We start from the raw sequence: 230,686 nt of genomic DNA, 5'->3' as shown, positions 1-230,686 counted from the left end.
ATTCAAGCGCTGGGCACCTTATCATTTCACTGTGCTTTTCGACCGAGTATTGCCAAAAAAGTTCATGCTGGATCACATTTTTTGCAGCGGATCGTAGTCAATAATTTGTAATACATAGCAGAAAACGTCGATGGAGTTCACGGGTAAACAACGCCTCTCTCCCTGCTTTAACTGAACACCGCAGGGAAAGAGTATAACAAACATTCTTTACTGCGGTGTAAATCGGCGTAAATGTTGCACCGTCGCCAGCCAGGCGGCGATCCAGCCAATCATGGCGGAGATCAAGACCAATAGCAGGCACTCATCCCAGCTTAGGCCATGCAGTGTAAAGCTGGTGCCGAACACCGTCGCTACCTGTGTAACCACTGATCCGAGCTTCCAAACCAGCGCTTCAGAGAGCAGCAGCGACAGAACCGCACCACCGAAGCCCAGCATCGCACCACCATTCAGGAACGGCCGTAGGATGAATCCATCAGTAGCACCAATCAGCTTCATGACATTGATAGTATCGCGACGGCTGAAAATGCTCAAACGCACACTGTTACCAATCACCAAGAACACGGCAACCACCATCAACACGCCAATTATGGCCGCCACCTGCCCAACCAAGCCCGTGAGAGCGGCCAGACGGGCAAACCAGCTGTCGTCCATGCGGACTTCAGCGACCCCCTCCACTTTACTGACGCGGTCTCGCAAGGTATCCAGTGTTCCAGAGCTTTGGAAATCCAACTTGGGTGTGATGATAGCAACAGCGGGCAGCGGGTTCTCTTCCAGCATATCCAGCGCACCACCAAAACCGGACCAGTTGCGAAACTCACCCATCGCTTCTTCCCGCGATAGATAATTGACCTTCTCGACGCCGGCTTCTGCTTTCAGTGTGGTGACCACATTTTCCGCCGCGTTATCATCCAGAGCTTTATCCAGATAAACTGTCAGTTGCGGGGTTGGATACCACTGGTCTGCCGCCTGACTGACGTTCTTCCACACGATATAGCAGACACTTGGCAGTGTCAGTGAGATAGCAATCACCATCACCGTTAAGAGAGTTGCCAGTGGTTGGCGCATCATATCGGCGATCGCATTGACCCACGAATAGCGCCACTGTTCACGCCAACCGCCTTTCAGCGCTCTGGTTTTAGCTTTCTGTGCACTATTCGCCATGGTGCGCTCCTGACATTCGCCCCTGACTTAGCGTCAGAATCGGGTAGCGCCGCCGGGCAATCAACGACGTATCGTGGGTTGCCATCAAGACGGTAACGCCCACACGGTTAAATTCTTCAAATAAGCGCAAAATACCTTCGGATAACGCGTCATCCAGATTACCGGTGGGCTCATCTGCCAGTAATACCGCGGGTTTATTCACCACTGCTCGGGCAATGCCGACGCGCTGCTGTTCGCCACCAGAAAGCTGAATCGGAAAGTTCTTCGCCTTATCCAGCAGCCCCACTTTATCTAGCGCCGCTGATACGCGCCGGCGAATATCTTCAGTGCTGGCACCGGCGATAATCAATGGCATGGCTACGTTGTCGTATACCGTCCTGTCCAGCAGCAGATGGTGATCTTGGAAGATCATGCCGATCTGGCGACGCAGGAATGGAACTTCGCGGTTTTTCAAGCGGCTGATATCGTGACCACCAAACCAAATATGGCCGGCACTGGGGCGCTCGATACCACAAATCAGTTTCAGCAGCGTACTTTTCCCTGCGCCAGAATGGCCGGTGAGAAACGCCATTTCCGCTGGTCGCAGATGAAAATCTACTCCTTGCAACGCCTGTCGTCCGCCTAGATAAGCTTTACTGACCTGTTCAAAGCGAATCATCCGTATTAATCCTCTCGGGCAAAAAGAGCCTCAATAAAATCGTCAGCCTTGAATGGCCGTAAATCTTCTATGCCTTCCCCAACACCGATATAACGGATTGGGATACCGAACTGATCTGCGATGGCGAAAATCACCCCGCCTTTGGCGGTACCATCCAGTTTAGTCAGAGTAATCCCGGTCAGACCCACGGCTTCATTAAAGAGTTTCGCCTGACTCACCGCATTTTGTCCGGTACTGGCATCTAACGTCAGCATAACCTCATGGGGGGCATCGCCGTCCAGTTTTTTCATCACCCGGACAATCTTCTTCAGCTCCTCCATCAGGTGGGCTTTATTTTGCAAACGCCCGGCAGTATCGGCCAGCAACACATCAATACCACGGGCTTTAGCCGCTTGAATGGCATCGAAAATCACCGAGGCGGAGTCCGCACCGGTATGTTGAGCCACCACGGCAATTTTGTTGCGTTCACCCCAAACTTGCAGCTGTTCTACCGCAGCTGCGCGGAAAGTATCACCCGCAGCCAGCATAACGGATTTACCCTCAGCCTGGAATTGACGCGCCAGTTTACCGATGGTAGTCGTTTTGCCCACGCCATTAACGCCAACCATTAAAATAACAAATGGGTTTTTACCACTAACATCCAGTGGTTTGTCTACTGTGGACAGAATTTCGGACATCTCCTCTTTGAGCTTGCCATATAACGCCTCCGCATCTTTTAGCTGCTTACGGCTAGCATGTTCAGTCAATGAGGTGATGATTTTGCGGGTGGTTTCAACACCAACATCGGCGATCAGGAGTTGTTCTTCTAACTCTTCAAACAGATCGTCGTCGATTTTTTTACCGCTGAACAGCCCCATAAAACCAGAACCGAGGTTCTGCTTGGTTTTGAGTAAGCTGCGTTTTAACCGCGCGAAGAAGCCCTCTTTGGTTGGCCGCTCTTGTTCTTGCGCCGCGACTGGAGCAGTGACCTCTTCAAGCACTTCTTCCGGTTCAATTTCGTCGTCAACGGCAGCATCTTCTACAACGACCACCGTTTGCTCGAGAAGCTCGACCAATGGCTCTTCCACAATGGCTTGTGGTGCCGATGCCTCAATAGCAATGCTCTCTTCCGTTATCGGCAGTTCTGGCGCACTGACAGTACCTTCATCCCATTCATCAGCACTGTTATCATCACTTTGAGATTGAGAGAAATGATGCTGTAAATACTCGGGTTCTGAAGATAAATTGAGCGGTTCGTCGACGATCTGAGCGGTAGGTTCAGCATCCACCTCTGGCAGAATTTCAGCCGCAGCTTCACTGATAGCAGCACTGTCCCACTCACCTGGTGTTACCGCAGAGTGTTCAGCCGGTTGTTCATGCCCATCGGCATCAGCAGACTGACTTTCAGATATCACTTCAGATGTAACTTCAGATGTAACTTCAGCCTGTTTTTCGCTGCTAACTTGCTCTTCAGCTTGCTCAGCAACACCTTCTTTCTCAGTAGCCAATGGCTCTGCTGTTTGTTCTTCACTCTGACGGCCAAGACCCAGCCAGGAAAAAAATCCACGTTTTTTTTCTTTTGCCATTTTGGACTCTAATTACTTTGGGTTTGCATAAATAAGATAATAGTTCGCAAGTCTATCACTTTCCCCTGAACAGCAACACGCGCACAATGCTGCTTTCTAGTGTGAATTCAATCAACAAAAGTTTAACGTTTCCCCCTCGAGGGAGCTATAGGTAGAATAGACGCTAACTCTTTTATTCAGTGCTGCAATACTGGCCTATTTTCAAGTAAAGCGATCTATGGCAAAGCGACCAATAGCAAAAGAAAAACAAGCACCACAACAGTCCGCAGGGCAGATCCGGATTATTGGTGGCAAATGGCGAGGGCGTAAATTGCCGGTGCCAAATAGCCCTGGACTGCGCCCGACAACGGATCGGGTCAGGGAGACACTGTTTAACTGGCTGGCTCCCATGATTCAGGGCGTTCGCTGCCTGGATTGCTTTGCGGGTAGCGGAGCCTTAGGGCTGGAAGCACTATCCCGCCAAGCTGGCGAAGCCGTATTGCTGGAAGCCGATCGGCATGTCGCTAAACAACTGAGCAATAATTTGACTCTCTTGAGCGCCGATAATGGGCAAGTTGTGAATACCAACGCTTTACAGTGGTTAGCTCAACCGGGGCAACCCTTTGACCTGGTATTCCTTGATCCTCCGTTCCGTAAAGGTTTGTTAGCTGAAACCATCAAGTTACTAGAGCAATTTAACTGGCTGACTGCCGATGCCTGGATTTATGTCGAAGCCGAAGCCGAGAGTGCCACCACCGACCTCCCTGCCAGTTGGCAGTTGCATCGCGAGAAGGTTGCCGGGCAGGTAGCCTATCGCCTCTATATCCGCCGTAAAATGGCGCACCAAGATGGTGAATCAGTTGAAGAACAGGAGCAACACCATGTGGATTAATCTCGGCCGATTATTGATGTTAGGAGTGTGGTTCTTCTTGCTGCTGAATCTGTTCCAACCGTTCCCTACACCTTTAAGATATTTTATTAATGTTGCCATGATATTTATGGTTTTGATGCATGGTCTGCAACTGATCTTGCTCAAATCCACCCAACCGAAAGATCAACCGATCAGTGGCTTACAACAATTTAAGATTTTTGTCTTCGGGGTGTTTGAATTACTGGCCTGGCAAAAGAAACAGCCACCACTGCCTAAAAAATAGAGCTTCTGCCGCGAAGCTATTACCTAAGCTGCCATTTCTAAACGGTTATGACGGCAACGGCTTATTTGGCCGCCGAATTGGGGGTAAAACCAATATAGCGGGTGCCTTGTAAACGCAATGTTCCCTGTGCGCCTTGCTCTATGCGGTTATACTCCTGCTGTGGCAATATCATTTTGATTTTACTGTTATTTTTCACTTCCATTCCACTAAAAAGTGGTTGGAAATAGACTTCATAGCGCTTTTCTTCGGCGACAATCTCTTCGCGCTGACGCGAGCGGCGATTAGGGGTCAAGACCTCCCGCTTTTCAGCAACTTCAACTTGCAAGCTGCGCACAGGCGCGCGGTCATTTTCTGCATCCTGCCGTTTTTTCTGCCAGTACTGACGAGTCGCCAGTACGACGATCAATACCACCACGGCAATCAATAATAACGGCGGTTTACTCATAAGGTTTGACCTTAAAATCACACCCAATAGCGGTAGTTGGGTTTATGACCCGATTTAGCTTTATGACCCAGTTTTAAGGCTTATTGCCTGGTAAATAAGGGAAACTCATCACGTTATTGCCCAATTCAGAGATGCGGGCGCTACCCTTTTCTGTCACGGCATCAATGCGAATGACTGAATGCAGGGGAACATAGCTGCGGTTAACACCTGAAAACTCGGTCTTCAGCTTTTCCGTTGAGGGGTCGACCAGCAATGTTGATTGGCTATCAAAGACAAAATCAGCAATTTCAATAAATCCAAAGAGGTTACTAGGCCCTACCTCGCGGACATAGAGCTGATAATTCTTACCGTTATTTATAAACTGAATACGATAAAGTAACTGTTCATTGGTCATGACGTTATCTGCCTCTATCCCTTGATTTAGCGAAAGGAAATCGGCGTTAACATAACATGTGGGCCAAACAAGACCAAGAGCTGCGCCGGTTGATTCTGCCGCTAAATCAGATTATGCGCACTGCCGCGCATTTAGTGTTATAAAACATTCAAATCACTCTCGTGTCGCTATCACTCTGCTCCTCCATCCTTTACACTTATTCAGTGTATATACCCAAAGTTATTGGTGTTGCGCTTTTTTATTACAACCCAGGTATCTCGCTGAAACCTGCATAGAAAAAAGGATAAATAATGAGCTGGCCATTCCTTGCCGTATTCTTTTCTGGTTGGTTGTTTGTCGATGCTACTTATCGTGGCCCACGCTGGCAGCGTTGGGTATTCAAACCCGTTACTCTGTTGCTGTTACTCTTACTTGCCTGGCAAGCGCCAATTCTTGGCCCTATGGGGTATCTGATTGTATTAGGCTTGCTGGCAACCCTGGCTGCTGATGCCTTATTGTTGCTACCCAGTGAGCGCTTACTTTATGCGCTAGGGGCATTTTTCCTCTCTCATTTGCTGTACACCGTCAGCTTTGCCAGCCAGATGACTTTCACGTTGTTTTGGCCGCTGCCTTTAGTTTTGATCATTGTCGGCGTGTTGCTGTTAGCCACTATCTGGACCAAGTTGGAAGAGATGCGCTGGCCCATTGTGGCATTCGTGGGCATGACTTTATTGATGGTATGGATGGCTGGTGAGCAATACTTTGCCCGCAGCACAGACCTGAGCTTCTCATTGCTGGCAGGGACGGTTTTATTGCTGATTTCACACAGTATTTGGCTGCTGAACCGCTATCGTTTCTCTTTCCGGGCTTCAGATGCCATCGTCGCGGGATGCTATTTTGTCGGGCACTTCCTGATTGTCAGATCGCTCTATTTGTAATTGAGTAAATAAGTAACTGAGTAAATAAGTAGTGCAGCAACACATTATTTAGCTGATTGATGTGACTCATGGCTCCAGGGAGGGAGCTAAAACCTTAAGCGCAGGATGCGTTCCCCTTAGTCGTGTCCTTTCTGATATCAAAAAACCTTTTTAGCAATTATTCTCATTTGCCCTCTTGACTCTAGAGTTAACTCCAAGGTGTAGAGTGCCGTTATCTACCAAATCCTGTTTAGGGGTCACTACTATGCATTCACATTCTGAACATAAGCACTCAACTGAGACACAGGGCAGCTGTGGCTGTGGTCATTCTCATGCCAAAAAGCAGGCCGGTTGCAGCAGTCAACACACAACCAATACCAGCAATGACACGGTAAAATCAGTGAGTGAGCACTCACATAAGGATGGAGATTGCTGTAGTCAGAGCCATGCAGATGAAGGTGATGACGAAAGCGACATACTTGCGGCAGCGATGCCTGCGGGGAGCCAGCGCTTTAGCTGGCAAATCAAAGGGATGGACTGCCCAAGCTGCGCTCGAAAAATTGAGAATGCCGTCAGTAGTCAGGTTGAAATTGAAAATGTAAAAGTGCTGTTTGCCACGGAAAAACTGGTGGTGGATGCCAGCACGGATATTCGTCTGCAAGTCCAGCAGGCGGTCAGGCAGGCTGGGTTCATCCTGGTAGATACCCAATTATCTGCCGAAAATCAGGTCGAAGCGCCCGAATCACGCTTTCGTGAATACCTGCCAATAGCACTATTAACCCTATTGATGTTGATCAGTTGGGGAATCTCTCTATTCAGCACCGAACTGGCTGAGTTCGCCTTCGCCGCGACCACCATTGTTGGGCTGATTCCCGTGACAACCAAAGCCTGGAAGCTCATCCGCTCAGGTACACCTTTTGCCATTGAAACCTTGATGAGTGTCGCGGCAATCGGGGCGATGTTTATCGGCGCAACTGCTGAAGCGGCGATGGTATTGTTGCTGTTTATGATCGGCGAATTGCTGGAGTCCTATGCCGCAAATCGCGCCCGCCGTGGGGTGAAAGCGCTGATGGCGCTGGTGCCAGAAGAGGCGCTGTTATTGAAAAATGGTGAGCGTATCTCAGTTCCGGTCGCCAGTTTACGTCCCGGCGATATCATCGAAATTGCACCGGGAGGCCGCCTGCCCGCGGATGCCGAATTAATGACCCCGTTCGCCAGCTTTGATGAGAGCGCCCTCACCGGAGAGTCAATCCCTGTTGAGCGGCAGCAAGGCGAAAAAGTCGCGGCGGGATGCTTATCCGTCGATCGCGCCACCGAGATGCGGGTGATTTCAGAGCCGGGTAATAACGCCATTGACAGAATACTGCAACTTATTGAATTAGCAGAAGAACGTCGTGCCCCCATTGAGCGCTTTATTGACCGTTTCAGCCGTATTTATACCCCTGCGATTATGCTGCTCTCGGTGCTGGTGATGCTGGTGCCGCCGTTGGCTTTCGCCGAACCTTGGGAAAGTTGGATTTATCGCGGCCTGACATTGCTGCTAATTGGTTGTCCGTGCGCACTGGTGATCTCGACTCCAGCGGCCATTACCTCCGCACTGGCGGCGGCGACGCGACGCGGTGCACTAATCAAAGGCGGCGCGGCACTGGAACAACTTGGGCGCATTCAAACCGTGGCTTTCGACAAAACCGGCACACTGACCGAGGGTAAACCGAAAGTGACCGATATTCTGCCGGTCGGTGGCGTAAGTGAAACCCGCCTGCTGGCTTTGGCAGCCGCAGTCGAAGCCGGATCGCACCATCCGCTGGCTGTCGCGATTATGCAGCGAGCACAACAAAACACCCCACTGCTGCCGCTGGCTGAGGGGCGTCGCGCGCTGGCAGGTATCGGCGTTGAGGGCAGAGTGAATGGGCTGGCGGTGCTTGTCAGTGCGCCCGGTAAGTTGCCCGCAGGGTTATTGACCGATGAGTGGCAAACGCAGCTCGATCAGTTGGAAAGCAGCGGCAAAACTGCCGTCGCCGTACTGGAGGATGAGAAGTTTATTGGCTTACTGGCGCTGCGCGACACACTGCGCACCGATGCTAAGCAAGCCATTGATTCACTGAAAAAATTGGGCATTCAGGGTGTAATGTTAACCGGCGATAACCCACGGGCGGCAGCGGCCATTGCCAGTGAGTTGGGAATTGATTACCGTGCCGGATTGTTGCCCGCAGATAAAGTGCAGGCGGTGATGGCGCTAAATGAAGCTCAGCCGACAGTGATGGTCGGAGACGGCATTAATGATGCGCCAGCAATGAAAGCGGCCAGTATTGGTATCGCCATGGGCAGTGGCACTGATGTGGCACTGGAGACAGCCGATGCTGCACTGACCCATAACCGGCTTACCGGGCTGGCAGAGATCATTCTGTTATCGCGGGCAGCGAATGCCAATATTCGCCAGAACATTACGATTTCGCTCGGGCTGAAAGGGATTTTCCTGGTGACCACGTTGCTGGGCTTAACCGGCTTGTGGCTGGCGGTATTAGCGGATTCAGGCGCCACCGCATTGGTGACGGCTAACGCATTGCGGTTATTGCGAAAAAGAGATGTTTAAGCGCTAAGACGAAAGGGGCAATTACTCCACCTTTGCCCCTTTCTTCACCAGATACCGATAGGGGGTCTGTTGGGTATCTTGGGCCAGCAACTGGTGATCCATAAAGCGGCAAAAGCCGGGGATATCACGGGTGGTGGCCGGATCGTCAGCAATGATCAGCAGTGTTTGGCCATTTTCCATATGGCGAACCGTTTTACGTACCATCATCACCGGCTCTGGGCAGCGCAGGCCCAATGCATCAAGTGTTTTATCTGGATTAGCAAAAATATCGGTCATGACGGCTCTCTTGTGGGTCAGTATGCAGTTGCGCAACAGTATCGGAATTTATAAGCTGGCTGACGAAGCCGCATTCGTTTACGAAGTGGCGCTCGTTTATGAAGTGGCGCTCGTTTACGAAGTGGCATAGTTTACCCCGCCGATTTTTAGGTGCAAGTAGTGCTAACGTTTGCGTTAAAATTAACCATTGCATTCGTTGCGCAAACGGGTATCATGCCGCCGCGCCGTAAAATTACGGTACATTTTGTTTGGGTTCCCTCACCCCAGTAACCAAAAAGGTCACATTTATGTTTTCGTTTACTCCCCAACAGCGGATGACCGCGTTGGTATGGCTATCGCTATTCCATATCGTCATCATTACCTCCAGTAACTACCTGGTGCAATTGCCGATCGCTATCTTCGGTTTTCACACCACCTGGGGGGCCTTTACCTTTCCATTTATCTTCTTAGCCACCGACCTGACTGTGCGGATTTTTGGTGCCCCTTTGGCGCGCCGGATTATTCTGTCGGTGATGGTGCCTGCGCTGCTGATTTCATACCTGATTTCAGCCCTGTTTTATCAGGGAAGTTGGCAAGGGTTCCCAGCGCTAACCAGTTTTAATCTATTCGTGGCGCGTATCGCAGCCGCCAGTTTTATGGCCTATGTGCTTGGGCAGATTCTGGATGTTCAGGTGTTTAACCGCCTGCGTCAGCGCAGTGCCTGGTGGGTTGCCCCGACGGCAGCAATGTTCTTCGGTAATATCAGCGATACTATGGCGTTCTTCTTTATTGCGTTCTACCGCAGCACTGATCCGTTTATGGCTGCAAACTGGGTGGAGATAGCCCTGGTGGATTACAGCTTTAAGTTGCTGATCTGCATGTTGTTCTTCCTGCCAGCTTATGGCGTAATGCTTAATGTATTGCTGAAATATTTTGCCCGTAAGACCAACCAGCAACCATTGGCGACTGCCAGTTCTGCGACACATTAATGGCTATTCAGGCAGCCACACCCCTGTGGTTGCCCCTCGCTGACCAACAAGCGCTTATGGATTTCTCCTAAAACCGCCACCTCTTGGTTGCCCGCAGAACAATAGGTTGCTTTTAGCGACTGAATAAGGTGCGATAGAGTGATTGATCATTAATAACTGATTAGTTATCGGTGACGGTGAGTCATCGTATTTGACACGCGCTCAGCATTAATAAGGAACTCCCATGCATAAAATTACCAAGTTTCTCGCCGTCGGCCTGCTGGTTGTAGGACTCAGCGCCTGTGATAGCGGCAACGATAAAAATGTGGGTCAGGCGGTCAGCCTGCTGGAAGGTAAAGTCACGTTGAGTTTGCCCGCAGATTTATCGGACCAAAGTGGGAAAATGGGCAATCAAGCCAATAATATGTCTGTTTTCGCCAATAAAACCGGCGATAAAGCGGTGATCGTGATTTTAGGCGATAACACGAATGAAGCGCTGGAGGTGCTGACTGGCCGTTTAGCCGATCAACAGCGTGCACGCGATGCTAATTTACAAGTGGTGACGAATAAAGCGATCAAAATCGATGGGCAACCTTTCCAGCAGCTGGACAGCATTATTACCAGCGGCGGCCAGAAAGCTTACTCATCGGTGTTGATGGGGAGAGTCGATAACCATTTGATGACATTACAAATTACCCTGCCAGCTGAAAATCAGCAGCAAGCACAAGCTGAAGCTGAGTCCATCATCAGCACCTTGAAGTTGAAATAACCCTCCTCAACAGAGCGCAGTCAATCGCGCTCTGTCCCCATAGCCCTAGACTAAAGATCGTGCCAGTAACGTAATTGGATGCTCACACTTCTTGCTCGTCGACATCTCAATCTGCCATTTGCAGGTTTCGCAGTCGGTGATCACCAGATCGACGCCACTCTCCTCAATTTGCTGGAATAGCGATGCGCCTATCCCTTGCGCTGTGGCGTAATTCTCTGATTTAAAACCATAAGTTCCAGCGATACCGCAACATTGAGAATCCAGCACCACCAGCTCAATATTGGGAATGCGCTGCAATAAAGCCAAGGTATAGGCGGTCCAGCCCATTTTCTCCATGTGACATGGCGTGTGGTAGGCGATGCGCAGTGGCTTGTTTTTTGAGGAAAAAAGAGGTTTCAGCGGTAATTCTCGCCCCTGATCCAATAAGCGGTAGAGGTAGCGAGTGGCCAACTCCACCCTGTCGCGCACGGGCGCAGTATCGACATCCAGCAAATGCGGATACTCATCACGTAACGTAAACGTACAGCTGGAGGAGGTGGCGACCACCGGAATATCCCGCCCAATTACCGCGTCAGTCAGTGATTCCAGATTGACCCGCGCCTGTTTTTTCGCCTGCTCAATAAAACCATTGGCGATCAGCGGTACACCGCAGCACTTCTCCCGCTTAAGCAGTTGCACGCCAATGTTCATCGCGTTGAATACGCTAACTAAATCTTTCCCCAGCTGCGGGTGGTTGTAGTTAACAAAACAGCCGTGGAAAAACGCGACCTGCTCCGCATATTGCTGCTGTTTCTCCGCCTGTTTGTGATACCAACGGCGAAAGGTGCCAAACGAATATTTTGGTAATTCACGGCGGTGGTCGATCTTCAGCGCTTTATCCAGCAAGCTCCGCACCGGTTTCAGACCCGTGACCGCATTAATAATGGGCGCGAATGGCGTCGAGAGTGTCCCCATGATATCGGTATGACTGAGGATCGCGTCGCGCAGTTTCGGTTTATGGCTACTGTAATTGGCTTTCGCGCGCTGGATGATGTCACCGATTTTGACATCCGACGGGCAGGCAACCTCGCAGCGTTTACAGTTGGTGCAATATTTCAATGCATCGTCATACAGCGCCGGATCCTTCAGGCGCAGGCGCTCACCATCCGGGCCAGCCTGCTTCGGCCCCGGATAGAGCGGGTTAACCTTCGCCACTGGGCAATAGGTGGTGCAAACCGTGCATTTAATGCAACTTTCAAAACTGTTATCTCGTGCCAAATGCTTATCCTGCGGTAGATCCTGAGAAAAAGTGCCGCTCTCTTTGTTCTGTGGCAACCCGGTCATAATGTCACCTCCATGGCGCAGACAATCTGCTCAGCGACGAACAGGGCGCTAGTCAGTGATACGCCCGCGCCACAGCCCTGTTGTAGCGGATCGTATCCCCCCAGTACCGCACCAATCACGTGCAGATTATCCAGTGCAACACCGCCACGCAGCGCCCGTAGCCGGTTGTCGGTGTTGACACCAAATTGCAGGTAAGGCTGCGGGGCAAACATATTGCTGCGGCTCCAGTCAGCCCGATTCGGCAGCGATAAGATATCCAGATCCAGTATCGGCTCATAAACATGCTCGAAGGTGGCGGCCAGCCCATTGCTGAAGAAGCTGCCGCTGGCGAGCACCATTTGGGCCGCGCGCAACGGAATATCGCCATGGTTACGGCTATACAGCCCGGTAATCCGGTTACCCACCAGTTCGGCGCGCAGTACCGCGTCACCTGGCATGATAATGCCGCCCAATTGCTGAAAGCGCTGTCGCAGCGCCTGATGTAAGCGGATGCCGAGTAATGAAGGTGGCAGTGTCGGTAGCAGCTGAATCGGTTTGCCGACTGCCGTGCGCAGGGCCTCCAGCGGAGCGGACTCATCCAGCCCGATACAGGCTGGCAGTAAAATCATTTCCGCATCCGATGATAGGCGCGATAGCTCATCTGCCAGTGGTTGCCGATTCTCCGGCAGATCCAGCAAGCGGGCGATATTCACCGCACGGAATTCACTGGGGTTATCGCGCAAGCGGTCGAGTGCCGGTAAATGCAGATAATCCGCCGTGGCTTCAACGCCCTGCTCCTGTAAAGCGCTGGCGACCATCTGTGGCTGAAAATCGAGGAAGCCTTCAATGCCAATAACCGCGACATTTCGCCATGGCAGTGGCCCTTCTAGTGGCGCAACCGGAATATCCGCCGGGCTGAGCCAGGTGGGCCGGCAGCCACCTAATGGCGTCAAGCGCAGGTGATTTTTTGCCGCACAGCCCACCAGTGTCAGGCCGCAACGCTGTAATAGAGCTTCGGCTTGTGGCGCTAATTCACTCAATTCACCCACTGATCCGGCCTGGCGCATTTTGCTGTAGGGGTGCTCAGGGGCCAATTCAGCCAAAGCATCAATTGCCGCTAACGGCTGGCTGACCGCCCGCCCGTCAGGTAGTTTTGCCAATAGATCCAAAGAGCCGGAGGAGAAGTGCAGTGCATTTTGGCCGGCGCTGACAATCGCACAGTATTTGCCTTGCTCGGCCAGCCGTATCCCACAAGCCAGGCCAGCCAGCCCACCGCCGATGATAATGACATCAAATTTCATCGTGTTTCTCCTGAGCAGGGGCCACGGACGGGGTGTCATCCAACCCACACAATCCCTGATAGACCCAATGGGTAAACTCACTCTCCCGCAGCGCGTCGCCCCAAGCTATTGGGCGCACACCTTTCCAGCGCTCATTGAGAAATTGCACCAGTTGTTCGCGGGATTGTTGCGGCGTCGTCACTTTAAAGCGGCTGAGTAAACCGGCAGCCCGGCAGGCGCAGAGTTCGCCCTGACAGGTGCCCATGCCGACGCGGGTGCGGCGGCGTAAATCCAGCAGGTTGTTCACGGATAGTGACTCAACGGCATAGCGCACTTCACCGGCCGTGACCGCTTCACATTCGCAGACCAAGCTGTTATCGAGCCGATTCCCCGCCAACAGCTGTGTCGCGCGGTCGCCGTGGCGATAAACCGCAGAACCGCGAATGCTGGCAGGCAGCGAAATTACTTTGCTGAGGGTCTGTTCCGCCGACTGTTGTGAGCCGGGTAGCGGCTCCTTGGCGGTGGTGCAGCTCGCGGTCACCCCCAATTTTTCGCACACTTTATCAGTGGCCCACTCCGCCATCAGGCGGTAGGTCATCAGTTTACCGCCAGTGATGGTGATGAAACCTTCCAACCCATCACGGCTGGCATGATCTAGTAGCACGATGCCACGACTAACATTGCGCCCTGACGGGTCATCATCACTGGCCACCAGCGGTCTGACGCCGGCGTAAGCCCGTAGAATGCGGGTTTGCGCCAGTTGCGGCGAGAGTTTGGCCCCTTCGCGGATTAAGGTGTCCACCTCTTGTGCGGTGACCACCATATTGTCTATTTGGTCATATTCGATGTGGGTGGAGGTGGTGCCGATCAATGAGATGGTGTCGCCGGGAACCAAAATGTCCGCATCCGCCGGTTTACGGCAGCGGTTGATCACCATGTTATTGATCCGATGGCCGAGGATCAGTAGCGCACCTTTAGCAGGGAACATGCGAATACGAAGATCCGCGTATTCGGCAATGTGCTGCCCCCAGATCCCTGCGGCATTGACCACAATCTGCGCATGGATCTCATATTGGCGATGATTTTTATGATCGAAAACGCGCACGCCGCTCACACGGTCACCCTGGCGTAAAAGACCGATAACCTCATGATAAGTGAGCACATTCGCACCGTGCTCACGAGCATCCAGCATATTGGCGGCGGTTAAGCGAAAGGGATCAACAGTGCCATCTGGGACGCGAACGGCGGCAATCAATGCGGGGTTAGCGGCAGGTTCCAGTCGCAGGGCCTGTTTGGGATCAATGGCTTGCGCTTCGATCCCCGCCTCCTGACAGCGGGAAATAAATTGCTGCTGATACTCCAGAGAGTCTTCTGGCAGGGTAATAAACAGGCCATCTGTTTGCTCAATACAGTGGCGAGCAATACGTTTTAGGATCCGGTTTTCTTCAATACATTCACGGGCGGACTCGCCATCAGTCACCGCATAACGTGCGCCACTGTGTAGTAAGCCGTGGTTACGACCCGTCGCGCCAGTGGCAATGTCATGCCGCTCCAACAACGTACAAGCCAAACCCCGGCGGGCGCAGTCACGCGCGATCCCTGCGCCGGTGGCGCCGCCACCGATGATGATGACATCCGTTTCTGTGTAAGGAGAACTGTTCGTCATGAAAGACCCCGCATTATCAGACAGCCGCCTGGCGGCTAATTATGCGTCTATTGAGCCACACTCTTTATGGATATTGTTTGATAAGGAACAAAAACGAACTAAAAACGAAACTATTATGGTGCTTTAAAACCATGATTGTGATCAAAGTCACAGGGAATTTCTCATTACTGGTTTCAAAATGTTAACCAATCGCTCAAAATTGCCCCTGCTTTCATATAAGTGTAACAAATGCGCCATCACTCACAGATAAACAGAGTGAATTTATCTAGCATGGCGTTCGTTATAGAACATAAACGAGAGCATGTACGCCGTTTAACCACCGGGTTGAAATACCGGGGTAAAAAACAACAAAAAAGCCATCGGAGGCACTCATGTTGAGTATTTTCAAGCCCGCGCCACATGTGGCACGGCTTCCCACAGACCAGGTCGATCCAACTTACCGCCGCTTACGCTGGCAAATATTCATGGGCATTTTCTTCGGTTATGCCGCCTACTATCTCGTGCGTAAAAACTTTACTTTGGCCATGCCGTATTTGATCGAACAGGGGTTCTCGCGCGGGGATCTAGGTTTCGCACTATCCGGTATTTCTATCGCCTATGGTTTCTCAAAATTCATCATGGGGTCGGTCTCTGACCGCTCGAATCCGCGGGTATTCCTCTCCGCCGGTTTGATTCTCTCCGCCGCCGTGATGCTGTTTATGGGCTTCGTGCCTTGGGCAACCTCCAGCATTGCCGTGATGTTTGTGCTGCTGTTCTTGTGCGGCTGGTTCCAGGGTATGGGTTGGCCGCCATGTGGCCGAACCATGGTGCACTGGTGGTCGAAGAAAGAGCGCGGCAGTATTGTGTCGGTCTGGAACTGCGCCCATAACGTGGGTGGTGGTTTGCCGCCATTGCTGTTCCTGCTAGGGATGGCGTGGTTTAACGACTGGAAAGCGGCACTCTATATGCCGGCGTTCGGTGCCATTTTGGTGGCATTGATTGTCTTTGGTCTGATGCGCGATACCCCTCAATCCGTGGGCTTGCCACCGATTGAAGAGTACAAAAACGACTATCCGGACGATTACAGTAAAGAAGCGGAAGAGGAGCTGACAGCTAAGCAGATCTTCATGCAGTACATCTTGCCCAACAAACTGTTGTGGTACATCGCGATTGCTAACGTTTTTGTCTATTTGCTGCGTTACGGCATCCTCGACTGGTCACCCACCTACCTGAAAGAAGTGAAGCACTTCGCGCTGGATAAATCGTCATGGGCATATTTCCTGTATGAATACGCTGGTATTCCAGGGACGCTGCTGTGCGGTTGGATGTCCGACAAAGTGTTTAAAGGCAATCGTGGTGCAACTGGCGTGTTCTTTATGACACTGGTGACTATCGCGACCATCATTTACTGGCTGAACCCGGTCGGTAATCCGGGCATCGATATGGCCTGTATGATCACCATCGGCTTCCTGATCTATGGCCCGGTGATGCTGATTGGTTTACATGCCCTTGAATTAGCACCGAAAAAAGCGGCAGGGACGGCGGCGGGCTTCACTGGCCTGTTCGGTTATCTGGGCGGTTCGGTCGCAGCAAGTGCCATCGTCGGCTACACCGTTGACTTCTTCGGTTGGGATGGCGGCTTTATGGTCATGATCGGCGGCAGCATTCTGGCCGTGGTGTTACTGATCGTCGTAATGTTTAGCGAGAAAAAGCATCACGAAGAGCTGGCGAGAAAGCAGGACCTATAAGTTCTGATAGTTCAGTGAGTTAAGATGATGACAGGCTGTGCCGTTATTTATGGATTAGATAGCGTCACGGCCTTTTTTTACCCCCTAGAACCTATACCCAATAGATTTCAAGATGGAGCACTATCAATGCAAACCCACATCAAAACCGTGTTGGCGAGTATTATTCTGGCATCTTCAATAGCAGGTCAGGTGCAAGCGGCGGAACCATTAGCCAAAGATAAATCAGCAGACAAAGTCGTTATCGCGCATCGGGGTGCCAGTGGCTATTTACCTGAGCACTCCCTGCCCGCTAAAGCCATGGCTTATGCGCAAGGCGCTGATTATCTTGAGCAAGATTTAGTGATGACCAAAGATAATGAGTTGGTGGTGCTGCATGACCATTATCTGGATCGGGTGACAGATGTCGCTGATCGTTTCCCTGATCGCGCACGCAAAGATGGCCGCTATTACGCCATTGATTTTACACTGCCGGAAATCAAGTCACTGAAATTTACCGAAGGTTTTGATATTGATAAGAATGGTAAAAAGGTGCAGAGCTATCCGGGCCGTTTCCCGATGGGCAAATCTGACTTCCGCGTGCACACCTTCCAGGAAGAGATTGAATTTGTTCAGGGGCTGAATCATTCGACCGGTAAGAACATCGGTATTTATCCTGAAATCAAAGCACCGTGGTTCCATAAGCAGGAGGGCAAAGATATCTCCACCAAGGTGCTGGAAGTGTTGAAGCAGTATGGTTACACCAGCAAAGCCGATAATGTTTATCTGCAATGCTTTGATGCGAATGAGTTAAAGCGCATTAGAAATGAGCTGGAACCGAAGATGGGCATGAACCTGAAGCTGATTCAGTTGGTGGCCTATACCGATTGGAATGAGACCTACGAGCAGAAACCAGATGGCAAGTGGGTAAATTACAGCTACGACTGGATGTTCAAACCAGGCGCAATGAAGCAAGTGGCGCAGTATGCTGACGGTATCGGCCCTGACTACCATATGCTGGTTGTTGAAAGCTCCACGCCGAATAACATCAAGTTGACGGATATGGTCAAGGAAGCCCATGCCAATAACATGATGGTTCATCCGTTCACTATCCGGGCGGATAAACTGCCTAAATACGCCACTGACGTCAATCAGCTGTTCGACATTATCTACAACCAGGCGCAGGTTGATGGGGTGTTTACCGACTTCCCAGATAAGGGCGTGCAGTTCCTGCAAAAGCAGGGGCAGCATCAGTAAGTTAAAATAAGAAGTTAGGTTATTGAGTGACGGAGAGAACAAGCAGATTGTAAAGACGCCGTCAATCCATCCCTGGAGGCTCGAGCCGCGCCATCCTTGGCGCGGACGCTTTACTCTTCTGCCCGTTCTCACCGTTTCAGATCAAGTCATCGGGATTTTTCAGCCGTTACTTATCGGTGCCTAAAAACATCTTGCGCAGATAGTGTGGCACCGCATCATCCGCATTCGAACCAATCACTTCCAGATTCGGCAGCATATCTTTCAGGCGCTGGTGGGCATCCTGCATGATGCAACCTTTGCCCGACATAGAGAGCATCTCCAAATCATTCATGCCATCGCCAAACGCGATGCACTCTTTAAGTGAATAGCCGATGATTTTGGCGACTTGCTCGAGGGCGTGGCCTTTAGATACACCGCCGCCCATCACTTCCAAACAGGTCGGGAAGGAGAAACTGACATTCACGCGATCACCCCAACGCGCATTGATAGCCTCTTCCAAAATCAATAACTTGTCATGATCTTCGCAAGTAAAGTAAACCTTGCACACCCCTTCGGTCGGCAGCAATGCCGGTTCAAACACCTGATAATTGAACACAGATTCGCGGAAAAACTCTTTCTGCGCTGGGCTTTCGCGGTTCATGTACCACTCATCGTTCAGATAGACGTTAGTCAGAATATCGGGGTTGTGATGTTCAATGTTGTACAGATCACGGGCAATATCCGCATCGAGGTTATGGGTAAAAATCAGCTCCCCCTCAGTGTTATGCACGCGGGCGCCGTTGGAGGTGATCATAAAGGCGCTGATCTCCAGACTGTCACGGATTTGCGCCACATCGATATGATGACGGCCAGTGGCAAACACAAAGTGCACATCACGCTGGGTTAGCAACTTTAGTGTCTCTTTGGCATAAGGCGTCAGAAGGTGATCTGGTGATAGCAGCGTGCCATCTAAATCGGAAGCAACGACATGATACATAACGGTATGTTCTAACCTCTGGTGGCGTCGGGGCCTTCATGGCCGACTGATGGTTGATGCTGCGCAAAAAAACGCAATATGGCGCTTAGCGCCTCGGCACGCAGTGTGTCCCACTCGAACAGGATCTCATGGCGTGCGCCTTGAATGACCTTAGGCTGCCCCCCTTCGCAAGGGTGCCCCGCCAGCGTCATTGCCTGAGAAAATGTGTTATGGGCCGGGTTATGTACCACCCGATCCTCACTGGCCTGTAACAACAGTACCGGCGTGGTAATTTTATCTGCTTGCGCGATAATTTGCTCACCCACCAGCAGACTTTCGCGGATCCAATGGTAGGTTGGCCCGCCGACCCGAATTTCAGGGGTGTCGGCGTATTGACGTAAATAGCGGCGATAGCGCTCGCGGCTGTGGGTCAGCATATTGACCAAATAGGGCAGTGGCCGCCACTGTCCAGTGCCAATCGCGTAATAATCCCGCAGCTTCTGATGCCGCTCGGCCCAATCAACAATCCGGTGCGCCAGCCAACCTGGCATCGGCAAGTGGATACCAAACATTGGTGCGCATAAAGCCACAGCATCAAAGGTTGTCGGCTCTTGGGCCAGAAAACGCGTCAAAATCGCCCCCCCATGGAGTGGGCGAGTGCAAAACGCTGCTGATAATGGCTATTGGTTATTTCGCGCTGCACTAGCTGCGCAAAATCCGCAATATAATCATCGAATTTGATCACATGACCGCGGTGATGATCAGCAAGCAACCGCCCTGAACGGCCCTGTCCGCGATGATCCAGCACGATGACATCGTAGCCCTGCTGGAACAGATCATAAGCGACTTCAGGATATTTGATGTAGCTTTCAATGCGGCCAGGCACCACTACCACCACGCGAGTATGTTGCGGCGCGCAAAAGCGGACATAGCGGATGGGGATGTTATCGACGCCGATAAACTCATCTTCATCTCGCTGTTGCCAGAAATCCAATAACGGCCCGTTCACAAAAGCAGCAAACTGCGCTTCGCGGTTGAGCCAATTGTGCATCTGATTATCTAACGGCATAGTATTTATCTGATGGCATAGTATTTATCTGACGGCATAGTGTGATTGATTGCATCCTTAAGCCGAGCGAAGCTACGATTATGTGAGCCATAGCACAACGATTAGCAATGGAGTATTGTGGCATAAAATGAGACGTTCAGGGAACTTTGCCGATGACCTTAGACTGGTGGTTAACCTATCTGCTGACAACACTTATCCTCAGTCTCTCCCCAGGATCGGGGGCCATTAACACCATGAGCACCACCATCAGTCATGGCACTCGCGGGGTTATCGCCTCGATTTGCGGCTTACAACTAGGGCTGGCCGTTCATATTGTATTGGTTGGCGTAGGACTTGGCGCACTCATTTCACAGTCGCTGCTAGCATTCGAAATATTAAAATGGCTCGGGGCGGCTTACTTAATCTGGCTAGGCATCCAGCAGTGGCGGGCGGCCGGTGCACTGGATTTACATGCGCTGGCCAACAGCATGCCACGGCGAAAACTGTTTAAGCGCGCGGTATTTGTTAACCTCACCAACCCGAAAAGCATTGTTTTTCTGGCCGCGTTGTTCCCGCAATTTGTGCTGCCACATCAACCGCAAGTAGCGCAATACCTGATTCTCGGCAGCACCAGCGTGATTGTCGATATCATTGTGATGATAGGTTACGCCACCCTCGCCACACGCATTGCAGGCTGGATTCGATCACCCCATCAAATGAAATTGCTGAACCGAATATTTGGTGGCTTATTTATGCTAATTGGCGCACTATTGGCGACCGCCAGAAAAGTGTAGTGCGGATATCAAAAAATGAGGCTCCAACCGGGATAAACCGTCGGTTGGAGTCTCACTCCACTCGCCAATGGGGTTAGCGGGACAAAATCAGGTGGATGCCGAATCCGGCGAACAAGACGCCCGCCAAACCATCAATCCATTTGGATAACCGCTGATAACCACGGCGCATCACTGGCAGGGCAAAGACGCAGGCCACCACACTGAACCACACGAAAGTTTCAGCCACGATCAGCACAAATAAGCCCCAACGCACACTGGCGCTCACATCATCGCCAACAAACAGTGAGAACACACTGCCGAAATAGACAACGGCTTTCGGGTTCGAGATATTGGTCAGGAAGCCCCGCAGGAAAGTGCGGCCACGGGCAGGTAACGCAACTTGCACCTCACCTTCTATCCCATGACGTTTGGCGCGGGCAGATTTCAATAATTGCCAGCCCATCCAGCACAGATACAGGCCGCCACCGACCATGATAACTTGGTGTAGCCACGCCATTTTCTGCAAAATCAGGTTCAACCCCATCAGTGCCACTCCCGCCCAGACAACAATGCCGAGGGAGATCCCGATCACCCCTTTCATCGCTTCACCACGTGAACGGCTGGCGGCGGTTTGTGAGACAAAAAAGAAGTCAGGCCCCGGGCTCATCAGCGCCACCAGGTGAACCAGTGCAACCGTCAGAAATAGCATTAGCATGAGAGTGTTCTCTTTACAGGGGAAACGGTATGTTAATCATCGTTGTTATCCACATGGTCGCGGATCATCGCCATAAAGGGCGCACCAAAGCGCTCGAGTTTGCGTTGCCCCACACCAGTGACACTCAACAGTTCGCTGGCAGTAATTGGCATCTGCTCCGCCATCTCCAGCAAGGTAGTATCGTTAAACACCACATAAGGCGGAATATTGCCTTCGTCGGCGATAGATTTGCGCAGTTTGCGCAGTTTGGCGAACAACTTGCGATCGTAATTGCCGCCATAGGATTTTTGATTGGCGCTGCTGCGCACTTTCAAACTTTGAATGCGCGGCACCGCCAGCTGTAACGGCAATTCAGCACGCAATACCGGGCGCGCGGCCTCGGTCAGTTGTAAGGCCGAGAACTGGGCAATATTCTGGCTCAATAGCCCCAAATGAACCAATTGGCGCAATACACTGACCCAGTGTTCGTGGCTCTGCTCGCGACCCAGACCATACACCGAGAGTTTATCATGACCAAACTCGCGGATGCGCTGGTTATTGGCCCCACGCAGCACTTCGACGATATAGCCCAGACCAAAGCGCTGCCCAACACGATAAACACAGGAGAGGGCTTTTTGTGCATCAGCCAAGCCATCGTAACGTTTTGGCGGATCGAGACAGATATCGCAGTTGCCGCACGACTGCTGCTTGCCCTCACCAAAATAGTTGAGCAACACTAAACGACGGCAGGTTTGCGCTTCAGCAAACGCCCCCATGGCATTTAATTTATGCCGCTCGATATCTTGCTGCGCACCCGCTGGTTTCTCCTCCAGACAGCGGCGCAACCACGCCATGTCAGCCGGGTCATACAGCAGCACCGCTTCGGCGGGCAAACCATCACGCCCGGCACGCCCCGTCTCCTGATAGTAAGATTCGATGGTGCGCGGAATGTCAAAATGGACCACAAAGCGGACGTTGGGCTTATTAATCCCCATGCCGAAGGCCACGGTGGCAACCACCACCTGCAAGTCATCGCGCTGGAAAGCTTCCTGCACATGCGCCCGCCGTTCGTTATCCAGCCCCGCGTGGTAGGCGGCGACACTCAAACCACGGCTTTGCAGGCGTGCTGTGGTGTCCTCCACTTTGGCGCGGCTGTTGCAGTAAATAATGCCACTTTTGCCGCGCTGGTCTTGGACAAAACGCCACAATTGATCAAGCGGTTTGAACTTCTCCACCAAGGTGTAGCGGATATTCGGGCGGTCAAAGCTGCTGACCTGAATCAGTGGCTGATGCAGATTGAGTAAACGCACGATATCGCCCCGCGTGGCTTCATCAGCCGTGGCGGTCAGGGCAATTACCGGTAAATGAGGAAATCGTTGCTTGAGTTGCCCAAGGGCGCGGTATTCCGGGCGGAAGTCGTGGCCCCATTGGGAGATGCAGTGTGCTTCATCCACGGCTAACAGCGCAGGACGCCATTGATGCAGTTGGTCGAGGAAGCTCTCCATCACCAGCCGCTCTGGCGCGATATACAGCAGCTTAATCTGCCCACTGCGGCAGCCATCCATCACCGCCAATTGCTGTTCCCGCGTCTGTGACGAGTTTAAGCACCCCGCCCCTACGCCATAGGCCAGCAGTTGATCGACCTGGTCTTTCATCAGGGAAATTAAGGGGGATACCACCAGCGTCAATCCGTCGGTCACCAGTGCCGGAATCTGATAACACAAGGATTTACCACCGCCCGTTGGCATCACGACCAGACAGTCTTGCCCCTCTAGGGTGGCGTTGATAATTTCCTGTTGCCCGGGCCGGAACTGCTGATAGCCGAAAGTATCTCGCAATACTTGCACTGCCAGTAGTTCCCTATTCATCACTGCTGCGGTCGACACACTGTTCCCCAACTATGAGATCTGCACAGGCCGATTAACCGGCCTGTGGCTGAAACTGTTCTAACGCCGGATGACGTTAAAGGACATCGTTCAACATGATACCCACACCCACCCGTGTTTGCCTAAAGTTATAGTCGATCATTGACTCACCATAACCGCTGAACACTTGCGTATAGAAGCGAACATGGCTGGTGATAGGGTAGCTCCAGCCCATCTCTGCGCCACCGAAACCGGTATTCCAGTTATAGTGACCATCAATACTGAACACGCTGTCACCCAGGGCATAACCCACTTTCAGGCGATAATAACCCATGTATTTATTGATATCTGGGTTGTCATCTTTGGCATCATTTTCCGGCAGACGATACCAAGGTTTCAGGTCAATTTCCAAATTACCACGCTGTGCCATCACACGGGTGTAAACCCGATCCCAGCTACGTGAGGTGGGATCGGCTTTCCCGTTGGATTGGTGGTTATAACCAAACTCCACTTCACGGAAGGTCCAGCCCGCCAGTTCGTAATCTGTCGCCCAGGCCAGGAACAACTGCGGTTCATAGTTCGTTTCACGGAATGGCGAGGACTCATCACTATTCGACGCCTGCCACCAAGAACGCTGCGTATAGGATGCACCCAGTAATGAGTTATCGCCGAGAATACCGCGCCAGATAGGGAAACCTAAACTCAGCTGAAACTTAACTTCATCTCTCTTGGCATTTTCAGCCCAATTATAAGAGCTGATCGCATCCTTATTGATATCGCTGGTATAGGTATATAGCAGATAGTTCGTTTCATACGGATACAGCAGAAACGGGTTATCGTGATCCTGCAACATTGCCGCGATAATACTACCGCGCACCGCAGGCGCATCATGAATACTCTCAACCTTTGCTGGCTCCGCCTGTACCAAGGTTGGCACCAGTAATAACCCTATCAATACCCGCCAAAATCTACCCATTATCATCCCCCATCATCTTACGAATTATTTCTATTTATAATGAAAACAGCTCATTCTACACACAAATGTTACTCGGCATTATCATTGTTTCAGATTATGATTTAACGACTGGAAAACAACAAAATAGAAGCATAAAATAAACAATTCATTAACTCACAGTCTTATTACCCGTTGGTAATATCGAGAGAATAGAACGCAATGTCAGTAACACCACTAACGTTAGAAGATGCTCGCCGCATGATCGGCGAAGTTTTCGTGTATCACATGCCCTTTAATCGTGAGCTAGGGCTGAAATTAACCCGCTTCGAGCAAGATTACGCAGAAATCACATTCGATAACAGTGACAAACTGGTCGGCAATGTCGCGCAACGAATTCTGCACGGTGGGGTTATCGCCGCGGTACTGGATGTGGCAGCAGGATTAGTCTGTGTTGGTAACAGCCTGGTTCGTCATGAACCGCTGATCCAAGAACAACTGCAAATGAAACTCGCCAAAATGGGCACTATCGACCTGCGTGTCGACTATTTACGCCCCGGCCGTGGTGAGCATTTTATCGCCAGCAGCAGTATCTTGCGCAGTGGCAATAAGGTGTCTGTCGCCCGCGTCGAGCTGCATAATGACCAACAAATGCATATCGCCAGTGCAACCGCGACCTATCTGGTTGGCTGATTTGATCTTCAGCGGTGATGATTCGTAGCCTGAAGTTAAGTACACTCACCGCATCTCCTCTTTTGTTCTGAGTCACACCATGGATAAACAACGAACCCGTCAGGGCATTTTTTTTGCTCTGGCCGCCTATTTTATTTGGGGTATCGCCCCTGCTTATTTCAAGCTCATCCAACAGGTGCCGGCTGATGAAATTCTGACCCATCGGATTATCTGGTCATTTTTCTTTATGTTGATTCTGCTCACCGTCAGCCGCAATTGGCCACAAGTTCGCAGCGCCTGCCGAAATGGTAAGCGCCTGTTATTGCTGGCCGTGACCGCAGTATTGATCGCCAGTAACTGGCTCATCTTTATCTGGGCGGTAAACAATAACCATATGCTGGAAGCCAGTTTGGGTTACTTTATCAATCCGCTGGTGAATGTGTTGTTTGGCATGATCTTTCTTGGCGAGCGCTTTCGTCGTATGCAGTGGGTGGCGGTATCATTGGCTTTTGCCGGCGTGTTGATTCAGTTGTGGCAGTTTGGTTCGCTGCCCATCATTGGGCTGAGTCTGGCGATTACCTTCGCTTTATATGGCCTGATACGCAAAAAGCTGGGGGTTGATGCCCAAACCGGTATGCTGGTTGAAACCCTGTGGCTATTGCCGATTGCGGCGGTCTATCTGTTCTTGATTGCCGATAGCCCCACCAGCCACATGAGCGCTAATGCCTGGTCGCTTAACCTGCTATTGGCTGCCGCCGGGGTGATTACCACTATCCCACTGCTGTTCTTCACGGCCGCCGCCTCGCGTTTAAAGCTGTCGACACTGGGCTTTTTCCAGTATCTCGGGCCGACCCTGATGTTTATTCTGGCGGTCACCTTCTATGGTGAGACGATTGGCCGCGATAAAATGGTGACCTTCATCTTTATCTGGGCCGCCCTGCTGCTGTTCACGCTGGATGCGCTCTATACCCAACATAAGAGACGTAACCTAAAAGAGGCCTGATATTGCTGCCACAAAGCAAAACGCCCGCTGAGTGAGTCCGTGGGCGTTTTTTTATCGTGGCAGCAGTAGCGCAGTGTTATAACCAATTCTTGCGTTTGAAATAGAGATAGGGCGCTAAACCGGCAATAATCATCAATCCAATGGCCGCCGGATAGCCGAACGACCAGCGCAACTCTGGCATAAACTCAAAGTTCATCCCATAGCTGGATGCCACCAGTGTGGGCGGCAGAAAGACCACCGAGACCACCGAGAATATCTTGATAATGCGGTTCTGCTCGATATTGATAAAACCCATCGCCGCCTGCATCAGGAAGTTCACTTTCTGGAACAAGGATTCGTTGTGTGGCAGCAGGGATTCGATATCGCGCAGCACTTCTCGAGCTTGTTCCAACTGACCGCTAGGCAGCCGCGCCTTACGCACCAAGAAATTCAGCGCTCGCTGGGTATCCATCAGACAGAGTCGCACTTTCCAGCCAATATCTTCCTGTTCTGCCAAGGTCGAGAGCGCAGCATCATACTCATCCCCCTGCTGGCCCTCCATAATGACGCGGCTTAGCGCTTCCAGATCGCTGTAAATGTTTTCAATTTCATCAGCTAACTGCTCAATTTTGGTTTCGAACAGATCCAACAACAGCTCATAAGCATTGCCGTCAACCAGTGTCTGGTTACGGGCGCGCATACGATACAAACGGAAAGCCGGTAATTCACGCTCACGCAGGGTATAAAGGCGGCCATCACGGATGGTAAATGCCACGGTTGAGTTACCGGCGTGATCTTCCGCATCTTCATAATAAAAGAAGGAGTGAATATGCAAACCATCTTCATCTTCGAAGAAACGGGCAGATGCTTCGATGTCGTCCAGCTCTGGTCGGGTCGCCAGGCTCTGCCCTAACTCAGACTGGACGCGTTCCCGCTCGCCCTCTTCCGGCTCGACTAAGTCGACCCAAAGTGAGGTGGTCAGGTCATCTGATTCATCCAGCTCCAAACGGGATAAGCGATTGTTGCTTAATTTAAATGCGCTCAGCATGTGCCAAAACTCCCTTGCGGTGATGGATAGGGATAACGCATTGAAGCACAGAAACAGCTAAGTATTGAGAAATACTCTATGTTTCAGACCATAAGGAGATCTGACTCACAGCGACGGTTTAGCGGGGCCGCTGACAACCACGAAGGCTATCAGCAAATAGGAGGATAGCCTTAGAAGTTGCACCATATGAACAGGTTATTGAGCCAGCATCTACTGGGTGTGTCCAAGGCGAATGTCCTCATAAAGAATAGTGCGCGCATGTTACGCCGAGAAGAAAAAGACTGTCAACAGAGCGTTCAGAATTCTGTACTCAGTTCATTATGATAATGTGGGATTTTATGCATATCGACACTCATTCCAACACAATAGGATAGCCTCCACCCAAGAGCTACTGGCACAGCGGTAACAAAAATTTCATGCAGAGTGATGCGTAAAGCAGACGTGTTAAGGCTTAATGCCCGTAATGAGACTGAAATAGCCAGACGCAGGGATTATCTCAATATCACGGAACCCTGCACGGTGCAGCAGCTGTTTTATCTCTGAAAAAGAGTACTGCTTACCTTGGCTCCAACTCAACATGGTGACATTAAATCCTGCGACCGCCAATGGCCCAGGAATATCGCCATTAAAAAGTATTTCATGAATAATAATCCGCCCCCCATGAGGTAGGGCGTCGTAGCTTTTTTGGGTCAGAAATACATTTTTCTGCTCCGGCCAATCATGAAGTACATTGGAATAGAAATGAAGGTCAGCATCGGGATAAGATCCAGACCACATATCGCCAATATGAATTGAGATGCTCTCCTCCAGACCATAGGATTTTATGAATCCTGCCGTAATACGCCCGACAGGGGCAAGGTCATAAATAGTGGCGCGCAGATGAGGCCAACGAGTCACCGCCCCCACTGAATGTATTCCCGAACCGCCGCCAATATCTAACATGCAGTGGTAATTAGCCAAATTCAGCTTATTCGGCCATACACTCGCCGCACCAATACTGATACCGTGCATAGCTTTCGTAAAAGCCTCCGCTTTTTCAGTGCTGTATATACTCTCTTCAAATAAGTTTTCCTTCCCCTCTTCTTGTATTTCAGACTTTCTCATCACGTTTTCTAAATTAGCCAGAGAGAAATTATCTCCAGTGCTATAAATCAGATCCCAATAGTATCCACAATAATTAGGACTTTCTTTAAGTAAAAACTCCTCGGTGACCTTTGTGAGCCTATAGCGCCCATCCTCAAACTCAACCAGTTCCAGCGCCAGTACAACCGCCATCACTACCTCAACAGATCTCAGTTCAATACCAATAAATGCGCAAATCTCGGATGGGCTTTTATTATCTTTCGCAATGTACTCAAAAATCCCGAAGTGATGGGCAAGAATTGCGGTCGGATATAAATATAAGCTGGTTGCTATATTGAATAGTTTTCTATCATCACATTGTGCTTGCTTAATCACTCTAATCATATAACCCCCACAGTAATAGTCGTCATATAAATTAACTTTCATGAAAAAATAGCGTGAATCAATATTCGAAAATAAATCTTAATGCTAAGTTTATTAATCCCAAACAAATTGCGGTTAAAACTATACGCATATCTCCTATGCAACCGCATTACTGTTTTTTAGTTAAATAATGATCAAAAAAAACCGAGGCCAGAATTGACCTCGGTTTTACGTATCCTGTAGCTTCATTTAGCCGATCATTTAGCCAAACTCACACACAGGCTTTCCCTTAAGTATTGGCAAGAATATCAACGTTTTATTTTTTTAAACTGTCTGGTCGTGTCCGTCAGTGCAATTTCTGTCGGTAACCGTTCCATCGAACTGGCACCGTAGAAACCGTCACATTGCGGGCAGTTATCCATAATATATTGGGCATCTTCAGGCGTAGAGATCGGCCCGCCGTGGCACAGCACAATCACATCTTCACGTACCGCTTTGGCGGCGGCCGCCCAGTCGTTAATCAAAGGCACACAGTCCGCCAGTTTCAGCGCCGTGTCTGCGCCAATATTGCCGCCGGTGGTCAGCCCCATGTGAGGAACAATAATATCGGCACCGGCTTGTGTCATGGCGACCGCGTCGGCAGCACTAAAGATATAAGGTGTTGTTAGCATATCTTTTTCGTGGGCCAGGCGGATCATCTCCACCTCCAAGCCATAGCCCATGCCGGTCTCTTCCAGATTGGCGCGGAAGTTACCATCAATTAAACCCACTGTTGGGAAGTTCTGTACACCAGAAAAGCCCAAGCTCTGCAAATGATCTAAAAAGTGGTCAAACTGGCAGAAGGGGTCGGTGCCATTAACACCGGCCAGTACTGGGGTGTTTTTCACTACGGGCAGCACTTCTTTCGCCATATCGACCACAATTTCGTTAGCATTACCGTATGCCAGCAACCCGGCCAGCGAACCACGACCTGCCATGCGATAGCGGCCTGAGTTGTAGATAACGATTAAATCAATCCCGCCAGCCTCTTCACATTTGGCTGACAACCCTGTCCCCGCACCGCCGCCAATAATGGGTTCACGGCGGGCAATCATTTCCCGGAATTTGGCCAAGATGGCCTGGCGTTGAAATTTTGGCATCTGCTTCTCCACTATAAATTGGCCCTAATGGGATCGGCTCTTCGCGATCTCGTGAAAGTTCTCTACCGCAGCTTGTGCAAACTGAGGGTCGTTAATGTTGAACGGATAATGGACCAGGCGGCGCTTATCGGTTTGAATCACGGTCTCTTCCAGCGTCTGGATAAAAGCGTTTAGTGCCTTTTCATCCCAGAATGGCTGGCCGGGGGCATCCAGCGCCGAAAATCCACCTTCCGGAATTAAAAAGCGCACTTCTCCCTGGCAACGATTTAGCTTCTCGCCAATCCAGCGTGCCAGTTGAATGTTCTCTTGCTCGGTGGTGCGCATCAGCGTGACTTGTGCGTTGTGCTTATAGAACAGCCGATCAGCATATTTAGCCGGAATAGTTGCCGGACTACCGAAGTTGACCATATCCAGCGCGCCACAGGAGCCGACGTAAGGAATATGGGAATGGGCAATAGCATCGAAGCGCTCTGGGCCACAGGCCAATACGCCATCAAATAGCAGATCACAAACTTCGGTGGTGGTCAGATCAAGCGCCCCTGCCAGCAAACCACTCTCAGCTAGTTTTTCCATCGCTTTGCCGCCGCTGCCAGTGGCGTGGAAGACCAGGCAGTCATACTCTGCGGATAATGCCGCGCTAACCGCTTGAATACAGGGGGTGGTTACACCGAACATGGTCAAACCCAGCGCTGGTTTGTCCTCTACCTGTAGCTCCTCTTTGGCGAAATAGACCGCACCCGCAATTTGGTGGGCCGCATTACTCAACACCCGCCGAGAGATACGATTTAGCCCAGCAATGTCGGTAACGGAATACATCATGGCAATATCGCTCGCGCCGATGTAACCAGACACATCACCAGAAGCCATAGTCGACACCATCAGTTTAGGAATACCGATAGGTAAACTCTGCATTGCTGGCGTGATTAGCGCCGTTCCACCGGAACCCCCCAAACCTAAGAGTGCGGCGACATCATCACGGCTCACCATAAATCGCTCAAATGCCACCGCCATTGCGCTAATCGCCCGCCCTCTGTCACCACAAAAAACCGCCTGACACCCTTCAGGATGGTAGCCCGCCACCAGATCCGCCGAGATATCCGCGCCGCTATCGCGCCTCCCTTCTCTGGTCGATAAATCAACCGTGACCGTCGTCAGTCCGGTTGCCTTAATCAATGCGCTGACATAGGCCAGCTCTTCACCTTTGGTATCTGTGGTCGTCGCGATAAAAATATGACGGGGCATCTGAACATCCTTCTATAAGGGCGGAATGTCACAAAATTTAAGCAGCTCACTTTTCTTATTGGGGGCTTATTTTTTTGCTTATAGCCGAACAATGAGGTGAGTTGGTTAAGATAGAATCATATTGAGACTAGAGTATCATTTTCGCAAAGTGCATGACTAAAATTTGAGACTGTAGTCTCAAAATTAATTTGCGCATGAAATGCTTTCATAGAGATTTGCGTGGATGGTTTGTTATAGTGGGCGCGAATACCCTCTGTAGACCCTGGAGTGACCGTGAATAATCAAGATAAGCAGGACAGCGCTCCTCCATCGTTAACCACCATCAAGGCGAGAACCCGACGGTTACTGATTGATACGGCCATGTCGATGTACGAGCAAGGGGCGTTTCCGTCGATAACTGAGGTGGCCAACGCCGCCCAGCTTTCTCGTGCAACGGCATACCGCTATTTCCCGACACAAAGTGCGTTAGTCTCCGCCATGGTTGATGAAAGTCTCGGCCCAATATTGGCATGGCAACCGACCCAGCCTGATGCAGGGCAGCGCATTGCCGAACTGCTCTCCTTTGCTTATCCACGGATGTTACAGCATGAGGGTGTGCTACGTGCCGCGCTGCATCTATCATTGCAGCAATGGGCTGATAACCGCAGCAATCCGAACAATAAAGAGAAGTTAGTCCGTGGCAACCGTAAGCGATTGTTAAAATTGGCGGTAGAGCCACTGGAGGGGAAACTGGCACCCGCAGCTCTGCAACGGGTGATCCATGCGTTTTCGCTAATTTATGGCTCAGAAGTGTTTATGGTGCTGAAGGATATTTGGCATCTGAATGATGCCGATATTCAGGATGTCACCCAATGGATGGGGAGAGCTATTTTATTGCAGGCCGAAACCGACGCCAAACAGGTAGCTCAGAATGAGAGCCGCTAACACCGCTGCGGCGTCAAGGACACAGGGCTTACCCAACGTCATTGGCGTTGCAGCAAGGCAGCAAATGAACTCATCCCGATGAGCTTACATCAGTAAGTGATTCGGGTAGGTGAATGCCGCTAACACCGCTGCGGCGTCAAGGACACAGGGTAATTTATACCGCTTCTAACCGTGCATAAGCCGCGACTAGCCACTTAATGCCTTCACCTGGGAATGCCACTTGCAACCTGCTATGTTCGCCGCTACCTTCCAAATTAACGATGGTGCCTTCGCCAAATTTAGGGTGGCGCACGCGCTGGCCCAATGAAAATCCGCTATCATTCTCATTCATTGGCGTCCCCATGCTGCGGTGATTTACTGGGCGGGATACTGTCGCCCGCAGCCGCACCTCCTCGACACACTCCGGCGGCAGTTCACCAATAAAGCGGGAGGGGCGATGATTCACCTCTTTACCATACAATCGGCGGTTTTCGGCATAACACAGTGTCAGTTTTTGCATCGCACGAGTGACGCCAACATAGGCTAGCCGGCGCTCCTCCTCCAGACGCCCGCCCTCATCGAGTGACATCTGGCTTGGGAACATCCCCTCTTCCATGCCCACGATGAATACCTGCGGGAACTCCAAACCTTTGGCTGAATGGAGCGTCATTAGCTGCACCGCATCCTGATAGGCATCCGCTTGCCCCTCTCCCGCTTCCAAAGCCGCATGAGAGAGAAATGCCTGAAGTGGCATCAAGTCCTGATCTTCATCCTGATAACTGTACTGGCGGGTCGCGTTGACCAGCTCTTCAAGGTTTTCTACCCGCGCCTGACCTTTCTCGCCCTTCTCCTGCTCATACATCGACCACAAACCAGAGTCACGGATCACCCGGTCAGTTTGGACATGTAGCGGCATATCTGCGGTTTCATGGGCTAATGAGTCCACCAACTCGACAAAACGTTGCAGTGCAGAGGCCGCACGGCCTGCCAGCACTTTTTCCTGCAACATGGAACGGGTTGATTGCCACAAGGTTAACTGGCGATCACGGGCAGTCTGGCGCACCACATCTAGCGTGCGATCGCCGATACCACGGGTTGGCGTATTGACCACTCGTTCAAAAGCGGCATCGTCATTGCGATTAGAGACCAGACGCAGGTAGGCCAGTGCATCTTTGATCTCCTGACGCTCGAAGAAGCGCTGACCGCCATAGATGCGGTACGGCATCGCAGTCTGCAATAGAGCCTCTTCCAATACGCGCGATTGGGCGTTGCTGCGATACAAGATGGCGCAATCATTCAGCGCGCCGCCATTGTCCTGCCAGGCGCGAATGCGGTTCACCACAAAGCGGGCTTCATCCAGCTCGTTAAAGGCGCAATAGATCGAGATGGGTTCACCTTCGGCCCCTTCGGTCCAGAGGTTTTTCCCCATGCGACCATCATTGTGGGCAATCAGGGCGTTCGCCGCCGTCAAAATATTGCTGGTTGAGCGGTAATTTTGCTCCAGCCGGATGGTTTCGGCACCGGGGAAATCTTTCAGGAAACGCTGGATATTTTCGACCTGTGCCCCGCGCCAGCCATAAATTGACTGGTCATCGTCGCCGACAATCATCACATTCGCGCGGTCACCCGCCAGCAGGCGAATCCAGGCATATTGGATGTTGTTGGTATCCTGAAACTCATCTACCAGAATGTTGGTAAAGCGCTCGCGATAGTGATTAAGAATATGGGGTTTGTTGAGCCACAGCTCATGGGCGCGCAGCAATAGCTCGGCAAAATCCACCAGCCCCGCGCGGTCACAAGCCTCCTGATACGCCTGATAAATACGCAACCAGGTGGCCTCAACCGGATTACCGTAGCTTTCAATGTGTTGCGGACGTAACCCTTCATCTTTTTTGCCGTTGATGTACCACATAGCCTGACGTGGCGGCCACTGTTTTTCATCTAAATTCAACGCCTTAACCAGACGTTTTAATAAGCGCAGTTGGTCGTCGCTGTCCAGAATTTGAAAGTCTTGCGGCAGATTGGCATCCATATGGTGGGCGCGCAGCAATCGATGCGCCAGCCCGTGGAAAGTGCCGATCCACATCCCGCCCTGACTAGTGCCAATCAGATGCTCGATACGGTGGCGCATTTCTGCCGCCGCTTTATTGGTGAAGGTGACCGAGATAATCGAATAGGGCGAGGCGTTTTCTACTGATAGCAACCAGGCAATACGATGCACCAGCACCCTGGTTTTGCCACTGCCCGCACCGGCCAGTACCAACAGGTTGCAGCGTGGCGCAGCCACGGCTTCGCGTTGTTTTTCATTCAGGCTGTCGAGCAGATCAGAAACGTCCATAGGCACCGTTTATCGGATAAGGGAAGATGGTCAAATCACCGGTCATTCGGGTATTTTACCACCATTCCACTGTGAATTTATACAGAGTTATTGCAGGGGATTATAGCAATGCTGTCAGCGATGCCAACTGAGAAATCTCAATATGGGGTAATAATCGGCTATCACGGGCGGTCATCAGGCCTTGTTGCCGGTCATTGATCCAACACGCCTGCATACCACAACGCAGCGAACCTGCTACATCCGTGGTGAGATCATCACCCACATGCAAGATATGTTTCAGCGGGATATCCAGATGATTGGCCGCTTTATGGTACATATCACGGAACGGCTTGGCACGGCCATGAGGGCCGGAGCGCAGTACAAACTGAAAATAGTGGTCGAGGCCGCAAGCTTTAGGGTCAGCATTGCCGTTGGTGATCGCCACCAGCGGATAGTGCTCAGCCAGCGCGCTCAGCGTGTCATGAGTCTCTGCCGGCACATAAATGCGACTACGCCACAGGGCGAAGTTCTCCATGGCGGCATCGGCCCCACATTGCGCCTCTGATTTGCTCAGGCCATGGCGAATTAGGCCCAGCTCAATGGCATGCCAGCGCCACTGGGTCACATCGTGGTAGATATCCGGGTCTTGCGCCAGTAACTCACTGCGAAAACGCTGGAAATCCGCGGCCTGCAACTGCGCCAAATTAGGATGGTACTGCTGCAAAAAAGCCACTGACTCTTGTTCAGTGCGGGTAATTACCGGGCGATTGTCATACAGCGTGTCATCCAAGTCGAAGGTAATGGCGGAAATACGCTCAAGTGGACGATAAAAATGCATCAGGATTTGCCTCGTTTGGCCCGTGGATGAGCAGCATCATACACTGTCGCCAGATGTTGAAAGTCGAGATGGGTATAAATTTGTGTGGTGGTCAGATTGGCGTGGCCCAGAAGCTCTTGTACTGCGCGCAGATCGCCGCTGGACTCCAGCATGTGTGTGGCGAAGGAGTGGCGCAATTTATGTGGGTGGATGTGGCTACTGACCCCCTGCTTCACGCCCCATTCAGCAAAGCGTTTTTGCACATTGCGCGCCGAAATTCGCTTGCCGGTATTGGCTAAGAAGATAGCGTCATCTTGCGGCTCAAACAGTTCGCGCAGCGCCAGCCAGTGATACAGCCATGTCACTGCCGTTTTGCCGATCGGCACTTTGCGCTCTTTGCTACCCTTACCCATCACCCAGACTTCACCGCTGGCTAAGTCGACGTGTTTGCAGTTCATGCCCACCAGCTCAGAGAGACGCAGACCGGCACCGTACATCACTTCCAGCATCGCGCGGTCGCGCACCGCCAGCGGGTCGTTGAGGTCGATATCCAGCAGTTTATCCACTTCATCGACATCAATATTTTTCGGCAGATGGCGGCCAGAGCGCGGCGTACTCACCCCCTTGGCGGGATTGGCCTGCATGACACCCTGGCTAACCAGCCAATTGAGGAAACTGCGCAACGCCGAAAGCCGCAATGCCAGGCTGGAGGCGTGCAAGCCCGCGCGTTTGCTGCGGGAAACCAGTGAGCGAACCTGCGCGGCATCCAGTGTTTGCCAGTGCGCCAGCCCCATCTGCTCGCCCATCTCCATCAGCGCCTGCAACTGGCGTCGATAGCTGGTGATGGTGAGCGGGCTGAGTTGGCGCTCAACTTTGAGGTAACGCAGAAAAGCCTCGACCTGTGGGGCAAGTGAGGCACTGAACTCGGTCATACCGGCTCGATCCAACGCGCCAGCAAGCTTGGCAATAGCGTGGATAACTGATTGAGCATCACAGTACCCATGCCTTGCTGGTAGTGCTGTGTGTCACGGCTGCTGAAGATAATTACGCCCAAATCACCCTCTTTGCCCAGCAGTGAGAGCGCTACCGAACCGATTTGTTTCGCCTGAGGCAGTAACAGCAGCAGTTCCGGCCCATTCAAGCTGCCGAGATAGTGGTTATCACTGCCTAGCCGCTGAATGCGTAGCGGCTCAAAGGCGTGGCGAGAGAGGCCTAAATGGGTGAAATCAGAGGGTGCGCCGATATGCCAGCGGTCACTGAACAACCTGACATTGGCACCACTGAGCCCGAAATCTCTGGCCCAGCGCTGTAAGCGATTGAGCATATCTTGCAAGCTGCTGGCCGCCGTCAGATGAGTTTGCAGTTGCAGCAAGCGGTTGAACAGCACTTCGTTCAGGCCAGCTTGCTCCATCAGCAAGGTGATCTCCTCTTCCAACTGGCCAATCTGGTTACGCTGTCGCCCCAGTTGCCACTCCACCAGCGAGACACTGCCTCGAACCGGATGGGGAATATGCATCTGTTCAACCAGACGGGCATTGCGGATAAAGAAGTCGGGATTTTGCAATAAGTACTGCATGACAGTATCGTCGTCTAGCGCGATACCCTCTAACGCCTGCTCCTCATAACTTTTCATGTCACACCCGTCATACTTCAGTACCTGTTACATTATAGATGAATGAATCCGTCGTACACATGGGTTGCTGGCCCCGTCATATACAGCGGATGGCCTGGCCCTTTCCAACTGATAAGCAAACTACCGCCCGGCAGCTCCACCGTGACCTCTTCATCCAACAGATCTTGCTGGATACCGACGGCCACCGCAGCACAAGCGCCGCTGCCGCAGGCTTGAGTTTCACCGGCTCCGCGCTCATACACCCGCAGACGGATATTGTCACGGCTAACCACCTGCATGAAACCGATATTCGCCCGTTCAGGGAAGCGCTCATGGCTTTCTAATACTGGCCCCAGTAACGCAACATTGGCAACTGCAACATCATCAACTTGCAGCACACAGTGAGGGTTGCCCATCGACACCACGCCACATAATACCGTCTGTTCTGCCGCGCGAAAAATATAGGTTTTCTCAGCTTTAGTCGCCCGGAAAGGGACGCTTTGCGGATCAAAATTGGGTTCGCCCATATTCACGCAAACCTCTTCATCTTCCGTGACACTCAAGATCATGCGGCCAGTCTGGGTGCTCACACTGATGTCGCGCTTGTTGGTCAAGCCCTTCAGCCGGACAAAACGGGCAAAACAGCGCGCACCATTGCCACACTGAGAGACTTCACTACCATCAGCATTAAAAATACGGTAGTGGAAATCCAGCTCAGGATCGTAAGGCGGTTCAACCACCAACATTTGATCAAAGCCCACGCCAGTGTGCCGGTCTGCTAATCGGCGGATTAATTCCGGCGAAAAGTAAACATTTTGGGTAACTGCATCGACAACCATAAAGTCGTTGCCAAGACCGTGCATTTTGGAGAACTGCATTTCATACTCCGCTGACTTTCATTTTTATTGCTGGATCAATTCGGTACTGGCTAAGCTTGATCCTGACACACTCTGGCGGCGATAGGGCTAATTACTGTGGCCCAGCGATCGTTTGGCTCTGCTTAGTGCCAGATAAGTCCTGCTGATTGCGTTCGGTCTTGCCACTATCGGGTTGCGTTGTTTCTGTTTTGGGTTTGTCTGACGGCGGAAAGTATAGCGGCCCTTTCAGGCCACAGCCGGAGAGTGCAAGCACCATCATCGCCACCAGTGGCCAACCTAGTTCTTTTTTCATTTCTAACGCCTGTAAATTGTTTTAGCGCATTAATGCCTGTGATTCATGCGCCCAAGGTCTCTATAATCGCAGGTGGATCATGAAAAGCAACAGGAATTGAATATGAACGATAGCGAGTTTCATCAGTTAGCCGATCAATTGATGCTTTGCATTGAAGAAACACTGGATAGTTTTAGCGGCGATAGTGATATCGATTATGAAACCAATGGCGGGGTGATGACCCTGACTTTCGAGAATGGCAGCAAGATTGTTATCAACCGCCAAGAGCCATTACATCAGGTCTGGCTGGCCACCAAAGCGGGGGGTTACCATTTTGATTACCGAGATGGGCACTGGTACTGCTCACGCAGCGGCGTAGAATTTTTCGCTAAATTATCTGAAGCCGCCACCACACAAGCGGGCGAAGATGTGAGTTTTGGTTAACTGCGGTTGGATCAATAAGGGACACAATTTTTTACGTGTCCCTTTTATTTGCTTATCAGATAGTGGTTTATCAGATAGTTGTTTATCAGCATGCTAATGCAGTTGGAATTGCTGCGGTGCTGGCAGGGTAGACTCTTTATCCGCAATATACAGATGCGATAACGTATTGCTGCGGAAAGGAATAACTTGCGTGCGGCCATCTAACTGCACAATTTGGTAGAACTGCGGCAAGTTGAAGTTGATAAAGCTGGAGCCGTAGGTAAAACGATCATGAGAAGAGGAGTAGAAACGGCTGACATCCCGCACCAGCTCCTCTTTGCTCCCTTCGCAATGGTGATAAACCTCAACGCGGTTTGACTCATCCAAAATGTAAATATTAAAGCCTTTCTCATCTGCGGTGCCTTCAAAGAAGAACTGAATAATCCCTTCACTGGCAAAACCGTCGACAACCGGCGGCAGATGAATTTGATCAGTTTCAACCTGAATCGATAACCCATGCAGTTTGTTATTGGAGATAGCCCCGTAGAATTCAACCGCGTTCTCCAGCTTCTGCACTGACACACTCAGGCGCTCGAAGAACAGCCCCCACGTCTGACCGGAAACCCGCACCGCTTTGAAGCGGCCCGGCTCTTGACGGGTGCTGGATAGGCGCAGCTCAATGCACTCCGAAACCAACTGCTGAATTCGGGTACGAATCAAGCCGCGTAAATGCTGGCTATAGCAGAACACATCCACCGACTCTGGCGGTGCCGCATCCTGATGCATTTTGCCTAAAATCGTTTTCAGTGCTTCCAATACCGCCTGTTCGCCGCTGAAATGCAGGGTACGCACTTCGTTCCACGAGTTGCGGTACAGCAAATCGATACTGCCCACCAAACACTGCTGCTGCTCGCCAAAACTGAATACATCCAGTTTACGGAAATCAAAATGCACCACCTGATTGCGGAACGCGGCGGTCGGGTCATGCTCCAAATTGACGATAATCGCTAAGTGGCGGATCTCGCACGGGCTGTAGAGTGCCTTCGGCGTTGGCGCAGGTAGGCGCAGCGGGAAGTGGTGAGAGATATCCGTCACCAACTCTTGCAGTTTGGTGGTATTGCACAGATTGGCACTTTTTATATGTAGCCGGGTCTTGCTGGTCAACAGGCCGTTGAAATAGGCCCACGACACCAATTTGTTTAGGTAGCGGTTATACTCTAGCGGTTGATGGCTGACGATAGTGTCCATCGAGGGCGCTTGATTATACAAGTACCAGCCAGGGCGGTTCGCGCGACCCGCAGGGACATGAATAAAGGTCAGGTGCTCTTCGGAAAGATCCGGCGAAATTTGCGGGTTAACCAACGTCACTTTACCCGGCAAAGCTTCAAATGCCGCGTACAGTTTACGGGTCAATACCCCGATATCCTGCGGGCTAGCGCTGACACTCAGGTTGTTGCGGCGCGTAAAGCGAATCAAATTGCGATAACTCTGCATCATCGCATCTAACAGCTCATTATGCGCTTCACGTACCCGTTCAATCTTCCAGTTGGCGCGATTATCCAGCACCGCCAGACTCTCATCGCTCCAGCCCCACTCACTAACCAGTTGGCTAAGGATTTCACGCCGCCAGCCAACACTCGCCGGGGTGCGCGAGAGTTTCTCACACACTTTCAGATAGAAGCAGCGGCGCACCAAATTTAGCCGAGTGGTGTCATTGATTTGGGTCAGATAGCGGGTGACGCGATCGAGCATCATGCAGTAAGCATCAAGGCCGAAGGCCACAATTTCACCGGCATGTAGGCGCTGTTTGATCTCCATCGCCAATAATTGGGAATTAGGGTATTCCCAAGAGTAAGCTTCCAGCAGCAGGGTTTTTAGCACCGCTTTATATGGCGAATCGATACTTTTATACAGCTGCCACAAACTAGCACCGAAATACTCTTCCGCCGACAGGGTGCTTAAACCGCCCAGATCCAGCCACTCATTCGGCGTTAATACGCCCTGCGCATAGAGCGACAGCACGTAATCATCGTAATTATTCTCTTCTTCAACCGGAACCATATTCCATAGAATACGTTTCCCAGCCAGACGAACCGCGCTGCGGTAAAATTCATCTAGCAATAAAATATGTTGGGTCGAGCCGCAATCTTCGCCACCCAAACTGCCACTGGCATTGTGACGGAAGCGGTTTTCATCAATCAGGAAGAAGCTGACTTCAACACCCATTGATGCGGCCCATTTCTCTAGCAGGCTGCATTTTTGCTGTAGGCGATGGCGCTCGTCTGTATCGAGCCAAGCCTGATGACACACCCAGATATCCAGATCTGAGGTATGGCATTGCCCGATGGAGGAGGTGCTGCCCATGGAATAGACGCCCGTAATCGGCAGTTCGCCGCCGACACTCTGCTCTAGAGGTGCGCCCGACTTAGCTTCAACCTCAGACAGATAATCCTGTTGTGTTTCATTAGGCGTGAAAATACAGACGCCATGGGGAACGTTACCATCAAGGTAACCCGGCATCAGTGGATGATGATGATGTAGTAGGGTCGGTAGCAGACTGTAAACCTTTTGGAAGGCTGGCCCCATGGCCGCCAAGGCGCGATCGACTCGTAATTGGTTGATCGCATCCAGTCGCTGTTTCAGTGTCTCGATGTAGAGGTACAAGACGTCTCGCCTGATTGTTCCGGTGCTTAGAAAGAAACCCGCGTTCCACATTCGTTTGTTGTTTATTTGAAGAATATTTAACGAATGATTGCTGGAAACGTGATCAATCTAACACCTTGCCGATTGACCGTAAAGAAAGTAAAGCTATCCCTACAATTATAACGTCACTTTCTGACTAAAATCATTCATCTTGCCATCGGGCAACAGACCAATAAATTTTAGCTAAAGCCGCTGACAACGCAGCAGTGGGCGGAAGGAGGGGATAAACCCCTTATCCAGCCACACATTTGTTACAATAGTTGCTTTCTTGTACTCTTACCCGCCTTGATCATGTGGCTACCGCACTGACACTACTCGTCGGTCAATGGTAGGATGGGCCGCAAAATATAAAACGGTAACAAGCAATGTTAGACAAAATTATTCGAATTGCCACGCGACAAAGCCCGCTCGCCTTATGGCAAGCACATTATGTTCAACATTTACTGCAAGCCAATCACCCCGGCCTGCATGTTGAGTTGGTCCCGATGGTCACTCGCGGGGATATCATTCTGGATACGCCACTAGCAAAAGTGGGCGGTAAAGGCTTGTTCGTCAAAGAGTTAGAGTTGGCGTTACTGGATGGTCGGGCTGATATCGCCGTGCACTCAATGAAAGATGTGCCGATCGCTTTCCCTGACGGCTTGGGTCTGGTCACCATTTGCGAACGTGATGACCCACGTGATGCGTTCGTCTCATCGAGCTATGCCCATCTGGATGACCTACCGGCGGGTAGCATCGTCGGCACCTCCAGCTTGCGCCGCCAGTGTCAGCTACGCGAACGCCGCCCCGACCTGATTATCCGCGATCTGCGGGGTAACGTCGGCACCCGCCTCGCCAAGTTGGATAACGGCGATTACCATGCGATTATTCTGGCCGTTGCCGGCCTTAACCGCCTTGGGCTGGAAACCCGTATCCGCTATGCCATGCCAGTTGAAGAGTCGTTACCGGCGGTGGGTCAGGGCGCGGTGGGTATTGAGTGCCGCCTAGACGATGATTTTACCCGCCAACTGCTCGCACCACTCAATCATCGCGACACAGAATTACGCGTCTGTGCAGAACGGGCGATGAATACCCGTCTTGAAGGGGGCTGTCAGGTGCCGATTGGCAGCTATGCTGAATTGGAAGGCGACGTGCTGTGGCTTCGTGCCTTAGTGGGTGCGCCGGATGGCAGTGAGATCATTCGTGGTGAGCGCCGTGGCCCGGCTAACAATGCCGAGCAGATGGGGATTGAGCTGGCCGATGAGCTACTTTCACGTGGCGCGCGGGAGATATTGACCGCTGTTTATCAGGATAACCTACCGCGATGACCATTTTGGTGACCCGTCCCTCCCCCTCTGGGGAGCAGTTAGTCAGCCGCCTGCGTGCGCTGGGCCGGGTTGCCTATCATGCTCCCTTGATTGATTTCTCGCCCGGTGATGACCTGCCAAAACTGCCCGCTTTGCTGCAAAATATGCAGGCGGGTGATCTGGTTTTTGCGCTATCACAGAACGCCGTGCGCTACGCTAACCCGCTGTTAAAAAGAAATAACCTGTTATGGCCTGCGCAGTTATCCTATTATGCTATTGGTCGTGGCACCGCGCTGGCACTGCATACCGCCAGCCGGTTGCACGTCACCTTTCCGCCAATGGGTGAGACCAGCGAGATGCTGTTATTATTGCCTGATCTGCAAAAACTGAGCGGTAAAAAGGCACTGTTATTGCGCGGTAATGGCGGGCGAGAGCTGCTGGGTGAGAGCCTTGCACAGCGAGGAGCGGAGGTGACTTTCTGCGAATGTTATCAACGTAGCCCGATCTTTTATGATGGCAGTGAGCAAAGTGCGCACTGGCAACGTGCTGGCGTCAATATTCTAGTGGTGACCAGCGGCGAAATGTTACAACAGATCTATACTTTAGTTCCTGATTACTATCGTTCTTCCTGGTTGCTACGCTGCCGCTTGGTGGTGGTGAGTGATCGTTTGGCTACCCTGGCCGCCCAAATGGGCTGGAGTGATATCCGGGTGGCAGAGAATGCTGATAATGACGCGCTGATCCGCGCGCTACAAGACCTAAAACATACCTGAAACCTGACTATGGGATGCCCAATATGACGGAACAAAATACCCCATCCGCACCAGTGGAAGAGACAACCACTGCGGTTGAGAGGCACCAACAGCCAGCACCTGAAAACCGCCGGGAAAAACGCACCGGGCCAATTCTGGGGGCTATTGCTATTGCATTGGCTATCGCGCTGGGTGCCGGGCTTTATTATTACGGACACCAGCAGGCCCAGTTACAGGATGCCGCGACTCTCTCGCTGCAAGAACAGCTGGCGGAACTAAAACAGAGCCAGTTGCAGGAAAAACAACAGTTTGAGTCATTGTTGCAGCAACAAGCTAAGGCGCTGGAAGCCGCTGATCGCCAACAGACCTCGCTGACTCGCCAACTCAATGAGTTGCAGGAAAAAGTCGCCACCATTTCAGGGAGTGACGCCAAAACCTGGCTACTGGCACAGGCTGATTTTCTGGTGAAAATGGCCGGCCGCAAACTGTGGAGCGATCAGGACGTCACCACCGCCGCCACATTATTGAAAAGCGCCGATGCCAGCCTCGCAGACATGAATGACCCTAGTCTGATAGATGTGCGCCGCGCCTTGACCGAGGATATCAGCACCCTTTCGGCGGTCAGCCAGGTGGACTTCGACGGCATCATCCTCAAATTAAATCAGCTGTCCAATCAGGTCGATAATCTGCGTCTGGCTGACAACAATATTGATGATTCGCCGATGGATGCCGATAGCGATGAGCTATCCAGTTCATTATCTGAATGGCGCCAGAATTTGACCAAAAGCTGGCACAGCTTTATGTCTGACTTTATGACTATTCGCCGCCGTGATAGCAGCGCCGAGCCACTGTTGGCGCCAAATCAGGACGTTTATCTGCGTGAGAATATCCGCTCGCGCCTGTTGGTGGCGGCCCAGGCAGTGCCTCGCCATCAGGATGAAGTGTACAAACAGTCGCTCGAGACTATCTCCACCTGGGTTCGCGCCTATTTTGATGTGAACGACCCTAGTACCAAGGCTTTCCTGGATGAATTAGATAGCCTGAGTCAACAGTCGATATCAATGGATGTGCCTGATCAATTGAAGAGCCAGCCAATGCTAGAGAAATTGATGCAAACTCGGGTTCGTAACTTACTGGCGCAAGCCCCAGCTGCCGCTCAGGGGGAATAAGTATGCTGCGAGTTTTACTGTTATTCCTCATTCTGACCGCCGGTATCGTCCTTGGCCCAATGTTGGCTGGCCATCAGGGCTATGTGTTGATCCAGACCGACAACTATAACGTTGAGACTAGCGTGACGGGTCTAGTCATCATGCTGGTGCTGGTTTTGGTCGCGTTCCTGATCGTGGAATGGATACTGCGCCGGATTTTCCGCACTGGCGCTCGCACCCGTGGCTGGTTTATGGGCCGTAAACGTACTCGCGCCCGTAAGCAAACCAAAGCTGCGCTGATCAAACTGGCTGAAGGTGATTTTAAGCAGGTGGAGAAGTTGCTCACCCGCAATGCCGATCACGCTGAGCAGCCGATGGTGAACTATTTGCTGGCGGCGGAAGCGGCCCAGCAGCGCGGCGATGAGTTCCGCACCAATCAATATCTGGAGCGGGCGGCAGAAGTGGCCGATACCGACCAACTGCCGGTGGATATCACCCGCGTGCGCATTCAGCTGGCACAGGGCCACGTTCATGCAGCGCGCCATGGTGTCGATCGTCTGCTGGATCAGGCACCGCGCCATCCGGAAGTCCTGCGCCTGGCGGAACAAGCTTACCTGCGCTCTGGCGCTTACAGCTCATTGCTGGAAATTTTACCGGCAATTGGCAAGGTTCAGCTTCATACGCCCGAGGAGATCGCCGCACTGGAGCAGCAAGCTTACATCGGCATGATGAATCAGTGCATGGCGGAAGAGGGTAGCGATGGCCTGAAACGTTGGTGGAAAGATCAGAGCCGCAAAGTTCGCAACGAGATCCCGCTGCAAGTGGCGTTAGCTGAGCATCTGATTGAGTGTGATGATCATGATGTTGCCCAGCAGATCATTCTGGATGGCTTGAAGCGCCAATATGATGAGCGCTTGGTGCTGTTGATCCCGCGTCTGAAGTCAGGTAATCCCGAGCCGCTGGAGAAATCATTGCGCCAGCAAATAAAACAACATGGCGCGACACCGTTGCTCAATAGCACTTTGGGCCAGCTTATGCTGAAACACGGTGAGTGGGAGAAAGCCAGAGAAGCTTTCGCCGCCGCGCTTGCTCAACGCCCAGACGGGTATGATTACGCATGGCTGGCGGATGCCTTAGATAAACTGCATCGCCCTGAGGATGCCGCACAAGCACGTCGTGAGGGGTTGCTATCGACCCTGCGGCAGAGTGGCGAACCACTTTAAACACTGTCAGTGCAGCGGAGAACGGGTAGATCATCAAGATGCCGTCGGCCCTTTGAAAAAAGCCATCTCTAGAGACTCGAGCCGCGCCATCCCTGGCGCGGACACTTGACTCTTCCACCCGTCCTCGCGCAGTCTGAAAGCTCTTACGGGAGCTTTGAGGTTAATGATAAAGCGGCTGATAGCTCAGTGAGTGAAGGGTTTACCGCACTTAGGGGCACTTCGGTGGCTCACGCCACTGCGACCCCAACGGCACGATTCCCCTTCATTTGACTTTGTCAGCAGTCTGAAAGCTCCTACGGGGGCTTTTTTGTTATCTATTTTGCCCAAAAAAAAACGCTTGCCGTTTTCGGCAAGCGTCTAAAATTTTCAGGTCTACAGACAACATGTTGGCGCCTCACTCAACGTTATGCCCGGTATGTGATGAAGATATTCAACATCGTTTACATGGACAATAGGCACCCTAAAATCGGCTCTGCATCATCTCTGGGTTTATGAAGTGGCTATAAAGCCAGGCTGTCATAATAAGTGAGATGAGCATCTACTGGATAGATATTGCAGTTAGCGTGCCAAAATGCGTAATCGGCAGCAATTTCACTCAATCGCCCGCAGATAACCTCCTAACAATATGATAAATAATAGATTTATTTTTATGTTCATTTGGCATGTCATGCCCTGCTCTGCCGAGGCTGATAGCGACACGCCCTAAGTGATCTGTCGCTACAAAACGACGCAATCGAGCATCATGATTTTTCTTTTTATTTATCAACATATTATATGTCTCCATTCAGAGACAATGCATTCGTCTTTTGTCGCGAAAAGCCAACACTTCTGATCTAAGAGGATAAATCACCGATCGAGGCCGGCTAACCGCCTAATTTGATCAAAGGGCAGCAACAAAGTTTCGGGCATAAAGAAAATGACAGTGAAGTGATAAAGCGCCATTGGCCGTGAACAAAACCGAGAGAGGATGAATGGCGATGAATAGAGATAACCAAGGGCGCGCTATTAGCGAGAGACAAAATAGAGACGAAAAAAAACCCCGCATTGCGGGGTTTCTTCTGAAATTGGTCGGCGAGAGAGGATTCGAACCTCCGACCCACTGGTCCCAAACCAGTTGCGCTACCAAGCTGCGCTACTCGCCGATTTCTTGCTTGTTACTCTACATGGTCTTGCGACCTATGTCCATGTAAATCTTAATAAAATCTACATGTTTGTGTGGTGCGAAGGGAGGGACTTGAACCCTCACGTCCGTAAGGACACTAACACCTGAAGCTAGCGCGTCTACCAATTCCGCCACCATCGCATGTTCCACAAAATTTGGGGTGGCTAATGGGGCTCGAACCCACGACAACTGGAATCACAATCCAGGGCTCTACCAACTGAGCTATAGCCACCATCACTTCTTACAGCTTACTTCGTACTCGTCGTACGCGGCAATCTTACCACCGCAGCTCTTGCACACAAAATTAATGGTGCGCCCGACAGGATTCGAACCTGAGACCTCTGCCTCCGGAGGGCAGCGCTCTATCCAGCTGAGCTACGGGCGCTTAGCGCCGTTGCGGGTGAGGATACTACGGTTTTAATAGTTGGCTGTCTAGTGCTTTTTTAGAAGAAATGGCCTGTTTGCTTACGCTTTGCTCAGTCTGCCACAAAAGTCAGCCATTGGTAGCCCTCACCTCACCTTGTTCGCTGGTTTTATAGGCGTTCCGTTTCGACCAGCATCGGTTTATGCATTCTCAGGCCGAAATAGCCTGCGGTCACTAATCCTAAGAAAATCGCCCCGGCTAATAGAGATAAACGTGTCTCTGGGTTAATCCCCATCCCCACCAGCACACAAATCAAAAAGGCGATTGTGAGGTAGTTGACGTAGGGGAACATGATCGATTTAAACGGATGCTGTTTCAATGCCTCTTTATGTAGCTGCCGGAAACGTAGTTGGCTCACCAGTACCACAAACCACGGCACCATGCCCGGTAAGACGCTGGCACTGTATACGTACACAAATACCTGCTGCGGATTTGGAATGATGTAATTGAGGCTAGATCCCACCAGCAGACACAAAATCGTGACGGCAATGCAGTTAACCGGAACACCATTGGCGGAGAGTTTCGTCAGGCAAGCGGGTAACTGCCGGTTTTTTGCCAGGGCATACAACATGCGGCCGCCACTGTACATGCCGCTGTTACAGCCGGACAGCGCGGCGGTCAGCACCACGAAGTTGATAATCCCGGCGGCGGCGGTGATCCCTATCTTGGCGAAGGTCAGCACAAAGGGGCTACCTTCGGTGCCGATGCCGTTCCACGGGAAGATGGTGACAATGACAAATATCGCGCCGACATAGAAAATTAGAATGCGCCACAAGATATTATTGATGGCACGCTTTAAGGTGACTTGCGGGTTTCTGGCTTCGCCGGCGGTAATGCCGACCAATTCAACGCCCTGATAGGATGCCACCACAATACAGAGCGCGAACATGAATCCTTTCCAGCCGCCCGCAAAGAAGCCACCGTGAGCGGTCAGGTTATCAAAACCAATCGGCTGGCCGTGATTGCCAAAACCAAAGAAGATGACCCCTAGCCCCACCAGAATCATCACAATGATGGTGGTGACTTTGATCATCGCAAACCAGAACTCTAACTCGCCATATAATCTGACGGCCGCCAGATTAGCCAGTGCCACGATGGCGACCCCGGCGATAGCAGGCAACCATTGGGGTATTTCTGGGAACCAAAACTGAACGTAGACGCCAATGGCGGTAATTTCGGATATCCCCACCGCTATCCACATAAACCAGTAGCCCCAGGCGGTCAGATAGCCAAAATAGGGGCTGAGATATTTATGTGCGTATACGGCAAAGGAGCCAGCCACCGGCTCCAGATAGAGCATTTCGCCCATTGCGCGCATGATGAAGAACACAAATAAGCCGGCAATCATGTAAGCCAGCAATACCGACGGCCCGGCCCATTTCAATGTGCTGGCTGAACCCATAAACAACCCGACACCAATAGTGCCACCTAGCGCTATCAACTCGATATGCCGAGCTTCCAGCCCACGGTGTAATCCTTTTTTCTCTTCGTTGTCTGCCATATTTCCCTCTGTAAACCAACTGGTGTGTGTCTGCTCCGGATCCCCGGTTGTTGTAGTTATAAAAAATAAAATACGCGACTGAATAAGGTATTCAGCCTAATTATTAATAACGACAGGTTAAAGACATAATGAAAAAACCAGTGACTGCAAAACTCTAACCGGGCCGTATCGTTTCGTATCTGCGGCAGATTAGCAAACAGGAAACTAAAACTTTATGGAATAAAAATAATTAAATTGGTTCCAGAATGGAATTACAGAGGAGTGGTATTAGCGGAGGAAATAAGTGGAATCGTTATCATAGCAGGGCCTTCGGTGGCCCTGCTTAGCTCAAAATATTACAAGCGGCCACTGTAATAGTAGCCCACAAACTTAAGCAGTTTGAATTGGCGACGAATGCGGCTGGGCTGTGCCAGTAGGCGATAAAGCCACTCCAGCCCCAGATTCTGCCAGATCTTCGGCGCACGTTTGACGTGACCCGTAAAGACATCGTAAGTCCCGCCAACGCCCATATAGAGCGCGTCAGGATAGAACTTACGGCAATCGCGCATAAACATCTCTTGCTTAGGTGACCCCATGGCAACCGTGACAATCGCCGCGCCACTGGCCGCAATACGGGCAAACAGTGCCTCACGCTGTTCTGGCGTGAAATAGCCATCCTGGCTCCCCACCAAATTCACACTCCACTGCGCACGCAACTTAGCTTCCGTTTCAGCCAGAATTTCCGGCTTGCCACCGACTAAAAAGACCGGCGTCCCTTGCTGGCCTGCACGTTGCATCAAGGCTTCCCACAGATCCGCCCCTGCAACCCGCGAGAGCTGCGCCTGTGGGTATTTACGGCGAATAGCCCGCACCATGCTGATACCATCGGCATACAGGTATTCAGCCTCATTAATCAGTTCACGCAGTGCAGCGTCATCTTCGGCTTTCAGCAGTTTCTCTGCGTTCATGGCCACTAGCGTGCCGGTTTTTACCGGGCCACTGCTTAGCAGATGATCCAGTGTCTGAGCCATGTCACGAAAGCCCCAGATCTCGAAACCACGGACATTATATTTTGGAATGTCAGTTTGTTGGGTTGGAATAGCAGTATTCGGTTCCATTACAATCCTTACAGTTGATTGCCCGCTTCAGGCATGGACAGGCGCTTGGATCTGTTAACACGACGCTGAACCCGCTGCGTTATCAAACCCGCCGTATCGAACAACCAGTACAACAATTTTGCCAGTACCAGACAGGCACCAAAAATCACGCAGAAAAACACCACGCGCGAGACAAAGGAGTCTAACCCTTCGCGGGCCAAGACGATGATGTTAAATATCGCACCAAAACAGAAGCTTTGCAGAATGGCCGCTTTGTAGCGGTTTTTTTCCGCTTTACCCTGTTCGTACAGCCAGTCGAACCACTTAATGATTAACCCGACCACAATGGCACCCAGCGGGATAAACAGTACCCCGCCCATCACCACCAAAGAGCCGATCAGGGTGGGGGAGATTGCCAGCCCTGAGTGGTTATCCAGCACATCCCAGGTAAAGTAGTTGGCGGTATTTAGCACCAGGTCTGGGCGCTCCGGCCACAGGAGGCTGGGGATAAACACATAGAAATCACGGATTATCGGCGCTAAGCCCTGGAAATCTATTTTGTCGTAGTTCTGTAGCAGCAACCCGAGGTTTTCCCACGGCGAGAAGGTATCCCGTGTCAGGTAGAGGAAAGTGTAAAATGCCTCGGCCCCATTAACATCCAGCCCATAGCGTTTCAACGCCAGCCAGAACATTCCCACAATGCCAAAGACCCCCGCTGCCGCCAGCATCCACAGGGTTATCCAGCCGCGGACAATGCCGATAAACAGGAATAGTGAGAATGCGATAATAATGTTAGCCCGCGTCCCGCCGACGATAACATAGGTCAGGATGCCAAAGGCCACGGTGCTCGCAAGGAAGAAGAACCAGGCACGCATGTCTTGTTTCAGGAAGTAGACCACCAGCATAGCTGGGATAAAGAAGTAGAAAAAGCGCTTCAACGCGACGCCCGAAACATCACTGGAGAAGATTTTACTGTAGGAGTCCAGCTTAAACAGCAGGAAACCATTCTGCATAAAGAAGATGCCCACGGTGCCGATGGCTACCAGCGCCAGCAGCATCCAGGTCAGATTGGTCTCCACCCGATTCATGGTAAAAATCGGGGTGCGCGGCTGAGTGCGCGGCTTGGTCAGCCGTGTTTTGTAGCTCACATAGTAAATGGCATAAAACGCCGTGGCGGAGAGCATGGCATATAGCAAGTACTCAACCGGCACGACTGCCACCCCAAACTGGAACACCAGCATACAGGTCAGCGGGAAGCCAAAATAGAAAGTGAGCAGGTAGAGCATGGAGAACAGCACGTTGAAGTTAAAGCGGACGCGCCGAAACTCCTGATACGTCAAGATCAGGATAAAAATGACCGCGATCAGGTAGACACCGAACAGACCGCCAAATTGCCCCAGTGTCATGGGTGTTCTCCTGCGGCCAGTGCCAGCGCTTGCTGCCAGCCCTCAATGTAGTTGGGGTTAAAGAACGCAATTGCGTGCTTATCCAGCCCGGCTAATTGGCGCTGTGCCTCGCGAATCAATGGTTCATCCAGTGAGTCGCCATAGAAAAGCACCGGAATATGCTGTTCGGCCAAATCTTGCCAGAAGGGGTTTTTACGGCTCAGGACAAAAGGCACGCCAAATTGCGTCAACAAACACAGGGTGCCAATGCCTTGCTGACGGTTGAAAATAAAGTAGCCCAAATCGCATTCGCGCAGGATATTCAGATAGTCATCAAAGGGGATCTGATCCGTCAGGATGCGCAGATTTTCTGCTGCGAACAGTGCCAGTCCCGCCTGCCTGACCTGCTCGATATACAGCTCATTATTCGCCGGATAACCCATTGGCAGAATCACTCTGGCATCCGGGCCAAACTGCTGATGAATCGCTTTCAGCGCTTCAATATGGCGGTTAGTGGTATCACCGGAGTTCCCCACTAAAATTGTCATTGGCCCCGCCAATGGCTTCTCCACGTTGATAGCGGTTAATGCCGGATCCATGCGCGTCGGGAAGTAGAGTAGTGACGCAGGCACCCGAGGATGGCGCTGCTGGAAATAGATTAAGTCGCCACGGGTCGCAAAGACATGACCCACTCGCCCTTGAGCAAGGCGGCGCAGCAGGTAAAACAGACGAAATTTCCAGCTTTTGGCGTCTTCATATAAATCAGCGCCCCAGACATGCCAATAGACCTGCCGTGGTTTGATTTTGCCACTCAATAGCGCCAGCCACAGGGTGGCATTAAACTGACCGTGCCAGAAGAAGCGCGTGCTGCGATCCGCCTGTGCGCGGGCGATGACCGCCTCAGCCAAAGCTTTTTTATTTCCGTGCGTTTCAATATCCAACTGCGTGAATAGTGAAAAAGCTGCCGTCTCTTTTGCCGCCACCATAAAGTGCCGCACCTGCTCTGTGGGCGCGCGAGTTGCTAGCACATCATTAAAGAAGCGCAGCACAGTCAGATTATGGTGCGGGATATCAGATCCCAGTACATGAATCAGGGTTGTCATTTTTTTCTGCTGTAAAGAGTGTTTACGGTGATGAATGTCTACGATACATAATGAATACGCAGCTACAGAGCGCGAAATAGACAATATAAGTCGCCATATAGGCTTGTGCCGCGCCCAATGAGCCATTCATTGGGATTAACCAATGGGCAAACCCGGTCAACAGTAAGAACTGGCTCACTTCCGTCAAAATGTAAAAGCGCAGCGAGGCTTTGGCAATAACCAGATAGCCAAACACGTACGACCCCACTTTCAACACATCCCCCACCAGTTGCCAGGCAAAGAGGTCGCGCATCGCCGTGAACTGATGTGAGAACAACAGCCAGATAGCAAAGTCACGTAACAGCCAGACCAGTAGACTGGCGGTCGCCACTGCCGGTAAGACAAATTTCAGTGAGCGCAGAATCTCGCGGGAAATATCCGCTTTCGCTTTGAGTCGCGACAGTGTTGGCAGCAAATAGACGGTAAATGACGCTGTAATAAATTGTAGATAAGCATCGGAAATACTGCTCACCCCTTGCCAGATCCCCACTGCATCCCAGCCATATTGGTCAGCCAGCAAGTTTCGCATCATCACGTAGGCTACCGGCAAGGTCACTGAGGTAATCAGCGCCATGATAGTAAATTTGCCTAAATGGCTCGCTAACGCTTTATCCCAACTCAGCTTAAGATAGCTCAGCGGAATGGTTTTACGGCGAATCAACATGGCTGCCGCAGGGATAACCACCAGCGCAGGGACTAATGCCAAGCCCACTAATGCGCCGGGATAGCCGCCAATGCGAAAGCAAATATAGTACGCCAACACCCCAATCAGGCTGCCGCCAATCACCGCTAACGCATTGCCCATCGCATCGCGATAGCCTTTGAGGATCGCCAAAAACAGGTTGGCGTAGGCAATCCCCATCTGGATAAGTGCTACCGCGCGCACCACATTTTGGTAATCGCTATGACCAAATAACGCAATACTGACAGGTTTCGCGGCCAGCAGGAAAATCAGTGCCAGCAGCGTCGAGAACCCCAGCACAATGGCGGATGAGGTGCCCAGAACCGCACGTAGGCGTTCAGGTTGCTGATGATATTCAGCAACATATTTGGTAATTCCGTTAAAGATACCCGCGCCGGAGAGCACGCCTAATACCGTAATTAGCTGGCGGAAATTCCCCGCCTGCCCAACACCACTGGGGCCAAAGGTCACCGCCAGCAGTTTAACCACTAATAGCCCTACGCCAATCTTAATCAGCGTAGAGCCAGCAGTCCAAATCGATGCTTTTGCCAGAGACATATCAGGCGAAGTAACTCAGAACAGTATTAATGACCGTTTTCTGATTGATATCCGTCAGGTTATAGAAGATTGGCAGGCGAACCAGGCGCTCACTCTCTTGGGTGGTAAAGCGATCTTCACCCGCCATACGGCCAAACTCCTCACCCGCCGGACAAGCATGCAGTGGGATGTAGTGGAAGACCGCCATAATTCCGGCTTCTTTTAGGAAGCTGATAAATTTAGAGCGATCGTCGATGTCGCGCAGTTTGATGTAAAACATGTGCGCATTTTGTTCCATATCGGCGGGGATCACCGGCAAATCAATGCGCCCCGCATCAGCCAGCGGCTTGAAAGCATGGTAATAGCTATGCCACAGCGCCAGACGGCGTTCGTTAATTTGTTGCGCCGCTTCCAATTGGCCCCACAGGTAAGCGGCCTGTAAATCAGACATCAAATAGCTGGAGCCAATATCACGCCAGGTATATTTATCTACCTGACCCCGGAAGAACTGGCTGCGGTTGGTGCCTTTTTCGCGGATAACTTCTGCACGATCAATCAGTGATGGGTCGTTGATCAGTGTCGCGCCGCCTTCACCGCCTGCGGTGTAGTTCTTGGTTTCATGGAAGCTGAAACAGCCAATATGTCCAATAGTGCCCAGCGCTTTGCCTTTGTAAGTCGACATCACACCTTGAGCGGCATCTTCGACCACAAACAGATTATGCTTTTTCGCCAGCGCCATAATGGTATCCATCTCACAGGCAACACCCGCGTAATGCACTGGTACGATCACTTTAGTTTTATCGGTAATCGCCGCTTCAATCTTGGTTTCATCGATATTCATGGTATCTGGACGGATATCAACAAACACCATTTTCGCCCCACGCAGCACAAAGGCATTGGCGGTCGAAACGAAAGTGAAGCTTGGCATGATGATCTCATCGCCGGGCTTGATATCCAGCAATAAGGCGGCCATCTCCAGCGAGGCGGTGCAAGAAGGTGTCAGTAAAACTTTCGGGCAAGCAAAATGCTGCTCCATCCACTGCTGACAGCGGTGGGTAAATCCACCATCACCACATAATTTGCCACTGGCCATCGCGGCCTGCATATAACCCAGTTCAGTACCCACTACCGGTGGAGCGTTAAATGGAATCATTTTATCCCCTGCATAACCAATACGCGGTGCTCTCAATCGAAGCACCACTGCGAATATAAAGACGCAAAGCAGCAATATTGCTCATCTGCGTGGCCACCCGTAACCGCGGTAACCCGTGACTATGGCACCACTGCTTTGCCGCCAACATTAATGATGTGCCGATACCTTTACCCTGCGAATCAGGGAATACCCCTAACAGGCCGATACGTGCGCTGCCATCTTGCAGATCCCGTAACGTCACAAACCCCGCCGGCTGCCCTAACGAATTCATCACCAATAAGCATTGATGGTCGAAGGTGCCCAATACCGCCTTTTCAGCCCACAATGCATAAAACCGCCCGCTGTCTTGTGGGTCATACCAAGGTGCGCGAAAGCGGCTTAATGCAAAAGTGCTGGCGGCGACACTGCGCAACAGCGGAATATCCGCAGCAGTGGCGACCCTAGGTTTACCCTCTGCCTCAGATGAAGCATTTTCCGTGCCAATCCCAGTGTTGATATCCACGGCCAGTGACAGATCGACCTCCCCCTCAACTAATTTGAAGCCGAGTTGACCAAGGGAATCAATGAGATCAAGGCGATGGGTGGGCACTTTAGCTTGGGTAAGGGTATAAGCCTCCAACTCAGCCGGATTAAGTTGCGGGGCTGAGTCGGAAAAAATCAGTTTTGCACTGTGGCGCTGGAAAAATTCACTCTCCCAGGCCAGTGGCTCAATACTGGCGTGGACGGGCATGTAACAGATCCAACAAATATTTGCCGTAACCCGTTTTGGCTAGCGCGGTTGCTGCGCGTCTTACGCCGTCATCATCCAGCCAACCATTGCGCCATGAGATCTCCTCCAGACAGGCGATTTTGAAACCTTGCCGTTTTTCAACGGTTTGCACAAAGGTGCTGGCTTCAATCAAACTGTCATGGGTGCCGGTGTCCAACCAGGCGAAACCACGGCCTAGCAGCTCCACCGTTAGCTCACCGCGCTCCAGATACATCTGGTTGATGCTGGTAATTTCCAGCTCACCACGGGAGGAGGGCTTCACCTGCTTGGCGAAATCAACCACCTGATTATCATAGAAATATAGCCCAGTTACCGCCCAATTAGATTTTGGTTGGCTCGGCTTCTCTTCGATAGATAGAGCGCGGAAGTTGTCATCAAACTCCACCACACCAAAACGTTCTGGGTCCATAACCTGATAGCCGAACACCGTCGCTCCGTGCTCACGGGCCGCCACGGCTTTCAGTTTCGGGCTAAAGCCTTGACCAAAATAGATATTATCGCCCAGCACCAAGCAGCAAGGCTCATTACCGATAAACTCTTCGCCGATAATAAATGCCTGTGCCAACCCATCTGGGCTTGGTTGTGCAGCATAACTCAGATTAATACCAAACTCGTCGCCATTACCCAGCAAGCGCTGGAACGACGGCAGATCTTCTGGCGTAGAGATGATCAGGACATCACGGATACCGGCCAGCATCAGCACTGACAACGGATAATAGATCATCGGCTTATCATAAACCGGAAGCAGTTGCTTAGAGACGCCACGGGTGATGGGGTGCAATCGGGTGCCTGAGCCACCAGCGAGAATTATGCCTTTCATACGATCTCCTGAAACATACCATCTGCTGAAACCATCAGGCAGACGTTATACATAGGCAAAACATCATGCAAATAATTGAATGACGTCATCCCAATGATAAATAGACTCGAATTTACCCTAAGTCACCCAGGCGCTCACCGGCGTAGGAGCCATCCTGAACACGACGCCACCAAGACTCATTGTTCAAATACCACAATACGGTTTTGCGGATACCACTTTCGAAGGTCTCCTGTGGCCGCCAGCCCAGCTCTCGCTCAATCTTACCTGCATCAATGGCATAGCGCATATCGTGGCCCGGCCTATCTTTGACGAAGGTTATCAAGTCACGGTAGTGAGCAATACCCGCAGGTTTTGCTGGCACCAGTTCGTCCAGCAGTGCGCAAATGGTCTCAACCACTTCAATATTTCTGCGTTCGTTATGACCGCCGATATTGTAAGTTTCACCCACCACACCTTCTGTCACGACCTGATACAGCGCCCGCGCGTGGTCTTCGACATACAGCCAGTCACGGACTTGCGCGCCATTGCCATACACCGGTAGCGGTTTGCCTGCCAGCGCATTCAAAATCACCAGCGGGATCAATTTCTCAGGGAAATGATATGGGCCGTAGTTATTTGAACAGTTGGTCACCAGCGTCGGTAAACCATAGGTTCGTAACCAGGCGCGGACTAAATGGTCGCTGGATGCCTTAGATGCCGAATAGGGACTGCTTGGCGCATAGGGGGTAGTTTCGGTAAACAGATCGTCGGTGCCATGCAGATCGCCATACACTTCATCCGTTGAGATGTGGTGGAAACGAAATGCCAGTTTGGCCTCAGCACTGAGTTGCTGCCAGTAGTGACGCGCCGCCTCTAACAGGGTGTAAGTGCCCACCACGTTAGTTTCGATAAAGGCCGCCGGCCCATCAATGGAGCGGTCAACATGGCTTTCAGCCGCCAGATGCATCACTACATCCGGCTGATACTGGGCAAAAACGCGGTCTAACTCAGCGCGATCACAAATATCGACCTGCTCAAAGGCATAGCGCTCACTTTTTGCGACCACCGCCAGTGACTCCAGATTACCGGCGTAGGTGAGTTTATCCACCACCACCACGCTATCTGAAGTGCCATCGATAATATGTCTTACCACCGCAGAGCCGATAAAACCGGCCCCGCCTGTGACTAGAATACGTCTCAACGCCATACTCCTTTGGTGTCCACAATCCACGTTTGCTTCACATCTTCAGGTTTGATCGCCTTGAACTGGCTGTGATCAACTAACATCACCAGCACATCAGCCTGCTGCAATGCCGTGGCGGTATCTTTCAGGGTCACGTGGCCAACCAGTGATTTGGGCAGTTGCTCAACATTGGGTTCAACCACCAATGTTTCGCCAGAGTGCCATTCAGCGATTAAATGGGCAATTTCAACCGCTGGGCTTTCGCGCAGATCGTCGATATTTGGCTTAAAGGCCAAACCAAAGCAGGCAATTTTCACTTCAGACGCACGTTTGTCCGTCGCGGCCAGACAATCTGCAACAGCGGCTTTCACGCGGTCAACCACCCACAGCGGTTTGCCATCATTCACCAGACGTGCGGTGTGAATCAGGCGCGCCAACTCTGGATTCTGAGAAACGATAAACCATGGGTCAACCGCGATACAGTGACCACCAACGCCCGGCCCGGGTTGCAGGATATTGACGCGCGGATGACGATTCGCCAGACGAATCAGCTCCCACACATTGATGCCCTGCGCGTCACAAATCAGTGACAGCTCATTAGCAAAAGCGATGTTAACGTCGCGGAAGCTGTTTTCAGTCAGCTTGCACATTTCAGCGGTGCGGGAGTTGGTCACCACACATTCGCCTTCCAAAAAGATTTTGTACAACTCACTGGCGCGAGCTGAACATTTTGGCGTCATACCGCCAATCACACGGTCGTTCTGAATCAGCTCAACCATCACCTGACCCGGCAACACGCGCTCCGGGCAGTAGGCAACATTAATGTCGGCCTCTTCACCGGCGTTTTGTGGGAAGCTCAAATCTGGGCGGGCTTCAGCCAGCCATTGGGCCATTTGTTCTGTAGCGCCCACTGGTGATGTGGATTCCAGAATGACCAGGTCACCCTTTTTCAGTACCGGTGCGATAGATTTAGCGGCAGATTCAACATAAACCATATCTGGGTCATGATCGCCTTTAAAAGGTGTCGGCACGGCAATAAGAAACGCATCTGCGGCCAGTGGCTTGGTCACCGCCTGAAGGTAGCCCCCTTCAACCGCAATTTTCACCACTTTGTCTAAATCGGGTTCGACAATATGGATCGCACCGCGATTGATGGTTTCAACAGCATGGGCGTTGACATCAACACCAATCACTCTCTTCTTGCGCGAGGCGAAAGCCGCAGCGGTTGGCAGACCAATATACCCAAGACCGATAACAGAAATAGTTTCAAAACTCATAGCGTCACCTGATGATTCTTTAAAGCTTCAAGGATGCGTTGACAGGCATGCCCGTCACCGTAAGGATTATGTGCCCGGGTCATCTGATGATAGGCAGACTCATCAGTCAGCAAGCGGGTCACTGCATCGACTATCTTATTAATATTAGTGCCCACCAACAGAACCGTACCGGAATCTACCGCTTCCGGACGTTCGGTGGTATCCCGCATAACCAATACCGGCTTACCTAATGAAGGTGCCTCTTCCTGAATACCGCCAGAATCTGTCAAGATCAGGTAGGCATGATTCATCAGGTAAACGAATGGCAGGTAATCTTGCGGGTCGATCAGAATGATATTATCAATCCCTTTCAGGATGCGGTTGACCGGCTCACTGACGTTAGGGTTGAGATGCACCGGATAAACCACCTGCACTTCCGGGTGTTTACGGGCAATTTCCGCTAGCGCGCTGCAAATCCGCTCAAAACCACCACCAAAACTCTCGCGGCGATGACCTGTGACCAGAATCATCTTTTTACTGGTATCGAGGAATGGGTAACGTTGCGCCAGGCTGGCCCGTAGTTCTGGATTATTCATCACCCGATCACGGACCCAGAACAGCGCGTCGATCACTGTATTGCCGGTCACGAAAATGCGGCTCTCTGGTACCATTTCACGTAACAGATTTTGCCGCGAATTCTCCGTCGGCGCAAAATGGTACATGGCAAGGTGGCCCGTCAGTTGACGGTTGGCCTCTTCCGGCCACGGAGAGTAGAGATTTCCAGTGCGCAAACCCGCTTCGACATGGCCGACAGGAATGCGATGATAAAACGCAGCGAGACTGGTCGACAGTGTCGTGGTGGTATCACCATGAACTAAGATCACATCTGGCTTAAACTCAGCCAGCACCGGCTTTAAGCCCTCCAAAATGCGGCAGGTTATTTCCGTCAATCCCTGTCCCGGCTTCATGATATTCAAATCATAGTCCGGCTGAATCTCGAATAAACGCAGCACCTGATCCAACATCTCACGATGCTGAGCCGTCACGCAAACTCGCGATTCAAAGGCTTCGTCCTGAGCCAAAGCATGCACCAGAGGAGCCATTTTAATGGCTTCAGGCCGGGTGCCAAAAACAGTCAACACTTTCACAGTGAATCTCTTTAAGGTCAGTTAGCCGCAGACAACGCCTGCAAGTTGGACGCACAATGCGCCCATTAACGATTTATACGCTTCTTACCTGACGTCGCAATATGACTTTTTTTGTCAGTCTGCGACGCCAATTTATTAGGGTCTAAACAACTTATTTAGCATCTAAGCCACTTATTTAGAATCTAAGCCACAGAGCCAATTACGGTTGTGTGCTGGTGCGACGAACCAATACCACACCGGCCCCGACCAATGCCCCAATCGCGCCCCACATAATCAGCAGGAACACACGGCGCGGACTATCACGAGTCACCGGATCTTCCGGGGTACGTAAGTAGCGGTAAGTTTGGAATGTTTTATCCAGTGTTGGCCCCACATTCAATGTGGCCAGCATGGCGCGGTTCTGATCGTAATCAATATCAAAACTAGGGCCGGTCGCCTCTAATGTCTCCAGGCGAGCTTCGAGCATGGGCTTGCCTAACATAAACATTTTGGAGTCTGGCAACTGCTCAGCGGGGGTATCCGTTTGATTACGGTTAATCCCTTGCTGGCTGGCGACTTTCAATGCTTGTTTCACCGCAGCAACTTCACGATCAAACACCGCTTGTGCCACCGCCTCCTGCCGTTTGACTTGTGCTTTCATTGATTGAGTACGAACAGCCCATGCCCCCTCAATCTCGTCATTCAAATGGCGGGCCGCACGTTGGCTGGCAAAATCAATGTAACTGCGAAGTAATTTATTGGAATCTGTCGCGGTTTCTGCCGTTAGCTTAATGCTGTCGTTAAGCATTTTTTTATCATCACGGGGAGTGAAAACAATATTATTCACCAGCTCATCCAGTAATGCCGCGTCTGCTTTGGCATCACCTTCTAACCGCTGCTTGTAGTAATCACTTTGCAGCCAGAAGTCACGACGGGTGTCGTAGGCCGCTAACTGGGTGATAAACTCGCTGTAGGCCTCATCAGAAATCCCCGGCTGCTCACTGGCAACACCGCTATTAATCCGGGTATCCAGGTTACGCAAAAATTGCTGCTGAGAATAAAAACCGCCCAGATTATTGACTGTTGGTCTGTCAGTAATGGCCGTAGCACTCCACTGCTGTTTCACCAGATAGGAGACACCCACCGCAAGTGCAGCGAAAAGAATGGCCATACCGATAATCCACACCTTGCCACGCCAAAGCGTACGGCACAGGCTACGGATATCTAATTCGTTATCCACAGTAGGCTCATTATGGGTAGATCCTGTTTTATCCGACGACATAGATTCTGATTTCATCACTGCCTAAAAGCCTCTGATTAAGATTCATGCTTATTTTGCGATGCACGACGCATCCGGCGCTTCATACGCTTGATAAAACGCGCCACTCGCCATGCCCGTTTGATGCAGTAGCCGTACAACAGAAATGCAAGCAAGAATAATGCCAACATAACCCATTCAGGGATAAATGTTAGCCGTTCGCCGATAACACCTATCGCCGCTAATAGCGCCGCAGCCAGAGTGATTAAGACAAAAGCCTGCCGCGAGGTAAAACCCGCACGCATAATTAAGTGATGGATATGCTGACGGTCTGGGGAGAATGGGCTCATCCCTTTACGTAAGCGCCGATACATGATGGCTATCATATCCATCAATGGGATGGCGATAATCCATAATGCAGTAACCGGATTAATCGGGTGTGAGTTCCCTTGTGTCGTTTGCAGCAGCATCCAAATCGCCGTGAAACCAATCAAGGTGCTACCAGCATCGCCCATAAAGACTTTATAGCGACGCCCTAACAGCCCGAGGTTAAGCAAAATATATGGCAAGATCGCGGCAATCATGGCGAAACACCATAACGCCAATGCCATCTGTCCGCTTTGATAGAGCAAAATACCCATCGCGCCGAAAGAGACACAGGAGAGGCCGCCGAGCAAGCCATCGATGCCATCCACCATATTGAAAGCATTGATTGCCGCCCATACTGCAAACAGCGTCACGACATAGCCGAAAGGCCCTAATACCATCTCCCATGGGCCAAAAGTGTGCCCCAGGCTGCGTAAATAAAGCCCGCCGATCGCCATCATGGCAATGCCAACCAGTGCCTGAACAAAGGCTCGGATTTTTACGCTGATATCAAACCGATCATCTAGCGCGCCGATGAATACCAATAAGCCGGCGCAGCCAAGATATAAACGGAAATGGGGGATCTGCTGATTGGTGATCAGAAAAGTAAAGCAAATACCCGCAAACACAGATATTCCACCCACTAATGGGATTAACCCTTGGTGGCGTTTACGATAATTAGGTTTATCGACTAATCCAATTCTCTTGGCAACCTTGCGAGCAACAAATAAAAATGCCAGAGAAAACAGGAAGATAACAAATATTTCAGTACTCATAGTGAGTAAGTTCACGTTTAACCGCTCTCTGCAAATAGATACAACAGCTTAGCATGTAGGTTGGCGCAAACCATGCCTTAGCCACGCTTTCAGTTATTTCTGAATATGATGACAGCCTTGCTTGTTATTCCCAACTCTATTTTTGGTATTTTCTCGCTGGTAGTGAGAATAAATACCAAAATAACCGTTAGTTCGATCTTGCGATCGACTCAATGAATAGCAAACCCGAGTATCCTATATTCCAAAAGCAAAAAACGCCACGACTGAGCGTGGCGTTTTGACTAATTCCGATAAACTTACGAACGTCTCATATTATCGAAAAACTGATCGTTAGTTTTTGCTGTTGCCAGCTTGCTGATGAGGAACTCCATCGCATCGATTTCACCCATTGGATGAAGGATTCGGCGCAAGATCCACATTTTTTGCAGCTCTTCAGTGGTTGTCAACAGCTCTTCTTTACGTGTACCAGAGCGGTTGAAATCAATGGCTGGGAAGACACGTTTTTCCGCAATTTTGCGGGACAGGTGCAATTCCATGTTGCCGGTACCTTTGAACTCTTCATAGATAACTTCATCCATTTTAGAGCCGGTATCAACCAACGCGGTAGCAATGATGGTCAGGCTTCCGCCCTCTTCAACATTACGTGCAGCACCAAAGAAACGTTTTGGACGATGTAAGGCATTCGCGTCCACACCCCCGGTCAGTACTTTGCCTGAAGCAGGTACGACGGTGTTATAGGCGCGAGCTAAACGGGTAATGGAGTCCAGCAGAATGATAACGTCTTTTTTGTGCTCAACCAGACGTTTTGCTTTTTCAATTACCATTTCAGCGACTTGAACGTGACGGGATGCCGGTTCATCAAAGGTAGAAGCAATGACTTCGCCTTTAACCAGACGTTGCATCTCGGTCACTTCTTCCGGACGCTCGTCAATCAGCAATACCATCAATACGCAATCAGGGTGGTTGTAAGCGATGCTGGTCGCAATATTCTGCAACAGCATGGTTTTACCCGCTTTAGGCGGTGCCACAATCAGACCACGTTGACCGCGACCGATTGGCGATGCCAAATCCAGTACACGGGCAGTTAAATCCTCCGTCGAACCATTACCACGTTCCATGCGCAGACGAGAGTTGGCATGTAATGGGGTTAAGTTTTCGAACAGAATTTTGTTACGGGCGTTTTCCGGTTTGTCATAGTTAACTTCGTTAACTTTCAACAATGCAAAATAACGCTCACCCTCTTTAGGCGGACGAATCTTACCGGCAACGGTATCACCAGTACGGAGGTTGAAACGGCGAATTTGGCTTGGGGATACATAGATGTCGTCGGGACCGGCGAGGTAGGAGCTGTCTGCAGAGCGGAGGAAACCAAATCCATCCTGCAATATCTCCAACACACCGTCACCGAAGATATCTTCTCCACTTTTCGCGTGCTGCTTAAGAATAGAGAAAATAATATCTTGTTTACGCATCCGGGCCAGGTTTTCCAGCCCCATATTTTCGCCAAGTGTTATCAGATCAGAAACCGGCGTGTTCTTTAATTCGGTAAGATTCATAATGGTGGGTTCTTAAACTCGGGGTATGTCTCGAACTATGGTCGTGAATGGTATGGCAGCGTCATCCGTGCCTGTTTAATGGGCATTCAATCACCGGCCTTAGGCAAACTACGTAAGTCATCACTTACGCGAGATTTGCGCGACACTACGGTAAAAAGATTGAAGGTGCCTTCGACTGATTTTGTAAAGCCGTTAGACTGTCAAAAAACTGATTGAGTTCATAATCATTCTCAACACACATTATTTCGACATAGAGTAAAACTTTAGATTTAAACTTTTTAGATGCTACAGACTATTTATTAGATACTAAAGAATAAGCTAGATGCTACAAACCTGGACTCTGTACACAGGAATGTTTTATGCGCAGTAGAGTAAACTTAACACGCTTCTTTGCAGGCGTCTAGCGGTCAATGTGAGAAATCACCGCCACCACTAAACTCGCCGGAGTCCTTGACGCCACAGTGAGGTTAGCAGCGCTCAATCACCCGAATCACTGACCTGAGTCAGCTCATCGGGCTTTGTTCGTTTGCAGCCTTGCTACAACGCCAATGACTTGGGTTGTACAGGCGGCTAATTACAGATTTGCATCCAAGAATGCTTTTAACTGGCCTTTAGACAATGCACCCACCTTGGTGGCAACCACTTCACCATCACGGAACAACAACAATGTTGGGATACCACGAATACCATATTTAGGTGCCGTGCCCTGATTGTCATCAATATTCAGTTTAGTGATGGTTAGTCTGCCTTCGTACTCTTCAGCAATTTCATCCAAAATCGGAGCAATCATCTTGCACGGACCACACCATTCAGCCCAGAAATCGACCAGAACCAGGCCGCTGGCTTTTAGCACGTCAGTGTCGAAGCTTTCGTCACTCAGGTGAATAATTTTATCGCTCATGTTCTACTCCAAAGGATTGTGTCTACCTCGTTGGTGTAGCATTAACCAACAATAGGATTGACTTTATTTCACCGGATACGCTTTCGTAAAGCAATAGTTAGCTGATATTCTACCACACTATGAGCAAAACACACTTGACCGAACAGAAGTTTTCCGACTTCGCCCTGCACCCGCTAGTTATTCAAGCCCTTGAAAACAAAGGGTTTGAGTATTGCACGCCGATCCAGGCGCTAGCATTGCCACTCACTCTCTCCGGGCGTGATGTAGCGGGTCAGGCGCAAACAGGAACCGGCAAGACGCTGGCTTTCTTAGCGTCTACTTTCCATTATTTGCTTTCTAACCCCGCACAAGAGGGTCGCCAGACTAATCAACCACGCGCTTTGATTATGGCACCAACGCGTGAATTGGCTGTGCAAATTCACTCCGATGCAGAATCACTTTCCCAGATAACCGGGCTGAAATTAGGGCTGGCTTATGGTGGTGATGGCTACGACAAACAGCTTAAAGTGCTGGAGAGTGGCGTTGATATTCTGATCGGGACAACTGGCCGTTTAATCGATTACGCTAAACAAAATTATATTAACCTCGGGGCGATTCAGGTTGTGGTCTTGGATGAAGCGGATCGTATGTACGATTTGGGCTTTATCAAAGATATCCGCTGGCTGTTCCGCCGTATGCCTTCCGTTGATAAGCGTTTAAACATGCTGTTCTCTGCCACCCTCTCGTACCGTGTACGTGAATTGGCCTTCGAACAGATGAACAATGCAGAATATGTTGAAGTGGAACCGTTACAAAAAACGGGCCACCGCATTCAGGAAGAGCTGTTCTACCCTTCAAATGAAGAAAAAATGCGTCTGCTTCAGACGTTGATTGAAGAAGAGTGGCCAGACCGCTGCATTATTTTTGCCAATACCAAACATCGTTGCGAAGAGATCTGGGGCCATCTGGCTGCTGACGGCCATCGTGTCGGTTTGCTGACCGGTGATGTCGCTCAGAAAAAACGCCTGCGGATTTTGGAAGATTTCACCAAAGGTGATTTGGATATTCTGGTTGCGACTGACGTTGCCGCTCGTGGTCTACACATTCCACTGGTGACCCATGTCTTCAACTATGACCTGCCCGACGATTGCGAAGACTATGTTCACCGCATTGGTCGTACTGGTCGTGCTGGCGAAAGTGGTCACTCCATCAGCCTGGCATGTGAAGAGTACGCGTTAAACTTACCGGCTATCGAGACTTACACCGGTCATAGCATTCCGGTCAGCAAATATAATAGTGATGCGCTATTAACAGATTTGCCGGCGCCAAAACGTCTGGCCCGTACCCGTACTGGGAATGGCCCACGCCGTAACTCTGCCCCACGTCGTAGTGGTGCACCACGGAATAATAACCGTAAGCGACCGAGCTGATAAAACGATGCTAAGTTCCACCTCGCTTTATGCTGCCATCGATCTTGGCTCCAACAGTTTTCATATGTTGGTGGTACGTGAGGTGGCAGGGAGTATCCAGACACTGGCCCGCATCAAACGGAAAGTCCGTCTGGCGGCGGGTCTGGATAGCCAGAATCACTTATCACAAGACGCGATGGAACGCGGCTGGCAATGCTTGAAGCTCTTCTCCGAGCGTTTACAGGACATTCCTCGGGATCAGATCCGCGTGGTCGCCACGGCTACCCTGCGTCTGGCCACTAACGCTGAAGAGTTCCTGCAAACGGCAATCGAGATCCTCGGCTGCCCTATTCAGGTCATCAGCGGCGAGGAAGAAGCTCGGCTGATTTATCACGGGGTAGCACATACTACCGGTGGGCCAGAGCAGCGTCTGGTGGTCGATATTGGCGGTGGCAGCACAGAGCTGGTGACTGGCAATGGCGCACAAGCGAATGTTTTAGTTAGTTTATCAATGGGTTGCGTCACCTGGCTAGAGCGCTATTTCGGTGACCGCAATCTGGCAAAAGAGAATTTTGAACGCGCTGAACTGGCCGCACATGAGATGATCAAACCGGTCGCGGCGCGCTTTCGTGAGCATGGCTGGCAAATTTGTGTCGGTGCTTCGGGCACGGTACAGGCCCTGCAAGAGATCATGGTCGCCCAAGGCATGGATGAGCTGATCACCTTACCCAAATTGCAGCAACTCAAGCAAAGAGCCATTCAGTGCGGCAAATTGGAAGAGTTGGAGATCCCCGGCCTAACACTGGAGCGGGCGCTGGTTTTCCCCAGTGGATTATCTATCTTGATCGCGATATTCCAAGAGTTGGCGATTGAAAGTATGACGCTGGCGGGCGGCGCACTGCGCGAAGGGCTGGTCTACGGTATGCTTCATTTACCGGTGGAACAGGATATTCGCAGCCGCACCATCCGAAATTTGCAGCGCCGCTATATACTCGACACCGAGCAAGCCAAGCGGGTGAGCAAACTGGCCGATAACTTTTTGCTACAGGTAGAAAAAGAGTGGCATCTCGACCGCCGATGTCGGGAGTTATTGCAAAATACCTGTTTGATTCATGAAATTGGCCTTAGCGTCGATTTTAAGCGCGCTCCCCAACATGCGGCTTACCTGATTCGCAATCTGGATCTCCCCGGTTTTACCCCTGCGCAAAAGTTACTGCTCTCTGCGCTGCTACAAAATCAGTGTGATACCCTCGATTTAACCCTGTTGAATCAGCAAAATGCCTTGCCGGTAGATATGGCACAGCACCTGTGTCGTTTGCTGCGTCTGGCGATTATTTTTGCCAGCCGTCGGCGAGACGATACACTGCCTGCAATCAGATTGTCGGCCAAGGGTGAAGCACTCTATGTGCTGCTACCTCAGGGCTGGCTGCAACAGCACCCCTATCGAGCGGAAGCGCTGGAACAAGAGAGTCATTGGCAAAGCTATGTCCAGTGGCCTCTCTTCCTCGAAGAGTTTAACTAATTTTTTTGCTGTTGGGCGGCTGCAGTCGCCCCTCTCACTCTCTCCTCTCCCTAGCTCTTCTAAGTGACCTCTCCACAAAACCATCAGTTTGTGATCGCCTTCAGTTTAAAAAAGAAACATTGTGTGTATTTTTATAAAACAGCGTTTCTTTATGGTAAGGGATCACAATGCGATTACAGTTTCAACGCCCACATACCGCCGGTATGCTGGTGATGATGTCTAGTCTGATGGTCTGCGCCCCTCTGGCAATGGCCGCTAAATCAAGTCACCACGATGCTCCTCAGCAGCTGCAAGTACCCACTCTCGCTTATGACGAGAGCAGTATTGTGCTGGTATGGAAAGCCCCGGAAGAGACCGGGAAAATTGTGGATTATCAGATTTACTCTGCGGGCAAATTGCTGGGAAAAGCCAGTGATAACAATGATAAATTCTCCCCCGCCAAGCCCTATATCGACCACTTCTATGCTAACGATAAAGAGGATTTTCAGCATAAAATTGTGCTACAGAACTTCATTGTTGATGGCTTAAAACCCAATACTCGCTATCAGTTTACGGTCAAAGCCCAATACGCCGATGGATCATTATCTGCCGCCAGCAACCCGATTAATGCAAAAACCAGTGTTAAGCCACAGATTGTGAATGTGCGCGACTTTGGTGCTATCGACGATGGCAAGACATTGAATACCAAGGCTATCCAGCAAGCCATTGATAGCTGCAAGCCGGGTTGTCGGGTCGAGATCCCCTCCGGCACTTACAAAAGCGGCGCACTGTGGCTGAAAAGTGATATGACCCTCAATCTGCAAGCTGGGGCAACACTGCTCGGTTCGGAAAATCCTGATGATTATCCCGCTGGCTACCGCCTCTACCCTTACTCCACGATTGAGCGCCCAGCATCACTGATCAATGCTATCGACCCCAATAACAGCAAGCCCGGCACTTTCCGCAATATCCGCATTACCGGTTCGGGGGTCATTGACGGCAATGGCTGGCAAAGAGCCAAAACCACTGAAATTACCGATGAGTTAGGCCGCCCACTACCGCAATATGTGGCAAGCAAAAACAGTAAAGTGCATGAAGATGGCATTCTGGCGAAGAATCAGGTTGAGAAGGCCGTTTCCGACGGTATGGATTTAAAAAATGCCTACGGTCAACGCCGCTCAAGCCTGATGACACTGCGCGGGGTAGAAAATGTCTATCTGGCGGGCTTCACCGTGCGTAACCCCGCTTTCCACGGCATTATGAATCTGGAAAACCACAATGTGGTGGCGAACGGCTTAATCCATCAAACCTATGATGCTAATAATGGGGATGGAATTGAGTTTGGTAATAGCCAGAATGTGATGGTGTTTAATAACTTTTTTGATACCGGTGATGATTGCATCAACTTTGCTGCCGGCACTGGGGAAAAAGCGCAACAACAAGAGCCAATGAAAGGTGCATGGCTATTCAACAACTACTTCCGGATGGGACACGGTGCCATTGTTACCGGCAGCCATACCGGTGCTTGGATTGAGGATATTCTGGCTGAGAATAATGTGATGTACCTGACTGACATCGGCCTGCGCGCTAAGAGCACTAGCACCATTGGTGGCGGTGCGCGTAATGTCACGTTCCGCAATAATGCGATGCGTGATTTGGCGAAACAAGTGATGGTGATGACATTGGATTATGCCGACAGCAATGCCAACATCGACTATCCACCGGCCAAGGTTCCGGCTCAATTCTATGATTTCACATTAAAAAATGTGACGGTGGATAACACCACCGGCAAGAGTGCGTCAATTGAGATCAAAGGGGATACAGCAAATCAAGCATGGCACCGTTTAGTGCACGTCAATAATGTACAGTTAAAACAGGTTGCCCCAACCGCCATTAGCGACTTACGTGACAGTGAATTTAACAAGGTTACCTTCACCGAGCTACGTGGTGAGACGCCATGGCATTTCAGCGAGGTGAAAAACGTCACTGTTGATGGCAAACAGGTGACTCCGTAATCAAGCAATAAATGGGCAGTACATCGCCCATTACTGTTTTTTGGCGTTAGCTAACTGAGCACGAATATTGGCCAGATGACTCTGGCCTTTTTGCATCCGCTCCTGTGGGCTAACCACCTGGCGCTCATTGTCCCACTTCAAATCATCCTGCGGTAACTCCATCAGGAAGCGGCTCGGTTCCGGGCGAATCAGCTCACCATACTGCCGCCGCTCTTTGCAGAGGGTAAAGAACAGCTCACGCTGAGCGCGGGTGATCCCCACATACGCTAACCGCCGCTCCTCATCAACATTATCTTCGTCGATGCTACTTTGGTGCGGCAACAACCCCTCCTCCATGCCCACTAAGAACACATAAGGGAATTCCAGCCCTTTGGAAGCATGCAGGGTCATTAATTGCACTTGATCCAGCTCGCCGTCACTCTCCCCCCGCTCCATCATGTCGCGTAGGGTAAAGCGCGTCACCACCTGTGTCAGCGACATCGGCTCATTCAGCTCAGACCCCTCCAACATTTCGGTCATCCAGCTGAAGAGTAGATTGACGTTCTTCATTCGCATTTCTGCGGCCTTCGGGCTAGGCGAGGTTTCGAACAGCCAGCTCTCGTAATCAATACCGTGGATCAGATCCCGCACTGCCGCCACCGGCTCGCGTTCAACTAGCCGGATAATAGCTTCCATCCAGTGGGTAAACCGCTGCAATGACTCCAGACCCCGACCTTTTAGATGCTCGCCCAACCCCAAATCGAAGCTGGCGCGAAATAGGCTTTTATCACGCACCTTTGCCCATTCACCCAGTTTTTGGATGGTCGCCGATCCTATCTCACGTTTTGGTGTATTGACGATGCGCATAAATGCGCTGTCATCATCCTGATTAGTCAATACTCGCAAGTACGCCAGCAAATCTTTGATCTCGGGTCGCGAGAAAAACGAATCACCACCGGAGATACGATAGGGGATGCGGTTTTGCATCAGCAGCTTTTCAAACAGCCGTGACTGATGGTTACCACGATACAAAATGGCATAGTCACTGTATTGCGTCTTTTTAACAAAATGATGGGCGATAAGCTCACCAACCACGCGCTCGGCCTCATGATCTTCATTATTGGCAGTGATGACTTTTAACTCGTCACCATACTCCAGCTCAGAAAAGAGCTTCTTTTCAAAAACGTGGGGGTTATTGGCGATCAGAATATTCGCCGCTTTTAGAATCCGGCCCGAGGAGCGGTAGTTCTGCTCCAGCTTAATCACCTGCAACTGCGGGAAATCTTCATTCAGCAGCACCAGATTTTGGGGTCGCGCCCCACGCCATGAGTAGATCGATTGGTCATCATCACCCACCACGGTAAAGCGCGCCCGACTGCCCACCAGCAATTTCACCATATGATATTGGCTAGTATTGGTATCTTGGTATTCATCTACTAATAGGTAACGCAGGCGATTTTGCCAACGCTCCCGCACTGCCAGATTATTTTGCAGCAGTAACGTCGGCAGGGAGATAAGATCATCAAAGTCCAGCACATTACAAGCTTTCAAATGGGCGTCATATAAGCCATAACAGTGAACAAACAACTTATCGCGCTCGGATCGCGCCTGTGCGGCAGCGGCGGCGGGATCAAGCAGATCATTCTTCCAGTTGGAGATCTGTGATATCAGTTGTTGCAGTAAGGTTTTATCGTCTTCCAGCCACTTGTGGGTCAGATCTTTCAATAATCCCAGTTGATCCTGCGCATCAAACAGCGAGAAGTTAGACTTCATCCCCAGCGCCGCATACTCTTTTTTGATGATTTCCAACCCCAATGTATGAAAGGTCGCAATCATCAAACCACGGGACTCTTTGCGCCCCAGTGTCTGAGAGACACGCTCTTTCATCTCACGTGCAGCTTTATTGGTAAAGGTCACCGCGGCAATATGCTTTGGCTGATAACCGCACTGGCGGATCAGATGGGCTATCTTGTTGGTGATCACCCGGGTTTTACCCGATCCCGCACCGGCCAACACCAGGCAGGGTCCGGTGACAAATTCGACGGCTTGTTGTTGGCTGGGATTTAATCGCATGGGCGCAGGATCGCTCTTGGGTTATCAGGGGAAGAGGATTGTAGCAGAAAGCAGCCGTCGACCAAGAATCGCCTGTGCTTTTGAATTGTAAAACACGCGCCACAGTGGCCCCATCACCAGAAAAATAGGCTACACTGGCGCGCTTCTAGACCCTAATGAAGATAACCTTCGTTCAAATAACATTGTGGTGATTGTGACATGGCAAACAAAGCTTCTGCGCTACACATTCTGGTAGATGATGAAAAGCAGGCAAACGATATTCTGGCACAGTTGAATAACGGTGCAGATTTCCAAGAGTTGGCGAAAAAATTCTCCAACTGCCCATCAAAACGTAATGGCGGCGATCTGGGCGAGTTCAATAAAGGGGATATGGTCCCGGCATTCGATAAAGCGGTCTTCAGCTGCGAACTGCTGCAACCTTATGGCCCGGTAAAAACTCAGTTCGGTTATCACATTATTAAAGTGCTATATCGGAACTAAGTTAGAAGTGCGCCTCCTTAATCGGCGGCGCAAATAACACCTTGTCAGAAAAGTCACTAGCACAATGACTCATAATTAATAACATAATAATATTCCCACCTATAGTTTTCGCCTGTCATTTCTATACAAGATCTTTACCTAACTATATAAAACGACCGATGAATTAATATCTAAAATATTCTACATTAATGGACTAAAATCAGCCAAAAACAAACATTACCAACAAAAACAACAAGAAAGATCTTATAAACACACTATTTTTTATTCATAAAACTCATTTAAATACAATAAGTTAAATTAAATTCACCTCCAAATTCTTAATGGTAGGAATTTTCCCACATCAATTGGTTCTCTTGTCTTATTTGCAATAACCATCACCTTCTATATTATTGTCGTCATCAAGTAAGGGATGCAGCGGAAATATAAAACCTCTGAGTCACTTTAAATGAAAAACCCTTGTGGAAAGCTGACGAATATAATCGAATAACATTCGCCATATAGTCATTCACCACTTCATCTTTATTAAGTTAAGTTCTCATTCGCAATTAGATACTCATGAGAATCTGACTTACCTTAAATTATCGTATTGGAGTTTCAAATGAATAAGATTACTTTGGCTATGGCATTATTCGCAGCATCTACAACTGCTTCAATGGCAGCAAGCAATAATACAATTACTTTCCAAGGCGAAGTCACTGCACAAACTTGTTCAGTTACTGTAAATGGTCTTGAAGCTAACCCAATGGTTTTATTGCCGACAGTATCAAGTGCTGACCTAGATACCACAGGTAAAACCGCAGGTAAAACAACCTTTACTCTGGGTGTGTCTGGTTGTGCACCAGATTCTTCTGATGTTGATATCAAAACTGTTTTCGTTGGTAATCAAGTGACCACTTCTGGTAACTTAAAAAATACCGGCACAGCGGCAAATGTTGAGCTTCAATTATTGAAAGACACAACAACAACAACAGGTATTGATTTGAATAGTGGTTTGCCGCAAGAAGGTATTGTATTGAAAGCAAACCAGACATCAGCAGAGCATGATTTTGCGGTTCAGTACCTTGCTACTGGGCAAGCAGCACCGGGTTCTGTGATTGCATCTGTACAATATGCGGTTTCTTACCTGTAATATCTGTACTATCGGGTGGGTGACCCACCCGATAAATGCCTACAGAGGATATACCCATCATGTTTAATACACCTAGCTATCGTTATCTGTTCGCCACTTTATTAATGTTTATGGGTATCTCTTTTGCCAACGCCAGTGTCGTCATGGGCGGCAGCCGTATTATATATTCGGCGGGTGAAAAGGAGCACAGCGTACAATTAACCAATAATGACAATTTTCCTAATGCTGTTCAGGTTTGGTTAGACAGTGGTGACGCTACATCAACTCCTGAAACGGGCAAAGCGCCGTTTCTCGTCACCCCTCCCTTCTTTCGAATTGAAGCCAATGTAGGCCAGACATTACGACTGAAATATACCGGCAGTGGTCTACCAACAAATAAAGAATCTGTATTTTATCTTAATTTTTTGCAGGTGCCGCCCGTCAATAAAGCAGAGAAAAACAATAAAATGTTAGTCCTGCTACGTAACCGTATTAAAGTATTTTATCGGCCGGAAGCTATTGTTGGTAAAGTTGATCAAGTTCCCAGTGCGCTGACATTCAGTGTCCGTCAACAAGGCAGTAATGTGGTTGTCACCGGAAAAAATCCAACCGGTTTCTTTGCCACTATTGCCAGCGGTGAAGTGGTTGGGAGCGGTAAAAACCTTAAAATGAAATCAGAGATGATCCCACCCATGTCTCAGGTTGAATGGGTTATTCCAAATTCATCAGCGCCAGCTAATCCAGTTATTAATTTTCGACTAGTGAATGATTTCGGTGGACAAGATGCCGGTACTTATCGGATTTAATTGTCACATTCCGGCAAAGGAATATTTATGGGTTTCGCACGCGTCATTCTAAAAAAGAAATTTTCCGGCCGTAAGAAAGCATTAACGTTATGTATCAGTTTAATCCTACATGTTGATACTGTTTTAGCGCAAGAGGCGTCACAAGAGCTTGAATTTGATGAATCTCTCTTTTTAGGTACAAATTTTGCCTCAGGGTTGAATCAACTGAATAAAGAGAATTCTGTTACAGCGGGAACTTACGATGCTGTAGATGTCTTGATCAATAATAAGCAGTACAAACGCACCACCATTAAATTTATTAAGAGTGCTGACTCTTCAGAGGTTTACCCCTGCCTAAGTGATGAGTTCTTGACGGCCGCAGGTATTGAATTAGTCGGTAAAGATAGTGCAACACCCAAAGAAGCTAATACTGTAGCCACAGATTCATTAGCGGCGGATACTACAGCAGATACCCCAGAAGACACCTCAGCAGGCCAATGTGTGCCACTCGCTGAGCGGGTCAAAGGAGCTTCTTTCCATTTTGATCAGGCCAAATTGCGCTTAGAACTCTCTATTCCACAAGCTTTATTGAAAAAGCAGCCGCGCGGTTATATTGAGCGGACAGAGTGGCAAGAGGGTGAAAAACTCGCCTTCGTTAACTACAGCACCAACTTTTATCGTAGCGAAACACAAGGTCAGCAGAATAATACCTCTGATTACGGGTTTATTGGCATCAAGGGTGGCTTGAACTTAGGATTGTGGCAACTGCGCCAGCAATCAAACGTGCGCTATTCCAGCAACACGAATAGCAGCGACACACAATGGAATAATATCCGCACTTATTTGCAGCGCCCTATTCCACAATTGGATAGTCAATTAACGCTGGGCGAAACCTTCACCGACAGTACATTATTCGGCACCATGTCATTTCGTGGCGCGAAAATGGCGACTGACCAACGTATGTGGCCAGAGTCGATGCGTGGCTTTGCGCCAGAAGTCCGTGGTGTTGCCAGTACCAATGCCCGCGTGGTTATTCGCCAGAATGGGCGGGAAATATATGAAACCAACGTTGCACCCGGCCCTTTTGTTATTAACGATTTATACAGCACCACCAGCCAGGGCGATCTTAATGTTGAGGTAATAGAGGCAAATGGTAGCCGCTCAACATTTACCGTGCCATTTAGCGCGGTGCCAGATTCAATGCGTCCTGGGGTGAGCCGTTATAATGCCGTTATCGGGGAGTCACGCGATTTCACTGATATCGATAATTATTTCACCGACTTTACCTATGAGCGCGGGCTGACCAATCAATTAACAGCGAATACCGGTGTGCGCTTAGCGCAAGATTATACGGCACTGCTCGTTGGCGGGGTTATTGGCACCTCGGTAGGCGCTTTTGGCCTGAATACCACCTATTCCCACGCCAAAGTTGAAGATGACCAAACACAGGATGGCTGGCGGATGCAGGCCACCTATAGCCAGACCTTTAGTGAAACCGGGACCTCATTCTCATTAGCGGGATATCGCTACTCCACCAAAGGATATCGCGATTTAAATGATGTTTTCGGCGTGCGTTCAGTGCAAAAAAATGGCGGGACTTGGGACTCATCCACCTATCAACAGCGCAGCCAATTTACCACTACGGTCAATCAGAGTTTAGGTAATTTTGGTCAGTTGTATGCCTCTGCCTCAACCAATGATTATTATAACGATACGCAGCGAGATACACAGTTACAGTTAGGCTATTCCAATAACTATCGTGATATTAGTTATAACGTGGCAATTAGCCGCCAGCGCAGTGTTTATACCTCGACACTGTATAACTGGGATACCGACGACACCAATCCAACCACCACGGCAACACGCTATGGCAATACCGAGAATATCGCGACCTTAACTGTCTCTATTCCGCTAAATATTGGCAGTAAAAATCAATATTTATCAATGTCTGCCAGCCGTAATCCAAAAAGCGGCAATAGTTATCAGACAGCACTTTCAGGTACGGCGGGTGAACGAAATGCCTTTAACTATTCCGTCAATGCCGGTTATGACGATAGCAATTTCGGCGGCAGCTCAAATACTTGGGGGGTGAATGTGCAGCAGCAGTTCCCTAATGCGACGGTTAATGGGAACTATTCTCGCGGTAATAACTACACCCAATATGGTGCAGGTGCTCGCGGTGCCGCAGTAATTCATAGCCAGGGTCTGACACTGGGGCCTTATTTGGGTGAGACATTTGGCTTAATTGAGGCAGAGGGTGCTCAAGGGGCCGCCGTGCGTAATGCGCAAGGGTCGAGAGTTGATAGTAACGGTTTTGCCCTGGTGCCTTCGTTAACACCTTATAATTACAATACGATCGGTTTAGATACCAAAGGCATTAACCGCAACACTGAACTGAAAGAGAATCAGGGCCGCGTTGTTCCTTATGCTGGGGCCGCAGTAAAAGTGAAATTTGAAACACTGACCGGTTATGCGGTGCTGATTCAGACTCAAACTGCCGGGGATGACGGGTTACCGCTAGGTGCCGATGTCTATAACAGCAAAGATGAACTGGTCGGTATGGTAGGTCAGGGCAATCAGATCTATGCACGGGTGCAAGACAAAAAGGGTTCACTCTTTGTTCGCTGGGGTGAAAACAGCAGCGACCAGTGCGAATTGCCTTATGCATTTGACTCTAAAGAGACTGAGCAAGATATTATTCATTTAACAGGCAGTTGCCGCCGTTAACGATGTGAGAAAAATAATGTTAAGACCAACAGCGCCATTAATATCTTACGAAGTTTCGCGGCCATCAACCGCTGCCTGTTATCGTCGCCCGCGCCTGCTGTCCGGGGTATTACTGCTAATAGGATTATGCAGTACCTCTGCGTGGTCAGCCTGTACCAAAATTACGGCACAAAACCAGCTAACTGCGGGTGATGGTACAGCCAGTTCCTGGGCTGGCTCAACGGATACCAACAATGGGTCGCTCGGCTTACCGGGTATTATTGACCTCAGCACCAATGCTAACTTTCAGCCGGATGGCACCTTATTGGCGGCAGCAACCTCTAACTTTACCACTTTTGCCCTGAATACTGGCTATGACCCCGAGCGGGTGCTCTTCCGCTGTGCGGCGGCAGATGTTGATCAACTGTTCGAGATGTATGCTACTAACGGGGATAATGATTTTGCTGGCAAGAATGAAGATGGCTTAATCGCAGGCAATGTTCCCTCCGGTTTTGCCACCTATGTCCGCAATGTTGTTATCAGGCTTACCAATCTCTCCACTGGCGAGTATTACTCTCGCCTATGGAAAGGTCGCCGCTTAACCGACCTTGATACTGACAGCACTGGCCGCATTTTAGTCAAAGCCAAAAATTTCAGTAATCTATATACCGAACTGTTTCGCGTTGATTATGTCCGCACCAGTACTAATAATGCAGCCTCTTATACCTATGCTTACACCCAACCGAATGCCTATATCGCCTTTAAAGGGCCGGGCATCACTGGCCCGGTTGAAGGAACCGACTCACTAACAAACTGGCCCGGTTGGTATGGCACCTGGCCGGCCTCCATTGGGTTGTTCAACTATGTCACTTTCCGCCGAACCACGATCTGCGCGGTCACCCATTTTACCCCGACCGTGGTATTACCCCGGATCTCGGTGGCAGAACTTAATACCGGGCATACCAGCGCCGCTGATTTTAATGTCGATTTTCAGTGTCAGACTGGCGTGACCTCAGGCGTGACGGCAGGTACAGTGGCAATGGGCTTTTTAGTGCCCGCCGCCAATGTCGCAAAAGCGCAAACATTGGGATTAATTAACGCCAGCGGGGGCGTCAGCCACTTAGTGTCGGATAATTATGGTGCAGCCGGTATGGCAAATGGGGTTGGTATCCGCATCTACCGTAACAATAACCCAATGAATCTACTATCAAAAGATGTCACCCAAACAGGTAATAGTGGTGGCTGGTATGGCATCTTCCAGGGCGCACAACAACAGACGGGTAGTGTGACTGGGGGGAATAGCTACACTGAGAACTTTCGGGCTGAATTAAGCAAAATCAGCGGGCAAACTGTGACGGCGGGAGCAGTAAATGCACATGCGCAAGTGGTTATTCGTGTCCAATAATGTGCTTTTCAAAAGCATAAATAGCGGGATCAGCAGCTTGCTACTGTTGCTGATATTGGTCAGCAGTGCACCCACGATGGCGAGTGTGATTGCAGAAAGAACACGGGTTATCTTCAGCGAAGGGAGCACGGAAGAGTCACTGCAACTGGTGAACAGCAACAGCTATCCGGTGGCAGTGCAGGTTTGGGTGGATGATGGCAATTTGATGGCGACACCGGAGAAAGCAATTTCGCCGGTATTAGTGTTGCCGCCGCTATTTCGGCTACAACCGCAGGCACAACGCAGTTTGCGATTAATTCTATCAGGTGCCAGTAAATTACCGATGGATAGAGAATCCGCATTTTGGCTCAACGTTTACGAAATTCCGCCTAAATCAACCACCAAAGTTGAGGATGAATCTTTCGTCACGCTAGCCCTGCGTATGCAGTACAAAGTATTTAATCGCCCTAAGGGCATACCCGCGCCGGGGGACACTCTAGCTAAAGCATTAACTTTTACTTTAGCGCGTAGTGGCGATACATCCCTGATTAAAGTGAATAACCCGACCCCCTATTTTGCGTCATTGGCCTCACTGAAATTAGGCTCGGCGGAAGCCTTACCAGATATGGTGGCCCCCTTCTCAACACTCGACTTTCCACTCAATCACTCGCCAACGGCTGGCAGCGCAACTCTCAATTTTGTCTTAATCGATGATTTGGGTAATAGTCAGGCCCTAAGCAGCAATCTAAAATAGAGAAAAAGAGTCGGGAGGGGGTTCAGAATATCGGACGATTATTACTTAATAATTGATCCTACCATTTTCGGCTCGCCATATATTGGTGAGCCAATCCTTAGAGATCATAACTTAAGTTAACCCCATTAATTTATGCTCTTTTTTTCGTCCATAAAGTCAATCACCTCATCCAATCGCCCTTTACAGATCTGTAGTTCTCGTTTTAATACCAAGGCGTAAATTCCGCCATCCCCCCAACTAACACCAGTAAATGCTGGTATTTCACAGGTTATTAATGCTGACTCTGGTGGAGATAATCGAATAACCTCGGCAACTTTTGGTGTCAGTGAATTACTCTTGCAAGAGGTTAATAATAGAGTCAGGCATGTGTTGAACAGCGCAAGGATCACCCATTGCTTCAGCCTGAAACTGCCTGACTTTCTCCTCATTTTCATTGCGAATCACCCTCTCACTCTCTAATTGACGGGTAATGGCTACGCGATTGGCACTATTATTTTCCTGATAAGCATCGATAATATGACCCAATGCAACGTTCATTGCCCGCTCTGCCGCTAACTCTTTTTCTCTTTTCTCTACCTGTTTGGAAAGGTTATGCCAATGAACAAACTGCATCAGAGAAAAGGCTACTAATACGGTTATAATCCCACCGACTATTTTATAAGGCATAGCACCCCTGTTATTTCATTAGTGATATATGGATAGTCAATATTTGCACTCTCTCTGGCCATTCACTCCAGAACTTTAATTCAACCTTGATATTTTACCCGATGGGTTAATTTAAATAATATAACCGCCATAAAAGACGGTTGGCATGATGGCTTAGCGAGTTAACCTACTCTTTAAACACACATTTCACTTTCTCAGATCTCACTTTTAATAATATTGAAAATACCATCAGGATTGACCTTAGCCTCGAATCTAATTGTCTCTTTAACACCGCCATTGGGCCTCGGCTAGCATGGCCTGATACATGACTGCTTCATACCTCCAGATATCTCTGCACCATCGAAATTAATGTTAATACATTTCCAGCGCAATATTTGATTGCGCCAGACACCCGTCAATAAAACTCTCAGCGATTTGCAATTGACGCCGAATTTCCCGCTCATTACATTTTTTCAATCGGGCAATTGAAGCTTTAGATTGCCCATAAACGTAATAGCGAATAATAAGCTCCAGCTCTTTTTCTCTGGCTGAGCGCTTTAAATACCCAACGGCAACATCAATTGCCAAACCATCATTATCACTACAGGATTCAAGCTGTTTTTCTGCTGAGACTACTTCCTTAAATCCGCTGGCAATATGTGGGTAATCCAGACGATTATTATCTCTGGCCCACACACCCCAACGAGTGAGAATAGCAGGTATATTACTCATAACAACTCTCCTTGTTATATATAAATAATTTTGATTCAGTTTTAATATAAGCAGTAACAATACAAACAAAAAAACCTCGCTAATTAGCGAGGTCATTTGTTATAGCTCAATTATTTTTGACTAAAGGAGTGAAAATAATAGATTCTTCGCGATGGACTTAACCACAACTAACACCTTATACGCGTTTTTTCGGGCCGTGATAGCATTAATTACCTTGTCGGTTAATAAAACAGAAAGTGCATAACCGCCATAGAACCAATTGATAATTACTTCATTTATAAGTGCTTATACATACAGTATATCTTAGTAATATAACCCGCTATAAAAGACGGATTATATTATTGTTTAGCAAGCTAATTTACTCTTTAAATCCGGGTCTGCCATTCTCGGCTCGCCATTTTTTGATAACGTTTAGAACACCCTCAGGGCTATCTTCACTATCGTTTGAAGGATAAAACAAAATATCTGTCCCATCAGGGTGTTCAGCTGCATCAACAATTTCAAAGACTAGCGAATCTAACTCTTTCTCTGACCTAAAACTCCCATCAAAAAGAGTCTTAATCAATTCAAAAAATTCGCTTTCTGTATATTCTGTGAATTTTTTTACGCTCATAATTACACCTCCTTTTTTGAGTGGGTTTCAATATGCCGTTTCGGTGTTAACACCCGAAGATTGTCTATACCATAAACCTTCCCCCCTGACTAATTGGTTTGATGTGATGAAGTTCATATTTTTTTCTTCCGCCTACATGCTCTTTTTTAGGGGAAAATGGAGAAAACTTATTACGCATAACTAACCTGTTGATATTGATAAACTGCCCCGCTAGCTCAGGATCATGCCCAACGGCGACCCAAAATGCCTTTCTGAATTTATCAAAACAACTAAGCCGTCTGCCACGTAGTTGATCCGCAATCTGTGCGGGCTTTTAAGGTAAACATATAACCACTACATACGGAAATAAAAAAAACCTCACTGCTTAGCAAGGTCATTTGTTATGGCTATAATTATTTTTGACTACAGGAATGAAAATAATAGATTCTTCGCGATGGACTTAACCACAACTAACACCTTACACGTATTTTCTCGGGCCGTGATAGCATTAATTACCTTGTCGGTTAATAAAATAGAAAGTGCATAACTGCCATAAAACAAATTAATAATTACTTCACTTATAAGTGCTTATACATATAGTCGATCTTAGTAATATAACCCGCCATAAAAGACGGGTTATATTATTGTTTAGCCCGCTAATTTACTCTTTAAATCCTGGTTTACCATTCTCGGTTCGCCATTTTTTAATGGCGTTTAGAATACCCTCAGGGCTATCTTCTCGCTCATCACTAGGATAATAAATCAAATCCGAACCATCTGGATGCTCTGTTAATCTTTCAAATTCCTCTACCGCAATTTCATGCGATTTTTCTGTTGGATATATAGTTTTATTTACATAACAGATGTCTTTTATAAAATCTAAAAACTCCTGCTCTGTGTAATCAGAGAATTTTTTATTTTCCATTTATACACCTCCCTTTTCTGAATGAATACCAATATGGCGTTTGGGTGTCACTGCATTAATGTTATCAATATCATAAACATCACCACCTTGAGAAATTGGTTTTTTATGGTGAAGCTCAATTTTCACACGTTTGCTCACTTTATCCGATTTATTAACAAATGGAGCATACCCATTTTTCATTAGATTTTGATTATTGAGCTTAAACTGCCCCGATAACTCAGGATCATGCCCAACGGCGACCCAAAATGCCTCTCTGAATTTATCAAAACGACTAAACCGTCTGCCACGTAATTGATCCGCTATCTGTGCGGGCTTTTAAGGTAAACATATAACCACTGCATACGGAAATAAAAAAACCTCACTGCTTAGCAAGGTCATTTGTTATGGCTATAATTGTTTTTGGCTACAGGAGTGAAAATAATAGGGTCTTTGTGATGAGCTTAACCACAACTAACACCTTACACGTATTTTCTCGGGCCGTGATAGCATTAATTACCTTGTCGGTTAATAAAACAAAAATGCATAACCGCTATAAAACCAATTGATAATTACTTCACTTATGAGTGCTTATACATACAGTCTATCTTAGTAATATAACCCGCCATAAAAGACGGGTTATATTATTGTTTAGCCCGCTAATTTACTCTTTAAATCCGGGTTTACTATTCTCGGCTCGCCATTTTTTGATAACGTTTAGAACACCCTCAGGGCTATCTTCACTATCGTTTGAAGGATAAAACAAGATATCTGTCCCATCAGGGTGTTCAGCTGCGTCAACAATTGCATTGACTACCACATCCCGCGCCTCCTCTGACCTAAAACCCCCATCAAAAAGAGTCTTAATCAATTCAAGAAATTCGTTTTCTGTATATTCTGTGAGTTTTCTTACGCTCATAATTACACCTTTTTCTTTGAGTGGATTTCAATATGCCGTTTCGGTGTTAACACCCGAAGATTGTCTATACCATAAACCGCACCATCCTGGCTGATTGGCTTAATGTGATGAAGCTCATATTTTGTTCTTCCACCTATATGCTCTTTTTTAGGGGAAAATGGAGAAAGCTTATTACGCATAACTAACCTGTTGATATTGATAAACTGCCCCGCTAGCTCAGGATCATGCCCAACGGCGACCCAAAATGCCTCTCTGAATTTATCAAAATTACTGAACCACCTGCCACGTAATTGATCCGCAATCTGTGCGGGCTTTTAAGGTAAACATATAACCACTACATACGGAAACAAAAAAACCTCACTGCTTAGCGAGGTCATTTGTTATAGCTAAATTATTTTTGACTACAGGAGTGAAAATAATAGACTCTTCGCGATGGACTTAACCACAACTAACACCTTACACGTATTTTCTCGGGCCGTGATAGCATTAATTACCTTGTCGGTTAATAAAATAGAAAGTGCATAACTGCCATAAAACAAATTAATAATTACTTCACTTATAAGTGCTTATACATATAGTCGATCTTAGTAATATAACCCGCCATAAAAGACGGGTTATATTATTGCTTAGCAAGCTAGTTTACTCTTTAAAACTAGGCTTGCCATTCTCGGCTCGCCATTTTTTTATAGTTTCAAGTATTCCTTCAGGGCTATCATCTGCACCATCTTCTGGATAAAAAATTAAATCAGAACCCGAAGGGTGTTCGCTAACTCGCATAAAACTCTCTAGAAGAGAATCCAATTCATCTTCGGTTCCTTCATCTCTAATAATCCTTGAGGTCAACTCAATGAATTCAGACTCTGTATATTCATCTATGTTATCCTTTAATTTCATCTTATTATCCTCTCTTTGAGTGAATATCTATATGTCTTTTGGGTGTTATTACATGTAAATTGTCAATATTGTAAACCTCCCCACCATCATTAACGTGTTTTACGTGGTGCATTTCAAATGAGTATCTTCCCCCAACTGTATCAATAAGCCGAGTTCTAGGGGATCTTCCATGTTTCATTCGAGTCACATTTCTAGGAATAAACTGCCCCGCTAGCTCAGGATCATGCCCAACGGCGACCCAAAATGCCTCTCTGAATTTATCAAAACGACTAAACCATCTGCCACGTAATTGATCCGCAATCTGTGCGGGCTTTTAAGGTAAACATATAACCACTACATACGGAAATAAAAAAAACCTCACTGCTTAGCAAGGTCATTTGTTATGGCTATAATTATTTTTGACTACAGGAATGAAAACAATAGGGTCTTCGTGATGGACTTAACCACGGTTAACACCTTACAAGATTTTTTCCGGGCCGTGATAGCATTAATTACCTTGTCAGTTAATAAAGCAGAAAATGCATAACTGCCATAAAACCAATTAATAATTACTTCACTTATAAGTGCTTATACATACAGTCTATCTTAGTAATATAACCCGCCACAAAAGACGGGTTATATTATTGCTTAGCCAGCTAGTTTACTCTTTAAATCCGGGCTTACCATTCTCGGCTCGCCATTTTTTGACTTTTTCAAGTATTTTCTCTGGCGTACATTCTGAATCAGAAGGTGGATAATATATCAGATCCGTTCCTTCTGGATGTTCAGTAATGCGTACAAAATACTCTAATAACTTATCCAAATAATCATCTGCATCAGAACTGTTTTCTCTAAAAATAATATTTAGGAGATCAATGAATTCAGTTTCTGTATATTCAGAAATGCTGTTTTTTAATTCCATTACTGCCCTCTCTTCTTTGAATGAATATCTATATGTTTCTTTGGCGTGACTACTCGCAAGTTATCAATATTATAAACCTCGCCACCATCTTTAATAAGATTAATATGGTGAATTTCAAACGATGTACACAAATTAGCAGAGTCACTTGTTCTAGTCTTCGGAGACTTACTCGCTCTCATTCGCTCACGATTACTTTCAATAAACTGCCCCGCTAGCTCAGGATCATGCCCAACGGCGACCCAAAATGCCTCTCTGAATTTATCAAAACTACTAAACCGTCTGCCACGTAATTGATCTGCGATCTGTGCGGGCTTTTAAGGTAAACATATAGCCACTGCATACGGAAATAAAAAAACCTCACTAATTAGCAAGTTCATTTGTTATGGCTATATTTATTTTTGACTACAGGAATGAAAATAATAGATTCTTCGCGATGGACTTAACCACAACTAACACCTTACAAGATTTTTTCCGGGCAGTGATAGCATTAATTCCATTGTCGGTTAATAAAACAAAAATGCATAACCGCTATAAAACCAATTAATAATTACTTCACTTATGAGTGCTTATACATATAGTCTATTTTAGTAATATAATCCGCCATAAAAGACGGGTTATATTATTGTTTAGCCCGCTAATTTACTCTTTAAATCCTGGTTTACCATTCTCGGCTCGCCATTTTTTCACCGTGTAAAGTACACCTTGAGGGCTGTCCTCCACCCCTTGCTCAGGATAATAAATAATATCCGTACCATTCGGATGTTCTGTAATTTTCACAATGTGATCTACCACTGCGTCATGTTCTTCTTCTGAAGAGAAATTTCCAATAAAGAGTGAGTTAATCAATTCTATAAATTCAGACTCAGTATACTCCGTTAGTTCATTTTTAAGATCCATATTATTTCCCTCTTTTTTTCGAGTGAATACTTACGTGTAATTTCGGTGTCATCACCCTTAAGTTGTCAACATTATAAACTTCACCCCCATTTTTTATAAATTTAATATGATGAATCTCATATTTTTTTCTACCACCCACTTTTTCTATTGCTGGCGGATATGGAGCACGATAATTTATCATTTCAACTTTGTTAACTATATTAAACTGCCCCACTAGCTCAGGATCATGCCCAACGGCGACCCAAAATGCCTCTCTGAATTTATCAAAACTACTAAACCGTCTGCCACGTAATTGATCTGCGATCTGTGCGGGGATTGGTGCGCCTAGCCCCTCTCCCGCCCCTGCCAGCCAAATACCCGTCACGGATTGCCCTCGTCCCGTCACGATACCCGGCTCATCGCGCGGGCTTTTAAGGTAAACATATACCGGCTCCAGCCCCGAATCTGCCGGGAACCAGATGACGTAATCGTGGAAATCATGCTCTTCCAGCGCGGGCAGGGGGAACACAGTATGGATGACTGCGTGCCGGATGACGGTTTCACCGGTATGTAGCGGGAGTGCGGGCGCACTCTCCGGTTGTGGTAGCAGCGGACTGAGATCCGTTCCCGGCGGTGTTACTGGTGTAAACATAAAAGTGCGGGACGGTAAATTATCAGTGGTAAAAAAATAGGTGCCCTTAGCTGCATCATATTGTGCACCCACAAGTTTTACCCTGGCGGAAACACCGCCCACACCGGTTTTTACCGCATGAACCTCCATCAGGCCATCAGCGTCAGTGATTACCATTCGAATCGGGAGTTCAATATCCGCTTGCTTTGCTGACCAAATCCCATGTGATAACCACATGCTATGAAGGGGAATGGCGCCCGCTAAAAGTGGCCGAGCCAAATCCGGCAGTTGAGCTGGGCCTTCGCCCTCTTTAAGGGCGTCGGAAGCAGCGGCAATAACAGCAGCAATCATCGGATCAGCTACCAAGTAGTTAGCCAGGCGAATAGTGCTTGCTAAAGGTGGGCGATCCCAGCCTGCTGGTTTATCTGAGCCTTCCCCCTCTTTAAGAGAGTCGGAAGCAGCGGCAATAACAGCAGCAATCATCGGATCAGCTACCAAGTAGTTAGCCAGGCGAATAATGCTTGCTAAAGGTGGGCGATCCCAGCCTGTTGGTTTATCTGAGCCTTCCCCCTCCTTTCGTGGATTGAAAGCGGCGGCAACAGTCACAGCCATTGGATCTGCTACCGATGAGGTTGTAATGGCTCCGAGTCTTACCAGTGCCATTCGCAGTGAAGTACCTAATCCCTGTATAACTTCTTGCCCTAGCTCAATAGACCCCATTCCGGCGACGGCAAAACCAGGTGGGTAAAAACTCCACATCGAATAAGCGGGCAAAGAGTACGTATCCTGGCGAATGGCTTCCTGTTGTCTGGCCTCTGCTTTCTCCCGCTCCCTCATTAGCCGTGCATTTTCAACGCGCTGCCGTTCTGCTGCTGCTTCTGCTGCCAGCCGTGCATTTTCAACGCGCTGCTGTTCTGCTCTTTCAATATCGGCATTAACTTGTTGTTGCAGCACTAATAACGCTGCCTGCCTGGCCCTTAACTCCGCAATACCCTGATTTAAGGTATTCACCTCGCCTTGTTGGGTGCTCGCCACCGCCCTCAACCTGCGTATCTCGGGAATGTGCCTGAATGTCCTTCTGTTTTCAGGACTTAGAAGGTGAGTAAGGCGTTGCTGCACCTGAGTGACCTCCTGGTTCAGCAACATCAGGTTTTTTTCCAGCAGCAGAATATGTGCCGCGACTTCTGTCACCTGCTTGTCCGTCAGCGATTTTTTCAGCCCCATCTCTTCTGCAACCGAGTTGAACGGCTGGCCCTGTGCCAGAGCACTTTCCGCCACCTCCCGCTCACTCCGCGCCATTTCATAAGCACGGCGCGCTTCCTCCCTAATCTCATGAGTACTGATGATTCGAATCATTGAGATATACAACGGATCAATATTTGTACCCTCGGGAAAGACGATGATGGCATCACGGGTATGGCGACCCGCAGAGGTAGCCACCTTCTTAACGGGCGCATTCTCAATAGGTATCGCGGCGGGTTTGCCAGCCACTGCCGGTGGTGTCTGATGAGCAGGCACCACATTATCAACCACATTGATGTGTATCGGCGTGACACCAGGAACCGGTGCGGTATAGAGATTCGGTGTCGCCGTTGGAACCGCTTTAACCACCGGAACACGTTGTATTACCGCGGGATTTTTGACTAATACTGCCTGTTGCACACCCGCTTCCGTCACATCACTGATGCGGACATTAACCGCAACATCCGCCACTGTCTGTAACGCCTCTTTCGGCATATCAGTGACTCTGTTGGCGGGCAGAACCGGGGTGGTAAAGTAATGGCCCATCGGGGGATCAGGGGCAATGGATGAGGGCATCATGCCCATGACTGCCACTCCGATGGGGCTGGTGCGCATCGCCCATGACCCTATGCGAGTGAGCTGAGTTTCGACAAATGCCGCCACCACCGAAAGCCGACTTAAGGTGATCCCCCAATTCCCATCAATTAATGTGATAACTGCGGGTACGCCCCCGACGGCCATATAAGCCTGCATATCTGGCCGTTGTGCCAGACCCGGTGTATTGCTGGTAGCCCCTGAATGATTATTACCGCCCTTATTTCCACCACGATTGCTGCGACCAAATTGGCTCGGGCTATAATGATGAATTTTGCCATAAGGCGTATTTGAGGTTCCCCAGCCACTGCCCCGATTTGAATTACTACTGCCCCGTCCGGCAGGACCCCCTTTAATACCACCGGTTGGGCCTCGGCTACCGTGGCCCGTTACATTACTGTGTCCTTCACCCATAATTAATTTCCTTATTTAGAGTTGAGTTGAATGCTATAACTCACGAGACTATTTATTTATCTGCTCATTGATTGATTGATTGATTAATTAACTTATTTCACCTCCATTAATATTTTTAATATCAATAGCCACCACGCCCGGAAACAAAAAAACCTCGCTAATTAGCGAGGTCATTTGTTATGGCTATAATTATTTTTGACTACAGGAATGAAAATAGTAGGTTCTTCGCGATGGACTTAACCACGATTAACACCTTACACGCCTTTTTTCGGGCCGTGATAGCATTAATTACCTTGTCGGTTAATAAAATAGAAAATGCAAAACCGCCATAGAACCAATTGATAATTACTTCACTTATAAGTGCTTATACATACAGTATATCTTAGTAATATAACCCGCCATAAAAGACGGATTATATTATTGTTTAGTAAGCTAACTTACTCTTTAAAACCAGGTTTGCCATTCTCAGCTCGCCATTTTTTTATAACGTTTAGAATACCCTCAGGACTAGCCTCTGCCTCAGTCTCGGGATAAAAAAGAACCCCATTACCTTGTGGATGTTCAGTAATCTTTACAAAATGACGAATAAGTTCGTCATGTTCATTTTCAGAAACCTCGACAGCAAGAATTTTATTTAAAAAATCTAAAAAATCAGATTCCGTATATTCAGTTATGCTATTTTTCAATTCCATTATTTACCTCCATTTTTTGAGTGAATACTAATGTGGTTTTTCGGTGTCACTATTCGTAGGTTGTCCACGTTGTAAACTGCTCCGCCATCTTTAATTGGAATAAAATGATGAAGTTCGAATTTCTCTCTCCCCACTACCTGCTCAATTGGTACTGGATACGGAGCATAACCATTCTTCATTCTATTCTGGTTCAGAGGTGAAAACTGCCCCGCTAGCTCAGGATCATGCCCAACGGCGACCCAAAATGCCTCTCTGAATTTATCAAAACTACTAAACCGTCTGCCACGTAATTGATCTGCGATCTGTGCGGGGATTGGTGCGCCTAGCCCCTCTCCCGCCCCTGCCAGCCAAATACCCGTCACGGATTGCCCTCGTCCCGTCACGATACCCGGCTCATCGCGCGGGCTTTTAAGGTAAACATATACCGGCTCCAGCCCCGAATCTGCCGGGAACCAGATGACGTAATCGTGGAAATCATGCTCTTCCAGCGCGGGCAGGGGGAACACAGTATGGATGACTGCGTGCCGGATGACGGTTTCACCGGTATGTAGCGGGAGTGCGGGCGCACTCTCCGGTTGTGGTAGCACCGGACTGAGATCCGTTCCCGGCGGTGTTACTGGTGTAAACATAAAAGTGCGGGACGGTAAATTATCAGTGGTAAAAAAATAGGTGCCCTTAGCTGCATCATATTGTGCACCCACAAGTTTTACCCTGGCGGAAACACCGCCCACACCGGTTTTTACCGCATGAACCTCCATCAGGCCATCAGCGTCAGTGATTACCATTCGAATCGGGAGTTCAATATCCGCTTGCTTTGCTGACCAAATCCCATGTGATAACCACATGCTATGAAGGGGAATGGCGCCCGCTAAAAGTGGCCGAGCCAAATCCGGCAGTTGAGCTGGGCCTTCGCCCTCTTTAAGGACGTCGGAAGCAGCGGCAATAACAGCAGCAATCATCGGATCAGCTACCAAGTAGTTAGCCAGGCGAATAGTGCTTGCTAAAGGTGGGCGATCCCAGCCTGCTGGTTTATCTGAGCCTTCCCCCTCTTTAAGAGAGTCGGAAGCAGCGGCAATAACAGCAGCAATCATCGGATCAGCTACCAAGTAGTTAGCCAGGCGAATAATGCTTGCTAAAGGTGGGCGATCCCAGCCTGTTGGTTTATCTGAGCCTTCCCCCTCCTTTCGTGGATTGAAAGCGGCGGCAACAGTCACAGCCATTGGATCTGCTACCGATGAGGTTGTAATGGCTCCGAGTCTTACCAGTGCCATTCGCAGTGAAGTACCTAATCCCTGTATAACTTCTTGCCCTAGCTCAATAGACCCCATTCCGGCGACGGCAAAACCAGGTGGGTAAAAACTCCACATCGAATAAGCGGGCAAAGAGTACGTATCCTGGCGAATGGCTTCCTGTTGTCTGGCCTCTGCTTTCTCCCGCTCCCTCATTAGCCGTGCATTTTCAACGCGCTGCCGTTCTGCTGCTGCTTCTGCTGCCAGCCGTGCACTTTCAACGCGCTGCTGTTCTGCTCTTTCAATATCGGCATTAACTTGTTGTTGCAGCACTAATAACGCTGCCTGCCTGGCCCTTAACTCCGCAATACCCTGATTTAAGGTATTCACCTCGCCTTGTTGGGTGCTCGCCACCGCCCTCAACCTGCGTATCTCGGGAATGTGCCTGAATGTCCTTCTGTTTTCAGGACTTAGAAGGTGAGTAAGGCGTTGCTGCAGCTGAGTGACCTCCTGGTTCAGCAACATCAGGTTTTTTTCCAGCAGCAGAATATGTGCCGCGACTTCTGTCACCTGCTTGTCCGTCAGCGATTTTTTCAGCCCCATCTCTTCTGCAACCGAGTTGAACGGCTGGCCCTGTACCAGAGCACTTTCCGCCACCTCCCGCTCACTCCGCGCCATTTCATAAGCACGGCGCGCTTCCTCCCTAATCTCATGAGTACTGATGATTCGAATCATTGAGATATACAACGGATCAATATTTGTACCCTCGGGAAAGACGATGATGGCATCACGGGTATGGCGACCCGCAGAGGTAGCCACCTTCTTAACGGGCGCATTCTCAATAGGTATCGCGGCGGGTTTGCCAGCCACTGCCGGTGGTGTCTGATGAGCAGGCACCACATTATCAACCACATTGATGTGTATCGGCGTGACACCAGGAACCGGTGCGGTATAGAGATTCGGTGTCGCCGTTGGAACCGCTTTAACCACCGGAACACGTTGTATTACCGCTGGATTTTTGACTAATACTGCCTGTTGCACACCCGCTTCCGTCACATCACTGATGCGGACATTAACCGCAACATCCGCCACTGTCTGTAACGCCTCTTTCGGCATATCAGTGACTCTGTTGGCGGGCAGAACCGGGGTGGTAAAGTAATGGCCCATCGGGGGATCAGGGGCAATGGATGAGGGCATCATGCCCATGACTGCCACTCCGATGGGGCTGGTGCGCATCGCCCATGACCCTATGCGAGTGAGCTGAGTTTCGACAAATGCCGCCACCACCGAAAGCCGACTTAAGGTGATCCCCCAATTCCCATCAATTAATGTGATAACTGCGGGTACGCCCCCGACGGCCATATAAGCCTGCATATCTGGCCGTTGTGCCAGACCCGGTGTATTGCTGGTAGCCCCTGAATGATTATTACCGCCCTTATTTCCACCACGATTGCTGCGACCAAATTGGCTCGGGCTATAATGATGAATTTTGCCATAAGGCGTATTTGAGGTTCCCCAGCCACTGCCCCGATTTGAATTACTACTGCCCCGTCCGGCAGGACCCCCTTTAATACCGCCAGTTGGGCCTCGGCTGCCGTGGCCCGTTACATTACTGTGTCCTTCACCCATAATTAATTTCCTTATTTAGAGTTGAGTTGAATGCTATAACTCACGAGACTATTTATTTATCTGCTCATTGATTGATTAATTAACTTATTTCACCTCCATTAATATTTTTAATATCAATAGCCACCACACCCGGAAACAAAAAAACCTCGCTAATTAGCGAGGTCATTTGTTATGGCTATAATTATTTTTGACTACAGGAATGAAAATAATAGGTTCTTCGCGATGGACTTAACCACGATTAACACCTTACACGCCTTTTTTCGGGCCGTGATAGCATTAATTTAATTATTTTTTCGCCACGCAATACACTCTATTTGAGACAAAAAAAACCGCCGCCATTAATCAATGGCAGCGGCTTGTTTCTACTAAAAATAATACTCATCATCCCTGGTGTGGCAGCTAGAGCTAAATAATTACGCTGTCACACTCAAGGGCTAAGCTATTTTAGCCAGCAACGGCGATACGTTTCATATCCGTCATATAGCCACGCAGTTTATGACCTACCGCTTCGATTGGGTGATTACGGATAGCTTCATTTGCATCACGCAGTTGGGCATTATCCACCGCCGTGCCAGCAACACTTTTACCCAAATCGCCCGCTTGCAGTGAATCCATAAATTTGCCTTTCAGCAGGGGAACTGCGGCGTTAGCGAACAGATAATTACCGTATTCTGCGGTATCAGAAATAACCACGTTCATTTCATACAGGCGCTTACGGGCAATGGTATTCGCAATCAGTGGCAGTTCATGCAGGGATTCGTAATAAGCGGACTCTTCGATAATACCGGAATCAACCATAGTTTCGAATGCCAGCTCAACCCCAGCTTTTACCATGGCAATCATCAATACGCCGTGGTCGAAATACTCTTGCTCAGAGATTTTGCCTTCAAACTGTGGCGCATTCTCAAATGCCGTTCTGCCAGTCTCTTCACGCCAGCCCAGCAATTTAGCATCATCGTTAGCCCAGTCGGCCATCATGCCGCTAGAGAATTCACCAGAAATGATGTCATCCATATGTTTCTGGAACAGTGATGCCATGATCTCTTTCAGTTGCTCAGACAGGGCATAAGCACGCAATTTTGCTGGGTTGGATAAACGATCCATCATCAGCGTGATGCCACCTTGCTTCAGCGCTTCGGTGATGGTTTCCCAGCCGAATTGAACCAATTTTTCAGCATATGCCGCGTCAGTACCTTCAGAAACCAGCTTGTCGAAGCACAGCAGTGAACCGGCCTGCAACATGCCACACAGAATAGTTTGCTCGCCCATCAAGTCAGATTTAACTTCAGCAACGAAAGAGGATTCCAATACCCCGGCACGATGGCCGCCAGTGGCTGCCGCCCACGCTTTAGCGATCGCCATGCCTTCGCCTTTCGGGTCGTTTTCTGGGTGAACGGCGATCAGTGTCGGCACCCCAAAACCGCGTTTGTACTCTTCGCGAACTTCAGTGCCAGGACATTTTGGCGCAACCATCACCACGGTGATATCTTTACGCACCTGTTCACCCACTTCAACGATGTTGAAACCATGGGAGTAGCCCAGCGCTGCGCCATCTTTCATCAATGGCTGAACCGCCTGAACCACTGCGGAGTGCTGTTTGTCTGGTGTCAGGTTAACCACCAAATCTGCCTGTGGGATCAACTCTTCATAGCTACCCACTTTGAAGCCGTTTTCAGTCGCTTTGCGCCATGAAGCACGTTTTTCGGCAATGGCTTCTTTACGTAGAGCGTAAGCCACGTCCAGACCGGAGTCGCGCATGTTTAAGCCCTGGTTCAGCCCCTGTGCGCCACAGCCCACGATCACCACTTTTTTCCCTTTCAGGTAGCCAGCTTCATCGGCGAATTCGTCACGTGCCATAAAGCGACACTTACCTAATTGCGCCAACTGCTGGCGCAGGTTCAAGGTGTTGAAATAGTTAGCCATGGTATTACTCCGTTCAGATTCTGTTTTATGGGTGTAGGGGATAACCTTGGATTCACTATATGACAGGAAACACATTGCTGAAATTGATATATTAACAATGTGATATTGCAGATTCTGCAATACAGACTATTTCTGATGCAATACAATGGATATTCTCACCCAAGAGGCTGTCTGTGATGGATTTACGTGACCTAAAATTATTCCTACATTTGGCTGAAAGTCGCCATTTTGGCCGCACCGCCAAAGCCATGCACGTCAGTCCATCCACCCTTTCACGCCAGATCCAGCGGTTGGAAGAGACCATCGGCCAGCCACTTTTTTTACGTGATAATCGTACCGTGCAACTGACCGATGCTGGCACCCAACTGAAATCCTTTGCGCAGCAGACCTTGCTGCAATATCAGCAATTGCGCCATGCCTTAGGCCAACACGGGCCATCACTGAGTGGCGAACTGCGGCTATTTTGCTCAGTCACCGCCGCTTATAGCCATCTGCCGCCGATTCTGGATCGCTTCCGTGCCCGCCATCCGCTGGTTGAAATCAAGCTCACCACCGGTGATGCTGCCGATGCGGTCGATAAGGTGCAGTCCAATGAAGCTGATTTGGGGATTGCGGGCCGCCCTGAAGTGCTGCCCAGCAGTGTGGCTTTTACCCAAATTGGGGAAATTCCGTTGGTGCTGATTGCCCCCGCCCTCCCTTGCGCGGTGCGCTCGCAGGTGTCGGTCGAACAGCCTGATTGGGCCACCATTCCCTTTATTTTACCGGAGCACGGCCCATCGCGAAAACGCATTGATTTATGGTTTCGCCGCCAACGAATCACTAACCCATTGATTTACGCTACGGTTTCCGGCCATGAAGCGATTGTGTCAATGGTTGCACTAGGCTGTGGCGTGGCGCTGATCCCGTCAGTGGTGGTGGATAATAGCCCAGAACCGGTGCGCAACCGTATCTCCCTGCTGGATGATGTCTCACTGGTGGAGCCGTTTGAATTGGGGGTTTGCGTCACCAAAAAGCGGCTCAATGAGCCGCTAATTGACGCCTTTTGGCGACTACTGTAATGCTTAGTCCGCCCATGGCAGCCTGGGTAATAATTTATAGCGGGGCAACGAGCATACTCGAATTGATAGTTGGCATAAGAATCTTATCAGCAGGGGCCGCAACCCCCCTATTGGTGCCAAAACCATTCATCGCACTTATCAGTTGATCTGATTTCCCTCCAAATCTAGAGAATTGATTGAAGTTAGCAATCATTTTTCCGCTAGCATTATACTCACGTCTGGAATAGGAAGTTTCCTCTCCATCAGAATTAAATGTTTTAGATAATTCATTCAATACTTTTCCAGTCATGTCTTCTGTTGTTTTAATTTCTGATGCTACCTCTCCATTTTGGTATGTGCACTCAACGATAACTCGAGTATTATCGCTAACTGTTGTTACGCGACGAGAGCTGATTAATTCACCCTTATCACTGTACTTTGGATCATAGGATTCAAAGATATTTACATCGCTATTATTGTTAATTGTCGGCGCTAACTGTTCAGAAAGGGGATTATTAACGGCTTCTGGCAGTAATTCAATTGGCTCTACCTCTATTTTCTCTCCATAGGCATCATAGTTCTCTGTCACACTTGACGTTTGCTCACCATCAGTAGCAAATTTTTCAACTGTTTTTACACTGCCGATAGTATTACCTTGAGGGTCATACGAATATGTGGTTTCAGTTCTGTCCGTCAATTTACCGCTAGTTTTATCGAAATTCTGCCATATCTCAACTGCACTAATAATGATGTCATTAGCACCATAAAGATCTTTATTATGGGAATACATTTGACCATTTTGGCGTTTTATCTCTTCTTTAACCTTTGATATTAACTCACCAAAAGAATCAAACTCTTGACGTATAATCGTATTTTCACAACCATCAGCACTAGTTTCATCACGGTAAATTAGATTGCCTTTAGCATCAAACTCCTCTTCAATTTCCTTACTGAAGTTACCATCTTCTAATTCTTCTTTATTGTCATATATTTCTTTCTGTTGGCTAAGTACATTTCCATTATCATCAAATTTTTTGCTAATACTGGCGACTCCAATAATATCACCATGACTATCAAAGGTTAACTCCTCATAATAAACAGAGGCATTGCCATAACTAAATTTAGTCATCTCCACTCTGCTCGTTAATTCCCCCTCACCACTATAATGTTTTTCCGTACAACCAGTGATTTTGTAATCACGGTTAGTTTTAGACTCTATTTCTTTAATTACTTTATTATTTTTATCATATTCCTCTCTCAACAACACATTCCCATAAATATCAACACGCTGTACAACCTTACTCAGCAAGCGCTTACTGGAATCCAATATCTCTTCAACTTTTGAAATCATTCCCCCTAAATATTCGTACTTAATTTTTTAGTCTTGGCAGATTTACCTTGCCCCATATTAAGACGCTCCTCGCACTCAATTAACTCACCAGCGGCGTTATAAGTCGCATCATGATGCTTAATTATACTCCCTTTTTCGTTATGACTGAAGTTTGTAATGACCTTTGAAGTTATTTCTCCTTTCTTATTACAAACTAACCGTTCACGCCAAATTAAATTTTCATTGTTATCATACTTATCTGTCAATTGATCTCCATTTTTATCTTTATACCTTTTACCAGCCTGCTTTTCTAAATTAATATTATTATCGTCAGTAGCATGATAGTCATGGATATTTTTATTATTCATATGGATACCTATATTATTTATTAAATTTCAGTGATTTTTGAATATGTTTTATCTAATGGTGCAGTGAGTAAACTAATATCGCCATGTCATATAAACAAAGCGTAACTCATTGCAGTTAGATGCTAATGATTCTATCTATAAATATCTAATGACATGGGATACCATAAGGAAATAAACAAAATAATATGAAAAATAAGTAAAATAATAAATACACAGTTATTTCATTATATTTAGGTATCATTGATTGAGGAGTTAAGATGGGGTGAGTTGGTGAGATAAAAAACGGCTCACTGAGCCGTTAATTAACATCTTTGGATCTGAGGTTTATTGATAAGTCAGCAGCAAAGCTTTCAGGATGCCGCAGTCTCATTAAAATACGCCAGCAATTATTGTACCCGCGAATGCAGCACCCGCCAAAGTTGTCACTGCCATGATATCGTTTGTCACTATATCGACACTACCGAGTGGGAAGCTATGTATTGATTCAACCAATGAGAATTCTTTTCCTATTAAAGGATCAGTAACAGTATCATTGAGCATTCCGTCATCCACTTTATGGTGATCTATTGTTGTTCCATCAGCATCCAGTTTACTCTCTACGTTGCCCAATATATTTCCTGCAGCATCAAACTCCGTAAACTTGACCGTATAGCCAACAATATTATCGGCGCTGTATTCTGCTTCAACATAGATTTTGACGTTATTAATCCCTTCAGCATTCGCTGCTTCGGTAGAATATGAGTGGAAAGTACCATCGCTATTCTCTTGATAAGAACCAGAACATTGGTTAGCAGCGCTCTTATCTGTTATTATTTTTGCCACATCAGATAAAGTTTTTTCTAAATGATGCTGATTCACTTTAACAACCCCTCCCTCATTAGGTAGCGTTGAATTACTCTCAGGGTTAATACTTCCAGTTTGATTGTTTATCATAGACATAAATGACCTCTCTATATAATCAGTATTGCTGTTACTCGTACAGAGCACTGAAATAAATAACACAAAACCACCATTACTCAATAACCAGCAATGAAGTAAAATGAAATTAAGGTCATTAAGGTTTTGGGGCTATTTATTGGCGGGCGATTTATTAGATGTGATTTTTAATAATAACTGATATCAAGAAAATTAATATTTATTGCCTCTATTTTAATTATTTACTGCCTTCATTTTAATAAGGTGGATCGTGCCCCTATCTATCATTAGATAGGGGCACGATCCTGATGGCTTTGTTTAGCCGGCGAGGAAAAATTTAAATGCCGGGTTATTGGTTTCATCATGGCAGTCGTAGCCCAATGCGGCCAGGTGCTGCTCAAATTGCGGTTCAGATGCCGATAGCTCAAACCCCGCCAATACTCGGCCAAAATCGGTGCCGTGGCTGCGGTAGTGGAACAGTGAGATATTCCAGTGTGTGCCGAGTGTATGCAGGAATTTCAGCAAAGCCCCCGGTGATTCAGGGAATTCAAAACTGTACAGCCGCTCACGTAGCGGCTTGGATGGCCGGCCCCCCACCATATAGCGCACATGGAGCTTGGCCATCTCATCATCAGAGAGATCCACGACCTGATAGCCCTTATCCTGCAACTCGGACAAGATCTCAGCCCGCTCAGCATAGCCGCGGGTCAAACGGACCCCGACAAAAATGCAGGCATTATCCGCATCCGCATAACGGTAGTTAAACTCCGTCACCGAACGGCCCCCCAGCAACTCACAGAAACGCAAGAAACTGCCTTTTTGCTCTGGAATAGTGACCGCCAGCAAGGCTTCGCGCTGCTCACCTAGCTCACAACGTTCTGATACATAACGTAAACCGTGGAAGTTGACGTTCGCACCGGAGAGCACATGAGCCAGACGCTCGCCTTGAATATTGTGCTGCTGCACATATTTTTTCAGCCCCGCCAACGCCAGCGCGCCAGAAGGTTCGGCAATGGCGCGCACATCTTCAAAAATGTCTTTGACCGCAGCACAGATAGCATCACTGTCGACCGTGATCACCTCGTCCAGATACTCCTGGCACAGGCGGAAAGGCTCATCGCCAATGCGTTTCACCGCCACCCCTTCGGCAAACAGACCGACACGAGCCAGATCCACCGGCTGGCCCGCATCTAGCGCGGCACGTAAACAGGCTGAATCTTCCGCCTCAACCCCAATCACTTTAATCTGCGGCATCAGTTGCTTGATAAGCACCGCAACACCCGCCACCAGCCCGCCACCGCCGACCGGCACAAATATCCGGTCAAGATGCGCATCTTGCTGGAGCAACTCCATAGCCAGTGTTCCCTGCCCGGCAATCACCGCTGGGTGGTCAAAAGGGGGAATAAAGGTATAGCCCTGCTGTTGGGAGAGCGTGATAGCTTTGCCTTTGGCTTCATCGAAATTGGCACCAAACAGCAGCACCTCGCCACCAAAACCACGCACCGCATCAACTTTGATGTCAGCGGTGGCTACTGGCATCACAATCAGCGCCTTAATGCCTAGCTTACTGGCCGACAGAGCCACCCCCTGCGCATGATTACCCGCAGACGCGGTTATCACACCACAGGCTTTCTGCGCTTCTGTCAGACTCGCCAGCATCGCGTAAGCGCCACGCAGCTTAAAACTATGTACCGGCTGACGATCTTCACGTTTGACCAAAATGGTATTGCCCAAGCGGGAGGAGATCTTTTCCATCACTTGCAGCGGGGTGACTTGCGCCACCTCATACACCGGCGCACGAAGTATCGCACGCAGGTACTCTGCCCCACAGGGGGCAGCGGATAAGGGTTGTGATACCGCCATGGGGATTAGCCTCCCAGCTTACTTTTATCGCGCACCGCACCTTTGTCAGCGCTGGTTGCCAATAGGGCATAAGCGCGCAGTGCATAAGAAACCTGACGTTCGCGGGCTTTCGGTGACCATGCAGCAGCGCCACGGGCCTCTTCAGTTTCACGACGGGCAGCCAGTTCAGACTCACTCACATCCAATACGATGCCACGGTTCGGAATATCAATATTGATGAAATCGCCATTCTGCACCAAACCAATCAGGCCACCACTAGCCGCCTCTGGTGAGACGTGACCAATCGACAGACCTGAGGTGCCGCCCGAGAAGCGGCCATCCGTCAGCAAGGCGCAGCTCTTGCCCAAGCCCATAGATTTCAGGTAAGTGGTCGGGTAGAGCATCTCCTGCATCCCCGGCCCGCCTTTCGGCCCTTCGTAGCGAATCACCACCACATCACCGGCAACCACTTTGCCGCCGAGAATAGCTGCTACCGCATCATCCTGACTCTCATACACTTTGGCCGGGCCACGGAAGACCAGACTCTCTTTATCCACGCCGGCAGTTTTAACAATGCTGCCGTTTTCGGCAATATTGCCGTACAACACCGCCAAACCACCATCTTGACTGTAGGCATGTTCACGAGTGCGGATACAGCCCTCTTCGCGGTCGGTATCCAGTGATGGGAAACGGCAATTCTGCGAGAAGGCTTTGGTGGTGCGGATACCGGCCGGGCCGGCGGCATACATCTGCTTCACGCCCTCGTCTTGGGTCAGCATCACGTCATAGGCTGACAACGTTTGCGTCAAATTCAGCCCCAAGACGTTTTTCACTTCACGGTTCAGTAGGTTAGCGCGATCCAGCTCGCCTAAAATCCCCATCACCCCACCCGCACGGTGTACATCTTCCATATGGTATTTCTGGGTGCTCGGCGCAACTTTGCACAGATGGGGCACCTGGCGAGATAGACGGTCAATATCGCTAATATCGAAATCAACATCCCCCTCCTGCGCCGCAGCCAGTAAATGCAACACGGTATTGGTTGAGCCGCCCATGGCGATATCCAGCGTCATGGCGTTTTCAAATGCCGCTTTGTTGGCGATACTACGCGGCAAGGCGGTGACATCATCTTGCTCGTAATAACGTTTAGTCAGCTCAACGATATGCTTACCGGCATCCAGGAACAGCTGTTTACGGTCAGCGTGAGTTGCCAGCAGTGAGCCGTTACCCGGCAAGGCCAGGCCCAGCGCCTCATTCAGGCAGTTCATCGAGTTGGCGGTAAACATCCCGGAGCAGGAGCCGCAGGTTGGGCAAGCTGAGCGCTCAATCTGCTCACTGTCGGCATCGCTGACATTGGGGTTAGCGCCCTGAATCATGGCATCCACCAGATCCAGCTTGATAATTTGGTCTGACAGCTTGGTTTTCCCCGCCTCCATCGGCCCACCGGACACAAAGATCACCGGGATATTCAGTCGCAGAGAGGCCATCAGCATCCCTGGGGTAATTTTGTCGCAGTTAGAGATACAGACCATGGCATCTGCGCAGTGGGCATTAACCATGTACTCAACTGAGTCAGCGATCAATTCGCGCGAAGGCAGAGAGTAGAGCATGCCGCCGTGACCCATGGCGATCCCATCATCCACCGCAATGGTGTTGAACTCCTTCGCCACACCGCCAGAAGCTTCAATTTGCTCCGCGACCAGTTTACCTAAATCGCGCAAATGAACGTGGCCCGGGACAAACTGGGTAAATGAGTTAACCACAGCAATAATCGGTTTGCCGAAGTCATCATCGGTCATACCGGTAGCGCGCCACAGTGCGCGGGCGCCGGCCATATTACGGCCATGGGTGGTGGTATGGGAACGGTACTTAGGCATTGTCTCTTTACTCCGCGTTTTTTATTTTGCACATCAAGTCGGTGTTGCAAATGAAAAATGATTGTTAGGTGGCAAATGATTGTTAAGTGGTAAATGATTGTTATAGGGTAAATCACAGGCTGCATTGCAGGTGGCGAACGAACCACCTGCGGCTTTCTGCTACTGACGATTAATTATTTACTGGCGACTTATCTGCTACTGACTATTTAGATGATGACTCTGGGTAAACCTGATCCAACCAACCCCATTTGTCTTCGGTTTCGCCAGTGAATAGGCCGAAGAATGCTTGCTGGATTTTTGCCGTGATCGGGCCACGTTTACCAATACCGACCTGAATGCCATCAACACTGCGTACTGGCGTGATCTCTGCCGCCGTACCTGACATAAACACTTCATCCGCCAGATAGAGAGACTCACGTGACAACACTTGCTCACGCACTTCCAGCCCCATATCTTTCGCCAATTTGATAATGGCGTCGCGGGTGATACCCGGCAGTGCGGAAGAGGTAAATGGTGGCGTGAACAGGATGCCATCTTTCACTTCAAACAGGTTCTCACCGGCACCTTCAGATAGGAAACCGTGGATATCCAGTGCAATCCCTTCCTGATAGCCATGGCGGCGTGCTTCACTGCCCACCAGCAAGGAGGAGAGGTAGTTACCGCCAGCTTTTGCGGCCGTCGGGATGGTGTTAGGTGCAACACGGTTCCACGAGGAGACCATGGCATCAATGCCTTGCTCCAGCGCTTCCGGGCCAAGATATGCACCCCATGGGAATGCCGCGATAATCACATCCGTCTTATAGCCATCTGGCGGATTCACCCCCATGCCAACATCACCGATAAATACCAATGGGCGGATATAGGCGCTGGTCAAATTATTGGTACGCAGTGTCTCGCGGCAAGCTTCCATCAGCTCATCAACCGACTGAGAAACGGGCATACGGTAAATTTTGGCTGAGTCATGTAAACGCTGCATGTGTTCGCGGTGACGGAAAACCACTGGCCCTTTATGGGAGTCGTAGCAACGAACACCTTCGAAGACTGACGTGCCGTAGTGTAACGCGTGAGACATTACGTGAACTTTGGCCTCTGCCCACGGAACCATTTCACCGTTAAACCAAATAAAATCAGCTTTCTTCGTCATTCTTTTCTTTCCTTGTGGCGCATCAGGCGCGTATCTGTAATGAATTAGGTTGTAGGATCTCGACGCAGGCGACATCCATAAGCTTACTTAGCTGAGAAGACAGTAAATCGACAGGTCGCCCGCTGGCAACGGTCAATTCAATATTAATATTCTCAGCATTAATCATTGGTGACATATTCATAGCACAAACCTGAAAACCGCGGTGCCGCACAACCCGCAATACGCGCTCTAACATCTCAGGGCGGAAGCGGGCTTGAATAGAGAGTTGATGTTGTATCATGAGACTTTCTCCAGCATGGTTTCATTACCTGCGCCTGGCGGCACTAACGGCCAAACGTTTTCGAGTTCGTCGATAGAAACCTGGAGCAAATAAGGGCCTTCGCTGTTAAACAGCGCATCCAGTGCGGCTTCGACTTGGTCTTTTCGGGTGATACGTTGGCCGGGGATATTAAAAGCACTGGCCAGAGTGATGAAATCGGGGTTATCAGAGAGATTGGTTTCGCTATAACGTCCATCAAAAAACAGCTGCTGCCACTGTCGAACCATCCCCAACCGCTGGTTATCCAACAATACTATCTTCAGCGGCAACTGTTTTCGTTTTATGGTGCCCAACTCCTGAACATTCATCATAAACGAACCATCGCCGGAGACACAGATAACCATATCATCAGGGCGGGCCATCTGTGCGCCAACCGCCGCCGGAACGCCAAAGCCCATGGTGCCAAGGCCGCTGGAGGTGATGAAATTCTCAGGACGGGTAAAGTTCATATGTTGCGCCGTCCACATTTGATGCTGACCCACATCAGTGGTCACCACGGTTTCCGGCGCTTTACGCTCAGAGATCTGCTTTAGCAACAGCGGAGCATAAATGGCCTGCCCTGGGTGGTCATAACGCCAGCTATGTTGCTGTTTTAACGCCATCACCTCATCGCGCCACGGTTGGATATTCAACGGCTGTTGTAAGGCGGGCAGTAACACCTTCAAATCGCCCTGCAATGCCACGTGAACCTGACGCAATTTACCCAGCTCAGCCGGATCAATATCCATATGAATAACTTTTGCTTTCGGGGCGAATGTATTCAATTTTCCAGTTACGCGGTCATCAAAACGGGCGCCAACTGCGATCAATAAATCACAATCCTGTACGGCAAAGTTCGCGGCTTTGGTGCCATGCATTCCCAGCATCCCCAGATAGCAAGGGTGCTCAGTATCTGGTGCGCCCAAGCCTTTCAGGGTCGCCACCGCAGGTATACCTGTGGCCTGAATAAAAGCACGCAGCGCAGGAACCGCCTGTGCCATTCCGACGCCACCACCAACATACAGCATCGGCTTTTTCGCGGTCGCCAGCATATCCCAGGCTTGTTGCAGCTCAGCGGCAGAATCAACCAAGTGCTCTTCAACTGGCATCAAATGCGGGGTCAACTCACCCACGGCCAACTGAATATCTTTCGGAATATCAATTAAAACCGGGCCAGGGCGGCCACTGGTGGCGATGGCAAAAGCTTCAGCCATGATACCCGGCAGCGCATCCAGTGATTCAACGAGGAAACTGTGTTTGGTGCAGGCCAGTGATAAGCCCAGTACGTCAATCTCTTGAAAAGCATCGGTGCCGATGAGCGCAGAACCCACCTGACCGGTGATCGCGATAACCGGTACAGAGTCCAGCAACGCATCAGCCAAACCGGTGATCAGATTCGTGGCCCCAGGGCCGGAAGTGGCGATACACACCCCCACTTTGCCGGTTGCTCGGGCATAACCAATGGCGGCGATCGCCGCGCCCTGCTCATGGCGGCAGAGCAGATGCTCAACACCACCATCATACAGAGCGTCATACACTGGCATAATCGCACCACCCGGGTAGCCGAATACCGTATCAACACCCTGCGCACGCAACGCCTGAACCACCCACTGAGCACCATTCATAGTTATTCCCCCGAACTTTTGCGGGAGGCACAGGATTTTATTCTGTTGTGCATTTTATGTTCCTCGCGTCTTTAACGTGCCAATAAAAAAACCCCCGGACCTTTCGGTGCGGGGGTTCTCTTGAGATTAAGGCTTGATTTTTATGCCTTTCTTCGTCCAAGTGCAGCCCCGCACGGTGGGATAATAATCACCACCACGCTAATTAGGACTAGGTTAATCACTTGGACAATCGCTTTCATAATTAGGTTGTTCATCTATCTAGTGTCGAACGAATACCTACAGAGTTATCACAGTTATTGGTTATCTGACAATATTTATTTAAATTATTATTTTGTGAGTCCACACACGAAACGCCACAAACGTATTATTTATCAACCAGTAAAACCCACATTAGCATACTGGGTTTTTTTTGCGGGCCGAGCTGCAATTTTTAATTTTAGTGCAGCAGTTACAGCGAAATTTCTCGCGATATTTCGCAAACCCACCATTTTCCTGCGCACAGAAAAAATCCCCGAGGCACTATCTTGCTTGCAACAATTACAGCAAAGGAGTGCATTATGTCACTGGCAACCATTCACACTCGTGCCACGCTGGGCATTCAGGCTCCCAATGTCACGGTAGAAGTCCATATCAGCAATGGGCTACCGGGATTAGTCTTGGTCGGCTTACCAGAAACCACGGTAAAAGAGGCACGGGATAGGGTTCGAAGCGCATTAATCAACAGCGGTTTTAACTTTCCCGCGAAGCGGATCACTGTCAGTCTGGCACCGGCAGACTTACCAAAAGAGGGGGGTCGTTATGATCTGCCTATCGCATTAGCGATACTGGCGGCGTCAGAACAGATTCCTACAGATAAATTAGCGCACTATGAGTTCTTGGGTGAACTCGCCCTGTCAGGAGCGCTAAGGCGGGTTAGCGGCGCAATTCCGGCAGCACTCGCCAGTCGTGAGGCCCAGCGACAGCTAATCCTCCCGACCGCCAATCATCTTGAGATAGGTTTGATCCCACAAGGTAACAGCTGGGTTGCTGAACACCTATTGGCGGTGTGTGGTTTTTTGCAGGGTGAAAACAGCCTCGCTCAGGGCCACCCCCTTGAGCCGACCCCATCTTGGGATAACAACCTCGACCTGCAAGATATCATCGGCCAATCACAGGCTAAGCGCGCTTTGGAGATCGCCGCAGCTGGCGGCCATAACTTACTGCTGCTTGGGCCACCGGGAACCGGTAAAACTATGCTGGCCAATCGGCTGACCGGATTACTGCCGCCGCTCACCGATCAAGAAGCGCTGGAGGCTGCCGCCATCAACGGCCTGCTGCACAGTAACGAACTCCCCGCCCAGTGGCGTCACCGCGCTTTTCGCGCCCCCCATCACAGCGCATCCATGGCGGCACTGATTGGTGGCGGCTCCATTCCCCGTCCGGGTGAGGTATCGCTGGCCCACAATGGGGTGCTGTTTCTGGATGAACTGCCAGAATTTGAGCGGCGGGTACTGGACTCACTACGTGAGCCGCTGGAGTCAGGCGAGATCATTATTTCCCGCGCAGCAGCCAAAGTATGTTTTCCCGCGAAAGTGCAACTGATAGCCGCGATGAATCCCAGCCCCAGCGGCCATTATCAGGGCATTCATAACCGAACGCCACCACAACAAATTTTGCGCTATCTGGCAAAACTGTCTGGCCCGTTTCTGGATAGATTTGATCTCTCAATTGAAGTCCCATTGCTCCCCGCAGGTATGCTCGGGGCACAGAAAAATCAGGGGGAGAGTAGTGAAACGGTTAGGCTGCGAGTGTTACAGGCGAGGCAAAGGCAGCTAGATAGGGCTGGAAAGATAAATACCCAACTGAGCAGCCAAGAAGTTGCTGAACATTGCTATTTAGCACCGGAGAACGCCGCCTTTCTGGAACAGGTTCTGTTGACATTGGGGTTGTCGGTGCGCGCCTGGCACCATATTTTGAAAGTCGCACGTACCATCGCGGATCTGGCTCAGGAAAATAGCATCCAAAAAAGTCATCTTTCAGAAGCGCTAAGCTATCGTTGTATGGATCGATTGCTGTTGCAGCTACATAAGAGCCTAATGTGAATAGGGAGCAAAAACCCCCTATTATTCATCACCGCACTTACACCCTGCGGCTTCGAAAACAGAGAGTATACCCAAAGTCATTGGAGTCGCAGGTAGGCAGCAAGCAAACAAATCCCGATGAGCTTACCCAAGTAAGTGATTCGGGTGCGTGAGCGCGGCTAACAACCCTGCGGCTTCGAAAACGGAGAGTATACCCAAAGTCATTGGAGTCGCAGGTAGGCAGCAAGCAAACAAATCCCGATGAGCTTACCCAAGTAAGTGATTCGGGTGCGTGAGCGCGGCTAACAACCCTGCGGCTTCAAGGACGAAGGGGATTAGTCGTCGCTATCAGTATAATCTTCCACCGCATCCATCTGCGGCTTACCGCCTGACAACGTATGGAAGCGTTTAGGACGACGAGTCCGGGTCACATATTTTGACCAGACTTTTTCCTCGGCACTGACTGGTTCACGTTCGCCGCGACAAACAGCCACAAACTGCTGTTCTTCTTCCGTTGCAGGCTCGCGCTTGCCAAGGTCGAGTTCGTTAAAAGCGTAACCATGGCGCTCTAGCAATTGCGCCTCTTTAATGGTGAAATCGCCGTGACGCGAGAACCCGCGAGGATAATGTTTATTATCAAAAAAACGATTGGTCGTGATGAAGCTATCCGCCATCTGACACGCTCCTAATTCTCTCATGGTCGTGCTGTTTATGGCGCGGAGTATTAGATAGGCTTGACAGCGTGTAAAACAAAACATTTAAATCTTAACGATAAAAAAAATTGGAGATAGGTGTGGATACTGAATTACTGAAAACCTTTTTGGAAGTCAGTAGAACTCGCCACTTTGGTCGTGCTGCTGAATCTTTGTACTTAACGCAGTCGGCGGTAAGTTTTCGTATCCGTCAGTTGGAAAATCAATTAGGTGCAAATTTATTCACTCGTCATCGCAATAATATTCGTCTAACACCGGCAGGTGAGCGGCTGGTTCCCTATGCTGAAACACTGATGAGCACCTGGCAACTGGCTAAAAAAGAGGTGGCACACTCGCTGCAACATACTGAATTGTCTATTGGTGCAACCGCGTCGCTTTGGGAGGCTTACCTCACCCCCTGGTTGCAACAATTGTACCAACAGCGAGGCTCATTGCGCCTTGAGGCACGTATTGCCCTTCGGCAATCGCTGGTGAAACAGTTGCACGAACGGCAACTGGATTTGCTGATGACCACCGAACCACCGAAAATGGACGAGTTAGCCAGCCAGCTGTTAGGGCATTTTTCGCTGCGACTTTTTTCGTCTATAGCCCCTGATTCGTCGAAAGAAAATGACGTCGAGAATGAGCATGAAAATGCAAATGAAGCGCCCTATATCAAACTTGAGTGGGGAGCTGATTTTCAGTTGCAAGAGAATCGACTACTCAACAGTGAGCAGTCGCCGGTATTAACCACCACCTCGGCCCATTTAACCCGGCAGCTATTGGAAACCACCGGGGGTTGCGCATTCTTGCCGGAACATTGGCAAAAAGAGTACCCTCAATTGGTACTTAATGCTGATATACCCGCAATCGTACGGCCACTGTATGCCGTTTGGTTGCAAAACAGTGACCAACAACCCTTGATCCGACAACTATTAAAAACCCCTATGAATAACGCCACCCAGAGCGCTATACCGGATTAAGTGGTGGTGACTTAGGGCGAGCTCGGCGATTCAAATAAAAGGCACTCATCATCTTCTGAATCGCAATAAAGCTAAATAGCAAGATTCCGATGACAATCTTGGTCCACCATGAGCTGAGCGTGCCATCGAAAGTGATGTAACTCTGTATCAGCCCCTGAATCAACACTCCAAACAGGGTGCCGAAGACAGTTCCGATCCCCCCGGTGAGTAATGTGCCGCCGATAACGACGGCAGCAATAGCATCTAACTCGACACCACTGGCCGCCAAGGCATAACCTGCGGAGGTGTAAAGCGAGAAAACAATGCCCGACAATGCGGCGAGGGTGCTCGATAACATATAGATTTTAATGGTGGTTTTTCTGACGGGAACGCCCATCAGCGCAGCGGAAACACTGTTCCCCCCTATCGCATAGACGTTATGACCAAAACGGGTACGGTGGGCCAGTAAGACCCCAAATACCACCACCATTAGCATGATGAAGGCGAGTAATGTAAATCGCCCCCCTCCGGGGACTTTCCAAGCATAGTTCGCCAGCGTGGCATAGATCGGGTGATTAATGGGAATAGACTCTTCAGACACGATAAAACTCATGCCTCGCACAAAGAACATCCCCGCCAAAGTGATGATGAACGCCGGAAGTTTCAGGGAGTCGATAATCCATCCCATCAATGCACCAAACATCGCCCCCATAAATAAGACTATGGCGAAGGCATATACCGGATGAATACCATAAGTCCCGATTAACTTTGCCAACAGCACGCCGGTAAAAGCAATGACTGAACCAACGGATAAATCGATCCCACCCGATAAAATAACGAAGGTCATACCCACGGCAACAATGCCCAGAAAGGCATTATCCGTCAGTAAATCACACCATACGCGGGTGGATGAAAAGCTGGGAAACTGGCTGAGACAAAAAGCATATCCCAGAATAAAAACGGCAATAGTAATCAGCAAAGGAATATTACGCTTTAACATTACTTTCGCCTCCGGAAGATATGGCTAAATGAGATCATTGGTGACTGCACCACCAAGACAGCTAAGACCACAATGGCTTTAAGCACTAAGTTAAATTCCGGCTGATAACCGGAGAGTAAGATCCCAGTATTCATCCCCTGAATAATCAAAGCGCCGATCACCGAGAGCAGAAGGTTAAAACGCCCCCCCATCAAGGATGCGCCACCAATAACCACCGCCAGAATTGCATCCAACTCCAGCCATAAACCAGCATTGTTCGCATCTGCACCACGGATATCTGCGGTCACGATAATGCCCGCAACGGCGGCACAGACACCACAGATCACATACACCGCAATGAGCACCAACCGAGTACTCACCCCCGCATTCCGCGCTGAACGTAAGTTAATGCCCACTGACTCAATAAATAGCCCCAGTGCTGTTTTGCGGGTCAATAACCACACAATAATCAGCATACTCAATGCGATGACCACGGACATCGGCAAGTACATCAACGTACTGCTGCCTAACTTCGCCAAACCACCACTATCAAAAGTAACAATTTGCCCTTCTGTAATCAGTTGGGCGATGCCGCGTCCGGCCACCATTAACATCAAGGTGGCAACAATGGGTTGAATTTGTAATACCGCCACCAAGAAGCCGTTCCATAATCCGCATAACGCGCCAACTGCCAGCGCGGCGGCTAATACGGTCGGTAAAGGATGCCCCGCACTGGTTAATGTCGCTGCTGTCGCCCCAGCAATCGCCATCACCGCCCCGACAGATAGGTCTATGCCGCCAGTGGCAATCACTAATGTCATTCCCAGAGCCAATAAGGCAACAGGCGCGCCTCGATTCAAGATATCAATGACACTGCCAAACAGTCGCCCATCCTGAATGTGGATCGAGAAAAAGTGTGGAGCGACCAAACTATCAATTAATAAAATGACCGCCAGAGCGCCAAATTGAGTGGCACCTTTCGGTAAGACCCAGTTAACTTTGCGCGGTCGTTGCGGCATCGATAGGCTCCTATTTACCATGAGGTAACTCCTTATTACACCGCAATCGCCTGCATAATGGCAGGAACGGAAATCTCACTGTGCTCAAGCTGAGCAATATGCCGGCGGTCACGCAGCACAATGACGCGATCGGCATATCCCGCTAACTCTTCTAACTCGGATGAGATAATTAACAGTGCCAACCCTTCGTCACACAGCTTCTCAATCAGTCGAATAATCTCAGCATGTGCCCCTACATCAATTCCGCGTGTTGGCTCATCCAAAATTAAAAATCGCGGTTTTGTGGCGAGCCAACGGGCTAATAACACCTTTTGCTGATTTCCGCCGGAGAGATATTGAATTTGTTGCTCGGGGCCGGGGGTGCGAATACCCAACTGCTGAATGAACTCCTCAGCGATTTGAGTTTGTTCCCGCATTGAGATGGGCCGCAACCAGCCCCGTTGGGCCTGTAATGCCAGGATAATATTTTCCCGAACCGTTGCCGCGCCGACAATGCCATCCGTTTTGCGATCTTCCGGACAATAGCCAAAACCAAATTTTGATGCTTTCCGGGGGGTTCTGATTTTGACCGGCTTGCCCTGAATTTTGGCTTCGCCGGTATCCGGTGTGGTGACACCGAAAATTAGCTGTGCGGTTTCGGTACGTCCTGAGCCTAATAAGCCCGCCAGACCAACAATTTCACCAGGAGAAACCGATAAGTCAAAACTTTCAACCACACCCCGTCGACCATAGTTTTTAAACTCAACCAATGGGTTACTTGCCGTAATATTATGTTCACCGCGTTTCAGTAATTGCTCATCAAAACTGTGGCCCAGCATCATCTGTACCAACTCAATGCGGGGAAGTTCTGCGGCAGTTTTCGTGCCGACGAGTTTGCCATTACGAAAAACGGTGATGCGATCACTGATCCGATAGACCTGATCGAGGAAATGGGTCACGAATACCATGCCGATGCCTTGGTCTCGTAACTGACGTAAAATATCCAGTAACATACTGACTTCTTTGGCGTCCAAACTGGCCGTCGGTTCATCCAAAATCAGAACTTTTGCTGAGAGATCAACGGCGCGGGCAATCGCGACAATTTGTTGTATCGCAATAGAAAAGTTCGCTAAAGGCTGCTGCACATCTAATGCTAAGCCATAACCGGTCAGTAGCTTCTCCGCCTGCCGGTTCATCGTCCGGTGATCAATCATTCCCCAGCGTAATGGCTCCCGGCCAATAAAGAGATTAGCCGCAACCGATATGTTGGGCAGTAAGTTAACTTCTTGATAAACAGTACCAATCCCCATTTTTTGAGCATCAGCCGTATCAATTGGACAAATAGCCTTACCGTCCAAATAGACCTCACCGGCGCTGCGCTTATAGACCCCAGTTAATGCTTTGATTAATGTCGATTTCCCTGCACCATTCTCCCCCAACAAGGCGACAACTTCACCGCGATGCAGAGAAAAATCGACAGAGTCCAATGCCTTAACACCCGGAAATTCAACCGACAAGCCGCGGACTTCTAGCAGTGTTTCCATCAGATGTACCTATGCTCAAAAACGACTCAGATATTGCCCAAATACAGGTGACGAAAGTAGGCGGAGCAAGCCCCGCCTTTGAATCAATAACCTAGGCTTTTCTTAGATTCATACTCCTGTTTGGCCGTGTCAGGCTGTAGCAGGCGAGATTCTGTCTGGATAAATTTAGGCGGTTGAGTCCCGTCTTTCTTCAGTGCAATTAATGCGTCGAAAGCCGGACCCGCCATATTTGGCGTTAACTCGACGGTAGCGTTTGCTTCGCCGCTACTCATTGCTTTAAAGATGTCAGGTACACCGTCGATAGAGACGATTTTGATTTCTGTACCGGGTTTCAGGCCCGCTTCTTTAATGGCTTGAATGGCACCAATCGCCATGTCATCGTTATGCGCATAAACAGCGCAGATATTCTTGCCGTTTTGCTCCGCCTTGATGAAGCTCTCCATCACTTCTTTACCCTTACTGCGCGTGAAATCCCCGGATTGAGAGCGGATAATTTTCACGTTAGGTGCTGAAGCTATCCCATCAGCGAAACCTTTTTTACGGTTAATGGCCACGCTAGAACCCACGGTGCCTTGCAGTTCAACGACATTACAAGGCTTGCCTGCCACATCCTTCAAGAGCCACTCACCCGCAACCTTACCTTCATAAACGCTATCTGAAGCTACGGCTGCTGTGTATAAAGAAGGGTCATTGACTTCAATCATACGGTCGAGCAGGAATACCGGGATTTTGGCCTCTTTCGCTTCCTGTAATACTGGTGTCCAACCCGTTGCAACCACTGGCGCAATAAAAATGGCATCAACACCCTGAGCGATAAAGGATCTCACTGCTTTTATTTGGTTTTCTTGTTTTTGTTGAGCATCCGCTATTTTTAATGTTATCCCGCGTTTTTCCGCTTCTTGTTTAGAAACCTTAGTTTCCGCAGAGCGCCAACCAGATTCTGAACCTATTTGAGAGAAACCCACGACTAACGGAGCCGCCTGGACTGCACTACACATTGCCGTTGTTACAGCAGCTGCTAACAGTAAACGCCTGTACATATTTATTCTCCTCACTTGCCATCGTCGGGCCGTTGATTCATTCCCATTCCGCAGAACAGTTCAGATAATCATTCAGGTTATTAACTGCCCTGAAGTTCGGCCAATTTGCAGATAATGTCGTTCGAAAAACAGATAATATTTTTTAAGGTGAGCTTCCCGATAGCTAAAATGTTAATTAGTTTTAGTACATTTTGTAAAAGTAATAATGAGCAACGTCACACCACAGAATAACAATCGTTTTGTACATAAATTCAGCCAAATAGGTATACATTGGGAACGTTACCTTCTTAAGTTTTGTGGTGGCTAAAGAAGAAATAGGATCAATAAGTGGAGCGCTCACACAGAGGCTATTTGCTGGATTAACCAAAACAATTGGGAGATATAAGACAAAAATAGAAGAGTAGCAGCCATTACAGCGCTGAAAAGAAGGAGTAAAAATAGTGTGGGAGTCATGACTCCCAGCCGAAACGACAATTTTAGTACCTACACAGAAATTAGTGTCATTAGCTAATTTCAACTGTTTGATTAAGCATCAGAAACAGGTGTGATTATGGACGAAAAATTGAAGGCTCATGTTTCTGTTCACTAATTTGGAGCAGCTGACAGGTGATGAATCGCTTTATAATCGAGCTGAATAACCCTTCAGCAGCTATCTAGTAAAACATGAAGTCATGACGATGACCAAATACCGTGCATAGGCTTTGATTTTGGACATAAAAAAACCCCTCGCTTTCGCGAAGGGTTATTTATATGGCAGGGGCGGAGAGACTCGAACTCGCGACACCCGGTTTTGGAGACCGGTGCTCTACCAACTGAGCTACGCCCCTAAATTGCGCTTAACATTATGCCTGCTAACATAAGCAGGCATAATTTAAATAAGTGGCGGAACGGACGGGGCTCGAACCCGCGACCCCCTGCGTGACAGGCAGGTATTCTAACCAACTGAACTACCGCTCCACCGATTCTTTTACGTGTATCTTCCCGATACTTACCCCTTACAGGGCCAGCGCTCCGCGCTGTGCAAAACCGCTTCTGGCGATTTTGTCAGTTACCAGATGTCACTCTGATAACTCGTGTTTGATGCCTGGCAGTGTCCTACTCTCGCATGGGGAGACCCCACACTACCATCGGCGCTACGGCGTTTCACTTCTGAGTTCGGCATGGGATCAGGTGGGACCACCGCGCTATGGCCGCCAGGCAAATTCTGTTTTAACTCACCCGCTTCACTATAATATATCGTGCAGCCAGTCAGCCCAATCTCGGAACTTCGCTGAAAATCTCTCTCTCAAACCACCAAAACACCTTTGGTGTTGTAAGGTTAAGCCTCACGGATCATTAGTACTGGTTAGCTCAATGCATCGCTGCACTTACACACCCAGCCTATCAACGTCATAGTCTTTAACGTTCCTTCAGGGGGCTTAAAGCCCCAGGGAAGACTCATCTCGAGGCAAGTTTCCCGCTTAGATGCTTTCAGCGGTTATCTCTTCCGAATTTAGCTACCGGGCAATGCCATTGGCATGACAACCCGAACACCAGTGATTCGTCCACTCCGGTCCTCTCGTACTAGGAGCAGCCCCTCTCAATCTTCCAACGCCCACGGCAGATAGGGACCGAACTGTCTCACGACGTTCTAAACCCAGCTCGCGTACCACTTTAAATGGCGAACAGCCATACCCTTGGGACCTACTTCAGCCCCAGGATGTGATGAGCCGACATCGAGGTGCCAAACACCGCCGTCGATATGAACTCTTGGGCGGTATCAGCCTGTTATCCCCGGAGTACCTTTTATCCGTTGAGCGATGGCCCTTCCATTCAGAACCACCGGATCACTAAGACCTACTTTCGTACCTGCTCGAGCCGTCACTCTCGCAGTCAAGCTAGCTTATGCCTTTGCACTAACCTCACGATGTCCGACCGTGATTAGCTAACCTTCGTGCTCCTCCGTTACTCTTTGGGAGGAGACCGCCCCAGTCAAACTACCCACCAGACACTGTCCTCACCCCGGATTACGGGGCCGAGTTAGAACATCAAACATTAAAGGGTGGTATTTCAAGGTTGGCTCCATGCAGACTGGCGTCCACACTTCAATGCCTCCCACCTATCCTACACATCAAGGCTCAATGTTCAGTGTCAAGCTATAGTAAAGGTTCACGGGGTCTTTCCGTCTTGCCGCGGGTACACTGCATCTTCACAGCGAGTTCAATTTCACTGAGTCTCGGGTGGAGACAGCCTGGCCATCATTACGCCATTCGTGCAGGTCGGAACTTACCCGACAAGGAATTTCGCTACCTTAGGACCGTTATAGTTACGGCCGCCGTTTACTGGGGCTTCGATCAAGAGCTTCGCCTTGCGGCTGACCCCATCAATTAACCTTCCAGCACCGGGCAGGCGTCACACCGTATACGTCCACTTTCGTGTTTGCACAGTGCTGTGTTTTTATTAAACAGTTGCAGCCAGCTGGTATCTGCGACTGGCTTCAGCTCCGAGAGCAAGTCTCTTCACCTACCGCCAGCGTGCCTTCTCCCGAAGTTACGGCACCATTTTGCCTAGTTCCTTCACCCGAGTTCTCTCAAGCGCCTGAGTATTCTCTACCTGACCACCTGTGTCGGTTTGGGGTACGATTTAATGTTACCTGATGCTTAGAGGCTTTTCCTGGAAGCTTGGCATCAACTACTTCACCACCGTAGTGGCTCGTCATCACACCTCAGCGTTGATAAGCAACCGGATTTACCTGGTCACTCCGCCTACATGCTTAAACCGGGACAACCGTCGCCCGGATAGCCTAGCCTTCTCCGTCCCCCCTTCGCAGTAACACCAAGTACAGGAATATTAACCTGTTTCCCATCGACTACGCTTTTCAGCCTCGCCTTAGGGGTCGACTCACCCTGCCCCGATTAACGTTGGACAGGAACCCTTGGTCTTCCGGCGTGCGGGTTTTTCACCCGCATTATCGTTACTTATGTCAGCATTCGCACTTCTGATACCTCCAGCAACCCTCACAGGTCACCTTCAACGGCTTACAGAACGCTCCCCTACCCAACAACACCTAAGTGTCGCTGCCGCAGCTTCGGTGCATGGTTTAGCCCCGTTACATCTTCCGCGCAGGCCGACTCGACCAGTGAGCTATTACGCTTTCTTTAAATGATGGCTGCTTCTAAGCCAACATCCTGGCTGTCTGTGCCTTCCCACATCGTTTCCCACTTAACCATGACTTTGGGACCTTAGCTGGCGGTCTGGGTTGTTTCCCTCTTCACGACGGACGTTAGCACCCGCCGTGTGTCTCCCGTGATAACATTCTTCGGTATTCGGAGTTTGCATCGGTTTGGTAAGTCGGGATGACCCCCTAGCCGAAACAGTGCTCTACCCCCGAAGATGAGTTCACGAGGCGCTACCTAAATAGCTTTCGGGGAGAACCAGCTATCTCCCGGTTTGATTGGCCTTTCACCCCCAGCCACAAGTCATCCGCTAATTTTTCAACATTAGTCGGTTCGGTCCTCCAGTTAGTGTTACCCAACCTTCAACCTGCCCATGGCTAGATCACCGGGTTTCGGGTCTATACCTTGCAACTAGACGCCCAGTTAAGACTCGGTTTCCCTACGGCTCCCCTATTCGGTTAACCTTGCTACAAAATATAAGTCGCTGACCCATTATACAAAAGGTACGCAGTCACACCACGAAGGTGCTCCCACTGCTTGTACGTACACGGTTTCAGGTTCTATTTCACTCCCCTCGCCGGGGTTCTTTTCGCCTTTCCCTCACGGTACTGGTTCACTATCGGTCAGTCAGGAGTATTTAGCCTTGGAGGATGGTCCCCCCATATTCAGACAGGATGTCACGTGTCCCGCCCTACTCATCGAGTTCACAGAATATGCATTTTTGTGTACGGGACTATCACCCTGTACCGTGCGACTTTCCAGACGCTTCCACTAACACATAAACTGATTCAGACTCTGGGCTCTTCCCCGTTCGCTCGCCGCTACTGGGGGAATCTCGGTTGATTTCTTTTCCTCGGGGTACTTAGATGTTTCAGTTCCCCCGGTTCGCCTTGCATGGCTATGTATTCACCATGCAATAGTGCAACGAATTGCACTGGGTTTCCCCATTCGGGTATCGTCGGTTGTAACGCTTCATATCAGCTTACCGACGCTTTTCGCAGATTAGCACGCCCTTCATCGCCTCTGACTGCCTAGGCATCCACCGTGTACGCTTAGTCGCTTAACCTCACAACCCGAAGGTGTCTTTGCAGACCCTTGCGTTGCGATTATTTGAGAGACTCTAATACAGGCTACTCCTTATCTCAGTCACTCTACGGAGAGATAAGTTTCAGCTGTATTGTTTCAATTTTCAGCTTGTTCCAGATTGTTAAAGAGCAATATCTTAAACACGACTCGTTAAAGTCATCTTTAAGTTATTTTTTAGTTCATAAAGAACCGGTTGATAATGTCTTTCACACATTATCGGATTGGCGTCCCCAAGGGGATTCGAACCCCTGTTACAGCCGTGAAAGGGCAGTGTCCTAGGCCTCTAGACGATGGGGACACAAAAATTGCTACTGAATCAGTGATTCAGTATTTTTGTGTAAAGGTGAGAATGTGGCAACACATTCGAACGACTGATGCAGTGAAAACCCGATACCGGACTTTTACAGCACAATCATCACCCTCATCAACAGGTGCTCTTGCTCATTACATTCTATCAGACAATCTGTGTGGACACTGCGCAATGCGTATCGTGAGGTAAGGAGGTGATCCAACCGCAGGTTCCCCTACGGTTACCTTGTTACGACTTCACCCCAGTCATGAATCACAAAGTGGTAAGCGCCCTCCCGAAGGTTAAGCTACCTACTTCTTTTGCAACCCACTCCCATGGTGTGACGGGCGGTGTGTACAAGGCCCGGGAACGTATTCACCGTAGCATTCTGATCTACGATTACTAGCGATTCCGACTTCATGGAGTCGAGTTGCAGACTCCAATCCGGACTACGACAGACTTTATGTGGTCCGCTTGCTCTCGCGAGTTCGCTTCACTTTGTATCTGCCATTGTAGCACGTGTGTAGCCCTACTCGTAAGGGCCATGATGACTTGACGTCATCCCCACCTTCCTCCGGTTTGTCACCGGCAGTCTCCCTTGAGTTCCCACCATTACGTGCTGGCAACAAAGGATAAGGGTTGCGCTCGTTGCGGGACTTAACCCAACATTTCACAACACGAGCTGACGACAGCCATGCAGCACCTGTCTCACAGTTCCCGAAGGCACCGAAGCATCTCTGCTAAGTTCTGTGGATGTCAAGAGTAGGTAAGGTTCTTCGCGTTGCATCGAATTAAACCACATGCTCCACCGCTTGTGCGGGCCCCCGTCAATTCATTTGAGTTTTAACCTTGCGGCCGTACTCCCCAGGCGGTCGACTTAACGCGTTAGCTCCGGAAGCCACGCCTCAAGGGCACAACCTCCAAGTCGACATCGTTTACAGCGTGGACTACCAGGGTATCTAATCCTGTTTGCTCCCCACGCTTTCGCACCTGAGCGTCAGTCTTTGTCCAGGGGGCCGCCTTCGCCACCGGTATTCCTCCAGATCTCTACGCATTTCACCGCTACACCTGGAATTCTACCCCCCTCTACAAGACTCTAGCTTGCCAGTTTCAAATGCAGTTCCCACGTTAAGCGCGGGGATTTCACATCTGACTTAACAAACCGCCTGCGTGCGCTTTACGCCCAGTAATTCCGATTAACGCTTGCACCCTCCGTATTACCGCGGCTGCTGGCACGGAGTTAGCCGGTGCTTCTTCTGCGAGTAACGTCAATCAATCGTGCTATTAACACGACTGCCTTCCTCCTCGCTGAAAGTGCTTTACAACCCGAAGGCCTTCTTCACACACGCGGCATGGCTGCATCAGGCTTGCGCCCATTGTGCAATATTCCCCACTGCTGCCTCCCGTAGGAGTCTGGACCGTGTCTCAGTTCCAGTGTGGCTGGTCATCCTCTCAGACCAGCTAGGGATCGTCGCCTAGGTGAGCCATTACCCCACCTACTAGCTAATCCCATCTGGGTTCATCCGATGGCGTGAGGCCCGAAGGTCCCCCACTTTGCTCTTACGAGGTCATGCGGTATTAGCTACCGTTTCCAGTAGTTATCCCCCTCCATCAGGCAGATCCCCAGACATTACTCACCCGTCCGCCGCTCGCCGGCAAAGTAGTAAACTACTTCCCGCTGCCGCTCGACTTGCATGTGTTAGGCCTGCCGCCAGCGTTCAATCTGAGCCATGATCAAACTCTTCAATTTAAGATTTGTTTGATTTGCTGCTAATGAAAGCAGCGATGCTCAAAGATTACTTTCTGCAAATATGCATTCGAACCGAAGTTCAAATGTGTACTGCTTTGGTCACTCTTCAAGACTTTGATATTGCTTCTGCCTGCCGAAACAGGCTTCGATATCGTCTTGCGAGTGCCCACACAGATTGTCTGATAAATTGTTAAAGAGCGTTCGTTACCCGTTGGCTTTTCAGCGAATCTTACGGTAACGCGGGAGGCAGATAATACGCTTTCCCGCTGAAGAGTCAAGGTGTTATTTGATTTCTTTCGAACTCAAACGCGTTCTTTTCTCTTCCTGACCCGGCGAAGTTTGTTTCGTTGTTCCCGGTCAGTGGAGGCGCATTATAGGGAGTTCCTGACAGGCTGCAACCCCTAATTTGAAAAAACTTTTCAACCGCTGTTTCTTTGGTCAAAACGCCGTTAAATTGGTAGTTTTTGCAGCGTTTGGAAGCCATAACCCTGCAGAACGGGCAATAAAGCGTCAGTGTCCGTGTTCAGCGCCATGCAATACGCCATGTTCTCATCTTGAGAAGAGACCACATTTTCCTGAGAAGAGATCAGCCAGGCGGTTCGGCGAGCAATGGCAGCACCGGAATCGACCATACGTGTACCTTCCGGCAATACTTGTGCTAACTCTTCTGCTAATAGAGGGAAATGCGTGCAACCTAAGACGATGGTGTCTGGTGGTTCACGCATTGCCAGCCATGGATGAAGGATTTTCTTTAATGCTTCGACAGAAACGACGCCGCCATGCAGTTTGCTTTCTGCCAGTTCCACCAGCTCAGATGAACCCAATAGCTCAATTTTGCAATCAGTGGCAAAGCGCGCAATGAGATCCAGTGTATAAGAGGCATGAACGGTGCCGCGGGTCGCCAATAAGCCAACAACACCATTGCGGGTGAGCCGCACCGCAGGTTTGATAGCGGGTACTACACCAACCACGGGGAATGCGAAGCGCTCGCGTAGAGCAGGGAGGGAGACGGTGCTGGCGGTGTTACATGCAATAACCACAATCGCCAGTGGGTGGCGCTGCTGTACCGCGGTGACAATTTCCAAGACGCGTTCAACAATAAATTCACCGGACTTCTCCCCATAAGGGAAGGCAACATTGTCGAATGCATATATATAGTGGAGATCCGGCAGCAACTGCCGAATCTCTTGATAGACAGATAGCCCGCCAACACCTGAGTCAAAAATCAGCGCTGTCGGGCGAGGAGCAGTATTGACCTTAGAAGTTATAGCTTCCGGTGAGGTAATACTCTCGTCCAGCGGTTTTATAGCCATAAGCCGTTTCGTAATCTTTATCAAACAGGTTAGCAATTCTACCACGAACTGTTAGATGAGAAGTAACGGGATAAGCAATCGAAGCGTCTACTGTGCTGTAACTTGGTAATTCACGCTGAGTCGCACTATAAAGAGAGGTGTTATTGTCGTAGCGCTTGCCGTAATACTGGTATGACACATCCATATCAAAATTGAACATTGCCCAATCCAGTTGATACTTGGCCTGATGTTTAGAGCGGCGGGCTAGGACTTCGTTATTGAGATCATTACGCGGGTCAATATATTGCAATGTGACCTGGTGGGTGAAGATGCCTGTATCGAAGTTTCCGCTCCACTCCACGCCTTTTATCGTCGCGGAGTTAACATTGTAATATTGTCCAATATAGGTCACTGGATCTGAGTCGTAGTCGATCAGGTTTTCAATTTTGTTGTGATAAGCTGACAAACGCCAGTCAAGCGGCCCGGTCACCCCTTCTAACCCAGCTTCCCATTGGCGGGACTCTTCCGGCTTAAGGTTGCTGTTTGGCTCAATCCGAGGGCTAAAGCGCTGTGCGCCGTACTGTTGGCCCAACGACGGCGCCAGGAAGCCCGTTCCGTAAGATAAGGTCACGCGGTAATCAGGAACGAATTCCCAGCCCGCCGCAGTTTGCCATGTCTCATGCCAGCCAAATTGTTCATCTTTATCGGCACGGCCCGAGGCTTCTAGCGTCACGCTGTCAAATTTTTGCTGCCCGCTGAGGTATAAGCCGGTGTTATCCCGCTTATAACTGTCAGAAATCGTGGTGTTGGATGAGGTCAAACGCTGCTGCTGCCAGTCAAGCCCTGCGCTTAGGGTCGCACTTTCGAAGCTATAAGTGTTGCCCCATTGTAGATTTCGCTGTTCCATATCATCCAGCGTGGTCGCCACCCCATAGCGGCCATATTGGCTGCTGTAGTTGTAATCTTTATATTTCTGGTAGCTGGCAATTAATTGAGCAGAGTAAGCGCCCGCTGCATAACGCAGACCGGTATCATAAGTGTGGTTATATAACCGCTCTTTATCGCCACTGTATTCAGGGAGGTAAGGTGTGCTCCCGACATCGTAATCCGTGCTATTGGTATAGCCATAACCTCGGACAAAACCAGAGAACGCTTGGTTGAACTGATGATCCAGCCCTGCCCAGAAGTTTTTATTACGGAAGCCGTCTCGATCACTGTCTACCGAGTAATCTGAACCCGGTTTGATGTTGAAGCCGTTAGTGGTTTGATACCCCCCCGCTACCGTCGCCAATGTATCACCAAAGCGCTGACGGACACTGCCATCATATTGCTGGTAGCCTTTAGAACCGACGCCAGCATTAATCTGTGCGCCTTCTTTATCTGATTGCGTAATCACGTTAATCACACCACCAATCGCACCTGAGCCATAGACCGCCGAGCGCGGCCCACGGATGTATTCAACTCGCTGCACTAAAGAGATCGGTATTTGATTGAAGTCGACACTGTTGATGATACCGGTACGCGCCAGAGGAATACCATCAACCAGTACCAGTACATGCCGGGCTTCGGTGCCGCGGATATACATAGAAGAGCCTTGCCCTAAACCACCAAATTGCGCGATATCCACACCCGGTAACCGGCGCATCACTTCATTGAGGCTTTTGGCCTGCCAGCGATCGATATCATCCCGCGTCACGACATCCGTGGGGGCCAATACAGTGGAGACTGGCTGTTTAAAACGGCTGGCAGTCACCACCATTTCGTCATTGTTACCGGTGGTGTTGTTACCCTGCGCCCAGCCAGAAAATGCCGTCACAGAGAGCGCTGTGAGCAGCGTATATTTTTTAATTGTCATAAAGCATCCAAACTCAATTGGTGGATGCCGCAGTGCCATGGCCGGTAGTACGCGACGACCACGAATATTGCGACGTAATACCGGCAGGTCTTCGGGCTTGGGATCTCTGAGAACAGAGCTGGCGATGACTTCCCATCCTGGTGGACAGTGTCTGTTGCAACCTTTCGCCGTGACTTCCCCTTACCGCTGCGCGTCAGCTCCGGATTTACACCGGATTCCCTTTTAACTCGTAGGTGTATAAGTACCGCATGAGGCCGGACCGCAATGTTACGATTAAGTAAAATGGATGTCTAGACTTCCATTCTTGGAACGAAGAATAAGCATAACAAAACTGGACATCAGGGCCACTTTCCCTACAATCCGCAGGAATAACCCTCTTTTTATGTCCAAACGAGAAGAAACATGACTCCCAACATCCTGCCGACTGACGGCTATGATCACCAATTGGCGGAAAAATCTGCCCGTCTTCAGGCAATGATGTTGCCGTTTCAGGCCCCCGCTCCGGAAATATTCCGTTCTCCTGCCGAGCATTACCGTATGCGGGCGGAGTTCCGCGTTTGGCACGATGATGACGACCTCTACCACATCATGTTTGACCAACAGACCAAGCAGCGTATTCGGGTCGAGCAGTTCCCGGTCGCCAGTCTGTTAATCAATCGTCTGATGAGCGCCCTGATGACCGCCATCCGGGCTGAGCCGATCTTGCGCCGTAAGCTATTTCAGATTGATTACTTATCGACTCTGAGCGGTAAGCTGATCGCCTCTTTACTGTATCACCGCCAATTAGATGAAGAGTGGCAGCAAAAAGCGCTGGAGTTGCGAGATCAACTGCGCGAGCAGGGTTTTGATCTGCAACTGATTGGGCGGGCTGCGAAAACCAAAATCATGTTGGATCATGACTATATCGATGAAGTGTTGCCAGTTGCGGGCCGTGAGATGATTTATCGTCAGGTTGAGAATAGCTTCACCCAGCCGAATGCTGCGGTGAACATTCATATGTTGGAGTGGGCGATCGATGTCACTCAACATGCAAGTGGGGATCTGCTGGAGCTGTACTGCGGTAATGGCAACTTCTCGTTGGCACTAGCACGTAATTTTGATCGGGTGCTGGCAACTGAGATAGCCAAACCCTCAGTGGCAGCGGCGCAATACAATATTGCAGCGAATAATATCGATAACGTGCAAATTATTCGTATGTCAGCGGAAGAGTTCACTCAGGCCATGCAAGGTGTCCGTGAGTTTACTCGCCTGAAAGGCATTGATTTGAAAAGCTATAACTGTGAGACAATTTTTGTCGATCCACCGCGTAGCGGGCTGGATGATGAAACCGTCAAATTGGTGCAGGCTTATCCGCGTATCCTCTATATCTCCTGTAACCCAGAGACGCTGTGCGCCAATTTGGAACAGTTGCAGCACACCCATAAAATCAGCCGCTTAGCGCTCTTCGATCAGTTCCCTTATACCCATCATATGGAGTGTGGGGTCTTGTTGGAGAAGCGGGACTAACGAATAACTGAATCCTAGATAAACAAAAGGGCAACGCTATGTTGCCCTGAAGTTATTGGCAGAGTGCCAGCGGCGGAGAGAACAGGCAGATCGTAAAGACGCCGCCCGAAAACTACTGCGGCTGCTGGTTATCGCTATTCTCTGACTCAAATTCCGTGTTCGCCTGCGCCGATTTACGCGCCTTTAGCTTAAACAAGATCCAGAACACCAGCGCCACACTGAGAATAGAGGGCACGAAGTTGGAGCCAATCGCCGGATGCTCGACCCGCACAATGGCGCTGTACACTAAAATGCCCAGCAAGAAACAGGCCGCAGCCAGCACTGGCAACCCCTGCGGCATGGCAAAATTGAGGTAGCGCTGATGCAAGCAATACACCGCCAATATTAACGTCAGCAGCGGGAAGATTGAAAAAGGGACAAACGCGCTAAATAGTGTGCTGAATGAACCATTGATGGCCAAACCCGTGATCAATGCCAACAGCAGAGTGCCCGTTTCACGGCGAGGCTGTTTCTCCGGGTGAGATTGCTTTTCAAGGTAAGATTGTTTTTCTGGGGTAGATTGTTCCATCATTTTCCTTTCCTTATTAAGTGCGGGATACAGCGAGCTTCTCCTGCTCGCGACGATACCAATAATAAGCGCCTTTGGAGATCATCCGCAGTTGTAGCACCAAGCGTTCTTCTAACTGTCGCCGCTGTTCACTGTCCACGTCCAGCGCTTCTGCACCCGCACTGAAGACAATTGTGACCATGGCCTCAGCTTGAGCTTCGGTGAAGCTGCGCGGCATGTGATTTTCCAGTTCGAGATAATCGGCCAACTCGGCAATAAAATGCTGAATTTCACGCGCAACAGCGGCCCGGAAGGCTGCTGAGGTGCCCGAGCGCTCCCGCAGCAATAAGCGGAAGGCATTGGGATTATTGCCGATAAATTCCATAAATGTAGAAACTGACGTACGGATAACACTGCCGCCCTTGGCAATCCGCTGACGTGCCTGACGCATCAGTTGGCGTAACATCAGGCCGCTTTCATCGACCATTGTCAGACCAAGCTCGTCGACATCACGAAAATGCCGATAAAAAGAAGTCGGCGCGATGCCCGCTTCGCGAGAGACTTCCCGCAAACTCAAGCTAGCAAAACTCCGCTCAGCACTCAGTTGGCTGAACGCCGCTTCGATAAGGGAACGACGAGTCCGCTCTTTTTGTTGTGCTCTGACGCCCATAATCGTGCCCAAGGGATATCCAAATTCTCAATCTAAGACATATAGTCAGCAATATACCAAACTTTATAGTAACAACCGTTATACAAACGTATCATCCCAATACGGAATTACCGCTTTACAGCAACCATCACGGTGATTTACCCATTGTTGATTGGGTTATGCTTGGGATGATGTTAATATATCGTTGTAATTTTGTATAATAATAGGTCTCTCCTACATGCAACAGCACTTCCATTTTGATGCCATTGTTATTGGCTCGGGTCCTGGCGGTGAAGGTGCCGCTATGGGGTTGGTCAAGCAAGGCGCCCGCGTTGCCGTGATTGAACGGTACAATAATGTGGGTGGTGGATGTACCCATTGGGGCACTATCCCATCCAAAGCTTTACGCCACGCCGTTAGCCGTATTATAGAATTCAACCAAAACCCACTCTACAGCGACAATGCCCGAACCATCAGCTCCTCTTTCGCTGATATTTTAAACCATGCGGATCGCGTAATTAATCAGCAAACCCGCATGCGCCAAGGCTTTTACGATCGCAACCACTGCCAGATGTTCTCCGGCGATGCCAGCTTCATTGATGCCAATACTATCAATGTGCGTTATGCCGACGGCACCAGCGATACACTGCGCGCCGATAACATCGTCATTGCCACGGGTTCACGCCCTTATCGCCCAGCAAACGTTGATTTTACCCACGAACGCATTTACGACAGTGATACCATTTTGCAGCTCAGCCATGAGCCACAACACGTCATTATCTATGGTGCGGGGGTGATTGGCTGCGAATATGCATCGATCTTCCGTGGTTTGAGTGTCAAAGTGGATTTGATTAATACCCGCGACCGCCTGCTGGCTTTCCTCGATCAGGAGATGTCAGATGCCCTCTCGTACCACTTCTGGAATAACGGCGTGGTTATCCGCCACAACGAAGAGTTTGAGCAGATTGAGGGGACGGTTGATGGGGTTATCGTTCATTTGAAATCAGGCAAAAAAGTGAAGGCGGATTGCTTGTTGTACGCCAATGGCCGCACCGGGAATACCAGTGGGTTAGGGCTGGAAAAGATTGGTTTGGAAGCCGACAGCCGTGGCCTGCTGAAGGTCAACAGCATGTATCAGACCGCACTATCCCATGTGTACGCCGTCGGTGATGTCATTGGTTATCCGAGTTTGGCCTCCGCAGCTTATGATCAAGGGCGGATTGCGGCACAAGCGATGATCAAAGGTGAAGCCAATGTTCACTTGATCGAAGATATCCCAACCGGCATTTACACCATTCCAGAGATCAGCTCTGTGGGTAAAACCGAGCAAGAGTTGACCGCGATGAAAGTGCCTTACGAGGTCGGTCGGGCGCAGTTTAAGCACCTGGCGCGCGCACAGATTGTCGGGATGAATACCGGCAGCTTGAAAATCCTGTTCCATCGGGAAACCAAGCAGATCCTCGGCATTCATTGCTTTGGTGAACGCGCGGCTGAAATTATCCACATCGGGCAGGCTATCATGGAGCAAAAAGGCGAAGGTAATACCCTCGAATACTTCGTTAATACTACCTTCAACTACCCAACGATGGCCGAAGCTTATCGTGTGGCTGCCCTCAATGGGTTAAACCGCCTGTTCTAACTTTTCGCTTATCACGTCCTGGCTCATGCGCGGTTGCATGTGCTCACGTATCGCCTCGGCAAGTTGCTCATAGCGGCCACGCAATGGGGAGCCGGGGCGGTAGACCAAGGCAATGGTGCGCTTGGGTATCGGCTTGTAGCACTCCAGATAGCATACGCCGTCACGCTCTCTTTCATTCGGCACCGCCAGTGAAGGCAATAGCGTGATGCCGCTGCCTGCGGCGACCATATTGCGCAAGGTTTCTAAACTGGTAGCACGGAAATGTGTATCCTCTTCAGCGCCGGCCTGGAAGCAAAAACCCATCGCCTGATCACGTAAACAGTGACCATCTTCCAGCATCAGCAACTTCTCGCCAGCCAGTTCATGCATCTGCACTCGATCACGGCCTGCCCACGGATGATCGGCGTAAATCGCCAGTTGCATCGGTTCGTCAAACAGCGGGACTTCAATAAACGCTTCGCTCTCTTTAACCAGTGCCAAAATGGCACAATCGAGCTTGCCACTGTCCAACTGAGCTAGCAGGTTTTGGGTCTGCGCTTCATGCAGATACATTTCCAGTTTTGGGAATGTTTGATGCAGCGTAGGAATGATTTGCGGCAGCAGATAAGGCCCGACCGTAGGGATCAGCCCAATATGCAGCGGGCCAGACATACTCTCACCCTGCAAACTAGCCATCTCTTTCAGTACTTTAACTTCCCGTAGCACCGTTCTGGCCTGCTCCACCAGCAACAATCCAGCCTGCGTAAACAGGACTTTACGACTAGTGCGCTCTAACAGCATAACGCCCAGCTCATCTTCCAGTTTACGGATTTGACCGCTTAACGTGGGTTGGCTGACATGACAAGAGTCGGCAGCACGCCGAAAATGCCTGAATTCAGCCAGCGCCACCAGGTATTCTAGATCTCGAATATTCATCGATGCTCCGCTTTATGATAGTCATTGACGATAGATAAGATAGCAATCAGTGATTAGAACTATCAAGTGATAAAATGAATAATGTGTTCCAACGAAAAAAGAGCTAGAAAAATTCAAATCTTTTATTTTCCAATTAAGGAGTTACCGATGTTCGCTAGCCAAGAAGGTAAAAAAATCCCACAGGTGACTTTCCATACCCGTCAGGGCGACCAGTGGATTGATGTAACCACCGACGAGTTATTCAACAACAAAACCGTTATTGTATTTTCACTGCCGGGCGCATTTACCCCGACCTGCTCCTCCAGCCATCTGCCGCGTTATAACGAGCTGGCCGGCGTGTTTAAACAGCACGGTGTTGATAGCATTCTCTGTGTGTCCGTCAATGACACTTTCGTGATGAATGCCTGGAAAGCGGATCAGAGCGCTGAAAACATTACCTTTATTCCAGACGGCAACGGTGAATTCACCAAAGGCATGAATATGCTGGTTGAGAAAGCTGATCTGGGCTTCGGGCCGCGTTCATGGCGTTACTCCATGCTGGTACGTAACGGCGTGGTAGAGAAAATGTTTGTTGAGCCAAACAAGCCGGGCGACCCGTTTGAAGTCTCTGACGCCGACACCATGCTGAAATATCTGGCCCCTGATTTTAAAGTGCAGGAGTCTGTTTCTGTCTTTACCAAACCGGGCTGCCCATTCTGCGCCAAAGCAAAACAGATGCTGCAAGAGCGTGGCATTCAATACGAAGAGATCGTGCTGGGCAAAGACGCCACCACTGTTAGTCTGCGTGCCGTCACGGGCCGTGGGACTGTGCCGCAAGTCTTTATCGGCGGGCGACACATCGGTGGCAGTGATGATTTAGAGAATTACCTGTCTGCCTAATGACATCAATAAAAATGAAGATAAAGTGAAGTAATTTGGTAGGCTCCGGCCTACCCTTTTTTTCTGTTCTTGCTGTTTTTCCTGCTAGGAGTAGACATGAAAACCTTAAACGTTGATGTCGCCGTGATTGGCGGTGGCACTGCCGGGCTTGGCGCTTATCGCGCTGCCAAACTATCGACCCCAAGTGTGGTGATGATTGAAGGTGGCGAGTATGGCACCACCTGTGCACGCGTCGGTTGCATGCCATCCAAACTACTGATTGCAGCGGCTGACGCCGTGCATCACATTGAGCAAGCCCCCGGATTCGGTATTCATCCGCAAGGCGAAACTCTGATTAATGGTCGTGAAGTGATGGATCGTGTTAAACGTGAGCGCGACCGTTTTGTTGGCTTCGTTCTGGAAGGTGTCGATAACATTCCGGCGGCGGATAAAATTCAGGGTTATGCTCGCTTTATTGATGATAATACTCTGCAAGTTGATGATCACACACGTATTGTCGCGCAACGTATCGTGATTGCCACCGGCTCACGCCCTACCTGGCCTGCGGCCTGGAATGCATTAGGTGATCGGCTGATCGTCAATGATGACGTGTTTAACTGGGATGATTTACCAAAATCAGTTGCCGTTTTCGGCCCCGGTGTTATCGGGCTGGAGTTGGGTCAGGCGCTGCACCGACTGGGGGTTCAGGTAAAAATGTTTGGCGTTGGCGGTGGTGTTGGCCCGCTGACTGACAGCATTGTGCGCAATTACGCCGCGAAAACGCTAGGTGAAGAGTTCTATCTCGATCCCGATGTAAAAGTTGAAGTGATGCAGCGAGAGGGGGATAAAGTCTTTATCCGCTATCTGGATAAAGCCGAAAAGCCCCAAGAGATAATGGTGGATTATGTATTAGCCGCCACGGGTCGCCGTCCTAATGTCGATAAGCTGGGTCTGGAAAACACCTCGCTACTGTTCGATGATCGCGGTGTGCCACTTGCTGACAAGCTGACGATGCAGACCAGTGTGCCACATATCTTTATCGCCGGTGATGCCAGTAACCAATTGCCACTACTGCATGAAGCAAGCGATCAGGCTCGTATTGCTGGCGTGAATGCCGGTGGCTTCCCAGAAGTGGTGCCTGGTTTACGTCGTAGCCCCATTTCGGTGGTGTTCTCTGATCCACAAATCGCGATGGTAGGCTCGACCTTCCGCGAATTGACACAAAAATTCAGTGCTTGCGGCTGTTTTGAAATCGGTGAAGTCTCTTTTGAAAACCAGGGCCGTTCGCGGGTGATGCTGAAAAACAAAGGTATTTTGCGGGTTTATGGCGAGCAAGGCACTGGCCGCTTCTTGGGTGCCGAGATGATGGGCCCCAGTGCCGAGCATATTGCTCATCTGTTGGCCTGGGCACATCAACAGCAAATGACCATTGATCAAATGCTAGATATGCCGTTTTATCATCCGGTAATTGAGGAGGGCTTACGTACTGCGCTGCGGGATTTGCAGTCGAAACTCAGACTGGGTGCCGATGAGGCCGAGCGCTGCCTGCGCTGCCCTGGCGAATAATATTGCTAGAGAGTGCCTTTACGGGAAATGGGGTGATATTGATCACCCCATGAAATTGTTTTGCCCGCGACCACGATTACCGTTTTTTATTTTTTAGATCAAAACCAATAGGTAGCTCCAATGTTATCTGCCCATGTGATAGCAACTCTGTCGGGGGTTTGGGTAAGGGTTGGGCACGTTTGATCAGTGCCAGAGCTTCGCGATCTAAAATGGCAACCCCACTACTTTTGATCAATTGAGACGAGAGTACATATCCCTCTCTATTCACCACAAAACGAATCATTGCGGTGCCCTGTTGGCGCTGTTTCCTGGCAATGGGGGGGTAACGTTTAAACCCCATCAGATGCCCTTGTAAGTGGCTTCTCCAATTCATTTTAATCTGCTGCACATGCAAAGAGTCACTGTTCGTCGCGGCTGCAATTTGCTTGCTCTCACCAGATAACGTGGTGCTGGTTGTCGCGGCAGGTGGCGATGGTTTGCTGCGATTCACCGCCGTCTCTTCAATAACAGGCTTACGTGGTTTGCTCACCTCTGGTTGTGGCCACTTTGCTTTCACTGGCTCTTTTTTAACCACTTCTCGCTCTTTTTCGACGACCAAAGATGCATTGGACTGTTCCGGGGCAGTTAGCAACTCACTCACTTGTTCTGGCTGACTTTCCGCGGGTTCAACTATCGGCTCGCTGAGATTCTGAGTCATACCCACTACCGGATTCTGCTCTACATTGGGGGTGAATTCTGGTTCGGCTGACAGCCCAAGCATCACCGCCATGGGATACTGGTATGGAGAGGTTACCGCCACTGCTGGCGTACTCAGCCACCAAAGCAAATATAGATGAACACAACTCGCAAATAGGGCACTTCCCAACCAAAGTAGAATGCGGCTGTTATCCTGCTGAATTTTCATCAATTAAATCACTATATTTCTTTATTTTTAATGAGTTATATAAAATAACTCATCACGACGATTACTCTTCGGCAAATGCGACATGCAAACGATCGGTTAGCGGCTTAAACAGATAATTGAGCAACGACCGCTCTCCGGTACGGATAAAAACATCCACCGACATACCCGGCCGGATTTTCAGCGGGGTTTGGTTGATATCAAACACGATAGTTAAGGGGTAATAAGGCTCTAAAGTCTGTGGATGCTGTATGCGATCAGCCCCGATGCGTAATACTGAGCCGTACAATCGTGGCGTTGTGCTTTGATTAAATGCAGAAAAATTAAGGTCAACCGGTAACCCCACCATAGCTTTATCAATCAAGGCCACAGGTAACTGGGCTTCAACGAGCAAGGGTTGCCCGCTGGGAACCAACTCCATCAATGTTTGCCCGGTGCTCACCACCCCACCCACGGTGTGTTGTGCCAGCGCAATAACCGAACCACTAACAGGGGCGGTAACACGGGTATTTTCCAACTCAAACTCTGCAACACTCAAACGCTGCTCCAGCTCTTGGGTAGCTTGCTGCGCTTTGGCTAATTGTTCGCGATTCTCACTTTGGTACTGTTCACGCCGCTGTGAAATATGCTGCTCAGTTTCATCAATCAGCTTATAAGCCTCCGTGATGTCGCTGGAGTCTTGCTCCACTCGGGTACGCAGCGAAATAGCTTGGCGCTCCATATCCAACAACTGATTTTGGGCAACATGACCATTTTTTGCCAACGACTGTACGCCATGTAGTTGTTGTTGAAATAAGTCGAGCTGGTGCTGGTTATTATCGCGCAGCGCTTGCAAACCGCTCAGCCGACTCTGATGCCGCGTAATTTGTGCCGATAAACGTGCAATTTCGCTCCGTTGGGCCTGGCGGCGATGCAGAAAAAGCTGCCGTTGCAAAGCAATAGTGCGCTCAACCAAATATTGCGCGGAGTCCTGAAGCAGCACTTCAGGGAAATCAATTTCAGGCCAGTCGTGTTGCTCGGCAATTAAGCGGGACTCCTGAGCCAGCGCGCTAAGATACTGATGCTGTAGATTATCCCGATGGCTACGTATCGCAGTATCATCCAGCGTGATAAGTAATTGGCCTTGCTCGACCTCATCCCCCTCGATGACATGTAATTGCTGAATACGTCCACCTTGTAACGGCTGGATCACTTTACGGTTTTCGGCAACGACAATCTGCCCCATAACAGCAATCCCTTTATCCAATGGTGCCAGTCCGGCCCAAAGCAAAAAACCGATGAAACCGCCGACAACCAATCCTCCTCCCAGACGAAGGTACTTCCCGCTATTGATTTGCAGTGGTGGCGGATTTTGCTGACCGCTGCCCACTGCCATAGACAGGTCACGACCTGTTTCAGGTAACATCAGTTATCTCCCATCCGTGGTATATCTCATTTAAGGTTATGATTTTGGTTATGATTTTGGTGATGCTGTGCGGGCAGGTGCAGCACCATATGACATGCCGCTGCCCCAACTCTTTTTACTGGTGAATGCTTTTACATCAGCATTAGCCGCAGGCTTATCCTTCGCGCTCTGTAAAACTGCCTGAGTACGATCAAACAGCTCCATCCGGCCATTATTGAGGAACAACAAATAGTCACTACCGGATAATAACTCTGGCTTATGGGTGATCATCACGATGGTGCTACCCTGTTGTTTTAACTGGGTAATACTATTTAGTAAGGCTTTTTCACCCTCTTTATCCAAACTGGCGTTAGGTTCATCCAGCACAATAAGTCGTGGCACGCCGTACATGGCGCGCGCCAAAGCAATACGCTGGCGCTGACCGCCGGATAGCCCTTCGCCATCATCTCCCAGTTGAGTGTCATAGCCTTGCGGCAGATGCAGGATGAGATCGTGTACATCGGCGAGCTGTGCAGCCGCGATCACTTTTTCGGTATCAATTTGACCAAAGCGCGAGATATTTTCAGCAATCGACCCACGAAACAGCTGAATATCTTGCGGCAGGTAACCAATAAACTCCCCCAAACGGGTTTTATCCCATTGAGCAAGATTGACACTGTCTAAGCGAACCGAGCCGCTAAAGGCGGGTTTACATGCCACCAACAACTTTGCCAGGGTGGACTTGCCACTACCCGATGGCCCTAAAACACCGAGTACATCACCGGGTTGTAACTCAAAATTGATGGCCTGTAACACAGGTATATGGGTGCCGGGTTTGCATACCGTCAGTTGCATCACACTGAGCTTCCCGGTGGGGGGAGGGAGCAGCATACCTGTTTGTACCGGGGGATATTGAGCTAACAGATCTGTGAGACGCAGGTAGGAGAGCCGCGCATGGCTCCACTGTTTCCAGACCGCGATGAGTTGATCAATGGGACTTAATACGCGCCCGATTAAAATTGATCCCGCAATCATGACGCCGGCGGTAATTGCACTATCAATAACCAACAGTGCGCCTAGCCCTAGCATCATTGATTGCAGCGCCTGACGGCTAGATTTGGATAGGGCGGTGACCCGACTGCTCTTATCGCTGGCAATATTTTGTTGATAAAGGAAATGTGAATGCTGTTTTAGCCAGCGCCCACGTAAGCTCTCTAGCATCCCCATGGCTTCGATAGAGTCTGCATTACGCAAATTCGCATTCGCCTGCTGGGTAGCTTGTGACGTGATGGTGGATGCTGCTTTCAGTGCCTTTTTACACACTTTCTGGTTTAGCCAGGCGAGAAAGATCAGTACACAAGCCCCCGCAGTGGCTAATGCGCCGAGCCAGGGGTGGAGCAGAAATATCACCAGTAAGTAAAGTGGAAACCAGGGGGCATCAAAAAAAGCAAAGAGTGCATTGCCGGTAGCAAATTGGCGCAAAGCAGTCAGGTCATTTAATGCTTGGGCCGCCGGTGTTTTATGGCCTATAAGTTGCGAAGCAAAGGCGGCATTAAACACCCGTTGATTGAGTTGCATATCAATGCGTGTTCCCAGACGGATAACAACGGCACTGCGAATCCACTCTAATAAACCAATAAATACAAATATTCCGAGCACCAAAATAGTGAGCATCAATAATGTCATGGTATTATTTGAGGCAAGAACGCGATCATAAACTTGCAGCATATAAATTGCCGGCGCTAACATCAGTAAATTTATTACCGCAGTAAATAGTCCGATACCCCAAAGGCTTTTTTTGTGGCTAGCTAAAACAGAGAGAATGAGCGAGGAAGCCGACGAAAGGCTGGGGGTTTTGCAAGATTCCATGGCGTCCATTTCCATTAATGAAAGCAGTGTTGTTGTCAAAAAAGTCGCTGGTGACAGATTTGCATTTATCTATCTTATCCAGCCACAATACAAACTACCGCCAATATCAGTATGAAAAGTATGGCGGTGATATTACTTATCTAACCAGAGGGAAACTTTCTAACCACCAACTCAGGCAAATAATACGTCACTATTATCAGCCACACCCACAGCATCAACAGTGAGTGTATCGACGGTGATTTCACTGGTAGTTTCAAGCTGACTGGCAATAGCCATATCATTCAGTGGTATATTTATATCAATACCTTTAGTTTGGAGTATTTCGAGTAAAGGAGCGAGGTTGCCTTGTACCAAACCGTCAATAACTTTATGAACCTTACCCTGTTTATTCTCAGCTATTGTTTTGGCAGCATCAAATTCACTGGTAATATTTAATCCGCTAAATTTCAATTCAAGTTTTTTAAGCTGTTGGCCTATACCATCAAGACTAGAGATCAAGCCTTCTCCCAGCATCAAACTATCTAGTTTTCCGTAAAAAATATTTTGCGGTGTTTTGGAGTACATTAACTCCCCACGGAAAATCATCATATCAGGATAGTTTTCAGCACTACAGCCAGTATCAATAGAAATAAAACCGCAGTCAACCTCACTATTAATATAAGAACCACACATCTTGGCCAATGCCTGTTTGGCGTGTGCCGTATCTTCAGTCTCTGCCTCTGCGTTTTTAATTATTGTCATCACCTTTATATCGCCAACTTTCAGTTTTTGGCTATAAGTTGCCAGGGTAGCACTGCCTAATGGAGCATTAAATTGAATAGATACTGTCATAATAATTTCCTTTATAAATTGGAAAAAATTTATCATTAATGATGTTCTATAAGCAGCCGAAATAACTTAGTTATTTATTGAGATAAAACATGAACCACCGCCGCAACTAATATAACAGAGTACGACGGTGGTATTGTTTTATTTAATAAAAAGTTATTTTCGTATTGCTGATTTAAGCCGCCATTGACATGTCAGCAGCATCATCATATACACCCACAGTTTCAATGATTGGGGCATCAGCCGCCATTTCAGTGTCAGGGATCTGGGTGGCAATAGCCATATCTTTAAAGGCGGTATCCACATCAATACCTTTGGCTTTGAGGACTTCCAGCATTGGATCGGCATCGCCTCGCATTAAGCCATATACCGATTTATGCATGTCACTATCGCGATTTTCAGCCACTGGCTTGGTAGCATCAAATTCACCAGAAATATCCACATCGTTAAAGGCCACTTGCAGATCGTTGAGGTGTTTACCCACAGCGCCATCAGTATTAACCACTAAGTCCTTACCAAACTGTATGTTGGTTATCTGACCATGGAAAGTATGTGCCATAAAAGCATAGTTTAAATTACCTTCAACAATCATCCCCATATCAGTGTCGTGCGAACTTCCAATTGAGTATTGAGTACCACTAAAGATAGTGTCACCACCTGCAAACTGGCCTCGATCTTTTGTCTCCGCCTGATTCATATCACCAAAAGTCTCGGCCCAGTTGCTAAGATAAGAAGATACGGTATAGTCGGCAAACTCACTGTTATATTGAACTGTTACACTCATAATAATATCCTTTTAATTAATGATTGTTACTCCGAAATAATGGCTTATTAAGCCATTCACTCAATAGGTAAACAATATTATTCACCTAAAGAATTTATAATTCAGAACCTATATTCAAAGCCACCCTGAATAGTTCTTCCCCGATTGGGAGCAAAAGAGAGTGTGTCTCCATAACTAATCAAATAAGCTCGGTTGGTTATATTTTCTATTGAAGTGCGCAACACTAAATTATTAGTTACCTGATAGCTGGCATACAAATCAAATATAGTATACTTAGGCCAGTCTGCCACAAAAGCAACATTTGGATACCCATGACTACCAAGCACTGATTTATCTTGATGACCTTTGTTATAACGGATAATAGTGCCAAGATCCAGTTTTTGATCAAATATTCTTCCGCCTAAAGTTAAACTCCCTCGGTCACCTGGCAAATAAGCCGAGGAACCAAATAACCCACTTGCCTTATAGCATTCAATAATATTATTAGCTCTGTTGTCATCAACAAAATAACGGTGTTTCTGCTTGGTTTTTTGTAGTTTCTCTACCCCACCTAACCAAGCTGTTTTTGAACAAACACTATTTTTACCAATCATTCTGGTATAATTTAAATTAGTATAAAAAAAACCAGCGTCATAGCTTAATTGATATTCCAGCCCGCGAAATTGCGTTTTCAATAAATTATTAATATAGGTTGCATGAGAGAAATCACCACCACCAAACTTTGGCTTCATCTTGGATAATTCCATGCTGGAATAATTTCTTACTCTAGTATTAAAATATGCCACCTTAGCAGCAAAGCGATCTTCATTAATAAACAGGCCTGTTTGTTGAATATTAACCCCCAGCTCCCAGGCTTTAGAGTGCTCTGACACCAACAACGGATTGGGTAATATCCGGCCATGGCCATGCGCGCTGCCCGTGGCCAACATTTCAGTCATTGCTGGTGGCCGCCAGGATTTACCATAAGTACCAAAAAACTCCAACCATGGCGCGCCGGGCTTGATACCGATAGCTGCCGTAGGTGACAGTTGCTGTTCACGGCGATCCACATCCCAACTCATTATTGTCGCTACACTTGATGAGCATCTTGTAAGCGGTCTTTCAGATTGCTCATCCCGTTTTGGGTCACAAGGTTTCTCAAGGGTATAGTGGTGACGAAAGCCTCGGGTATACATCCAGGTATTGCCCTGTAAACGGAATTGATCATAACGCAGCCCCCCCTCCAGCCGAAACCAATCATCATAATCGTAATTAATTTGGGCAAAGGTACTGGTAATCGCGCGCTTGCCGGGTGGGGTAATCCGATTCACGAGGACCTGACCCGTTCGATTACGCTCTCGTTGGTAGTCATTGGTTGTGTTACCTCTGGAGCGATCACTAAACCACTCCAGGCCATATTTAATGCGCAATTGATGTTGATCGGCGGGGGTAAATAGGCTGGTATTTTGCAGTTGTAAACCCTGGGTGGTTAAACGGGTTTGCGTCCAATAGGCTTTGCGGAAAATAGCATCTGCATTGTGGGTATCAGTTTTATCATCAGTATCGACATAATAGACTTTTGCCGTTGCATCCAGCCAGCCGATATGTTCCGGCTTTAAGCTATAATCTAGCCCAATATTCTTATTCATCACATCCGATACGCTGCCGCTTAACCAGCCATATTTAAAAGCAGGACCTGATGTTAGTGACTGGCTCAAATCGATCTGGGTAAGCATACCTGCATTGGGGCTTTCTACTTGTGTTTGCAGGTAGCTGAATACCAGGCGCTGATCAGCGGATAAATTCCACCCTATTTTGGCCAACCGTGAATACATTTTATAGTGAGTAAAATCGACCTTATTACTTTTAATGTCATTGCTTAATTTGCGTTCTTTCTTTCCTCCCATGTGAAGTTCACCGATTTCCCCTTTATTCCCCGGCCAGTAATCTTTTAAGTTACGTTCACTAGCGGAAATTAACAGGTCACCATACTCATTACCCAGCGCCAACATTGCACTGCCAATAAATTGGGTGCCATTATCACCGGTTGTCGCGCGGACTTTACCGCCAATCTCTTTTCCTGGTTCGATAAAGTCACTGGCATTAATTGTATTAAAAGTGGCAATCCCCCCAATAACCCCCGCACCGCCAATACCACTACTGACCCCTTTCTCTATTGTTACATTATTAAGAATTTCTGGATCAATATACATAACGCCATTGCGCTGCCCATGGCTACTTTTCATAAAGTTCTGGCGCATACCATCAATATTCATATTGACTCGACCATAATCTTGCATACCACGGATATTCACCGATAGCCCTGGGTCTTGCTGGCTAAGGCTGGAGTAGACCCCCGGCGTTTGCTCTAAAATATCCGCCGCGTGACGTGCTGGGCGGTTATCCATTTGTTCACGGGATATTTCGCTGACCGAGCGGGCTTCATCATAGACCCAGTCACCCTCATGAGCATTACTCACTTCTTCTACTTTGAGCTTATCCAGCACCATCTCACTCTTACCAGAGGATGCCTCTGCGGCGGCCGCCTGAGTGGCTTCAGCTTTAATGGTTTCAGATTTGGCGCTTTCTGAATAACCTTGCGCCGTTAGTGCTAAGAATATACCTAGTGATATTTTACTCATCGGGCTTATTGTTGTTTTTCTCTGTAAAACTATATTATCCATTTATGAGTTTCCATCCTTATTAATACAAATAAAATACACATGCTAACTATTAGCTTAATGACACACGCGATAAATTTGGCAATAGATATTCGTGCCGAATAATAGAAATTATCGGATAATTAGTATGTTGTAGCTTTCTATAAAACCAATAAGTTATTTAACCCACCATAAATGCAGATTAAATTGACTAAAATAAATAGGCTTATTTTATTAGTGGATAAGGTAATATATCTGAGTTATCCCTTCAGTTATTAAAACTGATCTGAACCTCTCTAATTCCTTAATGCTAGTATAGGTTTTCCTATAGCGCCACCATTTGATAATGATTATCATAATCATTTGAGGGTATAAACTCAATGGCATTCAAAAATAAAAAATTATGTGGCTGAGAATATTGGCTTTATAGAAAGTTTAAATGATCTATAAATAAGTGTTGCTGTAACGTTTATTAATTTTTTCTGAATATAGCGGGTCAACTGAAGGCAAAAATACCATTTAGCTTCTACCATAAAAAATGGGCCACTATAAAAGTGACCCATTTCCGATATTAATACTCAGCGAACTAAAACAGGCGGGTTTTAGCCTCGGCAATAGCGGTAGCCACTTGCTGTGGTGAAACTCCACCTTTGGCGACACGCTTATCCAGGCAGGATTGCAGCGCCAGAATCGGGTACACATCGTCGCCAATCACTGCACTGAACTTCTGCAAGTCACTGAGTGATAATGCCTCTAATGCTTTGCCCTGACGAATCGCCTCAACCACCGCTTCGCCGACAATATGGTGCGCTTCGCGGAAAGGCACCCCCTTGGCGACCAAATAATCTGCTAATTCAGTGGCGTTGGCATAGCCCTGTTCAGCGGCTTCTTTGCAACGCGGGCGTTTTACCTGAATACCATCCAAGACCAGCGCGGCCATATGCAGGCAGTCGAGCCAGGTATCCAGCGCATCAAACAGCCCTTCTTTGTCTTCCTGCATATCTTTATTATAAGCCAGAGGCAAGCCTTTGAGCGTCATCATCATCCCGGTCAATGCGCCCTGGACTCGGCCACACTTACCACGGATTAATTCTAATGCATCCGGGTTTTTCTTTTGTGGCATCAGGGAGGAGCCGGAGGTCACGCGATCAGATAAATCGACAAACGCCGCTTCGCCACTGTTGAAGAAGATGAGATCTTCTGCAAAACGCGACAGATGCACCATGCCGATGCTGGCATCGGAGAGTAGTTCCAGCACATGGTCACGGTCAGACACACTATCGAGACTGTTGCGGGTCGCAGAGGCAAAACCTAACCAGCCCGCCAGCTGTTCGCGGTCAATGGCATACGCCGTACCCGCCAATGCGCCACTGCCTAATGGGCTGACATCCAGGCGATTTAGGGTATCTTGCAGGCGGCTTTCATCACGAGCCAGCATTTCAACGTAGGCCAGACACCAGTGTGCGAAGGTCACCGGTTGGGCGCGTTGCAAGTGGGTATAACCCGGCATCACCGCATCCTGATTGGCTTCAGCGGTGATAACCAGTGCTTGCTGTAGCTGCTGCACCGCAGTTTTTAATTCAGTTATTTGGAATTTGCACCACAATTTTAGATCAGTCGCGACCTGATCATTACGGCTACGCCCAGTGTGCAATTTTTTGCCTAAATCGCCCACTTTATCAATCAGTTTGGTTTCTACCCAACTGTGAATATCTTCCGCATCACTGGCTAAAATGGCCTGTGGATCGGCCTGCACCTCTTCCAATAAAACAGAGAGTGCCTGCTCAAGTTGTTGCTGCTCGGCGGCTGTTAAGACACCAACCGTGACCAGTGCTTTCGACCAGGCAACAGAACCTATAATATCCTGCTCTGCCAGTCGGTAATCAAACCGCAGGGAGTCATTGAACTGCTTAAAACGCTGATCTGCTGCCTGACTAAACCGTCCGCCCCACAATGCCATAATCTTGCTTCCCTAAGTTCTGAAAAAATCGTTTTGATATAGAAATTTATAATAGCCTGTTACGCGAGAATACGTGTACCAATTGGCACGCCGTTAAACAGCGCTGGCAGTTGATCAGCATGACGCCAGCTGGCGATATCCACCGGGCGGCCCAGTGAACGCGCGGCATCCAGCGCAGCATTCACTTTGACAATCATGCCATCAGTAATAATGCCTTGAGCAATTAATTGCTCGGCTTTCTGTGCCGTCATTTCAGCAATTCGCTGGCCTTTGCCATCCAGAATGCCGCTCACATCAGACAGCAAAATCAGATCCGCCCCCAGTGTCGCCGCCAGGGCGGTTGCAGCCTGATCGGCATTCACATTCATCAGTTTGCCGTCTACGGTAATACCAATTGAGCTGATGATTGGCATGTAATCCGCTGCCAACAAGGTTTGCACCAAGGCCGGTGAGCCAGGCTGCGCTTTACCCACATGCCCCAGTTCGGCATCCAGCGGTGTAACCGAAACCGTATTGCCATCACCCAGACAGAGACCAACAGCATTTATCTGGTGTTTTACCGCCCAGGAGAGCAACGTTTTGTTGGCGGTGCCTGCCAATGCGCCAGTGATAATATCAATCTGGTCAGCCGGAGTAACACGCAGGCCGTTTTTCTTCACCACCGGCAGTGCCAGTTTTTTCATCAGCTCATCTACCAGACAGCCACCACCGTGCATAATCACAAGCGGGCGCTCATGCTTCTCACGATAGGTCACTAATGCAGTAAACAGGCGTTCCAGCGCTTCTTCGCTGTCTAGCAACACGCCACCTAATTTAATGACCAACGGGTTCATCATGTTTCGCCTCAATATAATTGGATAAAGTATCTGTTTCTGCCCACTCTGGCTCGGTTACCGCCCCTTGGTGACTCACAATAGGGACTGGGTTTCCACAAAGCCAAAACGGATATTCATGCATTGTACCGCCTGCGCCGCCGCGCCTTTCAGCAGGTTATCTTCTGTCGCGACAATGATTAAATGCTCGCCCTGCACCGAGAAACCAATATCACAGAAAGGCAGGCCGACCACAGCTTTTAGTGCCGGTACGCCTTGCTGATATAACCGCACCAGCGGCTTATCTTGATACGCATTGTGGTACGCCTCGGCGATATCTTCTGCCGTGACACCGGCTTTCAGGCGGCAAGTGATGGTCGCCAAAATGCCGCGCGCGAAGTTCCCCAAGTGCGGGGTGAAAATCACCGGTGTACCGAGGTGAGCGACAATCTCAGGCTGATGACGATGGTTAAACAAGCCGTATGGCTGCAAGCTCACTTCGCAAAAACTGTTGCCAAGGCTGGCTTTACGCCCTGCACCGCTGACGCCACTTACCGCGTTAATCACCGGCCATTGAGCTTCATTCAGCAAACCGCCATCAACCAGCGGCTTTAGTGCCAATTGTGAAGCGGTTGGATAGCAGCCTGGGACGGCAATCAATTGCGCCTGTTTGATCTCTTCGGCCTGCCATTCAGCCAGCCCATATACCGCTTTGTCCAACCAATCAGCGTGCTGATGTTCAAAACCGTAATATTGAGTGTAAAACGCGGCGTCCTGAACCCGGTATGCACCAGAGAGATCAAACACCACGCAGCCCGCGGCTAAAAATTGCGGTGCCAAATCATGGCTGACTTCATGGGCGGTGGCGAGGAACACCACATCAACACCTTTTGCCGCCTGAGCCACATCCACCAAGGGTTGCAGCGGAAGATCAATGATGCCTTTCAGTTGCGGATGCAGCTCAGAAAGTAATTTTCCTGCATCTGCACTTTGCGCTGAAACCGCTAAAGCGGTTATGTTCATATGTGGATGACGATTGAGGTAAGCCGTAAGCTCCGCTCCGGCATAGCCGCTGGCACCAACAATTAGCGTATTTAGCATGGGTTCAGTTCACCTTGCCCTTCTGACTTGAAGTGGCCGCAGGACTCGCTCGCCCGCAACCTGCCACATCAAGTACTTTGGGTATAAAATTTAATCGGGTATAAAGACATAAGTAGTCAAAACCGGCATTTGGGTGATCAGCAAGGTTTTACTGTTCCCCAAGTGATTGAGCATTGACATTTTCGTAAATTTAAGGGTCTTTTTAGGTTCCCTTACGCTTAAGCTTAATGTATTTTTATTCATAATTATTGCATGAATATTGATACTATCCTAACCAAAGGCTGTCAACAGTGAAGATGAAATTACCTCCATTTATTGAGCTGTATCGGGCATTAATCGCCACGCCATCGATCAGCGCGACCGATAGCGCCCTCGATCAAAGCAATGAGGCGTTAATCAACTTGCTGGCCGGATGGTTTGCTGATTTGGGTTTTCGTATCGAAATCCAACCAGTGCCCGATACACGCCACAAATTTAACCTGCTTGCCTCTATTGGTGAAAAAAGTAGCGGCGAAGGTAATGGCGGATTACTGCTCGCCGGTCATACCGATACCGTACCTTACGATGAGGGGCGTTGGACCCGTGATCCCTTCACGCTGACGGAGCACGACAACAAGTTATATGGTTTGGGCACTGCCGATATGAAAGGCTTTTTTGCCTTTATTCTGGATGCGGTACGTGATATCGATGCCAGCCAGCTGAGTAAACCGCTCTATATTCTGGCGACCGCCGATGAAGAGACCACCATGGCAGGCGCGCGCTACTTTGCCGCCTCCACCCAGTTGCGCCCTGACTTTGCCATTATTGGCGAACCAACCTCACTGCAACCGGTGCGGGCGCACAAAGGGCATATTTCCAGCGCCATCCGCATTACCGGCCAGTCAGGTCACTCCAGTGATCCAGCGCGTGGCGTCAATGCCATTGATTTGATGCATGAATCCATTACCGAGCTAATGAAGCTGCGCACCACCCTGCAAGAGCGTTATCACAATCCGGCGTTCACCATCCCTTATCCGACGATGAATTTCGGTCATATCAATGGTGGTGATGCAGCAAACCGTATCTGTGCTTGCTGTGAATTACATATGGATATCCGCCCGTTGCCGGGTCTGACATTAAGTGATCTGGATGAGTTGATGACCGAAGCGCTAGCGCCGGTAAGCCAACGCTGGCCAGGCCGCCTGAGCATTGATGAGCTGCATCCGCCGATTCCTGGCTATGAATGCCCAACAGATCACCATATGGTGGGGGTTATCGAAAAATTGTTGGGTGAGCGCACGGCGGTGGTGAACTATTGCACTGAAGCGCCATTTATCCAGCAAATTTGCCCAACATTAGTGCTGGGGCCAGGTTCCATCAATCAGGCCCACCAGCCGGATGAGTTTATTGATATGGCCTTTATCGAGCCAACTCGCGAGCTGATTGGCCAATTAGTTGACCATTTCTGCCAACAGAGATAACCACTATGGGGTAGGCGGATCAATATCGGTGATAAGCCAAACTGATAACCTAGCCTTGGTAATTAAATTTCAGAAATATCCCTAAAATTGATGTTTTTTTGCTGAAAATAGTGTCAATTGGGGTATGGAATTGAACGTGGCGAGTGGATTTGTCCATCTCTGCCTTTTGGATGAAACTAATTTACAAAAAGAAACCATAAAAGTTTATACCCAAAGTCATTGGCGTTGCAGGTAGGCAGCAAGTGAACGAATCCCGATGAGCTGACACTGGTCAGTGATTCGGGTGAGCAAGAGCCGCCAACACACCTGCAGTTTGAAAGATGACGGGTATACAGGTCAGGGGTCATATGAACGAACAATATTCCGCAATGCGAAGTAACGTCAGTATGCTCGGCAAACTACTCGGGGAGACCATCAAGGAAGCGCTCGGCGAGCACATTCTTGATCGGGTAGAAACCATCCGTAAATTATCTAAATCTTCGCGTGCTGGTAATGAGGCGAGCCGTCAGGAACTGCTGACGACGCTGCAAAATCTGTCCAACGACGAGTTACTGCCGGTAGCCCGTGCTTTTAGCCAATTCCTCAATTTGACCAATACGGCGGAGCAATATCACAGTATTTCGCCACACGGTGAAGCGGCAAGTAACCCGGAAGCCCTGGCCCAGCTATTCACCCGCTTGAAAGACAAGAAGCTGAGCGAAAAAGATATGCGCAGCGCGGTTGATGAGTTGTCTATTGAGCTGGTGTTGACCGCTCACCCAACCGAAATAACTCGCCGTACTTTGATCCATAAACTGGTGGAAGTGAATACCTGCCTGAGCCAGTTGGATCACAATGATTTAGCCGATTACGAACGCAACAAGATCATGCGTCGTTTGCGGCAGTTGGTTGCACAATCATGGCATACCGACGAAATTCGCAAAATTCGCCCCTCCCCAGTGGATGAAGCCAAATGGGGCTTTGCGGTGGTTGAAAACAGCCTATGGGAAGGTGTACCCGCTTTCTTGCGTGAATTTAACGAGCAGTTGCAGAACTCTCTCGATTACCGTTTACCGGTCGAAGCCGTGCCGATTCGCTTCACTTCATGGATGGGCGGCGACCGCGATGGTAACCCGAATGTGACCGCTGAAATCACCCGCCATGTGCTGCTGCTGAGCCGCTGGAAGGCCACCGATCTGTTCCTGCGTGATATCCAGGTGCTGGTGTCAGAGCTGTCAATGTCGGAGTGCACCCCAGAACTGCGTGAGCTGGCTGGTGGCGACGAGGTGCCGGAACCTTATCGCGAGCTGATGAAGCGCGTCCGTACTCAGTTGACCAATACCCAAGCCTATCTGGAAAAACGCCTGAAAGGCGAGCGTGTCTTGCCGCCGACTGATTTGCTGGTCAGTAATGATCAACTGTGGGATCCACTCTACGCCTGCTATCAATCGCTGAAAGCCTGCGGCATGGAGATTATCGCTAACGGTCAGTTGCTGGATACCCTGCGCCGTGTCCGCTGCTTTGGCGTGCCATTGGTGCGCATCGATGTGCGCCAGGAAAGCACCCGCCACACCGATGCCATTGCGGAGTTAACCCGCTATCTGGGCCTCGGCGATTATGAGAGCTGGTCTGAAGCTGACAAGCAAGCTTTCCTGATCCGCGAATTGAACTCTAAGCGCCCACTAGTCCCGCTGAAATGGGAACCGAGCGCCGACACCCAGGAAGTGCTGGAGACCTGTCGGGTGATTGCCGAAGCACCGGAAGGCTCAATCGCTGCCTATGTTATCTCCATGGCGAAAGTGCCATCGGATGTGTTGGCGGTACATTTGCTGTTGAAAGAAGCGGGTTGCCCGTTCACCCTGCCGGTGGCTCCGCTGTTCGAAACCCTTGATGACCTGAACAACGCTGACGACGTGATGACTCAGCTGTTGAACATCGACTGGTATCGCGGCCTGATCCAAGGCAAGCAGATGGTGATGATTGGCTATTCTGACTCGGCGAAAGATGCCGGTGTGATGGCGGCATCTTGGGCGCAATATCGTGCTCAGGATTCATTGATCAAAACCTGCGAGAAAGCGGGGATCTCACTGACGCTATTCCATGGCCGTGGCGGCTCTATCGGCCGCGGTGGTGCGCCCGCTCACGCCGCGCTACTCTCTCAGCCTCCGGGCAGCCTGAAAGGCGGCTTACGGGTGACTGAGCAAGGCGAGATGATCCGCTTTAAGTTTGGTCTGCCGGAAGTCACCATCAGCAGTCTGGCACTGTACGCCGGTGCAATTTTGGAAGCCAATCTGCTGCCACCGCCGGAACCGAAGAGTGAGTGGATTGAGGTGATGGATATTTTGTCGAACGCATCCTGCGATATGTATCGCGGCTATGTGCGCGAAAATCCAGAGTTCGTCCCTTACTTCCGCTCAGCCACGCCAGAGCTGGAATTAGGCAAGCTGCCATTGGGTTCACGCCCGGCCAAACGTCGCCCGAATGGCGGTGTTGAGAGCTTACGTGCAATACCATGGATCTTCGCCTGGACACAAAACCGTCTGATGCTGCCCGCCTGGCTGGGTGCCGGTGCCGGTTTACAGAAAGCGATTGATGCCGGTAAGCGCGATGCGCTCGCGACCATGTGCCGTGACTGGCCGTTCTTCTCAACCCGCATAGGTATGCTGGAGATGGTGTTCGCCAAAGCCGATTTGTGGTTGGCAGAGTATTACGATCAGCGCCTGGTGGATAAATCCTTGTGGCCGCTGGGTCAGCAACTACGCGATCAGTTGGAAGCGGACATTAAAGTGGTGTTGGCAATTGCCAACGATGATCACTTGATGGCTGATTTGCCGTGGATTGCGGAGTCTATCGCGTTACGTAACGTCTACACCGACCCGCTGAACGTTCTGCAAGCGGAGCTGTTGCATCGGTCGCGCCAGCAAGAACACCCTGATGCCCGTGTTGAGCAGGCATTGATGGTGACCATCGCCGGTGTCGCGGCGGGGATGCGCAATACCGGCTAGTGTTAGCGGCCAGACTTTCATCTGTGAGTTCGATGGTTAGGTCAGTGGGCAGGTAATTGGTGCCCACCGACCGCCAATATCTGCCTCATCAATGCTTACCAATACTGCTCGCTGGTCATATGCCCCGGTTTACGGCGCAAGTGCTTACGCATATCACGTTGTTCTTTCAGCAATTGCTGGGTGTCTCGCACCATTTGCGGGTTACCACACAGCATCACATGACTATCCTTCGCATCAATGTTTAAGCCAACCGCCGCTTCCAGTGAGCCATTTTCAATCAATGCTGGCACCCTGCCCGTCAACGAACCGGGAGATCGCTCGCGACTCACCACTGTCTGGATACGCAGCTTGCCGTTATAGCGCTGCTCCAGCTGTTGCATCAGTGGCAAGTAGCTGAGATCACGGGCAAAACGTGCCGCATGGACTAGCACCACATGCTTGAAACGCTCTAGATCGCGCCCCTCCTGCAAGATAGAGAGATAGGGGCCAATGGCGGTGCCGGTTGCCAACATCCATAAGGTATCGCAATCCGGTATCTCTTCTAGCACGAAGAAGCCCGCCGCCTGCTTGGTCACCATCACTTCGCCGCCCACCGCCAGTTGGTCCAGTCGTGGGCTGAGCTTTCCTTCCGGCACAGTGACCAGATAGAACTCCAGATTGTCGTCACTCGGTGCATTGACGTAAGAGTAGGCCCGCTGTACCCGCTCGCCATTAATATCTAATGCCAGCTTGGCAAATTGACCGGCGGTAAAGGGATCGACGGGCGCATTGACCCGAATACTGAACAGCGCGTCTGTCCAGTGCTCGACGTGAGTAATTTTGCCACTAACCCATTCAGCCATCGTTATGATTCCCATTAGAAGTAATGCCAAAAGCGCAGGGGATATTTTAGGGGATCTGGCTAAAAAGTATTATCGATTAAATGTTATCGCGCTGTTTTACTTAGCAGATTCACGCCACCACGGTGAATTTGGACACTTTAGTTTACGTGAGTGGTGGATTTATCTGCCAGTCGTCCATTTGGCAATATGTCGTGCTGACTCGCTAAAAAATTCAAATTTGTTAGCTTATGCGCCGATAGTGAGGTGTGCCGCCACAAACGGCACGTATTACGGCTAATTAACGCATTAAGATAATGAAAAAAATAGAGAATTTTCACCTGTTAGTCATGTTGATCCTGCTGGTTGCCGTGGGTCAGATGGCGCAAACGATCTATGTGCCGGTTATCGCGGATATCGCCCGTGATTTATCCGTGCGTACCGGTGTGGTACAGCGTGTCATGGCGGCCTATTTGCTGACCTATGGCTTCTCACAGCTGATTTATGGCCCCCTCTCCGACCGGATTGGCCGTCGCCCCGTGATTCTGGTGGGCATGATGATTTTTATGTTAGGCGCATTGGGGGCGTGGTTGGCCGGTAGTCTGACCATGCTGGTGGCGGCCAGCGCTTTGCAAGGCATGGGGACCGGTGTCGCAGGTGTGATGGCGCGAACCATGCCGCGCGACCTCTATTCCGGCACCGCCTTACGTTACGCCAACAGCATGTTAAACATGGGGATTTTGGTCAGCCCGCTGATGGCGCCAGTGATTGGTGGGGTGCTGGCGAGTCTGTTTGGCTGGCGCGCCTGCTACGCATTTCTGCTGCTTTTATGCGGCGGTGTCGCATTTTGTATGTTCCGCTGGCTGCCAGAAACCCGCCCGCAGCAAACCGAAAAACGGCGAATGTTAGCCAGCTTCCGCCTGTTGCTCTCTGATAGCGCCTTTAGCTGTTATCTGGTGATGCTGATTGGTGCATTGGCTGGGATTGCCGTCTTTGAGGCCAGCGCGGGCGTGTTGATGGGCGGCGTGCTTGGGCTGAGTGGCGTGACCGTCAGTATTCTATTCATCCTACCAATTCCAGCGGCATTTTTTGGCGCATGGTATGCCGGTCGCGACGGCAAAACCTTCCACAGTCTGATGTGGCATTCCGTTATCAGTTGCCTGTTGGCAGGGCTGATGATGTGGATCCCCGGCTGGTTTGGTGTAATGAATATCTGGACCTTAGTGATACCGGCGGCACTATTCTTCTTTGGGGCGGGGATGTTATTCCCACTGGCCACCACCGGCGCGATGGAGCCGTTCCCTTATCTGGCGGGAGCTGCGGGGGCCTTGGTCGGCGGGCTACAGAATGTGGGATCAGGGCTGGCGACGTGGCTGTCCGCCATGCTACCGCAAACGGGGCAGTTCAGTTTGGGGTTGCTGATGTTCGCCATGGCGATTCTGATTTTGCTCTGCTGGTGGCCGCTATCCCATCGGATGCAACCACAAGAGCATCGCGTTTAAGCGATTGAAATACTGAGACAAAAACGGGTGCCGAATGCAGCACCCGTTTTTTCACTGAAAATTTATGAGCCGGATTACAGTAAGAATTCGTGCAATGACGGGTCTTTGCGATCCAGGAAATGGGTTGAGCGGATGCGGCGAATAGTGCGAGATTTACCACGGATCAGCAGTGTTTCAGTGGTCGCCATATTCCCTTTGCGATAAATCCCCTCCAGCAGATCACCTTTGGTAATCCCGGTGGCGGAGAAAATGACGTTGTCATTGCGCGCCATGTCCCCCAGTAGCAGAACCTTACCCGCTTCGATACCCATGGATTTACAGCGCACCAGCTCTTGCTCACCGATTCGGCGATTGTCTTCGTTATCCCCCTTCACTTGATGACGCGGCAACAAACGGCCTTGCATATCACCATCCAATGCACGGATCACCGCAGCAGAAATCACCCCTTCAGGTGCACCGCCGATGCAGTACATCACATCCACTTCGCTTTCTGGCATACAGGTCAAAATGGAGGCTGCCACGTCGCCATCAGGAATAGCGAATACTTTGACGCCAAGTTGCTGCATTTCAGCGATGATGCCGTCATGACGCGGTTTGGCTAGCGTGATCACGGTTAAATCGACCAATGGCTTATTCAGCTTATTGGCCACATTGCGCAGGTTTTGTTCCAGTGACAGGTTAAGGTCGATAGCGCCTTTCGCGGCAGGGCCAACCACCAGCTTTTCCATATACATATCCGGCGCATGTAAAAATGTGCCTTTATCGCCGACGGCCAGCACCGCCAATGCATTGGCCTGCCCCATGGCGGTCATGCGCGTGCCCTCAATGGGGTCAACCGCGATATCAACAGCATCCCCTTGACCCGTACCGACGTGTTCACCGATAAACAGCATCGGTGCTTCATCGATTTCGCCTTCACCGATAACAATCTGCCCATCAATATTGACCTGATTGAGCATAATGCGCATAGCCCGTACAGCAGCGCCGTCGGCAGCATTTTTATCGCCCCGACCCAGCCACTTATAACCTGCCAGCGCGGCAGCTTCGGTAACACGGGAGAACTCGATGGCTAATTCACGTTTCATGGTTAGACCTGTTGATTGCGAAATGGAGGAGTTGTATATGGGCGGGAATTCTATCACCCTTCGCCCTTGAAGTCGTAGAGGGGTTAGTGGTGGTGCCGTGAGCGCATAAAAAAACGCGCTATCGGGGGGCGACAGCGCGTTGATAACAAAAACACGTTCAGCGTAAAACAGGCAGACCGTTACTCTTCGTGCTCTTCCCATGCCTGAGCACGGGCCACCGCTTTCTTCCAGCCTTTGTAGCGGAAATCACGCTCAGTGGTTTCAATCCCTGGGCGGAATTCGCGCTCAATCGTTGCCTTGCTCTTCACTTCATCCAGATCATTCCAGAAGCCCGTTGCCAGACCCGCCAGGAATGCCGCACCCAGCGCAGTACTTTCGCGCACTGCCGGGCGCTCAACACGTGTGCCCAGAATATCGGCCTGGAACTGCATCAGGAAGTTGTTCGCCACTGCGCCACCATCGACACGCAGTGATTTCAGGCGTGCGCCGGAATCCGCTTGCATCGCATCCAGTACATCGCGAGTTTGGTAAGCGATTGACTCAAGTGTTGCGCGGATAATGTGGTTACTGTTAACGCCACGGGTCAGACCGAAAATCGCACCACGGGCATACGGGTCCCAATAAGGGGCGCCCAAGCCAGTGAAAGCAGGCACCACATACACGCCGTTGCTGTCTTTCACTTTAGTCGCGAAGTATTCGGAGTCGGTGGCATCACTGATCAGTTTCAGCTCATCACGCAGCCATTGGATAGATGCGCCACCAATAAACACTGCGCCTTCCAGTGCATAGTTAACTTCACCACGTGGGCCACAGGCGATAGTGGTCAACAGGCCATGATTAGACTGAACCGCTTCTTCACCGGTGTTCATCAGCAGGAAGCAACCAGTGCCGTAGGTGTTTTTCGCCATGCCTGGTTGCACACAAAGCTGGCCGAACAGAGCCGCTTGTTGATCACCGGCGATCCCAGCGATTGGGATACGCGTCCCGCCCTTACCACCAATGTTGGTTTGGCCGTAAACTTCGGAGGAGGGGCGAACTTCAGGCAGCATAGCGCGTGGAATGTTCAGCGCCGCCAGCATACGTTCATCCCACTCTTTGGTGCGGATATTAAACATCATGGTACGTGATGCGTTGGTGTAATCCGTAACGTGTACGCGGCCCTGTGTCATGTTCCACACCAGCCAGGTATCCACGGTACCAAACAGCAGCTCGCCACGCTCAGCACGGTCACGCGCGCCCTCCACGTTATCGAGGATCCATTTCACTTTCGTGCCGGAGAAGTAAGGGTCAACCACCAAGCCGGTGTTGTGGCGGATGTACTCTTCCAGCCCCTCTTTTTTCAATTTTTCGCAGATATCGGCAGTACGGCGACATTGCCAAACAATGGCGTTATACACCGGTTTACCGGTCGCTTTATCCCAAACAATGGTGGTTTCACGTTGGTTGGTGATGCCGATACCGGCTATCTCATCAGAACTGATACCGGCTTTCGCCAGCACTTCAACCAGCGTGGAACTCTGGGTTGCCCAGATCTCCATGGGGTCATGCTCAACCCAACCCGCTTTCGGGTAAATTTGGGTGAATTCGCGCTGAGACACACTCACGATATTAGCATCATGATCCAGCACCACTGCTCTGGAGCTGGTGGTCCCTTGATCAAGCGCAACAATATATTTTTTTTGAGTCGTATTTTCAGTTGTCATAATAAGCTCACATTTTAAGTTGCCGTTTATAGCATTATCTATTATTTATGCTTTGCGTTCTGTGGCGGTGACCGTAGTTTCTTCTTCATCGATTGCACACACATCACATGGCAAGTGGCGGCCAATCAGCGCGCGATAACCAAATGCACCAAGCAATGCACCGACAATTGGCCCGAAGATTGGCACCAGGAAGTAAGGAATATCACGCCCGCCAGTGAAGGCAATTTCGCCCCAACCTGCCAGATAAGCGAAAGCTTTTGGACCAAAGTCACGTGCAGGGTTTAATGCGAAACCGGTCAATGGCCCCATTGATGCACCGATAACGGCTATCAGTATACCAATCAGCAGAGGAGCCAGTGGGCCACGTGGAATACCGTTACCATCGTCAGTCAGCGCCAAAATCAGGCACATCAGAATGGCGGTAATCACGGTTTCAACCAGGAAAGCCTGGAAAACAGAAATGTGCGGGTTTGGATAGGTAGAGAAGATACCCGCCAGATTTAGGCTCTCAGCGCTGCCGCGAACCATTTGATGGGTCTGTTCAAAATCGACGAACAGGTTGTAGTACAGGCCGTACACTAATGCGGCAGCGCAAAATGCGCCGGCAACCTGCGCCACAATGTAAGGGATAACTTTACGGCGATCAAAGCAGGCGAATAACCACAGTGCGATGGTTACTGCCGGATTAAGGTGTGCACCTGAGATTGCTGCTGTTAAATAGATGGCCATGGCAACACCCAGGCCCCAAATGATACTAATTTCCCATTGCCCGAAACTGGCGCCGGCCAACTTCAACGCAGCAACACAACCTACACCAAAAAAGATTAGCAGACCGGTACCGAGGAACTCTGCGATACACTGGCCCTTCAAGGTCGAACTAGCGGTTTGGCTCATAGTAGATGTCCTACAGACAGAGATTTATAGGGTATTTCTTATTTTTGCCCTTCAGACCGCGAAGGGAGTGATGTAAATTTATCGTTAACGAGCACAAACGAGAAATAGCGAAATCAAAATGTGTGTGGTGCGTCATAAAAATGAGCGATTTCGCGTTATTCATGGCTGTTAAGGGACTTTAAAAGTGTGATCAGACCAGTGGTTTTCTCCCTGCTTGTTAAGAGAATGTAGAGTTTTACAGGATAGCTCACCGCCGTCTTTCAGTTTTTACTGATTTATACTTATACGAAATTGCTACAGAGTGTGGTTTGTGCCCGTATGGCGCTAGACAGGGGGAGACTGGCTACATACAATCGGTTTATCAAGAGCATCGTTTTTATCAAGCTGCGTTGCCTTTATGAAGGAACGCGTTAGAACATAGCGCTTGTTACACTCGTTCGATGAATATATAGCGCGATAAGTATTCACAGCAGTTTCATCTACCGAGGGTTGCTTTAGTCGATACGGGTTATGTCGTGCATAGGGTAACTTCGGTGAAGAATGATGACTGCGACTAAAAGTTGTACGCCTTGCTACCAGAAGGGGACCGAAGAATGTCATTTGAAGTATTTGAGAAATTGGAAGTTAAAGTTCAGCAGGCGATTGATACCATCACTTTATTGCAGATGGAAATTGAAGAGCTGAAAGAGAAAAATAACACCCTGTCCCAAGAAGTTCAGGATGTAGCGGGTGGTCGTGAAGCCTTAGTGCGTGAAAATGAGCAACTAAAGCAAGAGCAGCACGTCTGGCAGGATCGTCTGCGGGCGCTGCTGGGAAAGATGGAAGAAGTCTGAGTACTGACTGGCTTGCACAAACTCTTCCTGCTTGAAGTGGCAGGAAAGCAAAAGGGCGATATCGATATCGCCCTTTTTTATGTTTTTCGCTGAGAGATACGTGGAGTGTTATTCAATATCCAAGGGTTCTTCTGACAGAATAATACCGGTGTTGTCAGCATACAAATGGTCACCGGAGAAGAAGGTTACACCGCCAAAGTTAACGCGGATATCACTCTCGCCAATACCTTCATCGGCGGCACCGACAGGGATAGCGGCCATGGCCTGAATACCGATATCCAACTCAGCCAGTTCATCAACCTGACGGACGGCACCGTAAACGACAATCCCTTCCCACTCGTTTCTCAACGCTAAATCAGCAAGTTCAGCATTGACTAATGCACGGCGCACCGAACCACCGCCATCGACGACCAGGACACGGCCCAGACCATTCTCTTCAAGCAGGTCAAACAACAAGCCGTTATCTTCGAAACATTTTACAGTAGTAATCTTGCCACCAAATGAAGTACGTCCGCCAAAATTGGAGAACAGTGGTTCTACCACATTTACCTCTTCGTGATAGATATCGCAGAGATCGGAAGTATCATATTTCATAGGATTAACGTCTGGTTGCGGCTGGGATGCTAAGTATATCCCTTTCTGGCTACTGTTGGCAAAATCATCAATTGTTAAATTTATCCGAGCCGACCTTCGCGCCAGCCCGCTCGGACAAAGAGAGACGCGGGATTAACTGAATACCAAGCCGACAGCAAACAGGATATTGGTCAGTAGTGCGGCTTTTACCATATGTTCGAGCATTGGCCTCATGCCCGCCGCCGTTGGCTCGCGCAGGACAAACAGAGCATGTTTAACCAGCAATGGAACGGCCAGAATAAAGATCCATCCCGCCCAGCTATGCAAATTCAGAGTGCTAAACAGCGCCAGGCAGAAGATCGCGGCGGCGATCAATAGAGCATGATAATAACGTGCGACAACCGGCCCTAATCGCACTGCGAGCGTATTTTTGCCATTCGCTCTGTCATTTTCGATATCGCGCAAATTATTGATATTTAGTACGGCGGTCGCCAGTAGACCACAGGCGGTGGCTGGCAGCATGACAATGCTATCAAAGTGCCCGGCCTGAAGGTAGTAAGTCCCGGCGACACTCAGCCAGCCGAAAAACACTAATACTGAAATATCGCCCAGCCCCATATAACCATAGGGTTTAGTACCCACGGTGTAGGTAATGGCAGCCACAATAGCCATCAGCCCGAGCAATAAGAAACCTAAAACGTCACTGGGCTTTTCACAAGCGATGGCGATGAGTGAGATACCGGAAATGACCGTCAGGGTTACGGTGATAATCAGTGCGGCCTTCATCTGATGGCGGGTAATCATCCCTTTCTGCATACCGCGTAACGGCCCGATACGCTCCTCGGTATCACTGCCTTTAATCGCATCGCCGTAATCATTGGCCAGATTGGACAGAATTTGCAGCAGGCCAGCAGTTAACAAGGCGAGTAAAGCGACGGCGGGTTTAAAACTATCGAGCCAGACAGCCAGTGCTGAGCCAGTGACGATAGAGGCAAAAGCCAGAGGTAGGGTTCGTGGCCGTAGGCTTTCCAGCCAAGCCTGAGTTTGGCTGCTATTGGTTGATAGGCTCATTTTTCGCTTCATTTTATAGGAGTCTGGTCCGCCCATATTGGCGCGTTAAAAAGATTCATGTCTGCCAAGAGTAATATCGTCAGAAATAATGTCATCAAAAACAAGAGTGGGAGGCGATGCCTCCCACTCGATATCTATCGGCGGACCATTTTATCCAGCATAGGGCTATAAAGCGAATTATAGGATAAAACGACTTAGATCTTCATCTGCGACCAGTTCATCCAGATGCTTACCGACATATGCAGCATCAATGGTGATGGATTGACCATGACTTTCGCTAGCGTCATAGGAGATATCCTCCATCAAACGCTCCAACACGGTATGCAAACGACGTGCGCCGATATTCTCGGTGCGTTCGTTAACTTGCCATGCCGCTTCAGCAATTTTGCGGATACCTTCGCGGGTAAACTCAACGGTCACACCCTCGGTCGCCATTAATGCTTTGTACTGCTCGGTTAACGAGGCACTCGGCTCAGTCAAAATGCGCTCGAAATCATCCGTGGTCAGCGCCTGCAATTCTACGCGGATTGGCAAGCGACCTTGCAATTCCGGGATAAGATCTGACGGGCTGGAGACCTGAAACGCACCGGAGGCAATAAACAGAATATGGTCAGTTTTTACCATGCCGTGCTTGGTTGAAACAGTACAACCTTCCACCAGTGGCAGCAAGTCACGCTGTACCCCTTCGCGGGACACATCGGGGCCTGACGTCTGGCCGCGCTTACAGATTTTATCGATTTCATCGATGAACACGATCCCGTGTTGCTCCACCGCATCAATTGCCTGCTGCTTCAGCTCTTCCGGGTTAACCAGCTTCGCGCCCTCTTCCTCAATCAGCAGTTTGAATGCGTCTTTGATTTTGATTTTGCGTGGTTTTTGTTTCTGACCAGCGATATTCTGGAACATCGATTGCAGCTGATTGGTCATCTCCTCCATGCCCGGAGGTGCCATAATTTCAACCCCCATCGGCGAGGCCGCCAGATCAATTTCAATCTCTTTGTCATCTAACTGACCTTCTCGCAGTTTTTTGCGGAAAGCTTGGCGGGTTGCGGATGGCTCTTGAGTCTCATCCGGCTGGCCCCAGTTATTTTTGGCCGGAGGGATGAGCACGTCCAGAATGCGCTCTTCGGCTAACTCTTCCGCTCGATAGCGCATTTTCTCAATGGATTGATGACGAACCATTTTTACCGCCGCATCAGTCAGATCGCGGATAATCGAGTCCACTTCCTTACCAACATAGCCAACTTCGGTGAACTTGGTGGCTTCAACTTTAATGAACGGCGCATTGGCCAGTTTTGCCAGACGGCGGGCAATTTCAGTTTTACCTACACCGGTTGGGCCGATCATCAGAATATTTTTAGGGGTAACTTCGTGACGCAACTCTTCGTTGAGCTGCATACGACGCCAGCGGTTACGCAGGGCAATGGCCACTGCACGTTTGGCTTTATCTTGGCCGATAATGTAGCTATCAAGTTCGCTGACAATCTCACGTGGGGTCATTTCAGACATGTCACTCTATCCTTACGCTTTGTTCGTTAATAACGCCTGGTACGAATTACTCTGTAGGTTACAAATACCTAGTACGTTAATTCTTCAATAGTTTGGAAGCGGTTGGTATAGATACAGATATCCCCCGCAATGCTCAGTGATTTCTCAACAATATCCCGCGCACCTAATTCGGTATTATCTAGCAGCGCACGTGCCGCAGACTGGGCATAAGGCCCGCCGGAACCGATAGCAATCAGATCATCTTCAGGCTGAACAACATCGCCATTACCGGTAATGATGAGTGAGGCGGTTTCATCAGCAACAGCCAGCAGAGCCTCGAGCTTGCGTAGCATACGGTCTGTACGCCAGTCTTTGGCTAACTCAACCGCCGCTTTCGTCAGATGGCCCTGGTGCATCTCTAGTTTACGCTCAAACAGTTCAAACAGCGTAAAAGCATCAGCGGTTCCCCCCGCAAAACCCGCTATGACTTTATTGTTATAAAGACGGCGGACTTTTTTAGCATTACCTTTCATTACGGTATTGCCCAGGGTGACCTGGCCATCACCACCGATAACAACATGACCATTACGGCGAACACTTACAATTGTTGTCACGAGCGAACCCTCGTTGCAGACTGAATGGACCCCCATACTGTCTTTCAGAAAAACAGTATGGGGTATATTGAGATTATAAATGGGGGAGGATTACTACTTTTCAACCCCCTACAGCGAGGGGAATGCATCCTGATTGACCAGCATCTTTCAAACGCTGCAAGGTTTTATCCGCTACAGCTTTGGTGCTGTACGGGCCGAGCACCACACGATTCCAGCCACCGCCAGCGGTAATACGGCTTTCGATACCACCAAATGCCAATTGGGCGCGGATAGATTCAGCCTGATCAACGGCTTTGAATGAACCACATTGCACCATCCAACGTTGCGCTTTTTCTTTCTCTTTTTCCGGCTTCGGCGGTGTTACCGGTGCTACAGGCTGGGTACGCGGCGGTGTAGAGACCTGCGACGGTACTTGCGTCTGCGGTTGTACGCGACTTGCCGACGGTGCCGCCGCTGGCGATTGCACCGGCGTGGTCACTTGTCGCGGCTGTGTTAGTGGCGGCTGCATATTGGCCGGCGGCGGTGTGATAGTCACCGCAGAACGTGGCACCGATATCCCTTGGTTATAAGGCACCTCGGACAACTGTGTCGGCTGCTGGCGCATATCCGCCTGCATCTGCTCAAGCAATTGCCGCTGCTCATTTGTCAGTTGAGTCTGGGAATTAACTTCACCACCAGCAGAAGGCTCGGTGGGTGTCGGTACGCCAATCTGGCGATTCTCCAGCTCTTTAATGTAGCGCCAGCGCTCCTCCGGTTTCGGTGGTAACCCATTGCCCGTACGAGGGTCATGATTGGGCAGTAGCGGAAGCTCACCCGGCTTATTGTGGGTGATGAAATAGAGACCACCAATAAATACCACTAATAACGCGACGGCCAGCGCCACCACGGTTTTAGATATTGCTGGAGCACTGCGTTTTTTCCGGCTGGGGCTTTTGCGCCGCGCTCCTGAGCGCCCTCGGCTTACATAATCTCTCTGTGCCACTATCGTTTCGCTGCGTCGTAATGATGGGATAAGTCCGTCATGTTACTGAACCCCTGAATATTTGCCTAGCTTTTAGGCGCAGCAGTACTTTCCCTGATGATTAATTCGGTGTCTAACAAGCGGGAGCCACTTTGTACTGAATGCCCTTGTAACTGTTCGAGTAATAGTAACATGGCTTGCTGACCAATTTGATAACGAGGTTGCGCCACCGTGGTTAAAGGTGGGTAGCAATACTGTGACAGCTTCAGATTATCAAACCCAACCAATGAGACATCCTGCGGCACCTTTAGCCCCATTCTCTTCGCCTGCCACATGGCCCCTATCGCCATCACATCATTGTGACAAAATATTGCTGTGGGCGGGTTGGGCAGCGCCATCAGAGTGGCAAAGGTTTCAGCACCCGCTTCATAACTGAAGTCACCGCGCAAAATATAGTCACTATCGACCGCAATACCATTACGGCGTAGCGCTTGAATATAGCCCTGTAGCCGATAATGGCTCAGCGGCAATGTCTCTGGCCCCGCCACACAGGCAATGCGCTGGTGCCCCAATTCATGCAGATAGTTCACTGCTTCATAGGCAGCGGTTAGATTATCGATATGCACCGTTGGCAGTTCCAGCTCAGGTGAGAACTCGTTTGCCATCACCATTGGCGGCAGATTGCGCTGCTCTTCTTTGCTGGCATCAAACGGCAGATTAGAGCCTAACAGCAACATACCATCGATCTGCTTGGTGATAATTAAGTTAACGAAGGTGCGCTCTTGCTGAGTTTGTTGTGCGCAGTCGCCAATTAAGATCAGATAGTCTTGCTGGGCTGCCGCAAACTCAATGCCTTGGATAATGTCGGCAAAAAACGGATCGCTGATATCCGGTACGATAACCAGAATCGTGCGCGATTCGTTACGTTTAATGTTGCGAGATAAAGCGTGAGGAGAGTAGCCCACAGCCAGAACAGCTTGCTCCACCTTTTGTCGAGTCACTGCTGAAACCTTTTCTGGATTCATCAATGCGCGTGACACCGTCGCAGTTGAAACGCCCGCCATTCCAGCAACGTCTTTCATGGTGGCTACCGTGAACTCTTTCTTCTGTTCCAACGCCTTTCTCCTTGCTCTGGCTCCATGCCAGCACTAATTGCTTTGAGATATCCCGAGGCCAATGGCTCAGGATATTAACGAGTTGTCACACGTCAACCCTGGTTATCGGTTAGCCGCGCTCATATCCTTTCATGGCAGTGTGGTTTCGGTTAAATACAGACTTTGCGACATTCTATACAGATAGTGGGGGCAATTTGTTACCTAATTTGCATTAAAAGTGTGACATAAGTGAGGTTTTTCGAACTGGCTCGCAGAAAGCAGGGTAATCGATTGCTTAGAGATAGAGATCAAACCGCAAATCACCCATTTTCACCCCAAATAAAATGAAGAGTTTATATTCCCCAAAATCATTGGCGTCGCAGCTAGGCAGCAAATGAGTGAATCCCGATGAGCTTACATCAGTAAGTGATTCGGGTGAGCGAGAGCAGCTAACAACGCTGCGGCGTCAAGGAAGAAAGACATTACCTAAAGTCATTGGCGTTGCAGCTAGGCAGCAAAGGAGTGAATCCCGATGAGCTTACATCAGTAAGTGATTCGGGTGAGCGAGAGCAGCTAACACGGCTGCGGCGTCAAGGAAGAAAGACATTACCTAAAGTCATTGGCGTTGCAGCTAGGCAGCAAAGGAGTGAATCCCGATGAGCTTACATCAGTAAGTGATTCGGGTGAGCGAGAGCAGCTAACACGGCTGCGGCGTCAAGGAAGAAAGACATTACCTAAAGTCATTGGCGTTGCAGCTAGGCAGCAAAGGAGTGAATCCCGATGAGCTTACATCGGTAAGTGATTCGGGTGAGCGAGAGCAGCTAACACGGCTGCGGCGTCAAGGAAGAAAGACATTACCTAAAGTCATTGGCGTTGCAGCTAGGCAGCAAAGGAGTGAATCCCGATGAGCTTACATCGGTAAGTGATTCGGGTGAGCGAGAGCAGCTAACACGGCTGCGGCGTCAAGGACGAAAGGTAATTAGCTATCGATGGGATCGACGTCTAACGTCCACTTAACCTTCCGCGCTTGCGGCAATGTATTGATTAGTGGTTGAGAGGTTTTAATCAGCCGTTGCAGCAATTGCCTTGAGGGGTGCTGTAGCAAGAGTTGCCATCGGAAGCGCCCACCTCGTTTGGCTTGCAAGGCGGGTACTGGCCCCATGATCCAGAGGGCATCATCTTTGAGCGGACTGGCTTCCAATAAATTGCGCAATTGTTGCAGGAAAAGTGCTGACTGCTGATTATCGTGATCTTCGCTGCGCACGATGATATGGCTGGTATAGGGCGGTAAAAATACACTTTTACGCTCTGCCAGTGCCTGTTTGGCAAAAGCATCGTAGCCCTGTTGCAGCAGGATTTGTAACAGTGGGTGCTCAGGGTGATGGGTTTGTAAAAGGACTTCACCCTGCTTACCGGCACGCCCGGCGCGGCCTGACACCTGCGTATAGAGCTGGGCAAAGCGCTCCGCTGAGCGAAAATCGGCGGAGAATAGCGCACCATCGACATCTAACAATGCCACCAACGTGACATCAGGGAAGTGATGCCCTTTGGCCAACATTTGCGTGCCAATCAAAATACGCGCACCGCCCTGATGGACATCCGCCAGATGCTGCTCCAGCGAGCCTTTGCGGCTGGTGGTATCACGGTCAATTCGAGTGATTGGCGTGTCGGGGAATAGCGGGGCCAGCTCATTTTCCAGCTGTTCAGTGCCGACCCCCACCGAGACCAGATGCGTGGTTCCGCATTTCGGGCATTGCTGAGGCACTGGCCGCTGACTGTCACAATGGTGGCAACGCAACTGGCGGTGATTCTGATGCAGGGTGTAATAGTGGTCGCAGCGCTGACACTCGGCAATCCAGCCACACTCATGGCACAGTAACGCGGGTGCATACCCTCGGCGATTTAGAAACAAAATCACCTGATTATCTGCCGCCAAATGGGCCTTCATCCGTTTCAGCAGAGGCTGAGAAAGCCCCACTTTTAGCGGCAACCCTTTGAGATCAAGCAAGTGCTGCGCGGCGGGTTTGGCATTACCGGCTCGTTTACTCAACGTTAGCTGGCGATATTTGCCCATTTGCACATTATGTAAGGTTTCCAGCGCAGGGGTGGCAGTGCCCATCACGATAGGAATACCCTCTTCACGGGCGCGGAATACCGCTAAATCTCGCGCGTGATAGCGCCAGCCCTCCTGCTGCTTATAGGAGCTGTCGTGCTCCTCATCAATAATAATGACCCCCAGACGGGAGAATGGGGTAAACAGCGCAGAGCGCGTACCAATGACAATCGCGGCTTCACCATTACGCGCCCGCAACCAGACCGACAGACGTTCACTGTCGTTTAAGCCAGAGTGTAACACCTCAACCGGTGCGCTAAACCGCTCACGAAAACGGGCGATAGTCTGCGGGGTCAAGCCAATCTCAGGCACCAACACCAGCGCCTGGCGGCCCTGCGCCAGAATATTTTCCAGCACACTCAGATAAACTTCCGTTTTACCGGAACCCGTCACCCCCGCCAGTAACCAAGCGGCAAACTGGGTATCTTCGCTGCGGATCGCGCCAACGGCGGTGGCCTGCTCGGTATTCAGCCGCAGGCGCTCACCCAGCACGGCAAAACCCTGGCGCCAATCGGTGGTCGCCACCTCTTGCGAACGCAGATCAATCAACCCCTTGCTGCGCAAGGCTTGCAGGGCGCTTTCGGTTAATGCCATTTCATTTATTTGGTGGCGATAGACCGGTTTTTGCAATAAAGCGGCAAGCGCCTGTTGCTGCTTTGGCGCACGTTTTAAGCTGTCCGGCGGTGTTGCGCGGCCCTGCTCGGTGGCAAACCATTGCCACAAAGGGGCCGATTGTGCCGGTTTTCCTTGCCGCAACAGAATAGGCAGGGCATGAAACAGCACTTCGCCGATGGGATAGTGGTAGTAGTCGGTTGCCCAGCAGAGAATGCGCCACAAGCTGGGCGGGAATAAGCTGCAGTCATCCAAAATGGCATCAATGGCTTTCAGTTGATCAAGGGGGAGTGCGCTGGTATCACTGATACCCACCACAATCCCGATGGCTTTGCGTTTACCAAACGGCACGCTGACGCGAGCACCCACCACCGGGCAGGCCATGGCGCGGTCTAATCGGTAATCAAAGGTACGGGCCAGCGGTACGGGTAAAGCCACTTGAACAACGGACATGTGTTGTCATCCTGAATAAAAAAATTGGCCTGAATAAAAAATGATTGAACAGTTTACACCGCATGCTTCACAATGTGCGGATTCGATTGCGCGGCTTTGGCAAATTCTGTATGATTCGCCGCCTTTGATATAATTCGATATCAAATCCTGTTAACAACCGTTGGTTACTTTATCAGCGATTGTTAGTTATCAATCGTGTGGTGTCTGGCGGAACAGGGCTGGATAGCGACACGGCCTAAATATAGAGGTTTCCATGAAACAAGGTATCCACCCTAAATACGATTTAGTTACTGCTTCTTGCTCTTGCGGTAACGTTATCAAGATCAACTCTACCGTTGGTCATGACCTGAATCTGGACGTGTGCGGCGAATGCCACCCGTTCTACACTGGCAAGCAGCGTGATGTTGCGACCGGTGGCCGTGTTGACCGCTTCAACAAGCGTTTCAGCGTGCCAGGTGCAGCTAAGAAGTAATGTCTGCCCGTCAGACGAAAAAGGCGCCTTAGGCGCCTTTTTTCATTTCTACTCCCCCATTCACATTCAGTGATGAACAGGGTCGTTGTGGGAAATCAATATTCCCAAGTATCGGGATCAACACCCAATTCACGCATTAAAATCTTCGCGGCTTCCGGGATTTCATCACTGCGCTCTTTACGCAGATCTTCGTCATTCGGCAGCGGCTGGCCAGTAAATGCATGCAAAAAAGCCTCACACAACAATTCACTGTTGGTGGCGTGGCGCAGGTTATTCACCTGACGGCGGGTCCGTTCATCGGTGAGGATTTTTAACACCTTCAGCGGAATGGATACCGTAATTTTTTTGACCTGTTCGCTTTTCTTGCCGTGTTCAGCGTAAGGGCTGACATACTCGCCGTTCCACTCAGCCATGGGACACCTTAAATTTATCGGAAAAATACTAAATTCTGAAAACGGGCCAATTATGCCCGATCTTCGCTGTTCTCACTAAATAAATGTCAGTTTTACTAGACTAACGTCACTCATTTAATCATTTTCGCCATTTATTAATAGCCGATACCTTTCTCTGCCATCTTTACGGGTAAACAAAACCTCACCGAAACCTGACTGACATCATTAAGATATCTAAAACCTCTATAATTTTAGCGGTTATTATTCCATTGCTCAATCTATACGCAAAGAAGTTTAGATGTCCAGATGTATTGACGTCCGTAATTTGTGCGTCTACTCTGGCGTAACATTTTCTCGATCCCGGCTGGTGGAAATCCATATGACGCGTAAACAGGCAACAATAGCAGTCCGTAGTGGGTTGAACGATGACGAGCAATACGGCTGCGTTGTCCCCCCGATTCACCTCTCCAGTACTTACAATTTTATCGATTTTAATCAGCCACGCGCACATGACTATTCACGTCGCGGTAACCCAACGCGCGATGTGGTGCAGCGGGCCTTGGCTGAACTGGAAGGGGGCGCTGGTGCTGTAATGACCAGCAGCGGGATGTCGGCGATTCATTTGGTTTGCACCACATTGCTAAAACCGGGCGATCTGCTGGTCGCGCCGCACGACTGTTATGGCGGCAGCTACCGTCTATTCGATAGCCTGAGCAAACGCGGGGCTTACCGCGTGCTGTTTGTTGATCAGGGTGATGAAGTGGCCCTGAGCCGCGCCCTGGCTGAAAAACCTAAGCTGGTATTGATTGAAACACCAAGCAATCCGCTACTGCGGGTGGTGGATATTGCCGCCATCTGCAAAGCCGCCCATGCCGTTGGCGCACTGACGGTTTGCGACAATACCTTCCTCAGCCCAGCCTTGCAGCAGCCGCTCGCTTTAGGCGCGGATCTGGTAGTTCACTCCTGTACCAAATATCTGAATGGTCACTCAGATGTGGTGGCCGGTGCGGTGATTGCCAAAGATCCTGAGCTGGCGGTCGAGCTGGCCTGGTGGGCAAATAATATTGGCGTCACTGGTGCGGCGTTTGATAGCTACCTGTTATTGCGCGGTTTGCGTACCTTGTCACCGCGTATGGCTCAACAGCAACGTAATGCCGATGACATTGTTCGTTATTTACAGCAGCAGCCTTTGGTGAAAAAGCTGTATCATCCCTCTCTGCCACAACATCCCGGCCACGAAATTGCTTGCCGTCAGCAGTCAGGTTTTGGTGCGATGCTCAGTTTTGAGTTCGATGGTGATGAACAGGTGTTGCGCCGTTTCCTCTCTGCCCTTGAGCTGTTTACCTTGGCGGAGTCTTTGGGCGGCGTGGAGAGCCTGATCTCCCATGCAGCGACCATGACCCATGCCGGTATGGCGCCAGAAGCGCGCACTGCCGCCGGTATTACTGATAGCTTGTTGCGTATTTCCGTGGGTATTGAAGACAGCGAAGATTTGATTGCCGATTTGGAAAATGCCTTCCAGTTGGCGGGAACGAGGTAAGCATGAATGCAACAGCGGTAGCAGCGGCGGTCACTGGCCGTCAGCTGCACAAGTTTGGTGGTAGTAGCCTTGCGGACGTGAAGTGTTACCTACGGGTGGCCAATATTATGGCCAACTACAGTCACCCCGGCGATCTGATGGTGGTGTCTGCGGCAGGGAGTACCACAAACCAACTGATCAGTTGGTTGAAACTCAGCCAAAGCGATCGTCTTTCTGCCCATCAGGTACAGCAAAATCTGCGGCGTTATCAGCACGACCTGATCAGCGGTTTATTATCGCCAGAAATGGCTGAGCCACTAATTAGCGAGTTTATCCATGATTTGGAGCGGCTGGCCGGTTTGCTGGATAACAAAATCGACGATGCGACTTATGCCGAAGTGGTTGGGCATGGCGAGATTTGGTCCGCCCGCCTGATGGCTGCGGTGCTAAACAAGCTGGATATGAAGGCCAGCTGGCTGGACGCGCGCAGTTTCCTGCGTGCTGAGCGGGCGGCACAACCTCAGATCGATGAAGGCCGCTCTTATCCGTTGTTGCAACAATTGATCGCGCAGCACCCGCATCAACGGTTAGTGGTGACCGGCTTTATCTCGCGTAATAACGCCGGTGAAACCGTGCTGTTAGGACGTAACGGCAGTGACTATTCCGCGACACAAGTTGGTGCGCTGGCAGGTGTCGAACGGGTCACCATCTGGAGTGACGTTGCCGGGGTCTACAGCGCTGACCCGCGCAAAGTGAAAGATGCCTGTCTGCTGCCCCTGTTGCGGTTGGATGAGGCCAGTGAACTGGCCCGTTTGGCGGCACCGGTGTTGCACACCCGCACATTACAGCCGGTTTCAGGCAGTGATATCGATTTGCAACTGCGCTGTAGCTACCAGCCGGAACAAGGTTCCACCCGCATTGAGCGCGTATTGGCCTCCGGCTCGGGCGCCAAAATTGTCACCAGCCACGATGATGTCTGCCTGATCGAATTGCAGATTGCGGGCCATCATGACTTCTCACTGGCGCAAAAAGAGATCGATCTGCTGCTTAAACGCGCGCAAATCAAGCCGCTGGCGACCGGTATTCACCCGGATCGCAACTTGCTGCAACTTTGTTATACCTCCGAAGTGGTGAACAGTGCGCTCCGCGTGCTGGAAGATGCCACCCTGCCGGGGAGATTATCCCTGCGCGAAGGACTGGCGCTGGTGGCACTGGTCGGCGCGGGGGTGAGTAAGAACCCACTGCACAGCCATCGTTTCTATCAACAGCTGAAAGATCAACCGGTTGAGTTTATCTGGCAAGCGGAAGATGGTATCAGTCTGGTGGCGGTTCTGCGCCTTGGGCCGACAGAGCACCTGATTCAGGGTCTGCATCAGTCACTGTTCCGCGCGGAAAAACGTATCGGTTTAGTGCTGTTCGGCAAGGGCAATATCGGCGCGCGCTGGCTGGAGCTGTTTGCTCGCGAGCAAAAAAATATTTCAGCCCGCAGTGGTTTTGAATTCGTGCTGGCTGGGGTCGTGGATAGCCGCCGTAGCTTGCTGAGCTATGACGGGCTAGACGCCAGCCGGACATTGGCATTTTACGATGACGAAGCCATAGAGCAGGATGAAGAGTCGCTATTTTTATGGATGCGCGCGCATCCGTTTGACGATCTGGTGGTGCTGGATGTGACTGCCAGCCAGTCACTGGCAGAGCAATATTTGGATTTCGCCAGCTACGGTTTTCACGTCATCAGCGCTAACAAACTGGCAGGGGCCTCCAGCAGCAATAACTATCGCCAAATCCGCGATGCCTTCGCCAAAACAGGTCGCCATTGGCTGTATAACGCCACGGTCGGCGCGGGTTTGCCGGTTAATCACACGGTGCGTGACCTACGTGACAGCGGCGACAGCATTCTGGCAATTAGCGGTATTTTCTCCGGCACGCTCTCTTGGCTATTCCTGCAATTTGACGGCACTGTGCCCTTCACCGAACTGGTGGATCAAGCCTGGCAACAAGGGCTGACCGAGCCGGACCCGCGAGTGGATCTCTCCGGTCAGGATGTGATGCGCAAATTGGTGATCCTGGCCCGTGAAGCGGGTTACGACATCGAACCGAATCAGGTGCGGGTAGAGTCTCTGGTGCCTGTGGGTGCCGATGTTGGCTCGGTGGATCAGTTCTTCGAGAACGGCGAGGCATTGAATCAGCAAATGGTTCAGCGCTTAGAAGCTGCGAATGAAATGGGTCTGGTGTTACGTTATGTGGCCCGCTTTGATGCCAATGGTAAAGCGCGGGTGGGGGTTGAAGCCGTGCGTGCTGACCATCCACTGGCCTCCCTGCTGCCGTGCGATAACGTCTTCGCCATTGAGAGCCGTTGGTATCGCGACAATCCGCTGGTGATCCGTGGCCCCGGCGCTGGCCGTGATGTCACTGCCGGTGCGATTCAATCTGATCTAAACCGCCTATCTCAACTGCTGTAATCTGCATTCACTCGCCTCTTCTACCCACCGTAGAAGAGGCGAAATCCGCGCCCCACCTCTGTTTTACTCGCAACATGAATTTTCCGCATCTGGCGTGTGAAGATTAATCATCGGCCTAAACTTATTTAAACGTTGACTCTTTAGCCAACTTCCGGCACCTTCTATTTAGCCATCTAAACGTATAGACGCTCATAAGTGGGCAGCAACAGATAACATAAGTCGTTATAGCGACAACGGAGTGACAGGGTATGAGTTTTTTTCACGCAAACCAGCGGGAAGCGCTAAATCAAAGTCTGGCAGAGCTGCAAGGCCAAATTAATGTTTCTTTTGAGTTTTTCCCGCCGCGTACCAGCGAGATGGAGGAGACCCTGTGGAGCTCGATTGATCGCCTGAGCACCCTGAAACCAAAATTTGTTTCGGTGACTTATGGCGCTAACTCCGGCGAGCGCGATCGTACCCATAGCATCATCAAAGGAATTAAAGAGCGCACCGGCCTTGAAGCCGCGCCACATCTGACCTGCGTGGATGCATCTCCGACTCAGTTACGTGATATTGCAGCTGACTACTGGAGTAGTGGCATCCGCCATATCGTGGCCCTGCGCGGTGATTTACCACCAGATAGCGGCAAGCCAGAGATGTATGCCTCTGATTTGGTGACCTTGCTGAAAGACGTGGGTGACTTTGATATCTCGGTGGCGGCTTATCCGGAAGTTCATCCCGAAGCAAAAAGCGCACAAGCTGACCTGATTAACCTGAAGCGCAAAATTGATGCCGGCGCTAACCGTGCTATTACGCAGTTCTTTTTTGATGTTGAGAGCTACCTGCGCTTTCGCGACCGCTGCGTAGCCACCGGTATTGACGTCGAAATCGTACCGGGCATCTTACCGGTTTCCAACTTTAAGCAGCTTCAGCGCTTCGCCACCATGACCAATGTGCGGGTGCCTAATTGGATGACCACCATCTTTGAAGGGCTGGATAACGACCCTGAGACGCGTAAAATGGTCGGTGCTTCAGTGGCGATGGACATGGTAAAAATCTTAAGCCGCGAAGGCGTGAAAGATTTCCATTTCTATACCCTGAACCGCGCTGAGTTGAGCTATGCGATTTGCCATACCTTGGGGGTCAGACCTTAGGCGTTATCAGAAGGCGTGAATATATTTAGCGAACAGATAACCGGCAAGGAGGGTTTAGCAGCTAACCCCTCCTTTGCCCCCACACATCTACCTATGCTTTGTCTGCCAAAAACTTCACCGGCACAGCGGGCGGGCCAAAACGGTTATCACCGTCAGTTCCCAGAAACGCGCCGCAGTCGATAAACATCATGACAATAATTAGCGTGGGAATGAAGCGCCCGACCCCCCATTGCCAGATAGGGGCCAGCATCTGCCAATTACCCGCCATCAGCATCCAGGCCAGCACCACCAGAAACGCCCACCAGCCGGCTTTATTGCGGTCATGCAGCCGCTTAACTACCACCGCCGCTGTTGGCCACAGTAAAAAAACGATCGCAAAAGCGGCGGTCTGAATAGGTAGCCAATCCTGCCCGGCTAGCGTAAAAATCACCAGCATCGCCATGAGCCACAGGCCGATCCAGATCCAAAAATCCCGCCGCCCGATACGGCCTTTAAATGAAAAACACCACTGCTGTATTGTCATCGATGAACTGATCCACTGACCTGATTTAATAGTGCCAGAGTGTAACTCAACCACACTGCCAACCGACAAACTTTGCTACGAATTTTGACAATCACCCCCGATTACCGTTTTAATCCCCTCACACACTTCTAACGACGGCGTAAGTCATGAGAAAAGAAATTGCCGCAACACTAACCCTACTGCTGCTTATAGCTACGGTTAGCCGCGCTCATGCCGATCCCGCAGACGACAGTGGTCAGCCAACGGAAGAGGCACAACCGACTGCACCTTATCTGCTTTCTGGCGCACCAACCTTTGATTTAACTTTGGTTAAATTCCGTGAGAGTTATAACCACGCTAACCCGACACTGCCCATCAGTGAGTTTCACGCCATCACCGTCAAAGGCGATGCGCCACCACTGACGCGGGCGGCCAGCAAGATCAATGAAAATCTCTATGCTTCAACCGCGCTGGAGAGAGGCACTGGTAAGATTAAAACTTTACAAATCACCTACTTGCCGATTAAAGGGAGCGAGGAGAAAGCAGCCCGACTGGTGGCGGTCAATTACATGGCGGCCCTGATGCGGCAGTTTGAACCGACACTCACACTACAGCAGAGCATTGAGAACGTGCAGCAGTTGTTGACCAAAGGTAAAGGCTCCACTTTCTACACCCATCCTGTCGGCGCAATTCGCTATGTTGTGGCAGATAATGGCGAAAAGGGGCTTACCTTCGCTGTTGAACCGATTAAGCTGTCACTATCAGAAGCATAACTCGCCGCAATTAATGACGAAAAGCAAAGCCATTGTCACTAATCATCTCTATACTGTTGGACAGGTAAACTGCCTGTTGGGCAGTCATTATTATTGACCCTCGTGTCCCTTTGTTGGAGGAAGAAACATGCGTCATCCATTAGTTATGGGTAACTGGAAACTGAACGGTAGCACTCACATGGTTAACGAGCTTATCGCTGGCCTGCGTAAAGAATTGAGCACCGTTGACGGTTGCGGTGTTGCCATTGCGCCACCGGCTATCTATCTGAATCAGGCTAAACATGAGCTGTCAGGTAGCCGTATCACTCTGGGTGCACAGAATGTTGATGTGAATCTGTCCGGCGCATTTACTGGCGAAACCTCGGCAGAAATGCTGAAAGACGTGGGTGCCCAATACATCATCATCGGTCACTCTGAGCGCCGCACTTATCACAAAGAGAGTGATGAATTGATCGCCAAGAAATTCGGCGTGCTAAAAGAGACTGGTCTGATCCCAGTACTGTGCATCGGTGAATCTGAAGCAGAAAACGAAGCGGGTCAAACTGAAGCGGTTTGCGCTAAACAACTGGATGCGGTGCTGAACACCTTGGGCGTGAAAGCGTTCGAAGGCGCAGTTATCGCTTACGAACCAATCTGGGCGATCGGTACTGGCAAATCAGCCACTCCAGCACAAGCTCAAGCGGTTCACAAATTCATCCGTGACCATATTGCCAAGCTTGATAAGGCGGTTGCAGAACAAGTGATCATTCAGTACGGCGGCTCTGTTAACGACAAAAACGCAGCAGAACTGTTCACCCAGCCTGATATTGATGGTGCGCTGGTTGGCGGTGCTTCACTGAAAGCAGATGCCTTCGCGGTTATCGTGAAAGCAGCAGCAAAAGCTAAAAAAGCCTGATTCAGGTTTAAGTCGCTACTGATTAAGCCGGAGCAGATGCTTCGGCTTTTTTACTAATATCTGCGTGAAATTCTTTTTTATACAGATCAATTCCACCATCACCTATCGAGCCGAGAAATTTTCTTATCTCAGCGTGTTTTTCTGCAATACTATCAATGTGATACTCAAAATTAGTCTTTTTCTGTGTATCAACAAAATGGATAAAGTCCTCATTGTGATATTTAATCACATTACAGGCATGCCCTTGTGTCGCCCCCGGTAACCACTGCCATCGCCTTGGGCGATGAATAGCAAGGACACCATTGAGTTCGTCATCTTTGCCTAATCCTTCTAACGTCGAAATCAGTGTAGAAACAGATAAATCACGCTGAGTTGGCGCGTTCATAATCCCCATGAGACCCGCCCCCCTAAGCTTCGGCATTGCCTGATGTACGACATTTTTCTCGAATGTTTCAGCAACGGCGGTGGCACAAGATGCGCAGTTAGTTTGCCCGAAACCATGAATGCCAAAGAGTGTAAGGAAAGCCGCTAATGGCCGTAATAGCAGGGGCGGTTTGCCCTTAGAATTCACGTGGTTTAATAAATAATCGAATAGACTTCTATCTTTGCCCCCAGCATATTCGCTTGGTTTTTTCCCATCGGGCATCGGCTGGTTTGTTATGGTTATCGGTAATTGGCTAATAGCCGGTTTTTTCGCCAATTGATACTCACTGTAATCAAATACATCAAAATCTGAATCCTCTGCAGCTGATAAACTTAAAAACGATGATGATGATGGTGATGGTGACAAAGTGCTGCCATGGGGTTCTAGTCGAGCCAGGTTTGTGGTTATCCGCATAATATTTCCCTAAAATCTGCCAATTTTTATGAGCCTGTTTTACTCAATAACGCATTTAACACGCGCTGGCGAATCGGGGAGTTTTTATCTGTAAGAAAGAGAAGAATTATAAAAATAATCAGATGGTTAAAATATCCAATAAAGTAAAGCGCCCGTAAGCATTAACCGACGGGCGCTGAGTCTGGACTATATCGTTTCTTATTTTATCGCTTACTGATCTCATCAAACACACCACCAGTGGCGAAATGTGTCTGTTGCGCTTTGGTCCAGCCACCGAAAACGTCATCAATAGTAAACAGCTTCAGTTGCGGGAACTCACTGGCAAATTTGGCCGCTACAGCCGGATCACGTGGGCGGTAGTAATTCTTAGCCGCGATAGTCTGGCCTTCTGGTGAATAGAGGTATTTCAAATAGGCATCAGCAATGTCGCGGGTGCCGCGCTTATCGACCACTTTATCCACCACCGATACCGTCGGCTCCGCCAGAATCGACACACTTGGCGTGATGATATCAAACTTATCTTTGCCCACCTCATTCACCGCCAGCAGAGCTTCGTTTTCCCAGGCAATCAGCACATCACCAATGCCGCGTTCAACAAAAGTATTGGTGGCACCACGTGCGCCAGAGTCCAGCACTTCCACATTCTTATACAGGGTTTTGACAAACTCCTGCGCCTTGGCTTGATCGTTATTGTTATGCTCTAACGCATAACCCCAGGCTGCCAGATAGTTCCAGCGCGCACCACCGGAAGTTTTCGGATTCGGGGTGATCACTGAGATACCCGGTTTTACCAGATCTGACCAATCATGAATCTGCTTAGGATTCCCTTTGCGCACCAAAAACACGATGGTTGAGGTGTAAGGTGCGGAGTTATCCGGCAGACGCTTGATCCAGTTTTTATCAATGCGACCACGCTCAGCAATAGCATCGACGTCATAAGCCAGTGCCAGTGTCACCACATCGGCTTCAATACCATTAATCACCGAGGTCGCCTGTTTACCAGAACCGCCATGGGATTGACGCACTGTCACCTTGTCGCCGGTTTGTTGCTCCCAATGTTTACTGAATGCCTGGTTGTACTCCTGATAAAACTCACGTGTCGGATCATAAGACACATTCAGTAATTGAATATCTTTTGCCATGGCACCTGATGCCAACAGCAGTAACGACAAACCCACACCCCATTTACGCATTGGCCCGCTCCCCAGAATGATTGTTATTAATCTAAATAATTGCTATCAACCTAAATGGTTTTAACTTAAATGCTAATCAACCCAATTGGTTGGCTTGATACAGAGCGTGCCAGAAACTATCCATCCAATTAAAGAATAAAAAACTTCTGATTATATCAATACGAAATATACAGTCCCTGAAATCGGGATAGGGGCTGATCTCACAACCAGCCTCCTCCCACACCACCGTACATACGGGGCCGTATACGGCGGTTCGGTTATGTTGATCGTCGCCTTCCTATAACTCTGGCAGGCCCAGTCTGACGAACAGGTTATTGGGAAGTGCTATGTTCAGCGCCGGGCTACAGCTCACCCGCCACTGTTTATGGCAACTTCCCACCGTCTGCGCCGAGAGGTCTTTGCTAACCCCGCGATTGTGCAGCTCTTTATAACGCTTGCCGCCCGTTTTCCACTGTTTCCAGAGGACACTCCGCAGCCTGCGCCTTATCCACCCGTTCAGCTCTCTTATCAGCGATGGCCACTCGTTCAGCCTGTAGTAGCTTTTCCAGCCCGTCATATATCGCTTTAACGGCTCGATTAGCTGCTCCAGGCTTCTGCCCGTGTTACGTCCCGTCAGTTCCCTTATCCGCGTTTTGAACCGCTTCACCGATCCCGGCGACACCACGCACCACACTTTCCTGCCCCTTATGAAGCTGTAACCCAGGAACTTACGCGACTCCGGATGCGCCACTGCGCTCTTCTTCGCATTCACCTTCAGCTTCAGTTTACGGCTCAGCCAGTGCGTCAGCCCCGCCATCACACGATTGCCTGCACGTTCGCTTTTCACATACACATTACAGTCGTCTGCATAACGGGCGAACTTCAGGCCGCGTTTCTCCAGTTCCTTATCGAAGTCATCCAGCAGCAGATTCGATAACAACGGCGACAGCGGGCCGCCCTGCGGCGTCCCTTCTGTCACCGGCCTTACCAGACCGGCTTCCATCACGCCTGCATTCAGGAACCTGCGGATAAGTGACAGCACCCGTTTATCCGACACCCGTTTCGCTATCCGGCTCATCAGTACATCGTGGTTCACCCGGTCGAAGAACTTCTCCAGATCGAGATCGACCACCCAGTGATACCCGGACCCAATATATTCATGAGCCTGTTTCACAGCCTGATGGGCAGAGCGCCCGGGGCGGAACCCGTAGCTGCTGTCGCTGAACGACGCATCCCACTGCATCTGCAACACCTGCATCATCGCCTGCTGGATAAAACGATCCACCACCGTCGGGATACCCAGCAGACGTTCGCCGCCGCAGGGTTTCGGGATGGTCACTCTTCTTACAGGGGATGGGCGATAGCTGCCGGACAGCAGTTGCGCTTTCAGTTCGGGCCAGTGGTGTTTCAGGTACTCCGGCAGTTCGCTTACGCTCATGCCGTCGGCTCCCGCCGCACCTTTATTGGCCTTCACTCTTTTCAGGGCTTGCCTGAGATTGACGGGTTCACAGATGGCTTCCATCAGCCACGCTGTTGACGACGGACTTTCTCTGGTCGTCGGTGCCTGCCCGGTTTCAGCCCCCCGGGAACCGGCGTCCGGGGCTTCACCCCTTCTTCGGGCTTCAGGGCCGCGATGCGTTTTCTGCTGCATGACCGTTCAGAACCTCCGCTGATACTCGTCACTCATTACCGTTCGGGCCTTCAGACGTCACGTCCTACTATGCCCTCTGCTGACTCCTGTCCACCGGTCAGCGCACCTTACGATGCACTCAGTTCTGAATACAGAACGCCGGACAGGCCTCCCGGGGTAAGCTCAGCCGCTTTCACCACACACCTGCCCAATCTACCACCCCGGCTCTTGATGGTTATGGCCTTCGCAATCACATGCTTGCTCCGCCAGTCGGGTAGGCCTTATATCGGGTTTCTGTCCGTCAGGTCATGGTTTTGCTCCACGCTTCCTTCAGACCCCGCCTCACGACGACGCCCTTGCGCTTCACTAGTCCTTCGCCACCATCAGGCTGGACAGGGGACTTTCACCCCCGAGCTGCTGAGCATGCCCGGCACACATGCAAAAAGCCCCCGCAAGCGGAGGCTCTGTGACCATGCAATAAACTGTTTTAGAACAGTTTTTTCGCAGTGTTGTACCAATCTTCTTTGAATTTACTTTTCTTGTTCTCTGGCGCGATACAAACGGAGATTAATTCATGCACCATTTTCTCGTTCTGTATACCGACGCAGAAGCCGCCTTGGGTGAAATCATGATCCTGCAACAGCAGATCAACCGCATAAGACCCCATACGGGAAGCCAGAATACGGTCATAAGCCACTGGCGCACCGCCGCGTTGGATATGACCCAACACCGTGCCACGAGTTTCACGGCCAGTCTCTTTCTCGATGTATTTAGCCAGCGAATCAATATCATCCAACTTTTCAGTAATCGCCACGATAGCGTGCTTCTTACCTTTCGCGATGCCCGCTTTGATTTCAGCCACTAAATCTTCACGTTTAAATTCAACTTCAGGGATAGCGATAAACTCGCAGCCCCCGGCAATAGCAGCGGCCAAGGTCAAATCACCGCAATAGCGGCCCATCACTTCAACGATAGAGATGCGCTGATGTGAGGAAGAGGTATCACGCAGGCGGTCAATCGCTTCAACCACAGTTTCCAGTGCGGTGAAGAAACCGATGGTGTAGTCAGTACCGGCCACATCGTTATCGATGGTGCCCGGTAAACCCACACAGTGAATACCACCCTCTTTGGTCAACAAATCTGCACCCGCATAAGAACCGTCACCGCCGATAACCACCAGGCCATCAATACCACGGTCTTCCATATTCTTAAGGGCAACTTTACGCACAGCTGGATCACGAAATTCAGGGAAACGCGCAGAACCGAGGAAAGTACCGCCACGGTTAATCATATCTGACACGCTATAGCGATCCAGTTTCCTCATGCGATTTTCATGCAAGCCAAGGTAGCCATCTTCAATACCATAAACTTCCAATCCTGCTGACAAAGCAGCACGAACCACCCCACGAATGGCTGCGTTCATACCTGGCGCATCACCGCCGCTTGTTAGTACACCGATTTTCTTGACCATGACTACCTCTGAACTTGTAGATGCGATTTTTTAAAATTCGTTGTCTGCTGATTTATGTCTTGCACAGGTGAAGAGTACAGAAAATCAGCTTTATGAGCTTAATATCGGATATTATAGCAAAAAGACCAAGCTGAATTGATTCAAGTCATGCCATTTGGCGGTATTTTCTTCATAACCGAACCATAATGTCACCACGGTTTACTTATCGTTAATTAAGCAATTATTAATTCAGTAATTATAGTTCCCAATGCGCATGACGCTCTTTCGGCACCACAGAGCAGGGATCTTGATGGATAAGGACATCAGCACCGGGAAAACGGTGTAGCAATGCACGCTCAACTTGCTCAGCTAAAAGATGCGCCTCCATCAACGGCACCCTATCTTCCATCTCGAGGTGCAGCTGAATAAAGCGTGTTGGCCCCGATTGACGGGTACGCAAATCATGAGCGCCAATCACACCCGGCCATGACATCACAATATCGATTATTTCCTGCCGCTCATTATCAGGCAAGGCACGATCCAGTAAGGATTGCACCGCTTCATAGCCCATACGCAGCGCACTATAGAGAATATAGACCCCTATACCCAAGGCAAACAGAGCATCCGCACGATGAAAACCATACCAACTTAATGCCAACGCAATAAGAATAGCACCATTCATCATGACGTCAGATTGATAGTGCAACATATCAGCGCGAATCGCCTGACTGTGGGTTTTTCGTACCACCCAACGCTGAAAAGTGACTAATATCAGTGTACTGAATAGTGCAATTAATGTTACCCAGATACCGACACCAAGATCTTGCAACGGCTCCGGTGAGGCTAAATGCTGGAAACCGGTCAGAAACAGGAATAGCGCCGAACCGGAAATGAACATGCTTTGCGCCAACGCCGCCAGTGATTCAGCTTTGCCATGACCAAAAGTATGTTCTTCATCAGCAGGTTGCAGTGAGTAGCGCACCACGAAAAGGTTTGTCAGCGAGGCCGCGAGATCTACCAGTGAGTCAACTAGCGCAGCCAACAGACTCACCGATCCGGTATGCCACCAAGCAAAGATTTTAATAATCAGTAAAATTGAGGCCAACACCGTCGCACTGAGCGCAGCAGCTTTAACCAGTCGCGCATATTGCGGGTCCATAACTCATTCCGAATAATATTCAGGGCTTATTAGTATATACCCTAAATAATTTGAGTTGCAGTCAGGTAACAAGCGAGCACTTCAGGTGGCGGGGGTGACACAAAAAAAAGCCCTCCATCATGGAGGGCGAAAGACAGGGATGGTGTCTATGGCAAGGAAAACAGGGTATTACTTGGTACTACTTACTTCTGGGCAGAAGAGGGTTGTGCTGCTGGCGCCTGCTGCATTTTCTCAATGCGCTGCTGGTGCTTTTGATTCAGGGCAGCTTTTTGCTCTGGTGTGAGCAAGTTGTACATTTGGTTACGAACTTTGGCCATTTCGACCTGGCGTTCAACCTGATCTTTGGACATCTTCTCGGCTTGTGCTCTTACCGCGGCTTCGTCGAATTTATCGGCGGTAACCAGCTTGTGCATTGCTTCACGGTCAGCAACATCAAGGCGAGGTTGACCCTGGCGAGACTGGCGCATCAGGTCACGCATTTGCTGGCGCTGCTGCTCAGTCAGATTCACACCGTCAAACATGTTATGGTGGCCACGACCGTCTTTCTTATTCATCATCGCACCGTCACCGTGGCACCAGCCATCTGCGGCTTCGGTCTTATCAGCGGCGAAGGCGGCGTGAGAGCCGAGAACTAACATTGACGCCATGATTAACGTTGTTACTTTAGTTACTTTACGCATCATTTAACTCCTGGTTTCTATCTGCTAAGCGGTTTGCTGCTATGCGATTCATTGAGAAGCAGTCTATCGGCCCGGCTGCAAACATGCGTCAGTGGATGTAAAACTGGAGTCAGGGCATGTAAAGCTAAGTAAAGTCATGGAATACCGGTAATTGTTAACGTATTTTGCGTCAAGAGGAGAAATAAACATGCATAAGATCCTATTAGTTGATGATGACCGTGAATTGACGTCACTATTGAAAGAGTTGCTGGAAATGGAGGGCTTTAATGTTGTGGTTGCCTATGATGGCGAACAAGCATTGAACCTGCTGGACAGCTCTATCGACTTGTTATTACTTGATATTATGATGCCACGTAAGAACGGCATCGAAACACTGAAAGAGCTGCGTCAACATCACCAGACACCAGTGATTATGCTGACTGCCCGTGGCAGTGAATTGGATCGGGTGCTTGGCCTTGAGTTAGGCGCGGATGATTATCTGGCAAAACCCTTTAATGACCGCGAGCTGGTGGCACGTATTCGCGCCATCTTGCGCCGCTCTAACTGGAGCGAACAGCAGCAAAATGTCGATCAGGGTGCCCCGACACTGGAAGTTGATTGCCTGCAACTGAATCCAGGCCGTCAGGAGGCCAGCTTTGAAGGCCAATCGCTGGAACTCACCGGTACTGAATTTACCTTGCTCTACCTACTGGCCCAGCACCTCGGTCAGGTTGTCTCACGCGAGCATCTCAGCCAGGAAGTTCTAGGGAAGCGGTTGACGCCTTTTGACCGCGCCATTGATATGCACATTTCAAACTTGCGCCGTAAGTTGCCGGATCGCAAAGATGGGTTGCCGTGGTTTAAAACCCTACGTGGTCGCGGGTATCTGATGGTATCCGAAACATGATCAACAGTTTAACGACGCGAATTTTTGCTATTTTCTGGTTTACCTTAGCACTGGTATTGATGCTAGTGCTGATGGTACCAAAGCTTGATTCGCGTCAAATGACCACCTTGCTCGACAGCGAACAGCGTCAGGGAACGATGCTGGAGCAACATATTGAAGCTGAACTGGCCAGTGATCCTGCCAATGATCTGATGTGGTGGCGCAGGCTTTATCGCGCCATTGAGAAGTGGGCGCCGCCGGGTCAGCATTTGGTGTTGGTGACCACCGAGGGGCGAGTCATTGGTGCCCAGCGCCACGAAATGCAAATGGTGCGTAATTTTATCGGCCAGTCAGATAACTCAGATCAGCCGAAAAAGAAAAAATATGGCCGCGTCGAGATGGTCGGCCCCTTCTCTATCCGTGATGGGGAAGATAACTATCAGCTCTACCTGCTGCGTCCAGCCAGCAGCCCACAATCTGATTTTATCAATTTGATGTTTGACCGCCCGCTGCTGCTCTTGATTGCCACCATGCTGATCAGTTCGCCGTTGCTACTGTGGCTAGCCTGGAGCCTGGCGAAACCAGCGCGTAAGCTGAAAAATGCCGCCGACGATGTCGCGCGAGGTAACCTGAAGCAGCACCCTGAATTGGAATCCGGGCCGCAAGAATTTTTGGCAACCGGGGCCAGTTTCAATCAAATGATCAGTGCGCTTGATCGGATGGTGGTGGCCCAACAACGGCTCATTTCTGATATCTCCCATGAGCTACGCACCCCGCTAACCCGCTTGCAACTGGCCACTGCGCTGATGCGCCGCCGCCATGGTGAAGGGAAAGAGTTAGAGCGTATCGAAATGGAGGCGCAACGGTTAGATAGCATGATCAATGATTTACTGGTGCTATCTCGCAGTCAGCACAAAAACGAGCTACACCGCGAGCCGATTAAAGCCAATGATTTATGGTCTGACGTGCTGGAAGATGCGCAATTCGAGGCTGACCAAATGGGTAAGACGCTGGAGGTGACATCACCACCAGGGCCATGGACCCTATTTGGCAACCCAGCGGCCCTTGACAGTGCGCTAGAGAATATCGTGCGTAATGCGCTGCGCTATTCCCATCACCACATTGCGGTGGCATTCAGCTCGGATAATCATGGTGTCACTATCATTGTTGATGATGATGGGCCAGGGGTCAGCGCAGATGATCGTGAACAGATATTCCGGCCATTCTATCGCACTGATGAAGCCCGAGATCGCGAATCAGGCGGGACTGGCTTAGGGCTGGCGATAGTTGAAACCGCCGTCAATCAGCATCGCGGTTGGGTGCGGGCAGAGGACAGTCCATTAGGTGGCCTGCGGCTGATACTTTGGTTGCCGCTGCATCCTCTGAAAGCTTAACTGCCCTTCACATTTGAAGTGGCAACGCTGTGAGCTGCCACGCCAATGGCTTGAGCATAAACCTTGCTGCCCGATCATTTTAGATCGGGCAGATCACTGGCTATCACCACCGCGCCCTCTTTTGCCAGTAACTGTTTCTTACGTTCAACACCCCAACGATAACCTGATAATGCACCATCCTGGCGAATGACTCGGTGACAAGGAATAGCGACGGCCAACATATTGGCCGCGCAAGCACCCGCAACGGCACGCATGGCTTTGGGTGAACCAATCTTAGCGGCAATATCGGCATAACTGGCGGTTTCACCGACCGGAATCTCTCGCAGCGCCTGCCAAACCCGCTGCTGAAAAGCGGTACCCTGAATATCCAGCGGCAGATCAAGGCCGAACCTGGGCGCCTCAACCAACCCCACCACCTGTGCGAACCACTGCTCAAACTCGGCATCACCACCAATTAACTCCGCCTGCGGAAATTTATCCTGCAACTGCTGCACCAATGGTGCGGGTGAGTCACCTAATAAAATCGCGCAGATACCCAGCTCACTTTTCGCCATCAAAATCGCGCCAAGGGAGCTTTCACCAACGGCAAAGCGCAACGTAACATCACGTCCCCCCTGACGATAACGGGTCGGCGTCATCCCCAATAGCTGATTTGACTGCGCATAAAATCGACCATTAGCGTTATAACCAGCATCAAAAATAGCATCGGTCACTGAGCCTCCCCCGGCCAATTGAGTGCGGACACGGGCACTTCGCGTCGCATTGGCATACCCCTTGGGGGTCAGTCCGGTTATGGCCTTAAACAGCCGATGAAAATGAAAAGCGCTGAGATTTAGTTCAGCGGCCAGTTCAGCCAGCTTCAGCGGCACTTCCGCTTGCTCAATTAAGCGGCACGCCTGACTGATTTTCTCTGCATGCTGCAACGCCAGCGGTAACTGAGTCGGCTGACAACGTTTACAAGGCCGATAGCCCGCAAGCTCGGCGGCGTGATTATCAGCAAAGAATTCAATGTGTTCGGCTTTAGCCTGACGAGATGGGCAAGAGGGGCGACAATAGATACCGGTGGTTTTCACCGCATAAATGAACTGCCCATCGGCGGCTTTATCGCGAGTCACAATGGCGGCCCAGCGTGGGTCCTGCGCACTGCCGATCGATCCTTTAGCTGATGTCATGATACATCCCCCATGAGTACTGACTGTGGCGGCCAGCATATAAAATAACCGCTATCGGCACTCTCCGCTCCTTGCTATTAAATTTTTGTTTTACGACACCGGCATTGGCAACCGCTGCACTGAGAGGGGGATTCTGATATCCTGCGCCCCTCATTATTGGGGGACATATGCTTAATATCGTTTTATTTGAACCCGAAATCCCGCCCAATACCGGTAATATCATCCGGTTATGTGCGAATACCGGCTGCCAACTTCATCTGATTAAACCTTTGGGTTTCACCTGGGATGACAAACGCTTACGCCGTGCGGGTCTTGATTATCATGAGTTTGCCAGTATCAAGCATCACCATGATTACCAAGCATTTTTGGATAGTGAAAAACTTGATGGCGCACAATCTGCCGGGGCAACACCCGCCCGCTTATTTGCCTTGACCACCAAAGGGACACCCGCCCACAGCGCCGTCAGCTATCAGGCTAATGATTACCTGCTGTTTGGCCCTGAAACCCGAGGTTTACCCGCTAGGGTTCTGGATGTGTTGCCCGCTCAGCAGAAAATCAGAATTCCGATGCAAGCCGATAGCCGCAGCATGAATCTGTCAAATGCCGTGTCAGTGGTGGTGTATGAGGCCTGGCGGCAGTTGGGTTATCCGGGTGCGTTACTGAAAGAGTAGTTGGGATTATTGACAAAGTGCCAGCAGCGGAGAGAACAGGCGGATCGTAAAGACGCCGTAAAATCACCCCTGATAGCTCGAGCCGCGCCGTCCATGGCGCGGACGCTTTACTCTTCCGTCTGTCCTCACCGTTTCTGATAGTCAGATACCGTCGCCGTACTCAAAACCATGCCCAGCCCCATTGAAATGCTGATCCATATCCAACGAAGGTTTATCGCTCTCTGGTTTACCCACGATACGCGCAGGCACGCCAGCGGCGGTGGTATGTGCGGGGACGGATTGTAACACCACTGACCCAGCGCCAATTTTGGCACCACGCCCGACTTCAATATTCCCCAGAATTTTCGCGCCAGCACCAATCATCACACCTTCGCGGATCTTTGGATGGCGGTCACCACTGGTTTTGCCGGTACCGCCGAGGGTAACGGATTGCAGGATGGAGACATCATTCTCAACGACGGCGGTTTCACCAATGACAATACCGGTGGCGTGGTCTAACATAATGCCACAACCAATGGTCGCCGCAGGGTGGATATCCACACCAAAAGCGACAGACACTTGATTTTGTAGATAAATTGCCAGCGCTTTACGATCTTTCGCCCACAGCCAATGCCCGATACGGTATGCCTGTAACGCGTGGAAGCCTTTAAGATACAGCAGCGGCGTGGAGTATTTATCAACAGCGGGGTCACGCAAGCGTACAGCCAAAATATCGCGAGCAGCGGAGACAATCATCTGTTCATCCGCGCGATAGGCATCCTCTACCACCTCACGAATGGCAATCGCAGGCATGATTGGATTAGCCAGTTTATTTGCCAGAATATAGCTCAGCGCACTGCCTAAATTTTCATGCTTCAATAATGTCGCGTGAAAAAAACTTGCCAGCATTGGTTCACACTCAGCCAGCGCTCTGGCTTCTGATTTAATGCTACTCCAGACCAGCTCTAACTCTTCTGACGACATTGCATACTCCTGCCCATAAACAGGTCACTTCGGGGAACGGCCGAAGCAACTGATACCCTAACTCCCTGAGGCCACAACCCCAGTGACGTTGGATATATCGTTATTATTTTATTTCAGCCCAGAACTTATTGCAGGCAAATAACCTCATTGGCTAAATGCCGCTTTTTTCATCTTTTTTGGTCCGCCCCAACAGAGTCAATGCCGCTTCACGGGCATTTTTGTGGCAATACAACACCTGATAAATCTGTTCGGTTATTGGCATCTCTACACCATGACGCTGTGCCAATGCCAGAACTTCCTTGGTGTTGCGGTAACCTTCAACCACTTGACCAATGCTGTCCTGTGCTTCTTGTACCCCTAATCCCTGACCCAGCATGATGCCAAATCGGCGGTTACGGGATTGGTTATCAGTGCAGGTTAGCACCAAATCACCTAATCCTGCCATGCCCATAAAGGTGGAGGGATCCGCGCCCAATGCAGAACCCAGACGGGTCATTTCAGCCAAGCCACGGGTGATCAGCGCAGTACGGGCATTCGCGCCAAAGCCAATGCCATCGGACATCCCCGCACCAATCGCAATCACGTTTTTAACCGCGCCCCCCAGCTGCACCCCGATAAAATCAGGATTGCTGTACACCCGGAAACTTTTGCCACAGTGCAACAGCTGTTGCAAATCTTCGCTGAACCTCGCATCGGTTGAGGCCAATGCGATCGCGGTCGGTAAGCCGGCGGCTAGCTCTTTGGCAAAGGTGGGGCCGGAGACAACAGCTAGCGGGATGCTCTCACCCAACACTTCCCGCGCGACATCTTGTAGCAAGCGCCCGGTTTCGGCCTCAAGCCCTTTGGTGGCCCAGACAATGCGTGCATCTTTGCGTAAATGCGGTTTCAACTGGTGCAACACCGCCCCAAAAACATGGCTCGGCACAACGACCAACACATCACGGCTGGCTGCCAGCGCACGTGCCAGATCCGTCTCCAGCAGCAAAGTATCAGGGAAAGGGACATCGGGCAGGAAAGCCTGGTTACAGCGGTCGTGTTGCAGCAGCTGAATGTGCTTAGGGTCATGACCCCATAACACAACTTGATGGCCATTACGCGCTAGCGTAATGGCTAATGCGGTGCCGTAAGATCCGGCACCGATGACAGTCATTGAAGCATGGGTGGTGTTCATCAGGCATCCTGACGTTGTTCTGCACCTTCGCCTTCAGCCTGCTGTTGCAGATAGTTCATGAACAGGGCATCAAAGTTAACCGGTGCCAGATTCAGCTGTGGGAAAGTACCGCGAGAAACCAGGCTGGTGATGCATTCGCGAGCATACGGGAACAGAATGTTCGGGCAGTATGCACCTAAGCAATGGGCCAGTTGGGTGCCGTCGATACCTGCGATGGAGAAGATACCGCCTTGCTGAACTTCACACAGGAATGCAGTTTCTTCGCCTAAAGAGGCAGTTACCGTAACACGCAGTACCACTTCATACACATCTTCAGCCAGCTGACTGGAAGCAGTATCAAGATCAAGTTTAACTTCTGGCTGCCAATCCTGCTGGAAAACCTGCGGAGCATTAGGTGCCTCGAAGGAGATATCCTTGGTGTAGATACGTTGGATCTGAAAAGCCATTTCGGTGTTGTTTTGCTCTGACATGTGTATAGATACCCTAAAGTTAGACGTCCTTATTAAACAGCACTGCCGCCGTGGGCTCTTTCAATTAATGACTGTGGCCCACTGACGAGTTAAAGCAGCGGGTCTAGCCCACCGCGCGCATCCAGGGCGTGTAAATCATCACAGCCACCGATATGCTGCCCATCAATAAATATCTGAGGCACCGTCGTCCGCCCGCTACGAGCAATCATCTCTTCACGTTTGGCCGGCTCATTATCAATTGCGATTTCATGGAAAGCGGCACCTTTACTGTTCAGCAGTGCCTTGGCACGGTGACAGAACGGGCAGGTTGCTTTGGTATAAATCTCAATCTTCGCCATGGATACACCTCAGTTAATTTTACAATTTATTGATATAGCAAAATTTGTATCGTAATTACTTGCCGCGCGCCAGTGGCAGATTCTCGCCACTCCAGCCGGAGATACCCTCTTTCAAGGTATAGACTCGTTCAAAACCGGCTTTATTCAGCAACTCAGCAGAAGCGCGGGAGGTGGTTCCTGTGGCACAAACTACAATAATAGGCTGTGCTTTGTGCTTTTCCAACTCAGCCAGGTTACCGTTTTTAATGTCGCTCGGAAGCAAATTAAGGGAACTGGCAATATGACCTTTGCGATAGTCATCACGTGTGCGGACATCAACCACAACCGCATCTTCTTTGTTAATCAGACGCGTCGCTTCACCACGGGTTATCTCTTTCACTTTGGAGAGAGAACTTTTGAAGGTGGTGAAAATTACGGCGACAAGTAACGCCACCCAGGCCAGACTCAAAACTGGATGCTGGCTAATGAATTGCATAATCTCTTGCAACATGGGGGTAAAAACTCCCGTTAGTTAGGGGATAATATTCAAGGCCACAGAGTATACCTGCGCGATGCGGCAAATACAGCCAATATGCAAGCGCTATTGCAGAAACTGCGAGCAGTCTCGGGAAGTTTTGTCGCCTAAATAGTGTTTTTTACGCAAAACCCCGCACCAATGTTGATCTCTTTGGGCTATTTTTAACCGGTTTTATAGTAAATTACCGCCTTTCAACATATATCCCCAATAGCTACATATATACCCAATAGAACAAGAAAGAGGTTATGCAATGTCGAGCACTAAAAAACCACTGGTTCTGACTATTCTGGATGGCTACGGTCACCGCGAAGAACAGCAGGATAATGCCATTCTGAATGCCAAAACGCCGGTTATGGACCGTTTATGGCAGCAACAACCTCACACATTGATCGCCGCCTCAGGTCTGGATGTCGGCCTGCCCGATGGTCAAATGGGTAACTCTGAAGTGGGTCACGTCAATCTGGGCGCTGGCCGTATTGTCTATCAGGACTTGACCCGCCTCGACAAAGAGATCAAAGAGGGTGACTTTTTCACCAACCAGACCCTGACCGCCGCCATTGATAAAGCGGTTAAAGCCGGTAAAGCGGTTCATATCATGGGTCTGCTCTCTGCTGGCGGCGTTCATAGCCACGAAGAGCACATTCGTGCCATGGTTGAGTTAGCCGCCAAACGCGGCGCGACCGCCATCTACCTACATGCTTTCCTCGATGGCCGTGACACCCCGCCGCGTAGTGCTGAGCCGTCGCTGAAACGATTCACTGAGCAGTTTGCAGCATTGGGTAAAGGCCGCATCGCGTCGATTATTGGTCGTTACTACGCCATGGACCGTGATAACCGCTGGGATCGTGTGCAGCTGGCCTACGATTTGATGACGCAAGCAAAAGGCGAATTCATCGCAGATAACGCCGTCGCTGGCCTGCAAGCCGCCTACGCCCGCAATGAAAATGATGAATTTGTTAAGCCGACCGTGATTCAAGCGGCAGGTGAAGCTGATGCCACCATAAATGATGGCGATGCATTAATCTTCATGAACTTCCGTGCTGACCGCGCCCGTCAAATTACCCGCGCCTTTGTTAATGCCGATTTCGACGGCTTCAAACGCGATAAAGTGGTTAACTTCGGCGATTTCGTCATGTTGACAGAGTATGCTGCGGACATCAAAGTCGCCTGCGCTTACCCACCAGCATCACTGGAGAATACCTTCGGTGAGTGGTTGATGAAGCATGACAAAACTCAGTTGCGCATTTCTGAAACTGAGAAATATGCTCACGTGACTTTCTTCTATAACGGCGGCGTTGAAGAGCCGTTTAAAGGTGAAGACCGCATTTTGATTAACTCGCCGAAAGTGGCGACTTATGACCTGCAACCTGAAATGAGTTCAGCAGAACTGACTGAAAAACTGGTCGCGGCTATCGGCAGCGGCAAATATGATGTGATCATTTGTAACTATCCAAATGGCGATATGGTCGGCCATACCGGCGATTATGATGCTGCGGTGAAAGCAGTAGAAACACTGGATAATTGCATTGAGCAAGTGGTTGCTGCGGTAAAAGCCGCTGACGGTCAATTGCTGATCACCGCTGACCACGGCAATGCTGAGCAGATGCGCGACCCGGCAACCGGCCAGGCGCACACTGCCCATACCAGCCTGCCGGTGCCACTAATTTATGTCGGCAATAAAGGGGTTAAAGCGGTTGAAGGCGGCAAACTCTCTGATATCGCGCCAACCATGCTGTCACTGATGGAAATGGAAATCCCGCAAGAGATGACTGGTAAGCCGCTGTTCATCGTGGAATAATCCTTCGTTATGAAGGAAAAAGCGACATTCACGATACCAATGGCCCCGGCCGACGTTATTACTGGCAGCAAAGAGTCAATTTCTCTGTTGCCAAATAAGTTTGTCCGTCGTCCGTGGTCAGCACTGTACGCCAGCGTTTTTTGCGCTGGCGTATTGCTATTGCCATTATCCGTCAGTGCTGCCGATGCCCCTGCGACCGCGAAAACAGCAGAGAACAAAAACCAGCTGAAAACACTGCAGCAGGATATCGCCGAGAAAGAAAAAAGTGTTCAGCAACAAAAACAGCAACGCAGTTCATTGCTGGATCAGCTGAAACAGCAGGAGAATACCATTGCCCAGGCCAGTCGTAGCCTGCGTGACACCCAAGGTACTCTGACCACACTAGACAAAGAGATCGCCAGTCTCACCGCTTCAATTGCCAAATTGCAAAGCCAACAATCTCAGCAACAAAATATACTGTCTAAACAACTTGATGCCGCCTTTAAGCAAGGCCAGCACAGTGGTTTACAGCTTATTTTAAGTGGTGAAGAGAGTCAGCGTAGTGAGCGTATTTTGGCCTATTTCAGTTATCTCAATGAAGCCCGACAAAAATCCATTGAGGAGTTGCAACAGACCCGCGCGGATCTCTCGGCTGAGAAAAAGACGCTAGAACAGAAGCAAAATCAGCAAAAATCACTGCTAGATGAACAAAAAAACCAGCAACAGAAGCTGGAGCAGGCGCGCACTGCACGCAAAAAAACCCTAACCTCACTGGAAGCTTCGCTGGAAAAAGATCAGCAGGGTCTGGCGGAGTTAAAACTGAACGAATCACGTTTGCGCGATCAGATAGCTAAAGCAGAGCGGGAAGCCAAAGCCCGTGCTGAGCGGGAAGCGAAAGAAGCCGCCCGCGTGCGTGAACAGGTGAAAGCCAAAGAGCAACAAGCCAAGAAAACTGGCTCGAGCTATAAGCCGAGTGAAAGTGAGCGCTCATTAATGGCACGAACCGGTGGCCTCGGTCGCCCAGGTGGTCAAGCTGTCTGGCCGGTACGAGGTAACGTGACCCATCGCTTCGGTGAATCCTTGCAAGGGGAACTTCGCTGGAAAGGTATGGTTATCTCCGCGCCAGAGGGCAGCGAAGTCAAAGCGATAGCAGATGGACGAGTGCTGCTGGCAGACTGGCTACAAGGCTATGGGCTGGTCGTGGTGGTCGAGCACGGCAAAGGGGATATGAGTCTATACGGCTACAACCAGAGTGCGCTGGTCAATGTCGGTGCTCAAGTGAAAGCCGGTCAGCCGATAGCACTTGTTGGCACCAGCGGCGGTCAGGGTGAGCCATCACTCTATTTCGAAATTCGCCGTCAGGGGCAAGCTGTTAACCCACAACCTTGGTTAGGAAGATAGAGAACAACGTTAGGGAGCACCACCTATTGCGCTATTTCAACGCACGCCTATTTATCATCGTCAGCACCCTCGTGATCGCCAACGCCGCACAGGCGGGCAAACTTTCAATCGTGATTGATGACTTTGGTTATCGCCCCCAGAATGAAAACAAGGTGTTGCAGATGCCGCTGCCTATTTCAGTCGCTATCCTGCCTAATGCCCCCTACGCCCGAGAGATGGCTGTCAAAGCCCATAATCAAGGGCGTGAAATTCTGATTCACCTGCCCATGGCCCCCCTGAGCAAGCAGCCATTGGAGCGCGATACATTGCAGCCATCAATGAGTAGCGAAGAGATCCAGCGCATCATCCGCCAGGCGGTGAATAATGTCCCTTATGCGAAGGGGATGAATAACCATATGGGCAGCGCGATGACCTCCAGTTTGCCGGGTATGCAGAGAGTGATGCAGGCGCTGGAACACTATCAGCTCTATTTCCTCGACAGTGTGACCATCGGCAATAGTCAAGCCAGCAGAGCCGCCGAAGGCACTGGCGTCAAAGTGATTAAGCGCAAAGTCTTTCTGGATGACTCACAAAATGAAGCCGCGATCCGCCAGCAGTTTAACCGCGCAGTAGAACTGGCGCGCCGAAATGGCTCCGCCATTGCTATCGGGCATCCCCATCCCGCTACCATTAAAGTGCTGCAACAGATGTTGCCTCAGTTGCCGTCTGACATTGTATTGGTCAAACCTAGCGCACTGCTGAATGAACCGGTAAACAATAATAGTGGCAGTAGCACGGTCTCACCGGGCAAGTCAAAACCGCGCGAACCGGCGAAAAATGATCGCCTGAAAGCCATCAAGCAGTGCAGTGCGAAAGCCAGCTATGTGCCTGAGAAAATCTACGCCGGCAGGATGTTTAGCGTCATTGGCGAGAGCTTGATGCAAAGTCCGGCTGTAAGCTTTATTCAGCGCTATTTTACCTCGTCAGCACCCATCGCGCCGGTTGATGAACCAAAAGTAGATGCACCAAAAATAGATATTCCAAAAGTGGAGAAGCCAAAAACGGATAATCCGTAATTGGATAATAAAAAACGGAGCTGTCATTATCTGACAGCCCCGTTCTTAACTCTGCGGCTGCAAGGCCGAAGGCTATTTTAGTCCCAGCTTAATACTACCTTGCCCGACTTACCTGAACGCATGGCATCAAAGCCCTCCTGGAACTCATCAATGGAGAAACGGTGAGTGATGATCGGAGTTAAATCCAGGCCGGATTGAATCAATGCCGCCATTTTGTACCAGGTTTCAAACATCTCGCGGCCATAAATTCCTTTGATAAACAGCCCCTTGAATATCACCTGATTCCAGTCGATCGACATATCAGAAGGCGGTATTCCCAGCATTGCAATACGCCCACCGTGATTCATTGAGTTAAGTAATGAACGGAATGCAGGCGGCGCACCTGACATCTCCAGGCCCACATCAAAACCTTCTGTCATGCCCAGCTCTGCCATCACATCATTCAGGTTCTCTTTGCTGACGTTAACCGCGCGCGTTACCCCCATTTTGCGCGCCAAATCCAAGCGGTACTCATTCACGTCAGTGATAACGACATGGCGAGCGCCCACATGCTTACAGACAGCAGCAGCCATGATACCAATAGGGCCTGCGCCAGAAACCAATACATCTTCGCCCACTAAATCAAAGGATAAGGCGGTATGCACGGCATTGCCGAAGGGGTCAAAAATGGCGGCTAACTCATCGGAAATATTGTCTGGGATCTTGAACGCATTAAAGGCCGGGATAACCAGGAACTCAGCAAAAGAGCCGGGGCGATTCACGCCCACACCCACTGTATTGCGGCACAAATGGGTACGACCGCCACGACAGTTACGGCAATGTCCGCAGGTGATATGGCCTTCGCCAGACACCCGGTCACCAATATTAAAGCCTTTCACTTCCTGACCAATGGCGACCACTTCACCCACATACTCATGGCCGACCACCATAGGCACCGGGATGGTTTTTTGCGACCATTCATCCCAGTTATAGATATGCACATCAGTGCCACAGATAGCGGTTTTGCGAATTTTGATCATGATGTCGTTGTGGCCCAGCTCTGGCTGCGGCACATCGGTCATCCAAATACCCTCTTCTGCTTTTAGCTTGGACAGTGCTTTCATGACATTCCTTACGCAATAACGTTAAGTTGCTTACCAATACGCACAAAGGCTTCGATAGCCCGCTCGACCTGCTCTGTCGTGTGGTCTGCCGACATCTGGGTGCGGATGCGAGCCTGACCTTTTGGCACCACCGGATAGAAGAAACCGGTGACGTAAATACCCTCTTTCAGCAGCGCGTTGGCAAACTCTTGCGCCAATGTCGCGTCACCCAGCATCACTGGGATAATAGCGTGGTCAGCACCGGCCAAGGTGAAACCGGCGGCACTCATTTTCTCGCGGAATAAGCGGGCATTCGCCCATAGACGATCGCGCAGTTCAGCACCATCCTCCAATAGCGATAACACTTCAATTGAAGCTGCAACAATTGCTGGCGCTAATGAGTTTGAGAACAGATAGGGCCGCGAACGCTGGCGCAACCACTCAACCACCTCTTTACGACCAGCGGTGTAACCACCTGATGCTCCGCCCAGCGCCTTACCCAAAGTACCAGTGATAATATCAACGCGGCCCATCACTTCGCAGTATTCATGCGTACCACGACCATTAGCACCGACAAAGCCCACCGCATGGGAGTCATCGACCATCACCAATGCCTGATATTCATCTGCCAAATCACAGACGCCTTTCAGATTGGCGATCACCCCGTCCATGGAGAACACGCCGTCAGTGGCGATCATAATATGGCGCGCGCCCTCCGCTTTGGCTTGTTTTAGCTGTGCTTCCAGCTCGCTCATGTCATTGTTGGCATAGCGGTAACGCTTGGCTTTACATAACCGCACTCCATCAATGATGGAAGCATGATTCAGCGCATCAGAAATAATGGCATCTTCTGGCCCCAGTAAGGTTTCGAACAAGCCACCATTGGCATCAAAGCAAGAGGAGTAGAGAATGGCATCTTCCATGCCGAGGAAACTGGCGAGCTTCTGTTCAAGCTGTTTGTGTGTGTCTTGAGTGCCGCAGATAAAGCGCACTGAGGCCATGCCAAAGCCATGAGTATCCATGCCTTTTTTAGCCGCCGCAATCAGTCGCGGGTGGTTTGCCAAGCCCAAATAGTTATTGGCGCAGAAATTAATTACGCGATTCCCATCAGCGACAGAAATATCGGCTTGCTGGGCAGAAGTGATGATCCGTTCATTTTTATACAACCCTTCAGCACGGGTAGTTTTGAGTTGTTGTTCTAGTTGCTGATAAAACGGGTTTCTCTCACGAGGCAGGGACATTGGGTTATCTCCAGAATGGGCAGTTTCGCCTGACATTTTACTGCCTGACGAGTGAACTGACGAGTAACCTTGTCTTATATTGCAAAAAATGCAGCACATATCACGGTGAACAATCCTAAAGCAGCATAGAAAACGAGAGATTAACCCCCTTCCGGCTGTGCGCTATCCGATGAAATGTTATGATAACGCCAACTAGCGTGTCGGGTATTGTGCCCGACCAGGCAAATTAACAAGGGTGAACCTGATGATTATCGTCACTGGTGGTGCCGGCTTCATTGGCAGCAATATTGTTAAGGCACTGAATAATATTGGTTATAAAGATATTCTGGTCGTAGATAACCTGAAAGACGGCACTAAATTCGTCAATCTGGTTGATCTGGATATCGCGGATTACATGGATAAAGAAGATTTTGTTGCCAGTATTGTTGCCGGTGACGATATGGGTGACATTGACGCGATTTTCCACGAAGGTGCCTGCTCTTCCACCACCGAGTGGGATGGCAAGTATATGATGGATAACAACTATCAGTATTCAAAAGATATCTTGCACTTCTGCCTGGATCGCGGCATTCCATTCTTATACGCCTCTTCTGCGGCTACTTACGGCGGGCGCACTGATAACTTCATCGAAGATCGTCAGTATGAAAAACCACTTAATGTTTATGGTTACTCCAAATTCTTATTCGACCAGTATGTGCGTGAGATCTTGCCGCAAGCTGATTCGCAGATTTGTGGCTTCCGTTATTTTAACGTTTATGGCCCACGTGAAAGCCATAAAGGCAGCATGGCCAGCGTTGCTTTCCACCTGAATAACCAAATTAATGCAGGGGAAAATCCTAAGTTGTTCTCCGGCAGTGAAAATTTCAAACGCGATTTCATCTATGTGGGTGATGTGGCTGACGTGAATCTGTGGTTCTGGCAAAACGGTGTATCCGGTATTTTCAACTGCGGTACTGGTCGTGCTGAATCTTTCCAGGCTGTCGCCGATGCGGTGGTGGATTTCCATCAAAGCGGGCCTGTGGAGTACATTGAATTCCCAGAAAAACTGAAAGGCCGCTATCAGGCATACACGCAAGCTGATCTCACTCATTTGCGTGCCGCCGGTTATGACAAGCCGTTCAAAACCGTCGCTGAAGGCGTCAAAGAATATCTGGCGTGGCTCAATCGCCCGATCTAAATTACTTGCTGCAAGGAATTGATAAACGGTATGAAAATACTGGTCATCGGCCCTTCTTGGGTTGGCGATATGATGATGTCGCAAAGTCTTTACCGCACCCTGAAGGCCGAATATCCGGCAGCAGATATTGATGTGATGGCCCCCGCGTGGTGCCGTCCGCTTTTGGCCAGAATGCCGGAAGTACGTCACGCCATCCCAATGCCATTAGGGCATGGCGCTTTTGCTTTTGAGGAGCGCCGCCGCTTGGGGCTGGCTTTACGTGAAACAGGCTATGATCGCGCCTATGTTCTACCAAATTCGTTCAAATCTGCCCTAATACCTTACTTTTCAGGAATTAAGCAACGTATTGGCTGGCGTGGCGAGATGCGCTATTTCTTGCTCAATGATATGCGTATTCTGGATAAAGAGGCCTTCCCCATGATGGTCCAGCGCTATGTTGCGCTGGCCTATGATAAAGAACGCGTCCAGTCGGCTGCTGATTTGCCGCAACCTTTGCTCTGGCCGCAATTACAGGTTCGCGACCAAGAGATCGCTGAAATCACGGCGTCATTTAATCTAACCGATAACCGACCCATTATTGGGTTCTGCCCCGGTGCTGAGTTTGGCCCAGCAAAACGCTGGCCACACTATCACTACGCCGCGCTGGCGCAGAAACTAATTGATGCGGGCTATCAAGTCGTCTTATTGGGTTCAGCGAAAGACAACGAAGCTGGCGAGGAGATCCGCCACTCTCTGGGCGACGATTCGCGCGAATATTGCCTCAATCTGGCGGGCCAGACATCGCTGGAACAAGCCGTCGTGCTGATTGCAGCCTGTAGCGCAGTGGTTAGCAATGACTCCGGTTTAATGCATGTCGCCGCCGCATTAAATAAGCCATTGGTCGCCTTATATGGCCCAAGCAGCCCAGATTTCACCCCACCACTGTCTGATAAAGCCACCATCATTCGCCTGATTACCGGCTATCAAAAAGTGCGCAAAGGCGATAGTGCACAGGGCTATCATCAAAGTTTGATTGATATCCAGCCAGAGCAAGTGATGGATGCGCTTGAGAAGCAGCTCGCCGCGCAAAAATGTTCCACCAAAGAGGGTGATTAATGCACGTATTGATCGTTAAAACCTCTTCAATGGGCGACGTTTTACATGCATTACCTGCGCTGACAGACGCCATGCAGGCCATTGCGGGTATTCGCTTTGATTGGGTGGTCGAAGAGGGTTTCAGCCAGATCCCCGCCTGGCACCCGGCGGTGGATAATGTGATCCCAGTGGCGATTCGCCGTTGGCGCAAAAACTGGTTTGGTACTGACACTCGGCAGGAGCGCTGTGATTTTAAACGTGTTGTGCAGCAGCGCAGTTATGATTTGGTGATCGATGCGCAGGGGCTGATTAAAAGTGCTGCGCTAATTACCCGCATCGCCAAGGGCGTCAAGCATGGCCCGGATTGCAAAAGCGCTCGCGAGCCATTTGCCAGTTGGTTCTATAACTGCCGCCATGAGATTGACCCCAAGCAACATGCGGTGGAGCGCACACGCCAGTTATTTGCCAAAAGTCTGGGTTATGACCTGCCAGAAAGTTATGGCGATTACGCCATCGCGCCCCGATTTTTAAGCCAGTTACCCGCTGATGCCGGTCAGTATCTGGTTTTCCTGCATGCAACCACTCGCGACAGTAAGCACTGGCCCGAAAGTCACTGGCGGCAACTCATTGATCTGATTGCCCCCACGGGGCTAAAAATCAAATTACCTTGGGGCGCAGAGCATGAGTATCAGCGCGCTTTGCGGCTAGCGGAGCACTCTCCTCATGTTGAGGTATTGCCTAAACTCAGCCTCCAACAGGTGGCTGAAGTGCTGGCGGGCGCAAAAGCAGTGGTGTCCGTTGACACTGGCCTTAGCCATCTAACCGCCGCACTCAGTCGCCCCAATATTACGCTGTACGGCCCGACCGACCCTGGCTTAATTGGTGGCTATGGCGAAAATCAAATTGCCGTTATTTCTGAGCAAAAAAGTATGGATACTATTACTGCTGAAACCATTATGACGCGATTAGAAACATTGATTTCATAAGTAATAATTACTTATTTCCCATCACGTAAACACGCTTAAAATTTCACCAGTCACTATTTATTCTGTAATAACAATCGGCTCTGGTAATTATCAGAGCCGATTGTTATCAGCTTTATGATTGTTAAACATGGCTAATTGGTTATTTAACTCATTGAGAAAATAGAATCACTCACATATTACGAATAATCCCATCTAAATTTCTCTGCTCACGCATGAAGAACGAAATACAATCCCAATAACACTTAAATTTCATTAATCCACAGCAACTCACTGAGTTAACGCCTAATGTCAGGTAAAAAAACTGCCACTAAAATGAACTGACAGCACCTATCACCAAATTTTTAACCGCCCACAGGCATTAATGAAAACCATTCTCATTACTAAATCTATTAAATCAACTTTTGTCCATTCACTTACTGAAATTGTTAAAATTCTATATTCTTTTTATGAATGGCATGGCCCTATTCTGGCTATCAGCCTGGCCCAGCCGAAAAGAGCCTTTCTTGCACAAATATGGTATTATTATTAGTAATCCATATAAATGAAATTGATAGAATGTTGCTGCGTTTATATCAGGTACTGCTCTACCTTATTCAACCTTTGATTTGGCTACGGTTGCTGTTACGTAGCCGTAAAGCCCCCGCTTATCGCAAGCGCTGGGGAGAACGTTATGGTTTTTGTGCCGGTAAAGTTGTCGCTGGCGGCATCATGCTGCATTCAGTTTCAGTCGGTGAGACACTGGCCGCGATTCCGTTAGTCAGGGCATTACGTCATCGCTATCCATCATTACCCATTACCGTGACCACCATGACCCCCACTGGCTCCGAACGGGTCCAGTCTGCTTTTGGTAAAGACGTTCACCACGTCTATCTGCCTTATGATCTTCCCGGTTCGGTGAACCGCTTCTTAGATCAGGTCAATCCTAAGCTGGTCATTATTATGGAAACAGAGCTGTGGCCAAACCTGATCAATGCACTGCATCGCCGTAAAATACCGCTGGTGATTGCCAATGCACGTCTATCTGCTCGCTCTGCCGCTGGCTACAAAAAAATCGGCAGTTTTATCCGTAATATGCTGCAACGCATCACGCTAATCGCCGCACAAAATCAAGAAGATGGTGATCGTTTCATCGAGCTGGGCCTCAGACGCTCACAACTGACAGTAACCGGTAGCCTGAAATTTGATATTTCTGTCACCCCTGAATTAGCCGCCAGAGCGGTGACATTACGCCGCCAATGGGCAGCGCATCGCCCGGTATGGATTGCCACCAGTACCCATGATGGCGAAGAAGCCATTTTGCTGGAAGCTCACCGCCAATTATTGCAACACTTCCCAACATTGCTGCTGATTTTGGTGCCACGGCACCCTGAACGCTTCCCGAAAGCGGTCGAGCTGACACAGAAAGCAGGGCTGAGTTACACATTACGCAGCAAAGGCGAAATCCCCTCAACCAGTACGCAGGTCGTGATTGGCGATACCATGGGTGAGTTGATGCTGTTGTACGGCATTGCCGATCTGGCCTTTGTGGGCGGTAGTCTGGTTGAACGTGGTGGCCATAATCCGCTGGAGGCAGCGGCCCATGCAATACCGGTGCTGATGGGGCCACATACATTTAACTTTAAAGATATCTGTGCCAAGCTGGAACAGGCTGAGGGGCTGATCACCGTCACCGATACCTTATCGCTGGTGAAAGAGGTAACCATGCTGCTAACTGATGAAGATTGCCGCCTCTATTATGGCCGCCACGCGGTTGACGTGCTGCATGAAAATCAGGGCGCACTACAACGGCTATTACACTTGCTGGAGCCTTATCTACCGCAACGGAGCCACTAATGAGTGCAAAAAAACGCCTGTCAGTTGTGATGATTACCAAGAATGAAGCCTCACTGCTGGCAGATTGTTTGGCATCCATTAGCTGGGCTGATGAAATAGTCGTCTTAGATTCAGGCAGTGAAGATAACACCGTCGCACTGGCCCAGCAGTATGGCGCTAAAGTGCATAGCAACACGGAGTGGCCAGGTTATGGCAAACAGCGGCAATTAGCCCAACAATATGCCAGTGGCGATTATATTCTGATGCTGGATGCTGATGAACGTGTTACCCCTGAGCTAAAAGCCGCAATTGAGACCGTGCTATTGGCCCCCGAAGAGGGCGCTGTTTATAGCTGCGCACGGCGGAATCTGTTTTTAGGCCGCTTTATGCGCCATAGCGGCTGGTATCCGGATAGAGTCACCCGGTTATATCCGCACCACCAATTCCGTTACAACGACGATTTAGTTCATGAATCACTAGCCAGTGGCTATGCCAAAGTTATTCCGTTGGCGGGCGATTTGCTGCATCTAACTTGCCGCGACTTCTTTACTTTTCAACGTAAACAGCTCAATTACGCTGAAGCATGGGCGACTCAACGCTATCAACAAGGTAAAAGTTGCAGTTATTTTTCAATTCTTAGCCATACTCTTGGGGCATTCTGTAAGACATGGTTATTCCGTGCCGGTTTCCTCGATGGTCAACAGGGGTTCTTGCTCGCGGTGGTAAACGCACAATATACCTTTAATAAATATGCGGCCCTGTGGGCATTGAGCCATCAACATCAGAAAAGCGAGAATTCATGACCACTAAAGCCATCTATCCCGGGACGTTTGATCCAATGACTAATGGGCATTTGGACTTAGTGACACGGGCCTCCATGATGTTCAGCCATGTGATTCTGGCTATCGCCGACAGTTCCAGCAAAAAACCGATGTTTACCCTCAACGAACGGGTCGCATTGGCAAAGCAAGTAACTGCGCCACTTAAGAATGTTGAAGTGCTAGGATTCAGTGAACTGATGGCGGAGTTTGCCAAAAAGAATAATGCGAATATTTTAGTGCGGGGATTACGTTCGGTCTCAGATTTCGAGTATGAGTGGCAACTGGCAAATATGAACCGCCACTTGATGCCAAAACTGGAGAGTGTATTCCTGATGCCATCAGAAAAATGGTCGTTTATCTCCTCTTCTCTGGTAAAGGAAGTGGCGCGCCACGGTGGTGATATTACCCCCTTCCTCCCAGCACCAGTAACTAAGGCGCTGCTGGCTAAACTGGCTTAACCATCGGCTCATTCAAAGCAATTAATTTTGGCAGTGGCGGCAAAAAAAGGTGCTACGCTGCCCATGTTTCGCGATTTCAATCAGTTGCCCACAGCGGCGGCATGGCTCTCCCGCCCGTCCATATACCTGCAACTCTTGCGCAAAGTAACCCGGTTTACCGTCTGACTGCAAAAAGTCGCGTAGTGTGGTTCCACCCTGCTCGATGGAGTGCAATAACACCGCTTTTATCGTTGCAACCAGTAGCGAAATCTCAGCTTGCGTCAAGGAGCCAGCGGCACGATCAGGCAAAATACCGGCAGCAAACAGAGATTCACTGGCGTAGATATTGCCAACCCCAACGACCACTTTGTTATCCATCAACCACGGCTTAACCAATGTGCGTTTATTACGTGATTTATCAAACAAGTATTGAGGGTTAAATTCGTCGTTCAGCGGCTCTGGGCCTAAATGTGCCAGTACGTTACTGGTTTCAAGGTCTGTCGCCCATAACCAGGCCCCAAAGCGGCGTGGGTCGGTATAACGCAATATTTTGCCATTGCTGATCACCAAATCGACATGATCATGTTTTCCCGCTGCGGTCTCTTCAGGCAAAACGCGTAAGCTGCCCGACATCCCCAAATGCACAATAATCCAGCCGGTGGGGAGTTCTAGCAGTAAATACTTAGCCCGACGCCGAACACTCAGTACCGGCTGGTCGCTAAGCGCCAAAATTTCATCGGATACCGGCCAGCGCAAGCGGGCATTTCTGACCACCGCATATAAAATCGTCTGGCCGACAAGATAGGGTTCGATCCCGCGTCGGCTGGTTTCAACTTCTGGTAATTCAGGCATCAATCCTCCCTTCGTGGTATCTCACTGTACTTTATATAATAAAAAACCCGGCCGAGGCCGGGTTTTCTTAATCCACTAAAATTACTTAATTTTAGCTTCTTTGTAGATCACGTGTTGACGGACAACTGGATCGAATTTCTTCAGTTCCAATTTTTCCGGCTTAGTACGCTTGTTCTTCGTAGTGGTATAGAAGTGACCAGTACCAGCAGAAGAAACCAGCTTGATCTTCTCGCGAACACCTTTAGCCATGATTCAGTTCCTTAATACTTCTCACCGCGGGTACGAAGTTCGGCCAAGACCGCTTCAATACCCTTCTTATCAATAACACGCATACCTTTAGCAGATACACGCAGAGTTACAAAGCGCTTCTCGCCCTCAACCCAAAAACGGTGAGAGTGAAGGTTCGGCAGAAAACGGCGTTTGGTCGCGTTCATTGCGTGGGAACGGTTGTTACCGCTCACCGGGCGCTTGCCAGTAACTTGGCAGACTCGGGACATGTCTATTCTCCAAAAATCAAATCAGCTCGAGCTTCGTATAGGATTTGGCCGCCTCGTCAGGCTTTAGAGCCCATCTCAGCAAATTCACTGAGAAGACTCACTGTCATCAGGTCAGAAACCCCTGTCACCAGGTTATAAACCTGCTGAGATAGGCTCTTCACGCCAAACCCAAGATTCTCAAAGGTGGCGTAGTATACGCTCTGAAGCGTAAGTGCTCAAGTCCCGAACAGCTAAAGATCCTAAAAGGATCAATTATTATTTCACTAAAGCCATCCGCGTTCAGCAAATGAGACACATTCACCCCGACCGACTACCAAATGATCGAGTACCCGAATATCTAATAATGAACAGGCTTTTATCACCTGCTGCGTCATCAAACGGTCGGCTTGACTCGGTTCAGCTCGCCCCGAAGGGTGATTATGCGCCAGAATCAGCGCGGCGGCATTCGCCTTCAGCGCTTCACGCACAATTTCTCTCGGATGGACCTCAACGCTGCTGATGGTACCAGTAAACATCTCTTCATGGCGAATAACACGATGCTGATTATCCAAAAACATGACTAAAAAAATCTCACGCTCACGGTGAGAGAGAATATTTTGCAGAAAATGCTGTGTGACCTCGGGATTAAGCAGGACACTTTCTTGCATCAAATGCGATGAAAAACAGCGATTGGCCAGCTCCGCAATCGCCTGAATCTGACTGTATTTTGATGCACCAATCCCCTTTTGGGCGCATAACGTCTGATAATCCGCAGACATCAGCCCATGCAGCGAGCCGAAGGTTTCAATCAAATATTCCGCCATCTTCATGACATGCATCCCCGGAATACCGGTGCGCAGAAAAAGAGCGAGCAATTCGGCATCTGATAGCACAGAGGCACCATATTTTAGTAATTTTTCTCTTGGGGCGCTCTGCCCATACCACTCATCCATCCCCTGGCTCCTGTAATCCCCAAACAGCGCGGACAGCATGACAGAAGGTTTTATGCTCTGCGACGCCATGATTAACAGCATGCGTAACGTCTCGCAAATTTGATGATTGATGGCATCAGGAGATGCCCTGATAGCTAATCTGCGCAGCTGTTATGCTAAAATATCGTCTCTTACAGCTTTCATTCGGACAATCATGATGACGGGACTCTCCGGCAAACATATTGTGCTCGGGATTAGTGGCGGTATCGCCGCCTACAAATCACCTGAGCTGGTACGCCGCTTACGTGATAGAGGCGCGGATGTGCGGGTGGTGATGACCGCTGCCGCCAAAGCGTTTATTACGCCACTCACACTGCAGGCAGTCTCGGGTTATCCCGTCTCTGATGATTTACTCGATCCTGCGGCAGAAGCTGCTATGGGCCATATTGAGCTGGGTAAATGGGCTGATTTAGTGATTATGGCTCCCGCTACTGCCGATTTGCTGGCCAGAGTCGCTGCGGGCATGGCAAATGACCTGCTGACCACGGTTTGCCTGGCAACTTCGGCACCTGTCGCGGCAGTACCCGCCATGAATCAACAGATGTACCGTGCCACCGCAACTCAAGCGAACTTACAGACCCTCGCTAATCGTGGAGTGCTATTGTGGGGGCCAGACAGTGGCAGTCAGGCTTGCGGTGATATCGGGCCAGGTAGAATGTTAGACCCGCTGGAAATCGTCGCTCTGGCACATGATCATTTTTCTGCAAAACAAGACCTGCAACATTTGAGTGTCATGATTACCGCAGGACCAACACGTGAAGCACTTGATCCAGTTCGCTTTATCAGCAACCAAAGTTCCGGCAAGATGGGATTCGCCATTGCGCAGGCAGCCGCCGCAAGAGGGGCGAAGGTGACGTTAGTTGCGGGGCCGGTAAATCTCCCAACGCCCGCAGGGGTTGACCGTATTGATGTTGTCAGTGCGCTTGAAATGCAGCAAGCCGTTCAGAATTTAGCCGCCCAGCAGAATATTTTTATTTCTTGTGCTGCGGTAGCAGATTACCGCGCTGAGCAAATTTCTGACGAGAAAATAAAAAAGCAGGGCGATGAAATTACCCTTAAGTTAGTGAAAAACCCAGACATTGTGGCTGGGGTAGCCTCAATGGCTAAAAATCGTCCATTTGTGGTTGGATTTGCTGCCGAAACCCAGAATGTGGAAGAATACGCGCGACAAAAACTAGCGCGAAAGAGTCTGGATCTTATTTGCGCTAATGATGTATCGCTCGCAGAGCATGGTTTTAACAGTGATACCAATGCCTTGCACCTTTTTTGGCCGGCTGGAGAGAAACGTTTACCGCTCAGCGATAAGCACCTCCTCAGTCAGCGTTTAATAGACGAGATTGTCAGCCGTTATGATGAAAAAAATCGACATTAAAATTCTGGACCCACGTGTTGGCAATGAATTTCCGCTACCAACCTATGCAACCGAAGGTTCTGCTGGGCTAGATTTACGTGCCTGTCTGGATGAATCAGTGAATTTACTGCCGGGTCAAACCACATTATTACCGACAGGTTTAGCAATACATATCGCCGATAACGCACTGGCGGCAGTGATTCTGCCTCGCTCTGGGTTAGGACATAAACACGGCGTAGTATTAGGTAATCTGGTTGGGTTGATTGATTCCGACTATCAGGGGCAGTTGATGGTGTCAGTCTGGAACCGTGGCCAGCAGCCTTTCACTATCGAACCCGGTGAGCGTATCGCCCAGATGGTGTTTGTTCCTGTTGTACAAGCAGAATTCAATCTGGTTGAAGATTTTGACCTGAGTGAACGTGGTACTGGTGGTTTTGGTCATTCTGGGCGCCAATAACCTACCCTAGACCTCAATACCGTAAAAAAGCTATCACATAAGCCGCCGGGGCTTGGTACCCAGTGCGGCCGGTATTGGGGTTTTTGTTATTAAGTCATTTTTAGCAAGGGTCTACTCGGACATGGCAGAAAAAGAAAATACCAAAAGGAATAGGCGCGAGGAAATTTTGCAGGCTTTAGCGCAGATGCTGGAATCTAGCGATGGTAGCCAACGCATAACTACCGCCAAACTCGCCGCCAATGTGGGGGTGTCTGAAGCCGCGCTTTATCGGCATTTCCCCAGTAAAACGAGGATGTTTGATAGCCTGATCGAGTTTATTGAAGATAGTTTGATGTCCCGCATAAATTTGATTCTGCAAGATGAGAAAGAGACGTTCAATCGCCTCCGCTTGATCCTGTTACTGGTATTAGGGTTCGCGGAGCGTAACCCAGGGCTAACCCGAATTATGACTGGACATGCACTGATGTTTGAACAAGATCGCCTGCAAGGCCGGATTAACCAGCTGTTTGAGCGTATTGAAGTCCAACTGCGTCAGGTTCTGCGCGAGAAAAAGCTGCGCGATGGGCAAGGTTTTATCCATGATGAGGCTCTGCTGGCAACACAGTTGCTAGCCTTTTGTGAAGGGATGCTGTCGCGCTTTGTTCGTTCTGAATTCCGCTATCGGCCAACACAAGAGTTTGATGCCCGCTGGCCGCTGATTGTCGCTCAGTTGCAGTAGCTCGGTTGCAGTCACTTTGTTGCGCTAGAGATTGTTCAAGATGGGGCCATGACTGGCCCCGTGAGGAAAAGCGCCGAGCAGATAGACCCTGGGAAGCCATTGCTCGGCACTTTTCCCAACAACGACCCCAGCACGGGCCGTCATTGGGACTATTTACGACCGTTCGGTTGCAGCTTTTCACCTACATTGAGCAAGAACAGCTCATTATCGCGGGTTGAAATCCGCGCTGAACCATCATCCATTCGGTAAGCTCCCTCAGTAAAGCCAGCACCATTCAGGAAAGGGGCAACGGCTTGTGGCTTATTGCGCAGTGAAGCTTCCAGCGCCAGTAAAGCGTAAGGCTCGATAGCATCGACATCGGCATATTGACGATCCGGAGAGGCCATAAAGAAGCCGTTGATGTAGCGGGTTTTAATAATGTTATCGCCGATTTTCTCTGCCAATAACCGGTAGTCAGCAACCTGACTGGCATTGTAGAGGTCCAGCAACGCAAACAGGGCATAGGGATCACTGTTGGTGGTATCCAGCTTAATTTTCATCGCCTTACCTGGAGCGGTGCCAATATCACCTAGCCCCTGATCACTGGCAATACCGCGTGCCACTTTCCACAATAACGGATCGTTATCAATGGCGTAGGCACGAGCATACGAGATCAGGAATTCGTTACCTGCTTTGTACGGCTTAATCACCGTGCCTTTTTTGCCGTAATATCCATCACGTGGCAGCGTGTAATTTGATAAGTCCTGTCCATTGGCAATCATCGGACGGAAAGTATTGTCCTGATCGTTATAAGCATATTTGGCGAACGCTTTTAGGCCATCTACCGTCCATTGCTGTAAATCCTGCCCTTGAGCACCCAAATCCTTACCCAGTTGCAACTGCATCAGCGCATTTTCAGAGTAAAGCGTGCTGGTACGCCCTTTGAGCATCATATTGCCCTCCAGCGCGCTGGGGCCAAACTCAGGCCCGAACTGGCGTTGTGCGCGGTCACCAAACTTGGAGTGCGTATCAGCATCATCCGTTGGCTCTTCGCGTTTCAGAGCTTGGGTAAACTGATAGACCCCCAGACCCGTTTTAGCATCACGGGGCAACACATATTGGTCTGCCAGACGCTTAGCCCACACCAATGCCCCTTGATCCTGCTGATGTTTGTAGAGCAGTGAAGCTGAATAGATTAGGTCATTACCCGCATTGAGGAAACTCAGCCCTTTGGTGGCAAAGAAAGGCGGCTGTTGCTCGAATTTACTCTCCCACAACTCCCCCATCTTCTTGCCATATTCACCGTGGCGGCTGGTTTCAAGAATGCGCCAGTCATAGACATGGGCGTTCCAGAAGCCACGAATAAAGCGGGCGGTGGCATCGCGGTCGACGCTGAACATTAGGTCATAGTAGGGATAGGCATTTTTCAGCTCATGCACCATCTCTTTTTCACTCGGCCCTTCGGGTTGCAGTGTTTTCAGATCAACAAAACGGTGACCGCCCCAGTAGAGTAAGCCACTTGGGTCTTGATAATTCTGGAAGTGGTAGCGGACGATATCTTCAGCACGCTGTTGATAGCGATTATCGCCACTCAACTGGCTCAGACCACTCATGACTCGCATCAGGTTTTGTTGCGCGGAGAAGTTTGATAACACGGCCCGACGGCCATCGGGGAAAATCCATTCCAACTGCTGTCCGGTACGGGGGTCAACACCATCTGCCAGTAACGGGCTGGGCTTATCACCGTGATAAGTATCCGACGCTTTGCTCAACACATTATCGACATACTGCTTTACCACCGTCAGGCGATCAGCATCCGCTGCTTGCCCGGCGGGTATATATAACGTCGCCAGCGCAGCCATACTCAAAAATAATGCTCTTTTTTTCATTACTTTTTTACCTGTCAAAAATCGTTATGGTGAGGTGTGACCCCAGAGATCAGAATCTGATGATTTCAGTGATAAATCAGAAGCTGTATTTTATCCCTACGCGATAACGAGTCTGGCGTTCGCTGGTATCTTTACTGCCAGAGACATTACCGACCGCCATATAAGGGGACCAACTCTTATCCCACTTGTAAGTTAATTTTAAGTCGTGAGTCCAGTCATAGCTCTCTTTATTCGCTAATATGACACCGGCTTTATTGGCTTTTTTATAGTCAATTTCATAATCTAATTGATAATCTTTGGCGAGTTTATAGCTGATAACACTCGTCAAATTATAACCATTTTCAGACGTGTCTTTTTTTGTATTAATATTGGCACTGGTGCGTTTGTAATAAGGACGATAACGTAATGAAACAGAGAGATCGTCAATGATATTCGCCTTGCCGCGCAGGTAAGGGCGATAGCTGTTAGCTGTAGAACTTGAATCTAATGAGAATCCGGGTTCAATAGAGAATGTCTTATCAATTTTATAGACATAGCTGGCGACGACTTCAGTCCCATTACTGACTGTTTCGTTAAATGCTTTATCTTTATCTTGAGCGCCTTTCCACTTGCCCTCTAGCGATAATCCAAAGCCATTAGCGAAGCGGTGAGACATTAATAAACGGTCTTTATGGCTGTTGCCACTTTGGTCTTGCATTTCATGGCGATAGTCAATAGTCACGGCGATTGCACTAGTGCTGATAAGTGATGCTACTGCCAGAGATAATAATTTAATATTCATTACAGTCACCTTATTTTAATAAAAACACATCCATCTAAAAAATACAAAAATCAGTTATGGAACAGCATTCTATTTATTTTGATATAAAGTTCCGAGATCAATAGCTAATAGTCTGAAATTAGTCAACTCAATATCAATTTATGTGACAAGGTTCAAAGTAAATAGTTTTAGTCAATGTTTTATCACTGTGATTTTCTGTTATATCGCAGATGTAGCAAGGGATTGACGCTATTTTTGATGGGATTATTTTAGAGGTAAATATCCTTGACGCGGCAGGTAATAATATTGTAGCCCTCTTGAAATTAGGGAAATAGATTCTAGTCCAATATTTTCTTATCGGTATTATTATCAGTTTTAAGTACTTTTATATAATCGCTATTATTCTCTTTGTTTCTGTAGGAAATGGCTCAGTCAAAATATGTGTCACTCCCCGTGACAGCAGGTATTCTCACTTAAATATAAATATTATTTAATATAGGAAAGGATAATATTTTGACATTTATCTGTTAGACGAAAAGACTGATATTTTTACATATTCCAGCGATTAATACTGAGTAGTTAACCGCAATAGGGATAGACCCGCCACGAATGCAGCTAACAACGCTGCTGCGTCAAGGCGAAAGTGGATACCCAAAGTCATTGGCGTGACAGCTAGGCAGCAAATGAGTAAGTCCCGATGAGCTGACTCAAGTCAGTGATTCGGGCGCGCGAATGCAGCTAACAACGCTGCCGCGTCAAGGACGAAGGGTATAGCGGGCCTCAAACACCTCACGTGGTAACGGCTGCGAAAATAAAAAACCCTGCCCACACAGAATACCGTGCTTCAACAACCATTGGCGCTGCTCATCTGTTTCGACGCCTTCGGCCATCACTCGCAGCTTCAGCACCTCGGAGATGGTACTCACAATACGCGCCATGGCATCATCTTCTGGCAAGTGCTTCACAAAGCTCTTATCCAGCTTAATCATGTTGATCGGCAGGCCTTTCAGGTGGTTGAGATATTGTAGGCTTGAATACCCCATACCAAAGTCATCCAAGGCGATGGATAAACCAAGCCCTTGCAATTCGCGCAGTAACCTCAGTGCTTCATCAAGATCCTGAATGCGGGCGGTCTCGGTTATTTCCAGCAACAGCTGGCGCGGATCTATCTGATACTGATTGATTAGGTTTTGCAGATGCGGCAGAAATTGGTCACTTTGTACCTGCAAGCCGGAGATGTTCACCGCCAGTGACAAAGTAATCCCTTGGGCCTTCCAGTCTGCCAGAATGCGGCACGACTCCTCCAACACCCAGTTACCCAGCGGCATCATCATGCCCCCCTCTTCCGCCCCGAGGACAAACTCGGAAGGGGAGCGATAGCTACCGTCCGGTTGACGCCAACGTAACAGCGCTTCAGCGCCGATAACCCGCTGATCTTGCATGTTCCATTGCGGCTGTAAGAAGAGGGTGAAATCGCGGTTTTCAATCGCCTGTAAGATGTCATTTTCGTGTGTCAGCCGCTTTTGTGTTTTCTCAATCAAATGCGGTTCAAACACGAAAATCTGGTTTCGCCCCTGATGGTGAGCGGCCATCATCGCCGTACTGGCATTGCGCATCAGGGATTCGGCGGTCTCATCTTGGGATTGGTATTCGGCAATCCCAATACTGGCACTGGGCCGCAGTTGGATATTGCCAAAAAGCAGTGGCTGGGTAATTTGCAGCATCACTTGTCGCGCCAGTTGCATGGCAGGGAAGGGGCGACTAATCCCTCGGGCCAGTACCGCAAATTCCGTTTTACTCAGTTGTGCCAACAAGCTGTTTTCATCGATACATTGCTCAAGGCGCTGCGCCATCGTCAGCAGCAGCTGGCGGTGTTGTTCCTCACTCATCACGCCGGAAACCTCTTGCAAGGTTTCGATGCCAATCACCAACAGATGGAATTTTTCACTCCGCATACCGCCGTTAATTTCCTGTTCAAGCAACTGCTTAAACAGCACACGATTGGGCAGTTCAGTGACCGGGAAGCGGGTACTGATACGGCTCATATCCGAATAGGCTTCGGCCAATAACTGTTGGTTACGATTATAGTTGTGCACCAAGACCCCCAGCTCATCATCCTGATGGTGGGCCGGTAAGGTGAGTTGGTGATGCAGTACACCTTGCTGACCAATTTTCTCCAGCTCTTTAGCCATCGCCCGTAGCGGGTGAATAATCAGTCGATTAATACACCAGGCGATTGAGACCGAAAGCACTAATGCCAGTAACAGATAGGTCGAGAGCATGGCTGACAGCGCGCTGAGAATAAACTGGTACATCCGATATGAGTCAGCCTGCAACACTAAGTGCGCCAGTGGTTGCGGATTAGCGGAGACTCGCTCCAGCGCATACAGCGGTAGCGTTATCTCTACCGGCAGGGAAAAAATACGTTTAGCCCAGCGGGGAACAGGCCGCTCCGTGGGGAAATTGGCGTGCAACACCTGAATTTGGTTCGGCAAAATGACTTCAGCACGGCTGAGAATACCAATCGGCAACAGGCTATTGAGGATTTTTTTGGCTTGCGGGACATCAACACTTAATATTGCTTCGGACAGGGGTTGGCGAACCGAATAAGCGATGCTCTCCAACTGCCTGGCATAGTCATCCTTGCGCTGCTGCACAAAGTGGAATAACTGAAGGACGATAAAAATGCAGATAGTCACCAGTGCAACTACCGCAACTGCCGCCATCTGTTTTATCGTTAATGAACGCCTTACCCGCAAACTCGCTCTCCGCCAATGCCGACTGAATAAAAAAAGTGGTTGCCACATCATGGGGCTACCCGTCGATTCTGTCTGAGTATACTCGATCGCTTTCAGATTTTATCTGGTGATACTAAACCGGAGGGGAAGAATACCGTGGGTTTCAGTGTTTTCCTATCAGGATCACAACGTCAGAGTGCTATTTCTCACTCTGACGTTGTTTTTTCATGCAAATCAATATGGCGATGTTGCCGGATTAGCTAGCTTGCTCAGCTTCATCCTGATCAACTGCAAAACAGGCCACCATTTGGTCACCATACTGTTTTAGTTGCGGCTGCAACTGAGTGCAAGTACCAAAAGCTCGACGACAGCGCGCATTGAACGCACAGCCCGGTGGCGGGTTCATCGGGCTAGGTAACTCGCCCGTCAGCTTAATGCGCTCGCGGCGCATATCAGGATTCAGGCGCGGTGTTGCCGATAGCAATGCCTGCGTATAGGGGTGGCGTGGATTATTAAAAATGGCCTCTTTGCTACCCTTCTCAACACAACGCCCCAGATACATCACCATCACTTCATCAGCGATATGCTCAACCACAGAGAGGTCATGGGAGATAAAGACGTAAGACAGCCCCAACTCCTGCTGTAAATCCATCATCAGGTTCAATACCTGCGCCCGCACGGATACATCCAGCGCCGAGACAGGTTCATCAGCAATCACCACATCTGGATTCAGCATCAAGCCGCGTGCAATCGCGATGCGCTGGCGCTGACCACCGGAAAACATGTGGGGATAGCGATCATAGTGCTCGGTTTTCAGGCCGACCTTCGCCATCATCGCCAGTGTCTTCTCGCGGCGCTCTTTGCTGCTGAGTTTGGTATTGATTTGCAGCGGCTCTTCCAGTATCTGCCCCACTTTCTTGCGTGGGTTCAGTGAACCATAGGGGTTCTGGAATACAATCTGGATTTTCTGACGGCGCAGTTTTTCCGCACTTTCATCCGGCTTAAGCAAATCCTGCCCTTGGTAGTAAAGCTCGCCACCGGTTGGGATCTCAATCATGGTCAGTAAGCGGCCCAACGTGGATTTACCACAGCCCGACTCCCCGACCACCGCCAGGGTTTTGCCACGCTCTAAGGTGAATGACACCCCATCAAGTGCCTTAACCAGGCGCTCCGGCGCAAAGAGACCTTTTTTAACCGGATAGTATTTCTTCAGATCAATGGCCTGCAACAGTGGCTTGCCAGCTTGGGATTCTGGTTTCATTTCAGTTTTATTCTGGCTCATAGGGTCGGCCTCCCCGCATCATCGAGCGGTGTATGGCATTTAACCTGACGCCCCGCTGGCCCCAGCAATTCAGGCTCTTCACGGCGGCAACGATCATTGGCATACGGGCAGCGTGGGTTGAGTAGGCAGCCCTCTGGGCGGTCATACTTACCCGGCACCACACCCGGTAAGGAAGCCAAGCGCGCTTTATCCTGAGCAAACTCCGGTAAAGCGCGCAACAACGCCTGCGTGTATGGGTGGCGCGGGGCGCGGAAGATTTCCGATGATTTACCGGTTTCCACCACCTGGCCGGCATACATCACAATAATGTGGTGTGCCGCCTCGGCAACCAGTGCCAGATCATGGGTAATCAGCAACAGCGCCATATTTTCACGCTGCTGTAACTCCAGCAGCAGCTCAATAATTTGCGCCTGAATGGTCACGTCCAGCGCGGTTGTCGGCTCATCGGCAATCAGTAACTTGGGCCGACAGGCAATGGCCATGGCAATCATCACCCGCTGGCTCATCCCACCGGAGAGCTGATGCGGATAAACATCTAACCTCGAAGCGGGATCAGGAATGCCCACCAGTGTGAGCAGATCCACCGCCCGCTGAAAACGGGTTTTACGGTTGCCGCCCTGATGCACCTTCAGCGCTTCCATAATCTGGAAACCGACGGTGTAGCAGGGGTTAAGGCTGGTCATCGGGTCTTGGAAGATCATCGCAACTTCCGACCCCACCAACTGACGCCGCTCTTTTTCAGAAATCTTGGTCAGGTCGCGGCCGTTAAATTCCAGCTTATCGGCCATCACTTTGCCGGGGTAATCAATCAGCCCCATGATAGCCAGTGAGCTGACTGATTTACCGGAGCCAGATTCACCAACAATCCCAACCACCTGACCTTGCTCAATGCTGTAACTGATACGGTCTACGGCCTTGAACGGCGCACCTTCGTCACCGAAGTGCACCGACAATTTATCTACATTTAAAAGTGCCATCTCTCTCTACCTCTGTTACTGCTTGAGTTTGGGGTCGAGAGCATCACGCAGGCCGTCCCCCATCAGGTTAAACGCCAGAACCGTTAGCAGGATCGCCACACCGGGGAAGGTCACGACCCACCAGGCGCTTTGGGCGAACTGCAACACGTCAGAGAGCATAGTGCCCCATTCCGGTGTTGGTGGTTGCGCACCCATGCCGAGGAAGCCGAGAGCCGCCATATCCAGAATGGCGTTAGAGAAGCCGAGAGAGGCCTGCACAATTAATGGCGCGAGGCAGTTTGGCAAGATATTGATAAACATTTGGCGCATAGCCCCCGCACCGGCCACTCTTGAGGCCGTCACGTAGTCGCGGTTGACCTCAACCAGCACCGCTGCGCGCGTTAAGCGCACATAATGCGGTAGAGCGACAAAGGTGAGCGCTAACGAAGCATTCACAATCGAAGGCCCAAACACGGCTACCAGAACGAGCGCCAGTAACAAACTTGGCAGGGCCAGCATGATATCGACAACACGCATGATGATGGCATCAACGATGCCGCCAAAGTAACCGGCCAGTAAGCCGAAAACGACGCCCATCACCAGTGACAGCACCACTACCAGACAACCGACTAACAGCGAGAGTCGTGCGCCATACATCAAGCGGGACAAAACATCGCGGCCCACATCATCGGTGCCCAGCAGGAATTTCCAGCTGCCGCCCTCTTCCCAAACCGGCGGTTTCAATAGTGCGTCACGGAACTGCTCTGCTGGCCCGTGTGGGGCAAGCCAGGTGGCACCCGCGGCAATCACCAGCATAATAATGATATAAAACAGGCCAATCACGGCCCCTTTGTTGCGCTTGAAATAGTGCCAAAACTCCTGCAAGGGAGTCATTGGCTTCGGCGCACTTTTTACTGTCGACTCAGTAAGTTGAGACATTCTGCGCCCCTTATTTCTTGTGACGAATACGCGGGTTAACTACGCCATAGAGCACATCTACCAGCAAGTTAACTAAAATAATCATGATCGCGACCAGCAACACCCCGCCCTGTACTACCGGGTAGTCGCGGCGTTGCAGTGCATCCATTAACCAGCGGCCCAATCCCGGCCAGGAGAAGATGGTTTCCGTCAGAATCGCCCCAGCCAGCATGGTGCCGACCTGTAGGCCGATCACCGTCACCACCGGCAGCAAGGCATTGCGCAATGCATGAACCACAATTACGCGCATCCGGCTCAGGCCCTTGGCCCGGGCAGTGCGGATATAGTCCTCACCCAGCACTTCCAGCATGGAGGAGCGGGTCATGCGCACGATAACCGCCAGAGGGATAGTGCCCAGGACGATGGCCGGTAAAATCATATGCATCACCGCATCTTTGAAATCACCCGGCTCACCCCAGATTAGGGTGTCAATCAGCATAAAACCGGTGAGTGGCAGAGTGTCATCCAAGAACACCGTATCGCTGACGCGCCCGGAGACCGGGGTGAGGTTCCATTGCACCGAAACCAGCATGATCAGCATGATGCCCCACCAGAAGATAGGCATCGAGTAACCGGTGAGGGAGATCCCAACCGCAGTATGATCGAATATTGAGCCGCGTTTGACTGCCGCCAGCACCCCAACCGGTATCCCGACCGCGATAGCAAACAGCATCGCGCAGATCCCAAGTTCCAGCGTGGCTTTAAAGCGTGGGACAAACTCTTCCCAGACGGCAATACGGCTTTTTAGCGAGATGCCGAGGTCGCCATGTAATACGCCATTCACATAATGGAAGTATTGTTGGTAGAGAGGCTTATCCAGCCCCATTTCCGCCATGATTTGAGCATGACGCTCGGCGGAGATACCGCGTTCCCCAGCCATGATGGTCACCGGGTCGCCCGGGATCATATGAACAAAAGCAAAGGTCAGCAAAGTAATGCCGATAAACGTTGGGATAACTAACCCCAAACGTCGGAGTATGAACTGCAACATATCCCGAACTCTCTGTGTAGAATGCCAGGCTGCTCGTGGGCAACCCAGCTTATTAAACCTTCCCAATAAGCTATTTACTTGCCATTTTGACCTAGGGCAGTGCTCACCACCGTCACGTACTGCGTGTACGCTCCGGTGCTTGCGCGCTGTCCATGCTCAAAATTTCTGCGACAATGACACTTATTGGGGAAGGTTATATGGCTCACATCTGTATCTGTCTTAACCTAAATGAAAAGACCGACGAGCGATCGCCCATCGGTCATCTGCAAGGTTAAAATTAATCCAGGGACACGTTCTCGAAATGGTGTTTACCCAACGGATCGACAACATAACCTTTCACTTCTTTACGCACTGGCTCGTACACGGTTGAGTGAGCAACAATCAGCGCTGGCGCTTGATCATGCATCACAACCTGAGCTTGTTTGTAAAGCGCGACACGTTTGTCATGGTCAGACTCAGCACGGGCTGGCTGGATCACCTCTTCAAATGGCTTATAACACCACTTGGAGTAGTTGGAACCTTGTTTTGCCGCATCACAGCTGAACAGGGTGGCGAAGAAGTTGTCTGGGTCCCCATTGTCCCCGGTCCAACCCATCATCACAGTTTCATGCTCGCCATCTTTAGCACGCTTGAGGTATTCGCCCCACTCGTAGGTCACAATCTTGGCTTTCACGCCCACTTTCGCCCAGTCAGACTGGATCATTTCAGCCATACGGCGCGCATTCGGGTTGTATGGACGTTGAACTGGCATTGCCCACAGGTCAATGGCGAAACCATCTGGCAGACCGGCTTCTTTCAGTAACTCTTTCGCTTTAGCAGGATCGTAAGCGTAATCTTTCACCTCATCGTTGTAGCCCCACATAGTGGGTGGGATCAGGTTCTTGGCCGCCTGGCCTGCACCCTGATAAACCGCATCGATAATGGCTTGTTTGTTAACCGCCATGGTCAACGCCTGGCGAACCTTAACGTTATCCAGTGGTTTTTTCTCAACGTTGAAGGAGAGGTAACCGACGTTCAGGCCCGGTTGCTCCATCAGGTTGATAGTTTTATCTTCTTTCATGCGAGCGATGTCAGCCGGGTTAGGGTACGGCATAACCTGACACTCATTTTTCTGCAATTTAGCGTAGCGAACTGACGCATCTGGCGTAATAGAGAAGACCAGACGATCAATTTTTGGTTTGGTGCCCCAGTAGCCATCAAAGGCTTTGTACAGGATGCGGGAGTCTTTTTGGTACTGCTGCAACTGGAACGGGCCAGTGCCGATTGGGTTCAAATCGACTTTTTCCGGTGTGCCGGCTTTCAGCATGTTGTTCGCATACTCAGCAGACAGAATTGACGCGAAGTCCATCGCCAGGTCAGCCAGGAATGGTGATTCCGGACGGGCCAGTTCGAAGCGAACAGTGTTGTCATCAACTTTAACGATATTGGTGATCAAATCACCCATCCCCATGCCCTGGAAGTACTCATAGCTGCCGCCAGAGACTTTATGGTACGGATGTTTATCATCTTTCTGACGCATGAAGGAGTAGATCACATCATCAGCGTTGAAGTCGCGAGTCGGCTTAAACTCCTTGTTATCTTGCCACTTCACACCTTTGCGCAGATGGAAGGTGTAGCTCTTACCATCTTCACTGACTTCCCACTTCTCAGCCAGACCGGGTTCAATTTCGGTTGTACCGAGTTTGAATTCAACCAGACGGTTGTAGATAGGAACGGAACTTGCGTCATACGTCGTGCCCGAAGTAAATAGCTGCGGGTTGAAACCTTCCGGAGAACCCTCAGAACAATATACTAATGTTTTCGCTTGTACACTGGCCGCCACGGTCAGTGCAATCAGCCCAATACCGAATTTCAGTATCCCTGTTTTTCCCAAGGAAATCGTCATCGCTTGTGCTCCATTATGGTGATGTGTGTTGTGTGTACGGCCAGACCCTATAATTTTTTCGTCCGTGGTCTGTACCGTTTTGGCCCATTAGCCGCAGGGATGCGGGATTGAGATGTTGGATAAATATCATCGCAACAGCAATTTTGGACGCGTGGAATGACCCAAACTGCACTCGATTACTCCCCCTGAGGGTACCAATTTGGCAACACTTGGTGGCAACGTCAATACGGTTTGAAAGGATTTATCAGGACAATGCGAAACAGCATGCAAACATAAAAAAAACTTCTCGTTAACATTCTCAGCATGAAAATTTATGCTAGCAGCACTTTACCAGCGGGATTAACTGGGCAATTAAAATAAAGCAGTGGTAATACCCAGAGACAAACCGAAAAACTTTGTTGCTAAATGATGCTTATCCGTTCAGATTTTTTTATAATTTCGACAGAAAACAGGAGGAAATGCTGCTATGGCAGCCGATAAGTGACGCGAATCTTGTCACATACAGCCATAATCTTAAACATCTTGCGTGCTGTTAAAAAAGAGCCGTCCCGCACGGTAGCGCGACTCCGTTAACAATTAATACTGGCTCGACAAGAAGCGCACTACAACAGTGCCCCAAATCAGTGCCAGACTCCTGATCGCCCCTGCCAATCATCAAAAAAGATGATTTAAGCCGCCCAGTAAAATCGCGGTTCACCGCCGATAGCCCGGTAAATAATCTGGGAGTGCCGCTAAATCCACCACTAAGGCTTAATTACTTTACTTACCCCTAAGCCACCATTGATAATCCCTTTACCACTATTTAGCGTTTTATAGTATAGGTCTATTTGATCAAATACGCTGACGACTCTACCATGATGATTTTTAAAAGCGTTGGTATTGATCTTGATACTATCAGAGCTAATAACACCACCATTAATGTTATTTATATTCTTGGCTTTGATCTTAATATCTGCCGGGCCTGAGGTGCTTAGTGTTCTAATTTCACCATGGTTATTAAAAAATATGTTACTTGCCTCCATAGAAACATGGCCACTATTGGCATAAATTCTGCCTTCATGATTCCTAATCGCCCCTCCTTTTATTCTTATACCGAATTTTTCTTTGGGATCGTAATCTCTTCCCTGTCTTTCACTTTTTATCCGACCTTTACTATTATCTATTAACCCTGTACTTTTTAACTTTATTTTAGGACTTTCTATCTTCCCTGAGACATTACTAATAAAGGCGTCAGAATCTATGTTGACCACCTTATCAGCGATAATCTCTCCTTGATTACTGCTGCCACTTCTCTTCGCTATGATATGAATTTTATTGGCATACATTCCACCTAATTTACCGACGTCCATACCTATTTTATTTTCAGCATCATAGAATAACCCCGCCAGTGATATTAGCCATAATTTTTTACCGCCCTTAAAAGTTATCGCATTCTTTCCAATGATGGATAATAGATCGATCGTCTCTATTTTACCATCAACTTTCAGTGAGTCAGAAAACAAGTCCAAATAATTATCCACAGACTCATTATGTTGCAAACCCTCTCCTCCAATATATATATCGCCTTGATGAACATTGAAACCAGCAAACTTATCACCTTTAAATGCAGGAACCCCGGTTGTTAACGTAACATAATCTGTATTCACGAAACGACAACCGTTACAACTTATTCCCGCAGGATTGGCAATAACAAGATCAGCCGACTGTCCGGCAACGACCAAAAGAGTATCAAGCTGACTTTTATTCATTGAAGTTATTTCATTTAATATAACCACTGCCTCACCGTTGATTAAGTTTGAATTTCCATTCTCTTCTGATGGTAAAATATTATTAAATATTACTTTATCATAGCCATTACCTCTATTTGCATTAAACTTTACATACTTGTTATGTGATACTCCTTCTATATCTGGCGTTTGAATATTAATAATAGTCTTCTTTCCGCCCTGGCAATATGCATTTTGTATTTTACACATTTTCTTCTTTTCTATATGATAGAGCAAATCAGGTTGGTTATTTTTAGGCGCATTTTTATCAACAATGATCTCAGCATATGAAAAGATCGGCGCGCAAAATAAAAGGAGAACTCCATAGTATATTTTATGTAAATTCACACTTACTTCTCTCATTGAAAGTCCTTACTTAATTTATGTATAAGAATAGTAGCTGACAAGACAAATAACATCTCAAGCTAAAAATTAAGTGACCACAAATAAAAAGCTAATATTGCCAACTAATAGTGAAACCAGATACCAAAGAATCTGCGGAGAAACTGGCAGGCTTAATTAAAGGTATAGCAAAATAAAAATCATAACCAATCTGGTGATATTTTCCACGTAAACCACTTGCAGCACCTGCGAGAGAATGACCAGAAAATAGCGGCTTATTTATTTCAACGACTTGACCATAATCAATACCGGCATACAGTTGCAGACTGGCCACCGGACTATACCAGGCGACTTCATTTCTTAAGTACCAACCACCAGAATCAGCCAGTCCGCTCCCCTCATTAAACCCACGAACTGAACCTCGCCCACCAATTAAAAAATTATCCTGTATCGTGAGATTTGAGCGGGTGTATTGTTGACTGAAAATTGGTTGATAATGAAAACGTTGCTCACCCAGTTGAAACGGAATATCCAGTGAAGCATTAGTATTAATCAACCTGACTGTTGCCTCTCCATTAAGCCCTGGCGCTGGACGTGCACTAAACCAATTAGTACCTTGCTGATAGGTCACCCCTCCATTGAACGTTCCCCAATGACCATAATATAAATATTGTAATCCTAGCTGCCAGTCTATGGTATTAAGTCGTTGAACGCCCAGCTCAATATCACCAAAAAAACGATTAGTATTACGAATTAATACTCCTGTGTTAGCTACAGTCTTATAATTATAGCCTCGCATCACTAATCGTTGAATTTGCATATCCAGGGCCTGCCACCGTGTTTGGTATTTAAAAGCACTCTCTGCAAAGAGCAAAGATTGATAGCGACGCCCCCGACTGCCAGTCATACTCAGCAACCAATTACCGTAAGGTACAGAATAGTGCAGAGAAAAGTAATTATGACCTTTATCATCGTAATGATCAAAGTCTCGACTGGCAGAGAAATAAGCCATATCGCTTAATGAGAATGGGTTATCAAGATATAGCGTTCCGCCTATGCGATAACGACCAAAAATATCATTCCCTGCATCATCTAAAAAAGCATTCGCACGAAAAAAACGAGATTGCTGGCGTTTAATAATAATATCACTGCTTAAATCGTCACGATTTATCGCCACATCCATAGTAGCGCTTACTGTAGGTAAACGCTGTAAATTATCCAGCCCCTGTTCAAGATGACGTAAATTGAGTAAATCCCCCGATTTACTGGGAAAGATCGTATTTAATTGTGCATAACTATCATTGGTTGCTTCATATACAATATTATTAATCCGCCCCGGTATCAGCGTGATATATAAAGTTCCGCTATCAAGGCGCGGTTCCGGTATGACTAATGTTGAGGTGAGATAGCCATCAGCAATGAGCTGATTCATTAATTGGTTGGTTAAAATACCAATACCCTGCTCACCTAAACAGCGCCCATATGCATCCTGCGCTATTTTTTTTAGCTTCGTCCCATTAGGAAATTCATTCACCCCCGTTAATTCAATAGATTTAATAGCAAAACACCCCTCCTCAATAGGAAATAGGACATCTGTTACCGGCTGATCTTGCCTGACTAAATTGGCCTTAATTTCAATTGAAAAAGCCAGCGCGACTATCGGTACAAAATAGAATATTACACATCTCATTACTCGATTATTTTTTATTATATTCATAATTGAAATAACCTTTATTATAGGAATAAGGACCTGTAACAACACGGGCCTTAAATAGTGAATTCCAGGCTATGTTATTATTTTATTTAAGTGACATTTTGGTGATCCTATTCGTTTTAAAAAGCCACAAGTAGATTATTTTTCGAGAGATTAATCCTAACCAATAATTATCACTTCCCAAGACACATGCCGACAAGTTGCTATTATGCAGGTGATAAAGCGGTGACGATATTATAATTTTTATTCCGCAACGGGTTGAAAATAACGGGCAATAAAAACAAAAAAACCCTGACATTTCTGTCAGGGTTCTTAAATTTGGTCGGCGAGAGAGGATTCGAACCTCCGACCCACTGGTCCCAAACCAGTTGCGCTACCAAGCTGCGCTACTCGCCGAATTGGGGCGCATCTTACTGCTACGATCCTAGAGCGTCAATCACTTTTTAACACCCCGCTGGCGACTGTTGCTTATATCATCACTCGCGGTCAAAACAGCATCACTTCGAGCTTAAATCAAGCTTCCACAGGTTTTAGCTGCGGCGACTGCGCCCGCAGGAATGGCAGCAAGAAGAAAGCAGATAAGCAGGCGGCAACGGAAATCACCACAAAGAAACCATTCCAGTGCCAAATCTCCATTACCCTGGCAATAGGGTAGCCAGATAAAGCCGCACCTAAGTATGCAAATAAGCCAACAAAGCCGGTGGCGGCACCTGCTGCGTCTTTATGTGAGCATTCTGCGGCAGCCATGCCAATCAGCATCTGCGGGCCAAAAATAAAGAAGCCAATGGCGAAGAAGCAGCCCGCCTGCAAAACATAACTGACCCCCGGCATAATCCACAACGACGCGACAGAGAGGAAAATACCAATGGCGAAAATCAGGTTCATTGGCCCACGATTACCGCGAAACCACTTATCAGATCCCCAGCCCGCCACCAGCGAGCCAATAAACCCGCCCACTTCAAATAATGAAATTGCTGAGTTGGCGGTCATCAATGAGTAACCTTTCTCTTGCGTTAAATAGAGATTTCCCCAGTCATTAATTGCAGTACGAACGATATAAACCAGCACATAGGATACCGCCAGCAACCAGATATATTTATTGGTTAACACATAGCGCTTCACTATCTCTTTATTCGATAACCCCTGGCCCTCTGACTCCTGCACCAGCTCCATAGCATCATTGCGCCACTTACCGACACTCGGCAACCCCATGGTGCTTGGCTTATCGCGCAAGCGCCAACACATCAGCAAACCAATCACTACACCGATAATACCGGGAATAATCATGCCGTAGCGCCAGCTAAAATGCAGAGAGATAAAACCGACTAACAGTGGGATTAATGCCCCGCCAAAATTATGGGATGTATTCCAGACGGCCCACCAACCACCGCGCTCTGAGCGTGAATACCAGCTGGTTAAAATTTTGGAACATGGTGGCCAACCCCAGCCCTGGAAGAACGCATTAAGGATCCACAGCGCACCAAATACCAAGAGTGACGAACTCATGCCAAACAGGATATTGATAATCCCGGTCATGACCAGCCCAATGCCCATAAAGTAGCGCGGGTTTGAGCGGTCACTTATCATGCCAGAGATAAATTTAGAGCAGCCATAGGTGATATAAAACAGTGTACCTAAGATCCCAACATCCGACATCGTGAGGCCCAGATCACTAAGCATGGCGGGCATGATGAAGGTGAAACTTTTGCGGGTAAAATAGAATGCAGCGTAGCCGATATACATCGTCCACATTAATTGAATGCGCCAATATTTATAAGAGGAATCAATTTGTGTTTGATTCGTTACTGGCGGTACGTTATCGCGGCTTTTGAGGAAAGACCACATGTTGAACCTCAGGATATTTTTACAAGTGCCATCATCATGATGCGCGCGCGCGCGAACCCCATCAGAGAAACTCCCGCCGCATCCGAGAATATTTCCTAGTTTTCATTAGCTGGCGATGAAACTGTGGGAAGGATCACATTTAAACAGGTGCCCTGATCGACACTCAGGCTAAAGCTGCCCCCCAGCGCACTCACTCGTGATTGCATACCACGTAGCCCATACCCCGGCGTTAAAGTGGCCAAATCGATACCTTTTCCATTATCACGAATCGTCAGATATATTTTCTGGTTATCCTGCCGTGCATTAATCTCAATCCGGCTGGCGGCTCCATGGCGATAGGCGTTGGTCACCCCCTCCTGACAGATGCGGTATAGCGTGATTTTCAGCGTCTCGTCTATCGGATGATCATCCAACTGCCAATTCAATACCCCCACGACGGATTGGTCTTGCGGGATCAGTTCACGCATCAATGCCGCAACTGCCGCCGATAACGGCAAGTTATTCAAGGCCGCTGGCCATAATTTAGCTAACACATCATGGACGCCATCATAGACCCGCAGTGCCAGTGTCTCTATCATCTCGGCGCTGGTCAGCACTGGCGGCTCCGTGGTCAAGCGCCTGATAATACTGGCTTGAGTACGAATCACAGTCACGGTCTGCCCCACTTCATCATGCAGCTCTCGTGCTACATCACGGCGGGCGTGCTCTTCCGCCACCACTAATGCTTTCGCTAACTCACGATTTTCATTCAAGCGAACCTGCAGTTGTTGATTCAATTCTCGCTGGCGCTGAATGCCCGCCCCCAACAATAAGCCGATCAGACTCTGCGCAAGCAGTGACAGTAGCAGGTCACGATGGGAGTCCAATTGCGCCGGCGTGTTGATCAATAGCACAACACTATTTAGCAGTGTCGCCACCGCGCCCCCTTGCCAGCCATAGCGGTAAGACATAAAGACAATCGGGATCGCCAGGCAGAATGGCGCAAACAGGTGCAAATCCGTTTCGGTGACTTGATACTGCAACCAGATACTTAACGCAAATAGCAGCAGATACCACATGATATGCTGCAAACGCAGATTAATCGGTTTATGAATCAGCCCCGGCTCTAAGGGTAACCAGATCTGGCGTGCAAAATAGTGCCACAATAACAAGCAGGTAGGCGCGATAGTAAAGCCACCAACCAGCCCCAGCAATAGCGCCATTGCCCCCTGTTGACTCGCGATTTGCCACCCCAATGCCTGTATCAAGGCGGCAGCCAGGATCACCGCGCCTTGCATCAAAGGCCATTGCCATTCGCTGCTATTTTTCTGATGGCGTAATAACCAGGGGGAAGCAAAAACGGCCAATAAGGTGGTCGCCAGTAGGAAGGGGATCGCGTACCACAATAGATAGACATAACCAAACTGATCGGTTAATAGCCACCACAGTAGTGCGTCACCCAGCAGAATACCCGGCCAGTACTGACGTGGGCTTTGCAATAAAATGCCCATTCGCAGGCCAAAGGGGAAGAGCAGCAATGCCTGTAAGGGCCGATCAACCAGTTGAGTCCCGATTGACCATAAGCAGAAAGTTGCCGTGGTATAGATAAAAAACAGCGCGACTGACATGATCAAACGCTGCATCATAGGTTTAGAACCTGCTTCGCCAGCTCCACATTATTGCTGACACCCAACTTGGCAAATAGGTTAGCGCGATGCACATGGACGGTTTTAGGTGATAGGCCGAGCGACTCTGCAATTTCGCGTACTTCCATCCCCTGCGCCAGCAACACCGCCACTTCACGCTCACGGCGGGTCAAGGGATCGACGGCAATGCGCGCCAGTTGTTGAGCAATTTCCGGCATCAAATAGACACCGCCGCTACCCACGGCTCGGACGGCTGAAACCAGATCTTCCGGTTTACAACGTTTGGAGAGGAACCCGCGCGCGCCGCGCTCTAACGCCATCTCGACCAGCGCCGGGCTGTCATGCATCGACAGCATAATGACCCCAAGTCCTGACGGAAGATCCTGCAATAAATCCAAACCACTCTCATCGGGCATGGAGATATCACAAATACAGATATTGGCTTGTAAACTCGGTAATCCAGCACGAGCCTGTTTTGCCGAGTTGAACTCCCCCACCACCTGAATATCCTCTTCCAGAGAGAGTAGCTGAGCAAACCCTGAGCGCACAATGTCATGATCATCAATAAAAACAACACGGTAAATCATCAAGAACTCCACCGGTGATGGTTTGAGTCTGTAGTATACCGCAAGCCTATTATGTCAAGGGAGATTGGCGTCAAAAATCGAGCCAGAACCAATTATGACCGTGCTAATTGATTATATTATCGGCTGAGAATGTCTGGCGGGAGTCTGGCACCAGTTATTTTGCTCATTAATTCCACCATCCGGGGAGGTATAACCTAAGCAGCCCAAAATAGAATCAAACAGTTCAACATGACGGTGTGTTTTGCCCACCCGCTGCTCTGCTTGCAATTGCTCAAAAGCTGCAAGGTGCTCAGGTTGTGACAAAAATTTGTCTGAAGCCCAAACCATCAATGGCACGCGGAATTGCTCCGGCGGGGCCATTTCTCGTGGAGTGCCGTGGAAGTGGGAGTTATCGTCAATGGACTCACCATGGTCAGCGGCATAGAACACCAATGCTTTCTTATCGCGCATTTGGTCAATCACATTGGCGATAAACGAATCGGTGTACAACACACTGTTATCAAAGGCGTTTATCAGTTGTTGTTTGCTACAAAAGTCATCCACGCCCATACATTCTGGCTGATAGCGGGCATAGCTACGAGGGTATCGTTGGGAGTAAAGATAGTGTGAGCCTTTGGTATGCAGAATCACCAAATGCTTACCTTCGGGATAGCGCCCAAGTGACTCTTTCAACTCATCAACCAGCAGCATGTCATCTACCGGCTTATCATCATTACGTTTCTCTGAGGCAATCAATTCTCGGAACGAATAGTTATCAGTGTTCGCATTATTGTAGAACCACATCTCACTCTGCATGGCGAACAGCTCAGAAGTGAAACCCAATGATTTCATGACGGCGAACACATTTTGCTCTTTCAGAGTGCGCTGCGGATTATCTTCCGCGCCACCTTCGCGCACAAACATACAGCGCAGCGAGAGTTTGGTGGAGGTATCGCAGGATGTGCCACGGAAAGCGACCAGATTCTTCTCTTTACTTAAACGAGGAGTGGTATCACGTGCATAACCTAGCAGCCCCATATGATCCCAGCGGGTCGTCTCACCAATGATAAACACGACATAGGTTTCATCAATACCGGCGGGTGCGACATAAGTATGATGCTCAGCCGGGTTATACAGCGTAACAGCATCATACTTTTCGTTATATTGCGTATACGCATATAAACCCAATGCAGCCAACCAGTTAGAGGGCAAATAGGAGTGAGCAACCACCCCTCCATAGCTCGGTAAATCCACCGTTCTCAGTTGTTCATTGGTCGTCTGCACATTATCCAGATAACGAAGCGGTAGCCAGACCAACGCCACCGCAGCCATCATCAATAAACCAGGCCTAATGCGCTGACCGGGGGTCTTAAATTGCTCAAGCAGGGTGAGTCGTAGGGAGTTTTTCCAGATAAGTAGCAGCGGCAATGCACTGACCAGTACCATCCAGACCACAAAATGCAGCCCGATGACCTCTTTCGAAAGGTCGGTATCCGTGGTTAATACAGAAATCACAATGCCATAGCCAATCACCACATTGAAAAAAGTCATGTAGTAGCTGGCAGCAACAGAAATTAGCACCAATAAGCTCGCGACCACACGATAAAACCATCGGCCACCGAGTGATATCACCCGCATAACAAAAAAGGTAAAGAGGATGATCGCCATCACTTCGATAATAGCGGTCAATACTTTTATGCCTTGGATACCTTGGCTAAAGGAGTCAAAACGACGATAAAAGACAGAGATATTCAGGAAAATTCCAATATAAACAGCCAACAACAAAGAAATACTTTGCTGCGATAAAGATTTCACTCTGTCCATAAAACGCCAGGTCTCCAAAGATACTATTTGCGGCTTGAATCAATCAGACAGTGAACCTCGTTTCAGGTTCAGTATGATATCGATAAGCAGGCTATTGAATCTTAATGTGAGAATTATCTTAGCGGCTATTAGTGGACCAGTCCGCGAGCTAACGCAAACTCTATATAGACCATATTGGCTGATGTGCTCAAAAACAGCACAAAAGAGACTTAAGGGGAAAAGTAGAACGACACACAGCCCACAAGAGAGTTCCCATGGGCTTCTGAAGGGGGCTTATTTGATATTTAACGTGACATCAATATTGCCACGAGTTGCATTGGAGTATGGGCAGACAACATGCGCCTTTTTCACTAAATCTTCGGCAACAGTGCGCTCAATCCCCGGCAAGCTGATATCCAGTTGAACTTCAATGCCAAAGCCGGTCGGAATGGCACCAATACCGACAGTACCCTCAATGCTGGCATCGTCAGGGATTTTGACCTTCTCTTTTGATGCAACGAATTTCAGTGCGCCAAGGAAGCAGGCCGAGTAACCCGCAGCAAACAGTTGCTCTGGATTAGTCACCGCACCACCCGCGCCGCCCATCTCTTTAGGCACACCTAATTTCACATCCAATACGCCATCAGAGGATGTTGCCCGGCCATCACGACCACCGGTGGCTTTAGCTTTAGCGCGGTACACGACTTTTTCGATAGACATAGTGCTTTCCTTTCAGGGTCAATAAATATGAAGACTAAGTACAACTTGAAAGTATGGCACTCATTATGAAAAAGCCCCCAATTTTGGAGGCTTCAAAGGCGATCTTACTGAGCGGGCGTCTCTATCTTGTCGTCTATCCGCTGCAACATATACGGATAGAACGGGTTGGACGAAATGCGCATCAATGAATCCAATCCGACCACCAGCACCGCACGCTCACCCCGCGCGGCAAAGGTCCCCAAACTGATACCGTATTGGTCACGCGGATCAGGGTAGCGACCATACAGTGAATCACTCATTGGGAATGGTAATGCAACGTGAGACAACGAGAAGATATCCGGCGGATAGATCAAACCAGTTGGCACTGAAGTCTCGTTGGTTTCACCTGCCAGTGTGGTTATCGCCAATGTCTCATTACTTTGTGGCGAAACATTGGTAATCACGGTTGCACTGTAATTACGTGGCGGCGGCGGCAATAAACGAGCCAGCGCGGTATAAGAAGATGTTCTCAGTAACGGGCCGAAGCTGGCTGCGCGGTTCAAATCAAACAGCACCACTTCGCTGCCATTTTTCGGCAGGTGATTGTAGAGTGCGGTTACAACAGCTCGGGTACTAACCGTTGAGTCCATTAATGACTGGAAAGTCAGAATTGGCGGCAACTCTTCCATCTTATTGTTTCTGGCATCACGCGCAATTTGCTGCTGCAAGACAGAAGTGAGCAAATAGGACTGACGCGCGGCATTGACCGGGAATGAGTTGTATTTGAAAGGATTAAACTCAGGCACTATCCCCAACCAAGCCGCTTTAGCAAAGGCGGGGAAGATAGCCGGCCAACCAGCAACACCGGCAAAACGCGCAAAGCTAGTCACACCAATCATTGGCGAGATCAATATCACCCGCGCAGGTTTCGCTAGTTTGGGGTCATCCATTGAGTCCAGTGTGTACTTCATTGCCAGCGCACCGCCATTGGAGAAGCCAACGACATGCAGGGGTAAATCTGGCCCACTAAGCGCTTTGGCCTCACGGACTGCCAGACGTGTTGCGGCTAACCAATCCTGCCATTCAACATCGGTCAGGGCTGCGGGTACAGATCCATGGGCTGGCAAACGGATACCAATGGCGACATAGCCACGCTGACGATAATTTTCAGCAATATGGCGCAAGCTGTAAGGGGTATCGGTCAACCCATGCAGCAATACCACAGCACCTTTCGGCTGCCCATCAGGTTGCAGAATATAAGAACGATTCCAGTCGTTTTTAAAATGTGGCGGGTAGATCGAACTACCAGAATAATAGCGGTTTAGTGGAACCTGAGTTCTTGGTTCCAATTTTTCGGTAACGTTTATCCGAACTTCATCGAAAATGTTATTTTCAGTTTTTATGTAATCCGCCCAACTGGCTTTATCAATCTCAGCCGCGCGCATTTCATGGGGAACGAAAGTGTGCCAAAGCTCGAGCTTTGGGCCACGTTGTGTATCGTAAATACGTATTGCCAGTATGGTAACGGACATTACCACCAAGATAAGTATAATCCGTTTAATCCACCGCTTAATGGCTATGCCAAGCATGGGCCGTTACTCCGTAGGTCTATAATTTTTCACAATTGAGGTCAGTTTATCACCATCTGGCCACGCCGCTACTTTAAACGCAAAATATTCTCTTGGTATAGAGTGCGATATAAATAAATCAGCATGCCATTATTGCTGTCAAATGAATCTCAACAAATAGATTAATTATCCGATATCTCTTGATATCTCATGGTGGCATTAAATATGCCCGCGGAATTAAAAATATCTGTTTTAATCTTGCATCGGTGCAGTATCGAGCTAATCATGCTGCCACATAAAGTAATGACCTGGATGCTATTAGCGTTTTTGATATTAATCCCAGCGCGGGAGTTAATTTGTGCAAGGTTAGCAGTTCACTCTTAACAACTTAAATTTGGCCGCTAGATTATCTACCAGCGGCCAATTATTATCCTAATTCCATTATGCTTCGGGGCTTTCTACCTGCGCCTGAAGGATATGCGATGGAGACTTACGCAACCAAATCCACCATGCAAGGGTCATCAAGATAATCCACGCCAAACCAACATACATGGCAATGCGGGTATCAGGGAAATACCCCAGAACCGCAATAATAAATGCCATAAAGATAATGGTCAGAATCGGTGCTAACGGCCAAAACGGCACAGGGAAGGCCAACCTGGCGACATTTTCTTTGCTCATTGAACGGCGCATCGCCACTTGCGATATCAGAATCATCAACCACACCCAAACCGTGGCGAAGGTCGCGATCGAGGCGATAATCAAAAACACATTTTTCGGAATCAGATAGTTCAGCACCACACCACATAACAGCGCAATTGCCATCACCAAAATAGTCATCCAAGGCACACCATTTCGTGTCAGGCGGCTAAAGCACTTAGGTGCCAGCCCTTCTTGTGCCATGCCATACATCATGCGGCCAGCCCCGTAAATATCACTGTTAATCGCCGAAATAGCGGCAGTGATCACCACCAGATTGAGAATATTGGCGGCAGAACTGATACCTAAACTGCTGAAAATCTCAACAAATGGACTGCCATTCTGCCCAATACTATTCCACGGATAGATCGCCATCAGGACAAATAGTGTCAAAACATAGAACAGCAGAATACGCACTGGCACGGTATTAATGGCGCGGGGTAATACTTTTTCTGGGTTCTTCGCCTCACTGGCCGTCACCCCAATAATTTCAATACCACCAAAAGCAAACATCACTACCGCAAATGAGGCAATCACCCCCGTGATACCATTTGGCATAAACCCTTGGTGAGACCATAAGTTACTGACGCCAGTACTCTCATGACCCGCGCCAAAACCAAACATCATAATGCCCAAACCTGCGGCAATCATGGCAATAATCGCCGTCACTTTTAGCAGAGATAACCAGAACTCCATCTCACCAAAGACTTTGACTGAACAGAGATTTAGCGCACCAATAAAGAAAATAATACTTAGCACCCAAACCCACTGCGGGGCATCAGGGAACCACAGCCCCATATAGATGCCGAACGCGGTGACATCAGCCAGCGCTACGATAATCATCTCAAAGGTATAGGTCCAACCGGTCAGAAAACCCGCCAATGGCCCAAGATAACGGCTGGCATAGTGCCCAAATGAACCGGCAACAGGATCATGCACCGCCATCTCACCCAGTGCGCGCATCACCATAAACACGGCAGCACCACCAATCAGGTAAGCGAGTAAAACGGCTGGCCCCGCCAGACGAATTGCCTCGGCAGAACCATAAAATAAGCCGGTACCAATGGCGGAACCTAACGCCATAAACCGAATATGTCGCGCACTGAGACCGCGTTTCAGCGTGGATGAATCATTCTTCATGGTACATTCTCGCAAAATTTGTGCCCTTTCAGGCAAGGGGTCAGAGAGGGTGATCCCGTTAACCGGGATCACCTATAGGCAAAATGATGACTGCTTTTTGTTTATTAGAGGCTGGGTAGAAGATGCGGTGGCATCAGTTCGTTCATATGACGCTGTGCAATGAGCTGACTGGCAGCTTCAATATCGGGGGCAAAGAAACGATCTTTTTCGTAGTAGGCCACATGCTGACGCAATAGCTGACGTGCCGGCTCCAGCGCATCTGACGTTTTCAAGCCTTTACGCAAATCCAGTCCCTGACACGAGGCCAGCCACTCCACGGCCAAAATACCGCGTACGTTTTCGGCCATTTCCCACAAACGCTTACCTGCGCGGGGAGCCATAGAAACATGATCCTCCTGATTCGCCGAGGTAGGAATACTGTCGACGCTGGAAGGGAATGCCAGCCCTTTATTCTCACTGGTGAGAGCCGCAGCAGTGACCTGCGCAATCATAAAACCAGAGTTTACGCCGCCGTTCTCCACCAAAAATGGCGGTAACTGCGACATATGTTTATCCATAAGTAGCGAAATACGGCGCTCTGATAATGAACCCATTTCTGCCAGTGCCAATGCCAAATTATCTGCCGCCATCGCCACCGGTTCAGCATGGAAGTTACCACCAGATAACACATCGCCTTGCTCAGCAAAGACCAGTGGGTTATCCGATACCGCATTAGATTCAATAGCTAACACTTCAGCAGCCTGACGCATTTGAGTTAAACAAGCCCCCATCACCTGCGGCTGGCAACGCAGAGAGTACGGATCTTGTACTTTGTCACAATTACGGTGGGACTCTGATACTTCGCTACGGTCACCTAACAGATGGCGGTAAGTACTGGCAGCATCAATCTGCCCACGTTGGCCTCGTGCCGCATGGATACGGGCATCAAATGGGTTTCGGGAGCCTAATGCTGCTTCAACCGTCAAGCTGCCGAAGACAGAAGCCGCAGCATAGAGGTCTTCCGCCTCAAATAGGCCGCGCAGTGCATAAGCGGTAGAAACCTGAGTACCATTAAGCAGCGCCAGCCCCTCTTTTGCTGCTAGCGTGAGTGGCTGCAGACCCGCTTTGACCAGCGCGGTACGCGCATCCAGCCACTCCCCTTGATAACGAGCCTTACCTTCACCGAGTAACAGCAAGCTCATATGGGCCAACGGCGCCAGATCGCCAGAAGCACCTACAGAGCCTTTTAGCGGAATATGAGGGTAAACTTCGGCATTAACCAACGTTATCAGCGCCTGAATAATCTCCAGTCGAATGCCCGAAAAACCACGAGCCAAGCTGTTGATTTTCAACACCATAATCAGGCGCACAATAGCATCATCATTGGGTTCGCCAACACCCGCAGCGTGGGAAAGAACAATCGAGCGCTGTAGATTTTCCAGATCTTCCGTGGCAATACGAGTAGATGCCAATAGACCGAATCCAGTATTGATACCATAAGCGGTGCGCTTCTCTGCCAATATGGCTTGCACACAATCCACACTTTGTTGAATGGGTGCGTAAGCACTATCATCCAGCATGATATGTACCGGATGCTGGTAAATATACCGCAAATCAGCCAACGTCATCTGCCCTGGGCGCAGGGTCATTGTTTCCATTGTTGCTTTAATATTTGTTTTCATGAAGGTTTCCCCTGAGTCGCGGCAACCATTGGCAGATTCAACCCCTGCTCTTGTGCACATTGAATGGCGATATCATAGCCCGCATCGGCATGACGCATCACACCAGTAGCAGGATCATTATGCAGTACCCTAGCGATACGTTCGGCGGCTTCGTCGCTACCATCACAAACCACCACCATGCCAGAGTGCTGGGAGAAGCCCATCCCCACACCACCACCATGATGCAGCGACACCCAAGTGGCACCACTCGCAGTATTCAGCAATGCATTGAGCAGCGGCCAGTCAGAGACCGCATCAGAACCGTCTTGCATAGCTTCGGTTTCACGATTAGGACTGGAGACCGATCCGGAGTCGAGATGGTCGCGACCAATGACAATCGGAGCCGACAGTTCACCACTGCGTACCATTTCGTTAAAAGCTAAACCTAATTTAGCGCGCTGGCCTAGGCCGACCCAGCAAATACGCGCCGGCAGCCCCTGGAAGCTGATACGCTCGCGGGCCATATCCAACCAATGATGCAAATGTTCATCATCAGGGATGAGTTCTTTAACCTTCGCATCTGTTTTATAAATATCGTCGGCGTTACCAGAGAGCGCGACCCAGCGGAACGGACCAATACCACGGCAGAATAACGGCCGAATATAAGCGGGGACAAAACCAGGGAAATCAAAGGCGTGAGTCACACCCATATCCTGCGCCATCTGGCGAATATTATTACCGTAATCAAATGTTGGGATGCCCATATTGTGGAAGGCCAGCATCGCTTCAACATGTTCAGCCATCGAAGCCTTAGCGGCATTAACCACCAGCACTGGCTCACTTTGGGCGCGTTGACGATACTCTTCCCAGCTCCAGCCTCTCGGCAGATAACCATTCAACGGGTCATGGGCACTGGTTTGATCGGTTACCATATCCGGGCGAACACCACGGCGTACCAGTTCAGGTAAAATCTCAGCCGCATTACCGCACAAGGCGATAGAGACCGCTTCACCCGCAGCGGTATATTTTTTGATTCGCGCTAACGCATCATCCAGATCTGTAGCTTGCTCATCCACGTAACGGGTTTTCAGACGAAAATCGATACGGCTCTGCTGACACTCAATATTCAGGGAGCAGGCACCGGCTAAGGTTGCCGCCAGCGGTTGTGCGCCGCCCATGCCACCTAGCCCCGCGGTTAATACCCAGCGCCCTTTCAAGCTACCGCCAAAATGCTGCCGCCCCGCCTCGACGAAGGTTTCATAGGTGCCCTGTACAATGCCTTGACTACCGATATAGATCCAACTGCCCGCCGTCATTTGGCCATACATAGCCAACCCTTTGGCGTCCAGTTCATTAAAATGTTCCCAATTAGCCCAGTGAGGAACCAAATTTGAGTTGGCAATCAATACCCTAGGTGCATTACTGTGAGTTTTGAAGACGCCGACAGGTTTACCAGACTGAATCAGTAAGGTCTCATCATCATTTAGCTGCGTCAGGCTTGCTACAATTTGGTCGTAGCACTCCCAGTTACGAGCTGCGCGGCCAATACCACCGTAAACCACTAACTCTTTTGGATTCTCAGCTACTTCAGGGTCAAGGTTGTTCATTAACATACGCAATGGGGCTTCGGTCAGCCAACTTTTGGCGGTAAGTTTTGTACCACGTGCGGCTCGAATCTCATTATCACGGAATCTGTTTTGGGCAGTCACGGCAATTTCCTTCAACCAGTTTTTCAGGTATCAACGACATTACTTCTATTGAGCATTTATTAACATATACTCGTATAGACAAGTACAATCAAGTTCAGGAAAAACTGCAATATTCCGCCAGCGGCACAAAAAATAATTACGTTAATAATCTTCAAAATTAATTAGTTACAGCCATCTCAA

Annotated in this window: 195 protein-coding genes, 8 tRNA genes, 3 rRNA genes, 3 pseudogenes and 1 riboswitch; of the genes and pseudogenes, 60 read left to right on the top strand and 149 right to left on the bottom strand. The window is 49.6% G+C overall.

Translation table 11 applies throughout. The features are described 5' to 3' along the window. Nucleotides 1-207 precede the first annotated feature (207 nt). The 3 genes from ftsX to ftsY are packed head-to-tail and all read right to left on the bottom strand — an operon-like array spanning nt 208 to nt 3,384. The gene (gene ftsX, locus HRK25_RS07495; protein ID WP_032898010.1) at nt 208-1,161 is read right to left on the bottom strand and encodes a permease-like cell division protein FtsX; all 954 of its coding nucleotides are present in this window, start codon (nt 1,159-1,161) and stop codon (nt 208-210) included. Next, a complete protein-coding gene (ftsE, locus tag HRK25_RS07490; RefSeq protein WP_004391337.1) occupies nt 1,151-1,819 on the bottom strand; it encodes a cell division ATP-binding protein FtsE in 669 nt (222 codons plus the stop codon). Before ftsE ends, ftsX begins: the two co-directional genes overlap by 11 nt. 5 nt (nt 1,820-1,824) lie before the next feature. Continuing rightward, entirely contained in the window at nt 1,825-3,384 is a 1,560-nt protein-coding gene (ftsY, locus tag HRK25_RS07485; protein WP_005274825.1) for a signal recognition particle-docking protein FtsY, read from the bottom strand. Nucleotides 3,385-3,601: 217 nt separating this feature from the next. On the opposite strand from ftsY, the gene rsmD reads away from it, so the two are divergent. Then, nucleotides 3,602-4,255 carry a 16S rRNA (guanine(966)-N(2))-methyltransferase gene (gene rsmD, locus HRK25_RS07480; RefSeq protein ID WP_005274827.1) on the top strand — a complete coding sequence of 218 codons (654 nt, stop codon included), beginning with the start codon at nt 3,602-3,604 and terminating at the stop codon, nt 4,253-4,255. Next, nucleotides 4,245-4,517: a DUF1145 family protein gene (locus tag HRK25_RS07475; RefSeq protein ID WP_032898011.1), complete on the top strand. Its 273-nt coding sequence runs from the start codon at nt 4,245-4,247 to the stop codon at nt 4,515-4,517. The genes rsmD and HRK25_RS07475 overlap by 11 nt, the downstream gene beginning before the upstream one ends. 61 nt (nt 4,518-4,578) lie before the next feature. Here the strand turns inward: HRK25_RS07475 and HRK25_RS07470 are convergent, their stop codons facing one another. After that, the gene (locus tag HRK25_RS07470; RefSeq protein WP_005274834.1) at nt 4,579-4,962 is read right to left on the bottom strand and encodes a DUF2500 domain-containing protein; all 384 of its coding nucleotides are present in this window, start codon (nt 4,960-4,962) and stop codon (nt 4,579-4,581) included. A gap of 73 nt (nt 4,963-5,035) precedes the next feature. Continuing rightward, nucleotides 5,036-5,356, bottom strand: a complete 321-nt coding sequence (locus HRK25_RS07465) for a DUF1820 family protein (RefSeq protein ID WP_005274836.1) — start codon at nt 5,354-5,356, stop codon at nt 5,036-5,038. Nucleotides 5,357-5,646: 290 nt separating this feature from the next. Here HRK25_RS07465 and HRK25_RS07460 point away from each other — a divergent pair, with 290 nt between their 5' ends. Continuing rightward, nucleotides 5,647-6,273, top strand: coding sequence for a lysoplasmalogenase (locus HRK25_RS07460; RefSeq protein WP_005274839.1), 627 nt, complete (start codon nt 5,647-5,649; stop codon nt 6,271-6,273). Between the two features lie 244 nt (nt 6,274-6,517). Next, the gene (locus HRK25_RS07455) at nt 6,518-8,845 is read left to right on the top strand and encodes a zinc/cadmium/mercury/lead-transporting ATPase (RefSeq protein ID WP_005274842.1); all 2,328 of its coding nucleotides are present in this window, start codon (nt 6,518-6,520) and stop codon (nt 8,843-8,845) included. 21 nt (nt 8,846-8,866) lie between these two features. Here HRK25_RS07455 and tusA read toward each other — a convergent pair whose 3' ends face one another. Then, nucleotides 8,867-9,121: a sulfurtransferase TusA gene (tusA, locus tag HRK25_RS07450; RefSeq protein WP_005274845.1), complete on the bottom strand. Its 255-nt coding sequence runs from the start codon at nt 9,119-9,121 to the stop codon at nt 8,867-8,869. On the opposite strand from tusA, the gene HRK25_RS20295 reads away from it, so the two are divergent. The 3 genes from HRK25_RS20295 (at nt 9,120) to HRK25_RS07440 (ending at nt 10,837) form a co-directional block, all read left to right on the top strand. Next, the gene (locus HRK25_RS20295; RefSeq protein ID WP_257210069.1) at nt 9,120-9,251 is read left to right on the top strand and encodes a hypothetical protein; all 132 of its coding nucleotides are present in this window, start codon (nt 9,120-9,122) and stop codon (nt 9,249-9,251) included. The genes tusA and HRK25_RS20295 overlap by 2 nt on opposite strands. A 157-nt stretch (nt 9,252-9,408) precedes the next feature. Further along, nucleotides 9,409-10,089: a 7-cyano-7-deazaguanine/7-aminomethyl-7-deazaguanine transporter gene (locus tag HRK25_RS07445; protein WP_032898013.1), complete on the top strand. Its 681-nt coding sequence runs from the start codon at nt 9,409-9,411 to the stop codon at nt 10,087-10,089. Between the two features lie 223 nt (nt 10,090-10,312). Beyond that, complete coding sequence (locus HRK25_RS07440; protein WP_005274852.1) at nt 10,313-10,837, top strand: DcrB family lipoprotein; 525 nt, start codon at nt 10,313-10,315, stop codon at nt 10,835-10,837. Nucleotides 10,838-10,882: 45 nt separating this feature from the next. On the opposite strand, the gene glpC is transcribed toward HRK25_RS07440, so the two are convergent. The 3 genes from glpC to glpA are packed head-to-tail and all read right to left on the bottom strand — an operon-like array spanning nt 10,883 to nt 15,085. Then, entirely contained in the window at nt 10,883-12,160 is a 1,278-nt protein-coding gene (glpC, locus tag HRK25_RS07435; protein ID WP_032898014.1) for an anaerobic glycerol-3-phosphate dehydrogenase subunit GlpC, read from the bottom strand. Then, nucleotides 12,157-13,440 carry a glycerol-3-phosphate dehydrogenase subunit GlpB gene (glpB, locus tag HRK25_RS07430; protein ID WP_032898016.1) on the bottom strand — a complete coding sequence of 428 codons (1,284 nt, stop codon included), beginning with the start codon at nt 13,438-13,440 and terminating at the stop codon, nt 12,157-12,159. The genes glpC and glpB overlap by 4 nt, the downstream gene beginning before the upstream one ends. After that, the gene (gene glpA / locus HRK25_RS07425; protein WP_005274863.1) at nt 13,430-15,085 is read right to left on the bottom strand and encodes an anaerobic glycerol-3-phosphate dehydrogenase subunit A; all 1,656 of its coding nucleotides are present in this window, start codon (nt 15,083-15,085) and stop codon (nt 13,430-13,432) included. Before glpA ends, glpB begins: the two co-directional genes overlap by 11 nt. On the opposite strand from glpA, the gene HRK25_RS20290 reads away from it, so the two are divergent. The 3 genes from HRK25_RS20290 (at nt 15,084) to glpQ (ending at nt 18,045) form a co-directional block, all read left to right on the top strand. Then, on the top strand, nt 15,084-15,212 hold the full coding sequence (locus HRK25_RS20290; protein ID WP_005274859.1) for a hypothetical protein: 129 nt from the start codon (nt 15,084-15,086) through the stop codon (nt 15,210-15,212). The genes glpA and HRK25_RS20290 overlap by 2 nt on opposite strands. 244 nt (nt 15,213-15,456) lie before the next feature. Further along, the gene (glpT, locus tag HRK25_RS07420) at nt 15,457-16,812 is read left to right on the top strand and encodes a glycerol-3-phosphate transporter (protein WP_005274866.1); all 1,356 of its coding nucleotides are present in this window, start codon (nt 15,457-15,459) and stop codon (nt 16,810-16,812) included. A 126-nt stretch (nt 16,813-16,938) separates the two neighbouring features. After that, nucleotides 16,939-18,045 (top strand): glycerophosphodiester phosphodiesterase, encoded by a 1,107-nt coding sequence (glpQ, locus tag HRK25_RS07415; RefSeq protein WP_005274869.1) that lies wholly within the window; start codon nt 16,939-16,941, stop codon nt 18,043-18,045. 166 nt (nt 18,046-18,211) lie between these two features. On the opposite strand, the gene yigL is transcribed toward glpQ, so the two are convergent. Together yigL and pldB are read right to left on the bottom strand one after the other, a co-directional pair. Beyond that, nucleotides 18,212-19,021, bottom strand: coding sequence for a sugar/pyridoxal phosphate phosphatase YigL (gene yigL, locus HRK25_RS07410; protein ID WP_005279377.1), 810 nt, complete (start codon nt 19,019-19,021; stop codon nt 18,212-18,214). Between the two features lie 11 nt (nt 19,022-19,032). After that, a pseudogene (gene pldB / locus HRK25_RS07405) lies at nt 19,033-20,069 on the bottom strand (lysophospholipase L2). 152 nt (nt 20,070-20,221) lie between these two features. On the opposite strand from pldB, the gene rhtB reads away from it, so the two are divergent. Then, entirely contained in the window at nt 20,222-20,842 is a 621-nt protein-coding gene (gene rhtB, locus HRK25_RS07400) for a homoserine/homoserine lactone efflux protein (RefSeq protein WP_004876640.1), read from the top strand. A gap of 73 nt (nt 20,843-20,915) precedes the next feature. Here rhtB and rhtC read toward each other — a convergent pair whose 3' ends face one another. The 3 genes from rhtC to pldA form a co-directional block, all read right to left on the bottom strand. Next, complete coding sequence (rhtC, locus tag HRK25_RS07395; RefSeq protein ID WP_005279373.1) at nt 20,916-21,536, bottom strand: threonine export protein RhtC; 621 nt, start codon at nt 21,534-21,536, stop codon at nt 20,916-20,918. A gap of 32 nt (nt 21,537-21,568) precedes the next feature. Then, nucleotides 21,569-23,401 (bottom strand): ATP-dependent DNA helicase RecQ, encoded by a 1,833-nt coding sequence (gene recQ / locus HRK25_RS07390; protein WP_005279371.1) that lies wholly within the window; start codon nt 23,399-23,401, stop codon nt 21,569-21,571. A 76-nt stretch (nt 23,402-23,477) separates the two neighbouring features. After that, nucleotides 23,478-24,356 carry a phospholipase A gene (pldA, locus tag HRK25_RS07385; protein WP_005279368.1) on the bottom strand — a complete coding sequence of 293 codons (879 nt, stop codon included), beginning with the start codon at nt 24,354-24,356 and terminating at the stop codon, nt 23,478-23,480. Between the two features lie 198 nt (nt 24,357-24,554). On the opposite strand from pldA, the gene HRK25_RS07380 reads away from it, so the two are divergent. Together HRK25_RS07380 and rarD are read left to right on the top strand one after the other, a co-directional pair. After that, on the top strand, nt 24,555-25,025 hold the full coding sequence (locus HRK25_RS07380) for a thioesterase family protein (protein WP_005279366.1): 471 nt from the start codon (nt 24,555-24,557) through the stop codon (nt 25,023-25,025). Between the two features lie 79 nt (nt 25,026-25,104). After that, nucleotides 25,105-26,007, top strand: coding sequence for an EamA family transporter RarD (gene rarD / locus HRK25_RS07375; protein WP_005279364.1), 903 nt, complete (start codon nt 25,105-25,107; stop codon nt 26,005-26,007). 76 nt (nt 26,008-26,083) lie between these two features. Here rarD and corA read toward each other — a convergent pair whose 3' ends face one another. The 4 genes from corA to HRK25_RS07355 form a co-directional block, all read right to left on the bottom strand. Further along, nucleotides 26,084-27,034 (bottom strand): magnesium/cobalt transporter CorA, encoded by a 951-nt coding sequence (gene corA / locus HRK25_RS07370; RefSeq protein WP_005279362.1) that lies wholly within the window; start codon nt 27,032-27,034, stop codon nt 26,084-26,086. 444 nt (nt 27,035-27,478) lie between these two features. Next, entirely contained in the window at nt 27,479-28,501 is a 1,023-nt protein-coding gene (locus tag HRK25_RS07365; RefSeq protein ID WP_032899032.1) for a methyltransferase, read from the bottom strand. 287 nt (nt 28,502-28,788) lie between these two features. After that, the gene (locus tag HRK25_RS07360) at nt 28,789-29,619 is read right to left on the bottom strand and encodes a phosphoenolpyruvate hydrolase family protein (protein WP_032899031.1); all 831 of its coding nucleotides are present in this window, start codon (nt 29,617-29,619) and stop codon (nt 28,789-28,791) included. A gap of 24 nt (nt 29,620-29,643) precedes the next feature. After that, nucleotides 29,644-30,861, bottom strand: coding sequence for a Tm-1-like ATP-binding domain-containing protein (locus HRK25_RS07355; RefSeq protein ID WP_005279358.1), 1,218 nt, complete (start codon nt 30,859-30,861; stop codon nt 29,644-29,646). Between the two features lie 273 nt (nt 30,862-31,134). On the opposite strand from HRK25_RS07355, the gene HRK25_RS07350 reads away from it, so the two are divergent. Continuing rightward, the gene (locus HRK25_RS07350) at nt 31,135-31,785 is read left to right on the top strand and encodes a TetR/AcrR family transcriptional regulator (RefSeq protein WP_032899030.1); all 651 of its coding nucleotides are present in this window, start codon (nt 31,135-31,137) and stop codon (nt 31,783-31,785) included. 154 nt (nt 31,786-31,939) lie between these two features. Here HRK25_RS07350 and uvrD read toward each other — a convergent pair whose 3' ends face one another. The 6 genes from uvrD to lptM all read right to left on the bottom strand — a co-directional run bounded on the left by uvrD (nt 31,940) and on the right by lptM (nt 37,680). Then, nucleotides 31,940-34,102 carry a DNA helicase II gene (gene uvrD, locus HRK25_RS07345; RefSeq protein WP_005275653.1) on the bottom strand — a complete coding sequence of 721 codons (2,163 nt, stop codon included), beginning with the start codon at nt 34,100-34,102 and terminating at the stop codon, nt 31,940-31,942. A gap of 100 nt (nt 34,103-34,202) precedes the next feature. Beyond that, nucleotides 34,203-34,919, bottom strand: coding sequence for a 5-amino-6-(5-phospho-D-ribitylamino)uracil phosphatase YigB (yigB, locus tag HRK25_RS07340; RefSeq protein WP_032898172.1), 717 nt, complete (start codon nt 34,917-34,919; stop codon nt 34,203-34,205). Then, nucleotides 34,919-35,830, bottom strand: a complete 912-nt coding sequence (gene xerC / locus HRK25_RS07335) for a tyrosine recombinase XerC (protein WP_032898173.1) — start codon at nt 35,828-35,830, stop codon at nt 34,919-34,921. Before xerC ends, yigB begins: the two co-directional genes overlap by 1 nt. Beyond that, nucleotides 35,827-36,531, bottom strand: coding sequence for a DUF484 domain-containing protein (locus tag HRK25_RS07330; protein ID WP_005275657.1), 705 nt, complete (start codon nt 36,529-36,531; stop codon nt 35,827-35,829). Before HRK25_RS07330 ends, xerC begins: the two co-directional genes overlap by 4 nt. A 32-nt stretch (nt 36,532-36,563) precedes the next feature. Next, nucleotides 36,564-37,388 carry a diaminopimelate epimerase gene (gene dapF / locus HRK25_RS07325; protein ID WP_005275659.1) on the bottom strand — a complete coding sequence of 275 codons (825 nt, stop codon included), beginning with the start codon at nt 37,386-37,388 and terminating at the stop codon, nt 36,564-36,566. A 91-nt stretch (nt 37,389-37,479) separates the two neighbouring features. Further along, entirely contained in the window at nt 37,480-37,680 is a 201-nt protein-coding gene (gene lptM / locus HRK25_RS07320; RefSeq protein ID WP_005275662.1) for an LPS translocon maturation chaperone LptM, read from the bottom strand. A 102-nt stretch (nt 37,681-37,782) separates the two neighbouring features. Between lptM and cyaY the strand changes: the two genes are divergently transcribed. Further along, nucleotides 37,783-38,103 (top strand): iron donor protein CyaY, encoded by a 321-nt coding sequence (gene cyaY, locus HRK25_RS07315; RefSeq protein WP_032898174.1) that lies wholly within the window; start codon nt 37,783-37,785, stop codon nt 38,101-38,103. A 93-nt stretch (nt 38,104-38,196) separates the two neighbouring features. Here cyaY and HRK25_RS07310 read toward each other — a convergent pair whose 3' ends face one another. Beyond that, entirely contained in the window at nt 38,197-40,746 is a 2,550-nt protein-coding gene (locus tag HRK25_RS07310) for a class I adenylate cyclase (protein WP_005275666.1), read from the bottom strand. A gap of 404 nt (nt 40,747-41,150) precedes the next feature. Between HRK25_RS07310 and hemC the strand changes: the two genes are divergently transcribed. Genes hemC through hemY form a run of 4 tightly spaced genes read left to right on the top strand, consistent with a single transcriptional unit; the run spans nt 41,151 to nt 45,194 of the window. Then, nucleotides 41,151-42,092, top strand: coding sequence for a hydroxymethylbilane synthase (gene hemC / locus HRK25_RS07305; protein ID WP_005275669.1), 942 nt, complete (start codon nt 41,151-41,153; stop codon nt 42,090-42,092). Beyond that, nucleotides 42,089-42,844 (top strand): uroporphyrinogen-III synthase, encoded by a 756-nt coding sequence (hemD, locus tag HRK25_RS07300; RefSeq protein WP_032898175.1) that lies wholly within the window; start codon nt 42,089-42,091, stop codon nt 42,842-42,844. The genes hemC and hemD overlap by 4 nt, the downstream gene beginning before the upstream one ends. Before the next feature lie 23 nt (nt 42,845-42,867). Next, nucleotides 42,868-43,992, top strand: a complete 1,125-nt coding sequence (gene hemX / locus HRK25_RS07295) for a uroporphyrinogen-III C-methyltransferase (RefSeq protein WP_032898176.1) — start codon at nt 42,868-42,870, stop codon at nt 43,990-43,992. Between the two features lie 2 nt (nt 43,993-43,994). Beyond that, the gene (gene hemY / locus HRK25_RS07290; protein WP_005275676.1) at nt 43,995-45,194 is read left to right on the top strand and encodes a protoheme IX biogenesis protein HemY; all 1,200 of its coding nucleotides are present in this window, start codon (nt 43,995-43,997) and stop codon (nt 45,192-45,194) included. Nucleotides 45,195-45,789: 595 nt separating this feature from the next. On the opposite strand, the gene HRK25_RS07285 is transcribed toward hemY, so the two are convergent. The 20 genes from HRK25_RS07285 to trxA form a co-directional block, all read right to left on the bottom strand. Then, a complete protein-coding gene (locus tag HRK25_RS07285; RefSeq protein WP_005275679.1) occupies nt 45,790-45,963 on the bottom strand; it encodes a hypothetical protein in 174 nt (57 codons plus the stop codon). A 296-nt stretch (nt 45,964-46,259) separates the two neighbouring features. Further along, nucleotides 46,260-46,336 (bottom strand) — tRNA-Pro (locus HRK25_RS07280). Between the two features lie 74 nt (nt 46,337-46,410). Next, a tRNA-Leu gene (locus HRK25_RS07275) sits at nt 46,411-46,497 on the bottom strand. A 15-nt stretch (nt 46,498-46,512) separates the two neighbouring features. Then, nucleotides 46,513-46,588 (bottom strand) — tRNA-His (locus tag HRK25_RS07270). Between the two features lie 76 nt (nt 46,589-46,664). Beyond that, a tRNA-Arg gene (locus tag HRK25_RS07265) sits at nt 46,665-46,741 on the bottom strand. A gap of 148 nt (nt 46,742-46,889) precedes the next feature. Continuing rightward, nucleotides 46,890-48,281: a bifunctional threonine/serine APC transporter ThrP gene (gene thrP / locus HRK25_RS07260; RefSeq protein WP_005275682.1), complete on the bottom strand. Its 1,392-nt coding sequence runs from the start codon at nt 48,279-48,281 to the stop codon at nt 46,890-46,892. Between the two features lie 335 nt (nt 48,282-48,616). Beyond that, nucleotides 48,617-49,378, bottom strand: coding sequence for a lipopolysaccharide N-acetylmannosaminouronosyltransferase (gene wecG, locus HRK25_RS07255; protein ID WP_005275683.1), 762 nt, complete (start codon nt 49,376-49,378; stop codon nt 48,617-48,619). Between the two features lie 8 nt (nt 49,379-49,386). Then, complete coding sequence (gene wzyE / locus HRK25_RS07250; RefSeq protein ID WP_032898177.1) at nt 49,387-50,763, bottom strand: ECA oligosaccharide polymerase; 1,377 nt, start codon at nt 50,761-50,763, stop codon at nt 49,387-49,389. Beyond that, nucleotides 50,760-51,845 (bottom strand): TDP-N-acetylfucosamine:lipid II N-acetylfucosaminyltransferase, encoded by a 1,086-nt coding sequence (locus tag HRK25_RS07245; protein ID WP_005275687.1) that lies wholly within the window; start codon nt 51,843-51,845, stop codon nt 50,760-50,762. Before HRK25_RS07245 ends, wzyE begins: the two co-directional genes overlap by 4 nt. Before the next feature lie 22 nt (nt 51,846-51,867). Next, nucleotides 51,868-53,124, bottom strand: a complete 1,257-nt coding sequence (gene wzxE, locus HRK25_RS07240) for a lipid III flippase WzxE (RefSeq protein WP_005275688.1) — start codon at nt 53,122-53,124, stop codon at nt 51,868-51,870. 1 nt (nt 53,125) lies between these two features. Continuing rightward, nucleotides 53,126-54,256 (bottom strand): dTDP-4-amino-4,6-dideoxygalactose transaminase, encoded by a 1,131-nt coding sequence (gene rffA, locus HRK25_RS07235; RefSeq protein ID WP_005275690.1) that lies wholly within the window; start codon nt 54,254-54,256, stop codon nt 53,126-53,128. 1 nt (nt 54,257) lies between these two features. Beyond that, nucleotides 54,258-54,986 carry a dTDP-4-amino-4,6-dideoxy-D-galactose acyltransferase gene (gene rffC / locus HRK25_RS07230; protein ID WP_032898178.1) on the bottom strand — a complete coding sequence of 243 codons (729 nt, stop codon included), beginning with the start codon at nt 54,984-54,986 and terminating at the stop codon, nt 54,258-54,260. Beyond that, on the bottom strand, nt 54,964-55,845 hold the full coding sequence (gene rfbA, locus HRK25_RS07225; protein WP_005275694.1) for a glucose-1-phosphate thymidylyltransferase RfbA: 882 nt from the start codon (nt 55,843-55,845) through the stop codon (nt 54,964-54,966). Before rfbA ends, rffC begins: the two co-directional genes overlap by 23 nt. A 112-nt stretch (nt 55,846-55,957) precedes the next feature. Continuing rightward, on the bottom strand, nt 55,958-57,031 hold the full coding sequence (gene rffG / locus HRK25_RS07220) for a dTDP-glucose 4,6-dehydratase (RefSeq protein ID WP_172666429.1): 1,074 nt from the start codon (nt 57,029-57,031) through the stop codon (nt 55,958-55,960). Beyond that, complete coding sequence (wecC, locus tag HRK25_RS07215) at nt 57,022-58,284, bottom strand: UDP-N-acetyl-D-mannosamine dehydrogenase (protein WP_032898179.1); 1,263 nt, start codon at nt 58,282-58,284, stop codon at nt 57,022-57,024. Before wecC ends, rffG begins: the two co-directional genes overlap by 10 nt. Next, a complete protein-coding gene (gene wecB, locus HRK25_RS07210) occupies nt 58,281-59,411 on the bottom strand; it encodes a non-hydrolyzing UDP-N-acetylglucosamine 2-epimerase (RefSeq protein WP_005275700.1) in 1,131 nt (376 codons plus the stop codon). Before wecB ends, wecC begins: the two co-directional genes overlap by 4 nt. 199 nt (nt 59,412-59,610) lie before the next feature. Continuing rightward, on the bottom strand, nt 59,611-60,687 hold the full coding sequence (wzzE, locus tag HRK25_RS07205; protein ID WP_071984913.1) for an ECA polysaccharide chain length modulation protein: 1,077 nt from the start codon (nt 60,685-60,687) through the stop codon (nt 59,611-59,613). A gap of 20 nt (nt 60,688-60,707) precedes the next feature. Beyond that, nucleotides 60,708-61,805 carry a UDP-N-acetylglucosamine--undecaprenyl-phosphate N-acetylglucosaminephosphotransferase gene (wecA, locus tag HRK25_RS07200; protein ID WP_005275704.1) on the bottom strand — a complete coding sequence of 366 codons (1,098 nt, stop codon included), beginning with the start codon at nt 61,803-61,805 and terminating at the stop codon, nt 60,708-60,710. A gap of 281 nt (nt 61,806-62,086) precedes the next feature. After that, complete coding sequence (rho, locus tag HRK25_RS07195) at nt 62,087-63,346, bottom strand: transcription termination factor Rho (RefSeq protein ID WP_004704159.1); 1,260 nt, start codon at nt 63,344-63,346, stop codon at nt 62,087-62,089. Between the two features lie 574 nt (nt 63,347-63,920). Continuing rightward, the gene (trxA, locus tag HRK25_RS07190) at nt 63,921-64,247 is read right to left on the bottom strand and encodes a thioredoxin TrxA (RefSeq protein ID WP_004877077.1); all 327 of its coding nucleotides are present in this window, start codon (nt 64,245-64,247) and stop codon (nt 63,921-63,923) included. A gap of 119 nt (nt 64,248-64,366) precedes the next feature. On the opposite strand from trxA, the gene rhlB reads away from it, so the two are divergent. The 3 genes from rhlB (at nt 64,367) to HRK25_RS07175 (ending at nt 69,151) form a co-directional block, all read left to right on the top strand. After that, a complete protein-coding gene (gene rhlB, locus HRK25_RS07185; protein ID WP_005275706.1) occupies nt 64,367-65,656 on the top strand; it encodes an ATP-dependent RNA helicase RhlB in 1,290 nt (429 codons plus the stop codon). A 7-nt stretch (nt 65,657-65,663) separates the two neighbouring features. After that, a complete protein-coding gene (gene gppA / locus HRK25_RS07180; RefSeq protein ID WP_005275709.1) occupies nt 65,664-67,157 on the top strand; it encodes a guanosine-5'-triphosphate,3'-diphosphate diphosphatase in 1,494 nt (497 codons plus the stop codon). Nucleotides 67,158-67,324: 167 nt separating this feature from the next. Continuing rightward, on the top strand, nt 67,325-69,151 hold the full coding sequence (locus HRK25_RS07175) for a glycosyl hydrolase family 28 protein (RefSeq protein ID WP_005275712.1): 1,827 nt from the start codon (nt 67,325-67,327) through the stop codon (nt 69,149-69,151). Nucleotides 69,152-69,181: 30 nt separating this feature from the next. On the opposite strand, the gene rep is transcribed toward HRK25_RS07175, so the two are convergent. Beyond that, a complete protein-coding gene (gene rep, locus HRK25_RS07170) occupies nt 69,182-71,203 on the bottom strand; it encodes a DNA helicase Rep (RefSeq protein ID WP_005275716.1) in 2,022 nt (673 codons plus the stop codon). A gap of 198 nt (nt 71,204-71,401) precedes the next feature. Between rep and ppiC the strand changes: the two genes are divergently transcribed. The 6 genes from ppiC to HRK25_RS07140 all read left to right on the top strand — a co-directional run bounded on the left by ppiC (nt 71,402) and on the right by HRK25_RS07140 (nt 78,420). Next, a complete protein-coding gene (gene ppiC / locus HRK25_RS07165; protein WP_005275718.1) occupies nt 71,402-71,683 on the top strand; it encodes a peptidylprolyl isomerase PpiC in 282 nt (93 codons plus the stop codon). A 598-nt stretch (nt 71,684-72,281) separates the two neighbouring features. Further along, a complete protein-coding gene (locus HRK25_RS07160; RefSeq protein WP_032898183.1) occupies nt 72,282-72,812 on the top strand; it encodes a fimbrial protein in 531 nt (176 codons plus the stop codon). A gap of 59 nt (nt 72,813-72,871) precedes the next feature. Beyond that, a complete protein-coding gene (locus tag HRK25_RS07155; protein WP_005275722.1) occupies nt 72,872-73,597 on the top strand; it encodes a fimbrial biogenesis chaperone in 726 nt (241 codons plus the stop codon). Nucleotides 73,598-73,624: 27 nt separating this feature from the next. Continuing rightward, nucleotides 73,625-76,303: a fimbria/pilus outer membrane usher protein gene (locus tag HRK25_RS07150; RefSeq protein WP_005275725.1), complete on the top strand. Its 2,679-nt coding sequence runs from the start codon at nt 73,625-73,627 to the stop codon at nt 76,301-76,303. Nucleotides 76,304-76,319: 16 nt separating this feature from the next. After that, nucleotides 76,320-77,687 carry a fimbrial usher protein StbD gene (gene stbD, locus HRK25_RS07145; protein WP_005275727.1) on the top strand — a complete coding sequence of 456 codons (1,368 nt, stop codon included), beginning with the start codon at nt 76,320-76,322 and terminating at the stop codon, nt 77,685-77,687. After that, nucleotides 77,653-78,420, top strand: coding sequence for a fimbrial biogenesis chaperone (locus HRK25_RS07140; RefSeq protein ID WP_032898185.1), 768 nt, complete (start codon nt 77,653-77,655; stop codon nt 78,418-78,420). Before stbD ends, HRK25_RS07140 begins: the two co-directional genes overlap by 35 nt. A gap of 125 nt (nt 78,421-78,545) precedes the next feature. On the opposite strand, the gene lysC is transcribed toward HRK25_RS07140, so the two are convergent. From lysC to ilvC, 18 genes and pseudogenes are all read right to left on the bottom strand, one after another. Beyond that, nucleotides 78,546-78,848 (bottom strand): Rz1-like lysis system protein LysC, encoded by a 303-nt coding sequence (lysC, locus tag HRK25_RS20425; protein WP_420864422.1) that lies wholly within the window; start codon nt 78,846-78,848, stop codon nt 78,546-78,548. Further along, nucleotides 78,751-79,086 carry a DUF2570 domain-containing protein gene (locus HRK25_RS07135; protein WP_032898186.1) on the bottom strand — a complete coding sequence of 112 codons (336 nt, stop codon included), beginning with the start codon at nt 79,084-79,086 and terminating at the stop codon, nt 78,751-78,753. The genes lysC and HRK25_RS07135 overlap by 98 nt, the downstream gene beginning before the upstream one ends. A gap of 351 nt (nt 79,087-79,437) precedes the next feature. Next, a complete protein-coding gene (locus HRK25_RS07130) occupies nt 79,438-79,797 on the bottom strand; it encodes an antiterminator Q family protein (RefSeq protein WP_032898187.1) in 360 nt (119 codons plus the stop codon). Nucleotides 79,798-80,155: 358 nt separating this feature from the next. Then, nucleotides 80,156-80,410 carry a bacteriocin immunity protein gene (locus HRK25_RS07125; RefSeq protein ID WP_032899289.1) on the bottom strand — a complete coding sequence of 85 codons (255 nt, stop codon included), beginning with the start codon at nt 80,408-80,410 and terminating at the stop codon, nt 80,156-80,158. A gap of 2 nt (nt 80,411-80,412) precedes the next feature. Further along, nucleotides 80,413-80,711: pseudogene (locus HRK25_RS20360) on the bottom strand (HNH endonuclease signature motif containing protein). A gap of 339 nt (nt 80,712-81,050) precedes the next feature. Next, entirely contained in the window at nt 81,051-81,314 is a 264-nt protein-coding gene (locus tag HRK25_RS07120; protein ID WP_099460648.1) for a bacteriocin immunity protein, read from the bottom strand. Continuing rightward, nucleotides 81,315-81,617, bottom strand: coding sequence for an HNH endonuclease signature motif containing protein (locus tag HRK25_RS20355; RefSeq protein ID WP_099460647.1), 303 nt, complete (start codon nt 81,615-81,617; stop codon nt 81,315-81,317). It lies immediately after the preceding gene. Between the two features lie 337 nt (nt 81,618-81,954). Beyond that, nucleotides 81,955-82,209: a bacteriocin immunity protein gene (locus HRK25_RS07110; protein ID WP_032899274.1), complete on the bottom strand. Its 255-nt coding sequence runs from the start codon at nt 82,207-82,209 to the stop codon at nt 81,955-81,957. Between the two features lie 2 nt (nt 82,210-82,211). Continuing rightward, on the bottom strand, nt 82,212-82,511 hold the full coding sequence (locus tag HRK25_RS20350) for an HNH endonuclease family protein (protein WP_204365402.1): 300 nt from the start codon (nt 82,509-82,511) through the stop codon (nt 82,212-82,214). Nucleotides 82,512-82,848: 337 nt separating this feature from the next. Further along, nucleotides 82,849-83,103 (bottom strand): bacteriocin immunity protein, encoded by a 255-nt coding sequence (locus HRK25_RS07100; protein ID WP_032899312.1) that lies wholly within the window; start codon nt 83,101-83,103, stop codon nt 82,849-82,851. A 4-nt stretch (nt 83,104-83,107) separates the two neighbouring features. Continuing rightward, nucleotides 83,108-83,404: an HNH endonuclease signature motif containing protein gene (locus tag HRK25_RS20345; RefSeq protein WP_072083954.1), complete on the bottom strand. Its 297-nt coding sequence runs from the start codon at nt 83,402-83,404 to the stop codon at nt 83,108-83,110. Nucleotides 83,405-83,743: 339 nt separating this feature from the next. Further along, a complete protein-coding gene (locus HRK25_RS07095) occupies nt 83,744-84,004 on the bottom strand; it encodes a bacteriocin immunity protein (RefSeq protein WP_005280221.1) in 261 nt (86 codons plus the stop codon). After that, a pseudogene (locus HRK25_RS20340) lies at nt 84,004-84,315 on the bottom strand (HNH endonuclease signature motif containing protein); the annotation flags it as partial. The pseudogene HRK25_RS20340 and the gene HRK25_RS07095, both read right to left, overlap by 1 nt. 328 nt (nt 84,316-84,643) lie before the next feature. Continuing rightward, nucleotides 84,644-84,901: a bacteriocin immunity protein gene (locus HRK25_RS07090; protein WP_049603033.1), complete on the bottom strand. Its 258-nt coding sequence runs from the start codon at nt 84,899-84,901 to the stop codon at nt 84,644-84,646. Nucleotide 84,902: 1 nt separating this feature from the next. Continuing rightward, nucleotides 84,903-87,761, bottom strand: a complete 2,859-nt coding sequence (locus HRK25_RS07085) for an S-type pyocin domain-containing protein (RefSeq protein WP_173361765.1) — start codon at nt 87,759-87,761, stop codon at nt 84,903-84,905. Nucleotides 87,762-88,198: 437 nt separating this feature from the next. Further along, the gene (locus tag HRK25_RS07080; RefSeq protein WP_005280239.1) at nt 88,199-88,453 is read right to left on the bottom strand and encodes a bacteriocin immunity protein; all 255 of its coding nucleotides are present in this window, start codon (nt 88,451-88,453) and stop codon (nt 88,199-88,201) included. Further along, on the bottom strand, nt 88,453-91,311 hold the full coding sequence (locus HRK25_RS07075) for an S-type pyocin domain-containing protein (protein ID WP_173361764.1): 2,859 nt from the start codon (nt 91,309-91,311) through the stop codon (nt 88,453-88,455). The genes HRK25_RS07080 and HRK25_RS07075 overlap by 1 nt, the downstream gene beginning before the upstream one ends. 444 nt (nt 91,312-91,755) lie before the next feature. Further along, nucleotides 91,756-93,234, bottom strand: coding sequence for a ketol-acid reductoisomerase (gene ilvC / locus HRK25_RS07070; protein WP_032899021.1), 1,479 nt, complete (start codon nt 93,232-93,234; stop codon nt 91,756-91,758). A 176-nt stretch (nt 93,235-93,410) separates the two neighbouring features. Here ilvC and ilvY point away from each other — a divergent pair, with 176 nt between their 5' ends. Next, nucleotides 93,411-94,292, top strand: a complete 882-nt coding sequence (ilvY, locus tag HRK25_RS07065) for an HTH-type transcriptional activator IlvY (protein WP_005279327.1) — start codon at nt 93,411-93,413, stop codon at nt 94,290-94,292. Between the two features lie 34 nt (nt 94,293-94,326). Here the strand turns inward: ilvY and HRK25_RS07060 are convergent, their stop codons facing one another. The 9 genes from HRK25_RS07060 to ilvL form a co-directional block, all read right to left on the bottom strand. After that, nucleotides 94,327-95,622, bottom strand: a complete 1,296-nt coding sequence (locus HRK25_RS07060; RefSeq protein ID WP_173361763.1) for a hypothetical protein — start codon at nt 95,620-95,622, stop codon at nt 94,327-94,329. 5 nt (nt 95,623-95,627) lie between these two features. Beyond that, nucleotides 95,628-95,969, bottom strand: coding sequence for a hypothetical protein (locus HRK25_RS07055; RefSeq protein WP_173361762.1), 342 nt, complete (start codon nt 95,967-95,969; stop codon nt 95,628-95,630). 369 nt (nt 95,970-96,338) lie between these two features. Next, nucleotides 96,339-96,908 carry a hypothetical protein gene (locus HRK25_RS07050; protein ID WP_032899020.1) on the bottom strand — a complete coding sequence of 190 codons (570 nt, stop codon included), beginning with the start codon at nt 96,906-96,908 and terminating at the stop codon, nt 96,339-96,341. A gap of 294 nt (nt 96,909-97,202) precedes the next feature. Continuing rightward, nucleotides 97,203-98,747 carry a threonine ammonia-lyase, biosynthetic gene (gene ilvA / locus HRK25_RS07045; RefSeq protein ID WP_005279324.1) on the bottom strand — a complete coding sequence of 515 codons (1,545 nt, stop codon included), beginning with the start codon at nt 98,745-98,747 and terminating at the stop codon, nt 97,203-97,205. Between the two features lie 5 nt (nt 98,748-98,752). Next, on the bottom strand, nt 98,753-100,603 hold the full coding sequence (gene ilvD / locus HRK25_RS07040) for a dihydroxy-acid dehydratase (protein WP_005279323.1): 1,851 nt from the start codon (nt 100,601-100,603) through the stop codon (nt 98,753-98,755). 202 nt (nt 100,604-100,805) lie between these two features. Beyond that, a complete protein-coding gene (locus HRK25_RS07035) occupies nt 100,806-101,747 on the bottom strand; it encodes a branched-chain amino acid transaminase (protein ID WP_005279322.1) in 942 nt (313 codons plus the stop codon). A 22-nt stretch (nt 101,748-101,769) separates the two neighbouring features. Continuing rightward, complete coding sequence (gene ilvM / locus HRK25_RS07030) at nt 101,770-102,027, bottom strand: acetolactate synthase 2 small subunit (protein ID WP_032899018.1); 258 nt, start codon at nt 102,025-102,027, stop codon at nt 101,770-101,772. Beyond that, nucleotides 102,024-103,670: an acetolactate synthase 2 catalytic subunit gene (ilvG, locus tag HRK25_RS07025; RefSeq protein WP_005279320.1), complete on the bottom strand. Its 1,647-nt coding sequence runs from the start codon at nt 103,668-103,670 to the stop codon at nt 102,024-102,026. Before ilvG ends, ilvM begins: the two co-directional genes overlap by 4 nt. Before the next feature lie 140 nt (nt 103,671-103,810). Beyond that, nucleotides 103,811-103,909 (bottom strand): ilv operon leader peptide, encoded by a 99-nt coding sequence (gene ilvL / locus HRK25_RS07020; protein WP_071822504.1) that lies wholly within the window; start codon nt 103,907-103,909, stop codon nt 103,811-103,813. A 318-nt stretch (nt 103,910-104,227) separates the two neighbouring features. On the opposite strand from ilvL, the gene HRK25_RS07015 reads away from it, so the two are divergent. Then, nucleotides 104,228-105,751 (top strand): YifB family Mg chelatase-like AAA ATPase, encoded by a 1,524-nt coding sequence (locus HRK25_RS07015; RefSeq protein ID WP_005279319.1) that lies wholly within the window; start codon nt 104,228-104,230, stop codon nt 105,749-105,751. A 314-nt stretch (nt 105,752-106,065) separates the two neighbouring features. On the opposite strand, the gene HRK25_RS07010 is transcribed toward HRK25_RS07015, so the two are convergent. After that, nucleotides 106,066-106,404, bottom strand: a complete 339-nt coding sequence (locus HRK25_RS07010) for a MaoP family protein (RefSeq protein WP_005279710.1) — start codon at nt 106,402-106,404, stop codon at nt 106,066-106,068. Between the two features lie 119 nt (nt 106,405-106,523). Between HRK25_RS07010 and hdfR the strand changes: the two genes are divergently transcribed. Continuing rightward, entirely contained in the window at nt 106,524-107,405 is an 882-nt protein-coding gene (hdfR, locus tag HRK25_RS07005; protein ID WP_032899127.1) for an HTH-type transcriptional regulator HdfR, read from the top strand. Here the strand turns inward: hdfR and yjfF are convergent. The 12 genes from yjfF to btuB all read right to left on the bottom strand — a co-directional run bounded on the left by yjfF (nt 107,392) and on the right by btuB (nt 121,372). Then, nucleotides 107,392-108,384 carry a galactofuranose ABC transporter, permease protein YjfF gene (gene yjfF, locus HRK25_RS07000; protein WP_032899126.1) on the bottom strand — a complete coding sequence of 331 codons (993 nt, stop codon included), beginning with the start codon at nt 108,382-108,384 and terminating at the stop codon, nt 107,392-107,394. The genes hdfR and yjfF overlap by 14 nt on opposite strands. Beyond that, nucleotides 108,384-109,382, bottom strand: coding sequence for a galactofuranose ABC transporter, ATP-binding protein YtfT (gene ytfT, locus HRK25_RS06995; RefSeq protein ID WP_005279708.1), 999 nt, complete (start codon nt 109,380-109,382; stop codon nt 108,384-108,386). Before ytfT ends, yjfF begins: the two co-directional genes overlap by 1 nt. Before the next feature lie 35 nt (nt 109,383-109,417). Further along, complete coding sequence (gene ytfR / locus HRK25_RS06990) at nt 109,418-110,905, bottom strand: galactofuranose ABC transporter, ATP-binding protein YtfR (RefSeq protein ID WP_005279706.1); 1,488 nt, start codon at nt 110,903-110,905, stop codon at nt 109,418-109,420. Between the two features lie 83 nt (nt 110,906-110,988). Beyond that, a complete protein-coding gene (gene ytfQ / locus HRK25_RS06985; RefSeq protein WP_032899125.1) occupies nt 110,989-111,945 on the bottom strand; it encodes a galactofuranose ABC transporter, galactofuranose-binding protein YtfQ in 957 nt (318 codons plus the stop codon). Nucleotides 111,946-112,696: 751 nt separating this feature from the next. Further along, nucleotides 112,697-112,772: transfer RNA gene (locus tag HRK25_RS06980), tRNA-Trp, on the bottom strand. Between the two features lie 53 nt (nt 112,773-112,825). Further along, nucleotides 112,826-112,902: transfer RNA gene (locus tag HRK25_RS06975), tRNA-Asp, on the bottom strand. 125 nt (nt 112,903-113,027) lie between these two features. Continuing rightward, nucleotides 113,028-113,143: ribosomal RNA gene (gene rrf, locus HRK25_RS06970) — 5S ribosomal RNA — on the bottom strand. Nucleotides 113,144-113,259: 116 nt separating this feature from the next. Then, nucleotides 113,260-116,166: ribosomal RNA gene (locus HRK25_RS06965) — 23S ribosomal RNA — on the bottom strand. Nucleotides 116,167-116,408: 242 nt separating this feature from the next. After that, nucleotides 116,409-116,484 (bottom strand) — tRNA-Glu (locus HRK25_RS06960). Nucleotides 116,485-116,682: 198 nt separating this feature from the next. Next, nucleotides 116,683-118,225: ribosomal RNA gene (locus HRK25_RS06955) — 16S ribosomal RNA — on the bottom strand. The 16S, 23S and 5S rRNA genes sit together here with 3 tRNA genes alongside, the layout of an rRNA operon. A 449-nt stretch (nt 118,226-118,674) precedes the next feature. Beyond that, nucleotides 118,675-119,538 (bottom strand): glutamate racemase, encoded by an 864-nt coding sequence (gene murI, locus HRK25_RS06950; protein ID WP_032898695.1) that lies wholly within the window; start codon nt 119,536-119,538, stop codon nt 118,675-118,677. Further along, the gene (gene btuB, locus HRK25_RS06945; protein ID WP_032898696.1) at nt 119,483-121,372 is read right to left on the bottom strand and encodes a TonB-dependent vitamin B12 receptor BtuB; all 1,890 of its coding nucleotides are present in this window, start codon (nt 121,370-121,372) and stop codon (nt 119,483-119,485) included. The genes murI and btuB overlap by 56 nt, the downstream gene beginning before the upstream one ends. 65 nt (nt 121,373-121,437) lie before the next feature. Further along, nucleotides 121,438-121,646: riboswitch (cobalamin riboswitch) on the bottom strand. A 128-nt stretch (nt 121,647-121,774) separates the two neighbouring features. Here btuB and trmA point away from each other — a divergent pair. Further along, nucleotides 121,775-122,878, top strand: a complete 1,104-nt coding sequence (trmA, locus tag HRK25_RS06940; RefSeq protein WP_005278210.1) for a tRNA (uridine(54)-C5)-methyltransferase TrmA — start codon at nt 121,775-121,777, stop codon at nt 122,876-122,878. Nucleotides 122,879-122,990: 112 nt separating this feature from the next. Here the strand turns inward: trmA and HRK25_RS06935 are convergent, their stop codons facing one another. Together HRK25_RS06935 and fabR are read right to left on the bottom strand one after the other, a co-directional pair. Continuing rightward, entirely contained in the window at nt 122,991-123,449 is a 459-nt protein-coding gene (locus HRK25_RS06935) for a YijD family membrane protein (protein WP_005278212.1), read from the bottom strand. 13 nt (nt 123,450-123,462) lie between these two features. Beyond that, a complete protein-coding gene (gene fabR / locus HRK25_RS06930) occupies nt 123,463-124,095 on the bottom strand; it encodes an HTH-type transcriptional repressor FabR (protein ID WP_005278214.1) in 633 nt (210 codons plus the stop codon). Nucleotides 124,096-124,312: 217 nt separating this feature from the next. Here fabR and sthA point away from each other — a divergent pair, with 217 nt between their 5' ends. Beyond that, nucleotides 124,313-125,713, top strand: coding sequence for a Si-specific NAD(P)(+) transhydrogenase (gene sthA / locus HRK25_RS06925; protein ID WP_005278216.1), 1,401 nt, complete (start codon nt 124,313-124,315; stop codon nt 125,711-125,713). Here sthA and oxyR read toward each other — a convergent pair. After that, on the bottom strand, nt 125,696-126,628 hold the full coding sequence (oxyR, locus tag HRK25_RS06920; RefSeq protein ID WP_032898697.1) for a DNA-binding transcriptional regulator OxyR: 933 nt from the start codon (nt 126,626-126,628) through the stop codon (nt 125,696-125,698). The genes sthA and oxyR overlap by 18 nt on opposite strands. A 147-nt stretch (nt 126,629-126,775) precedes the next feature. Here oxyR and HRK25_RS06915 point away from each other — a divergent pair, with 147 nt between their 5' ends. Together HRK25_RS06915 and HRK25_RS06910 are read left to right on the top strand one after the other, a co-directional pair. Beyond that, entirely contained in the window at nt 126,776-127,507 is a 732-nt protein-coding gene (locus tag HRK25_RS06915) for a glutathione peroxidase (protein ID WP_005278219.1), read from the top strand. Nucleotides 127,508-127,603: 96 nt separating this feature from the next. Continuing rightward, entirely contained in the window at nt 127,604-129,052 is a 1,449-nt protein-coding gene (locus HRK25_RS06910; RefSeq protein WP_005278220.1) for a dihydrolipoyl dehydrogenase, read from the top strand. Nucleotides 129,053-129,128: 76 nt separating this feature from the next. On the opposite strand, the gene HRK25_RS06905 is transcribed toward HRK25_RS06910, so the two are convergent. From HRK25_RS06905 to argC, 9 genes are all read right to left on the bottom strand, one after another. Then, the gene (locus HRK25_RS06905) at nt 129,129-129,959 is read right to left on the bottom strand and encodes an energy transducer TonB family protein (RefSeq protein WP_057648860.1); all 831 of its coding nucleotides are present in this window, start codon (nt 129,957-129,959) and stop codon (nt 129,129-129,131) included. A 58-nt stretch (nt 129,960-130,017) separates the two neighbouring features. After that, nucleotides 130,018-131,358, bottom strand: a complete 1,341-nt coding sequence (locus HRK25_RS06900) for an HlyD family type I secretion periplasmic adaptor subunit (protein WP_005278228.1) — start codon at nt 131,356-131,358, stop codon at nt 130,018-130,020. A gap of 48 nt (nt 131,359-131,406) precedes the next feature. After that, a complete protein-coding gene (locus tag HRK25_RS06895; protein ID WP_005278231.1) occupies nt 131,407-133,221 on the bottom strand; it encodes a type I secretion system permease/ATPase in 1,815 nt (604 codons plus the stop codon). A 156-nt stretch (nt 133,222-133,377) separates the two neighbouring features. Then, complete coding sequence (locus HRK25_RS06890) at nt 133,378-134,037, bottom strand: heme acquisition protein HasA (RefSeq protein ID WP_032898699.1); 660 nt, start codon at nt 134,035-134,037, stop codon at nt 133,378-133,380. Nucleotides 134,038-134,209: 172 nt separating this feature from the next. Continuing rightward, nucleotides 134,210-134,818 (bottom strand): heme acquisition protein HasA, encoded by a 609-nt coding sequence (locus tag HRK25_RS06885; protein ID WP_005278237.1) that lies wholly within the window; start codon nt 134,816-134,818, stop codon nt 134,210-134,212. A 101-nt stretch (nt 134,819-134,919) separates the two neighbouring features. Beyond that, on the bottom strand, nt 134,920-137,481 hold the full coding sequence (locus tag HRK25_RS06880) for a TonB-dependent hemoglobin/transferrin/lactoferrin family receptor (protein ID WP_005278239.1): 2,562 nt from the start codon (nt 137,479-137,481) through the stop codon (nt 134,920-134,922). Between the two features lie 562 nt (nt 137,482-138,043). After that, the gene (argH, locus tag HRK25_RS06875; protein WP_005278241.1) at nt 138,044-139,417 is read right to left on the bottom strand and encodes an argininosuccinate lyase; all 1,374 of its coding nucleotides are present in this window, start codon (nt 139,415-139,417) and stop codon (nt 138,044-138,046) included. 59 nt (nt 139,418-139,476) lie between these two features. Further along, on the bottom strand, nt 139,477-140,250 hold the full coding sequence (argB, locus tag HRK25_RS06870) for an acetylglutamate kinase (protein ID WP_032898701.1): 774 nt from the start codon (nt 140,248-140,250) through the stop codon (nt 139,477-139,479). 75 nt (nt 140,251-140,325) lie between these two features. Then, nucleotides 140,326-141,330 carry an N-acetyl-gamma-glutamyl-phosphate reductase gene (argC, locus tag HRK25_RS06865; protein WP_005278246.1) on the bottom strand — a complete coding sequence of 335 codons (1,005 nt, stop codon included), beginning with the start codon at nt 141,328-141,330 and terminating at the stop codon, nt 140,326-140,328. A gap of 296 nt (nt 141,331-141,626) precedes the next feature. On the opposite strand from argC, the gene argE reads away from it, so the two are divergent. After that, complete coding sequence (gene argE, locus HRK25_RS06860; RefSeq protein ID WP_005278248.1) at nt 141,627-142,790, top strand: acetylornithine deacetylase; 1,164 nt, start codon at nt 141,627-141,629, stop codon at nt 142,788-142,790. A gap of 347 nt (nt 142,791-143,137) precedes the next feature. Further along, nucleotides 143,138-145,774, top strand: coding sequence for a phosphoenolpyruvate carboxylase (gene ppc, locus HRK25_RS06855; RefSeq protein ID WP_032898969.1), 2,637 nt, complete (start codon nt 143,138-143,140; stop codon nt 145,772-145,774). Between the two features lie 95 nt (nt 145,775-145,869). Here ppc and fpr read toward each other — a convergent pair whose 3' ends face one another. After that, nucleotides 145,870-146,616: a ferredoxin--NADP(+) reductase gene (gene fpr / locus HRK25_RS06850; RefSeq protein WP_005279183.1), complete on the bottom strand. Its 747-nt coding sequence runs from the start codon at nt 146,614-146,616 to the stop codon at nt 145,870-145,872. A gap of 293 nt (nt 146,617-146,909) precedes the next feature. Here fpr and emrD point away from each other — a divergent pair, with 293 nt between their 5' ends. After that, nucleotides 146,910-148,094 carry a multidrug efflux MFS transporter EmrD gene (gene emrD / locus HRK25_RS06845; protein WP_005279177.1) on the top strand — a complete coding sequence of 395 codons (1,185 nt, stop codon included), beginning with the start codon at nt 146,910-146,912 and terminating at the stop codon, nt 148,092-148,094. A 74-nt stretch (nt 148,095-148,168) separates the two neighbouring features. Here the strand turns inward: emrD and glpX are convergent, their stop codons facing one another. From glpX to HRK25_RS06830, 3 genes are all read right to left on the bottom strand, one after another. After that, entirely contained in the window at nt 148,169-149,179 is a 1,011-nt protein-coding gene (gene glpX / locus HRK25_RS06840) for a class II fructose-bisphosphatase (RefSeq protein ID WP_005279175.1), read from the bottom strand. A 179-nt stretch (nt 149,180-149,358) separates the two neighbouring features. Continuing rightward, nucleotides 149,359-150,882 carry a glycerol kinase GlpK gene (glpK, locus tag HRK25_RS06835; RefSeq protein WP_005279174.1) on the bottom strand — a complete coding sequence of 508 codons (1,524 nt, stop codon included), beginning with the start codon at nt 150,880-150,882 and terminating at the stop codon, nt 149,359-149,361. Between the two features lie 45 nt (nt 150,883-150,927). After that, nucleotides 150,928-151,776 carry an MIP/aquaporin family protein gene (locus HRK25_RS06830; RefSeq protein WP_005279172.1) on the bottom strand — a complete coding sequence of 283 codons (849 nt, stop codon included), beginning with the start codon at nt 151,774-151,776 and terminating at the stop codon, nt 150,928-150,930. Nucleotides 151,777-152,369: 593 nt separating this feature from the next. On the opposite strand from HRK25_RS06830, the gene zapB reads away from it, so the two are divergent. Next, nucleotides 152,370-152,609 (top strand): cell division protein ZapB, encoded by a 240-nt coding sequence (gene zapB / locus HRK25_RS06825; protein WP_004876124.1) that lies wholly within the window; start codon nt 152,370-152,372, stop codon nt 152,607-152,609. Nucleotides 152,610-152,717: 108 nt separating this feature from the next. On the opposite strand, the gene rraA is transcribed toward zapB, so the two are convergent. From rraA to priA, 7 genes are all read right to left on the bottom strand, one after another. Next, nucleotides 152,718-153,203: a ribonuclease E activity regulator RraA gene (gene rraA / locus HRK25_RS06820; protein ID WP_005279170.1), complete on the bottom strand. Its 486-nt coding sequence runs from the start codon at nt 153,201-153,203 to the stop codon at nt 152,718-152,720. 132 nt (nt 153,204-153,335) lie between these two features. Continuing rightward, nucleotides 153,336-154,253 (bottom strand): 1,4-dihydroxy-2-naphthoate polyprenyltransferase, encoded by a 918-nt coding sequence (locus HRK25_RS06815; RefSeq protein WP_005279168.1) that lies wholly within the window; start codon nt 154,251-154,253, stop codon nt 153,336-153,338. A gap of 177 nt (nt 154,254-154,430) precedes the next feature. Next, entirely contained in the window at nt 154,431-155,762 is a 1,332-nt protein-coding gene (gene hslU / locus HRK25_RS06810) for an HslU--HslV peptidase ATPase subunit (RefSeq protein WP_004876122.1), read from the bottom strand. Nucleotides 155,763-155,830: 68 nt separating this feature from the next. Next, nucleotides 155,831-156,355, bottom strand: a complete 525-nt coding sequence (gene hslV, locus HRK25_RS06805; RefSeq protein WP_005279166.1) for an ATP-dependent protease subunit HslV — start codon at nt 156,353-156,355, stop codon at nt 155,831-155,833. 100 nt (nt 156,356-156,455) lie between these two features. Continuing rightward, nucleotides 156,456-157,337, bottom strand: a complete 882-nt coding sequence (ftsN, locus tag HRK25_RS06800; protein WP_005279164.1) for a cell division protein FtsN — start codon at nt 157,335-157,337, stop codon at nt 156,456-156,458. A gap of 65 nt (nt 157,338-157,402) precedes the next feature. Further along, a complete protein-coding gene (cytR, locus tag HRK25_RS06795) occupies nt 157,403-158,431 on the bottom strand; it encodes a DNA-binding transcriptional regulator CytR (RefSeq protein ID WP_005279162.1) in 1,029 nt (342 codons plus the stop codon). A gap of 958 nt (nt 158,432-159,389) precedes the next feature. Continuing rightward, a complete protein-coding gene (gene priA, locus HRK25_RS06790; protein ID WP_032899070.1) occupies nt 159,390-161,588 on the bottom strand; it encodes a primosomal protein N' in 2,199 nt (732 codons plus the stop codon). 253 nt (nt 161,589-161,841) lie between these two features. Here priA and rpmE point away from each other — a divergent pair, with 253 nt between their 5' ends. After that, nucleotides 161,842-162,060 (top strand): 50S ribosomal protein L31, encoded by a 219-nt coding sequence (gene rpmE, locus HRK25_RS06785; RefSeq protein ID WP_004876115.1) that lies wholly within the window; start codon nt 161,842-161,844, stop codon nt 162,058-162,060. A gap of 95 nt (nt 162,061-162,155) precedes the next feature. Here rpmE and metJ read toward each other — a convergent pair whose 3' ends face one another. Further along, nucleotides 162,156-162,473: a met regulon transcriptional regulator MetJ gene (metJ, locus tag HRK25_RS06780; RefSeq protein ID WP_004392248.1), complete on the bottom strand. Its 318-nt coding sequence runs from the start codon at nt 162,471-162,473 to the stop codon at nt 162,156-162,158. A gap of 358 nt (nt 162,474-162,831) precedes the next feature. Here metJ and metB point away from each other — a divergent pair, with 358 nt between their 5' ends. The 3 genes from metB to metF all read left to right on the top strand — a co-directional run bounded on the left by metB (nt 162,832) and on the right by metF (nt 167,563). Next, the gene (gene metB, locus HRK25_RS06775; protein ID WP_032899072.1) at nt 162,832-163,992 is read left to right on the top strand and encodes a cystathionine gamma-synthase; all 1,161 of its coding nucleotides are present in this window, start codon (nt 162,832-162,834) and stop codon (nt 163,990-163,992) included. Between the two features lie 2 nt (nt 163,993-163,994). After that, complete coding sequence (locus HRK25_RS06770) at nt 163,995-166,430, top strand: bifunctional aspartate kinase/homoserine dehydrogenase II (RefSeq protein ID WP_005279499.1); 2,436 nt, start codon at nt 163,995-163,997, stop codon at nt 166,428-166,430. 248 nt (nt 166,431-166,678) lie between these two features. Further along, a complete protein-coding gene (gene metF, locus HRK25_RS06765; RefSeq protein WP_005279501.1) occupies nt 166,679-167,563 on the top strand; it encodes a methylenetetrahydrofolate reductase in 885 nt (294 codons plus the stop codon). 91 nt (nt 167,564-167,654) lie between these two features. On the opposite strand, the gene HRK25_RS06760 is transcribed toward metF, so the two are convergent. Further along, entirely contained in the window at nt 167,655-168,086 is a 432-nt protein-coding gene (locus tag HRK25_RS06760) for a DUF805 domain-containing protein (protein WP_032899073.1), read from the bottom strand. Between the two features lie 146 nt (nt 168,087-168,232). Here HRK25_RS06760 and HRK25_RS06755 point away from each other — a divergent pair, with 146 nt between their 5' ends. Then, on the top strand, nt 168,233-168,838 hold the full coding sequence (locus HRK25_RS06755; RefSeq protein ID WP_005279508.1) for a DUF1454 family protein: 606 nt from the start codon (nt 168,233-168,235) through the stop codon (nt 168,836-168,838). 127 nt (nt 168,839-168,965) lie between these two features. Continuing rightward, a complete protein-coding gene (tpiA, locus tag HRK25_RS06750; RefSeq protein WP_005279510.1) occupies nt 168,966-169,733 on the top strand; it encodes a triose-phosphate isomerase in 768 nt (255 codons plus the stop codon). Between the two features lie 22 nt (nt 169,734-169,755). On the opposite strand, the gene HRK25_RS06745 is transcribed toward tpiA, so the two are convergent. The 6 genes from HRK25_RS06745 to cpxP form a co-directional block, all read right to left on the bottom strand. Then, nucleotides 169,756-170,571 carry a hypothetical protein gene (locus HRK25_RS06745; protein ID WP_005279512.1) on the bottom strand — a complete coding sequence of 272 codons (816 nt, stop codon included), beginning with the start codon at nt 170,569-170,571 and terminating at the stop codon, nt 169,756-169,758. Nucleotides 170,572-170,774: 203 nt separating this feature from the next. Then, nucleotides 170,775-171,764 (bottom strand): sulfate ABC transporter substrate-binding protein, encoded by a 990-nt coding sequence (locus HRK25_RS06740; protein WP_005279514.1) that lies wholly within the window; start codon nt 171,762-171,764, stop codon nt 170,775-170,777. Between the two features lie 277 nt (nt 171,765-172,041). After that, a complete protein-coding gene (gene ltrA / locus HRK25_RS06735) occupies nt 172,042-173,394 on the bottom strand; it encodes a group II intron reverse transcriptase/maturase (RefSeq protein WP_054872105.1) in 1,353 nt (450 codons plus the stop codon). A 466-nt stretch (nt 173,395-173,860) separates the two neighbouring features. After that, on the bottom strand, nt 173,861-174,844 hold the full coding sequence (pfkA, locus tag HRK25_RS06730) for a 6-phosphofructokinase (protein WP_005273621.1): 984 nt from the start codon (nt 174,842-174,844) through the stop codon (nt 173,861-173,863). Nucleotides 174,845-175,079: 235 nt separating this feature from the next. Continuing rightward, entirely contained in the window at nt 175,080-175,982 is a 903-nt protein-coding gene (gene fieF, locus HRK25_RS06725) for a CDF family cation-efflux transporter FieF (RefSeq protein WP_005273624.1), read from the bottom strand. A 182-nt stretch (nt 175,983-176,164) separates the two neighbouring features. Continuing rightward, nucleotides 176,165-176,662 (bottom strand): cell-envelope stress modulator CpxP, encoded by a 498-nt coding sequence (gene cpxP / locus HRK25_RS06720; protein WP_032897603.1) that lies wholly within the window; start codon nt 176,660-176,662, stop codon nt 176,165-176,167. A 187-nt stretch (nt 176,663-176,849) separates the two neighbouring features. Here cpxP and cpxR point away from each other — a divergent pair, with 187 nt between their 5' ends. Together cpxR and cpxA are read left to right on the top strand one after the other, a co-directional pair. Next, nucleotides 176,850-177,548: an envelope stress response regulator transcription factor CpxR gene (gene cpxR / locus HRK25_RS06715; RefSeq protein ID WP_004876941.1), complete on the top strand. Its 699-nt coding sequence runs from the start codon at nt 176,850-176,852 to the stop codon at nt 177,546-177,548. Beyond that, a complete protein-coding gene (cpxA, locus tag HRK25_RS06710) occupies nt 177,545-178,921 on the top strand; it encodes an envelope stress sensor histidine kinase CpxA (protein WP_032897606.1) in 1,377 nt (458 codons plus the stop codon). Before cpxR ends, cpxA begins: the two co-directional genes overlap by 4 nt. Before the next feature lie 74 nt (nt 178,922-178,995). Here cpxA and ada read toward each other — a convergent pair whose 3' ends face one another. Beyond that, a complete protein-coding gene (ada, locus tag HRK25_RS06705) occupies nt 178,996-180,093 on the bottom strand; it encodes a bifunctional DNA-binding transcriptional regulator/O6-methylguanine-DNA methyltransferase Ada (protein WP_074007358.1) in 1,098 nt (365 codons plus the stop codon). A 167-nt stretch (nt 180,094-180,260) separates the two neighbouring features. On the opposite strand from ada, the gene trmL reads away from it, so the two are divergent. Continuing rightward, nucleotides 180,261-180,764, top strand: a complete 504-nt coding sequence (trmL, locus tag HRK25_RS06700; RefSeq protein WP_005273635.1) for a tRNA (uridine(34)/cytosine(34)/5-carboxymethylaminomethyluridine(34)-2'-O)-methyltransferase TrmL — start codon at nt 180,261-180,263, stop codon at nt 180,762-180,764. Between the two features lie 141 nt (nt 180,765-180,905). On the opposite strand, the gene cysE is transcribed toward trmL, so the two are convergent. From cysE to HRK25_RS06675, 5 genes are all read right to left on the bottom strand, one after another. Next, nucleotides 180,906-181,727, bottom strand: a complete 822-nt coding sequence (cysE, locus tag HRK25_RS06695; RefSeq protein ID WP_005273637.1) for a serine O-acetyltransferase — start codon at nt 181,725-181,727, stop codon at nt 180,906-180,908. Nucleotides 181,728-181,878: 151 nt separating this feature from the next. After that, nucleotides 181,879-182,898 carry an NAD(P)H-dependent glycerol-3-phosphate dehydrogenase gene (gene gpsA / locus HRK25_RS06690; RefSeq protein WP_005273641.1) on the bottom strand — a complete coding sequence of 340 codons (1,020 nt, stop codon included), beginning with the start codon at nt 182,896-182,898 and terminating at the stop codon, nt 181,879-181,881. Beyond that, nucleotides 182,898-183,368, bottom strand: a complete 471-nt coding sequence (gene secB, locus HRK25_RS06685) for a protein-export chaperone SecB (protein WP_005164715.1) — start codon at nt 183,366-183,368, stop codon at nt 182,898-182,900. Before secB ends, gpsA begins: the two co-directional genes overlap by 1 nt. Before the next feature lie 89 nt (nt 183,369-183,457). After that, a complete protein-coding gene (gene grxC / locus HRK25_RS06680) occupies nt 183,458-183,706 on the bottom strand; it encodes a glutaredoxin 3 (protein ID WP_005273645.1) in 249 nt (82 codons plus the stop codon). 55 nt (nt 183,707-183,761) lie between these two features. After that, entirely contained in the window at nt 183,762-184,196 is a 435-nt protein-coding gene (locus HRK25_RS06675; protein ID WP_005273648.1) for a rhodanese-like domain-containing protein, read from the bottom strand. Nucleotides 184,197-184,473: 277 nt separating this feature from the next. Here HRK25_RS06675 and gpmM point away from each other — a divergent pair, with 277 nt between their 5' ends. From gpmM to HRK25_RS06660, 3 genes are read left to right on the top strand one after another with little or no spacing between them, the layout of a single operon-like run. Then, complete coding sequence (gene gpmM, locus HRK25_RS06670; protein WP_005273651.1) at nt 184,474-186,021, top strand: 2,3-bisphosphoglycerate-independent phosphoglycerate mutase; 1,548 nt, start codon at nt 184,474-184,476, stop codon at nt 186,019-186,021. A gap of 39 nt (nt 186,022-186,060) precedes the next feature. Then, complete coding sequence (envC, locus tag HRK25_RS06665) at nt 186,061-187,401, top strand: murein hydrolase activator EnvC (RefSeq protein ID WP_005273654.1); 1,341 nt, start codon at nt 186,061-186,063, stop codon at nt 187,399-187,401. A 26-nt stretch (nt 187,402-187,427) separates the two neighbouring features. Further along, complete coding sequence (locus HRK25_RS06660) at nt 187,428-188,456, top strand: divergent polysaccharide deacetylase family protein (protein WP_005273658.1); 1,029 nt, start codon at nt 187,428-187,430, stop codon at nt 188,454-188,456. Nucleotides 188,457-188,533: 77 nt separating this feature from the next. On the opposite strand, the gene tdh is transcribed toward HRK25_RS06660, so the two are convergent. Both tdh and kbl read right to left on the bottom strand, forming a co-directional pair. Next, nucleotides 188,534-189,559: an L-threonine 3-dehydrogenase gene (gene tdh, locus HRK25_RS06655; protein WP_005273661.1), complete on the bottom strand. Its 1,026-nt coding sequence runs from the start codon at nt 189,557-189,559 to the stop codon at nt 188,534-188,536. Nucleotides 189,560-189,567: 8 nt separating this feature from the next. After that, nucleotides 189,568-190,779 (bottom strand): glycine C-acetyltransferase, encoded by a 1,212-nt coding sequence (gene kbl / locus HRK25_RS06650; protein ID WP_032897610.1) that lies wholly within the window; start codon nt 190,777-190,779, stop codon nt 189,568-189,570. A gap of 244 nt (nt 190,780-191,023) precedes the next feature. Here kbl and rfaD point away from each other — a divergent pair, with 244 nt between their 5' ends. From rfaD to coaD, 6 genes are all read left to right on the top strand, one after another. Next, nucleotides 191,024-191,956 carry an ADP-glyceromanno-heptose 6-epimerase gene (rfaD, locus tag HRK25_RS06645; RefSeq protein ID WP_032897613.1) on the top strand — a complete coding sequence of 311 codons (933 nt, stop codon included), beginning with the start codon at nt 191,024-191,026 and terminating at the stop codon, nt 191,954-191,956. A 30-nt stretch (nt 191,957-191,986) separates the two neighbouring features. Beyond that, nucleotides 191,987-193,051 carry an ADP-heptose--LPS heptosyltransferase RfaF gene (gene rfaF / locus HRK25_RS06640; RefSeq protein ID WP_005273667.1) on the top strand — a complete coding sequence of 355 codons (1,065 nt, stop codon included), beginning with the start codon at nt 191,987-191,989 and terminating at the stop codon, nt 193,049-193,051. Then, nucleotides 193,051-194,016, top strand: coding sequence for a lipopolysaccharide heptosyltransferase RfaC (gene rfaC / locus HRK25_RS06635; protein WP_032897615.1), 966 nt, complete (start codon nt 193,051-193,053; stop codon nt 194,014-194,016). Before rfaF ends, rfaC begins: the two co-directional genes overlap by 1 nt. A gap of 555 nt (nt 194,017-194,571) precedes the next feature. After that, entirely contained in the window at nt 194,572-195,849 is a 1,278-nt protein-coding gene (gene waaA, locus HRK25_RS06630; protein WP_032897618.1) for a lipid IV(A) 3-deoxy-D-manno-octulosonic acid transferase, read from the top strand. After that, entirely contained in the window at nt 195,849-196,631 is a 783-nt protein-coding gene (locus tag HRK25_RS06625; RefSeq protein WP_032897620.1) for a glycosyltransferase family 2 protein, read from the top strand. The genes waaA and HRK25_RS06625 overlap by 1 nt, the downstream gene beginning before the upstream one ends. Then, nucleotides 196,628-197,107, top strand: coding sequence for a pantetheine-phosphate adenylyltransferase (gene coaD, locus HRK25_RS06620; RefSeq protein WP_032897622.1), 480 nt, complete (start codon nt 196,628-196,630; stop codon nt 197,105-197,107). Before HRK25_RS06625 ends, coaD begins: the two co-directional genes overlap by 4 nt. 21 nt (nt 197,108-197,128) lie before the next feature. Here coaD and mutM read toward each other — a convergent pair whose 3' ends face one another. The 4 genes from mutM to radC form a co-directional block, all read right to left on the bottom strand. Beyond that, nucleotides 197,129-197,938, bottom strand: a complete 810-nt coding sequence (gene mutM, locus HRK25_RS06615; protein ID WP_005273673.1) for a bifunctional DNA-formamidopyrimidine glycosylase/DNA-(apurinic or apyrimidinic site) lyase — start codon at nt 197,936-197,938, stop codon at nt 197,129-197,131. Between the two features lie 81 nt (nt 197,939-198,019). Further along, entirely contained in the window at nt 198,020-198,187 is a 168-nt protein-coding gene (rpmG, locus tag HRK25_RS06610) for a 50S ribosomal protein L33 (RefSeq protein ID WP_004392084.1), read from the bottom strand. Nucleotides 198,188-198,198: 11 nt separating this feature from the next. Beyond that, nucleotides 198,199-198,435 carry a 50S ribosomal protein L28 gene (gene rpmB / locus HRK25_RS06605; RefSeq protein WP_032897625.1) on the bottom strand — a complete coding sequence of 79 codons (237 nt, stop codon included), beginning with the start codon at nt 198,433-198,435 and terminating at the stop codon, nt 198,199-198,201. A 263-nt stretch (nt 198,436-198,698) separates the two neighbouring features. Continuing rightward, a complete protein-coding gene (gene radC / locus HRK25_RS06600) occupies nt 198,699-199,367 on the bottom strand; it encodes a RadC family protein (RefSeq protein WP_032897627.1) in 669 nt (222 codons plus the stop codon). A 193-nt stretch (nt 199,368-199,560) separates the two neighbouring features. Between radC and coaBC the strand changes: the two genes are divergently transcribed. The 3 genes from coaBC to slmA all read left to right on the top strand — a co-directional run bounded on the left by coaBC (nt 199,561) and on the right by slmA (nt 201,932). Next, nucleotides 199,561-200,778: a bifunctional phosphopantothenoylcysteine decarboxylase/phosphopantothenate--cysteine ligase CoaBC gene (gene coaBC, locus HRK25_RS06595; RefSeq protein ID WP_005273680.1), complete on the top strand. Its 1,218-nt coding sequence runs from the start codon at nt 199,561-199,563 to the stop codon at nt 200,776-200,778. Next, a complete protein-coding gene (gene dut / locus HRK25_RS06590) occupies nt 200,756-201,214 on the top strand; it encodes a dUTP diphosphatase (protein ID WP_032897629.1) in 459 nt (152 codons plus the stop codon). Before coaBC ends, dut begins: the two co-directional genes overlap by 23 nt. 121 nt (nt 201,215-201,335) lie before the next feature. Then, nucleotides 201,336-201,932 carry a nucleoid occlusion factor SlmA gene (gene slmA / locus HRK25_RS06585; RefSeq protein ID WP_004714376.1) on the top strand — a complete coding sequence of 199 codons (597 nt, stop codon included), beginning with the start codon at nt 201,336-201,338 and terminating at the stop codon, nt 201,930-201,932. A gap of 149 nt (nt 201,933-202,081) precedes the next feature. Here slmA and HRK25_RS06580 read toward each other — a convergent pair whose 3' ends face one another. The 20 genes from HRK25_RS06580 to hutU form a co-directional block, all read right to left on the bottom strand. Further along, nucleotides 202,082-203,800, bottom strand: a complete 1,719-nt coding sequence (locus HRK25_RS06580) for a pectate lyase (RefSeq protein WP_032897631.1) — start codon at nt 203,798-203,800, stop codon at nt 202,082-202,084. A 76-nt stretch (nt 203,801-203,876) separates the two neighbouring features. Then, nucleotides 203,877-204,581: an oligogalacturonate-specific porin KdgM family protein gene (locus HRK25_RS06575; RefSeq protein WP_005273685.1), complete on the bottom strand. Its 705-nt coding sequence runs from the start codon at nt 204,579-204,581 to the stop codon at nt 203,877-203,879. Nucleotides 204,582-205,315: 734 nt separating this feature from the next. Then, on the bottom strand, nt 205,316-207,319 hold the full coding sequence (hmsP, locus tag HRK25_RS06570; protein WP_204365399.1) for a biofilm formation regulator HmsP: 2,004 nt from the start codon (nt 207,317-207,319) through the stop codon (nt 205,316-205,318). 235 nt (nt 207,320-207,554) lie between these two features. Beyond that, nucleotides 207,555-208,559 carry a dipeptide ABC transporter ATP-binding subunit DppF gene (dppF, locus tag HRK25_RS06565; RefSeq protein ID WP_005273691.1) on the bottom strand — a complete coding sequence of 335 codons (1,005 nt, stop codon included), beginning with the start codon at nt 208,557-208,559 and terminating at the stop codon, nt 207,555-207,557. 17 nt (nt 208,560-208,576) lie between these two features. Next, the gene (dppD, locus tag HRK25_RS06560; RefSeq protein WP_005273693.1) at nt 208,577-209,557 is read right to left on the bottom strand and encodes a dipeptide ABC transporter ATP-binding protein; all 981 of its coding nucleotides are present in this window, start codon (nt 209,555-209,557) and stop codon (nt 208,577-208,579) included. 15 nt (nt 209,558-209,572) lie between these two features. Further along, nucleotides 209,573-210,475 carry a dipeptide ABC transporter permease DppC gene (gene dppC, locus HRK25_RS06555; RefSeq protein WP_005273696.1) on the bottom strand — a complete coding sequence of 301 codons (903 nt, stop codon included), beginning with the start codon at nt 210,473-210,475 and terminating at the stop codon, nt 209,573-209,575. A gap of 10 nt (nt 210,476-210,485) precedes the next feature. Then, on the bottom strand, nt 210,486-211,505 hold the full coding sequence (gene dppB / locus HRK25_RS06550; protein WP_032897637.1) for a dipeptide ABC transporter permease DppB: 1,020 nt from the start codon (nt 211,503-211,505) through the stop codon (nt 210,486-210,488). Nucleotides 211,506-211,782: 277 nt separating this feature from the next. Then, nucleotides 211,783-213,390 (bottom strand): dipeptide ABC transporter periplasmic-binding protein DppA, encoded by a 1,608-nt coding sequence (dppA, locus tag HRK25_RS06545; protein WP_032897640.1) that lies wholly within the window; start codon nt 213,388-213,390, stop codon nt 211,783-211,785. 743 nt (nt 213,391-214,133) lie between these two features. Further along, nucleotides 214,134-215,519, bottom strand: a complete 1,386-nt coding sequence (locus tag HRK25_RS06540) for a filamentous hemagglutinin N-terminal domain-containing protein (RefSeq protein ID WP_050413684.1) — start codon at nt 215,517-215,519, stop codon at nt 214,134-214,136. A gap of 91 nt (nt 215,520-215,610) precedes the next feature. Continuing rightward, nucleotides 215,611-217,215 carry a ShlB/FhaC/HecB family hemolysin secretion/activation protein gene (locus HRK25_RS06535; RefSeq protein ID WP_005273706.1) on the bottom strand — a complete coding sequence of 535 codons (1,605 nt, stop codon included), beginning with the start codon at nt 217,213-217,215 and terminating at the stop codon, nt 215,611-215,613. Nucleotides 217,216-217,531: 316 nt separating this feature from the next. Then, nucleotides 217,532-217,608 (bottom strand) — tRNA-Pro (locus HRK25_RS06530). Between the two features lie 117 nt (nt 217,609-217,725). Then, nucleotides 217,726-219,057: an MFS transporter gene (uhpC, locus tag HRK25_RS06525; protein ID WP_005273708.1), complete on the bottom strand. Its 1,332-nt coding sequence runs from the start codon at nt 219,055-219,057 to the stop codon at nt 217,726-217,728. A gap of 95 nt (nt 219,058-219,152) precedes the next feature. Next, entirely contained in the window at nt 219,153-220,682 is a 1,530-nt protein-coding gene (gene uhpB / locus HRK25_RS06520) for a signal transduction histidine-protein kinase/phosphatase UhpB (RefSeq protein ID WP_032897645.1), read from the bottom strand. Further along, nucleotides 220,679-221,269, bottom strand: coding sequence for a response regulator transcription factor UhpA (gene uhpA, locus HRK25_RS06515; RefSeq protein ID WP_032897647.1), 591 nt, complete (start codon nt 221,267-221,269; stop codon nt 220,679-220,681). The genes uhpB and uhpA overlap by 4 nt, the downstream gene beginning before the upstream one ends. A 111-nt stretch (nt 221,270-221,380) precedes the next feature. Then, nucleotides 221,381-223,072, bottom strand: coding sequence for a kdo(2)-lipid A phosphoethanolamine 7''-transferase (eptB, locus tag HRK25_RS06510; RefSeq protein ID WP_032897650.1), 1,692 nt, complete (start codon nt 223,070-223,072; stop codon nt 221,381-221,383). 273 nt (nt 223,073-223,345) lie between these two features. Beyond that, a complete protein-coding gene (locus HRK25_RS06505; RefSeq protein ID WP_005273713.1) occupies nt 223,346-223,771 on the bottom strand; it encodes an organic hydroperoxide resistance protein in 426 nt (141 codons plus the stop codon). A 104-nt stretch (nt 223,772-223,875) separates the two neighbouring features. Beyond that, on the bottom strand, nt 223,876-225,339 hold the full coding sequence (locus tag HRK25_RS06500; RefSeq protein WP_032897653.1) for an alpha/beta hydrolase: 1,464 nt from the start codon (nt 225,337-225,339) through the stop codon (nt 223,876-223,878). Nucleotides 225,340-225,759: 420 nt separating this feature from the next. Further along, nucleotides 225,760-227,157, bottom strand: coding sequence for an amino acid permease (locus HRK25_RS06495; protein WP_005273721.1), 1,398 nt, complete (start codon nt 227,155-227,157; stop codon nt 225,760-225,762). 104 nt (nt 227,158-227,261) lie between these two features. Beyond that, nucleotides 227,262-228,794, bottom strand: a complete 1,533-nt coding sequence (hutH, locus tag HRK25_RS06490; protein ID WP_005273724.1) for a histidine ammonia-lyase — start codon at nt 228,792-228,794, stop codon at nt 227,262-227,264. 20 nt (nt 228,795-228,814) lie between these two features. Continuing rightward, nucleotides 228,815-230,506 (bottom strand): urocanate hydratase, encoded by a 1,692-nt coding sequence (hutU, locus tag HRK25_RS06485; RefSeq protein ID WP_032897656.1) that lies wholly within the window; start codon nt 230,504-230,506, stop codon nt 228,815-228,817. Nucleotides 230,507-230,686: the final 180 nt, after the last annotated feature.

It is taken from the genome of Yersinia bercovieri ATCC 43970, from assembly GCF_013282745.1.
GTDB classification, from domain to species: domain Bacteria; phylum Pseudomonadota; class Gammaproteobacteria; order Enterobacterales; family Enterobacteriaceae; genus Yersinia; species Yersinia bercovieri.
The sequence above is the reverse complement of the archived record's forward strand: the minus strand, read 5'-3'. Positions and strand labels throughout refer to the sequence as shown.

Coding starts and splice junctions, on each gene's coding strand:
- HRK25_RS07060 (WP_173361763.1), bottom strand. CDS start 95,622: ATGATTTCAAAAGTTGAAGAGATATTGGATTCCAGTAAGCGCTTGCTG.
- HRK25_RS07140 (WP_032898185.1), top strand. CDS start 77,653: ATGCACATGCGCAAGTGGTTATTCGTGTCCAATAATGTGCTTTTCAAA.
- lptM (WP_005275662.1), bottom strand. CDS start 37,680: ATGAAAAAAGAACTAGGTTGGCCACTGGTGGCGATGATGGTGCTTGCA.
- zapB (WP_004876124.1), top strand. CDS start 152,370: ATGTCATTTGAAGTATTTGAGAAATTGGAAGTTAAAGTTCAGCAGGCG.
- rffG (WP_172666429.1), bottom strand. CDS start 57,031: ATGGCGTTGAGACGTATTCTAGTCACAGGCGGGGCCGGTTTTATCGGC.
- dppF (WP_005273691.1), bottom strand. CDS start 208,559: ATGAAACCAGAATCCCAAGCTGGCAAGCCACTGTTGCAGGCCATTGAT.
- ilvG (WP_005279320.1), bottom strand. CDS start 103,670: ATGAATGGTGCTCAGTGGGTGGTTCAGGCGTTGCGTGCGCAGGGTGTT.
- HRK25_RS06625 (WP_032897620.1), top strand. CDS start 195,849: ATGAGTGCAAAAAAACGCCTGTCAGTTGTGATGATTACCAAGAATGAA.
- hemD (WP_032898175.1), top strand. CDS start 42,089: ATGACCATTTTGGTGACCCGTCCCTCCCCCTCTGGGGAGCAGTTAGTC.
- HRK25_RS07080 (WP_005280239.1), bottom strand. CDS start 88,453: ATGGAATTGAAAAATAGCATAACTGAATATACGGAATCTGATTTTTTA.
- wecG (WP_005275683.1), bottom strand. CDS start 49,378: ATGGAACCGAATACTGCTATTCCAACCCAACAAACTGACATTCCAAAA.
- ilvA (WP_005279324.1), bottom strand. CDS start 98,747: ATGGCGGTATCACAACCCTTATCCGCTGCCCCCTGTGGGGCAGAGTAC.
- HRK25_RS06740 (WP_005279514.1), bottom strand. CDS start 171,764: ATGCGTAAATGGGGTGTGGGTTTGTCGTTACTGCTGTTGGCATCAGGT.
- argB (WP_032898701.1), bottom strand. CDS start 140,250: ATGAACCCGTTGGTCATTAAATTAGGTGGCGTGTTGCTAGACAGCGAA.
- HRK25_RS07120 (WP_099460648.1), bottom strand. CDS start 81,314: ATGGAAAATAAAAAATTCTCTGATTACACAGAGCAGGAGTTTTTAGAT.
- ppiC (WP_005275718.1), top strand. CDS start 71,402: ATGGCAAACAAAGCTTCTGCGCTACACATTCTGGTAGATGATGAAAAG.
- rhtB (WP_004876640.1), top strand. CDS start 20,222: ATGACCTTAGACTGGTGGTTAACCTATCTGCTGACAACACTTATCCTC.
- HRK25_RS06815 (WP_005279168.1), bottom strand. CDS start 154,253: ATGAGCCTATCAACCAATAGCAGCCAAACTCAGGCTTGGCTGGAAAGC.
- dapF (WP_005275659.1), bottom strand. CDS start 37,388: ATGCAGTTCTCCAAAATGCACGGTCTTGGCAACGACTTTATGGTTGTC.
- HRK25_RS07050 (WP_032899020.1), bottom strand. CDS start 96,908: ATGTCTATGATAAACAATCAAACTGGAAGTATTAACCCTGAGAGTAAT.
- HRK25_RS07365 (WP_032899032.1), bottom strand. CDS start 28,501: ATGATTAGAGTGATTAAGCAAGCACAATGTGATGATAGAAAACTATTC.
- hemC (WP_005275669.1), top strand. CDS start 41,151: ATGTTAGACAAAATTATTCGAATTGCCACGCGACAAAGCCCGCTCGCC.
- yigB (WP_032898172.1), bottom strand. CDS start 34,919: ATGCATTTTTATCGTCCACTTGAGCGTATTTCCGCCATTACCTTCGAC.
- uhpB (WP_032897645.1), bottom strand. CDS start 220,682: ATGATGCAGCGTTTGATCATGTCAGTCGCGCTGTTTTTTATCTATACC.
- HRK25_RS06760 (WP_032899073.1), bottom strand. CDS start 168,086: ATGACAATACAGCAGTGGTGTTTTTCATTTAAAGGCCGTATCGGGCGG.
- eptB (WP_032897650.1), bottom strand. CDS start 223,072: ATGGACAGAGTGAAATCTTTATCGCAGCAAAGTATTTCTTTGTTGTTG.
- HRK25_RS07175 (WP_005275712.1), top strand. CDS start 67,325: ATGCGATTACAGTTTCAACGCCCACATACCGCCGGTATGCTGGTGATG.
- glpK (WP_005279174.1), bottom strand. CDS start 150,882: ATGACAACTGAAAATACGACTCAAAAAAAATATATTGTTGCGCTTGAT.
- rhtC (WP_005279373.1), bottom strand. CDS start 21,536: ATGCTAATGCTATTTCTGACGGTTGCACTGGTTCACCTGGTGGCGCTG.
- HRK25_RS06540 (WP_050413684.1), bottom strand. CDS start 215,519: ATGAGAGAAGTAAGTGTGAATTTACATAAAATATACTATGGAGTTCTC.
- ilvM (WP_032899018.1), bottom strand. CDS start 102,027: ATGATACAACATCAACTCTCTATTCAAGCCCGCTTCCGCCCTGAGATG.
- yjfF (WP_032899126.1), bottom strand. CDS start 108,384: ATGTTAAAGCGTAATATTCCTTTGCTGATTACTATTGCCGTTTTTATT.
- ilvL (WP_071822504.1), bottom strand. CDS start 103,909: ATGAAAGCGATTGTCCAAGTGATTAACCTAGTCCTAATTAGCGTGGTG.
- rffC (WP_032898178.1), bottom strand. CDS start 54,986: ATGCCCGTCCACGCCAGTATTGAGCCACTGGCCTGGGAGAGTGAATTT.
- rhlB (WP_005275706.1), top strand. CDS start 64,367: ATGAGCAAAACACACTTGACCGAACAGAAGTTTTCCGACTTCGCCCTG.
- HRK25_RS06830 (WP_005279172.1), bottom strand. CDS start 151,776: ATGAGCCAAACCGCTAGTTCGACCTTGAAGGGCCAGTGTATCGCAGAG.
- HRK25_RS06495 (WP_005273721.1), bottom strand. CDS start 227,157: ATGAAGAATGATTCATCCACGCTGAAACGCGGTCTCAGTGCGCGACAT.
- sthA (WP_005278216.1), top strand. CDS start 124,313: ATGCAACAGCACTTCCATTTTGATGCCATTGTTATTGGCTCGGGTCCT.
- pldA (WP_005279368.1), bottom strand. CDS start 24,356: ATGGGTAGATTTTGGCGGGTATTGATAGGGTTATTACTGGTGCCAACC.
- ppc (WP_032898969.1), top strand. CDS start 143,138: ATGAACGAACAATATTCCGCAATGCGAAGTAACGTCAGTATGCTCGGC.
- HRK25_RS07160 (WP_032898183.1), top strand. CDS start 72,282: ATGAATAAGATTACTTTGGCTATGGCATTATTCGCAGCATCTACAACT.
- dppC (WP_005273696.1), bottom strand. CDS start 210,475: ATGTCTCAACTTACTGAGTCGACAGTAAAAAGTGCGCCGAAGCCAATG.
- metF (WP_005279501.1), top strand. CDS start 166,679: ATGAGTTTTTTTCACGCAAACCAGCGGGAAGCGCTAAATCAAAGTCTG.
- metB (WP_032899072.1), top strand. CDS start 162,832: ATGACGCGTAAACAGGCAACAATAGCAGTCCGTAGTGGGTTGAACGAT.
- kbl (WP_032897610.1), bottom strand. CDS start 190,779: ATGTCCCTGCCTCGTGAGAGAAACCCGTTTTATCAGCAACTAGAACAA.
- ilvY (WP_005279327.1), top strand. CDS start 93,411: ATGGATTTACGTGACCTAAAATTATTCCTACATTTGGCTGAAAGTCGC.
- glpT (WP_005274866.1), top strand. CDS start 15,457: ATGTTGAGTATTTTCAAGCCCGCGCCACATGTGGCACGGCTTCCCACA.
- grxC (WP_005273645.1), bottom strand. CDS start 183,706: ATGGCGAAGATTGAGATTTATACCAAAGCAACCTGCCCGTTCTGTCAC.
- wecC (WP_032898179.1), bottom strand. CDS start 58,284: ATGAGTTTTGAAACTATTTCTGTTATCGGTCTTGGGTATATTGGTCTG.
- rfaC (WP_032897615.1), top strand. CDS start 193,051: ATGCACGTATTGATCGTTAAAACCTCTTCAATGGGCGACGTTTTACAT.
- HRK25_RS07085 (WP_173361765.1), bottom strand. CDS start 87,761: ATGGGTGAAGGACACAGTAATGTAACGGGCCACGGTAGCCGAGGCCCA.
- ftsE (WP_004391337.1), bottom strand. CDS start 1,819: ATGATTCGCTTTGAACAGGTCAGTAAAGCTTATCTAGGCGGACGACAG.
- ilvC (WP_032899021.1), bottom strand. CDS start 93,234: ATGGCTAACTATTTCAACACCTTGAACCTGCGCCAGCAGTTGGCGCAA.
- HRK25_RS07330 (WP_005275657.1), bottom strand. CDS start 36,531: ATGAAAAGTTATGAGGAGCAGGCGTTAGAGGGTATCGCGCTAGACGAC.
- rfaD (WP_032897613.1), top strand. CDS start 191,024: ATGATTATCGTCACTGGTGGTGCCGGCTTCATTGGCAGCAATATTGTT.
- HRK25_RS07095 (WP_005280221.1), bottom strand. CDS start 84,004: ATGGAATTAAAAAACAGCATTTCTGAATATACAGAAACTGAATTCATT.
- hemY (WP_005275676.1), top strand. CDS start 43,995: ATGCTGCGAGTTTTACTGTTATTCCTCATTCTGACCGCCGGTATCGTC.
- xerC (WP_032898173.1), bottom strand. CDS start 35,830: ATGACCGAGTTCAGTGCCTCACTTGCCCCACAGGTCGAGGCTTTTCTG.
- HRK25_RS06580 (WP_032897631.1), bottom strand. CDS start 203,800: ATGAAAAAAAGAGCATTATTTTTGAGTATGGCTGCGCTGGCGACGTTA.
- glpC (WP_032898014.1), bottom strand. CDS start 12,160: ATGACCGGGTTGCCACAGAACAAAGAGAGCGGCACTTTTTCTCAGGAT.
- gpmM (WP_005273651.1), top strand. CDS start 184,474: ATGTCGAGCACTAAAAAACCACTGGTTCTGACTATTCTGGATGGCTAC.
- HRK25_RS06575 (WP_005273685.1), bottom strand. CDS start 204,581: ATGAATATTAAATTATTATCTCTGGCAGTAGCATCACTTATCAGCACT.
- wzzE (WP_071984913.1), bottom strand. CDS start 60,687: ATGAAATCAGAATCTATGTCGTCGGATAAAACAGGATCTACCCATAAT.
- corA (WP_005279362.1), bottom strand. CDS start 27,034: ATGCTGAGCGCATTTAAATTAAGCAACAATCGCTTATCCCGTTTGGAG.
- ltrA (WP_054872105.1), bottom strand. CDS start 173,394: ATGCAGCAGAAAACGCATCGCGGCCCTGAAGCCCGAAGAAGGGGTGAA.
- HRK25_RS07245 (WP_005275687.1), bottom strand. CDS start 51,845: ATGACAACCCTGATTCATGTACTGGGATCTGATATCCCGCACCATAAT.
- rfaF (WP_005273667.1), top strand. CDS start 191,987: ATGAAAATACTGGTCATCGGCCCTTCTTGGGTTGGCGATATGATGATG.
- lysC (WP_420864422.1), bottom strand. CDS start 78,848: ATGAGGAGAAAGTCAGGCAGTTTCAGGCTGAAGCAATGGGTGATCCTT.
- pfkA (WP_005273621.1), bottom strand. CDS start 174,844: ATGGTCAAGAAAATCGGTGTACTAACAAGCGGCGGTGATGCGCCAGGT.
- argC (WP_005278246.1), bottom strand. CDS start 141,330: ATGCTAAATACGCTAATTGTTGGTGCCAGCGGCTATGCCGGAGCGGAG.
- HRK25_RS07150 (WP_005275725.1), top strand. CDS start 73,625: ATGGGTTTCGCACGCGTCATTCTAAAAAAGAAATTTTCCGGCCGTAAG.
- hutH (WP_005273724.1), bottom strand. CDS start 228,794: ATGGAAACAATGACCCTGCGCCCAGGGCAGATGACGTTGGCTGATTTG.
- dppD (WP_005273693.1), bottom strand. CDS start 209,557: ATGGCACTTTTAAATGTAGATAAATTGTCGGTGCACTTCGGTGACGAA.
- HRK25_RS06885 (WP_005278237.1), bottom strand. CDS start 134,818: ATGAGTGTAACAGTTCAATATAACAGTGAGTTTGCCGACTATACCGTA.
- glpQ (WP_005274869.1), top strand. CDS start 16,939: ATGCAAACCCACATCAAAACCGTGTTGGCGAGTATTATTCTGGCATCT.
- metJ (WP_004392248.1), bottom strand. CDS start 162,473: ATGGCTGAGTGGAACGGCGAGTATGTCAGCCCTTACGCTGAACACGGC.
- tusA (WP_005274845.1), bottom strand. CDS start 9,121: ATGACCGATATTTTTGCTAATCCAGATAAAACACTTGATGCATTGGGC.
- argE (WP_005278248.1), top strand. CDS start 141,627: ATGAAATTACCTCCATTTATTGAGCTGTATCGGGCATTAATCGCCACG.
- HRK25_RS06755 (WP_005279508.1), top strand. CDS start 168,233: ATGAGAAAAGAAATTGCCGCAACACTAACCCTACTGCTGCTTATAGCT.
- wzxE (WP_005275688.1), bottom strand. CDS start 53,124: ATGTCTCTGGCAAAAGCATCGATTTGGACTGCTGGCTCTACGCTGATT.
- rsmD (WP_005274827.1), top strand. CDS start 3,602: ATGGCAAAGCGACCAATAGCAAAAGAAAAACAAGCACCACAACAGTCC.
- rarD (WP_005279364.1), top strand. CDS start 25,105: ATGGATAAACAACGAACCCGTCAGGGCATTTTTTTTGCTCTGGCCGCC.
- uhpC (WP_005273708.1), bottom strand. CDS start 219,057: ATGTGGTCTTTCCTCAAAAGCCGCGATAACGTACCGCCAGTAACGAAT.
- HRK25_RS07035 (WP_005279322.1), bottom strand. CDS start 101,747: ATGACGAAGAAAGCTGATTTTATTTGGTTTAACGGTGAAATGGTTCCG.
- ada (WP_074007358.1), bottom strand. CDS start 180,093: ATGACATCAGCTAAAGGATCGATCGGCAGTGCGCAGGACCCACGCTGG.
- HRK25_RS06915 (WP_005278219.1), top strand. CDS start 126,776: ATGTTCGCTAGCCAAGAAGGTAAAAAAATCCCACAGGTGACTTTCCAT.
- HRK25_RS07010 (WP_005279710.1), bottom strand. CDS start 106,404: ATGGCGGATAGCTTCATCACGACCAATCGTTTTTTTGATAATAAACAT.
- fpr (WP_005279183.1), bottom strand. CDS start 146,616: ATGGCTGAATGGGTTAGTGGCAAAATTACTCACGTCGAGCACTGGACA.
- HRK25_RS06935 (WP_005278212.1), bottom strand. CDS start 123,449: ATGATGGAACAATCTACCCCAGAAAAACAATCTTACCTTGAAAAGCAA.
- hemX (WP_032898176.1), top strand. CDS start 42,868: ATGACGGAACAAAATACCCCATCCGCACCAGTGGAAGAGACAACCACT.
- fieF (WP_005273624.1), bottom strand. CDS start 175,982: ATGGACCCGCAATATGCGCGACTGGTTAAAGCTGCTGCGCTCAGTGCG.
- HRK25_RS07130 (WP_032898187.1), bottom strand. CDS start 79,797: ATGAGTAATATACCTGCTATTCTCACTCGTTGGGGTGTGTGGGCCAGA.
- ftsX (WP_032898010.1), bottom strand. CDS start 1,161: ATGGCGAATAGTGCACAGAAAGCTAAAACCAGAGCGCTGAAAGGCGGT.
- rep (WP_005275716.1), bottom strand. CDS start 71,203: ATGCGATTAAATCCCAGCCAACAACAAGCCGTCGAATTTGTCACCGGA.
- dppA (WP_032897640.1), bottom strand. CDS start 213,390: ATGACGATTTCCTTGGGAAAAACAGGGATACTGAAATTCGGTATTGGG.
- trxA (WP_004877077.1), bottom strand. CDS start 64,247: ATGAGCGATAAAATTATTCACCTGAGTGACGAAAGCTTCGACACTGAC.
- dppB (WP_032897637.1), bottom strand. CDS start 211,505: ATGTTGCAGTTCATACTCCGACGTTTGGGGTTAGTTATCCCAACGTTT.
- slmA (WP_004714376.1), top strand. CDS start 201,336: ATGGCAGAAAAAGAAAATACCAAAAGGAATAGGCGCGAGGAAATTTTG.
- ytfR (WP_005279706.1), bottom strand. CDS start 110,905: ATGGAAACACTGCTAGAAGTCCGCGGCTTGTCGGTTGAATTTCCGGGT.
- waaA (WP_032897618.1), top strand. CDS start 194,572: ATGTTGCTGCGTTTATATCAGGTACTGCTCTACCTTATTCAACCTTTG.
- tdh (WP_005273661.1), bottom strand. CDS start 189,559: ATGAAAGCACTGTCCAAGCTAAAAGCAGAAGAGGGTATTTGGATGACC.
- HRK25_RS07445 (WP_032898013.1), top strand. CDS start 9,409: ATGTTTTCGTTTACTCCCCAACAGCGGATGACCGCGTTGGTATGGCTA.
- secB (WP_005164715.1), bottom strand. CDS start 183,368: ATGTCAGAGCAAAACAACACCGAAATGGCTTTTCAGATCCAACGTATC.
- gpsA (WP_005273641.1), bottom strand. CDS start 182,898: ATGAACACCACCCATGCTTCAATGACTGTCATCGGTGCCGGATCTTAC.
- HRK25_RS07075 (WP_173361764.1), bottom strand. CDS start 91,311: ATGGGTGAAGGACACAGTAATGTAACGGGCCACGGCAGCCGAGGCCCA.
- HRK25_RS06745 (WP_005279512.1), bottom strand. CDS start 170,571: ATGCGGATAACCACAAACCTGGCTCGACTAGAACCCCATGGCAGCACT.
- yigL (WP_005279377.1), bottom strand. CDS start 19,021: ATGTATCATGTCGTTGCTTCCGATTTAGATGGCACGCTGCTATCACCA.
- gppA (WP_005275709.1), top strand. CDS start 65,664: ATGCTAAGTTCCACCTCGCTTTATGCTGCCATCGATCTTGGCTCCAAC.
- mutM (WP_005273673.1), bottom strand. CDS start 197,938: ATGCCTGAATTACCAGAAGTTGAAACCAGCCGACGCGGGATCGAACCC.
- HRK25_RS06895 (WP_005278231.1), bottom strand. CDS start 133,221: ATGGAAATGGACGCCATGGAATCTTGCAAAACCCCCAGCCTTTCGTCG.
- fabR (WP_005278214.1), bottom strand. CDS start 124,095: ATGGGCGTCAGAGCACAACAAAAAGAGCGGACTCGTCGTTCCCTTATC.
- HRK25_RS06900 (WP_005278228.1), bottom strand. CDS start 131,358: ATGTTACCTGAAACAGGTCGTGACCTGTCTATGGCAGTGGGCAGCGGT.
- HRK25_RS20295 (WP_257210069.1), top strand. CDS start 9,120: ATGACGGCTCTCTTGTGGGTCAGTATGCAGTTGCGCAACAGTATCGGA.
- oxyR (WP_032898697.1), bottom strand. CDS start 126,628: ATGAATATTCGAGATCTAGAATACCTGGTGGCGCTGGCTGAATTCAGG.
- priA (WP_032899070.1), bottom strand. CDS start 161,588: ATGTCCGTTGTTCAAGTGGCTTTACCCGTACCGCTGGCCCGTACCTTT.
- HRK25_RS07090 (WP_049603033.1), bottom strand. CDS start 84,901: ATGGATCTTAAAAATGAACTAACGGAGTATACTGAGTCTGAATTTATA.
- HRK25_RS06770 (WP_005279499.1), top strand. CDS start 163,995: ATGAATGCAACAGCGGTAGCAGCGGCGGTCACTGGCCGTCAGCTGCAC.
- uhpA (WP_032897647.1), bottom strand. CDS start 221,269: ATGATTTACCGTGTTGTTTTTATTGATGATCATGACATTGTGCGCTCA.
- rpmG (WP_004392084.1), bottom strand. CDS start 198,187: ATGGCTAAAGGTGTTCGCGAGAAGATCAAGCTGGTTTCTTCTGCTGGT.
- murI (WP_032898695.1), bottom strand. CDS start 119,538: ATGGCTATAAAACCGCTGGACGAGAGTATTACCTCACCGGAAGCTATA.
- HRK25_RS07380 (WP_005279366.1), top strand. CDS start 24,555: ATGTCAGTAACACCACTAACGTTAGAAGATGCTCGCCGCATGATCGGC.
- radC (WP_032897627.1), bottom strand. CDS start 199,367: ATGGATGAGTGGTATGGGCAGAGCGCCCCAAGAGAAAAATTACTAAAA.
- HRK25_RS06910 (WP_005278220.1), top strand. CDS start 127,604: ATGAAAACCTTAAACGTTGATGTCGCCGTGATTGGCGGTGGCACTGCC.
- rffA (WP_005275690.1), bottom strand. CDS start 54,256: ATGATTCCATTTAACGCTCCACCGGTAGTGGGTACTGAACTGGGTTAT.
- glpA (WP_005274863.1), bottom strand. CDS start 15,085: ATGACGAACAGTTCTCCTTACACAGAAACGGATGTCATCATCATCGGT.
- dut (WP_032897629.1), top strand. CDS start 200,756: ATGATGAAAAAAATCGACATTAAAATTCTGGACCCACGTGTTGGCAAT.
- btuB (WP_032898696.1), bottom strand. CDS start 121,372: ATGACAATTAAAAAATATACGCTGCTCACAGCGCTCTCTGTGACGGCA.
- HRK25_RS07475 (WP_032898011.1), top strand. CDS start 4,245: ATGTGGATTAATCTCGGCCGATTATTGATGTTAGGAGTGTGGTTCTTC.
- HRK25_RS06535 (WP_005273706.1), bottom strand. CDS start 217,215: ATGAATATAATAAAAAATAATCGAGTAATGAGATGTGTAATATTCTAT.
- glpB (WP_032898016.1), bottom strand. CDS start 13,440: ATGAAATTTGATGTCATTATCATCGGCGGTGGGCTGGCTGGCCTGGCT.
- HRK25_RS07015 (WP_005279319.1), top strand. CDS start 104,228: ATGTCACTGGCAACCATTCACACTCGTGCCACGCTGGGCATTCAGGCT.
- ytfT (WP_005279708.1), bottom strand. CDS start 109,382: ATGCCGCAACGACCGCGCAAAGTTAACTGGGTCTTACCGAAAGGTGCC.
- HRK25_RS07135 (WP_032898186.1), bottom strand. CDS start 79,086: ATGCCTTATAAAATAGTCGGTGGGATTATAACCGTATTAGTAGCCTTT.
- trmA (WP_005278210.1), top strand. CDS start 121,775: ATGACTCCCAACATCCTGCCGACTGACGGCTATGATCACCAATTGGCG.
- HRK25_RS07125 (WP_032899289.1), bottom strand. CDS start 80,410: ATGAGCGTAAAAAAATTCACAGAATATACAGAAAGCGAATTTTTTGAA.
- glpX (WP_005279175.1), bottom strand. CDS start 149,179: ATGAAACGTGAATTAGCCATCGAGTTCTCCCGTGTTACCGAAGCTGCC.
- uvrD (WP_005275653.1), bottom strand. CDS start 34,102: ATGGACGTTTCTGATCTGCTCGACAGCCTGAATGAAAAACAACGCGAA.
- HRK25_RS07440 (WP_005274852.1), top strand. CDS start 10,313: ATGCATAAAATTACCAAGTTTCTCGCCGTCGGCCTGCTGGTTGTAGGA.
- wzyE (WP_032898177.1), bottom strand. CDS start 50,763: ATGACACTGGGGCAATTTGGCGGTCTGTTCGGTGTCTACCTGATCGCG.
- ftsY (WP_005274825.1), bottom strand. CDS start 3,384: ATGGCAAAAGAAAAAAAACGTGGATTTTTTTCCTGGCTGGGTCTTGGC.
- cyaY (WP_032898174.1), top strand. CDS start 37,783: ATGAACGATAGCGAGTTTCATCAGTTAGCCGATCAATTGATGCTTTGC.
- envC (WP_005273654.1), top strand. CDS start 186,061: ATGGCCCCGGCCGACGTTATTACTGGCAGCAAAGAGTCAATTTCTCTG.
- HRK25_RS06880 (WP_005278239.1), bottom strand. CDS start 137,481: ATGGATAATATAGTTTTACAGAGAAAAACAACAATAAGCCCGATGAGT.
- HRK25_RS07055 (WP_173361762.1), bottom strand. CDS start 95,969: ATGAATAATAAAAATATCCATGACTATCATGCTACTGACGATAATAAT.
- HRK25_RS07465 (WP_005274836.1), bottom strand. CDS start 5,356: ATGACCAATGAACAGTTACTTTATCGTATTCAGTTTATAAATAACGGT.
- HRK25_RS07455 (WP_005274842.1), top strand. CDS start 6,518: ATGCATTCACATTCTGAACATAAGCACTCAACTGAGACACAGGGCAGC.
- HRK25_RS07355 (WP_005279358.1), bottom strand. CDS start 30,861: ATGCCCCGTCATATTTTTATCGCGACGACCACAGATACCAAAGGTGAA.
- ilvD (WP_005279323.1), bottom strand. CDS start 100,603: ATGCCTAAGTACCGTTCCCATACCACCACCCATGGCCGTAATATGGCC.
- rfbA (WP_005275694.1), bottom strand. CDS start 55,845: ATGAAAGGCATAATTCTCGCTGGTGGCTCAGGCACCCGATTGCACCCC.
- stbD (WP_005275727.1), top strand. CDS start 76,320: ATGTTAAGACCAACAGCGCCATTAATATCTTACGAAGTTTCGCGGCCA.
- tpiA (WP_005279510.1), top strand. CDS start 168,966: ATGCGTCATCCATTAGTTATGGGTAACTGGAAACTGAACGGTAGCACT.
- cpxA (WP_032897606.1), top strand. CDS start 177,545: ATGATCAACAGTTTAACGACGCGAATTTTTGCTATTTTCTGGTTTACC.
- coaD (WP_032897622.1), top strand. CDS start 196,628: ATGACCACTAAAGCCATCTATCCCGGGACGTTTGATCCAATGACTAAT.
- HRK25_RS20290 (WP_005274859.1), top strand. CDS start 15,084: ATGAAAGACCCCGCATTATCAGACAGCCGCCTGGCGGCTAATTATGCG.
- trmL (WP_005273635.1), top strand. CDS start 180,261: ATGCTTAATATCGTTTTATTTGAACCCGAAATCCCGCCCAATACCGGT.
- HRK25_RS06675 (WP_005273648.1), bottom strand. CDS start 184,196: ATGTTGCAAGAGATTATGCAATTCATTAGCCAGCATCCAGTTTTGAGT.
- cpxP (WP_032897603.1), bottom strand. CDS start 176,662: ATGCGTAAAGTAACTAAAGTAACAACGTTAATCATGGCGTCAATGTTA.
- HRK25_RS06505 (WP_005273713.1), bottom strand. CDS start 223,771: ATGTCTATCGAAAAAGTCGTGTACCGCGCTAAAGCTAAAGCCACCGGT.
- HRK25_RS07155 (WP_005275722.1), top strand. CDS start 72,872: ATGTTTAATACACCTAGCTATCGTTATCTGTTCGCCACTTTATTAATG.
- coaBC (WP_005273680.1), top strand. CDS start 199,561: ATGATGACGGGACTCTCCGGCAAACATATTGTGCTCGGGATTAGTGGC.
- HRK25_RS07100 (WP_032899312.1), bottom strand. CDS start 83,103: ATGAAATTAAAGGATAACATAGATGAATATACAGAGTCTGAATTCATT.
- ytfQ (WP_032899125.1), bottom strand. CDS start 111,945: ATGTACAGGCGTTTACTGTTAGCAGCTGCTGTAACAACGGCAATGTGT.
- cpxR (WP_004876941.1), top strand. CDS start 176,850: ATGCATAAGATCCTATTAGTTGATGATGACCGTGAATTGACGTCACTA.
- rpmE (WP_004876115.1), top strand. CDS start 161,842: ATGAAACAAGGTATCCACCCTAAATACGATTTAGTTACTGCTTCTTGC.
- rpmB (WP_032897625.1), bottom strand. CDS start 198,435: ATGTCCCGAGTCTGCCAAGTTACTGGCAAGCGCCCGGTGAGCGGTAAC.
- rho (WP_004704159.1), bottom strand. CDS start 63,346: ATGAATCTTACCGAATTAAAGAACACGCCGGTTTCTGATCTGATAACA.
- argH (WP_005278241.1), bottom strand. CDS start 139,417: ATGGCATTGTGGGGCGGACGGTTTAGTCAGGCAGCAGATCAGCGTTTT.
- HRK25_RS07360 (WP_032899031.1), bottom strand. CDS start 29,619: ATGCCAAAATTTCAACGCCAGGCCATCTTGGCCAAATTCCGGGAAATG.
- HRK25_RS07460 (WP_005274839.1), top strand. CDS start 5,647: ATGAGCTGGCCATTCCTTGCCGTATTCTTTTCTGGTTGGTTGTTTGTC.
- emrD (WP_005279177.1), top strand. CDS start 146,910: ATGAAAAAAATAGAGAATTTTCACCTGTTAGTCATGTTGATCCTGCTG.
- cysE (WP_005273637.1), bottom strand. CDS start 181,727: ATGTCGTCAGAAGAGTTAGAGCTGGTCTGGAGTAGCATTAAATCAGAA.
- HRK25_RS06890 (WP_032898699.1), bottom strand. CDS start 134,037: ATGACAGTATCTATTCAATTTAATGCTCCATTAGGCAGTGCTACCCTG.
- HRK25_RS07470 (WP_005274834.1), bottom strand. CDS start 4,962: ATGAGTAAACCGCCGTTATTATTGATTGCCGTGGTGGTATTGATCGTC.
- rraA (WP_005279170.1), bottom strand. CDS start 153,203: ATGAAATATGATACTTCCGATCTCTGCGATATCTATCACGAAGAGGTA.
- HRK25_RS07285 (WP_005275679.1), bottom strand. CDS start 45,963: ATGTTGATAAATAAAAAGAAAAATCATGATGCTCGATTGCGTCGTTTT.
- hslU (WP_004876122.1), bottom strand. CDS start 155,762: ATGTCTGAAATGACCCCACGTGAGATTGTCAGCGAACTTGATAGCTAC.
- HRK25_RS06500 (WP_032897653.1), bottom strand. CDS start 225,339: ATGCTTGGCATAGCCATTAAGCGGTGGATTAAACGGATTATACTTATC.
- thrP (WP_005275682.1), bottom strand. CDS start 48,281: ATGGCAGACAACGAAGAGAAAAAAGGATTACACCGTGGGCTGGAAGCT.
- HRK25_RS07110 (WP_032899274.1), bottom strand. CDS start 82,209: ATGAGCGTAAGAAAACTCACAGAATATACAGAAAACGAATTTCTTGAA.